The following is a 175,413-nucleotide window of genomic DNA, read 5'->3' on the forward strand; positions in this document are numbered from 1 at the left end:
CACGAAAAGCTGCGCGGCCTCGGCATGCAAGCGCTACGGTCGGAACACGGCGTCATGACCGGGCATACGTTTCATTACTCGAGCATGGCCACCGATTTGATCCCGGAGCGTCACGCATATCGGCCGCAAAGCGATGCCGATGGCGAGCCGGTATTTCGGGTGGGCTCGATCGTCGCCACGTATATGCATGGATATTGGCCGTCGAATCCGGCGCTCGCCGCGGCCTTATTGACCGGTAAGGCCTTCTAGTCGCCCCGCAAGTTTGGCTACGGCCGGCTAGACACGCTCGCTATTGCGCTTTGATAGCTTGTCGAGCATCGACAATTTCTCGTCGTCGCTCGACGATTTCCACGCTTTGATCTCTTCGCGCGTGCGCAGGCACCCTTCGCAATAGCCGCTTACCTGATCGATGCGGCAGATGTCGATGCAGGGCGAGCCGACAGGGCTTAACCCGCGGGCGGCCGCGATCGCATTCGCGAGATCTTCGCTTCGGTTGTCGAGTTCTTCGTTTTGCGTCAACCCTGCACCTCTATCTTCACTGAATTCAATGCTGCGTCCAGCCGCATCCATGCGGCCTCGTCCGCAGGCAAGCCGAACCTGATCCCTTGTATCACGTCGAATCGGCGCACCCAAATCCCCAAACGCGCGAGGCCATCTTGCCAACGCTCGGCCTGCCCGGTTCTCACCCAGGAAAAAAGCGGGGTACTCATTACCTTCGTGTGATGCCGCCCAAGCATATCGGCTAGGCGCTCTCCCGACGCAATGAGTTCGCTCCTCGTCTTCGTTTGCCATTCGGAATCGAGCAGCGCGGCGCGCACGGCAAGGCGAGCGGGTCCCGATACCGTCCAAGGCCCGCGCATCGCGCGCATCGCTGCATCGATACGCTCGCAAGCCAGTACGAAGCCGACTCTCGCGCCGGCCAGGCCATAGAATTTGCCGATCGAGCGCAGCACGATCAACGCTTCGCGATTCGCGAAGCGCGCGACGCTGAAATCGGGCATCGATTCGATGAACGCTTCGTCGACCACGAGCGTTCCGCCACGCGCGGCAAGCTGCACGCACCAACTCATGACCTGCTGGGCACAATATCGCTCTGTGCCGGGGTTGTTGGGATTGACCAGGATCAGATGCTTCAAGTCCACGGGCAACTCGCGCGACGGGTCCAACACGAACGAAGCCGCATGAGCGGAGTCACCCCAACCCAGCTCTGGCGTGACGAACCGCGCCACGGGAAATCCAGCCCGCTCGAAGGCCGGGGCGTACTCTCCGTACGTCAACAGCCCTACCCCCACGCGCCCCTTCGGCAGCACCGCCGGCAACATGCGGATAGCGGCCTGCGTTCCCGCTACCGCTAGCGCGCGCGTCGTGCCGTAATGCTCGGCGGCGATCGCTTCCAGATCATCGTGATCGTCGGGCAGCCTTATCCACGCTTGCGGATCGATCGGCGGCACGGGATAGCCGTGCGGATTGATGCCGGTCGATAGGTCGATCCATTGCTCGCGTGCAATACCGTATCGCGCGGCGGCATCGCCGAGGTTGCCGCCGTGAGGCACTGGCGCCGGATGGGGGAAAGGAAGCATGAGCGCCCTTCAATCTTCAATAAAGAATTGCAACGGCGGCAAGCATTGCCACCACGGCCAGCCAGAGCGCAATCGAGCGCTTCACGAGGGACAGCGCCCGGCCGACATCGGCGGCACCGGGCACATGCCCCCGGCCCAATACAGGCCGAGGCTCCAGTGCGCCGTGGTACCAGGCGGCACCGCCGCAAGCGACGTTCAAGCTACCCGCGCCGCTCGCCATCACCGGGCCCGCATTCGGGCTGTCCCAAGCCGATGCCTGGGTGCGCCAGCATTCCAACGCTTGCCTCACGTTGCCGCACAAAGCGTAGGTCAGCGCCGTTAGGCGAGCCGGAAGATAGTTCGCCACGTCGTCGAGGCGCGCAGCCGCCCAACCGAAGTAGCGCATGCGCGGCGTGCGATAACCCCACATCGCGTCGAGTGTATTGATGAGACGAAAGGCTAGCGCGCCCGCGCCACCCGCGACGACGAACCAAAAAAGCGCGCCGAAAATAGCATCGTTGCCGTTCTCGAGCGCCGATTCGATCGCGGCTTTGGCCACGGCGGACTCGTCCGCCTCGGAAAGATCGCGCGTCACGACTCGCGAAGTCAATTCCCGAGCAAGCGGAAGGTCGCCCGCGCGCAACGCATGCTCTACCGGCGCGATGTGATCGACGAGGCTGCGCGCGCCCAGCGCGAACCATAGCGCCACGACCTGAAGCAGCCACGATACGGCGGGCGGCAACGCGCCGGTGAGAACGGCGAACAGCCCCACCGGCGGAACGACGGCGAGGGCCCAAGCCGTGAGGCCCTTGAGGCGTACCCATCCAGGGCGCGATGCGGGCGACTCGGCCGACTCACCCGGCTCGCGCTGGCCGCGGCTAGCCCCATGCGCCGCGGTGCGATCGGGGTTCAGCGTCCGCTCGATGCGCGCGGCCCACTTGCCGAAGGCGACGAGCGGATGCGCGCGCGACGGCTCGCCCAACAGCGCGTCCATCGCGACGCCGGCGAAACACAGCGCAAAGGTAACCGGGGCGGAAAATCCAATCATTCGTTGTTCGTGAAAGCGATGTTGCGGAGGCGGCCGCAAGCGCCGATCGACACCGCTTGCGCCGGCTGCCGCTCGGCGGGTGACATAATACGTCCCCCTCGCACGGGCCGCCATGCGTACCCGTGTATTGCTTCGCTTCTTTGCCGAATAGAACGTAGAACGATAGGACGCGTGACATGGCTGGCATGTTGATGATCCAGGGCACGAGCTCGGATTCGGGTAAAAGCACCGTGGTCGGCGCGCTGTGCCGCATCGCCGCGCGCAGCGGCCTGCGAGTGGCGCCGTTCAAGCCGCAAAACATGTCGCTGAACAGCGCCGTCACCGTGGACGGGGGCGAGATCGGCCGCGCGCAAGCATGGCAAGCGCTCGCGGCGGGAATCCCGCCCGAAGTGGATATGAACCCGGTGTTGCTCAAACCGAACAGCGATATCGGCGCGCAAGTGATCGTGCACGGTCGCTCGACCGGCAATCTCGACGCGCGGGCTTATCACCACTACAAACCGATCGCGCGCCAGGCTGTGCTCGAATCGTTCGAGCGGCTTCGGGCGAAGTCGGACCTGGTGCTCGTCGAAGGCGCCGGAAGCCCGGCCGAAGTCAATCTGCGCGAGGGCGACATCGCCAACATGGGGTTCGCGACCGCCGTGGGATGCCCGGTGGTGCTCGTGGCCGATATCGACCGCGGGGGCGTGTTCGCCCAGATTCTGGGCACCCTCGCGTGCTTGGCCGAAGACGAGCGCGCGCTCGTGAAAGGCGTCGTCATCAACAAATTCCGGGGCGACGTATCGTTGTTGCAACCCGGCATCGAATGGATCGAGGCCCAAACGGGCAAGCCCGTGCTCGGTGTGGTGCCGTTCGTGCCCAACCTTTGGCTCGATGCCGAAGACGCCTTACCGAAGTCTCGCGGCTCGCAACCCGCGCCCGATGACGCATTGCGCGTCGTCGTCCCGGCGCTGCCCCGAATCAGCAACCATACCGACTTCGATCCGCTGCGCGCCCATCCGCAAGTGGATCTGCGTTTCGTGAGAATGGGGGACCCGATCCCGGCAGCCGATCTCGTCGTGTTGCCCGGGAGCAAGAGCGTTCAATGCGATCTGCATTCGCTACGCCAAGGCGGCTGGGAGCCCTACTTGCGCAAGCATTTGCGGTACGGCGGGAAACTGATCGGGATCTGCGGCGGGCTGCAGATGCTCGGCCGTGAATTGCGCGACCCGCTCGGGATTGAAAGCGATGCCGGTACGACGCCCGGTCTCGGCTTGCTCGATTTCGTCACGACGCTCGAGCCGCACAAGCAACTCGTGAACACGGCAGGCAGCCTTTTGCTCGGTGGCGAAGTGCCGGTGCGCGGCTATGAGATCCATATGGGCGTGACCGAGGGGCCGGCGCTTTCGCGCCCCGCCCTGCGCCTGCGATACGGCAACGACACGAGGGCCGACGGCGCCGTCTCGGGGGACGGGCAAATTTTAGCGACGTACTTGCACGGCGTGTTCGATTCACCGGATGCATGCGAGACCTTACTACGCTGGGCCGGTAAGAACGACGCGCTGCGCGTCGATCACGATGCGCGCCGCTTGGCCTCGATCGAGACGCTGGCGGATGTGGTGGCCCGGCACGTTCGCCTCGACGGTCTTTGGTGAAGCTCCGCTCCACCGTCATTTCCGGCGGCGTTTTTTTTGCGCACCTTGACAGCGACATGCTTCGATTCGTACGCTCTAACCCCGATGGTTGCCGCCACCGGGATCGAAAGGGAACGCGGTGAGCGCCCTTTGCAACGACAGCCCGACCTCAGGATCTTTTATGTCCACTGTTTTGCAGACGGGCGACGTTCGCGGCGGGCTGCGTCGGCGTGTCGTCGCGATCTACTGCCTACTTGCCCTATTCAACGCCGGTGCGTGGATATGGGCGTTCATCGCCTTTCATGGGCATCCTCTGCTGCTCTCGACGGGATTGCTCGCCTACGGCTTCGGCCTTCGGCATGCGGTCGATGCCGACCATATTGCCGCTATCGACAACGTCACACGTAAGTTGATGCAGGACGGGCAACGGCCCGTTTCCATCGGGCTGTTTTTCGCGCTCGGACACTCGGCGGTCGTGCTCCTCGTCGCGGCAGGCGTCGCGCTGGCGGCCGCTGCATTGGAGCACCGTGTGCAGGCATGGCGCGATGTCGGCGGGATGATTTCCACCGGCGTGTCGGCGCTGTTCTTGTTTCTGATCGCCGCAATGAATATCGTCATTTTGCGCGGCGTGTGGAATGCATTCGATCGGGTTCGCCGCGGCCAGCCTTATAGCGACGACGATCTCGACCTATTGCTCAATAGCCGTGGCTTGCTGGCCCGGCTATTGAATCCGATGTTCCGCCTCGTGTCCCGGCCGGTCTGGATGTTTCCGCTCGGCTTTCTGTTCGGTCTCGGCTTCGATACGGCCACCGAAGTCAGCCTGCTCGGTCTATCTGCTAGTCAAGCATCGCAAGGCATCTCGCTCGGTGTCGTGCTCGTGTTTCCCGTGTTGTTCACGGCCGGCATGACACTTGTGGACACCACCGACGGCGTATTGATGCTCGGCGCTTACGAATGGGCGTTCGTGCGGCCGATCCGTAAGCTCTACTACAACCTGACGATTACGCTCGTTTCCGTCGTCGTGGCGGTATTGATCGGCGGCATCGAGATGCTTGGATTGCTTTCAGGCCGCCTCAAACTCGAAGGCGGATTTTGGCAAGTCGTCGGCACGCTCAATGACAACTTCAACAACTTGGGGTTCGCCATCATCGGCGTATTCGTCTTCGCCTGGTTGGCATCGATCGTCGTGTATCGGGTCAAGGGGTACGACAGGCTGGCGGTTGGCGATGGGAAGTGACCGCGCAACGCAACCGATGCCCTCTGCGCTGCAAAGAACCCCGCTCGACTAGCGGGATTCCTACGCGTCACACTCTCAACCCGCCCGATCGAACAAGAACCCCTTGAAATCATTCTTCGCGAGTTCGGACCACGCCTGCCGATAGCCGCTTAGCCCACCGAAATAAAACAGCGTTTGCCGCTTGCCCCCCGGCACGTTGGCCCCGAAGATCCACGAATCGACCTTCGGCAACAACGTATAGGCCGCATACGTATCGCAGATCTGCGTCCATTCGCGCTCGGCCTCGGGGGTGACGCGAATCGCGCTCGCTTCGCCGGAACGGGCCTTTCGGATCAGTGCGGCGATCCAATCGAGCTGGGCTTCGACACCGGGGGGAATATTGCAGAAGACACTCTTCGGCCCCGGCACCATGAAGAAATTCGGGAAGTTCGACGTGGCGATGCCCATGAAGCTCGTCGCTTCGTCCTTCCAGTGCTGCTTCAATTCGACGCCGTGCAGCCCTTTGATTTCGACGTCCTTGAAGCTGCCGACGATCGTATCGAAGCCGGTGGCAAAAGCCAGGACGTCGAGTTCATATTCTTGCCCATCGGCGGTGCGTACACCATTCTCGGTGAACGCGACGATCTCGTTGTTCTTCACCGAAACGAGCGAGACGTTCGGCTGGTTGTAGACCTCGTAGTAGTGGTTGATCGAGATCGGCCGCTTGGCATACAACTGATCGGGAATGAGCTTTTGCGCCGTCTCCGGATCTTTAACGATCTGGCGGATCTTTTTCTCGATGAAGCGCGTTGCCTCGTGGTTCGCTTCTTCGCTGCTCGCGATATCGGAGAACGTCCCGAACATGAACCGGAAGCCGGTGCCGATCTTCCAGTTTTCTTCGAACACTTTGTCGCGTTCCTCGGGCGAAACGCTAAACGTCGGCACCATGCTCTCGGCAAATCCGCATGCCACACGTGTGCCGCGAATGCCTTCCCATACCTGCTCGAAGTTATTCCGATAGTCGGCGATCTCGGCTTCGCCCACCAGATCTTCACCCGCCGGCACGCAGTACTGCGCGTTGCGTTGGAATACCGTCACATGCCGTGCCGTCTTCGCCGCCGCGGTAATCAACTGCACGCCGGTCGATCCCGTTCCGATCACGCCGATGCGCTTGCCCTCGAGCGTCAGTTCGTCGGGCCAGTTGCCCGTATGCACGACCATTCCACGAAACTTCTCCCGGCCGGCAATCTTCGGGAAGTTCAACTTGGACAGCACGCCGATCGCGGTCAGCAAATACGTGCACGCGAAGGTGTCGCCTTCCGATGTCGTCACGATCCATTCGTTCGCAGCCTCGTCGTAGCGGGCCGATTCGACGAAAGTATCGAGCGTGATGTGCGGATCGAGCGCGTAGTGCGAGACGATCGAACGCAAATACGCGAGCACTTCCGGTTGATTGGCGAAGCGGCTGCGCCAATTCCAACCGTCGTAGATTTCCTTGTCGAACGAGTACCGATACACGCGCGTCTCCGTGTCGGTGCGCGCGCCCGGGTAGCGATTCCAATACCACGTGCCGCCCACGCTACCGCCCTTCTCGAAGCAGCGTACGTTCAGACCCAATTCGTGATGAAGCTTATATAAGGCGTAAATGCCCGCGAAGCCCGCGCCGATGACGATCGCATCGTAGCGCTGCTGAACCGTGCTCATGATCATTGTCCCTCGGTGGATGATTGATGCGCTTTTTGCGTTTCGACGTTTTGCTTGTAGCGGCTCACCATGCCTTCGACCACGATGGCCTTTTCTCCGTCGTTGGAACTGCTTACGGCTAGCGTGCGTTCGGTGCGGTCCCTCAGTCTGTTTTCCAGCACGATCTTGCTCGTGACGGGCCGCCGCGCATTTTCGTAATGCGTGAACGCCGCTTCCACGTCCTTGCGACTCGAAATCTCGAAGGCGAGCGCCGAGGCGTCGAGAATCGCCTGCGAGGCGCCGTTGGCCCCGACCGGATACATCAAATGCGCCGCGTCGCCAAGCAGCGTGACCCTGCCCTGCCCCCATCGATCGAGCGGGTCGCGATCGACCATCGGGTACTGCAAGATCGTGTTGCTCCCGCTGAGCAGCGCGTCGATATCGAGCCAATCGAAGCGCCAGTGCGAAAAGAACGGAAGGATGTCCTCGAGCTTGCCCGTCTCGCTCCAATCGGGGCGATCAAGCCGCACGCGCGTATCGGCCGATACCATGCAAACCCAATTGACCAGCGCCGTGCCGCGCTTTTCATGCTCGCTCGAAATCGGATACGCGATCAGGCGCGTGGAATAGACGTCGTTCGCGACGATCATCGTGCGTCCGTCGAGAAAGCGCTCGCACTGCGTCACACCGCGCCACATCGTGATGGGCGTGCGCTTGACGGCATTGCCGTCGCCTTTGAGCTGCGCGCGCACGGCCGAATGAATACCGTCCGCGCCGATCAATCCCTTCGCCCGGAACCGCACTTCGTTGCCCGTCGACTGATCGATCGCGACGACCACGATGCGATCGCCGTCTTCATGAAACGAAACCAGGCGAGTCCCGGTTCGCACGGCATGCTGCCCGAGCCGAGCCTTCACGGCGCGCAATAGGAACATTTCCAGCACGCCGCGGTGAATGGAGATCTGCGGATAGGGGCTGCCGCTCGGCAAACCGCGCGCCTCGCTCCACAGCAGTTTGCCTTTCTCGTCCAGGTGCGCGACGCGCTCGGTCTTGATCCCGGAACGTTCCATCGACCGGTTCAACCCGAGCGCATAGAGTTCGGCGACCGCTGCCGGTTGGATGTTGATGCCCACGCCGAGGGGGCGAATGCGTTTCGCTGCTTCGATGATCAGCAGATCATGAACGCCGTGGGCATGCAGCGACAACGCTGCCGTGAGCCCGCCGATGCCTGCTCCTGCGATCAAAAACTCGGTGTCTATGGTGACTGTCATGATCTGGCGCCGATAGTCGCGAATCGGATGGGGGCGGCCCCGCCCCGAGAGTGCGGAGCCGCCGCGTCGCTACACAATCGGTCAGGCGTGCACCGAGACGACCGAATACAGATTCGGCGCGGCCTTCGCGAGCGCCGCCGTGCGCTTGACGTACTCTTGCGCGGCCGGATCTTCGCGGACGGCCTTCACGTTGTCGGGGTTCTCCCATTGCGCGATGTTGATCACGCTCGTGCCGTCCTTGCTTGCGAGGATGCTCGCCGAGATGAAACCGTCCTTGTGGCGGATGACCTTTTCGACGCCTTCGTTGAGCACGTCGATCACCTTGGCTTGATTCTCGGGCGACACTTCGATGATGTTCACGAACGTGACGCCTTTTCCTGCGCTGATGACCGCTTCGTTCTTCGACATGAATGGCTCCTAGGGAAAATCGTGCCGCTTCCGGGGAACGATATCGCTTTGGCGCCCACTGCTCGGCGCCGCATACCCGCCCTCCGGAAAAGCACTGCTTGCTGAAAGAAGGGATAAGAGAATCGCGAGCTTCGGCGCTTTGCGGCGCATCACCGCCGATGCCTCGGCTCTACGACACTCTTGCCGTGACGATAGCGTCCGGCGCCGCCCGCCGCTTCCGTACTTTCTACCCATTGGAAATAGGCTTGCCGTGAAAAGCGCCAATACGATTGCGATATATGCATGCGACGATCGAACCCGTCGCGATCGAACTTGTCTATATTCTCATTCCATTGCCGCAAGTCTCAAGATAAGCGCCGTGAATAATCGATACGGATCGAGCATAATGTGCTGTTCACGCAATCGGTCACGTGCGACGTCTTGTTCGAACCATTCGGGAGAAACGCATCATGAGCGATTTGATCAGCCCGGCCTTTTCAAGCTTGATCGATCAGATACCCGGCGTTTGCGCCTGCAAGGACGCAGGATCGATCTTCCTTTACGGGAATACGGCATTTAAGAAGTCGATGGGTTTGGATGAGGGTGTCCCGATGCTCGGCCTTCGGCATCACGATTTGCCCGCGGCTTTCGGTTCGTACGACGATAGCTATGTCGCTCAGGATCGATTCGTCATGGAGCGCGGCGCCACCGTGCGCAGCATCAACATCTATCACGCCGGGGAGATCGGCGTGAAAGCCTACCTCGTCGTCAAGAGGCCGTTCGTCGATTGCGAAACGAACGCACGCGGCGTACTCATGCACGGCACCGATATCACGGATATCAATAGCAACATGCTGAAACTCGTGCGCGAGGCACCCCATGGGCGATCGAAAACGATGCCGCGCGGCAGCTTCGTCATCAACGGGGAAAAGCGCGACATCGATTTGACGCCGCGCGAAACCGAAATCTTGTTTTTTCTGCTACGTGGCGGCGTGGCCCGCCGCATCGCCGACCTGCTCTCGATTTCGGTCAGAACCGTCGAGCATCACATCGACGCTTTGAAAGACAAGTTCACGGTGGCATCGAAGTCGGAATTGATCGAAAAGGCCATCGAAAAGGGCTATTTCTATATCACGCCGGCGACGTTGTTCGGCGTCGATTGACGCGCCGCCAAGGCCGGGCGCTCGCCCTGCCGCCTTACCTACCAGCCGCCGCCCAGCGCTTTGAACAAATTCACGCGTGCGGCATTCAACGACACCGCCGAATCGGCCAACGCAGCTTGCGCCGCCACGCGATCGCGGCTCGCGTCGAGCAGTTCGAGCTGGGAGATATTGCCTGCCCGATAGCGGTCGTTCGCAAGCTCATAGGCTTGGCGCGAACGCGCGTCCGCCTCCTCGAGCGAGGCATAGCGCCGCTGCTCGGCGCCGAGGCTCGTCAAGGCTTGCTCGACCTCGCGCAGGGCCGTCAAGACGGCGCCGTCGAAGCTTGCAAGCGACGCCTGGGTTTGCGCCCTCGCCTGCTTCACGCGCGCGCGCGCCACGCCGATGTTCGGAAAGCTCCAACTGAGCGCGGGGCCCACGCCGAAGGTCCAAGCGGGCGTCTGCGCGCTACCGCTCGACGTGCCCCCGCGCAGGTAACTCACCGCTCCATTTAATGAAAAGCGCGGGTACAAATCGGCCACCGCTACGCCGATGCTCGCGGTATCGGCTGCAAGCTTACGCTCGGCTTGGCGCACATCCGGGCGGCGTCGCAGCAACGCCGCGCCGTCTTCCACGGGAATCGGTCCGGCAAGCTTCGGCGGGTGCGAGCAGGCGGCCGCTGCGGCAGGCACGTCCGCCGGTGTCCCACCGACGAGCGCCGCCAGCGCGAACAACGCGTTCCGGCGTTGCGCCTCGAGTGGCGGCAAGCTGGCTTCGGTACTGGCGAGCGAGGCCGCCGCACGCTGCGCGTCGAACGACGAAGCCGCGCCCGCGTCGACCTGCCGTTGCGTCAGCGTGAGCGTCTCGCGTGCGATACCGATCGAGGCATGCGCTGCGGCAACCGATTCGGCGAGCGAGCACGCCGTGACGTAATTGCGCGTCGTTTCCGCGGCCACCATGGCGCGCACGGCGTCGCGCGCCGCTTCGGCCGCTTGGACGTTGGCGCGCTCGGCTTCGACGCTTCGCCTCACGCGGCCCAGCAGATCGATCTCCCATGACACGGCGAACGCGCCCGACGAAGTCCACTGCTTTTGCGGCAACGGCAATGCCTGGCTCGAAGACGACGCATTGTTACCGTAAGACTTCGACGCCGATAACTGCGTGGACGGAAATTGAGCCGCATCGACTTCGGACAACACGCCCCGCTCGCGCTCGAGGTTCGCCACAGCGACGCGCAAATCGGTATTGGCCGAGAATGCGCGCTCGACCAACGCATCGAGATCTTTATCGTCGTAAAGCCGCCACCAGTCATGCGGCAGCGGCGCGGCGGTCGCGACATCGTTCGTGCTCAAGAATGCTCCGCCTGCGCTCGCGGGCACTTTCGGCGCCACGTAATCCGGCCCGACCGCGCAGCCGCCGGCCAACAGCGTTACGATCAACGCGGGTGTCAATGCGATACGCGGGTTACGCATGGCTCGACACCTCGCGCTCGAGTTCTTTTGCCCGCGTCGACAACGCATGCTCACGGTGATCCTTCGCGATCAAACTGTAGATCGTCGGCAGCACGAACAGCGTAAAGAGCGTGCCCACGAGCATGCCCGCCACGACGACGATCCCGATCGCAAAGCGGCTCGCGGCTCCCGCCCCTCCCGCGAATAGAAGCGGAACGAGACCCGTCACCATGGCGGCCGTCGTCATCAAGACGGGGCGCATCCGGATTACGGCCGCTTTCAGAATGGCCTGCGCCGGCCCCACCTTTTCGCGTAGTTGGATATCGTTCGCGAACGAAACCATCAGGATGCCGTGCTTCGAGATCAACCCGATCAACGTAACGAGCCCGATCTGCGTATAGATGTTCAGCGTCCCGAAGCCGAGCCATAGCGGCACGAGCGCGCCGCATACGGCGAGCGGGACCGTCACGAGAATCACGAGCGGATCGCGCAGGCTTTCGAACTGGGCGGCCAGGACGAGAAAAATAACGACGAGCGCGAAGCAGAACGAGAGCGTCAGCCGATTGCCCTCGGTGACGAACTGACGGCTATCGGAGAGCCAATCGATCTTCGCGCCCGGCGGCAGCGGCTGCCGCTCGAGAAAATCGACCGCTTGCCCCATCGTCACGCCGGGCAGCAACACGCCCGACAACGTAACCGCGTTCATTTGGTTGAACTGCGGCAACCGGTTGGCCGCCGGCGCCACCTGCACGTCCACGACGGTCGAGAGCGGCACGAGCTTGCCCGATTGCGCGCGCACGTAATAGCCGGTCAGGTCGCCCGGCGCGCGCCGGTCGCGCTGCGGTACCTGCGCGATCACGTCGTAGGAACGGTCGAACCAATTGAAGCGATTGATATAGTTTTCTCCGACCAACGTAGCCAACGTCGATGCGATGTCCGACATCGCAATGCCCATCTCTCCGGCCTTCGTCGCATTGATCGTCATGTGTGCTTGCGGGCTGTCGAACGCCACGTCGCTATCGACGAAAGCGAAGAGCCCACTACCCCACGCCGCGCCCTTGATGCCCTCCATAGCGCCATACAGCGTCGTGAAATCCGTTGGCGCGCGCACGACCATTTGCACCGGAAGCCCACCGCTTCCCGCGGGCAACGCGGGCGGTTGAAATGCCGTGACGAACGCGCCCGTGATACCGGCGCTGCTTTGGTTCAACGCGGCTTGCACCTGACCGGCCGATTGCGCGCGGGTTGACCACGGTTTCAGCACGATGCCGCCGAAACCGTTGTTCTGCCCGTCGCTACCGTTATAGAGAAAGCTGCTGTGGTAGTCCGAGAACCGTCGAAACACCGCTTCGACGTGCTGCGACACCTGCTCGGTGTAGCGCACGTTCGCGTACTGCGGCGACTTCGTCTGCACGAACACGTAGCCTTGGTCCTCGGTGGGCGCGAGCTCGCGCTGCACGCCGAGAAACATGAAGACGATCCCCGCCAGCACCGCGACGCAGACGAGCAAGACGGCCGCGCGTGCGTGGAGCGTGCGGGCGAGTAAGCCGCTATAGCGCCGCGTGAGCCCCTGGACGAGCTGCTCGACGCGTTTGGCCAAGTAGCCTTCGCTCAACTTCGCGCTGAGCAAAAAGCTGCTCATCATCGGCGAAAGGGTCAGCGCAATGACGCCGGAAACGATCACCGCGCAAGCGAGCGTGAACGCGAATTCCTTGAAAAGAGCCCCCGTCAACCCGCCCATGAGCCCGATCGGCGCGTAGACGGCCGCCAGCGTGATCGTCATGCCGATGACGGGCCAAATGATTTCGCGCGCGCCGAGCAACGCGGCCCGCGCCGGGGAGAGTCCGTCTTCGATGTGCCGATGGATGTTTTCGACGACGACGATCGCGTCGTCCACGACGAGCCCGATCGCGAGCACCATCGCCAGCAAGGTCAATAAGTTCAGCGAGAACCCGGAGACGAGCATCAGTGCCGCCGTTCCCACGAGCGAGAGCGGGATGGTGACGATCGGGATGACGACGGCGCGCAGCGTGCCGAGAAACAGGAAGATGACGAGCACGACGATGACGATGGCCTCGATCAACGTATGGATGACTTCCTCGATGGACGCGTTGACGAAGCTGGCCGTATCGAACGCGTTGACGATCTTCAGCCCCGGTGGGGCCGCGCGTTGCAGATCGGGCAGCAGCTTGTCCACACCGGCGACGATGGTGAGCGGATTGCCGTCGGGCGTGGGGGAAATCGCCAAGGCGACCGACGGCGCGCCGTTATAAAAGAAGCTGCTGTCGTAGTTTTCGCCGCCGATCTCGACGGTGGCGACATCGGAGAGGCGCACGACGCTATTGGCGCCATGCTTGATCACCATCTCCCTAAAGCCCGCGATGCTGCGCATGTCGGTGGCGGCCGTGATCGGGACCACCGTGCCGGCGCCCTTGAGCGCACCCGGTGCCGCCTGAACGTTGTTGGCGCGCAGCGCATCGGCTAAATCCCCAGCCGTCAAGCCATGCGCGGCGAGCTTGACGGGATCGACCCACAGCCGCATCGCGATCGTTTGTCCGCCGACGATATCGGCCGACGCGACACCGGGCACCGACGTGATCAACGGCTGCGCGACGCGCGTGATGAAATCGGTGATTTGCGGGATCTTGTCCTTGTCGCCGACGAACGCGAGGTACTGCACCGCCGAAACACCGTCCGTCACCTTGCCGATCACGGGGTCGTAGGCGTCGCGCGGCAGTTTGTATTTCACCTGTTGTATCTTCGCGAGCACCTCCGTCATGGCGCGATCGGCGTTGGCGTTCAAGACGAGCTTCGCCTTGATTTCGCTACGCCCCTGCGTGGAGGTGGACGTCAGATATTCGATCCCGTTCGCGGATGCGATCGCCTGCGCGATCGGCGTCGTCACGAAGCCTTGCATCACTTCCTGGCTCGCGCCCGGATACAGCGTCGTAACGGTAATCGTCGCGCTTTCCATCTTCGGATACTCGCGCGTCGGCAGCGATACGAGCGAAGCGATACCGGTCAGCAGGATCAGCAAGCTCAGCGTGACCGAGAGAATCGGGCGCTGGATGAACAAGTCGGTGAATTTCATCGATCAGCCCCCCGTGGCGTTCGCGCTGCTCGTCTTGCCGGTCGGGCCGTTCGCTGTTTCGTCGACGATATGCACCGCGGCGCCGGGCCGCACGCGCAGTTGTCCCTCGGTGATGACGACGTCGCCCGGCTTCAAGCCGTCCAAGACGACGACCTCGTCGCCGATACGGCGTCCCGTGGTGATAGGCACGATCTCGGCCTTGCCCGTGCGTCCGGCCGTGAGGGCGCGGATCACGGCCGCCGCATTGCCGGATGCGGACGTCATGACGGCCGTCGCCGGTACCATCAGCGCGTCGGGCTCGGGCGGCAGCGCAACGGCGACGCTCACGTACATCCCGGGTCGCAACACGCCGGTCTTATTGCTCAGCGAGGCTTGGACGGTTGCGTTGCGCGTGTCGTTGCTGACCTGCGGTTCGATCGCGTCGATGGCGGCTTGCTGGGGGGCGCCGTCGAGCGCATCGGCCTTGACCGTGACGCGCTGCCCGATGCGCAGGCGATCGAGTTGCCGTTGCGGCACGTCGAAGTTCACGTACAGCGTGCTCAGATCCGTCAGCGTGACGATGGGGTCGCCGGCGTTGACGTACTGCCCGAGATCGACTTTACGCAGCCCTAGTTCACCCGAGAACGGGGCGCGCACGCGCATCTTGCGGATGCGCGTTTCGATTTGCTGTACTTGCGCGGCGGCTTGATCGCGCTCGGCCCGCCGCTGTTGCAACAGCTCCTTGGATGTGGCGCCGACGGCGGACAACTCATTGGCCCGCTTCAATTGTTGATCGGCGAAGATCGCGCTCGCTTTCGCCGCGACGAGATTGGCCTGCTCCGTCGAATCGTCGAGCTGAATCAACGGCGTACCTGCATTCGCGCGCTGCCCCGACTCGAAACCGATTTCGCGGATACGGCCTGGGATTTCATTGGCCACGCTCACCTGCCGCACCGCGCGCAACTCGCCGACGGCGTCGATGCTGACGGGCGCCGGTCCCGCTTTCACTGTCACGGCGGCAACGTCGATCGGCCCGCCCGATGACCAACCGGACGAAGCCGCCCGGCTCGTGCGCCAAAACCAAAGTGCGGCCGCGATCGCCAGCACGATGAGCGCGGTTCCGACGAGCGCCTTCCACGACGTGCCCCGCACCGCGGGCGTCGCCGCCCCTTTCGGCGAATGTTCGTTCATCACGGACTCCCGGCATGAATTAAACCCGACTATCAGTCGGTATTGCGCCATTATTCGACTAACGGTCGGTTTCGTCAACGTGACGGTTTGCCCCGCTGCTTCGGGTGCATGGCAGCGCGATAAACTATGCGACGTGCGTAACCGGTACTTGCCGCCGTCGCGCGTAACATCAACCGATATCGATGCGAGAAACGCTTTTGACGTCCACCACGAAGGAAATAACCGGCGCCGAACCCGCCAGCCAGCGGCGATCGCAGCCGCGCGGGCTGCGCAGCGCCAAGAAGCTTCTGGATGCGGCTGCGTCGTTGTTCGTCGCGAAAGGCGTCGAGGAGACGACCGTCGATGAGATCGTTTTATTGGCCGGGACCGCGAAAGGCACCTTCTATCACCACTACGAATCGAAGGCGGCGCTGCTGGTCGCGTTGCGCGAGAGCGTGATCGACACGTTCCAGGCGCATATCGACGAGGCGATGGCCGCCTGCAACCCCGACGACTTGCCCCGTCGATTGGAGGCGTGGGTAAAGGCTGCGGCGGAGGGCTATGTCGCGATGGGGCCGCTGCACGATGTCGTGTTCGGTCCCGAGTCGCCGCGTTGGACGGCTTCCGACCGAGCTTTCATGCGCGACTTGACGGCGTTGATTCGACGCGGACATACGCAAGGCGTGTGGCGCTCGCCGAATGCTCATGTCAGCGCAACGTTTTTATTCCGAGGCGTGCTGGGCGTGATTGACGATCTCATCCTCGCCGGTAAGGAACCGCTTTCGGCGCAGCGCGCTTGCGTCGCGCTTGCGCATCATCTCGTCGGCTTCGAACGGGGAAGCGCGTAGGCGGCGCTCATTTCGGCGACACGACGACCGGCGGCGCGGGCCGTTGCGGCGTGGCCGATTTGCCCCAATTGGAGCCGAAGCGATTGCGTTCGGTCGATAGATTGAACGTACCTAGCCGATTCGAGGGCGACTTCGCCAGCGCCTCGGCCGCGCTTTGCGATGCCCCGGAAGACGCAACCGGCTTCGCCTTCAGTTGCTCGGCCAGGCAGTCGTAGGACAGCGCCCGCTGCCCTTGGACTTGCGCATCGACACACACGGACTTTTTCGCGGGTGCAGCCGTTGCCGCCGAGCCGCTCGTCTGCGCAAGCGCCGTGCTAAACGACGCCTGAAGAAAGAAGGCGGCCAGCACCGCGCCGAACGCGACGGCCCGCTTGCTGCGGGCGCCCGCATCCGCCCCATTCGATTCCAAGCCTGCCGATGTCATTGCCCGCTCCTCGTTGGTCCTCATATGTCCCGCGACTGCTTGAAAAAGCGCTCGAATACGTTGCGCTCGGCCGGCGTCACGTGCGCGCCATGTCCGTTTCCGAGGTTGCCCCACATGGACGCCATATCGTGCAACATCGTCCATCGAATCACGTGTCTGCCGGTTGGAAACGGCGTCGCTTCAGGCTCGCTGTATTCGATACGGAAAAAGCCGGGAGTGTCGGAGCGAGCCGCCCATAAATCGCCGATATCGCGCACGCTGGCATCGAACCAAAAACGCAGCCAGCGGATAGATTTGTGGGGAGGATCCCGCAGGTCGGCGGGAACGCTCAATCGCATGAAGCCGGCAAGCGCAAGCAAAAGCGGCGCGATCGCTTCCTCGCGAAGCTTCGCATACGACCATATCCCGAGCACTTCCGCATAGGACAGCGTGGTTGTCATGCGGGCCATGCTAAACGTGGGGCACAGGTGCTTGATCAGCGCGTAATGGCGCTCCCAGTCTTCGGCGAAGCGCCGCCGGTTCGCCGTGGCGAGCCGCACGTTGCGCTGTACCCGCCCGGCGAGGTCGAGCGGCTGATAGTGATCGGTCGTCAGCACGCATTGCGCGGCTTGGCGGGCGTGGGCATGCCGCGCATGCCCCGGCATATCCGGTACAAGTACCAGCGGCCCGAGACACAACGGGCAATGCCCGGGAAACCGTCCCTCATAGGAGATGCAACCGCTTTGCTCGACGCCTTGTATGACCTGCGCCCGCTGCCTCGTCATCGTGCCCTCGCGAATCGATCGCTCATTGCAGAGTGGCGGCCGAGGACGTATCGTTTTGCGGCGGCGGCGCCGAACTCTCCTGCTGATCGGCGGCCGCATCGGGCGATGCCGCCTGCGCAGCCATCGCGGGACGATTGCGAAGATGAAGCAAAAACTCTTGAATCAGCCGGTCCCATAGCTCGATCGTCGAGCGCAGGTGCCGCGCGCTCACGCCGCCCGCGACCACGACGTCCATCTCGAGCGCGAGAAACGCGCCGTGGCTTGCCAGTCTTGCGAAGCGCTTGGTGCGATTCCAGCTAGCCACCAGTTCTAGCTGCAACTCGCCCTGCACTTGCATGATGCAACTCAGGGTGTAATCGAGGTAGCGCACCGCATTAGGCTGTGCGCTGTCGGCGGGTTGCGGGTCGAGCATGGCCGACGCGACGTTACCGAACCGTACGGCAAAACCGATCCCTTGGCTTGCGCTCATCAATTGGACGATCCCGTTTTGCTCGGCCGCCGTCACGCGGTAGCCCGAAGCACGAAAGAGATCGGCAAGCTCCTCGATGCCGATCGCTTCGATCCAACCTTCGTGGCCGAGGGCGTTGCCGCCGGCATTCGTCGCTTGCTCGTTCATTGTGTGTTCCTCAAAGACGTTGTTTAAAAGGACGATGGGTTCGGCACCCGTTGCATGCGAAGACTCATGGGCGAGCGGCCGTCGCAGCAGCACTCGATGCGCTTTGCGGCGCATGAGCCGCCGGGTCGTACTTATCGGCATATAGCGCGTCACCGTAGCGCTCCCCGATCTCTTCGTATTTCACGCGCGCCTGTTGCGCGAAAGGCTCACGAGTGCGGAAAATCGCGCCGAAACCGACGTGCTCGTAGGCATCGAGAATGTCATGCCCGACACGATACAAATCGGCATTCTTCGCTTCGCAGGCCTTTAACTGGCCGTCTCGCTCGGAAACCGAGCTTGCCATCGCGGCACGCTGGGTTTCCGCTGCCCGTGCCGATGAAACCAGTGCTTCGTACGCCGTCTTGATCTTGGATAGTTGGAGCGCATCTTGCGCATGGCTGGCCTTCTCTTGCGCGAGCGCGCGGTCGGCAGCCGCAAGCGCGCCCGAACTCCCTTGCGTCGTGCCCAATTGCGCTTGCAGCGCCTTCACCTGCGCAAGCGCACTGTCTCGCTGCTGTTCCGCCGTCGATTTGTCGGTCTGAAGCTGCGTTTGGGTGTCCTGCAGTTGGCGCAACTGCATGATCGTCAGGCGCAGTTGAGCACGCAGCTTGTCTTCGATGCTCTGCGCGCGCGCGCCGCCGGCGTAAAGCAGCGCACCGGCGACGTGCGCCGCGATGGCGAAATGGCGAACCGTCTTCATGGTCAGAATCTCGCGTTGAGCTCGAGTTGCAACACGTCGATCGATTCGGGCGGCCCGTAGATTTCACGGGCACTGAGGTACCGCGCCGAAAGCCACGTATCGCGAGCCACGGCGTATGCCGCGCTGAGGATATAGCCGCGAGCGTTGGTCCCGCCCAGATGGAAGTCCGGATCGTTGAGCGCATCGAGCGTCGCATCGGGCTGCAAGTACTTGTAGCCGAGCGAGAAATTCCACTGCCCCTTCGAATTCGGCTCGGGCTCACCCAGCGTCACTTTTGCGAAGTAGCCGTTCGGGCCGCTACGATAGTCGTTGCGCGTGGCATTGATCGACGTCGAGTCGTAATTGTTCACGGGCAACGAGGCCGCGCTGAACGCCTTGTCTTCGTTATAGGCGAGATTTCGAACGTACTCGCCGTCCAAACGCAGCTTCAGCCGATTGGCCACGACGGTATCCCACTGCCCCTTCAAGTCGAGCAAGCGATAGTTGTAGGCGAGCCCGAACAATTGCGGCTCCGGCGTCGCGCCCGGCGCAAGATTCGGATTCTGAACGATGTTGCGCAATGCGAGCAGCGTATTGCCGCCCTGCATGAACGTCGGGGCTTCGTTATCGGTGCTGCAACTCGTCACGCCGGCATAGAGGGCGCAAGGCGAGGACAACGTGCCGCGCAGGTTTTGGAAGTCGTAATAGGCGATCGCACCCTTGACCGTGTTGTGCTCGTCGATCTTCCATTTCGCACCGAACTGCGCCCCGAGCATCCACTTCGTATCCCCGCCCACCTTCTGCACGCTGTTCGATGGGAAGTTGTCGACCGTGTATTGAATCGGGAACAAACCGAGCGTGCCGAACAAAGTCACGTCTCGATTGGACGGCAATGTGCGCTCGAAGCGCGCCGCCAGGCCGTCCATTTCAAGGTCGTTCGAAAACAGCAAATCCGACGAGAAGAACGGATTGTCGAAGCGACCCGCGAGGACATTTAGCCAAGGCGTGGGCTGGTACGAAAAGAATGCCTTGTTGAGCCAAATGTTCTTCTTCGAGAAACCCCCGCCCGCCGTTGCCGTGGTGGAGACCGGCCCGTTGTCGTTGCCCGAGGCAAGCCCGATGCCAGCCTTCAACTGCTCCGACAACTGCGCCGTGACGCCCAGGCGGGCTCGGAACCGTTCGAGGTTGTTGCGATTGCCCGTCGTGTTCAGCGTCGGCGCCTGCACGCTATTCGTATTCGAGTTGACGTCGAACCCGCCACCCTGGTTCATCGCCATGAAATTCGTCACGTTGTTCGCGTTCCGGGCCCCGAAGAGGCGGTACTCGTCGCGCACGCGCAGATCGCCGTCGAGCGTGAAGCGCGACACCCAGTCCGGAAACGTGTTCGGCAACGCCCAGTTTTCGGCCTTGGCTTGAGCGACGACCTCTTGCTTGACTTGGTCTCTGATCTGATCTCGCACGACTTGCGGCACGTAAGGCACCGCCACGTCCCCCGGTTGCGTCGGCGCGTTCACGACGGCCGCGCCCGCCGGCGCACGCGTGGCGCTCGCCGCTTTCACCTGCGCGGTTTCCTCTTGCGCCTCGCGGATCAAGTCGTTCGCGTTGGCCTGCGTAATGACGCCGCGCTTGACCAGAAGATTGATCAAGTTGATCACCGTGCTTTCCGTCGGCGCCGCCTTGCCCGCTGCCGCTTGCGTCTCGAGCGACTGTGCTTGCACGCTACCCGCGCAAACGAGCCCGAGTGTAAGCAGCGTCGCGCTCACCCGCGAAAGCGGCGGTGCGAACGTGCGAGCGCCGGCGTGCCGGGGACCCCGTCGATGTGTCTTCCGAATCATCAAATCTCTCCGCGTAACTGCTGTGCTTGTCGGCATCGCCCGTGGCTCGAGCCGTGCCTCGTCGTCCGCGCCCGCTGTCTTGGCGTCGCGTTATATCGGTTTGCGTCCTTGCAGCTTCACGAGCACCGGATAGGTCGTGGCCGGTGGCGGCGCCTCGTCCACTTTGCCCATCGCCTCGATGGCCGCGACGACCGCCGCGTCGAGCTTCTCGTCGCCCGTGGACTGCGCGATGCTGACCTTCGTAATGTGTCCCGAGGCGTCCATCCACAAGTTGAAGCTGCCCGTGAAGCGCGCGCCGCCCGCGTCTTGCACACCCTTGTCTTGCTCGATAGCCCGCTGCAGCACGTAGACCATGTACTGCGCGTAGCTCGCGTTGCCGAAGCGTCCGCCACCGCCGCTGCCGACGCTGCCCGAGCCGTCCCCCGCGGCAATCCCGAAGCTATCCGTGCCCGCTTGCGCCGGCGCATTCATCGTCATTTGCTTCGGCTGGTTATCGGTCGGCTTCGGCGCCTCCGCGGGCTTCGGCGCGATCGTCGGCTTATCGACCGGGGTCTTCGTCTCTTCCTTCACCTTCTCGGGCGGCGGCTTTTGTTTCGGCGGCGGCGGGGGCGGCGGCAACGGGATGACGGTCGTGACCTGCGGGGCCGTGACGCGCTTCACGCCCGCCGTATCGGATGCGTAGTGCCAAATAAGCGCGGCCACACCGACGAAAACGAGCCCGATCGCGATCGGCTTGACGTAGCGCAGCACACCTTTACGTTGCGGGCCGCCCTGATATGCCATCTCCATCGTCGGCCCCTATCCGCCTTGCTTCGCGCGGCCCGTGACGAGCCCGACCTGCGACAAGTCCAGCCGCCGTAGCAGATCGAGGACGTCCATCACCTTTTGGTATTGCACGGCCGAATCGCCCTTGAGCACGATCGGAAAATCCGGGTTGCTCGCCTTCTCCGTGCGCAGCCGGCTTTCGAGCTCGTCCATCGTGACCGGATAGGCATCGAGATAGACTTGGCCCGAATCGGCCACGGTGATCGCTTTCGTCTTCGGCTTCGCCAGGCTGGCCGAGGAGCTCGCCTTCGGCAAATCGACCTTGATGCCTTGCACCGAGGCCGTCGTCATGATGATGAAGATGATCAGCAGCACGTACGCCAGATCGAGCATCGGCGTGATGTTGATGTCGTCGTACGGCTTGTCGTCGTCCTGAACCTGCATGATGTCCTCCGCTTGGGTTCAGTCCGCTCAGTCCGCCAGCAACGCGTGATCGGGCGCCCGGTGCGCTTCCGCGAGGCGCGTGACGAATTCGTCGACGAACACTTGCATGTTCGCGGTCACGTTCTTGTTGCGAATGAGCAGGTAGTTGTAGCCGAACAGCGCGGGGATCGCGACGAACAACCCCGTGACCGTCGCGAGCAACGCGGCCGCGATACCCGGCGCGATGGCATTGACGTTGACGTCGCCGGCCGCCGCGATCGCGGCGAACGTGATCATCACGCCCACCACCGTGCCGAGCAGGCCGAGGAACGGGCCGCCCGAAATCGCGATGGTCAGCAGCACCATCGATTTCGACAGCCGCTGGTTCTCGCGCACGAGCGTGGCATCCATCGATGCGCGAATCGCTTCGATCGACTCCGAAGTGATGACCGTGCGGCCGTTATCGTCCACGCGGCTGTGAATTTCGGCCACGCCGGCTTTATAGAGCCGATACAAAGAGGACTTGCTCAGCTTGCGCCCTTCGTCGCTCGCCTCCGCCGTGTGGGCGAGGCCCACGAGATGCTTGCCCGCGACTTGGCGGAAACGTTGAACGAAAAAGTCGTTCGCTTTATCGACGGTGCCGACGTATTGCGCCTTCGTCCACATGACGACCCACGAGATGGCCGCCATCACGAGCAAGATGCCGATGACGACCCACGCGTCGATCGTCACCGAATGCACGATGACCCCGAAATAGCCGAAGCCGAAGCCCGATTGCTTTTCGTCGGCGCCGTAAGCGACGAGCTTCGATTCCGATCCTTCGGACAGCGCTTCGAGTGCGATCGCCTCGGCCGGGCGCGCGACCTTCGAGAGCCGCAGTTCGTCGAGCGCGCCGTTGTAGCCCGTGAAGGCGCCCGCTGTGCCGCCGACGTCTCCGCCCACCGCGGCGGCGCCCGTCAGCGCCGGCAACGCCGCCGCGATCCGCGAGATCTCCTTGCCGTTGACATAGACGGTCAGCGCTTTGCCGTCGGCCGTCACCGCGAGATGGCTCCATTGGTTGACCGCGATCGCCGTGCCCGCCGGCGTGCGGACCGGCGCGGCGCCGCCATCGACTTCCGCGAACGGCACGCCGTTGTCCAGCCCGATCAGCAATGCGCCGCTCTGATCGCGCTTGCTATAGAGCAATACGTTGGGACCCAGGGCCGCCGGCTTGACCCACGCGCTGAACGTGAAGCTCGAGCCGGCCGCCTCGTCGAGCGAGGGCGACGCGGGCAGCGCCAGCGTACTCGTGCCGTCGAAGCGCGCGCCTTTGCCGACGATGCCATCCTCGATCGTCTTGAACGTGGCATTGCGGCCGTTGTTCGCATAGGCGGTCGCGTCCTTCGGCGGCGTGCCCGCCGCGTCGTCGAAGTGATAGACGAGCGTGTAATCGGGATCGAAGACTTGCGCGGCTTTGCCCGCATCGGCCGTCTTCTTGTTGCCGTAGTACATCCAGATCGACTGTGCCGCGCCGGCCGGCATGGCCGGCACATCGACCCAAATCAGCGCGACGCCGAGCACGGGATCGTACTGTTCGATCGCGTAATTGAGCGGGGTCTTGTCGTCCGCCGCCACGAATCGAATGTCGCCGCCGTTGTCGGCCAGGCCGTCGAACTGGAAATTGCCCGAGTGCAGCCGGATCAAAAGCGGCATGCGCCCCGAGAAATTCGTCACGTTCGCGCCCTTGGGGCTCATATCGATCGTAATCGCCTTCCGGTACGACCAATCCGATTGCCACCACGCGTTCGCCACGCCGGGCAACAACCCCAGCAGTGCGGTCAACATCAACACCAGTGCTCGCTTCACCATATCCCCCGAGTGGACCGCGCCGGCGCGGGCCGGCACGCATTGATCTGAACCGCCGTCAAAAACCCAGCCGCACGTAAAAGTCGAATCGCGGGCTATAGCGCCGCGTGTAGCCCCCAGGCTTGAGCGGCCAGCCTGCTTCGAAATCCGCGCTCACGTACTTGAGCATCTGCATGCGCGTGCCCAACCCGACGCTCAACAAGTTGAAGCTCGACGTCTGCTCCGGCAGCGGGCTCAGCAACCAAAGGTGCGCGGCATCGACGAACGCATGGAAGCGCCACTCGCCGACGTGGCCGCCAACCGTCTTACCGAGCCATTTACTGACCGATGGGCTCACGAGTTCGAACGAGCCGATCACGCCGCTATCGGCCGTGTCCTCGGCCTGCATATAGCCGCGCACGCTATTCATGCCGCCTGCCGAAAACTGTTCGCTCGAGACGAGCGGCGAATCGGCCAACTGCGCGCTGACGTGCGCGCGGGCCCGCATGTCGTTCGAAAAATGTTGGGTGTGGTCGATATCGAACTTGCCGTACAGGAAATCGGGCTGCGCGTTGTAGCGCTTGCTATCCCACGTGCTCCAATCGCTGCCCACGCCGCGAATATTCGTCGTCAGCGCCGCGCTGAAACTCGTTTGCGATTGCTTCAGGCTCAGTTGGCTGTTGTAGGCCAGCGTGACGGGGACGTAGGTCAGCGGAACAGTCGAGTTTTCACCCGCCACGCTGACGGTTTCGTCGAAATGCTTGCGGTCGATTTCCACGCTGACCGATTGGGCGTAGGTATCCGTCGCCGGCAACGTGTAGATCGCCGTCAAGCCGAAGGTGGTGCCCTTTCCGAGCACGTTGGTTCCCGCCACGGACGCGACGTTGCTGTCCGAATGCACGACCGTGGCCAGCAAACTCCAGTGGGAGTCCTGCAGCGGCGCCAAGTACGAGAACGAAAACACGCGCGCATCGTTCGGATGCTGCGGCGCGATCAAATACGTGCCCGACAGTACGTGCCCGAGCTGCCACAGGTTCGAGTAGCTGAAGGTCGCGCTCGTGCGCAGCGCCGAGGTGCCCGGGCTATTGTCGTTGTTCAAGTCGATCGTGCCGTGAATGGGGCTGTGGTCATCGACCTTCAGATCGACATCGACCGTTTGCGGCATCGCCCCCGGTTCGAGCACGGGTATCACCTGCCGGTCGGCCGTACGATTCAAGTCCGCCAGTTGCTGCTGCGCGGCGCCGAAATCGGGCACCTTGCCCTCGGCGAGCGCAGGCACCGCGTCGCGAATGCGCAGCGGCGAATCGTATTTCGCGCCTTCCACATGCACGCGCCCCACCTTCGCCTCGACCACCTGCAACACGATCACGCCGTTCTTGACCTCTTGCGGCGGCAACTCGACGACGACCGACTGATAGCCTTTGTCTTGATACACCTTTTGCAACGCGTCGCGCGCGGCATTGACGTCCGCCAGCGATTTGCCCGGGCCTTCGAACGGGTACACGGCCTTCTCGACATCCAAGCCGGTCAACGTCGTGTTGCCGCGCACGATGAACTCGTTCACGTCGAAAACGCGCGGCGCACTCGCATGCGCGGCGGCATCGCTCCTCGCGCCGCCGTCATCCTGCGCTTGAGCGCCCCCCGCCCAACCGAGCCCCGTCATCACGGCAACCCCTGCCCACCGGCAGTGCCGCGACCACTTGCGCCCGCATGGTTCCCCGTCAACTCTCGGCGGCATGCGCCATTCCCCTTTTCATTCGATTCCTCGCCGCGCCGGTTCGTCAGCCTATGAAAAGACGTCTGCATCTGCTCGCGCCTCCTTCGTACCGTACCTGCATAACGATGTTGCAATCGCGTGACTATCGGTTAGTATTCCTAACGAAAAGCTAGTGACTGATTTTGCTTCGATGCCGACCGGCTAGACACTCAATAACCAAGACGGAACGCGTACGCGTAACCCGCACGATTCGTTGCATGACGATCACGCCTTGCCTTCGGCGTTGGCATCCTCGTCTTCTTCTCGAGGCCGCGTCTGCCAGAATCCGCTCGTCATCGTCGCGATCGACGGCGTCTCGCGCCACTCGTTCGGGCTCAGAATCTCGGCGCGCAGCACATTTGGCATCACCTGCACGTCGAACACCTCATGCACGCCGTTGTAGAACTGCAAAATGCCCAGCACTTCACCGGTGCGGGCATCGAGCGCGGCCACGCCCGCGACGAGTTTTTCCCGTTCCCGCTCGATCGGCAGGCCCTGCGGCCCGCGCTTCTCGCGCAGCTTGGACAAACCCACGAACAACACGCCGCCGTATTCGGCCAAGCCGTGCGGGAATCCGGGCAAACTGGCCAAGACGCGTTTCTCGCCCGTGCCGGGGTCGATCTGCAATACCTGCCCGCGTCCGCCTTCCAGTACGATCAGGCGGCCGCCGATGATGCGCGGCGAATGCGGCATCGAAAGGCCGCGCGCCACGATACGTCCGGAAGGGACTTCCATGAGGATGCCGCCGCCGGCCATATTCGCCCGCCATCCGAACGGCTCATTGGACTCGCCGAGCGCCGTCGCGAAACGGACTTTTCCGGCATGCAACGCCATGCCGTTCAAATGGCAGCGGTCGTCGGGCAGCGAATCGGTAATGAAAGGCGGCTGCCAAATCGACGTGAAATTGAAATAGCCGTCGATCACGCAGATGCACGAATAGCGCGTGTTGACGGCAAGCACGACCTGTTTGTCGAACGCCATGTCGTGCAAATCGAGATCGCCCGTGTAATACGTCATGCGCGGCACGAACATCGCATCGTAATAGCCCGGCCTCGCCGGGTAATGCGGCGCGAGGGTCGACACGTTCGCGAACATCATCAATTCATGAATCGTCGCGACCGCCAGCCGATTGCCCGATACGGTCATCCCCATCGAACGCGGCAACACGCACGCGGACAGGGTCGGTATTCCGTTTTCCACGCCGAGCAAGGCGACGCCCGACGGTCTTCGACTCAATGCCAACGAACATTTGAGCGAAGCGAGCACTTCTAGGAAGCGTCCGGTATCGCGCAGATTGATTAGCGCCGCGTCGTCCGCCAACTCCAAGGCGTCGGGTTGATGCTCGTCCATCGATCGGTCGGCTCCCCGCGTCGGCCTATGACGCGTATATAGATTCACGATTGGTTGTGCGCGCACCGACCGGCTCGAACGTATTCGATCGGCAAACGCGGCACTCTAGTCACTAGACGGAATGCGACGCCTAGTGCCGCACGGATTTTTTAAACTCTTTTGTCTACGCGCTTGTCATCGCGCCGACACACGACGTATCGCTCGGATCGATACGGGTTGAATCGCTTCAACCGCCTATCGTCGTATTAGATATCGCAACTTTTTATGACAGCGATCGTTTAAATGATGGACCCACGACGTGTCTCCGTATTCGCTGTGCGGGATAGGTCGTCGCGGTGCGTCCTAACGTTTACACGTGGATGCATGCGGAGAAACGTTTTCATGTCGATTACTAGCGGGTTGATCGCGCGTCTTAAAGCGAGAAGCGTAGCGGCACGCGCCACCGAGTATCGCCAGGACGATCACGCCCCGGCGGTCCCATTGCGTTGGCGCAAACCGTGGTACGCGTGGCAACTGGCGTCATGGCTACTGGTCACGGTGAGCGCGCCCCCCTTTTGCATCGTCGCGCTATTGCTGGCCGTCGATCCGCGCAGCGATCAACCGCTGTTCTGGCCCGGTGCCATGATCGTCGTCGCCCTCGCCAATGCGCTGGCGATCGTGCTCGCCAATCAACGGCATTACCGCAATGCATTCGTGACGCGCGCGGCGGCCGCCCGTTACGGCTTCGGCGTCGGTGCGGTTTCGGCGGCCGCCTTGTTTTTGCTGCTGGTCTGGACGACCGGCTCTATTACAACGTTGATCGATCCTTTGGCGTCGCCTCAACCGATCCTTCACCCGGCCTCGCTCGCGATCTGGGCCGCGGGTTTAGCCGCGGCCTTCGGCATATCGTCATCCGCGCATGCCAGCATCTTGCATGCTTGGCTCGCGTTCGAACCGTAAGGCATGCGGTAATCCTTTTCCCAAGCTGCCCCACGCTACGTTCAAGCCCGGACTCATCGATGCATGAACCCATTAGAACGCGCGGCAAAGCCGTGCGCCGCGAGCGCGGGATCGCGATCGTGACCGTGCTGCTCGTCGTCGCGCTCACGGCCACGCTTGCCGCCAGCGTGCTGTGGCGCGAGCAAGTCGCCACGCGAGACGTCGAGAATCAACGCCTATCCGTGCAAACGATGTGGGCCGAACGCGCGGCCGTGGAATGGGCGCGCGCGGTATTGCGCGCACAGACCGCCACATCGAATGTGACCTACAGCGGGCAATCCTGGGCCGTGCCGGTGAGCGAGCTGCGGCTAGCCGGGTTCTTCCCGCCCGGCGCCGCGGCGGTCAACGGCGAACTCGCCGGCGCTTCGATCTCGGGAAGCGTCGAGGACGCCCAAGCGCGACTGAACCTCGGCGATCTAGTTCAACGGGCCGCGCCCGGGCAGCCGTGGCATTCCAATGGGCCGGCCGTGCTCGCCTATCGACGGTTGCTGGAAGCGCTATCGCTCGATCCGGCTCTAGCAAAAAGCACCGCCGATTACATCGCTCGCTCGCTAACCCAAGCTCCCACCGAGGGGCGGTGGCCGTTACAACTGGTGAGCGCCCCCGATCTCGCCCGCGTGGACGGCTACGACGCGCACGCGATCGCGGCGCTGGCCCCGTATGTGGCCTTTTTGCCCGATATCACGACCGTCAACGCGAATACGGCGCCCGAGCCGGTACTGATGGCCGCCATCCCCACGCTATCGGCCAGTCAAGCGCACCGCATCGCCGAGCGCAGAGCTACCGCGCATTTCGTCAGTACCGGCGAACTCGCGGAATTTTTGGCGCCGGTTCAAACCGGCGCAACGTTGCCCGATGGGGCGCTCGTCGGCGTGGACAGCGGCTACTTCCTCGTCCACTGCCGCGTCCATGGCGCGCGTATCAACGTGCGTATCGATACGTTGATCGCGCGATACGGCATCGGCAACTTTAGCTGGACGCGAGTGGTTTGGGTGCATCGCCTCGCCGGCTAATTGAACGAGCGCTCGCCGAACATCGCCTGGGCGTCGAGGCATCCATGCCCCGCGCGGTCGAGCGAAAGACGCTCGATGCTCGTTTCGCGCACCTCGCCCATCAACCGATTCCAATCGTCGATCGAAACGAGCAACGCAATCGGCCGGTTGTATTTCGTGACCATGACCAGCGATTCGTTCGCATGCCGCAGGGCGCGCGAAGGATTGGCGCTGAAATCGCGCGTGGCCATCGCGATCGTATGCGGCTTGAACGGGCCGGCGGCATGCATCTCGCCATCGTCGCGCAGCAACCGCTCCAACGTCGCCGCGCGCAAGCTCGCTTGCGTTTTCGTATAAGCGCGCTGATCTCGGCGCTTGCGTCGTTCGCTGCGCGGGTCCAGATGGATCGCCAGGCGGCCCAAGATCTCGCGCATCTCCGCGTCGGGTAGCGTATCGAAGCGTCGCCAATCCTCGGGCGGCAGCGCGATCATCATGCCCGGGTAGGCCGCGCCGATTCCCGCGGTCATATGCTGGGAGAGCTTCGCGAGTTCGCGGCGATCGAGCTCGAGCGTCGAGGCGACGGCGCGCATCATCGTGCTCAGCATGTTGTAGGCCAGCGCGACGAACCCGCTCGCCAGCCATGTGGCCCTCGGCGCGACGGATGCAAGGACCGTGTCGTCCACGAGTGCTTCGAGCGGGAGCGGCGCACCGTCGCGCCACGGCGTTCGGAACAGACGAATCGCTTCTGTCGCGTCGAGTTGGTGTGCCGGGGCGTTGGTCAGGATCGCGAACGTTTCATCGCCGAGTTCGCCTTCGTACTCGTTCATGCTCGCCATCGTATCGGCCAGCCGCCAAACGATGCGCCGCAACGAGAGCGTGCCGCCTGCGTCGTCGTCGGTTTCGACCGACTGCTCATACGCCATGCCGCCGTCATAAGCACCTTCCTCGCGCGGGGCTTCGCTTTGCCGATAGGGCGCGCTCACGCCTGTGTCGCGGACGATGAACGCTGCGCCATGCCTCGGCCAGTTCATCAGCACGGCGCCGGCATCGACACCCTCGTCGACGATCCACAGCTCGCCTGGGCGAACCGATTGCAATTCGATTCGGCGACCGCGCGCGCGAGACCGGTCGTAGGGAAGCAGATCGACGATCATCGCGAGTTCCGGATCGTAGACCGGAAGGACCATCGGCGCCGATCCGATCGTACGCGCCGATTCGTCGATGGGCGCTACGCGGCCCGGGCCTTCGTCGCACACCGCGGCACTCGGCAATCCCAGCACGCGCAAGCGATACCCCGACGCGGTGGCAAGCGGCGCGCTTTTGCGCGGCATCGAAGCCGCGCGCAGCACGTCGACACTATCGGTAATCAGCGAGCGCGCCCAATGAGGATGCACGCGGCTCATCTTGTCGTGCAGCGAGGTCACGAGCGAGCCGAATTCCGGCGCAAGGTTGCATGAGGAACGCGCAGGGCTACCCGCATGCTTTTCGATCGGGGCCAATGCCTGTACGACGAGTGCGAATACTTGTTCCCGCGTCAGTTCGTCTCCGTCCTCCTTCTCGGTCGGATCTTGCGTCGTTTCCACCTGCAACGACCACTGCATCACCAGCCTCGCCATGACTGCGGCCGGACTTTGCTCCACAAAGCGTTCCACGACCGTGCGTATCACCTGATTCACTCCGTCAATGTTGAGTCCACCGCCATCTGGTTGATTGCCGCCAAGAGGCACTTGACGCGCACGCTTCGCCGTCCGACCATCTCGGGCAATCGGACGCCTCGTGGGTACCGCCTGCCGGTACCCCGGGCACGCCGAGGTACCCACGAGACTCCGCAATGTTCGTAGACCCCCGCGTCGCGCACGGGCGCGCCCGTTTCGACTTGAGCCTATCTCCTCGGATGGTGGCGCAGGAGCGTCGCGCCGAGATCTCCGAGCTCGTCGCGCAGTGCATCGAGCGCTTCGCGGGACCGCGCACGCGCCGCAATTTGATGCGTTTGCTCGAACGGCAAGTCGCGCCCAAACTCGCGCGCCTTGGATTGGATCCCTATGTGGGCGCGCTCGGGCGAGAGCACGGTTTGTTCGTCAATTTTTCGACGATGAGCGGCGAGCACGGCTTGCGCGAGTTTCAACTGCAATTGACCGTCCCCGATCTCGTGCTCAGGAGCTTTGCTTCGACCGTCGTGCGGCCGCACGCCGTCGCGCGCTGCATGCAACGCAACGGCACGACCTCGCTTGCCGAGATCGAATCGCAGACGAGCGTCGCGTTCGTAATGGCTCGCGTGATGCGCGCGCTGGCGCTCGTGGAAGGCTGGAAGCAGATCGGCGTGCCGACCCGCCAAGGCCTTTTCATCGGCGAAATGACGGCCGGTGACGATGTCTGCCTGAAGACCTATATCAAGCCGGAAGCGAACGGCCGCGGTTCGCGCTGGGACGGCTTCGCCGCGCTCTTCGATGCGATGCCGGCATGGAACGCCGATCAAATTCGGCATGGTGGCGAGCTGCTGCAGTGGATGGTCGATCATATCGTGGCTTTGCGTGAATCTGCGGCGTTATCCGATCGATTTCCGTTTTTGCTCGAGCCGTATCGCAGCGTCGACGATCCGCTCGACGCCGCGTGGAATGCCGCGCGTGCGTCCACGGTCGATCGAGCGCTCTCTCGGTGACGCGCACGGCATGCGCGGCTGCTCTCAATAACTAGGTCGTACCGAGTGCGCTCAACCCGCATATCGCGCAGAAGATGAAATTCGCGTGGGGCCTACGCGGCTTCGGTGCGGGCTAACCGTCGGGCGAGCGGTTGTCGCTAAGGCCCGCGGCGTTTTTCTCGGAGGGGTCTCGTCGCAGAAAACAGAAAATGAAGCACGCTAAGCGTGCACGGAGGCCGGCACCCAGCGGTACAGTGTCGGAACGGACACACCGAGGTTCTTGGCCACGTCCTTGGGAGGAACGCCGCTGGCCAGCAGCTTCTTTGCAGACTCGACCTTGCTGTCGGTCATCTTCGGTTTTCGACCGCCCTTGCGGCCGAGTTGCTTTGCCACTTCTAGCCCGGCGCGGGTGCGCTCGACAGTCAGCTCGCGCTCCATTTCGGCCAGGCTCGCCATGACGTGAAAGAAGAAGCGGCCGGACGGCGTGCCGGTGTCGATGGAGTCGGTAAGGCTCCTGAACTGGACGCCTTGCCTGTGCAAATCGCCGACCAGATCAACCAGTTGCTTGACGGACCGGCCCAGCCGGTCGAGCTTCCAGACAACCAGGGTATCGCCCTCGCGCAGTCTTCAAAGACGGTGCTGCATCCCGCCTTACTCAAGGCTTCGCGTTGTAACTCCAGATTTTGAACCTGCGTCGAAATACGGGCATAACCTATCAGCATTTCTTAATCTCGATCTTCCCGTGCTTCTCGCTCATACCGGCCGCGCCTCCGCGAGCACCTTGGCCCGGAACTTCGGCGGCAGGTCGTCGGGCGTCAGCAAATCGACGTGGATGCCGAGCAGCGATTCCAGCTCGACTTGCAGACCGCCCAGGTCGAACAGAGTAGCACCAGGCAACGCATCGACCAGCAGATCGATATCACTGCCATCGTGGTCGGTGCCATGCAGCACCGAGCCGAAGACGCGCGGGTTCGCTGCGCGGAATCGGCCTACCGCTTCACGCACAGCGCTTCGCTTCATGTCAAGCACGACGGACGGTCGCATGAGCATCCTTTCTTATCGAAACTCGTGGAGATGGTATGCACTCGAGAATAGAGTTTCAACAACCATTTTCGAGAATTGCAATGCTTTGGTTTCGTGTGACGCAACCGGCTTAGCGTGCTTTATCTTCCGTTTTCCGAGACGCCCCCTCGGAGACGATCGTATCCAGGACGCTGCGAGACCCCAGCATGCGCCAGATCCAGACGGCTTCCTCTAAAGCTTGCGCGTGCTCGGTGTTTTGCGCGTGCCAGCGCATAAAAGCGGCTTGCTGCCTGCGGCTGGCCCGGCCCGAGCGCAGACGCAAGAGCCAACGAATGGCCCCGTCGCATGCCTCGCCGGACAGCGTATGGGTGATTGGATGAGTACCCGGCGCCCACGTAGCTCGCTTGATCATCGCGACCTTCGATAGCAGTGGGCGCGAGCGCGCCCGAGCACAACCTACCCGGCGCCGCTTGGCGCGGCGGATCGGATGCGCGGCACGGCCGTCGCGTCTTGCCGCCGGCTTCGGCCCCCTCGGTGGCCGGTTCTCAGCCGGCCTTCATCGATAAGGTCGAATGGAGCTTGCATAACCCGCAAGGATCGGCACAAGGACATGCTTCGGCGGACTTAGGCGCTCAACTCAGCAACACGATATCGCCGGGCAACCGTGTGACGTGGGCGCCATAAAGCTTGGCGAGCATATCGAGGACATCGTCCACCTTGGCAATCGGAAATTGCGCTTGCATGCGATTGCGCGCGAGCGTCGCATTGCGCAAGATGACCTTGCCGGGCCGATAGCGATTGATTTCGGCGACGACCTGCGAAACCGGCACGCCGTCGAATACCAGCACGCCGCGCCGCCATGCGGTTACTTGAGCCGCATCCGCCGTCGAAATCGGGTGAACGCGGCGGTCGTCATAGATCACTTGTTCCTGCGCGCGAAGGGAGGCGCGCCGAATCGGGTGATCGAGCATGGCGGTGCCGGACAGACAGGTCACGCAAACCTGATCGCCCATCTTGCGGATATTGACGCGTGCGACGGCCGCTTCGATTCGCCCTCGGCCGGCAACCACCGTGACGGGGCGTAAGTACGCCGCTTGCGCGGGGGCCGGCGCGGCGGCATGGATCTCGGCCTCGCCTGCCACGAGTTCGATCCCTCTGCCGGCTGTGCGCGTCGATACGAGATTCACGCGCGTTTGCGTGTTCAATTCCACGGTGACGCGCTCGGACAGCGCGAATTGCCGCTGCTCGCCCGTGCCCGTTCGATAATCGGCGGCCAGATCGCCGACCGAAGGCCACAGCCCGAGCGGTGGGCGCAACGCCAACCACGACGCACCGGCCGCGACCGCAAAGCCGACGAACGCGCGCCGGCCCGTATTGACCTTGCGGCGCCTGAGGGCCGCGTCTGCCCACGACGACACGCCTATCCGCTTCTCCTCGGCCACTTCCTGCGCAATTTCCTCGGCCGCCGTGCGCAATGCGCTCCATGTACCGGAGAGCAGCGCAGCTTGAGCGGGCTCTTTGGCGCACCAATCGCGAAACGCATCCGCATCGGCATGGCTTGCCGCGCCCGAGCGCAGCCGCAGCAACCACTGGCTGGCCTGCTCGTGCGGATCTTCCGCAGTATCGGTTGAGAGATCGACTCGCGCTTTCGTCATCGTCATGCCGCTCAGAATTTACGCGGCCCGCCTTTCGAGCCAGGAAACGTATCGCCCATGTCCTGCATGCATTGCATGCAATGCTTCATCGCCGCGCTCAGTTCGCTCTCCACGAGACGTAGCGAGATACCGAAACGCTCGGCGATCTCGCGATTCAACAAACCGTCCACGCGCGCGGCGAGCAAGATGTCGCGGCGTCGCGGCGTCAAACCGCGCAACGCATCCTTCAGCGCTTCGACCTTGCGGCGTGCAGCTACGATCCGTTCCGGGTTGGCAAGTTCATCGGGCACCTCGAGCAAGGTCTCGACATCGTCGTCGTGCAGATGACGGCGCTCGCGGCGGTGCTGATCGATGGCCACGTTGTTGGCCATGCCGAGGATATAGGCGTCCGCGTTGGCCACCTGCGCCGATACGTTCGCATTCTCCAGGCGCAGCCAGGTTTCATGCAAGGCATCGGATGCGCGCTCCTTCGAACCCGTCACGCGCTCCAGGCGCCGAACCAAATAGGCGTAGCGCTCTGCCAAGATCTGTTTGAGTTGCGATCGGGGACTGTCGGACATGGCGACGGATTCCGGTGGCCGCGTGGGGGCGTGGGAGCGTTAGGGACAGCGAATGTGCACGCCGTTGCCGGCGGGCCGCAGCAGCACCGCGACCGGCTGAGGCAAGCCCGGCGGCGGAGCGCTATCGAGCGCGAGACCGCGCAGCGCGTGCGCCACGGCCGCATCGCGCGCGGCGAGACCGCTCGATTCGACGACGTCCACCTTCACCACCCTCCCGTTTTCGTCGATTCGCAACTGTGCGAGCAGACGGTAGCTACCCGGCACCGCGGCCGGCTCCGCGCAAAGAGCACGCGTCATATTCGCTTGCAACACCGCCGCGAAGGCGCGCCGGGCCTCGTTGCCGTCGATGCCGCCGGCCGGCGAATCGGATGCTGTTCCGGCAACCTGAGATTGCGCGGACTGAGGCGGCACGGCGTCGGCCACGATGATCGCCTCGTCCGGGCCGATGAATTCGGCGTGCAAACCGGTCCCATTCAACATTCGCTCCAACGCCTCACGTGCCTGAAACTCCCCCTCCACCGCTGAGCTCGTCTTGCCTTCCAGAAGCGGCGCCGGCGCCAAGATCGCGAGATCGCTCGATGCACGAAAGCTTTTCAAGGCATCGGCAAGCGGCTGGGGCGCTAGGTGAAAGGGCCGTGCGCGATCCGCGCTGCCGCTTGCACTACCGGCGTCGATCCCCTGGGCTTGCGGCTGCGTTTGCTTTTGCGCTTGCACTGCCGGGCAATACGCGACGAGGATTAGCGGCAGGCATGCGATCAGCGTCCGGAAACCGGCCGGCGCCCATGAAAATGTCATCGGTCAAAGGCCGGAAACGAACCGTGCGCGATCATGCAGCGGCGGCTCTCGTCGCGGTCAGGAAACGAGCGAACGAAGCATCGTAGGAAAAGACTGTGACAGTCCGGTGAAACGGCATCGGGTTGGCGCGATGGTCGCGATGCATGCGATCACGGCTTGCGCACGACGAAGTTGCCTATTCCTGTACTGATTACGTTCAAATGCGCGGCGCCCGATGAAAGCGTAATGGTGACCGGCGGCGCGATACTTTCTTCGCCGAAGACGATCCGCGAGAGGGTTTTACCGCTGCCGCTATAACGGATCGATACGTTGGTGACGTCGGTGCTCCAGTGCCTGTCGTGAAACGGATCATCTTGCATGGGGCGCCATTTGCCGCCGTCGTCGCGCAGATAAAAACGGTAGCCGCCCCCACCGGGCTCCCAGGCGATTTCCGATGAACGGACCTGCGCTTCATCACCGGCGGATTCGAGTAGCGTGGCCAGCCGCTGCGCTTCCTCGGCGAGATCGCTACGACGATTTCTCGATGGCGCGAGTGCGACGACGGCCGTGAGCAACCCAACGATCAGCAACACGACGAGCATTTCCAGCAGCGTGAAGCCCGCTGCCGATCGACGATGCGGGCGCCGCGACGGGTACCGCGGCATTACTGCACCATGTTGTTTAGATCGATGATCGGCATCATCACGGCCAACACGATCACGAGCACCACGCCGCCCATCGCCAGGATCAAGAGCGGCTCGAGCAAGCTCGTCAGCATCATCGTGCGCCGCTCGAGTTCGCGCGCCTCGCCTTCGGAAGCACGATCGAGCATCGTCGTGACATCGCCCGTCGCCTCACCCGAGCGGATCAAATGAACGAGCACGGGAGGGAATGTCTGGGTGTTGCCCAGTGCACGGGAAAGCGATGTACCGCTGCGCACCCGGACGATCGCATCGTCGACTTTCTCGCTCATCGCGGTATTGCTCAATGTCTCGCCCGCGGCTTGCAACGCGCGCAGGATCGGCACTCCGGCCGCCGTCAAAATGCCGAGCGTGCTGGCGAAACGCACGGTGTTGTACCCACGCACGAGCCTTCCCGCTAGCGGCGCCTTGAGCGCCCACCGATCGAACGACAGACGCGGGCCTGGCTGTGCAAGCACCGTGCGAATGGCGTAGACCGCCACGCCAATGGCCGCCAGTGCGGCCCACCACCAGTGGCGAACGAAAGCGGACAGCGCCAGCATCGCAATCGTCAGAAACGGCAATTCCTGCTTCGTGCTTCTAAATACGTTTGCAACCTGGGGGACGACATAGCTCAACAAAAACGCGACGATACCGAATGCAATGCATGTGACGACGCCCGGGTAGGTAAACGCCAAAACGATCTTTTGTTTGAGTGCGTTGCTTTGCTCGATATAGTCGGCTAGGCGAGACAAGACAAGGCCGAGCTTACCCGTGTGCTCGCCCGCGGTGACCAAAGCGCGATAAATATCGGGGAAATCGCGAGGATGTTGCGCGAGTGCATTGGCAAGCGAATGGCCGCCGACTACTTCCCCACGAACCGATGCCATCAATTCGCGCACATAGTCGCGCTCGGCTTGATCGGAGAGGACCGATAGCGATTCGTCCAGCGGGAGACCTGCTATCAGCAGACTCGCGAGTTGGCGCGTGATGACGGCCTGTTCGCGTTGAGAGAGTTTGCGCCCTAGCGTGGATCGGCCCGGACGGGACGCCTGTTTGATGCCTGCGGGCTCGACCATCAACGGCGTGAAGCCCTGCGCGCGCAAGACCCCGCGTCCTGCGCGTGCGCTATCGGCTTCCAACACGCCGCGCGCTGTCTTGCCGGCATGATCGATCGCCTCGTAACGGAATGCCGACATCTTGCGCTCCCCGATCGCTCGAATCCCTTCCCTTTCCTCTCGTTGCCGCCTCGCCCGGAGATCGGGCTATTGGCGAGAGTAAGCCGCGAACGCGGCGGAATCATGACGGATGGTGGGCAACATTTATGAATTTAAGTGAGTTGTATTTCAGCTTGAGCGCTGTAGGATTTCGCTATTGTGACGTTTCAATGTTTTTCATCCGCAATGGAATGATTTTATTTCCTTGTCTGTCCTACCAATGAAAAACGGTTTCACTCCTGCGGCAAGAATGTTACGTACCTTCCGTTATTAAAAATTCACACGATTAAATCGGATTTCATCCTACATTGCTTGCGCGGCGCTTCAGCCATTCCGGCCGCATCAAGCAAGTTCTCCGTTTATCTTCGTTTAGGGAATCTCATGAAATCCAGTCAACGCAAGATTTGTCAGATCCTTGCTCTCGTCGTTTCGGGCATGGGCGCTTCCGTAGCCATGGCCTCGCCGCTCGTGCAAGGCGGCGGTTCGTCGCTCGTCGCTCCGACGATCGGTAATCCGGGCCTGGCGGGCACGGAAATCGGTGCCTTCGGCACGACCGAAGGTACGTTCACGTACTACTCGGTGGGCTCGGGCGCCGGTCAAAACGCCTTCCTGAACAACCAACCCACGTACTTCGGCGCTTCTGTCACGGGCACGGTCGATTTCGCCAACAGCGACGCCGCGCTGACGACCACGCAAATCACGGCTTATAAGAGCGGCCTCGCCACGGTTGACGGTCCGCTGATCCAAATCCCGTACATCGTGACGCCGATCACGGTGCCCGTCGTCAACGGCCCCGCCGTGACGAGCACGACGACGCCGCAAACGACGCCGGGCCAAGCGCACAGCATCGCGCTGAACGACGACGATCTGTGCGGGATTTTCTCGGGCAAGATCACGGATTGGAACGCGGTAGTCAACCCCGAAACGCACTCCGTTTATACGACGACCAGTACCCCGATCAAGGTCGTCTACCGTACGGACGGTAGCGGCACGACCGAACTGCTGACGCGCCACCTGCACGCCGTTTGTACGACGTCGAATTCGAACGTCACGTTCGCCGACGGTCTCACGTTCGCGAGCAACTTCCCGAACAACACGCCTCCGTCGAACTTCGTCGGCGCCGCCGGCAGCGGTGGTATCCGTTCCGCGCTGCTTAGCTATCAAACGTCCGGTACCCAGGCTGCCGTCGCTTACCTGAGCCCGGACTACACGAACACGTTCCTCGCTCCGTCGAGTTCGTCGGCTTCGCCGGCGTTGGCTGTAGCTAGCTTGGTCAACGCAACCAATGGCACGTACTACGCGCCGACGGCCGCCAATGCGACGTTGGCGGTTAGCGGCTCTGCGGCTCCCAATACGCCCGCAAAGGCTAGCAACCAGGCCAATTGGGTACCGAATAGCGGAACGCCTGCTTCGGGCTATCCGGTTTCGGGCACGAGCGAGATCCTCGTGAGCCAGTGCTATGCTACCTCGGGCGTGACGACTGCGGTCCATGACTTCCTGTCGAACCACTACACGAGCGCTTCGTTCGCCTCGATCGTTCACGGCAACGGATTCGATACGGTACCGTCGAACTTCTTGACGGCCATCCAAGCCGACTTCCTGAGCAACACCAGCGGCTACAACCTCGATATCGGCAATGCCACGGTGTGCGCCGGTAAGGGTCGTTAATCGAACTTTTCTGACCGCTGAATAGCTGCGGCGCTGGGGTTACCCAAGCGCCGCAGTTTTTTTATTGTCGACGCGATAAACAGCCTCCGTACGCTGCAACCTGCGAGAGCAGCGGCGGCACCCAAGACAGCTGCCGCCGTGTACGACTGATCGGCGTCAGATCTCTCCTGAACGCTTGACCGGCTCGCCGTCTACACTACGCTGCTGCGGTGCGTTCGTTGCTCCGAATCCAACGACGGACACAGAGCTGGAAGGATCGTAGCTGACCTGCTCGCGCTTGCGTCGCTTCCGATCGTCGTTTGCTTGCCCGAAGCCCTCCACCTGCACGGATATGGACCATCGGTGCTGTCCGCCGCCGGAGGCGTTCTTCTTGGCCATATCCTGGGCCATCTGGTTCGCAGCAGATGACGCCGAACTCGCCGCCGTCAACGCACCGGTATTCGCTGCCTGCACAATCGGAATACCGGTTGATGTACCGGTCACCTGGATGTTGTCGGCATTCGCCACGCGGAATGCGGCGATATTCAAATTGCCCGCACGAATACCCGCATCGCCCGCATCCACGGTGCCGCGCGGTGCAATGAGGTTGATGGTCCCAATCGACGACCCAGGAATACTTTGCAGCGTGGCGATGCCCGCTCCGGTAACCTCAGCGCGTGCATCGACGAGACAGTAGTGATTCACGTCACAGACATACTGCGGCGCGGGTGTATCGGCCGACGACTTCGAACCCTTGCCCGCATTGATATCCCCGTTCGAGCTCCAGATCGTCATGTCGCCGCCCTGCTCGGTAAACACTCGGCTTTGCGCCAACAGCAAGCTCTGATCGATGAAGATGTCGACGTCGCCCTGTTCAAGCGTAAGCACGCCCATAGTGCTTGGGCCAGCGACGACATTGCCACTGCTATCGACGATCGCCGGAGGCGCCGAGCTACTGCCGATCAGGGCGCGGCCACCCGGCCCGAGAATGGACACACTGCCGCCTTGCTGCGTTTGAATCGTCGTGCCGCGGATGTCCAAGTTGCCGGTCTGGACCGACGTTTGGGCTCCGTTGAGTCCGCCGCTCAATCCGTTTTTCGTATATCCAAAGGCAGCGGGGAACAACGTATTGATCGCCTGGTACCCTCTCGAGTATTGCTGGTAATAGCGGCTGTTCGGATTGTTGTAGTCTTCTCCGACCTGCGTCAGCACATTGAACAAGACCTGCTCGGCGAACAGCTGCTGGACGTTTTGGGGTAAGGCTTGGAATTGAGACCATGCTTGTGCTGCCGTCAACTTGCCCACAGCTTTTTGCGCGGCATCCTTGTCTTGCAGCAAGCCCGTGTCTAAATACTTCCCTTCGTCGTATTGCTGCATAAAGCCGATGAGCGATGGCGTCGCACTGAAGATGCCCGCGACGCTTGCGGAAGGATCGATATACGTCGAGACGAATGTCGACACGTCGACGCCTGGGCCTACGCCAAACAGTACATTGACGTTTGCGCTTTCATGCGGCAAATATGGGTTCTTCGAATTGCCGACCGCTTCGATGCCGGTTGGGGGAAGAACAAGCTCGTTGGGGTTCAACGCGTGGAATTCTGCCTCCCCTGTCAGCGGGCCGATGTTGCGGCCCGCCTCCACGTCAAACGTGCCTGGTCCGCCAAGGATCAAATACGGCGAGATGGGGTTGTGTTTGATGAGCGGTGCGTCATAGATGTCTCTGCCCGCCAGGATTCGCGTAACGTCAGAGCCCCGTAGATTTTGGCCCTCGAACGTGAGATTCAGAACGTCGCGCCCCGCTTCGATGATCGCAGGTTTATCGATCGAAAGGACGACATCACCGGTATAGAAACCCGAATCGCTTCCGGACGTCTGCAACGTGCCGTCTACGATGTCGCCGTTCAAACTGTACACGCGCGCGGGTGTCGTGTCGTTGCGGTGTAGCGGGAAAGTTGCATGAGTTGGCGGATTCGCGTTCCAGTTGGTCGGTGACGGCATTAGAGACGGATCTGAGTCGGACATCCCGAATGTCGCCGGCGCAAGCCCGGCGCCGGTCAACAGCACGGCTGAATTCGACATCTCAACCGATTGATCCGCAATAAGATTCAACTGCCCGACTGAAGACGGATAAAGCGTCCCCCCAGATTGGATCGAAATGCCACCGTTGAGCGCGGTCACGCCGAGGCTTGCGGGTAGCATCCCCGTCGCGCCCGTCAGCAAACTCGCGAGCGAACCCAGTTGCACGTCTCCATCCGTCGACAGAAGAGTGACGGCGGATACGCCCGAATAGGGCTGAAGATCGGGCCTTGTGTGACTATACGCGTCTAACTGAGGAGAGGTCTCCCGCGACGTCGCGTCTCCGGGTAGAGAAAACACGCTAGAGTCAGAGGGGTTCAGTATCGCCCCGATCTCGATGCCCTGTCTCGCCACTACACTCATGGCCCCGTCTTGCGTCGCAAGCACCGTGCCCACACGGACCGCCGGTTGGCCAAGATTTTCGGAGGAAACGCTGATGTCCGAGCCGATCCGTCCTGCGGCCGTAATCTTGCCGGTGCCCTTCGCGACGAAATAATCGCCGCTGAGAATATCGCCGCCCGCGCGAACACTGAGATTGCCGCCACCCACCGTATGCAAAACGGGCTGATCGGTATTCGTAGCTGTCAAATACCACGTTGTCGGCAAAGAGACGGCGAGGTCGGAAATATTGCCGCCTGCGGAAATAGATACGTTGCCACCGACACTCATCACGCCCTGGTCGAACGCACCGAAATTGATCGATGTTTGCACTGTCTGCTGATGCGGGTTGGTGCTACCGACGGCCCCGATCGGATTTCCAATTTCCCTCCATTGCCACCAGAACTGGCTTGTCGTGTTGTTGGTATTTCCCGTCACGGCACCGGTGCTATCCGTGGTGTATTCGATGCCCTTGATATCGCCCTGTGCCAGTATCGAGACGTCGCCCGCCGAATTCGGATGCGTCGTCGGCAAGACCATGATGTCGGGATCGCCAGCTGAACCGGACGCGATTGCAATGTCAGAATTTCCGTTTGGGGCTTCATTCGTGGACGACCCTGCGGTATACACAACGCCGGGCGCGACGGGGTCCAACAGGCTAAAACCATTTGCCGAGGCTAGACTGAGTGAGCCTACTCCCGTGCGAATCGCCGTCGGTGCGAGCAAGGCAAGCCCATTCGCGTCGATATAGGCGGAATGACCATCCAGTGTCAGGTTGCCGCTGTCGGATGTACCGCGGAAAGTCAAAGCCGGTTTCAACGAGAGAGGATCGGCGCTCGTTAGATTCGCACCAGCCACCAAGCGGAACGTACTACTCGCCTCTTGCGCCAGCGATGCTGACTGAACCGGCAAGGGGTTCGCGGACTCGGCAAGCGGCGACACCGAATTATCCGTTGCAGCGGGGACTGGAATGGTCGTCGAAGCAATAGGGGTTACGGGCTCTACTAGTGGCGCCTGAACCATTTCAGGGTTTGTCCAGTGCCCTTTGGAGTTGAGCGCATCAACCTGTAGTAAGTACGCCTTATATTGACTGACGTAGATCAGGTAAGACCCGGGATCCGTTTGTTGCTGGCTTGCTGACGGAGGCACCGGTGCAGCCACCGAACCTCGCGGGTACGAGGAAGCCCCCATGATGGCGTTCAACATGTCAGCGCCCGCGTTGTGCCAGCTCGGGGCGGGCGACGCCAGAAATTCGGCATAGGCCGAATAGAGCGCATAGTACTCGGCGATCTCGTCCGCGGTTCCGCCGACCGGATTACCCGGTCCCTGCACATACCTTTGACTAGGATATGGGCTATTGACACCGTAGTATGAGAGGCCCTTTCCATAGGAAAGTCCGGCGTAACCGGCGGGTTGCGTATAAAGCGCCGTTGCATCAGTGACTGTCGACGGTGACGGCACGGGGATTGTGCCTCCACCACCAACGGGATTCAAAATTTGAAAGAACCCATCGGTGAGGCTCGCCTTTACCCTCACGTTGTCGTCCGCGCGGAACGTAACGATAGGCGCCTGACCATTAAACCGGAATGCAAGATTTGTAGGTGATGTCCCCGCACCCAAGTTCCAAGTCGTCAACACTTGGATGTCGCCGCCGTTGATAGCTGCACTCGGATTATCCAATTCAACGCCGGGCACGACGGCGGCGTTGGCGATGCCCTTGCCAACAAAAGGATTCGACACCCCGCTCAGCCCCGCCTGCACAAATCTCATCAACGCGCCGGGTGTCGTGCCGTCGCTTTGGTAGCCATAGAATGCTTGGTGGTCGCTATTGACGGAAGTCGGCGCGAAATACATGTTGTCGAGTCCACCGAAGCCGGTGAATGAATTCGCCGACACGCCCGTATAGAGTTGCGCGAGACTTTGCGGATCGCTGCCGATCGTGAATTGCGCACCGGTTGCCGTGTTGGTCAGCGTGCCGCCAGCAGTGCCGTCCGAATTCGGTGTGAACGTGAACGTCCCGCCACTGCCTTGACCTGTGAAGGTACCGGCAAGCAAGTGTCCCTTGTTGTCGAACCAACCGGCCGGGTCTACCACGCCGTCGAAATGCTGTGCTCCCGTCGTTGCATCCGTCGTGCTCCATACCGCATAGGCTTCGAGCGTCGTTGCCCGCGAACCGACGATACCTCGTCCTGCATTGAAGGCCCCCGGTATGTTCACGTTGACAGCCCCATCGTCGAGCACCGGCGCACGAAGACTGACCGTGCCGCCGGAAAGCCCGCCCGCCGTGCCACCGGAAACGTCGAGCAACGCGTTCGAGCCAATCGAGATGACACCCGCGTTCGCCGGGTCGATATTTTCATAGCCGTACGTCGTGTTGTAAGGTTGCGCGATGTTTGGATTGAACAGCGCAGTGGTACCTATCTTGACGGTCCCGCCGCGTTGGTTCGGATTCAAATTCTGAGGTTGGTCGTCGCACGCATTGCCGGTTGCGCAAGCGCGCGCGATGAGTGTACCGTCCACGTCCACGCCGTTGCGACCATATAGGTCAATCTCGCCGCCAGTGCTGCCCGACGCGTTGATCGTGCCGAGGACATTGACATTGCCATCGGTCGCCGTGCGCGCACTGCCTGCCCCGCCGTCGGCAGTCAGCGAGACGGTATAAGCCGTCAGCGTATTGCCCGCCGAGAGTTGCAGATTGCCCGTTCTCGTATGGATCGTGATGGAATCGTCCACACCGCTTGTCGCCAACGTCGCTGCCAAGCTGTCGAGATCGGCGGAACTGGCCGTATCAAGTGAGAAAGAGCCGCCCATATAGCCGCTTGCGGCTCCGCCCTTGATCGTTCCGTTAAGGTCCACCCCTTGCTTCGGCGCGGACAACGCAAGGCTACCGGCCGCACCGCCACCGTTGGCTCCCGAGAAATCGAGCGTTGCACCGGATTGAACATCGACGGTGCCGTTATCGGCCGTTAGCGAGATCGACCCGGCCGGCGCGAATGCCGTCACATCGAAGAATTGCTTCGCTACGCCGGCGGAACTGATGGTCGATCCGTTGCCTATCGTGAGGTCGCCTGAACTCGACTCGAGACTCACATTGCCCGCCGGGGCGATGATATGGGCGCCGTTGTCTGCGATGGTGCCACCGATGAAATTCACCGCGCCGCCGACGGCCTGCCGGCTCAGCGCCGTACCCGCGCCTTGATTCAGAGTCAGCGTCCCGCTCGTCTTGATCGTCGACGCCGAGCTCGTGTCGGCCAAGAATACCGGCGCGCTCAACACAACCGCCGCGGCGCCGAGGTCGAAGGTCCCGGAGCCCTGCCCCGCGATTCCGCTCGTAGCGTTCATCGTCACCGAGCCAAAGCCGCTCGCGTTCTTCGTACCCGCACCGAAATCGATCTCGGGTGCATTGACCGTCAGCGTTCCGTTACCGAGCGAAGCCGTCGCCTCGGGCGCCCCCATATCGTTGGTGAACGCAATCTGCTTCGCGTTGAGCGTCACGTTGCCGTCGCCTGTGAAGGTGCCCGCGCTCAGTACGACGTTGTTGCCGAAGGTCGCGTTGACGTCGCCATCAAAGTTGATGGCACCAAGGCTTCGGAGCAAGATCTGCTTCGAATTCGACAACTGTGCCAATCCCGTCGGCCCCAGCACGAAACCCGGCAAGCTCGATGCAGCAGCGCCTTGCTGACTCGTCAGCGTGATCGCCGACCCATCGACGGCGATCGCGTTACCCGACAGCACAGCTGTAGGATCGACCTTCAGATTGCCGGACGAATCAAGCGTAAGGGCTTGCCCGCCTTGGAGCGTCGCACCCGCGCCGATCGTCAAGACGCCCGTGCCGCTCGAGCCCGTGCGCGTGACGCCCGTCATCGCGCCGTTCGATACGCGCAGCAGCGCGCCGTCACCCGCTATGGTGATCGAGGCGTCCTTTGCCGCGGGGTAGCTGCCGCTTGCGGTCATCGCGCTGCCGGCATCCACGCGCAGCCCGTTCGCGGCGTTAGGATCGGTGCTTGTCTTGTCAGTCTTGGTGACAAGCATGACTTCCGAACCGGTCAACGCAGTGCCGCCCGCATTGGACAACACAACGCTATCCGCGATCGGGGTGATTGTGACGCCGGAAGTCGTCGCCGTCCGTGTGCCGCCGATGAGCAAGCTGCCGGCGTTCAGGCCGTCGAGCACGTCGGCGCCGATCTGCAAGTAGCCCGGAAGCGCTGGCGCGTTGTTACCACCTGTAATTTCAATGTCTTGCGACGCAATGTCGACCTCGGCCGCCGCACCATCGGTATCGGCGGCAGTGTTCAACGCTGCACCGAGCGTCAGCGCTTTGGTCGCGGCGAGCACCAATTGCCCGCCATCGGCCGGCAGCGGTGGGGTTACGTTACCCTTGGTGTTCGCGAGCGTCGTGAAAAAGCTGTCCGCTTTCGTGAGCGTGTATTGCGACGATTGTTGCCACACCGGGCCGGATTGGACGTTGAATAAGGTGGGCGTCGCGCTACGTGCACCCGTGAGCGCGTCGCCGAAATAGCCGGCCGTCACGACGGTGCCGTCAGGCAGCAATTGCGTTGCACCAGGGGCGACCGCGGCCGTGTTCGAGGAAACCGTCACGCGATAGGCGCCGGGCAGCGTGGCGTACTTGCCCGGTAGCAACGTGTAGTACCCCGGCGCAAGCCCCGGTACGCCGGAGAGATACACTGCCTGTCCAGCGACGCCGTTCAACTGGGCTTGGCCAATGCCAAGGGTAGCCGTCGTCGTTCCGGCTGTACCGTTCCCGTTGGTCGACGGCTGCACGGTCTGTGCGAACACCGGATCGTAAGCCGACACCGGCGACTGTGCGCCGGGAACAATGGCGTAGACGTTCGTGGCACCGACGTTCGTCGGCACCGCCACACCCGTCGGATTATTGGCGTAGCTGACCGTATATTGCGAAAGCACGTCGCGCGTACCGCCGGTACCGGGCACCCACTCGCTAGCCTGCAAATCGCCGCCGCCCGAAAGATCGATCGTGGCACCCTTGTTCAGTTCAACCGAGTTGCCGTTGACGCCGATGTATTTTGCCGGTGGCGCCGTTAGATTCTTTGCGCTAAGCCGCAAATCGGGATTGAATTGCCAATCCGTTCCATCAACCGTCACGCCGTAAGGAATGATCGAACCGTCGTTCGACACTGACGTCAAGCTGCCGTTCGCGAACGTGACAGAATCCGTCGCGACCAGTTTCAGCCCCGCGAACTGTGACTCGGTACCACTATCGTTTGGATCGCCGACGCCGAAGACGATCGAACCGGACGGCGCGCAAACTGTTCCGGCTTGGACGATATTGTTGGCATCGACGAGCAGGGACCCACCCGCCGAGAGCGGTGTGCTCGAGCCGCCGTTGCCTCCGAACGAGATCGTGGTCGGCGTCGGACCCATGGCCTGAAGAATGAACGCGTTTCCCGTCGCAGGATAAAGGTCGGCGGCGGTAAAGCTTAGGTTACCCGGCGTATAGAGCACGCCAGGCATTAAGGAGTCACCAACCTGCGTGGAGCTGAGCCGAATGTCGCCCGTACTGTTGAGATTCGCTTGTCCGAAGTTACTTAGCTGAAACTGGTTCTGAAGATCGATGAATGAAGCGTTGATATCGAGCGTGCCCCGCGACGAAGCTGCGATAGGGGCAATCGGATTCGCGATGGTCTGCCTCGGGCTGACGATCGAAACGTAAGGTGCATCGATCTTCACCGTGGAATCGATGTTGACCGGCGTAGTCGATGCGGCTTCGCTCTTTAGCAACGATGCAATGGTCGGAACGGCGTAGTGCCCCGGTGAGTCTTGTACCCCGCGTAGCAGCGAGTTCAATTGGTCGCCGCTAAGCGCGGCAAGCTCATTACTGTAGATCTGGACGGCCCTTGACAACGACAAATCCACATTTCCTGAGAATGCGACCGGAACGACGCCGAACTGGGCTTGGTTACCGACGACAAGCGTCGAAATGCCCGAATTCTTGAGGCGGTCCGCGGCGAACTGCAATACGCCGCTCGCGATAGTCGTAGTCGACTGGTCGTCGTTGGACATCGTCGCGCCGGTTGCCGCAAGGATATCTTGTCCCACCGTGAGGCCCTGCGGGATCAGATCGCCGCTTTGTTGCAACACGATTGCGGTGGGCCCGGGCAATTGCAGCTTCGATCCATCCGCACGGAACGCGAATCCTTGTCGGCCGTCGACTGTCAGCGACAGCGTGCCGCCCTCAGCTTGCGGCGCTCCTGCCTGTCCCTTCAACGTCCCGTCGAAGTAGAGCCCACTCGATCCCGCGAGCGTGATAGAGCCTGCATCGCTCCACGCAGACGTTGCCACGTATTGCCCGTCGGCACTGAGTTGATCGAATACCGCCGATGAGCCCGACACGTTGATGACCGATCCCGGCTGCGCGACGATGTACCCGGAGTCGTCGGCGATGACCACCGAGCCGCCCGGCAACACTTTTCCGGTCTTCGGCGTATAGAGCGTCGAGCCGCTCTTGATGGGGGCGACCAGGGGATTGGTCAATGCCACGCCGGAAACATCGAGTAGCGCGTTGGGGCCGAGCCAGACCGATTGACTATTGCTTGACAGCGAAGCGTCATCGGAGGAATTATGCTGGCCCGTGACCGAATGGCCGCTGCCGTTTTCCGCGGATAGCGTGATCGTCCCGCCGGGTGCAATGAGCAAGCCGAGCACCGTCACCTGCGCCGGTGAACCGAGTCCAATGCTCGCTCCCGCATCGCCGATGATGGACGCCCCTTCCCCGATACTGACCTGCCCGACCGATCCATCGATGGCGGGGATCGCAGGAGGCGAATCGCTCGTGCGATCCTGACCTTTCAGCATCCCCGCGATACCGAGGTATCCGGCGCCGGTCATGACAAGGCTAGTAGGCTGCCGATGATATGTATCCAGCGCACCTACCGTCACCAATCCGCTCGTCGCAAGATTGGCTCCAGTGCCGAGTTGCTGCAGCCCGTCTGCCGTCGGCAGGAGATTCTCCTGCGTCAGCGACACCGTCGCGCCCGGTGCGACGCTCGCGCTATATAGCGCGTTAAGCACGTAGTTGCCGAACCCTTGCTTTTCGAAGAAGTCGGTCGGCAGCACGATGTCCCAAGGAGACACGTTAGCCGGATCTCCACCGATACGAAATCCTCCGGCACCGAGCGTCAAGGTGCCGCCGCCCGAAAACCCGAAGCTACGGATCGTCCCGGCCATTGTCAGGTACGGATCCATCGGCAACGTAGCAAGATCGCCGTCATATGTGACGAGGGACACGCTACCGCCCTTGCCCGCCGGCACCCCGTTGCTCGTCAGTAACGTACCTTTGGCCGTTGTTTCGCCGCCGCCCGACACATCCAAGACGCTGCCCGGTTGCAAATCGAGGTGGCCGTCGGCAGACAAGCTGATCGACCCGCCGTTGATATATTCGCTATTACCTTGCGTCGTAGCCGGTGCGCTCTGCGTGTCGTTGTTGACCCACTGCCCGGCGACGTCGATCGAGCCCGTGGACGTGACGGTGAGGTCCCCGGACGTCGAGATCGTCACATGACCCGATGGCGCGGAGATCGTTCCCGCCACCGTCGTCGTGGCACCCGTTGAGCCCGTCGCCGCAAGCGTCACAGAACCGCCCGGTTGCAGATTCAATGCGGTACCTGGCGCGACGACGAACCCCTTGCCGTTGATCTTGTCGTCACCGACATATAGCGTCGAGAAGCCGCCCGCGTTCAGCCTGCCGACAGGCACGACGATCGTCTTGAACACATTGTTTGGGTCCGTCGCCGACATCGAACCGAAGGCGGTGGGGTCGAGCGCGGTATTGATCGAAAAACCGGGTGCTAGCGCTTGAAGATCCGGAGCGTCCGGCTGCAAGATAACGAGGCTCGTCTCGCCCGTCTTGTCGCTCTGCTGATTCTGCGTCAGCGAGTTGATCGGCGTCGTGGCTTTTGCGTCCGCGCCCAGGTTGAACGTTCCCCCGCTCGGTAGGTTGTTCGTCTGTGCTTGCTTCGATCCCCCAAACGCCAGCGCCGTGAAATCCCCATCGAGCACCGCGGCGGTTTGCGCGAAGATATCCAGCGTGCCGGCATTTCCTCCGACGATGTAGTCGCCTTGGTATCCGCCGCTCGTTTCGAGCGTGTTGTACCAAGTCTTCGTTACACCCCATCGCGGATGCTTCTCGGTGAACTCTCCGGCTATACCCACGAATGTGTCATAGGGGCTGGCTTGTCCGATGGGCACGATCGCGCCGCTGGCATCGACAAGGCGCGTCGTATTCACCATGCCGCCGTCGTAGTGAACGTAGCCGCCATTCAGATCCATCGACGATCCGGCAGCCGTCATGACCTCATTGCCTGAGAGCGTAATGTTGCCGCCGTTCGTAAGCAGTTGGTCGACGGTGCGAGGAATGAGGTTGACGTAGCCCGACAGGTTCAAAATCGGGCTGCCTACCCACTCGACCCCATCGCTGCGCGTACCGGATAGCGTGCCGTCGACAACGACATTCTTCATGCCAAACAAGAAGCCATCACGCAGCAACGGCGAATCGGCCAACTCGTTTTGTCCGAGCCGGTCGATCGTTACGAGCGTTTGCGCGATCGGCAACTCGACGTTGGATAGACCGGAGACGTCGATGGCCGCGCCGTTATCGAGATAGATTCGCCCCTCCACCGCCATCTGCCCTGGCGGGGTCGCAGCGAACGTCACCTTCGGCGTAAGCGCCGTTACCGATACCTTCGACCCCGGCGCCTCGATGAGCGAGCCTCCCTCGAACCAAACGGAACCGGCCGTCATATTGACGCTGCCCGGTGTAAAGATCGTGCCCGGCGTGGACGTTGCCGTTTGCCCGTTGTCGTCGGGCATGACCGCCGTCACCGAATCGGGCCCGAAACTGAGCAATCCGGCGCGGTGAGTGGTGATCCCGCCCGACTGTTGGTTCATCGAGACGGGCGTCCCGTTACTTGAATAAGACTGCGCGAGCGGGTTATTCGATGAATATTCATCAACCGTGGAGAGCGTGATGTTGCCCGGAGTGCTGACACTTGTCGTCACCCCGACGACACCGTTCTGCGCGATGCGGCTGCCCAGCATATTCACGGTGCCGCGCGACGCCTGGACGATCCCTGAGTTGATCAGCGTTCCCGGCGGTGTGAGATCGACCGGAAGGCCGTTTTGCATCCGCGCGATTTGACCGCTCAATTCGGGGAGGAGAGTTTGAGGAGCATAGCTCCCGGCATTTCCGCTTCCGGGGTTGGGTAGGAGGCTGACACCGACACCGGCGGCAAGTACGACCTGGCCCGCCGTGGCCGTTATGCTGCCGCTGTTCGTAACGTTCGGAGCGGCGACCATGACGAACCCGCCATCGGTAACCGTACCGTTCAGGTGCGTTGTAATCGATGCGCCTGGAGCAATCGAAATATCCCCGGGCATCGAAAGCGGGTTGTTGGCATCGACGATGTACTGTGACCCGAGGCCAAGCACGGCGTTTGGATTGGCGGTGCTCCCGCTCAACTTCGTCGAACTCCCCGCCTCCGGATTCGCCAGCCCGCCTGTGGTCCCCGCCGCCATCCCAAGGAAAAGCTGATTGCTCTGCGCCACCGCACTGTCGGATTGCACGAGCTTGTTCGACATATCGAGCAAATTCAGCGACGAGGCCACGAGCGAATGCACGTTCACTTGCGAGCCCGCACCGAACACGATGCCGTTCCGATTGATGACATACACCGACCCTTGCGCATTCACATGTCCAAGAATCTGGCTAGGCGCCCCACTCGGATCGTTGATCCGATTGAGCACGGCCCAGTTATTCGCGCCGTTCGTCTGCGTGCCGGCCGATTGATCGAAGTTCAGCGTGGTTTGCTTGCCGACGTTCATCGTCTGCCACGTCAGCACGGCGTTCTGCCCGGTCTGCTTGACGTCGACGGTGACGTTCCCGTTCGTATCGACGGTTTGCGTCGGTCCATTGGCATTGATCCAAAGAACCGGCTTGCTCGTATCCGTCGTTTGACTGACGTTAGTGTCCTGCGCGAACGTTACCCCCGGCGCGACCTGAAGTCCGCCCACGGTCAACCCATTGGGCACCGTAGAAGGCGCCGCCGCCGCCGCGGCGGCAGCCGCCTGCTGCGCCGCAATTTGCGCCGCGATCGCTTGCGCGGCGTGTCCGAGATTGCGGATCGACGGTTGGCTAGCCTGCAATGCCTGCTGCGGCGACACGCCCAAGTTCGGCATCGCCCCGCCCGCAACGCCCCCCACACCGGCCGTCGCCATCCCGTTGCCGATATGCCCCAGATTCATGATGCCGCCCGCATGCGCGTGCACCGATAAACCCGCCGCGACAACCATCGCGATCGCCCGGCACAACGGCCGCAGATCAGATCTCAGCATCGACCGCGAACGGTTCAGGTCTTGTTCTCGTACCGCGCATGCGCGAGCTGCCATTCTCCACCCCGATACCAATAAATTGATGGCCCGGCCGAGCGCCGCCGAAGGCAGCGCCGACACGCGCCTGCGCCGAGCGCCAAGCCGCGTGAGGCCAATGAAATCCATAGAAAATACGAACCGGTCGTGGCATCGATATGGCGAGTGTTAGGAACCATTCGTGCCGCGGGAAAAGGTACGCACCTTCTGCGCCGTGCTTAGGCGAAGCGCTCGGCCGCGAACTCGGCATGCAGCGCCGCGGCAACGCGCTCGATCACCGGCGCCCAATCGCCCGCCCGCCGCTGCCGGAACAACCGCGCACTGGGATACCAAGGGCTATCGTCGCGTTCGAGCAGCCATCGCCAATCGGGGGCGAACGGGAGCAACACCCACGTCGGGCGTCCGAGCGCACCGGCCAAATGCGCCACGGACGTATCGACCGAGATGACCAGATCCAATTGCTCCGTCAGCGCGGCGGTATCGGCAAAATCGGCCAACTGCCCGCCGAACGACACGATGCCGCTCTCCCGAACCGCTTGCTCGTCGCATTGGCGTACTTGAGGCTGAAGCAGCACGAACGTGGCATCGAGCGCCAACAGCGGCGCAAGCACCCCAAAACTCAATGAGCGGTTTTCGTCGTTGTTGTGGCGGGGATTGCCCGACCACGCAAGCCCGATCCGTGGCCGTCCCTCGGGCGACGCTTGTTCGATGCGTTGCGCCCAAGTTTCGCGCCGCCGCGCATCGGCCTGTAGGTAAGGCACATCCGAGGGAATCGTATCGAGCGTCGTCCGAAAGGCATATGGCAAGCTCATCAACGGACATTGCACGTCGAAGGCGGGCGTTGCCTCGCCCTCGGCCACGATTCGGTTCACGCCCTCCAAGCAAGCGAGCAGCGGAGCAAGCGGACGCGGGACCTCCATCACGACGGTCGCGCCTCGCGCGAGCATGAGCGGCACATAGCGGCAAAACTGGATCGTGTCGCCGAACCCCTGCTCGGCATGCAGCATGATCGTCTTGCCCGCGATGGGTTCTACGCCAAGCCACAACGGCCGGTTTGCATGACGTCGACGCATGTGCAGATCGGGCGCCATCCAACGATCTTCGTGCCGCTGCCATCCCTTCTCGAAGTCGCCCATCACCAAACGGCAGAACGCTTCGGAGCGACGCACCGAACCATCGTTCGGGTAGCGCTCGCGTGCGAGCGCATAGCGGTGCAACGCGGCTTCATGCTCGCCGCGCTGTTGCAGCGCCACCGCTTGCGTATGCAACGCTTGCGCCGATTCAGCGGGAGCAACCGACGCCGCCAGATAGGCATGGTCCGCATCGTCGAAACGACCGAGTTGCTGCAAGACGACGCCTCGATTGAACAGCAACTCGGGATCGTCGCTTCGCAGGGCGAGCGCTTGGTCGTAGCTCTCGAGTGCCTCGGCGAGGCGGCCGCACTGCCGCAACGCCGCCGCCCGATTGCGGATCGCATCGACGTTATTGGGCGAAAGCGAAAGCGCCTCGCTATACGCTTGCACCGCTTCGCCATGAAAACCGAGCCCCAATAACGCATTGCCTCGTCCGAGCCATGCACCTGCGTGCTTGCGATTCAGTTCGAGCAGCCGATCGCAACGCGTCAGCAGTTCGGCGTGCGCATGCAGCAGATCGAGCGCGGCGCAGCTTGCAAACAGCAACACGTCGTCGCGCGGTGCAGACACAAGCGCCTCGTCGAAGCAGGCCAGCGCTTCTTGCGGACGCCCGAGCTCGGTCAACAACGTCCCGCATGCGTGCAGCACGGCCGGCGTTTTCCCCGTCACTACCATAGCGAGCTGATAGCTTCGCAACGCCTCCTCCGAACGACCCAACGCATGCAATGCACGCCCGCGTTCGAAATGCGCGACGGCGGCGTTAGGATCGAGTCTCAAAGCGCGCTCGATGCTGATCAACGCATCGGCCGGTCGCCCCAAAGACACCAGCGTCGTCCCGCGTCGCGTCCATGTCTTCGCCACGCCGGGCGCTTGCGCCAACGCGCGGTCGTATGCCGCGAGCGCATCGTCGAATCGTTCCAACCCATGCAAGGCATCGGCGCGTGCTGCGAGCGCGGCGGCATCGGTGCTCTTTTCGCCCAACAGCGGATCGAGTACGGAGAGCGCTTCGCCATACCGGCCCGCCGCGACGAGCGCCGCCCCATGATTACTCACGTTCCAAGGCTGGCGCACGCCAAGCGCGATCGAGCGGGCGATCAGTTTCTCCGCGCGCGGGGCATGACCCACATGCAATTGCGCGAGGCCCAGTAATGCCAGCGCCTCGGGATGGTCGGGGGCCATCGACAGCACCCCCTCATACAGCCGCCCCGCGCCGGCAAAATCCGCCTTTTCCAATAACGCGCGCGCACGGCGCAACGAATCGCCGATGGCCGACCGCATCCACGAATCGCTCTCGCCGAGCCCCTGGGCCACGGGTGTCGCGGCTACCTTGCCACGCGCCGCGCTCATTGGCGTTCGCTCCCGGCAATCCGTCGCAGCGCCAGCCGCACTTGCTCGATCACATCGCCCCATTCGCCGCCAACGGCTTGCCTGCACAAACGCGCGCTCGGGTACCAAGGACTATCGTCTCTGTCGAGCATCCACCGGAAATCCGGCGTATGCGGCAGCATGACGAGCAGCGGCCGCCCAATCGCACCGGCGAGATGCGCGACCGACGTATCGACGCTGACGATGCAATCCATCGAAGCCGTGAGCGCCGCCGTATCGGCGAAGTCCCCAAGCTCGTCGCCAAACTGACGAATCGGGCTAGCGGCGAGGATCGGTTCGTCCTCCTCGCGCACGACCTTTTGAAGGCTGATCCATTCGTAGCCGTCATCGAGCAGCGGCAACAGGTCGGACAAACTCATCGATCGGTTACGGTCGTTCAAATGCTGCGGATTGCCCGACCAAACGAGCCCGATGCGCGGACGGCCGCGAACGCCCAACCTCTGCTGCCACTGCGCTATCCGCGCGGTATCGGCCCGGAGGTACGGAACGCTGGAGGGGATCGTCCCCATACCCGTGTGGAATTCCATCGGCAAGCTGAGCAGCGGGCAATGCAGATCGAACGGCGGCAGCGGAGCGCCGCGAGCGACGAGCGCGTCCACGCCGTCGAGCGTGCGAAGCAGCGGCACCAAGGCGTCGGATACTTCGAGCACGACGCGCGCGCCAAGCGCCTTAACGAGGGGCACGTAGCGGCAAAACTGCAACGTATCGCCCAGCCCCTGTTCCGCGTAGAGCAAGATCGTCTTGCCGTCGAGCGGCATGTTTGCGCTCCATCGAGGCTGCGCGAACTCGCGGCGGCTCGGGTCCATTTGCGCATCGCGCCACCGCCACTCGTACTCGGCCCAGCCGGCTTCGAAGTCGCCGAGCGAGAGGCACAAAAAGGCGCGCATACAGTGCGCGAGCACGTAGTCCGGATCGATTTCGATCGCCCGCGCGTAGGCTGCCTTCGCTTCGTCGTGGGCACGCAAGGCACGCAGCGCGTTGCCTCGATGGAAATGCGCGAGCTTATCGCTCGGCTCAGCCTCGGACACGCGCGTGAAGTCCTCCAGCGCGGCCTCGTAACGGTGCGTCTCTAGCAGCGCTCTGCCTCGCGTGAACAACGCGGGCGTATAGCGGGGCACCACCGCGAGCGCCCGTTCGCAAGCCTCGATCGCATCGACGTGCCGATCCGTGCGGATGAGCGCGCTCGCATAGTTGCAAAGCACGCCCGGATCGTTCGGTGCAACGTCCAGCGAACGCGCATAGTGTTCGACCGCCTCGCGGTTACGCCCCGCATGCCGCGAGGCATTGCCGCGGTTGGCCAACGCCATGGCATGGGTAGGATCGATCGCCAGCACGCGATCGCAGCGCGCGATCGCTTCCTCGTGGCGTTCGAGCTTCTCGAGTGCGATCGAGCTATTGAAGAGCGCATCGACGAACGCGGGATAGGCCGCGATCGCTTCGTTGAAATCGGCCAGGGCGGCCGCGGGTTCGCCTAGGTCGAGCCAGGCAACGCCTCTAAGAAACAACACTTCGGCGTTGCCCGGCATGGCGGCCAATGCTTGTCCGTAGCTGTCGAGCGCTTCGCGAAAGCGGCCCAATGCGCGCAGCGTCTGCCCGATCTCACGGCAAGCCTCGAAGGTGCGGCCGTCCAATGCGAGGGCCCGCTCGCAACAGGCCAATGCTTCGACCGGCCGTCCAAGGCTGCGCAGCGTTTCGCTATGCTTGACATAGCCGTTGGCAAAGCGCGGATTGATCTCGAGAAGACGATCGTAGGAAGCCAATGCCTGCTCGCTCAAACCCCGCGCGGCCTGAAGTCCTGCCCGCTGCAACCAGGAGCGTTGATGCCGCGGATCGATTGCCAATGCGGCGTCGAGCCTGGCCAGCGCCTCGTCGGAACGATTCAGCGCGGCCAGCACTGCGGCATGATTGGCCAATGCCAAGGGATCGGAGCGCAACTCGATCGAACTGCGCATCAGCACCTCGGCCTCATGCAGCCGCCCTTGCTGAAAGCGCACCGCGCCGAGCATGTGAAGCGCATCGGGATGCTCGGCATTGAGCGCCAATATCTCTTCGTAAGCCGACTCGGCCCGCGCAAGGGCGCCTTCGCGATGCGCCCTGCGCGCCGTTTGCAACAGGCGTTCGATTTGCGCGCTATCGAGCCGCTCAACCGCCCGAGCACGTGACGCCACCGCCTGTTCTTCAACAAGCGGCATCCCTGCCCCATTCGATGTCATTGTTCAGCCCCTGTTGCCGCGCGAGAGAGCGGCAGTGCCGCGGCCTAAGCGTTCAACCGGCCCAGCGCTTGTTTTACCGATTCGACGACACTCGTCCAATCGCCCGGCGAGCACTGGATGAACAACCGCGCACCCGGATACCAAGGCGTATCCTCGCGGCCGCGCATCCAGCGCCATTCGGGCGGATCGGACAGCAAAATCCAAAGGTCGCGGCCGAGCGCACCCGCCAAGTGAGCCACGGCCGTATCGACCGCGATCACGAGATCGAGCGACGCCATCAACGCCGCGGTATCGGCGAAATCGACGAGTTCGTCGTCGAATCGCCTGAGCGGCGCGCGCTCGAGCCACGCCTCGTCTTCGTCGCGCACGGCCTTCTGCAAGCTGATCCACTCGGCATCGACATCGAACAATGCGGAAAGGGTCTGCAGCGACAGCGACCGGTTGTGATCATTGCGGTGTTCGGGGTTGCCGGACCAGGCTATGCCGATTCGCAACCGCCGCGGCTCGCCAAGCACTTGCGCCCACTCAGCGACGCGGCGCGGATCGGCATGCAAGTAAGGAATGCGCGGCATTGCGCGCGTCGGATCGACCCGTAACGCAGACGGCAAACTCAATAGCGGACATTGGTAGTCGAACGGCGGCAACGGCTCGCCGCGCGCGAGCACCTGCGCCGGCCCATCTAGCGAAATCATGAGTTCGTGCAACGCCGGGGGCACTTCGAGCAGGACGCGAGCCCCCAGGGCCGCCACGTCATGCGCGAATCGGCAGAATTGCAGCGTATCGCCGAAACCCTGCTCGGCATGCAATAGGATCGTTTTGCCGGCCAGCGCTTCATCGCCGCGCCACAGCGGCTGTGCGAACGTGCGGTAGTGATGCGCAAGCGTTGCGTCGCGTAGCCGCCATTCGTACTCCGGCCATCCGCGCGCGAAATCGCCCTGCGCGAGATACAGCGATGCCCGCGCGAAATGCGCCTCGGCATAGTCGGGATCGAGGGCAATCGCACGATCGTAGGCAGATAGTGCTTCGCCACGATTGCCCATCTCGTAGTGGAGATTGCCGCGATTGAACCATGTGCTCGCATGGTCGGGCCGAAGCTGCATGGCGCGATCGAACGAAGCGCGCGCCTGTTCGTAACGATGGAGGTTCTGAAGCACGCTGCCGCGATTCATCCACGCTTGAGCGAACGATTCGTTCAATGCGAGCGCCGCGTCGTAGCTCGCGAGCGAATCCTCGAAGCGTTTGACGAACCGTAGAGCGGTCCCCTTGTTGCACAGCACTTCGGCAGATCGCGGTTCGATGCGTAGCGCCTGCTCGTAACTCGCGAGCGCCGCCTCGTAGCGCTTTAGGTGCAGCAACGCATTGCCGCGACACGCCAACGCGCGCGCATGCCGTGGATCGATCGATAGAACGCGCTCGCAGCGTGCCATCGCCTCTTCGTTTCGGACAAGGCGCTCCAGCACCACCGCGCTGTGGTAGACCGCCTCGACAAACATGGGATCGATCGCGATCGCTTCGTTGAACGCAGCCAACGCTTCGGCCTCGCGCCCGAGTTCGACCAGCGCTTGTCCTCTCGCCGAATGCATGGCCGCATTGCCCGGACGGATCGCGATCGCGCGATCGAACGAGTGCAACGCTTGCGCCGCTTCATCCAGCTCGCGCAAGGCGAGACCTCGGTTGAACCACGACTCGAACGAACGAGGATCGACGACGAGTGCGCGATCGTACGTATCGAGCGCCTCGCGATGCCGCCCGAGCGCACGCAACGCACTGCCGCGATTGCAAAGCGCATCCAAGACCAGCGGAGAGGCGGCGAGCACCCGGTCGAACGATTCGAGCGCACGCGCATAGTGTCTGAGCGCTAGGAACGTGTTGCCCTGGCGCACGAGCGTTTGCACATCGCCGGGCTCGAGCCGAAGCGCGGCTTCGAATTGTTCGATCGCTTCGCCGCCTTGGCCGTGATCCGACAGCATCGCGCCAAGGTCCGAGTGAATACGCGCCGATGGCGCCAATTGCACGGCACGGCGCAACAGCGATTGTGCATGCTCGAAAGCGCCCTTCTGGTAGCGCAAAACACCATACAGGTGGATCGCTTGAGCGTCGTCCGGACTCTGCACCAATACCGCTTCGTACTCGCGCTCGGCTTCATCGAGCCGTCCCGCAGCGTGCCAGTCGCGTGCGCGCAGCAGCTTGGCCCCGGGCGCGCGCTTGCCTTCCGGCTCGGAGACTTGCGTATCCGCTCGCTTGTCGGCTGAGAATTCGACGTCCATGTCCGCCTCTTCTTCATTGTGTTCGGCCGACTGCATCCGCCGCGTAGGAATCGAACGATCGCCCGTAGCATCGGCCCTCGGGGCGAGACTACGGGTGCGCGATAACAAATGTATGACGAAAGGTACGCATCATTTTGGGGATGACGACAAGGACTTCCGCGCGCACCGTCTCTATACCGACCGGTACGAACATCGAATCCAATCGCTATTGCCCGATCGGGATCGTGCGGACGAACTCGACGGGCGGGGTACCGACGCTCACCGAAAAACGAATGCCGCGGGGCAGCGGCATGCCGCGCGCCGTCACGGTGCCTATGCCGTGTTGCGCGAGAAACTGCGCGTAGGCCGCCTCGACGGCCGCTTGGCTCGATGTCCATCCACTCGGCGCGATCCAAATGGAAAGCTGCATGCTGGTGGCTCGATCGCTGGCCACCACCCCCGGGAATTCATTGACATGGTGAAGCGCTTGCTCCAGGTCGATCAGCGAGTCGATCGGCGGCGACGCACTTCTTTCGAGCGCATGCCCTTGGAGCGTATACCGAACGACTTGCACCTCCGACTGTCCGGCGTCGACGCCAAGATGCCGGATCAGCACCAATTCGTTCGGCCGCATGCGAAGCGGCGGCCCGAACACCTCGTCGGCCGAGACGATGTTCAACAGGTCGTATTGCAGTTGAGAGAAATATCGGCCGAGCAGCCGCGTTTCGCTGAGATTTCGCGTAATGTCGTCGCGGCCCCGGATCGTGGAATCGAGGCCGCGCCAGGAAAGCAGCGCGATCACGGCCAGCAACGCGATCGCCACGAGCATTTCGATCAGCGTGAACCCTGGCATGCCTGAACGGCCGAGCGCGTTAGTGTCTCGCTTCATCTTGAACGACCGTCACGAGTTCGGCGAGCACGCTGCGGCTCGAGGCCGAGGGATAAACCGACACCGATACTTGACGAACCAAGGGGCTTTCGAGTGCGGTGACGGCCTGCCTGCAGACGAAACGATAGGCGCCCTGCGGGCAATCGAACGTGCTGCGGCCAAGCGCGGGCCACGCCGACGCAATACGCAACGTGCTCAGCGCATTGTCCGCGCTCCATAAGGCAAGCAAGCGCGCTCGCGCGAGTTCGGTGTCGTTCGCCAGCGCCCCCACGGATCGAAGCACGGCGCCGAGTGCAATCGCGACGATGGCGAGCGCGACGAGTACTTCGATCAACGTGAACCCGCGTACGCGCGCGGTGCCGTTCGACGGAATACGGCCTCGCGCGCGGCATGGCCACGATGCCCGAGGCTTCGCGGTCATCGGCGTCAAACGGCTTTCGACTGTCATGGCACCTCCCCGCTTTCCGATGACGATCGGTCGATCGCCGTCACCCTAATGGCGGGCCATGGCAAACGCGTGACGAATGGTGCGCAGCATTAGGCGCAATCAGCCGATACCCAACGGATTCGATATCTTCAGCCGCCACGCGCCGCTCGCTTGCCGCTGCATCACTTGCGTGGCCGTGCCTGTTTCCGTTGCACGTCCGCCATCGGGCAGCGTCAGCGATAGCACCCAATCCATCACGACCAGAGCGATATCGCCGCTCACGACCGAACGTCGGACGGTGTTGCGGATATGCGGCTTCATCGACAGCAGCTTGCGGAAGCGATCGCGCAAGGCGTCGGCGTCTCCAGCCACGATCTCGCCGTCCGTCATGCGCATCGTCGCTCCGTCGGCGAACAACGAGAGCACGCCGTCGAGGTCGCCCGCATTGAACGCGGCATCGAATGCGGCCGGCACGGCAACGGGTGTCGTTTCGCCGGCCGCCAGTGCTTGCACGAAGCGATCGATCGACGACGCCAGGGCGGACGGCGCCTCGAGCGGCGAGAGGTGGCCCACTCCGGGCAACACTTGCATTTGGCCGTGTGCAAGGTAAGGCAGCAGCGCGCTGCGCAGCGTATCGGGGGTATCGACACGGTCGTGCTCCCCTGCGATCACGAGCACCGGCACATCGATGTTCTTGACGGACTCGGAAATGTCCTCGCGCATCGCGGACTGCGGCCATGCCGCCTTCGCCTGGGGCGCGCCGCGCAGACTGTCTTGGATAACCTGTTCGCGTAACGCCGAAGCGAGGGGCCCGGCGGTCAGCACGTTGTCGAGGACGGCTTCGATGGATTCCCGGGAATCGTAGGCGTGCGCCATGGCGGCGCGCTGGTCGTTGCCGATGGCCATCGGCAATGGCGGAGAAGGCGCGACCAGCACGACGCCCGCTAGGCCCTGTGGCCGGCGCGCGGCGACGCATTGCGCCACCTTGCCGCCCATCGAGTGGCCGACGAGGACATAGCGCGACAAGCCGAGCGCGGCGATGACGGCTTGCGCGTCGTCGGCCAGATCGCCGATCGCGTAGCCCTGCGCCGGGGCCTGCGATTCTCCCCACCCGCGGTGGTCATAGGCAACGGCTCGGTAGCGGCTCGATAGTTCGTCGATCACAAGCCGCCAAGTGCGCGAAGAACCGCCCCAATAGTGCAAAAAAACGAGTGCCGGTTCGCCGTCGCCCGTATCGCGCACGTGAATTCGCACGCCGTTCGATTCGATGTTCATGTCGCTACTCCGCAATGAGGTTGCCGGTCGGCAGCCTGTTGCCGCTACCGGATTGGCACCCATGTTAAGGATGCATGCGGGAGTCGATAATCCCCCGTTCATGAGCGTCAGTCGATCATGAAACGATCGAATCGTTCATCGACTGGCCCAGCGCTCGATTCCGGCCGCTTCTGTGTATCATTGCTGCCGGCGCGCTAGCCTCGACGCGCGCTTCTTTCCTTGGAACGCACATGACGACCCACGATGCGCCGATCGGCGTTTTCGACTCCGGGCTTGGCGGCCTTTCCGTCCTCGATGCGATGCGCGCGAGGTTGCCGAGTGAATCGATGGTCTATATCGCCGATTCCGGCCACGCGCCCTACGGCGAAAAGACCGACGCGTTCATCCGTCAGCGCAGCAAGGCCATCGCCGATTGGTTCGTCGCGCGCGGCGCGAAGATCATCGTCGTCGCGTGCAATACCGCGACGACCCACGCGATCCGCTATCTACGCGATACGCTGTCGATTCCGATCGTCGGGGTAGAGCCCGGGATCAAGCCGGCCGCGCTTGCAACCGCAAGCGGCGTGGTGGGCGTACTCGCCACGGCGGCGACGCTGCGCAGCGACCGCCTCAAGACGCTCATTGCCGAGCACGAAACGCGATGCCGTTTCGTTTGCCAGGCCGGACACGGGCTCGTCGAGCAAATCGAACAAGGCAATCTGAACGGTGCCGTCATCGACGATTTGCTCACGCGCTATCTCACGCCGATGGCGCAGGCCGGCGCCGATACGGTCATTCTCGGATCAACGCATTTCGCGCTACTGGCACCGGCGATCCGCCGCCTGTTCGGCGAGCGCTTCGCGCTGATCGAGACCGGCACGGCCGTCGCGCGCCGAGTGGATGCGTTGTTGGCCGAGCATGGGCTTGCCGCGCAGGTCCACCCTGGCTCCGGCGGGCGCACCGAATTCTTTTCCACGGCCGGCACGGCTCGCCAGCGCGAGGCGCTGCTTGCCGTGGTTGCCGGACTATCGACGACGACCGGCGCACCATGGCCGGTCTCGTACGTCGAGATCGCGCACGCGTTGACCGAACCGCAGCACTAGCGCATCCAACCGGTAAGAACGGCCCGCCGCTCAATGTGCTCCCGCCTCGACGGCGATGACGCCTGGCTCATCGCTCGCCAGCAGCAATTGAGGCACCTGCGAGAACGTCCATCCGGCACCGCCGTCCGTACGGTCGAAGACCCACACCACATCGAACCGATGTTCGGGCCAATGACGCGGATAGGGCCCATTCGGAAAAATCGCCGCCGCGATGTTGGGAATGTTCTGGTGCTCCCAGGCAACGAGCACGACGCCGCCCGCCGTCATGGCCGCGTTCGCCAGCTTCTCCTCGTCTCCTTTCAGATACCGCGTATCGGTTTCGATCCCAAGCTTGGCCGCAAGCGGAGCGATCGTGTGCTCGGGCCTCAAGCTCTCGCTGTGCTTGCCGACGCCGGCGGCGAATAGATGCTGCGGCGTAGCCAGCCCCGTGCGGCACCCCTTACCGGCGGGCGGATCGAACAGACCGATCAGTGCACCGGCGCGCTGCCAGCCTTGTACGATTAGGTCCTCGGCATTGGCCTTGCCGTCAGGCTCTACGCCTTGCGCATCATCGACGGGCTTCTCCGCATGGCGGATCAACATGATTTTCGTGGTGGACATGGCCCCTTCCTCTATCGTCAATGAATCGATCGGGAGCGCGCGATCCGCTGCACCGCTCATCGGCTGAAGAGCTTGCGCTCCTTTTCGCGGATGTCGCCCGCCGTGTAGTATCGCGCCCACCACTTTTCTTCGTCGATTTTTAAACGCAGCGGTTGCCCGCTGCTTCCCGCCTTCTTCAAGGCGGCCGCAAAAGCGTAATGATCGACGAGCCGGATACCCTCGATCGCGAACGCGGTGGCGATCGAACGGTCGTAGATCGCCACGAGGTTGTCGCCGTTCGCGCTTTCGCCGCCTTCGGCGAGATTCGACGACCCGCCGAAGACGACCGGGTTCGTGCCGTTGAAATCGACGACGACGAACTTGTGATGGACGATATGCGCCGCCGGGCCCTTCACTTCCCGCTCCGTCGAAAACGGCGGCGGAAACGTTTCGGGGTTCGCCTTGGAATAGACGAGCTCGCCGCCTTTCGACGTAGGCGTATAAACCGTGGTGCCATCGATAGTATCGTCCGCCGGCTCGACGGAATCGGAAATTCCGTACGAAAACACATTGCGGTCGGCATGAAGCCCAGACAGTGCCTTTAGCACCTGGCCCGAGCCATTCAAATCCATCACCGCGAAAATCACCGAACTATCGGCCCCCTGGATCGCCTTCAACACGCGCTGCAAGCCCACTTGCGGATCGCGGTGCGGCGCGAACGAAACGACGATGGGCGGCATGCCGGGCCGGTCGATCGGAAATTCATGCAACGAAACGGCTTCCTTCTCGAAATCCGGCGCCCGCAACTCGTCCTTCATCGCCGTCTCGAACACCGCCTCGTATTGACCGGCCACCACCGGGTCGTCGAAAACGATCACGTGGTTCGCATTCACGTAAAGCCCCGTGATCGAATAATTCGTCGATCCGGTCAGTACCTTTTGCGCCACGCCATCGACGCGTTTGATCAGCACCTTGTTATGCTGATAGCGCTTGAATTTGCCTCGCTTAAAAGCGCTACGCGTTGCCTCGGTGGCGGCCGATTGAATATCCGCGAACGCCTGAGCGGCGGCGGTACCCGATGCATGGAGCGTCGCGTCGTCAGCCAGCAATCGAAGCTTGCCCATGCTCGCAAGGTCGATCAATGCCGTAATGATCGCGGGTTCGTTCAGGTCATAGACGAATGCATCGACGGTAGCGCGTGGGTCCTCATAGCACTCCGTCAGGAAACGCTCGATCGCCGTGCGCGCATGCCCACCGAGCCAAGCCCATTGCGCTTCGTACGGTTTCCAATCGAAATGCCATTGGCCGGCCGGGACGCTGGGCTCGTAAGACTTATTGCCGAACTCGTCGGCGTAAGCCTGCGACGAGAGATAGCCGCGCGTGAACGCGATTTCGATCCCGCCCGCAACGAATGGACCCACGTCTACCGTGACCTGCACGGTTTGATCGTTTTCAAGCTCATGCGGCTTGCCTTGCACGAAGCGCTTGACCACCACTTCGTAGCAGAGCGCACCCTGCGCTTGGCTGCCGGGAAAATCGAGCCACCAAAATTTTTGGAACGGCGCGGTGTCGGACGGGAAGAACTTCCCGGTTCCGTGCGTGTAATCGCCCTCGAACGACAGGCGATTGCCGAGCCAGGTCCATGCTCCGCCATCGGCGCGCTTTCGCCGGATCGCGAAACCCGCGAGCCGATCGGTGAGGTGATCCGCCAAATCGAAAGCGAGCATCGCGCAGCAGTCGCCCGAATAGGCTTTGACGGTAAAGCCGCGCGACGAAGCCGTCGCGCTGAAAACGTTGCTCATTGCGCCCTCGCTCGTTTTATCGATCGACAAACCGAATGCAACGTCCGTGCACGGACTCGGTGAAGCGAGGATAGATCAACTCGATGGCGGCGAGCGTGAACCTTTGATAACAGATATAAAAAAGGCGATACCGGCCGAAACCGGTATCGCCGCATCGTTGCTGCTTTTTCAGTCGCTCATTGCGCGGTATCGGCCGCGACCCATGTGTACCCTAGCGCGCTGATGCCTTGCACCAAACTCTTGAAATCCTGGAGCCCCGGTGTTTTCAGATCGGGTTCGAGCCAGAACGGATGGAAGAAGAACGACGCGAAGCCATCGCGAACGACGAGCGCGTACTGCGCGTTCGTATACAGATCGTTCCACGTGTAAGTCAGGCAAGAGAATGGATCGATCGAGCAAATGTTGTACTCGATATTGCCTAGGTTCTCCGGAATGATGCGCTGCCCGTAGTAGTCGCTATTGATGATGTACGGGAAAAATTGCCCGACCGAGTAGTCGTGGTTGGGCGCGCCCGAATTCAAGTCGGGGGTGTCGGACGTGTAGTAGACCGCGCGCTGATAGGTGTTCTTGAACAGCGGCGGTACCGCCTTCATCGCGAGCGGCGACGATTGATAGTGCGGCGCCTCCCACGCGAACGGCGTATAACCGTTTGACGAAAATTCCTGCAGTCCCGCACTCAAACGATTGCTGGCCCACTGCTGCGAATCCTCGTCGACGGGCCGGTTTTGCGTGGCGAGCCAAAACTCGTAGTCGTTGCCGCTGACCGCATTGTCTATGTTCGGCGTGGAATCGTACTGATGCGTATAGCCGTGCATGACGATTTTTCCACCGCGAGCCAGCGCATAGTTCAACGATTGCTTCAATCCGGTAGCTTGGTTCAGATGGATCGTCAGCGCGACACCGCCGTTATATGCGCCAAGCGGGTCCTCGTAGAGCGGGATCGTTGCGATCGAGAACGGAATGTGCACGCTGTAGAGGTAGTCGGTGAGCGTATTCATCGAACTCGTCGTCGTCAGCGCATTAACGTCCTCGAGCCGCACGAGCGCGCGATGCAGCACCGGTTGATTCGTGCCGAGGATGTCGTGCAGCAAATCGCAGAGCACGAGGTAGCGGTCGCGCGGACCGATATACGACAACGGCAGATCGGCGAAATACCAGAAGTTGCCGGCGCGCACGACATACGGCGCCTGCTCGCCCGTCTTGCTGTCCTTGATCGTCACGAGCGCGCTCGCCTTGGTCGAATCGGCCACCGCCGTCACGCCGATATCGGGATCGGCGCTGACGACGCCGGTACTCGCGTTATAGGCGTAATACTTGACCATGCTCATGTTCTTGTACGTGACCGTATCGAAGAAATCCGGTGCGGGGTTCGAACTGGAGGGCGCGGCCGATAGCCCGCGCAAGCTCGAAAAGGTGAGTCCAGAGCGCGCGGTGAATCCGTAGCTGGCATCCCAAGCAAGCTGCCATAAGTTGTACTTGAACCAGACAACGGTCTTGCTCGTTTTAGCAACGTCGGCAAGGAAAGCCGAAGGAATCGGATTGTCGTAATAGCTGCCGAGATAAAACGCGGCCTGATAGTTTTCGACGCTGCCGGCCGTATAGCTCGATACGGGCGCAAGCGTCACATCCGAATTGAAATGACCCAGCAAGTTGCGCAGCATGATGGCATAGGCAAAGCCGAGCTTCGTATAAGGATCGTTCGGCGGCGCATCGTAGAGCACGAGTACTTTTGCCGTCGTCGACTGCGCGAACGCGGTACTGGACCACGGCGACGTCACCAAACCGATCGCCAACACCCATGCGAGTAGAAATCGTTTCATGACGGCCTCCCATCAGTTCCGGATATAGTCGCCGCTCGGCAAACGGTGGCGGCGCGTGTCGAAGCCTCGGGCTCGACCCTTGCCTTGCTCGGTCGTGTTCCGGGTCTCGTCGGGGATGCCGGGCTGAATCTCCGTCACCACGGTGGGCCTCGCCGGAGGCTTCACATGGCGACGCGCGGTGACGGTTGGGGGACTCGAACTCGTTGCCTCGGCCGCTTGAACGCCAACGGTCGAGGCCACGACGCACATGGCCGATATCGCATGGGTAGCGAGTTGACTGAGTTTCACGAAAGGCTCCGATGGGTGGGACGATCGTAGGCACGCGTCGAGTCCGCACGCCTCTCGCGCGCGCTCGTACATCGAACCAGGGGACGCACACGCAATGGGGGATTGCGCGACGTAAGCAGATCGTAATGCTTGCGCGCGAAACTTAATGTGCGCGCAAGCACAGAGCGCCGGAGACGCGCACCGATCGAAGAAAAAAAGCGTTACCGCTAAAGTTGACGTTAATAGGCGGCGCGATAGATGGCCAATGCGTCCGCCTCGGTCACGGGCCTCGGGTTGTTGATCAGCAGCCTCTGCTGAAGCATCGCGTCTTTGGCCATGCGCTCCAGGCCGTCGCGCTCGATCCCGACTTCGCGCAAGGTCGAGGCAATCCGTGTCTCGGCGATCAAATACTCGATATGCTCGATCAATGCGCCGGTCTTTTCTTCGGACGTGCCCGCCGCATCGGGCAAAATCGCCGCGGCCAATTGCGCATAAAGCGGCGCCGCCGCGGGCGCGTTGAATTTCAGCACATGCGGCAACACGAGCGCGTTCGAGAGCCCGTGCGGCACGTGGTAAATGCCGCCGATCGGATAGGCGAGCGCGTGCACGGCCGCCACCGGCGCATTCGCGAATGCTTGTCCTGCGAACGTCGCGCCCAACAGCATCGCTTCGCGCGCCGCGCGATCGTTGCCGTCGCGGCATGCGCGCAGCAGATGCTCCGATAGCAATTGCAATGCGCGCACGGCCAGCATGTCGGAAATCGGGTTCTTCAAGCGAGCCGACGTGTACGCTTCGATCGCGTGCACCATTGCATCGATTCCGGTGGCGGCCGTGACCGCCGGCGGAAGGCCGAGCGTCAGTTCCGCATCCAAAATCGCAAGGTCGGCGATCAGTTGCGGCGCCACGACGCCCATCTTCGTCGCCTCGCCGACGGTGACGATCGATACGGCCGTGACCTCGGAACCGGTACCCGCCGTCGTGGGAATCTGCACGAGGGGCACGCGCGTGCCTTCAACGCGATTCACGCCATACATGTCGCCGATCGTTTGCCCCGATTCGAGCAATACGGCGAGCAGCTTGGCCACGTCCATCGACGACCCGCCGCCGAGTCCGACCACGAGTTGCGCCCGTGCATCGCGTGCCGCGTCTACCGCCTCGAGCACGACATGCTCGGGCGGGTCCGCCACCACGTGATCCAGCACCGTCACCTGCCAACCGTTCGCCGACAAATCGGCGAGGGCCGGCGCGATGAGCCCGCTGCGATGCAGGAACCCATCGGTCACGAGACACAGCCGCGCGAGTGTCGGATAGCGCTCGCGCAATAAAACACCTAGTCGGCGCGCGGCGCCGAACTCCACGACGAGCGTCGGTACGGTTTGAAAGCGAAATGACTCGGCCATGGATCGTCTCCGTTCGAAAGATCGGTTTTCGTCTCGGGCTGGCGGGCGACATGCCGTCGCGCCTACGCGTCGATTCAGCGAGGCATTGTATGCCCGGCGGGTGCAACGGCGGGTGTAACGGATAGGAGTGCCAAACAAATCGCCGATGCAAATCGGAAATGCGTTCGACGTCCCGCATTCGAGGCGAATACGAGGGTTATTTCCGGTCGTAAGCAGCCCACCCCGTGTGCTATGCTGGCGGACACTTCACGGCCAGGACCGGCGCGAAGCCGACATCATCCCCACCCTATGGACTATCGACATCTCAAGAACCGCAAGAGCATGCACGCGCGGATCGTGCAGGAACTCGGCACCGAGATCGTCAGCGGCAAGTTCGCACCCGGCGACAGGCTGCCGCCCGAACCCACGCTTTGCGAATCTTACGGCGTAAGCCGGCCCGTATTGCGCGAGGCCACGCGCGTGCTCGTCGCTAAAGGGCTCGTCGTCTCGAAGCCCCGCGTGGGCAGCGTCGTGCGGCCGCGCGAAGAATGGCACATGCTGGACCCCGACGTGCTGTTCTGGACGATCAGCGTGACGCCCGAAGGCGAATTCTTCCGTTCGTTGCTAACGGTACGCCGCATTATCGAGCCGGCGGCCGCGGCCCTGGCCGCGACGAACGCCACCGAAGAGGACGTCACTCGTATTCGTCGGGCTTATGAATCGATGGAAGGCGCGCAAACATCGGATGCGCTGCTGGAGCCCGATCTCGAGTTTCACCGGGCGGTGATGGCCGCGACGCACAACGACATGCTCGCATTCATCGGCAACATGATGTCGATGGCGTTGAGCGAATCGATCAAGCTGACGAGCCGTCACCCCGATACGCATGCGCTCTCGCTGCCGCGGCACAAGGCCATCTTGACGGCAATCGAGCACCGCGATCCGCTCGGCGCGCGCCAAGCTAGCCTCGTCCAGTTGGAAAATGCGAAAGCCGATGCCGAGACGATTCTCGTCATCGGCGGGCGCACCGATCGTTGATCCGACGGTTGACCTCGCTCGCTAATCGTTAGCGGGCGAGGTGATTCGATGCGCACGGCGCGCAAGCGCCGCGCACCTCAAAGCATTTCCCTCAATGCGAATGCGGCGGCACTTCCGCCCCGCGGCATCCGACCAGGAAATCGAAATCGCATCCCTCGTCGGCCTGCAAGACGTGGTCGATGTACAAGTTGCGATAGCCGCTGATATCCGCCGGGTTGGGCCGCGCGTGCATCTCGCGCCAATCGGCAAGACGCCGCGCGAGTTCCTCTTCGTCCACCTCCAAATTCAGCCGCCCCGCTTCGCAATCGAGCTCGATCCAATCGCCGTTACGTACGACGGCTAGCGGGCCGCCCGCGCGCGCTTCGGGCGCGACGTGAAGCACCACGGTGCCGTATGCCGTTCCGCTCATGCGTGCATCGGAGATGCGAACCATGTCGGTCACGCCTTGCGCGAGCAGCTTCGGCGGCAAGCCCATGTTGCCGACCTCGGCCATGCCCGGATAGCCCTTCGGCCCGCAATTTTTCATGACGAGAATCGAATCGGCCGTGACGTCGAGTTCCGGATCGCCGATGCGTGCCTTGTAGTCGTCGAAGTTCTCGAACACCACCGCGCGGCCCCGATGCTTGAGCAGCGAAGCGGTTGCGGCCGACGGCTTGAGCACCGCGCCGCGCGGCGCGAGATTGCCGCGCAATACACACAAGCCGCCATCCGGAACGAGCGGTTTCTCGAGCGGACGAATCACCTCGTCGTTATAGATCGGCGCTTCCTTGCAGTTCTCCCAAAGCGAATGCCCATTGGCCGTCAATGCATCGGGATGCGGCAGGAGACCCGCCTCGCCCAAACGGCGCAACACGGCAGGCAACCCGCCCGCGTAATAGAACTCTTCCATCAGGAAGCGGCCCGACGGCTGAAGATCCACGAGCGTCGGCGTGCCGCGGCCCACGCGCGTCCAATCGTCGAGTTCGAGCGAGACGCCGATGCGCCCAGCGATCGCCTTCAAGTGAATCGCCGCGTTCGTGGAGCCGCCGATCGCCGCATTCGCACGAATCGCGTTCTCGAAGGCTTCACGCGTCAGCAGCTTCGACAAACGCAGGTCTTGCAACGCCATTTCGACGATGCGCATGCCCGACAAATGCGCGAGCACGTAGCGCCGCGAATCGACGGCCGGAATCGCCGCGTTGTGCGGAAGCGTCACACCCAGTGCTTCGGCCATGCACGCCATCGTCGAAGCCGTGCCCATCGTGTTGCATGTGCCGGCGGAGCGCGACATGCCCGCCTCGGCCGCCATGAATTGATGCAGCGTGATGTGTCCCGCCTTGACCTGCTCGCTCAGCTTCCAAACGACCGTACCCGAACCGATGTCGCGCCCCTCGTGCTTACCGTTGAGCATCGGGCCGCCGCTGACGACGATGGCGGGTACGTCGCAGCTCGCGGCCCCCATCAGCAATGCCGGCGTAGTCTTGTCGCATCCGGCGAGCAGCACCACCGCATCGATGGGGTTGCCGCGGATGGACTCTTCCACGTCCATGCTCGCCAAGTTGCGCGTGAACATCGCGGTCGGCCGCAGATTCGATTCGCCGTTCGAGAACACGGGAAACTCGACGGGGAACCCGCCCGCCTCGAACACGCCGCGTTTGACGTGCTCGGCCAACTTGCGGAAGTGAGCATTGCAGGGCGTCAGCTCCGACCACGTGTTGCAGATGCCGATGATCGGCTTGCCTTCGAACTCGTGATCGGGGATGCCTTGGTTCTTCATCCAACTGCGATACATGAAGCCGTTCTTGTCGGCTGTACCGAACCATTGGGCGGAGCGAAGCTTAACGGGTTTGTCTGTCATTGCTCGATGCCTGCTTTGGGCAGATATAGTAAAACGATTGAAGTCGCCGGCAACTAGGCCGTCGATCGGACGAGGATGACTTTAACCATCCTTTCGATCGCGGCGATTTCCCATATATTGGCACAATCTTACGCCTTTCCGGCCGCTTTGCGCCAGATTGCCGATAGAAATAGCATGACTATTTGAACGAAGTAGCTGGGGAAAACGCTAATCGTCGTCGTTGTCGCAGATGCCTATAGTTTGGCTATTTAGAAGTGAGCGCGCTCGACGTGGGCATCGAGACGACCCGGCGCGCAGCCGTAACAACGTAGTTCGTTCTAAGTAGCAAAACCAAGCACGCACCAAAGACAAATGGAGACAAGCATGGGACGTACGGTACGGTTGGCGCTGAATGCATTTTTCGGATTGACACTGGCCATGTCGGTCGTCGCGGAGAGCCACGCTCAAGGCAAGATTACGCTCGGCTTCGCGCAAGTCGGCGCGGAAAGTGCTTGGCGTACCGCGAATACGGTATCGGTGAAGGAGGCGGCGAAGGACGCCGGCATCAACCTGAAGTTCTCCGATGCGCAGCAAAAGCAAGAGAATCAGATCCGGGCGATCCGCTCCTATATCGCGCAAAAGGTGAACGTGATCGCGTTCTCGCCCGTCGTCGAGTCGGGCTGGGAGCCGGTGTTGACCGAAGCGAAGAAGGCCGGGATTCCCGTGATCCTGACTGACCGCAACATCGACGTGAAGGATAAGTCGCTCTACGTGACGATGATCGGCTCCGACTTCCTGGAAGAAGGCCGCCGCGCGGGCCGCTGGCTCGAAGAGGAGTACAAGAACAATGCGGGCCCGATCAACATCGCCGAACTGCAGGGCACGGTGGGCTCCGCTCCGGCGAACGACCGCCACGCGGGCCTGATGGAAATCATCAAGAACGATCCGAAGTTCAAGATCATCGCATCGCAAAGCGGCGACTTCACGCTCGCCGGCGGCAAGCAAGTGATGGAAGCGTTCGCGAAGACGTACGGCAAGCAAATCAACGTCGTCTACGCGCATAACGACGACATGGCGCTCGGCGCGATTCAGGCGATGGAAGAAGCGGGCATGAAGCCGGGCACCGACGTCAAGGTCGTCTCGTTCGATGCGACGAAGGGCGGCTTCCAAGCGATGATCGCCGGCAAGATCAACGTCGACGTGGAATGCAGCCCGCTGCTGGGGCCGCAGTTGATGAGCGCCGTCAAGGACGTCGTCGCCGGCAAGACGCTGCCCAAGCGTATCGTCACGAAAGAGACGGTGTTCCCCGAAAACGTGGCGGCGCAAGTGCTGCCGACGCGTAAGTACTGATCCCGAGCCGACCGAGCGACGCCCATGACCGGCCCTCTCGTACTCGAAACGCAAGGCTTGACGAAGTCGTTTCCCGGCGTGCATGCGCTCAAGGGTGTCGACTTCCGTCTGTTCGCCGGCGAAGTTCACACGCTGATGGGCCAGAACGGCGCCGGTAAGTCGACGCTCATCAACGTGTTGACGGGCGTGCATGCCCACGACGCGGGCGAGATCCGCGTCGATGGGCGGCCCGTGCGTTTTGCCGCGCCGCTCGAAGCCGAGGCGGCCGGTATTCGCACGCTCTATCAGGAAGTGAACCTCTGCCCCAACCTCTCGGTCGCGGAAAACATCTTCGCGGGCCGCCAACCGCGGCGCCGCGGCGCGATCGATTGGAAGGCCATTCACGCGGGCGCGCGCGATGCGCTCGCGCAGTTGAATCTATCGCTCGACGTCACGCAATCGCTCGACACCTATCCGATCGCCGTCCAGCAAATGGTGGCGATCGCGCGTGCGGTGAGCGTCGAAGCGCGCGTATTGATTCTGGACGAACCCACCTCCAGCCTCGACGATTCGGAAGTGGCGAAATTGTTCGAAGTCCTACGCAATCTGAAAGACTCGGGCATCGCCATCTTGTTCGTCACGCATTTTCTCGAGCAGACCTATGCGATCTCCGATCGCATCACCGTCATGCGCAACGGAGAACGCGAGGGCGAATATTTGGCGAAGGACCTGCCCGTCGATGAGCTCGTGCACAAGATGGTAGGCAACGTGCCCGTCGCCGGTGAACGTTCCACCACCTCGAAGGCTCAAAGCGACGCGGCGGCGGCAAGCCCCGGCGCTTCGCGCTTCGACATGCGCGGCGTGGGCCGCCGCGGCGCCGTGCAACCGCTCGATCTGACGCTCGAGCCGGGCCGGATCGTCGGCCTGGCCGGGCTGCTCGGCTCGGGGCGGACCGAAACGGCGCGGCTGCTGTTCGGCGCGGATCGCGCCGATACCGGCACGATCACGGTGAACGACAAACCCATCAAGCTCGGTTCGCCGCGGCACGCCGTGCGCCATGGGATCGCTTACTGCCCCGAAGACCGCAAGAAGGAAGGGATCGTGGGCGCCTTGTCCGTGCGCGAGAACATCGTGCTGGCGCTGCAGGCGCGGCGCGGGTGGTGGCGGCCGCTCGGACGCGCGAAGGAAAAGCGTATCGCCGAGCATTACGTCAAGGCGCTCGGCATCCGCACCCGCGACATCGAGCAACCGATCGAACTCCTATCGGGCGGCAATCAACAAAAGGCATTGCTAGCGCGTTGGCTCGCCATCGATCCGAAGATGTTGATTCTCGACGAACCGACGCGTGGCATCGACGTAGCCGCGAAATTCGAAATCATGGAGCGGGTCAGCAAGTTGTGCGAGAAAGGCCTCGGAATCTTGCTGATTTCTTCGGAAATCGCCGAGGTGCTGCGCGTCAGCGACCGCATCGCCGTGCTGCGCGACCGCCGCAAGGTGGCCGAACTGTCGGGGACCGACCTCGACGAGCACGCCGTCTATCGACTCATCGCAGGAGGCGGAGCATGACCGCACGCTCGCTGCAAGCGATCGCGCGCCATCAATTGTTGTGGCCCGCGCTCACCCTCGTCGCGCTGTTTGCGCTCGACGTGGCGCACCGGCACGATTTCCTCTCGATCACGGTGCTGGGCGGACACCTGTTCGGCGCGCCCATCGACATTCTGAATCGCGCGGCCCCGCTCATCGTCGTCTCGCTCGGCATGACGCTCGTCATCGCCACGCGCGGTATCGACATCTCGGTCGGCACCGTGGTGGCCATCGCGGGCGCGGCCGCCGCCGTGATTCTCGCGGACGATCCGGCCCACGTGGGCCTGGCGCTGAGCGCCGCGCTCGGTGTCGGTTTGCTCGCCGGTGCGTGGAACGGCTTGCTGGCCGCCCTAGTCGGCATGCAGCCCATCATCGCGACCTTGATCTTGATGGTGGCCGGCCGTGGCGTGGCGCAACTGCTCACGGGCGGACAGATCATTCCGATCAGTGCCCACGGATATCTGCGCCTGGGCGACGGTTTCCTCGCCATGGTGCCGTGCGCGGTCTGGATCGCGGCCGCCGTGCTCGTCGTCACCTCGCTGCTCGTCAATCGCACGGCGCTCGGGCTGCTCGTGCGCGCGATCGGCGTGAACCCCGTCGCGGCGCGGCTCGTGGGCGTGCGCTCCACGATGATCATGTTCGGCGTCTATGTGTTTTGCGGCTTGACGGCCGCGATCGCCGGGATCTTGACGAGCTCGAACGTACGCAGCGCCGACGGCAACAATGCCGGCCTGCTGCTCGAACTCGATGCGATTCTCGCCGTCACCCTCGGCGGCACGTCGCTCGCCGGCGGACGCTTCTCGCTGGCCGGGACGGTACTCGGCGCCCTGATCATCCAAACCCTGACGTACACCACCTATTCGATCGGCGTGCCGCCCGAGGCGACCCTCGTGGTCAAGGCGATCGTGGTGCTCGTCGTCTGCGTCATTCAATCGGAGCGCGCCCGCGCCATGATCGGTACGTTTGCCGCGAAACTGGCCAATTCTTCCACTCGCGTTCGGCCGGAGGTGCAATGAGCGCGTTCATCCGCCGTCTTCTCGATCCGCGCACGCTGCCGATCGTCGTCACGATAGCGCTGTTCGCCGCGCTGTTCGGCTTCGGCTCGTTCATGTACACGGGGTTCGGCTCGCTCCAGGTGTTGCTGGGCCTGCTCGTCGACAACTCGTTCTTGCTCATCGTCGCCATCGGCACGACGTTCGTGATCTTGTCCGGGGGCATCGACCTGTCGGTCGGCGCAGTCGTGGCTTTCACGACGATCGTCTGCGCGGTGTTCGCGGAGCACTGGCACTGGCCGATCTGGGCCGTCGCGCCGATCGTGCTCCTCATCGGCGCCGCTTACGGCGCGGCGATGGGCGCCTTGATCCATTACCTCAAGCTGCAGCCGTTCATCGTGACGCTGGCCGGCATGTTCCTGGCACGCGGCGCGTGTTTCCTGATCACGACGCAATCGATCACGATCACGCAGCCGTCGTTCCATGCGGTGGCGGAATACAACCTGCAGATAGGCAGCGGCCAATTGAACGCCGGCGCATTGATCGCCCTCGTCGCACTCGCGATCGCCATCTACATCGCGCATTTCACGCGGTTCGGGCGTAACGTCTACGCGCTGGGCGGCAACGAAAAGTCGGCATTGCTGATGGGCTTGCCCGTCGCGCGCACGAAGATCGGCGTCTATGCGTTGGGCGGCTTGTGCTCGGCCTTGGGCGGCCTCGTGTTTACGCTGTACGTGTTGTCGGGCTACGGCCTGCAAGGACAAGGCATGGAGCTCGACGCGATCGCGGCCAGCGTCATCGGCGGCACGCTGCTGACAGGCGGTGTCGGCTACATCATCGGATCGGTGTTCGGCGTGGGTGTGCTCGGTACGATTCAAACGCTGATCACGTTCGACGGCACGCTCAGTTCGTGGTGGACGCGCATCGTCATCGGCGCCCTGCTCTGCGTGTTTTGCCTGCTGCAACGCGTGATCGAGCGACAAGCCGCGCGCCGCAAGTCGAACGGCACGGGGCTCGGCAGCACGGCCGCGCAACGAGACACGGCGAAGCGCGGCGCCGGCGACGAACCGGCCAGCACCGCCTCGTTGGGCCTGCGCGCACGACTCGCGCGCGCGCCTCGCACGCTTGGATAGTTTTTATTAGGAGCACGAATAGTGACCGCATCGACCCGCCCTTTCTCGGGCGTATTCCCTGTCGCGCCGACCCCCTTCACGGAATCGGGCGACCTCGACCTCGACGGCCAGCGCCGCGTGCTCGATTGCATGATCGATCAGCGTGTGGACGGCATCTGTATTCTCGCGAACTACTCCGAGCAGTTCCTGCTGACCGATGCCGAGCGCGACGTGCTCGTGGATCTGTGCTTGACGCACGTGGCCGGACGCGTGCCCGTGATGGTCACGTGCAGCCACTTCAGCACGCAGATCGCCGCCGAACGCGCCAAGCGCGCGGCCGCGGCCGGCGCGAGCATCGTCATGGTCATGCCGCCGTACCACGGCGCCACGTTGCGCGTGGACGAGAACGCCATGTTCGATTTCTTCGCGCAAGTCGCCACGGCGGCGAACGTGCCCGTCATGATTCAAGACGCGCCGCTCTCCGGTGTGAACTTGAGCGTGCCGTTCCTCGTGCGCGTGGCCAATGAATTGCCGCTCGTGCGCTACTTCAAGATCGAGGTCCCGCAAGCGGCGGCCAAGCTGCGCGCGTTGATCGCAGCGGGCGGTACCGCGATCGAGGGCCCGTTCGACGGCGAGGAAGCCATCACGCTGCTGCCCGATCTCGATGCGGGTGCAACGGGCACGATGTCGAGCGCCCTGCTGCCCGATTTGATCCGCACCGTGTTCGACGATTTCCGCGCGGGACGCCGTGACGAAGCCCGTGCCGGTTACGCGCGCATCCTGCCGCTCATCAACTACGAAAACCGCCAATGCGGCTTGCGGGCGGCCAAGACGGTCATGATGGAAGGCGGCGTCATCAAGAGCGATGCCGTGCGCCGTCCGCTCGAAGCGTTGGCCCCGGCCACGCGCGCCGAGCTGCTCGAACTCGCACGTGAAGCCAATCCGCTTGCCCTGCGCTGGGGCCGGTGAGCGCGGGGTGCCTATGAAGAAGATTTCAATCGCGCTGATCGGCATCGGCAAAATCGCTCGCGATCAGCATCTGCCCGCGATCGCGGCCGACCCCCGCTTCGAACTGGTCGCGTGCGCGAGCCGCAACGCGACCGTCGAGGGCGTGCGTAACTATCCCACGCTCGATGCGCTCCTCGAAGCCGAGCCCGGCATCGAAGCGGTGTCGCTCAGCGCGCCCCCTTTGCCCCGCTTCGACCAAGCCCGGCTCGCGCTGTCGGCCGGCAAGCACGTGATGCTCGAGAAGCCTCCCGGCGCGTGTCTGAGCGAAGTCGGCGCGCTCGACGAGATGGCCCGCGCGGCCGGTCTCACGCTGTTCACGAGCTGGCACTCGCGCCACGCGCTCGGCGTCGAAGCGGCGCGCACCTGGCTGGCCACGCAGGACATTCGCCACGTGCACGTGCGCTGGAAAGAGGACGTGCGCCGCTGGCATCCGGGGCAAGCGTGGATCTGGGAGCCGGGCGGTCTCGGCGTGTTCGATCCCGGCATCAATGCATTGTCGATCGTCACGCGGATCTTGCCGCGCGAGGTCGCACTCGCCTCGTCCACGCTCAAGGTTCCGGCCAACAAGCACATGCCGATCGCGGCGGATTTGGAATTGCGTGACACGGCCGGTGTGCGGGTCCAAGTCGAATTCGACTGGCGGCATGGCCCGCAAGAGCTTTGGGAAATCGAAGTGCGCACCGCCGACGGCACCTTGCTGCTGTCGCAGGGCGGCAACCGGCTCACGATCGACGAGCGCGAGGTTGCGCTCGGCGCGGTGCACGAGTACCCCTCGCTCTATAGCCATTGGCACGACCTGATCCGGCGTAGCGAGCGCGACGTCGATGCGCGCCCGCTCACACTGGTGGCCGACGCATTTTTGCTCGGCAAACGGGAGACGGTCGAAGCTTTCGTCGAGTAACACGCAGTCGGGCGCTTCGAAGCGGTAGCGGGTAATGCATACCCGCCCGAGGCTTCGTTCGTCCAGTGGTAAATGTTTTAGACGTTTAGTAGTCCTATCTAACCCCGGGATTCGTTTTACAACACGGTCTACGTTAGACCGACAAGAAGGAGACTAGTATGACCAGCAAGCTTCGCCGCTTCACGTTGCGTGCCGCGATGGCCGCCCTCCTGGCCGCGCCGCTCGTGGCCCCGCTCGGCGTTCACGCAGACGAGCCCTTGAAGATCGGCTTCCTCGTGAAGATGCCCGAGCAGGCATGGTTCATCAACGAGCAAAAGGCGGCCACCGCCCTCGGCAAGGCGGAGGGATTCAGCGTCGTCAACATCGGCACGCCCGATGGCGAACGTGTGCTGAGCGCGATCGACAACCTGGGCGCCCAAGGTGCGAAGGGCTTCGTCATTTGCGCGCCGGACGTCCGCCTCGGACCGGCAATCCAAGCACGCGCGAAGAAGTACAACATGAAGTTCGTGACGGTGGACGATCAGCTCGTCGATTCGTCGGGCAAGCCGCTGGCCGGCGTGCCGCATCTCGGCATGTCCGCGTTCAAGATCGGCAATCAAGTGGGTCAAGCCATCTCCGACGAGATGAAGCGCCGCGGCTGGAACCCCGCCGAAGTCGGTGCGATCCGCATCTCCGACTATGAGTTGCCGACCGCCAAGCTGCGCACCGACGGTGCGACGCAAACGCTGCTCGCCAACGGCTTCAAGCAAGAAAACATCTTCGACGCTCCGCAAAAGACGACGGACGACGAAGGCGGCTTCGTGGCCTCCTCGCCCGTACTGGCGAAACACCCGAACATCAAGAAGTGGGTGGTCTTCGCGCTGAACGAAGAGTCCGTGCTCGGCGGCGTGCGCGCAACGGAACAGCTTCACATTCCGTCCGCCGACGTCATCGGTGTCGGTATCAACGGTGCCGGCGAAGCGTTCGCCGAGTTCCAGAAGAAGGAGCCGACGGGCTTTTACGGCACGATCGCCGTGAGCTCGACGAACCACGGCAAGGACAGCACGGAAAACCTCGTCCAGTGGATCCGCGCGGGCAAGCAGCCGCCTGCCGATACGCAGACGACGGGCAAGCTGATGACGCGCCAAAACTGGCTCGACGTGCGTAAGGAACTGGGGATTTAAACGTCATGCATGACGCGAACGACAACGCTATCGTAGCGGCGGGCTCGAGCACCATGAACCCGCCGGATGCAGGCAAGGTTCCGCCCTATCTGCAATTGGACGGCATCACCGTCAGTTTTCCCGGCGTGCTTGCGCTCGATCGTGTGTCGTTCGCGGTACGCGCCGGCGAGGTGCATGGCCTCATGGGCGAGAACGGCGCCGGCAAATCGACGCTCCTCAAAGTGCTCTCGGGCGTCAACGTGCCGCAGTCGGGCTCGTTGCTGCTCGGCGGCGTCGAGCAGCATTTTTCGGGGACGAAGGCGGCGATCGAAGCCGGCATCGCCATCATCTATCAGGAGTTGCATCTCGTTCCCGAACTCACCGTCGCCGAAAATTTGATGCTCGGCCAGTTGCCGAGCCGGATGGGCGTGCTCACGGAGCGCGCCCTGATCGAACGCGCCACGCAAACGCTCGACCGCCTCGGCGAGCGGATCGATCCGCGCGAGCAAGTCAAGAATCTCTCGATCGGTCAGCGCCAAATGATCGAAATCGGGAAAGCGTTGATGCGCGACGCGCGCGTCATCGCCTTCGACGAACCGACGAGCTCGCTTTCCGCCCGCGAAACGAAGCAACTGTTCAAAATCATCAACGGCCTGCGCCAAGAGGGCCGCGCCATCGTGTATGTGACGCATCGCATGGACGAAGTCTACGAACTCTGCGATCGCGTGACGGTGTTTCGCGACGGGCGCTCGATCGAGACGTTCGATTCTATGGATGGCCTCGATCGCGACCGCTTGATCAGCTCGATGGTGGGCCGCTCGATTCGCGACGTCTACGGCTACCGGTCCCGCCCCCTTGGCGACATTCGGATCGAAGCGAAAGGACTGGCCGGACGCGGCCTCGCCGAGCCCGTTTCGTTCAATGCCCGGCGCGGCGAAATCCTGGGCTTTTTCGGCCTGGTCGGTGCGGGCCGGTCGGAACTGATGAAGCTCGTGTGCGGCGCCGAGCGTCCGAGCGCGGGTGAAATCGAGCTGGACGGCCGCCCCATGCGCTTTTCCACACCACGCGATGCCGTGCGTGCCGGAGTCGCGCTGTGCCCCGAAGATCGCAAAAAGGAAGGCATCGTTGCGATCGCCTCGGTATCGGACAACCTGAATATCAGCGCGCGGCGCCACACGAGCGTCGCGCGCTGGCTGCTGAACGAAAGGCGCGAGCGCGAACTGACGACCGAATATATCGGCAAGCTCTCGATCAAAACGCGCAACGGCGATACGGCGATCGGCACGCTCTCCGGCGGCAACCAACAGAAGGTCATCTTGGCCCGTTGGCTGGCGGAGAAGATCGACGTCTTCGTGATGGACGAGCCGACGCGCGGCATCGACGTGGGCGCGCGCGCCCAGATTTACGAGTTGCTATACGGATTGGCCGAAGCCGGTCGAACCGTATTGCTCGTCTCCAGCGATTTGGCCGAAGTCATCGGCGTGGCGGACCGCATCATCGTGATGAAGGAAGGCCGCATCGTGGGCGAGTTGCCCAAGGCCGAAGCGAGCCCCGATCAGTTGATCAAGCTCGCGCTGCCGCAATGACCTTACCGATTTCCAAGCAGCACTGATTGTGTGTGCCGCGCACGCCCCTCGCGCGCGGCTATGAACGAGAACGGATCATGCAACAACCTCAAACCCTGTCTCAACCCGCACCGCGCGGCGCCGCGGCCTATGCAGCCAAGACGTGGCGCATGCTCAACAAATCCGGCATCGTCATGGTGTTCGCGATTTTGTTCGTCGTCCTATGCTTTACCGTGCCCGACTTCCTGACGAGCCGCAACATGCAGGGCTTGTTGCTATCGGTCACGTTGATCGGCTCGATCGCCGTGACGATGATGTTCGTGCTGGCGCTCGGCGAGGTCGATCTATCGGTGGCGTCGATCGTGGCGCTTTCAGGCGTCGTCGCATCGACGCTCATCACCGCCACGCATAGCGTTTTGCTGGGCGTAGCCGGCGGCGTGATCGCGGGCGGCGCGGTCGGGCTCGTCAACGGCGTCTTGGTGGCGCGCTACCGCATCAACTCGCTGATCGTGACGCTGGCGATGATGGAAGTCGTCCGCGGCCTCGCGTTCATCGTCTCGAACGGCGACGCGGTCATGATCTCCGAGGAGCGGTTCTTCGATCTCGGCGGCGGCTCGTTCCTCGGGATTTCGTATCCGATTTGGAGCAACATCGTCGGCTTCGTCGTGTTCGGCTTCATCCTACGCAAGACGGTGTTCGGCAAGAACGTGCTCGCCGTCGGCGGTAACGGCGAGGCGGCGCTGCTCGCGGGCTTGCCGGTCACGCGCATCAAGATCTTGGTGTTCGTGCTGCAAGGGCTCGTGACGGGTTTCGCGGGTGTGATGCTCGCCTCGCGCATGAGCCTCGGCGATCCGAAAACGTCGGTCGGCCTCGAACTCGGCGTCATCTCCGCGTGCGTGCTGGGCGGCGTGTCGCTCACGGGCGGCGTGGCGACGATCTCGGGCGTCCTCGTGGGTGTGCTGATCATGGGATCGGTGCAAGACGCCATGAGCCTGCTCAACGTGCCGACGTTCTACCAATATTTGATTCGCGGCGGCATTTTGTTGCTGGCTGTGTTCTTCGATCACATCCGCCGCTCGCGCAGCGTTCGATAATCGACGTCATCGTATACAACGGCGTACCGGGCGCGCGCTCGCCCGGCCGCCTTGCCTTTTTTAACTGAGTCTTCGTCGGTCCTGTCTGACCGGTGGCTTGGCCGAGCCGACCCGTTCGGCCTTTTTTTCGTCTACCAGCCCCAGTTGTCTTGCTGGCGGTAGGTACGCAGCTTCTCGAGCTGCTTGCTCGTGAGCACCGCCTCCATCCGCTTGCGGGCCGACACCGACGAGTCGACCATCTTTTGCCTCATCTCGCCGATCGACTTATACGTTTCGTCGATGGCCGCCGAGTCGCGCTTCGGCGCTTCATACAAATCGCGGAGCTTGGCTTGCTGGTCCATCATGGTACCCATCAAGGCCCAATGCTCGTGCCGTGTCTCGTCTTGGATGCGATTGATCTTGGTTTTCTGATCGTCGGATAGACCGAGGGCGTCTTCCCAACCGCCGCCGAATCCCATCATGCCGTAGCCGCCGCCCATCATGCCGTAGCCGCCGCCCATCATGCCGTAGCCACCGCCCATCATGCCGGGGCCACCGCCCATGATGCCTCGTCCGGGACCGCCGCCCATCATGCCGGGGCCGTAGCCGTACCCGCCCCCGGGAGCGCCCGAGCCCGGCGTCTGGGCGCACGCAGGCAGTCCTACGGCCAGCGCCGCGGCGAACGCCGCCGCCCACCTGCCCACTGTCTTCATCCGCGATTTTTGTTCGATTGCCATTGCAGCCTCCTTTTTCCCAGGTAGCGTGGAACGAGTCTCAGGCTCACTGTAGGAGCACCGCCCTGCAAATACGTTGACCGGCGTCAAGGCACTTTAACGGCACGAAATGAGACTTCTAACTCAACGAGCTCAATTAATGCGCTCGAATGCCGTTAACCCGTGCTTACGTATTCGCTTCGAACAAATGAAAGTCAGGAACTCCCGGCGGTGGGCACCGCGGGGTCGAAATCGGTGGATCATCGCGGCGGCGGCACTGGTTGCCGCTGCCATCGTTCGAACCGCGCTGCATCCGCTGCTCGGTCCCATCATGCCGGGGACCGCCTTCCTGATCGCCGCCGTCCTCGTCGAATACTTCTGCGGCCTCGCACCTGCCTTCTGCGTGATGGTTGTCGGCCTGTGCCTTGCCGACTACCTGTTCGTCCCGCCGTATGGACGCATCGAGGTCATCGACCAGTCGGACATCCGGCTACTCGTCTCGTATCCGCTCATCACGATCGTCGTCATCACCCTGGTCGAGCGGCTCAGGCGCGCGCAGTACCGCGCGCAATTGCTGTCCGCCGTGTCCCAGTCGCGCTACGAGATGCTTCTGCGTCACGATAACGAGCGCCTTCTCGCCGGGCGCGCAACGGATGAGATGCACCGCATGCTGCATCACATCGCGCAGTACAATCGCTCGCTCATCCTGATCAAAGCGCTGGATCCCGCGAACAGCGCGCCGCCCGGCAGCTTCGCCGCCACCGCGGCAACCGCGACCTACAGCGGCATCATCGAAGACGAGTCGTTTCGAGCGGGGCTCGCTTATGGCGCCAAACATTCCCAAGTGCATCGGGACGACCTCGTGCGCGTGAGCGAGCGTCTGGTGCCGGGTCATCACCGATTGCGTTTTCTTTCGTCCGGACAAGACTGGCACCCTGTCGAATGCGTGTGCGAACGCTTCACTACGTCGTCGGGCGAGTTTCTCGTCCTGCGAACGGAAGACTAAGTATGAACACGCCTCATTTTTCGACTGCTCAAAGCGGCGATCACGCCGTCCTGCTGTTGCACGGTCTGTCGAGTTCGCCGCTCGAGCTTCGATTCCTCGCCCGCTACCTCGCTGAAGAAGGCTTCACGACCCACACACCGGAATTGAGCGGCTATAGCGCGGGAACCGGTCATGCGCGCATGGAGCAGTGGATCAGCGCGGCGGTGGCGCAATTCGATGCGCTCGCGGCGCAGCATCGTCACGTCTCGGTGTGCGGCCTCTCCATGGGCGCGACGCTCGCCGCCGCGGTCGCGCAACAGCGGCCGAGCGCTCGTGCGCTGCTGCTCCTGTCGATCACGCTCAGCTACGACGGCTGGGCCATCCCCTGGTACAGATTCCTGCTCGACTACGTCTACTACACGCCGTTGCGCTCGCGATACCGTTATCGCGAACACGAACCCTATGGCCTGCGCAACGAGGCACTGCGCTCGAAGATCGCGCGCGCGATGCAAAAGAACGAAATCAGCGAAGTGGGACCTGCGTCCATTGCGATGCCCGCGCTGCACGAGGCGAGCCGGCTCGCCGGCGCGGTGCGCAAAGAGCTGAAGAATATAGGAACGGACTGTCTCATCATCCACGCGATCGACGACGAGACTTCGAGTCCTCATAACGCACGCTTCGTCGAGTCGAACGTCGGGGCGGCGTTTCTCCGGACAATCTGGCTCGACGACTCTTACCATATGATCACCTCCGATAACGAACGCGAAGCGGTCGCACGCGAATGCGTGCTCTTCCTTCGCGAAAGCGCGGCAACCTCGGCCGCCAACAACAACCCGACGCCGGTGGTATCGCGCGCACTCGCGCGCCGCTTGAGGCAACTCGCAACCGTGGCGGGCAAAGCATGAGGCTTGCACCGCCATCGATCGGATACCGCAGTCTCGCGCTCGCGGCGGGAATCGCGTGCGGCCTGCTGGGCTTCGCGGGGGTAGCGAATAGTGCCGAACCGCAAGCCGGCAGCGACTGGAAGATTTCAGCCGGGCCGGGCGTGTACGTTTTTCCCCAATACCCCGGGTCTTCGCGGCTTCAGGCGCTTCCGTTTCCGGTGCAGGACATCTCGTGGAAAGACCGCGTGTTCTCTCAAGGTCCCGACGTTCTGGGCGTCAACGCGCTGCGCGGCGACAATTATCACGTCGGCTTGTCGATGAGCTTTGACTTTCAGTCGCGGACGTCGTCCGACGATGCGCGGCTCAAAGGCCTGCCCGACGTTCATTACGGACCCAAGCTGCGACTATTCGCCGATTACACCTGGTGGGCTTTCACCGGGTCGGCGGCGATCTATCAGGACATTGCCGGAACAGGACAAGGCATGACGGCGATGGCCGATTTCCTCGTATCGGCGCCGTTCGGCAAACTCCTCGTCTCGGCAGGACCCGGGCTCACCTGGGCGAACGGGACGTACACCCGGACCTTCTTCGGCGTCACGCCGCAGGAAAGCGCGGCCTCGGGTTTGCCTCGGTACGACACGCGTTCCGGCCTGCGCGACGTCCACTTCAATGTGGACCTGAGTTATCAAATCACGCCGCACTGGTCGGCAAGCGCCGCGGCCGTGATCGGACGCCTACAAAGGTTCGCCGCCGGCAGTCCCATCACCGAGCGTCGCCTGGATCTGAACGGGATGGCTTCCGTCGCTTACCGATTCTAGGAAGACCGATTCCAGGAAGCGCCGCTATTGCGGCGTGCACGCCACACTGCGAATGCGAACCGTTCGCATTATTATTTGCATTTTTACTCTGCCTCGGTACAATTCGGACTCAATCACCGTATCGCAGACGTCATAACAAGAGGAGTTCCGATGAGGTTCGAACCAGCCGCGCGCAAGCATGCTCACCCGTTGGCGCGTTGCGCCGTGCTTGCCTTGAGCGCCTTCGCTTCGTGCTCGGCATGGGCGGCCGGATCGCCCGATGCATTGCCGCAAGCGCCGGAGGCCGACCTCAGCATCGCCGCGCAACCCACGAACCAATGGACCGGATTGGCCACGCGCCAAACCCTGCTGGGCGACATCGGCGGTTTGCGGCCGTTTATCGGCCGGTACGGCATGACCTTTCAGATGACGGAGACGAGCGAATATCTCGCCAACCTACGCGGCGGTCTTGCTCGAGGCGGTACGTACGATGGCTTGACGACCATGACGCTCGGCCTCGACACGCAAAAGGCGTTCGGCTTGCCGGGAGGAACGTTCAACGTCAGCGGGCTGCAAATTCACGGCCGCAATCTGAGTCAATACAAGCTCGGCACGCTGAACACCGCGAGCGGCATCGAGGCCGACGACACCACGCGTTTGTGGGAGCTCTGGTATCAGCAATCGATGTTGCACGGCCGCCTCGACTTCAAAGTCGGTCAGCAAAGCCTCGACCAAGAATTCATGGTCAGCACGTACGCGAACACGTTCGTCAACACGATGTTCGGATGGGCCGGCTTGCCCTCGTACGACATGCCTTCGGGCGGCCCCGCCTATCCGCTATCGGCGCTCGGCGTGCGCGTGCGCGGACAGATCACGCCGTCGCTGACAGCCTTGGCCGGCGTCTTCGACGGCAATCCGGCGCCCGGCGTGGGCGATCCGCAGCGGCTCAACGGCAGCGGCACCAACTTCAATCTCCATAACGGGGCCCTTTACATCGGCGAATTGCAATACGCGATCAATCAGCCGAGCGAAGGCCAGATGGACGACGGCAAAACGAGCGCCGGTCTGCCGGGCACCTACAAGATCGGCGTTTGGTACAACAACGAGCGCTTTGCCGATCAGCGTTTCGACAATACGGGCGTCTCGCTCGCCAATTCCGCAACGGGCATCGCCGCGCAGCACAAGGGCAACTACAGCTTCTATGCGGTGGCCGACCAAATGGTGTGGCGCCCCAATCCCGACGAGCCGCGCAGTATCGGCGTATTCGCGCGCGTCATGGGCGCGCCGGGCGATCGCAATCTCGTCAGCGTCAGCGCGAACGTCGGGGTCGTCATGAAAGCGCCGTTCAAGGGACGCGACAACGACTCCGTCGGCTTGGGACTCGCCTACATCAAGGTCGGCAATCATGCCTCGGGGCTGGACGCCGACAACGGCAACATCGTGCGCGGCAGCGAGACGGCGCTCGAAGCGACCTACCAATATCAGGTCACCCCGTGGTGGGTCCTGCAAGGCGACGCGCAGTACACGTTCAACGCCGGCGCGGGCCAAAACCCGAACGACGCAACGCAGACGCTGCGCAACACGTTCGTCGTCGGCGTTCGCACGACCATCACGTTCTAACTCGGGTTCTAAATTTCGACGGGGCACCTTCATGAATACCATCGCCACGGTCCGCGCGGCCGCTGCCGCCACCTTGCTCGCCGTCGCTTGCGGTGCAGTGCACGCGGAACCCAAAGGGTTCCTGGAAACGATTCACCGGCATACGACGCTCATCAATACGGTGCCGGAAAACGGCGATCAGAACCCGTACGCGATCGCCGTTGCGCCGGTTTCGTCGGGCACGGTGAAGGCCGGCGACGTGCTCGTCGGCAACTTCAACAACGCAGCCAATCTTCAAGGCACGGGCAGCACGATCGTCGACTACCGTCCCGATACGAAGCACATGTCGGTATTCGCGACGGTGCCGCGCGATCTCAAAGCGTGTCCGGGCGGCATCGGCTTATCCACGGCGATGACGATGCTCAAGTCGGGCTGGGTCATCGTCGGCAGCACGCCCAGCAACGACGGCACCACCACGACGAAAGGCGCCGGATGCCTGATCGTGCTCGACAACACAGGCAAGGTCGCATCGACGATAACGGGCGAGAACATCAACGATCCGTGGGGCAACATGGCCGTCGTCGATAACGGCGGCACGGCCACGCTCTTCGTGAGCAATGCCGGCTTCGGCGTGGGCGGCCCCACGCCCGGGCCCGATGGCGAAGTACCCGTATTCAAGCAATCCACCGTCGTGCGTCTAGATCTCGAGATCGCCGCGGGCCAGGCCCCTGTCGTCAAACGGCAGACGGTCGTCGCGAGCGGCTTCGGCGCGCAGGCCGACAAGGGCGTGTTCCTGATCGGCCCGACCGGACTCGCCTTGTCGAACGACCAAAAACACCTGTACGTGTCCGACGCGGTCGGCAACCGCATCACCGTAATCGACGATCCGATGACGCGCGAAACGAGCGCGGGCGTCGGGCGGCAGTTGACCGCGGACGGTCTGCTTCATCGGCCGCTGGCGATGACGACGTCACCCAACGGCCACCTGCTCGTCACGAACGCGTTGAACGGCCAAGTCGTCGAAATCGACCCGGCCAACGCGACGCAGGTCTACGCGCGCTGGATCGATACCGATAAGGCCCAGTCTCCGCCGGGCAGCGGCGACTTGTTCGGCATCGCGATGACGCCGCAAGGCGACGGCTTCTATTACGTCGAAGACGACGTCAACACGCTCGTATTGGCGAAGTGACATGACCCACGAGAACGACACCGGGCGCAAAAACGCCGCACGGCGCGCCTTTCTCAAGGCCGGCGCCGCCGCGGGCGCGCTCGGCGCTGCCGCGGCGGCGCGCGCGGCGCTGCCCGGCCACGCCCCGAAAGCCGGCTCCGCGGTAGACCCGATGAGCGCGACCGAACCGTTCTTCGGCGACCATCAAGGCGGCATCGTGACGCCGCAGCAAAGCCACACTTATGCGGCCGCGTTCGATCTGACGACGGCCAAGCGCGCCGACGTAATCCAACTCTTGCGCGAATGGACCGACGCCGCGGCGCGCATGACCCGCGGCGAATCGGCGAGGCCCGTGCAGGCGAGCGACGATACGCCGCCCGCCGACTCGGGCGAAGCGCTCGAACTCGGGCCGGCCGGCCTCACGATCACCTTCGGCTTCGGCCCGGGGTTATTCACGCATGAAGGTAAGGACCGGTACGGTCTGGCCGCGCGGCGGCCCGCCGCGCTGATCGACTTGCCCCGGTTCAACGGCGATCAGTTGCTGCCGGAAAAATCGGGTGGCGATCTGTTCGTGCAGGCGTGCGCCAACGATCAACAAGTGGCGTTTCATGCCGTGCGCCAACTCGCGCGCATGGGATACGGCGCCATCCAAATGCGCTGGGGCCAGGCCGGTTTCGTGTCGGGCCCTCGCGGGAAAACGCCGCGCAATTTGATGGGCTTCAAGGACGGCACCAACAATCCGGCCGCATCCGATCCCGCGTCGATGGCGCAATTCGTCTGGGCCGGCGCGGAAGGCCCCGCTTGGATGGAGCGCGGCACTTATACCGTGGTCCGCCGAATTCGGATCACGCTCGAACATTGGGACCGCATGCAGCTCGGATTCCAAGAGCAAGTCGTCGGACGGCACAAACTCAGCGGCGCACCGATCGGCAAGCAAGGCGAATTCGATCCGGTCGATCTGGAGGCGCTCGATAAGGACGGCAATCCGGCGATCCCCGAGAACTCGCATGTGCGCCTGTCCAACCCCGGCAGCAACGACGGTATGCGTCTGTTGCGCCGCGCCTACTCGTACAACGACGGCACGAATTTTTATATCGAGCGCTGGCCGCCATGGCGCCAAGAAACCGAGTTCGACGCCGGCCTGCTGTTCATCGCGCATCAGCGCGATCCGCGCACGGCGTTCGTTCCGATCAACGACAAGCTCGCCAAGTTCGACATGATGAATCAGTTCACCACCCACGTCGGCAGTGCGATCTTTGCCTGTCCGCCCGGTGCGAAGCCGGGATCGTTCATCGGCGCGGACTTGTTCGACGCGTAAGCGCCTCGTTCGAGTCTGACCTTGCCGCGGCGCCGCCTGCGCGCCGCCATCGAAATACGACGTTTAGGAAATAACCGACATGATGCAATCCCGATTGGGCAAACGCGCGAAGACGATCGCCGCCGCGCTCGCGATCGCGGCATTGGGGAGCGCCGCGAGCGCTGCCCGAGCCGAGTCCATTACGTTATACAACGCCCAGCACGAGCAATTGGCGGCGCAATTGGCCAAGGACTTCGAGAAGCAAACGGGCATCGCGGTGCGGATTCGCAACGGCGAAGGTCCCGCGCTTGCCGCGCAATTGGTTGCCGAGGGCTCGGCTACCCCGGCCGACGTCTACTTCACCGAGAACTCCCCCGAGTTGATGCTGCTCGAGGAAAAGGGTTTGCTGGGCGCAATCGACAACCCGACGCTGGCCACCGTGCCCGCTCGCTTCAACTCCCCGAGCGGCAAGTGGGTGGGCGTATTCGCGCGCGAAAACGTATTGGCCTATAACACCGCGCAAGTGAATGCCGCTCAACTGCCCGCTTCGCTGATGGACCTGGCCAAGCCGCAATGGAAAGGCAAGGTCGGCATCGCCCCCAGCGACTCCGACTTTCTGCCGCTCGTGAGCGGCGTGCTGGCCGCCAAGGGCCACGATCAAGCGCTCGCTTGGCTCAAGGGCTTGAAGGTCAACGCGCAAATTTTCGACGACGACGAGGGCGTCGTCGCCGCGGTGAATCGCGGCGCGGTCGCAACGGGCATCGTCAACAATTACTACTGGGATCGCCTCGATACCGAATTGGGCAAGGACAAGGTGCGTAGCGCCCTGTATCACTTCGGCCATGGCGACATCGGTGCGCTCGTCAACGTCTCGGGCGCGGCCATGCTCAAGAGTGCCCATAATCCGAGCGGCGCGCAGCGGTTCCTCGCCTATCTCGTCGGCGAACGCGCCCAGGCACTCATGGCGGCTGGCCACATCGGCTACGAATATCCGCTGCACGCGGGTGTCGCCCCCGATCCGATGCTCAAACCGTTCAACGAGTTGCAGCCGCCCACGCTGAGCGTCCAGCAACTCGGCGACGACAGCCAAGCCGCGAAGCTGCTGCGCGAAGCAGGTCTGCTCTAAGTGAGCACGACGGTACCGCGGGGACAGGCACAGGTACGGGCACAGGCGCAGCCACGCTCGCGAACCACGCCCGCGCGAGGAGGCGAACGATCGCGTCCGCCTCGCGGGCTGTCCGCGGCGGCAACGATCGGGGCACTGCTCGTGCTGCTGCCGATCGCCTTCACGGCGTGGCGCGCCGCGGCATACGGCGCGACCGGCACGGTCGAGTTGCTGCTTCGTCCGCTCGTCGGCGAGTTGCTCGCGAACACCGTGCTCATCACCGTCGCCGCGACCGTCTCGTGCGCCGTCATCGGGACCGGCGCGGCGTGGTTCGTGGAACGCACCGCGCTGCCGGGGCGGCGGCTTTGGGCGGCCATGATGGTCGCACCGCTGGCCATGCCCCCGTTCATCGCAAGCTATGCGTGGGTATCGATCAGTCTAGGCTTGCAGGACTTCTTCGGCGCGCTGCTCGTCGTCACCTCGACCTACTTCCCGCTCGTGTATCTGCCGGTGGCGGCTGCGCTGCGCGGTATGGACCCCGCACTCGAGGAAACCGCCCGCTCGCTTGGCTGCGGCCGTCGCGCCACGTTCTTGCGTGTAGTGCTGCCGCAGCTTCGCCCTGCCCTGTTCGGCGGCATGCTGCTCGTCGCGCTGGGCGTCATGTCGGAATTCGGTGCATTTGCGCTGTTGCGTTTCCGAACGTTTACCACCGAGATCTACGCCGAGTACCGCACGAGCTTCGACGGGGGAGGCGCCTCGGTATTCGCGTGCGTGCTCATCGTCGCCGGCCTCGCGTGCATCGCGTTCGAACACCGGGTCCGCGGGCGCGCGCGATACGCTCGCATCGACCGTGGGACACGCCGCTCGCCGGCGCGCTACCGGCTCGGCGTATGGCGCTGGCCCGTCGTTGCCGGTTTCGCGGCACTCGCCATCGTCACGCTCGGCGTACCGCTCGGCACCATCGCCTATTGGCTGACCCAACACAGCGCGACCGCCGTGACACCGGCCGAAGCATCGGCCGCTTCGCTGCTCGAGGCCGCGGTCAGTTCCGTGACCTTGGGCGTGAATGCCGCCCTCGTCACCACGGCGCTCGCCCTGCCGCTCGCGATCGCGCTCGTGCGTTACCCGAGCCGATTCGCCACGGCGCTCGAGCGCATCGTCTTTGTCGCGCAAGGCGTCCCGGGGCTCGTGATCGCGCTGGCTCTCGTATCGCTAGCCGTGCGCATGGCCACGCCGCTTTATCAGACGCCGGCGTTGCTGATCGCGGCCTACGCCGCGCTGTTCTTGCCGCTCGCGCTCGTGAGCGTGCGCGCATCGTTGCTGCAGGTTCAGCCGAAACTGGAGGAAGCCGCCCGGTCGCTGGGGCTCGGCACCTTGCCGATCCTCGCCCGCGTCTTGCTGCCGCTGCTGCGCTCGGGCCTCGGGGCCGCCGCGACGATGGTTTTCATCTCAGTGGTCACGGAACTGAACGCAACGCTGCTGCTCTCGCCGCTCGACACGCACACGCTCGCCACCGAGGTGTGGAGCGATACCGCAACGCTCGCGTTCGCGGCGGCCGCCCCCTACGCAGCGGTGCTCGTCGGCATCTCACTGGGCGCATCGGCCGTGCTGTTCGCTTGCCTCGGCCGATCGGCCTCGGCGCGCTCCGAGTGTTGATATGACACGCTTTGTTCGGCCTCGGGCCATGGCACATCAATGAGCGATTTGATCATTCGAGGCTTGCACAAAGCCTTCGGCGGCCACGCCGTCCTACGCGGCGTGGATCTGACCGTCAAGAACGGCAGCTTGGTCGCATTGCTGGGGCCTTCCGGCAGCGGTAAATCGACGTTGTTGAGAACGGTCTGCGGCTTCGAGCGTGCAAGCGCCGGGACAATCGAGATCGGTGGCCGGACAGTCGAAAGCGATGAAAGCCACGTGCCGGCCCAAGCGCGCCGCATCGGTTACGTCTCCCAGGAAGGTGCGCTCTTTCCGCATCTGTCCGTGGCGCAAAACATCGTCTTCGGCCTACCGCGTCACGAGCGCCGCGCGCGCTACCGTGTCGATGAATGGCTCGAACTCGTCGGCCTCCCGTTGTCTTGCGCCGATCGGCCGCCGCACGAATTGTCGGGTGGGCAGCAGCAGCGCGTGGCCCTTGCGCGAGCGCTCGCACCGTCGCCGTCGCTCGTCATGCTGGATGAACCGTTTTCGTCGCTCGACGCTTCGTTGCGCGCGGAAACGCGCCACGGCGTTGTCCAGGCGCTCGCGCGCGCGGGTGCGACAGCCGTGCTCGTCACCCACGATCAATCGGAGGCGCTTTCGATGGGACAGGAAGTGGCCGTGCTCTGGGATGGCCGATTGATTCAGGTGGCCGCCCCCGATGTCCTGTACCGCCGCCCGGTCTCGCGCGAGGTCGCCTCGTTCGTCGGCGAAGCGCTGATTTTGCCCGGCATGGCCGAGCACGGCAGCGCCCAATGCGACCTCGGACGATTGACGTTGCCGGATACGAGACTGCGCGGCCCCGTCGACATCATGATCCGCCCCGAACAAATTCAGGTCATGCCGCAAGACGGCTGCGCCGGATCGGAGAGCGACCCATGCATCGCCGTGGTCGAGGCGGTGACGTTCTATGGCCACGACGCCCGGCTGAGTCTGCGGCTCGTCGCCGGCTCGAGATCCGAAGGCCGAGCCGGCATCCATGCTCGCACCGTTGGATATCGCGCACCCGCGGTCGGCACTCGCGTCCGGCTAGCCGTAGACGGCGAGGTCGTCGCGTACGCGCATTGATCTCGCCGTTAGCGAGGCACCGTTCACCGGTGCGCCGCCTCGCTTGCTCGTCAAACGACCGAAAGCGACCTGGCCGCCGTCTCTTGCGGCGTGCTCGAGCGCAACTCTTGCCTCGCCACGGCGACGGCATCGGACGTCGACCGGTACAGTCGCCACCAAACCGATTTTCCCTTCTCGGGCAGATCTTCGACCAGCGCCGTGCGTTTGCGCAAGATGCGATATTGGTCGTCGACTGCCCCGAGATAGCCTGCCCGGTTCACGAGCGTGACGTAGTTGACCATCCCATAGTGCACGTGCGGCGCGAATTCGCCCGCCGGCGTGACACGCCCGTCTCGGCCGACAGCCAATTCTCTCGAATACGATAACCACCAGGTACAGCATTCGATTCGAGCGGGCCGTCTTTCTGCCATGATCGATCGATCGTCCAAATGACTCACCGCGAGCATGCGCGACTGGCCTTTATCGTCGACCATCTGCAATCGAACGCGATCGGCGAACGACACGGGGTCGCCCCATTTTCGCTTTCCGCCGACGACGGGTAACAGCCGCCATTGATAGTCGGTGCCCGGAAATTTGTCCGGCTCGGCCACTTCGGTCGTCAATTGCAGCGGATGACGCCGGCCATTCTTTCGGGAGACGATTCCCAGGAACAAATGCTCGTCGCACTCGCAGCTTTCCAGCACGATGGAATCTCCGTACCGCACGACATCGATCATGTTTACCCTCGGTTTTTACTTAGAAGGATGCACGCCCAGAATCAATTAATCACACAATTGCCGGGCCGGGGGCAACCGATCCGTCTATTTGTGCAATGCGACAATTCAAGAACTACGAAACGCACAGTACCCCCGACTTCGAAGGTCGAAATGCAAACCCAACACAGTGAGACAATTGCGGCTTAAGACGGGGAACGCGGTTTTACGTCGTACCTGATCGATTGGAAAGGAACCTCGGCCACGGCAAGCAAGCTTGCCCCCGCGCCGCCGCACTCGTATTTCCCCGGCGACGCCCGCCGCGGGAGACAAATGAGCATTGCTCATCTCATGCACGGCAGGTCCAATTGTTTTTTCGGCGCGGCGCCCTGCCCGGGACTGGTCTCACTTCAACTGCGCCGACCGCCTAGCAATCCAATTCGCAGGATCATTTTAAAAATTAGAACTTGAAATGAAATTTAGTAAGTGACAGTTTCCATGTCAAGAAGAAGCATGAATCTCCGGGCGCATTTAGGAGCCTAACTTTGTTCTATTTTCCACATTTTCAAAAATCGCCACCATCAAACCAACATTTGGGTGAAATCGCCCGCCAGTCTGGCTAACACAGGGTGCAAAGGTGCCACACGGCGGATCACATCGCACACCCGGCGATGCGCACGTTGACATTTGTTATGATTTATACCAAACCCAAACATCGCAACCTCAATCGAATGGGCGCGATTTATCGCAAAGGCGACTCGGTATTTTGGAGTCGTTGTGTTTCTATGATCTCAATAGCAATTGCAAAACTAATTTTCGACGATACCAATTCGGATGTCCGGCCAGCTTTCTACCGGCAAATTACCGAGTCGACGAATCGAGGCGGCGCTTGCGTACCCGAAGCGAGGATCGCATCCGGGCGGCCATGGGATCAGTGCCAGGTGGCGGCACGCACCTTTTTCGCCAATAATGCCCCCATCGCGATCGCTGGACGGGAGCGGCCATGGAATACCAACCAGAAGCCATTCGTACCATCGCCGTGGTCGGCCACGCGGGTTGCGGCAAGACCTCGCTCATTGAAGCCCTGCTGTGTTGCAGCGGTGCGATTCACGCCGCCGGCAGCGTCGAGAAGGGCACGACGGTTTGCGATTTCGACCCGCTCGAGCGCAAATACCACCACTCCCTGAACTCGGCGATCACGTACCTCGATCACCAAAACACACGCGCATACCTGGTGGACACGCCCGGCTACCCCGATTTTTCGGGACTTTCGCTGAGCGCCTTGTCCGCCGTGGAAACGGTCGCCGTCGTCATCAACGCGCGCACCGGCATTGAAATGACCACGCGGCGCATGATGGCGTGGGCCAGGGAGCGCAAGCTGTGCAAGATCCTCATCGTGAACGGCATCGACGCCGAGAAGGTGGACCTGCCCGCGCTCGTCGATCAAATTCAAGAGACGTTCGGAAAGACCTGCTTGCCCATCAATCTTCCCGCACGGGCGGCGCATGCCGTCGTCGATTGCTTTTTTACCCCGTCGGGCGATGCCGACTTTTCCTCGGTCGCCTCGGCGCACGATGCCCTCATCGATCAAGTCATCGAACTCGACGCCGGATTGATGGACCTTTATCTGGAGCAAGGTGAAGCGATCAAGCCCGAACAACTGCACGAGCCTTTCGAGCAGGCGCTGCGAGAGGGACACCTCGTCCCGATTTGCTTCACCTCGGCCGCCACCGGCGCGGGCATCGAGGCGCTCTTGGACATATTCGTCCGCTTATTGCCGAACCCGCTCGAAGGCAACCCGCCTTTGTTCTACCGAGATATCGACGCGCGCAGGGAAACGGTACGAGCGCAGCCCTCGCCCGACAAGCACGTGCTTGCGCACGTGTTCAAGATCGTCGTCGATCCCTACATCGGGAAAATGGCCGTGTTTCGTATTCATCAAGGCACCGTGCGGCGCGACGGCCTGCTCTACATCGGCAATGCGCGCCAGCCCTTTCGCGTCGCGCACCTGATGCGGCTGCAAGGTAAGGACCACGTCGATATCGCGCAAGCGGGCCCCGGCGACATCTGCGCGACGGCCAAGGTCGACGAGATCGGGTATGACGCGGTCCTGCACGACGCGCAAGAGGACGGCAACATCCATCTTGCCCCGCTCGCATTTCCGAACCCGATTTACGGCCTCGCGATCGAGCCCGAACGGCGCGGCAACGAGCAGCGATTGTGGGAAATCCTGCAGAAGCTCGCCGCCGAAGACCCCTGCTTGCGCATCGAACATCCGACGGGGACGAACGAGACCGTCGTGCGCGGGCTCGGCGAACTCCATCTGCGCCATATGCTCGAGCGGCTGACGGAGCAGTACAAGCTCGCCGTCATCACGCGGCCGCCGAAGATTGCCTACCGCGAGACGATCGGCGCCGCCGCCGAGGGGCACTACCGGCACAAGAAACAAACCGGCGGCGCCGGACAATTCGGCGAAGTCATGCTGCGCGTCGAGCCGTTGCCGCGGGGCAGCGGCTACCAGTTCGTGGATGCGGTCAAGGGCGGCGCGATCCCGGGGCAATTCATGCCCGCCGTGGAAAGAGGCATTCTTCAGGTGATCGAAAGCGGACCGCTCGCCAGTTTTCCGATGCAAGACGTGCGGGTCACCGTATTCGACGGCAAACACCACCCGGTCGACTCGAAAGAAGTCGCCTTCGTCGTCGCGGGGCGCAAAGCCTTCATCGATGCGGCGCTCAAGGCCCAACCGATTTTGCTCGAACCGATCGTCGACTTCGAGGTGACGGCGCCCGAAGCGGCCATGGGCGACATCATGGGCGACCTCTCCGCGCGGCGTGCGCAAGTGCAAGGCTCGCGTCCCTTGGGCGGGCACATGGTGGCGGTCGCCGCGAAAGTGCCGCTTTCGGAGTTGACCGAATATCAATCGCGGCTCAACGCCATGGCCGGCGGCGAAGGGCAATACAGCATTCAGTTGAGCCATTACGATCCGGTCCCGCCGAACCAGCAAGACAAGCTCGCGGCGCAGTACAAACGGCACGAGGAAGGCTCCGGTCAGTAAACGGACTGTTGACCGGCCGGAGATTGTTCGCGCCGCCGCTCACGGCGACGATAGGTCCATCTTCATCGAACAGGTATCGGACGATTCAAACGTCCGATTCAATGAACATGGACAGCACATTCGAGCACGTTCGCCGCGCCCCGCTTGCCGAGTCGTTGGCCGGCGCCTTGGTTCTCGCCGTCGGCATGGGTTTCGGCCGCTTTTCGTTCACCGGCATGTATCCGATCATGGTGAAGGAGGCGGTCATGACGGTTTCCGCCGGCTCGCTCGCCGCCTGCGCCAACTACGTGGGATATCTTCTCGGCGCGCTTGCGATGAGCCGCGTCGGCGATCGCCATGCGGCGCGTGCGACCCGATTCGCCATGGCGGGAACCGTGTTCTGCCTGGCCCTATTGGCTTTTCATCCGAGCGTGCCGATGCTCATCGCCACGCGCTTCGTCGCGGGCGCGATGAGCGCGGTGTCGCTCGTCGCCGCATCGGTATGGCTGCTTCATGTGGTGGGACATCGCCACGGCGCCCCGGTGCTGTACGCCGGCGTGGGCGCGGGCATCGCCATCTCGGCGGAGGCGATCGTGCTCGGTCAAGCAAGCCGCCTCGGCGCGCCGGCGCTGTGGCTGTTGCTCGGTGCCGTCGCGGCCGCCCTATCGGCGCTCGCTTGGCCGAAGATCGTACACGGCGCGGCGCGGCACGCCGACGACACGCGCCTCATCAATCAGGCGAGCTCGCCTCCGCGCTCGAGCATCGCGCCTTGGACCCTCGTCGCCGCCTATGGCTTCGCGGGCTTCGGGTATATCGTCACGGCCACTTACCTGCCGCTGCTGATCAAGACCATGCTGCCGCATGTCGATGCCGTTCAGGTCTGGGCCGCATTCGGCCTCGCGGCCGTACCGTCGTGTTTCGTCTGGCATGCATGGCATGAACGCGTCGGGACGCGCGCGGCGCTCGTCGCGAACCTGGCGATTCAAGCGATCGGCGTCGTGCTGCCCGCTTTCGCTCATCGTCCTTGGGCTTACCTCGCGAGCGCGGTGCTCGTCGGCGGCACGTTCGTCGGCACGGTCACGATCATCATGCCGGCGGCAAAGCACGTGGCGCACACCGTGAAATTCAACTTGATGGCCACGTTGACGGCCGCGTACGGACTGGGGCAAATCGCCGGACCGTTGTTGTCGGACCGGCTGGCCGCGCACACGCATTCCTTCGATCAGCCCCTCGTCGCGGCGGGCGCCGCGCTCGTCTTGGCTGCATCGATGTGCGTCTCGCGCCGTTCGTCGTAGTGGCCCGTGAGCCGCGCATCCTCGATCAATGCATCGGCAATGGACGCGCGGACGCATTCCACCCACGTTTTGATTTTCGCGTCCACGTATTGGCGCGAAGCGTAGATGGCGTAGATATCGAGCGCCTGCAGATAGTAATCGGGCAAGACCCTCACCAGTGCACCCGTACGCAAGGATGCGCGCGCGGCAAGCGTGGGCAACGCCCCGATTCCCATCCCCTCGTGAAGCGCCACCGCCATCGCATCGGGCACGTTCACCTTGAAGCGATGCACGGGTAACGGCACGTCGCACTGTCCGTCCGGCCCGATCAGCCGCCAGTGATCCGACGGAAATACGGACAAGGCCACCTGCAGGCGCGGGTGCCGCGCCAGATCGTCCACCGTCTTCGGCGTGCCGTGTTTGGCGAGGTAAGCGGGCGAGGCACACAGGATGCCGCGAACGGTCCCGAGCTCGTGGCAAATGTAATTGGAATCGGGCAGCTTGTCGGGCGACACGCGCAATACCACGTCGTAGCCGTCTTCGAGCAGATCGGGCACGTTCTGCGACAACGTCAGATCGACGGCGACATCGGGATAGAGCCGTTGGTAAGCCGCGACCGCCGGGACGACGTAGTTCTGTCCGATACTGGCCATCGCATGAACGCGCAATGTCCCGGACGGCGTGGCATGCGCCTGCGAGGCCTCGCTTTCAGCCGCCTCGATCGAGGCCAAGATGTCTCGGCAACGGCTCAAGTAGCGCTCCCCCGCCTGCGTGAGCGCGATCCTGCGCGTCGTTCGATTCAGCAGCCGCGTGCGCAGACGCGACTCGAGTTCGGCGACGGTGCGCGACACATAGCCGGTCGTGGCGTCGATCTCCAAAGCGGCCCCCGTAAAGCTGCCCGCTTCGGCCACCGCGATGAATATCTTCATGCTGCGCACCACGTCCATCGCCGCCGAGCCTCCCATTCAAATATCGGCGAACCGCCCACGGCGGCAATCGTACCCGAAAGTATGCGCCACTTGCCGGGGCACGGCGACGGTCAAACCGGCGCACGCCATCAACAGCGCGGCCGTGACGAAAAATACCCAGCGTAGACCGAAGTGAACGCCGACCGCGCCGCCGAGCAACGGCCCGATCACTTGCCCGGCGTACTGCGCCGACTGCAAATAGCCGAGTACCCTGCCCGACGCGTGCTCGTCCACGGCTTGACGCACGAGCTTCGTGATAGCCGGCAGCAATCCGGCCAGCGTCATCCCCATGAGTGCGCGCAGCGCGGCGAGTTGCCACCATTCGGTGACGAACGCTTGCGGGATCATGACGAGCGCCGTGGCCAAGAGGCATCCCGTCACCACCTTCCATGCGCCGATTCGATCGGCCAGCGCGCCGAGCCGGGCGGCCATCGACATACTGCCGAAAGCGGAGCACGCCATCACGATACCGGCTACGGTGGCGAGCCGGTGCGCGCTCACGTTCAGTTGCGCGATGTAGACCGTGATGATGGGCTCGATCGACATATTCGAGAGCAGGACCATCGCCGCGGTGATAAACAGCGCGGCGAGGATGACGAGCCCGCCCTTCCCGTTGGCCGCCACCGGCGCTCGCACGTGGCCCGGGGGCAACGAGCGCTTCGGCGCCGCGCTGAAGTCCTCGCGTACGAGCACGATCGTCAGCACGGCCGCGATCGCGATCATGGCGCCCGCGCCGAAGAATGCCCCCCGAATGCCGATCAAATTGGGCAGTATCCCGCCGACGAGCGGCCCTACGAGGTTGCCGGCCAACACACCCGTCGATAACACGCCAAGTGCCCAACCCGATCGCTCCGGCGGCGCTTGCGTGCCGATCATCACGATCGACGCCGATGCATATCCGCCGATCAGCCCCGCGGCGAAACGCAGTGCAACGAGTTCGTAGACGTTGTGCGCGAGCCCGATCGTCGACATGACGACCGCCATGCCGATGGCCGCGCGCACGAGCATCGGCTTGCGTCCGTAGCGATCGGCAAGCTGCCCCCACAGCGGCGCGGTCAACGCCGTACCCAGGAAGGTTACGCCGAATGCGACGCCCGACCACTGCACGACGGCCGACGTCGAGCTCACGCCGAGTTGCCGTACATACAACGGAAGAAACGGCAGCAGCATGCTGAGACTGACGAGTGTCGTGAACGAACCGAAGACGCAAATCGCTAGATTCCTGCGCCAGTATCGTTCGTTGCGCGCGGCGTACGAGCCGGTGAGCGCTGGCGTCGGGGCGACCGTTGTCGCGCCCGGATGCGAGGTGGAAATCGGATTCATATCGAGCCTCCGCTTGAATCGATGACGAGCTGGCGACGATTTTAAAAATCGACGTCGAACGTGTCGCGCGGCGGCAGGCAAAGGACTGTTGACCAATCCGGATACAAAGGACGATTTGTTCCTCGAACGCAAGACTCTTTGTCCGCGGTGGGTCTTCGAAGCGGGCGGCGGTGCGCCTAGAGTTTGCCCCATCGGATCGTCGATTCGATCGGCGAGCTAGCCGACTCCCATCGCATACATTGCATAGAGACACACACCATGAACTCATCGAAAGTCATCATCGTCACGGGCGCATCGCAAGGCATCGGCCTCGAAACCGTCAAGGCATTGCGCGCGCGAGGTCATCGCGTCGTGGCGAACGCCCGCTCGATCGCCCCGTCGGACGCCCCCGATCTCGTCACGATAGCCGGCGATATCGGCCAGCCCGAAACCGCGAAGCGTATCGCCGAAACGGCGATCGGGCGCTTCGGGCGCATCGATACGCTCGTCAACAACGCGGGCATTTTCATCGCCAAACCGTTCACCCAGTACACGGCCGACGACTACGCCGCGTTCAGCAACGTGAACCTGCACGGTTTTTTCCATATCACGCAGCAAGCGATCGCTCAGATGGAAAAGCAAGGCAGTGGCCATGTCGTGACGATTACGACGACGCTCGCCGAACAAGCGAACAGCCAGGTGCCGTCCGTGCTCGCCTCGCTGACGAAGGGCGGGCTGAACGCCGCGACGAAATCGCTCGCCGTCGAATATGCGAAGGCGGGCATTCGCGTCAACGCCGTTTCGCCCGGCATCATCAAATCACCGATGCACGCCCCCGAAACGCATGCGACCTTGGCGAGCTTTCATCCCGTGGGCCGCATGGGCGAGATGAGCGACATCGTCGATGCGATCCTTTATCTCGACGCGGCGCCGTTCGTGACGGGCGAGATTCTGCACGTGGACGGCGGTCAAAGCGCCGGGCGTTGACATACCCAAGGCACAACGGAGGAACGCCATGCCCATCGTCACCATTCAAGTCACGCGCGAAGGCACACAGCCTGGCGCCACGGCAATCACACCCGAGCAAAAGGCGCGCTTGATCGAAGGCGTGAGTCGAGTCCTGCTCGATGTCCTTGCCAAACCGCTCGATTCCACGTTCGTCGTCATCGAGGAAGTCGATCTGAAAAACTGGGGCTGGGGTGGGTTGCCCGTCGAAGCCTACCGAAAACAACGCGCGGCAAAAACGTCGTAGCGCGTTACCGGCGCACTTCGTCGATCAAAAAATCGACGAAGCTGCGCACGCGCGTGGATAAATGGCGGTTGTGCGGATAGAGCAGCATGAACGGGCGCGTGCAACCGCCGAAGGCCGGAAGGAGTTCCTCTAGGGTACCGTCCGCCAAATCCTGTTCGACGAGAAAGCGATAAGTTTGGAAGATCCCGGCACCGTGGCGCGCCAGCGTCACGCCCGCCAGCGCGTCGCCCGAGGTCGTGTACGCGCCGTTCGTCGTGATTTCCACCGCTTCTCGATCGAGCTTGAACGTCCATGGCACGTGTCGGCCATTGCTCGGCAACTCGAACTGGATGCAATCGTGACGAGCGAGATCGTCCAGGGTTTCAGGCCGGCCGGCTCGTCGCAAATACGCCGGCGCCGCCACGACCACGAGTTGCGCATCTTCGAGCTTTCGCGCGATCAGGTTCGAGTCGCGCGGCGCTCGCCCGCGAATCGCGAGATCGAAGCCCTCTTCGGCGAAATCGATGTTGCGATTGCTCAAATGCGCCTCGATCCTCACTTGCGGGTAGCGAGCACGAAACGTGGCCAGCATCGGCAACACGCGGTAATGGCCGTACGGCGTCGGCATGCTGATGCGAAGTACGCCGGCGGGTGCGATTTGATGGCCAGTCGCTTCGCGCTCCGCCTCGGCGAGCTGCGATAAGGCTTGTCTGCATTGGTCGAAATAGCGCCTGCCGGCGTCCGTCAGCCTGATTTGCCGTGTGGTTCTGACGAATAACCGTACGCCGAGCCGCGCCTCCAAACGCGCGACCGAGCGGCTGACGGCAGCCGGATTGACACTGGCGGCCGCGGCTGCGACCGTGAAGCTTTCCGATTCGGCAGCAAGGCAAAACAACTCGATGCTGCCTAAAAGAAGGTCTCCGAATTGACGCTGCATGGCTCTTATCGTTGGACGAGGCGGTAGGCATTTTACGACCAGAGGCCGCGATCGCGGTTATCCGTTCTTGTCGACCGGTTTGAGTACCCCCTTGAAGCGCAAATACGAGCGCGCTTCCGATTGCAGTTCGCCGTAAGGGCGCGTGGTCGAGAAGTTCACCTCGGTGAGGACGGATTGACAATCGGGCGTATCGCAAATGGCGGGCGTCGTTTGCATCCAAACCGGCTTGCCGTCATGGAAGTACTCCTTCCATTGAACCGTTTTGTCGCTATCGGCTCCGTCCGCCGGCGGGTAGAACACCTCACCGGAATACCCGACGAGCGCGTCGTCGAAAAACGTCCACGTTTCTATTCGAATATGCTTCGACGGCCGTGCGCTGTCCGGATAAGAGCGCACTTCCAATTGACGAAACGGACCGAATTCAACGAGATATAGGCCGACCCCATCCTTGCCTTCGTTTTGCCAGCGCGTCATGTCTTCCGTGGCCGTCACGCGGCCGGAGAGGATCGTCGCTCCGGCCACCCCGTCGAAGTCGATACTACTTTGCGAGGCGGCGACGCGGCTCAGCGGCACTTTCCCAGTCGTAAAGCCCGGCGCATCGCTCAGATCGCTGTCTATGAGCGGGCATGAACGGCTCGAGATCCGCATGAGCCCCATCCGGTTCGAATCGCTCGTGATGCGGGTGACGACGGGAATAGGGACCGTCGGAAAGCGCAGCGGCGTCATGACGTCGAGGCAGTCTTGGTCGTACCGAACGTCCTGAGGCAGGTCGTGATCGAGGTACGAGACGAGGTACTCGAAAGCGGGCGGGGTCTTTAAATCGTCCAACGACGACTTCGATCCCTTTTCCGTTTGGGCGACGAGGGCGCTATAGCTCGGCTGCCGATAAAACGTATCGGCCGAGACACTCAAGTAAAGCTTTTCCAGCGCGTAACCGCCCGGGAGCGTTTGAGGCAGATCGACACTGAACGAGCGAGTCTTGCCGTTTGCTTGGTACGGCTCGATCTTGGCCGGATAAAGGCGGATTTCCTCTTTCGTATCGCTATGCCAATGGGGATCGGGCAAGCAGGCCACGCCAATCATGCACGACAGGAGCGAATACGAGTAAGTCGTGTGCTGGTACGTGGCCGATACCTCCGCGCCCTCGGGAAGGTGACTCAATACGTCCGCGTTTTCCGAGGGAGAAAGAAACGGAGCATAGAGATCGCTCACGCCGAACGTGAAATGAACGTTGCGCGCCGGCGGCACGACATCGGCGGGCTTCGACCAATAATAAAGCCCGACGATCGCCGCCACGATAATAACCGGGCTACAGAGCAGCCAATGGCGGACGATCCGCTTTCCCAAAGGAATGAAAAATGAAGGCATGGAGTTGAAAAACGAGGCGCGGCCTCGACGAAATACGTTAAACGTTTTAGCTCGCTCGAACCTTAGCAGAGCCGGACATGACAGGCCTGAGCGGCGACACCGTTACGGTCAGCCCTTGCCCCTCGGCGTTATTGCGCAACGTTACGTGTGCCCGGTGGCGATTCGCCACGCGCTGCGCGATCGCGAGCCCCAGACCGCTGCCCTCGCCTTGCGTATCCGTGCCGCGATAAAACCGATCGCATACGCGCGAGAGTTCGGCTTCGGCAATGCCCGGTCCGGTATCCCTCACTTCGAACGATACGCCTTGCTCGCCTCGACAGAGCACGACATCGACACGTCCCGCCGGCGGCGTGTGCTTGATCGCATTGTCGAGCAGATTGTTCAGGAGTACCGATAGCGCGTTGGGTTCGCCGTAGACCTCGAACGCATCGTCCTCGCGCGCGGGCGGGGCAACCTCCAGCCCCAAGTCGATCGATTTGGCTTCGGCCAGGAGGGAAAAGTCGCTAACGGCTTGCTCCGCAATGCGGCGCAAGGCCACGGGAGCCAACGCCGTACCCGACGACTCCGCATCTTGGCGGGCCAGCGTGAGCAACTGCTGCACGAGCCGGATAATGCGATTGAGCCGCGCTTCGATGCTGCGCACCGTATCGCCCTCGCCTTGCAGCGAACCGTTGCGCTGCGCCGCTTGCAATTGCAGCTTCAATGCGGTCAACGGCGAACGCAGTTCGTGGGCCGCATCGGCGACGAACGTACGCTGTGCGCTCGAAGCCGCGTTCAGCCGCGACAGCAAGTCGTTCAACGCATCGACTAGCGGGAGCATCTCGACCGGCACGGGGCCCGCGAAGCGAACGGGTTCCAGTGCTTCGAGCGAGCGAGTGGACAGCATGCGCGAGAGCGCCCGAATGGGTGCGAGGCCGCGTGTCACGACGAACAGCACGAGCGCCACGGTCAACGGCAATAGCAGGCCGAGCGGCCACAACGTGCGCAGCGCAAGGCGCAGCGCCAGTGCTTCGCGAACCGAAACGGGCTGTGCGACTTGAATGAAACGCCCCGGCTGACGCAGGCCGAACACGCGCCAATGCTTGTCGTGACGCTCGATCGTACGAAATCCCTCGGCGAGCGGCGCGATGTCCAGCGAACCCTCCGATCGATAGACGAGTTGCCCTTGCGCGTCCCAGACGTCGATCGCGATGCGATCGTCGGAGAGATCGTGCATGGCGGGGCCCTGTGCCAACGCGTCGGTCGCCGCCATACCCGGCGGCAACGAGACCGCCACGGCGTGCAGTTCGTAGTCGAACAGCTCGCTCGCCTCCTCGTGCGCGGTCCGAAAAATCGCGTAACCCGCGACAACCGATGCCGCCGCGAAACCGAAGATGAGCCAACCGAGCAGCCAGCGTCGAATCGATGTCATTCGACACGCCTCAGCCGATAGCCGACGCCGCGCACGGTGACGATCTGCTCCGCGCCGATCTTGCGCCGCAAGCTATGCACGTGCACCTCGACGGCATTACTGCCGATCTCCTCGCCCCATCCGTATAACTTTTCCTCGAGCTCGGCTTTCGTATGCACGCGGGTAGGCGCCTCGATCAACGCGCGCAACAGCGCAAATTCGCGCGGCACGAGCGCAACCGGCGTGCCGTTTTTCGTGACTTCGTGCGCGGCGGGATCGAGCGTCAGTTCGCCATGCGTGTAGACAGGCTGCTTTTGCCCGGTGCGCCGGCGCAACAGCGCCCGCACCCGGGCGGCCAGCTCATCGAGGTCGAACGGCTTGACGAGGTAGTCGTCCGCGCCGGTGTCGAGCCCGCGCACGCGCTCGTCCACCGCATCGCGCGCGGTCAGGATAATGACCGGCGCCGCGCCGCCCGCATCGCGATACGCGCGCAATACGGACATGCCGTCTTTCTTGGGCAAGCCGAGATCGAGCAATACCAAGTCGTACACGCCGTTATCGAGCGACAGCTCCGCGGCACGCCCGTCTTCCGCCCAATCGATCGCGTAACCGGCCCGGCGCATCGTATCGAGCACGGGCTCCGCGATCATTCGATCGTCTTCGACCAACAGCAAGCGCATGATTCGTTCGTTCCGAGGTAGGGATGCGCGCCGAGCATCGCACAGGCCGGCTTAACCGAGCCTTAAGCCGGACCAACGCCTATCAGACGGCAATCACACAATTGCGTCCGTGCGTCTTCGCGCGCTTCAAACGCTCGTCCGCGGCGCGCATCACCGCGTCGGCCGTGGTACCGTCCGGCCCGAATTGCGCGATGCCGACGCTGGCCGTGACCGAAAAGCGCTCTTGACCGCCTTCGAATTGCAGCGACTGGATCGCGGTGCGAAGCCGCTCGCCGATCATCAGCGCCGCATCGAGCGCCGCATGGGGCACCAACGCCATGAACTCGCCGCCGCCCACGCGCGCGATTCCTTGATGCGGCCGCATGGCGTCGGTGCAGGCGGTCGCGACGGCGCGCAAGATGCTATCGCCCATCCGCTCGCCGAAGCGCTCGTTGATGCGCTGCAAATTATCGACGTCCACGGCCAACAGCGAAAACGGCGCACCGCCGCGCTTCGCCGCGGCCACCTCGGTCTCCAGCCGCTGCACGAAAGTGCGCCTGTTCGCGGTCCCCGTCAGCGAATCGACAGCCGCCAGCGATTCGAGCTTCTGATTGCTGCGCTGCAACTCTTGCAGCGCGCTATGCGTGCGCGCCATTTCGTCGCGCAAGCGGGCCAACAATTCTTCTTGGCTATAGATCGTCGAGAACGAACGCGTGGTATGAAACGCCTGTACGATTCCGTAGCTCAATAAGAAGAAACCGCCCGCGAATATGGCGTGCGCCAGCCACCACATGTGATTCCAGGGTTTGCCGAGAATGAAGGCAAGCGAGGACAGCGCGAACGCCATCACCGAAATCCCGAAGATCTGCATGAGCGGCGAACGAATTCGTCGAACGATCAGGCAGGCGACGTTCAGCAACGAGATCAACATGGCGCCGCCTTCGAGCGACAACCGCACGGCCAATGCGCCGGCAATCGCGGAGTTCGCGAGTACGGCGACGAGCAGGTCCACGACCACGAACACGCCGAACCATGAGCCCCACATCAATCGGTCCGCGCGCCGTTCGACCGGATCGGCGCTTGCCCCATAGGAGAGCAACCCGACGAACAGCAGCGCCGCCATGAGCAATCGCGAGGCGGGTCCGTACAACAAAAAAAGCCACATGTGGTGGTGCGCGAGCGGCGTGAAGGCCCCGTGCAACGCGTAGACCACGACGAAACCCGTAAAGCCGAGCGTCATCCAGCGCAAGATCGGCTCGCCCGAGAGGCGATAGCACTGCCAGGTGACGTAGCTGACGAATAGCCCCTCCAGCGTCGCGGCGGCGATCGCCACTTCGTGGAAGAGGTGATCCTCGAAGACGATCCGGGGATCTTGGAAATAGTACAGATACGCGATGAGATAGGCAGGAAGCAAAGCGAAAGCGAGCCGCAGAAAGCTCGCATACCAGCGCGTGACGCGACGCACTGCTCGAGGAGGATCGCCGGCCGGCGCGCTTGTTATCGTATTCATCGTTCGTCTCCTGGTCCCAGCTTCGCGAGGGCATTCTACGGAAGAATGCCACCGATGACGAGGTGTGCATACCGCAACGAACCGCAACGGGCAGCCGCCAGCGTTTTACCGATGCACATGACGGCCGGTACCCGCTCCCGCCGAAATCAGTGCGCGAGCGCGGCGATGCCCGTCACACGCGGCGCCGCGTCGGCCCCCGGCTTGCTCAGCGTGATCTTCCAATCGGTGGGGCCCGTGCGATCGCCGGTAGCCGTGCCCGTTTCGCCGAACGGCAGGCGAGCGAGCGCGCTTGCCACGAGCGCGTCGATCGCGTGGCCGGGGTCGGGGTCCCGGTCGCGTTTGGCGGCGCTGACCTTGTAGGCCTCGCGCCCGTCGGTCCGATCGAAGAACCGCAGGGTCAGCGAATGCACGTAGGGCTTGGCGCCCGGCCACTCGAATCCGGGCGGCAATGCAGGCGCCCCGCACGGGGCCTCGTCGGCACAGCCGCCGTACTCGATGCCGACGGACGCCGGACGCGTCTCGTGGGTCAGCGCGATACGGTAGCGCGCGACCGGCTGGGGCGCGGCGGTAAAGCCGAGCTCGGCCAATCGACGTTCGACGGCCGGTGCGAAGCCGTCAGGCTGACCGCCCCGCTCGCCTTGCCGATCCGAACCGTCCATGAACGCGTAGGTGCGCACGCCTGCGCCAAAGCCTGGCACGGCGTTCGCGCGCACGGCGCTCTGCGGCGCGGCGCAGCCCGAGAGTGCCGCAGCGCAAGCCGCAAGCAGCCATAACCTTTTCATATCATGCGCCCGTCGTGTCGTCGTTGTTCGTCCGCAGGCAAGCCTGCGAGGGGCGATCCCGGCTGGTGCGGCCGGTACTTACGCATCGCCGTCCCACCTCGGCAGCGAAACGGTCACGGTCGTCCCGCGCCCCGGCTCGCTCTCGACCGATACCTCCCCTTCGTGCCGCGTGACCACGGTCTTTACGAGCGCCATTCCCAGTCCGGCGCCCTGCGACTGCGGCTGGCCCGTCGTCCTAAAGCGGCGGAAGCGCTCGAACAGATGAGCCTGCGCATCCTCGGTCATCCCGTAGCCTTGATCGACGATCCTGCACTGCACGCGATCGTTCGCGACGTACGTCACCGAGACGAGCACCGAGGTCTCGGTCGGACTGTACTTCACCGCGTTGTTCAGCAAGTTCGTCACCGCTCGCGTCATCAGCGAGCGATCGGCATGAATCCAGTGTCCATCGCCCTCGAAATGCGTTTCGACGAAGATGCCCTTGGCCCGGGCCTGGGGCCAGATCTCGTCGCTCGCATCGAGCACCACGTCGGCGAGATTGACCGGTTCGAAGAGGTAAGCCTGCGACTCGGCGCGCGTCAACTGTACGAAGTCGTCGGCGAGGGTCAGCGCGCGGCGCGTATAGCGCTCGATATGCTCGAGCAGCGTGCGCACGCGCTCGGAACGCGTCACCGCCATCTCCTCCTCGATCAGCGCCAGCACCGATGCATGCGGCGACCGCATATCGTGCGACAGCAGCCGCAGCGCATCCTCTCGCGCTTGCTCGGCCGCATGCAGCGCCGTCACTTCGGCAAGCCCCACGACCCAATAGCCCGATATTTCGCCGCGCGCGTTCCGGCAACGCGCATAGCGTAATAGGAAGTCGCGCTCGGCTCGATCGCGCACCTCGATTCCGCGCTTGACGACCCGGACCCGCTCGACGTCGGTCGGATCGAGCACCTCGGGCCATCGCGCAAGCACTTCGGCGTCCGAAACCGTTTCCGGGCCGATCGTCTTGATGAACCGCATCTCGCCGAGCGCATCGGTCAGGCGCCGTCCTTCGAGCGCCGAGTTGCCGATCCGGGCGAAACACTCGCGCGCCGCCTTGTTGGCGACGCAAATCGAGCCTTGCCGGTCGGCAACCAAAATGGGCTCGGGCAGGCTGTTCAAGCAATCCCAAACGAATCGCTTCATGTCCTGCATGCGGTCGGCCGCCTGCTCGACGAGCGCGATATGCCGCTCGAGCGCATCGCCCCGGACCTCGCGCGGACGCACGGGAATGATCGGCAACGTATCGGCATCGTCCGCCAGCCGTTGGAGTTCGCGTTGCAGCCGAGACATCGTCATTTCGAGCCGCCGCCAACTCCATAGCGGATACACCACGAGCAACGCCATCAACGCCGGTACCGGCGAAAGCCAGACGCGGGCGTATTCGAGCAGCACCGCACTCACGATGAGGCAAACGAGAGCGAGGCCGAGCGTGAGCAGCAACGTGCGCCACGGCGAGAGAAAGAGCAACCCGGCAAGCAACGCCGCCAGCGGCACGAGCGACACCACGAACAGCCAGCGCGGCCTGACGGGGCGAATCTCGCTGTCCATCATCAGCGCGTTCAACGCATTCGCGTGCAACAACGTATCGGAGGTGGGTCCCCATGTTCCCGTGATCGGCGTGGCCAGATGCGTGAGCAGTCCGGACGCGGTCAAGCCGATGAATACGACCTTTCCGCGCAACGCGCCGGCGGGCACGTTACCGTCGAGCAGATCGTGGGCCGAGACTTGCGCGCCGTCCGGCACGCGGCCCGAGAACGGGATCAGCACGCGCGACGGCGCATTGCCGCTCGCACCTCCCTCGAACGTGCTCGAGGTCGGAATCGGGCCCGCATGGGCGGTACGATACCGTCCGTCCGCCAGCGCGATCTTCCCGCTTCGAATATCGTCGAGCAACGGCATCACGAGATAATCCCAACTCACACCGGCGGCACGCTCGCGCAGCGCGACGCCGCGCACGATGCCGTCCGAATCGGGCTGCACGTCGATATGACCGATCCCGGCGGCGGCCGCCGCGAGTTCGGGTACCGGCCCCACCACGCCGCCACGCGCGCGCGTATCGACGTATAGCGGCAAATAGGTCGGCGCCGAGCGCAGCACGCGCGCCAACTCATCGTCGCCGGCCGCGGGCTCGGTCAACAAGACGTTGTAGACGATGGCAGCCGCGCCGTCCTTGGCGACAGCATCGATCAAGCGGGCCTGCAAGGTACGCGGCCACGGCCAACGCCCCAACGCGGACACGCTGTCGTCGTCGATGCGCACGACCGCGATTTCGGGTGCGAGCGGCTGCGTGCGCAACGTCAGCATCCGATCGTAGACGAGGCGATTGAAGTTCGTCGCGACATCGCCCACGGCACACGCGAAAATCGCCACGACGCCGACACAGCCGATCGCCAGCCACTCGCGCATGAACCGGTGCCAGACGCTCAGCTCCGGACGCCACGTCAAGCGCAGTCGACGAGGCGGGGCGAGCGATTCGTTAGGGGTCATTCACGCGCCTCATTTCGCCAGCGTGAACATGCGCACGGGCCCCGTCGTTTCGTAGAACCGCCCTCCCTCGTATTGCTCGGACACGACGCGCCAGTAGTAGTCGCCCGCGGGCAAATCGGAGACGACGAGCGAAGTATCCGTCAAGTCGACCGCATCCACGATCGGGTCGCGCAGATCGTCATACGCCGAGAGTACGAGGCGAAACCGCGTCCGCGCGTCCGCGCGCGACGCCCGCCACGTGAACCGGTACGCGCGCGAACCCGCAGGCGCGCTTGCCGTCGCGCTGAGCTCGTTCGTGCGGCGCTCGAACGCATACACGCGGGGTAAGCCATCCAGGCCGCTGCGGTCGATCGATGAAATACGGACGAAATAGGTACCGTCGGGTACGTCGGAGAACGTGGCCCTCGGTTCGGTCACGCGCGCGTCGCGGATCAAGTCGAGCAAATCGGCATCGCGCGCGATCTGGATTCGATAACCGCCGGCATCGGCAGCCGGCACCAGGTCGAACGCGACGAGCTTGCCGTCTTGCACTTTCCCCGGGTCAGCGAGCACCGGCGCCGGCATGAGCGGCTGGGGCGCACCCACGACGCCCCCGTTCGGCGTCGCGCTGCCCTGCCCGGCGCCGACGAACTGCGACCGCGCGGACTCGGGCTCCGGCGCGGGCCCGCTCTTGCCCGTCGCCGCTCCCGCGGACGAGCCGACCGCGACGGTCCCGTCGAGCACCTCGACGGCCGTCATCGACGAGAGTTGATTCACGCGAAAACGTGTGCCCCGCACGCCCGCCACGATCGACGGCGTGCGAACCTCGAAGCGGTCGCCGCTTTGCTTCGCATGCGTCACTTCGTTTGCGACCTCGCCCCGCTGCAATTCGATGACGTGGTCTTCGATTCCCGTGAGCGCCATCTTGCGCAACACCGATAAAACGATATGGCTGTTCGGCGCGATGCTGACGTACGATCCGTCGTCGAGTTCGAGCGTCGCGAATCCGTCCGCGCCGGTGCTGACCGCGTCGTTCTCTCCGAGGATACGTCCGGGCAGCAGCGGCACCTCCGGCGCGGCACGTGTCCCCGGCGAGGTGCCGAGCGCGCGCGCCGTCACACGTCCGCTCAGCGCGACGATGCTCGCCGCGGTCGAATCGCGGCGCAGCAATGCGAGCGGAAGCCGCAACGTCATCCCCGCCGGCAACAGCCTAGGCGCGCTTACGTGATTGAGCCGTGCCAACGCGCGCCATCCGCCGGCGTCGGTCAAGTAGCGCTGCGCCACTTCGAACAGCGTATCGCCGGCAACCGTCACATAGGCGGCGGTTGCGAGCGCATCGATTTTGCTTTGGGCCCGTGCGGGTGTCGCACCGAAGGAGACGGCCACGGCAACGATCGCGGCGATCGCCGACGCGCGCCCCCCTTTGCGGCACCCGGCTTCGTCAAACCCCTGCGATCCCTCGCGCGAAACCGTAATGACGGCATTTGGGTTGCGCATCGTCTTATCTATAAATCGAGAATTGTTTTTTAATGCGGCGGTGGCGGCGAGCGTGACACGAGCCGCGTGGCGCGCAGGCATCCGGCCCACGTGTCCTGTCGCTATTTGTATACAGTAATCCCTTTGCGCGACGCCGAAGCCCGGAGCTTAGCGAATTTCGCGCGATCGTGCACTGTCTATTCGGCTGCCCTCATTTGATCGTCGCTCGCTTGGATTGCTCAGAGGCAGGCGAATGAGCCTAAAACCGCTACGATTGCAAACAAATGTCAATTGCTCACCTTTTGCGATACTGCGTTTAGTCCGCTAGACAAGCGGCGGCGGTACAATTGCAAGCCGATATTCGAGTCGGATGCGCCGAGCGCCGATGCGCGGCGGGATTTCCGATTCATATTCGATGCACGCGAGCGAGATGACCCGAAAGAAATGAAGATCGCCTATCTGGAAGACGATGACGTTCTCGCCGAACACATCGGCGAAGTATTGCGTTCGGCAGGGCACGAGTGCGAGCTGTTTCGCGACGGCAGCCAGTTGATTCGCCGCCTCAAACGCGACCGTTTCGACTTGGTTCTGCTCGATTGGTGCCTGCCCGGCGTGACCGGTCACCAAGTCACGATATGGGCGCGCGCCAACCTCAGCGAGCGCGTGCCGATTCTCTTCATGACGAGCCGCTCGCTCGAGGCCGACGTCGTCACCGCCCTCTCGGCCGGCGCCGACGATTACATGATCAAACCCATCCGTACGAGCGAGCTCCTCGCGCGCATCGAAGCGCTGGGCCGTCGCGCGTATCCGGATTCGGGAAACGGCGCGCAAACCGTGATCGAAGTGGGTTGCTATCGCATCGATCCCGTGAGCCGCACCTGCCTTTTGCGTGACACGCCGATCGAGCTGACGGGGCGCGAATTCGATCTCGTTCTTCTTTTGTTCCAACATGCGGGACGCGTGCTCTCGCGCGAACACATCGGCGGCACGCTGTGGGGCCAACCCCAGAGCGCGATCTCCCGTACGCTCGACACCCATATGTCGCGCGTGCGGACGAAGCTGCAATTGCGGCCGGACAACGGCGTTCGGCTCGCACCGGTCTATGGGCACGGCTACCGGCTCGAACTCGTCCCCGACGCGTCAGCGCCATCGATGCGCGAGGCCCGCGTCGGCTAAGCGCGATCGGGGCCGCTTAGCCGGCCCCCTCTTCCCTCTTCCACACGCGTAATAAAGCGGCTGGCTTTGTCCGAAAAAGGCGCCGGGTTGTGTAATATTCGGTATTTTTTGGGGCCGCATGGTACGCATGGTGTCGATTCGGACGGCGATACGCGTAAGCTGCGCCGTCATGCTGGCGTTCGCCGCCGTGGTGGCGGCCCCTGAGGCAGCCCATGCGCAAGACCCCGTATGCCGCGCGCGCGGAAGCAGCGGTTCACGGCCGGCGATCGGCCTGGTCCTATCGGGCGGCGGCGCGCGCGGATATGCGCATTTGGGCGTGCTGCGCGTGCTCGAGGAAAACCGCATTCCCGTCGACTGCATCGCCGGCACCAGCATGGGCGCCGTCGTGGGCGGGCTTTACGCGAGCGGCATGGGCGCCGACGCGATGCAAGCGCGGCTGGCGAACGTCAATTTGGCGGATATCGCGTTCGATGTCGAAAAGCGCTCCGATCTGCCCCAATCTCAACGCGAGGATTCCCGGCTGTACGTGGGCAGTATCGGTTTCAGCGCCGACGGCGCGAAACTGCCCGCGGGGCTCGTGCAAGGCAACCGTCTGCAGGCCTTGTTGCAGGAATGGACCTCGAACCTGCCGGCCAACGCCCCTTTCGATACCCTCCCGATTCCGTACCGCGCCGTGGCGACCCAGCTCAGCACGGGCGACGAAGTCGTGCTCGACCATGGCTCACTGCCGCTAGCGATCCGGGCGAGCATGGCCATGCCGGGTTTGTTCGCGCCGGCCGAATTCGACGGCACCGCGCTCGTCGACGGCGGCCTGGTCAATAACTTGCCGACCGACGTGGCCCGCGCGATGGGCGCCGATGTCCTGATCGCCGTCGATATCAGCTCGCCTTTGCGCCCCCTCGATGCGCTGTCTTCGCCGACGGACGTGATGCAACAGATGCTCGGCATCTTGATTCACCAGAACGTGGGGCGGCATCGCGCGCAATTGACGCCGAACGACGTGCTGATCAAACCGACGCTGGGCAATCTCGGTTTTTCCGATTTCGCGCATGCGAACGAGGCCATCGAGGCCGGGGCCGCCGCCGCGCGCGCCGCGTTGCCGAGCTTGGCGCGCTTCGAGCTCTCGCCCGAGCAATACGCGGCGTATCGCGCCGCCCATGCCGCCGAGGAACCCCGGCCGGTCAAACTCGCGCATGTCGAGGTCCACACCCGAGGCAAAGTACCGGCCGCGCGCGTGAACAAGTTCTTGAACCTGCATCCGGGCGATACCTACGATCCGCTCGCCGTCACTCGCGATCTACAAACGCTCGTCACCTCCGGCGACTTCGAAAGTGCGACGCAGCAGTTGATCGACGATCAGGACGGCCCTCGCCTCGTGATCGATGCACGGGAAAAATCCTGGGGTCCGAACTTCCTGCTGTTCGGCCTGGGCTTATCGAGCAGCTCGGAAGACGAAGGCGGGTTCCGGCTCAACCTCGGCTACCGGCGCCCATGGCTCACCGCATCAGGCCTCGAGTTCCGCGCCGACGCCACGCTCGGCAGCGATTTATTGCGATTCAATACGGAGCTGCGCCAGCCGCTGTCCACGGCGCTCGGTTACTACATCGCCCCCTACGCGGAGTTCGAGCGCCGCTTCGCGAACATCTACGACGACAGCACGGGTGTCCGCATGACGCAATACCACCTGCAAACCGAGCGGGCGGGCATCGACTTCGGCATGCCGATCGCGCGCCTGGGCGACTTCCGGATCGGCTTGGCGTATTCGCACGCGTTCGGCTCGCCTGTCTACAACTTGCCGCTCGACGACGGGACACTGCTGTTTCCCGATGTGTATGGGCACGAGATCTCGGCACGGGCCAAGCTCGTCATCGATCAACTCGACGATCCGCTCTTTCCGCGCACCGGCTACTTCGCCGAGTTGCGCGCGGAACGTTCCGTCTTCGGCCAAAGCGACCCTTACACGGAGCTTTACGGCAAACTCATCGGCGCGGTCAGCTTCGGGCGGCACAGCTTGAACGCCAGCGTCGAAGCGGGGGGCGACATCGGCGGCCAAAACGCGGCGAATCCGCTCGGCTTCACGCTGGGCGGCTTTCAACATCTGTCCGCCTACGCCGCCGACCAGTTGTCGGGCAATTCGATGCTCTACGCCCAGGTCACCTATCTGAACCAACTCATGCGGTTCCAAACGGCGCCGCTAGAGGGCTTGTACGCCGGCATCAGCTTCGAAGCGGGCAACGTCTGGCAGCAAGGCGACCGCTTCGGCAGCAGCGCCCTCAAACGCAGCGTGACCTTTTTTACGAGCGTGACGAGTTCGTTCGGTCCCTTGTACTTCGGTATCGCGCTCGCCCCGGGCGGTCGCCGCAATCTGTACTTCCAGCTCGGCCACACCTATTGAAGCTTTTTTGATCGATATCAATTTCGAAAGCGGCGCCCCCGTAACAATCCGTATGAAGTTTTTCCGGGCGCCGCCGTAGTCCCGATCAATAGGGCGCGAAAACGCCCGTTTCCGGCTGACTACCGCCTCCATCGGACATGGACGCTCCGCTCGACACCTCCGACCCATCGCGGGCAACCGCAATCGATTCGTCGCCGAATTCCTTGCGGCGGCGCTTCGCCCACACCAAGCTGCAGACGTTGCTGGTGATCGCGTCGCTATGGCTCGCATTCGCGGTTCTCACGATTTGGGACGCGAACGTCGAAATGCGCAGCGCGCGCTCCGGCGCCAACGCGCTCGCCGACGCGCTCTCCGCCCATACGGTGCGCGTCATACGCGAGGCCGAGCAAGTGGCCGCGCTCGTGTCGTGGCAAGTGCAAAACGACGGCGTTTCGATCCCGCTCGCCTATTACGTCAGCTCCGGTTTGCTCAAGCTCGACGTATTCGTGCAGGTCGCCGTCATCGACTCGCAAGGCTACTTGCGCGCATCGACCGTGACCGGGTTCACCCCGATCAACTTGTCCGATCGCGAGCATTTCCGCATCCACGTGCACAACCCGAGTAACGCACTGATGGTCGGCGCGCCCGTCGTCGGCCGTATCAGCGGCAAGGCGTCGTTGCAGCTTTCGCAGCGGATCAGTTCGCTCGACGGACGCTTTCTCGGCGTCGTAGTCGTGTCGGTCGATCCGAGTTACTTCACCGAACTGTACAACGGCCTAAGGATCGGCCGGGACGGCGTGGTGGCCGTCGTCGGGACGAACGACTATATCGTGCGCGCCCTGCGCTCTGGCCGCGACCAGGCGGTGGGCGCCACGCTACCGGCGAACGATCCGTTCCGGCGCGCGTTGGCCCACTCCCCCTCGGGCAACCTGCAAACCGCCTCGTTCATCGACCCGCGCGAGTCGATCATCAGCTATCGCAAGCTGAACGACTATCCGCTCGCAGTGGCGGTCGGCTACTCCACGAGCGAATACCTCTCCGCGTGGCGAGCGCGCAGCTTGATGCTGCTGGCGGCCGCCGTGCTGCTCACGATATTGATCCTCGCCACCGAAAAGCGGACGAACTCGCTGTTGCGAAACCTCGCCGCAGCGCACGATCGGGAGATCGCAAAAGGAGCGCAACTCGAACAAGCGCGCTCGGACGCCGAGGCCGGCTCACGCGCGAAAAGCGCGTTTCTCGCCACCATGAGCCACGAAATCCGTACGCCGATGAACGGCGTGATCGGCATGGCGGAGGTGTTGACGCGCTCGACGTTGCCGGCCGACCAAAAGGAGATGGTCTGCACGATACGAGACTGCGCGTCGGCACTGCTCAAGATCATCGACGACATTCTCGACTTCTCCAAGATCGAGGCGGGCAAGCTGCAGATCGATCGCGTCCCGACTTCGATCGAAGACGTCGTCGACAGCATGGCATCGTCGCTGGCCACCGTCGCCGATGCACGCGGCGTTTCGTTGCGCACGTACGTCTCGCCTGCGCTGCCGCCGAGCGCGATGTTCGACGACACGCGCTTGCGGGAGGTCCTTTACAACCTCGTCGGCAACGCCATCAAATTTTCGGCGGGCCGCGCCGGCGTGCAGGGCAACGTGGGCCTGCGCGCCACGCTCGTCGCCGGTGAGGCGCCCGCCGTTCGCTTCGACATCAGCGACAACGGGATCGGCATGACGGCCGAGACGATCGCCAACTTGTTCCAACCGTTCAGCCAGGCCGAGGCCTCGACGACGCGCCGCTTCGGCGGCACCGGGCTCGGTCTCGCGATCTGCCGCCGGCTCGTGTCCCTGATGGGCGGAGAGCTTACGGTTCGCAGCGAGCCGGGACGCGGGTCGACTTTCAGCGTCGTGTTGCCTCTGCATGCGATCGACGGCGCCGAGCCGCGCAAGCTCGCCGACCTGTCCGGGCTCGCCTGCATCGTCGTCGCGTCGCACGAGTGGCGTTGCGACGATACGGCCGATTATCTGCGCCACGCGGGCGCGAACGTCGACGTCGCGGCGGACGCCTACGACGCGCAACAAGCGCTGGTGCGCGCCGGCGGTCCATGCGTACTCGTGCACGACGCGCACTGTCCGACCGACGAGGTCGCGCCCAGGGCGTCGCGCGAGCGGACCGCGTTGATCGGCGACGTGCTGATTTCGGCGCCGCGCAGCGTCATGTTGATGACCACGGCCGGCAGTACCGTCACCATTGGCGCCCAGGCACTGCCGCGCCGTATGCTGATCGACGCCGTTGCCTTAGCCGCGGGCCGAGCCGACGCCGGTGCGCTCGCTCGCGAGCGAAATCGCGACGACGTGCTTTCGCCTTCGCCGGCGAGGGACGGCGTCACGCTGCTCGTCGCCGAAGACGACGAAGTCAACCGCCGCGTGATTTCGCGGCAACTGGCGTTGCTCGGTTACGCAGCCGATATGGCGGTCGACGGCGAACAGGCGCTCGACATGTGGCGCGCGAAGTCGTACACGCTGGTGTTGACCGATTTGCACATGCCCAAGCGCGACGGCTACGAGCTGGCCCAGGCGATCCGGGCGCAAGAAGCGCACGATGCGCGTGCTCGCGTGCCGATCGTCGCGCTGACGGCCAATGCCATCACAGGCGAGGCGAACCGGGCCAAGGCGCTCGGTATCGACGACTACCTGACCAAACCGCTGAAGCTGGACTTGCTCGGGCAAGCGTTGGCGCATTGGACGAGTCCGGTCCCTGTGACCGGACCGGCGCCGCACGACGCCTCGGCCAAGCCCGATGCGAGCCCATCCACGGTCTTGCTCTCGCTGCCCACGTTCGATCGGCCGGGCGCCGCTTCGCCTGCCGCCGCAGCCGAGCCGCGCGAGGACGATGCGCCCGCGTCCGGCGAAGCGATCAGCGAAGAGCGCAAGATCGTCAATATCGACGTGTTGAAGGAAATCGTGGGCGATGACATGGAGACCGTGCAGGCGCTTCTCGCCGAGTACGTCGATTGCTCTTCGGCACTCGCCGATCAATTGCGCGCACGGCTAGCCGAGGGCCGCGGGCCGGAAGCCGCCGCGATCGCCCATAAGCTCAAATCGTCGTCTCGTTCGATCGGCGCGCTGCCGCTCGGAGACCTCTGCGCGGAAATCGAAGCGGACGCGGCGGACGGCGAAACCGAAACGCTCGCACGGCTCGACGCGCGGTTCGATGCTTTGTACCGGCGCACCATCGAACTCGTACGGACGATGACGCTCGCCGCGGACCTCGAGCCGCCGGCGTGACGGGCTACGCCGCGGCTCGAGCGCGGCGCTTTACATCTGCGCGGCGGGCCAACTGAGCTCGAAGCGCGCGCCGGGCAGGATCTGAGGATCGGCGGCGGCGATCCGGCCGTTATGCGCATGCAGCACTTGGCGCGTGATCGCGAGCCCTAGACCGTACCCGCCCGTATGGCGATCTAGCCGGACGAACGCATCGAAAATGCGCTCGCGTTCCTGCGCCGACACGCCGTGACCGTCGTCCTCGACGGCGATCAAGACGTTGCCGTGCGCGATCGCCAGCCTGATGTCGATTCGAGCGCGCGCGTACTTGCCGGCGTTGCGCAACAAGTTGCGGATGGCGTACGACATGAGGCGCTTATCCATGGCCACGCGCACCTGGCGATCCACGTCGATCGTCAGCGCCACGGCCTTATCGGCATAGAGCACGGCCGAATCGCGCACTTGCGCTTCGATCCAAGCGGCGAGCGGCGTGGGTTCCAGATTCGACTGCAGCGAACTGTATTCGAGCCGCGCATACGTGAGGCTCATATCGATGAGTTCATCGAGCTCGGTCACATCCTGCTCGATACTCGCTATCGCGCTCTCGTACTCGCCGGCGGAACCCGGTTCGCGCAGCACTTCGAGCGCGAAACGCGTGCGCGCGAGCGGCGTGCGCAGTTCGTGCGAGATTCCGTTGGTGAGGTCACGCTGCGCGGCGATGAGCCGTTCCATGCGCTCGGCAAGCGCGTTCAGCGTACGCGCGAGCGGCCCGATGAACACGCTATGCGATTCGCGCGCCCGGGTGTTGAACCGGCCGCCCGTGAAATCGATCGCGCGCTCGCGCACCATCACGAGATCGAGCCAGATCGGGCGAATCCAGCGATAAGTCGCCCACGCCGTCGCCGCGCAGACGGTCACGCCGATCGGCAAGACGGCGCCCGGCAACGCGGCAATCGCCTGGCGCAGGAAGCCCGGGCCCAGCACCGAGCCAAGCATGGTGAGCACGGCCGCCACCACCACCAGCACCAGGCCGAGCACGTGCAAGTAAGCTCGCAGATAAAGCTTGGACCAGCTCGGGACGCGATCGGCGCGCGTATCGGTCCAAGCGCGGCGAAAACGCAGCCAGCGCCACCGGCAATAGCGATAGGCCGACAACGACGCGCCGCCCTGCCCGGATACGGGCGTCATTCCCAGACGACCTTGCTGAACTGATAGCCTTTGCCGCGTACGGTCTTGATCCGCTGCGGATTGGTCGCGTCGTCGCCGAGTTTGCGCCGCAGCCGCGAAATGCAACCGTCCACGGTTCGGTCCAAGCCGTCGAAACCGATGCCGCGCAATTCACGCAACAAATCGTCGCGGCTCGCCACCTCGCCGGCGCTGCGCACGAGCGCCCAAAGCAGATCGAATTCGGCCGATGTCAACTCGGGTGCGCTGCCGTCCGGCAACACGACCGTGCGCGTGGCCCGGCTGATCTCGAATTTGCCGAACCGATACAACTCGGGCTGCTCGCTCGCGTCGCCGGCACGGCCGGGCGACCGGCGCAACTGAGCCTTGACGCGGGCCAGCAGCACGCGCGGTTCCACCGGTTTGTGCACGTAATCGTCGGCCCCGAACTCGAGACCGAGCACCTCGTCGAATTGATCGTCGCGCGCCGTGACCATGATGATCACGCCGTCGAAACGCTCCCGTGCCTCACGCAAAATGGTGAAGCCGTCCTTACCGGGCAGATTGATATCGAGAACGACGAGATCGGGGCGGTACTCGACGATAGCCGGCACCGCTTCGTTGCCATGCAACACGGTTCGAACTTCGTAGCCGTGCTTGCGCAGATAGCCTGCGACGAGCGAGGACAGACGAGCGTCGTCCTCGACCAGCAAAATGGAATGAGACATGACGGCGCGGCTCGAGGTCTGATCTTGTTATCGACGGCCAAAGACGACTGGCCGGAAAAACTTACGAGAAACAAGATACGATTTTACCGTCCGCCGCGCGGTTAGTCAGCCCCGATCCGCTTAGTCCCTCACGCGGAATTGTTCCGGGTCTTTGCCTTTCAACCAGCGCGGACGCGGACCGCGTCCACCCCATGTTTCGCCCGTTTCCGGGTGACGAAACCGTGGCGCGCCATTCGACGCGCTCCGTGACTTGCGGCGCGTGCCGAACAAGTCGTCCGCGGTGAATCCGAATGCGGCGATAGTCTCGCGCACGTTTGCGAGAGCGACTTGTGCCTCGGCTTGGCGTGCCTGTTCGATCTCGGCGTCGAGTTCTTGTTTTCTTGCTAGCAATTCCTTGTACGTCGCCACGGACTAAATCCTCCTTACGGTTGTCGTGGACGCGGCAAGCTTCGTCGGTCGTAAGCGGGAAGCAAGCTTTCCGCGGTACGGACGACGGCGCATTGCGCGCCAAATCTGCCATGATCGTTAGACATAGCGGCCAGAGCATAAGCAATAGCCGTGCCCGCTCCCGCTACAATTAATTTAACGGGAGATGGAACCGCAATTCGAATGAACCGGTTGCGATGCAACCGACGCAAGACCGACGATAAAAGAAAAGGCGGCGACGCCCCTTGAGTGCCGCCGCCCCACTCCATCCACACATCCACACCACCCATACCGCGCCCTACTCGACGCTACCGCCACGATGGCCGCGCCGCCCGATACGTCATGCTCGATGGCGTTGCTGCAACGTCCGCACGCGCGCCATTGCCGGCGCGTCGGCGCCGACGGTGTCATACATCTTCGCGAGATCGGCCTTCAGCGCCGTGCGAGAACCGCCGTCGAGATAGACCATGTGGCCCGACGGATAAAAACGCGCGGAAAGATTGTTCCGCACGGTCTGTTCGATAAGCGGCATTTGCTGCAGGTCGAGGACCGTTTGATAGAACGGCGTCACGAAGTCGTAAAAGCCATTGGCGGAGAGCACTTTCAAATCGACATTGAGCGCCATGACCGCCGCCAAATCGCCGGCTGTGTACAAGATGATGTTTCCTTGCGCGTCCTTGCCTTTTTGCGCCCCCGTCGGATCGGTGTGACTGAAGTCCCAGTTCCGGAAGGCCTGATCGTTCAAGTCGGTAAACGACGACGTCGACGTGTACTTCAATTGCTCGTTCAAATACTCGTTCCACATGGTCGTATAGACGCCCGATACCGCCGTCATCGTCGGATCGTTGCCGCCCGAATTCGGGTCGATTTGACCGGCGATGCCCGTGTCGATCGCCGTGACGCGTCCGTCGTAAGAGCCGAGCGCCACGCCCTTCGATTTGAGCAGCGTTGTCAAGAACAACGAATTGCCGCGGCTGTCATAGCCTGCAATATCGAGACTCCATGCCAGCAATGTCGTTTTATCGATACCCGTGTATTGCGATAACTTCTCGACGACCGCGTCGTCTGTTTGCGGGAATTTACGCAGCGCCGCGAGATAATCCGTTCGGGCGAATTGCGCGACTTCCTCGACGAACGCGCCGAGATCCGTCGGCGTGGGCGCCACCCCGAGCCGTTTGTGGTACCACGCGTCGGCCGCCGCGGTCGGCAATGCACCGATGGGATTGCCCGCTTGCGTGTAATCGAGTATCGACGATTGCAACGTCACGCCGTTCAAGTCGATGCCGTCCTCGTGAAGCATGTAGGCGAGCACGCAACTGCGCGCGGTGCCGTAAGACTCGCCGAATAGATACTTCGGCGAATTCCAACGGTCGTTCTTCGTCAAGAAGCGCTTGATGAATTGCTTGATCGAGCGCGCGTCCTGATCGACGCCCCAAAAATCGCGATTCTTGTTCGGCGCGATTGCGGCCGAATACCCCGTCCCGACCGGATTGATAAAGACGAGGTCGCTCTTATCCAGCAGGCTATCGGGATTGTCCTCGATCGAATAAGGCGCGGGCGGCGTAAAACTCGGCATCGACGTCTTGATGCGCTTAGGCGCGAACGAACCGAGCAATACGAAGACGGACGACGAGCCGGGGCCGCCGTTATAGAAGAACGTGACGGGTCGTGACTCCTCCGTTTGGTTGTCTTCCGTGAATGCGACGTAGAACATCTTCGCATTCGGCTTCGAACTCGATTCATCGACCGTCACCAGGTGGCCGGCCGTCGCCGTGTAGGCGATCTTCCGGCCACCGATCGTGATCGTGTGGTGTGTAATGGCCGCGTTCTCGTTCGTGTCGCCCACGGAATCGTCGGGCCCGTTCCCGTAGGCGACGTCGTCCTGAAACGGCTGGTCGTCCTGCCGGCGTAGGAATACTTGCGGCATCGAGGCCCTGCCCGGCGACGGCGCGTGAGCATTGTGAGACGATTGCGGGCTGCCGGTATCGGAATTCATCGTACTCGCTCCATCAGTTATTGCCGGCGTGCGGTCCGAGCGCACGCATGGCTGCGTTGACGAACTGCTGCTGATATGCCTGCGCCCCCCGAAGCGCGCCGGCGATACTCGTGACCGTTTGAACTGCCGAAGTGCCCTACCGCGCCGATGCTTCGATACGTCGATACGCACCGACGCGTGACCGCTAATTGGCCGCCAACTGCCTGCTAATTGCCTGCTACTTGGCCGCGCGGGCCGAACCTTGCGCCCCCGAAGCGCCCGCACCGCCGAGCGCCGCCGCCACCGCCCGCCCCTTCGGGCTTCCCAGGCCGGTGCACGCATCCCACCCGCTCGCGGCGGCGTAGGTGCCGTTGTTGCCGGACGTGATGTCGTTGAACGCTTGCGACGCACCGTACAACTTCTGATTCACGAACCCGGCTGCTTTACCCGTCGTCGCGTTGATACGGGCGATGAGCCCCGCGTAAAGCGGCGCCACGGCACTCGTTCCGCCGACCGGCATCGCTTGCCCGTCGATCAACACTTCGTAGCCGGACGCCGGCGACGCATCGGCGGCGACGTCGGGCACGCCGCGCTTGGCAAGCGACACGGGCGCGCCGCCGACTCGCGCCGCCCGCAGCCCCTCCTGCCAAACCGGCAGCGCGAACCGGGCGCTGATGCCGCCTCCCGACGCGCCGCCGCCGGCGCCGTCGTTCCAGACCACTTCGCTTGCGATCGTCGAGCCGCCCGGGCCCGCGCTCAAGCGCGTTCCACCGCAGGCAAGCACGTACGGGCTCGACGCCGGAAAGTCGACGTCGTCCCCGCCGCTTTGGGAGCCGTCGCTCGAACCGCTATCGCCGGATGCCGCGCAAATCGTCACTCCGAGCGCCATGGCCGAGCGCAGCGTATCGTTGAAGCTCGCGACGGCTTGGTCCGTCCACGAACTTTCCGGCCCGCCCCAACTGATCGACAAGACCGACGGCCGGTTCGCCGAATCGTGCAAAGCGTGCGAGACCGCATCGACGAACCCGGCGTCGCTATTCGGCGTGAAGTAGACGGCGATCTTCGCTTTCGGCGCCACCGCGCCCGCGATTTCGATATCTAGCGTCACTTCGCCATCCGGGCCACCCGGATCGCCCGTCGGACTGTTATCGGCGCCATCGATGGCAACGGACACCACTTGCGGCGTGGGCACGCCGAGGCTGCTGAAATAGCTGGACAGGTCCGATTGCGCGTAGCCGCCGCCAAGCTCGATGAGGCCGATGCATTGTCCGGCTCCGTCGCCATCGGGAAAGTCGTACAGACCGGCGAGCTGCACCGGCGTGAACGCCTGCGCGGCGGCCCGTGCGACGATGGCGCTCGGCTCCGTGCGCAGGCGAAAATGCGGGCGAGCTTGCGGACGGTTGTCTAGGCCCAGCACGGCCGTGACGATATCGGCAATTTCAGCAGGGATCGTGATGCACCCGGTACGGCCGCGAAACCGGCCGAGCCTCGGATGCTCGTAATGGGACAACTCGACGCCGAACGCCGACTGGAATTGCTCGACCGTACCCGACAGCACCACCTTCGCGGCCGCGAGATCCTGCCGCTCGATACCGAGCCCGTATTCGCGCGCGAATGCCTCCAGCTTCGCGATGTCTTCGGGCGCGGCGCTAAAGCGCTCAGCGAAAGCTTCGCGTGAAAGCGGCTGCGCCTGCTGCCCGCTGGCGATGCGCTGCGTCAGCTCCTCCAACTCGCGCCCGCCGCGCCGGCGCATCGTCACCACGACGTTCAACGTCTCTCTCGGGTCGATCGGCCCGAGGCACTTCGAATCCTCGACTGCCCCACGTTCGCTACCGGCAAGCTGCTGTCTCGCTTTGGTCATCGATGATGCTCCTCATGCAGTGGACACGCGAAGCTCCGACACCGGCCAGTACCGTGCAGTTCCTTGCGGCGTGGCCACTTCGGCGACGTGGCCGCGAACGCAGCGAGCGAAGCAACGATCGCATTCGTCGGACAACTGCTCAAAGTGTAGTGCATGGCTCGCCGGACGCGCAGGGTTCATTGCAGCGCTGGCCAACCGGCCAAGTGCCTCACCGATCGGCCAACGCTCGCCGCTCGGATGGAGGTGGGGCCAGCAAAGCTTGCCGCATCGGCATATCATGGCGCGCGCAGCGCTATGCTGTGCGCCGTCCGTGCGCCGCCGGGTCCCACGCTTTAGGCCCGATCGTTCGAAAACGCCCTGTCCGGGAAGAAGGAAAAACTCGACATGTCTCTGTCTATTTACGAAGCTTCAGTGCCCGTTTTCACGCGCGGGCTGACGAACCTGCGCGCCGTACTGCAAAAGGCGCACGATCATGCGCTGACGAAGCACTTCGAGCCCTCGATCCTGCTTTCGAGCCGGCTCTACCCCGATATGCATCCGCTGACCCGGCAAGTGCAAATCGCATCGGATGCCGCGAAGTTCTGCATCTCGCGTCTGGCGGGCGTCGAGCCCCCGAAATACGACGACACCGAGCAGACCTTCGACGAGTTGTATGAGCGGATCGACAAGACGATCGCGTATTTGAAAGGCTTCGATGCGTCGAAGCTCGAAGGCAGCGAATCGCGCACGGTCACGTTGACCGTGCCGAGCGGCAAGCACGAATTTATCGGACAGGTCTATCTACTGCACTTCGCGCTACCGAACTTCTTTTTCCATCTGACGACCAGCTACGCGATCTTGCGTCACAACGGCGTCGAACTCGGCAAGTTCGACTACCTGGGGCGCATGGCCTAGCGCAGTTGGCGGGCCGGCGGCGGCGAGCACCGCCTCGCACATGGCCGCCGCCCGCTCAATCGAGCGACAGGCGCACCGCGAAGCCGATCAAAGCGGCGGAGAAAGTCCAGCGCTGCAGCGTTTGGGCCAGCGGATACTTGCGCAGCACGGTGGAGATGCGCGCTGCCCCGAGCGCGTAAAGCGTATCGAACAGCGCCCCGACGATCACGAGCACCACGCCGAGTTCAGTCACCTGCAGCGCGACGGGTCCCGTGGCCGGACGGATGAACTGAGGCAACAGCACCGAGCAGAAAAGCAGTGCCTTCGGATTGAGCAGGTTCGTCAACAGACCCTTCAAGAACGTCTGACGCAAGGCAGCGCCCTCGCCGGCCGACGCCGCGCGCTCGCCCGCCGGCGCCAGCGCGAACAGCGGCGAACGGAAAATTTGGACCGCGACGTAGGCCAAGTACAGCGCCCCGCCGTAACGCACGACTTCGTACAGCCAAGGCGCGGCTTTGAGCAGCGCCGCGACCCCGCACGCGGAGAGCGTGACGTACGTTGCCCGCGAGAGTGCGAGACCGCAGGCGGCGGTTAGTCCCTCGCGCGGCCCTCGCGCGATGCTGGTTTGGAGAATCAGCGCCATGTCGGGGCCGGGAATCGCATAGACGACGATCAATGCGGCGACGAAGGCAATCAACAAGTCGACGGAAACCACGGCAACCCCGATATCGTTAGTACTGGCTGGAAACGATATTTTGCCGCTGGAGGTCGAGCGATTTTCGGCGAAGTAACCGCCTTATTCGACAAAAACGAGGTCTTTCCTCCATCGAATCAGGGATATCAGTTGATTTTCCCGCCAATCAGCATCGAGCGCGGCGCCTTGGCGCCTCAGCGCTTCAAGCGTCGCGCTCGAGAAGCGGCCCGCGGCCGCTCGCTGTCGCTAACCGATCAGACCGCGGCGACCGTGACCGACTTCGTGACGAGGTACGGTTCCAGTGCCTCGGGGCCGCCTTCCGAGCCGTAGCCTGAATCCTTGACGCCGCCGAACGGCATTTCGGGCCAGGGCGTCGCCGGCTGGTTGATCCACAACATGCCGACTTCGAGGCGCTGCGTGAGCAGATGCACATTCGCGAACGACTTCGTGAACGCATAGCCGGCCAGGCCATACGGCAATCGATTCGCTTCGGAAATGGCTTCCTCCAGCGAATCGAACCCGCGGATCGCGGCAACGGGGCCGAACGGCTCGTTGTTGAAGACGTCGGCATCGAGCGGCACGTTCGAGAGCACCGTCGGCGCGAAGAAGTTGCCCGTCGAGCCGATCCGCTCGCCGCCCGTTTCGATGCGTGCGCCAACTGTGCGGGCGTTTTCGATCACCGAGGTCATCGCCGCCAACCGGCGCGGATTGGCAAGCGCGCCCAGCGTCGTGCCCTCTTCCAGGCCGTTGCCCACCTTCAGCCCCTGCGCATGCTTGACGAGTTCGCGCGTGAACGCCTCGCGAATGCTGTTGTGCACGAGAAAGCGCGTCGGCGAGATGCACACTTGTCCGGCGTTGCGGAATTTCGCGCCGCCGGCGGCCTTCACTGCCAGCGCCACGTCGGCGTCCTCGGCCACGATCACGGGTGCATGGCCGCCCAGCTCCATCGTCGCCCGCTTCATATGCCGACCGGCCAATGCCGCCAGTTGCTTGCCGACCGGCGTCGACCCCGTAAACGTCACTTTGCGGATGACCGGATGGGCAATCAGGTACGCCGAAATCTCGGCCGGATCGCCGAACACGAGACCGATCACGCCCGCCGGCACGCCCGCATCGACGAAGGCGCGCAACAGCGCGGCGGGCGATGCCGGCGTTTCTTCGGGTGCCTTCACGAGGAACGAGCAGCCCGTGGCCAAGGCCGCGCTCAGCTTGCGCACCACCTGATTGACGGGGAAATTCCACGGCGTGAAGGCAGCGACCGGCCCGACCGGCTCGCGCACCACCGTTTGCTGCACGGCGAGGTTGCGCGGCGGTACGATCCGGCCGTACACGCGCCGCCCTTCGTCGGCGAACCATTCGATGATGTCCGCGGCCGCGAGCACTTCCAGGCGCGCTTCGACGAGCGGTTTGCCCTGCTCCTGCGTCATCCACTGAGCGATCGACGCGGCGCGTTCGCGTACGAGGCCCGCGGCCTTGCGCATCGTCGCCGCGCGCTCGTTGGCCGGCACCTTGCGCCAAGTGTCGAAACCACGCTGAGCGGCGGCCAAGGCCCGATCCAAATCCGCGATGCCCGCGTGCGCCACCTTGCCGATGACTCCCCCCGTCGCCGGGTTCAAGACGTCGATCGTCTTACCGCTGGCCGCATCGCACCATTGGCCGTCGATCAAAAGCTGCGTATCCGTGTAAGTCATGTTTTCCATCCTATCGTCCCCTTAGGCAATGAGGTTTTTGCGTACATCGTCAAAAAGCGATATAAGATTCTACCAACGACGATCGATTTGCGCTGCCCCGTGCATTCCGTGCGGGGACGCGATCGTCCGATGTGTCCGACATGACGATAGATATCGATGCCATCCACAAGGCACTCGCGAATCCCGTGCGGCGCGAAATTCTCGCGTGGCTCAAGGAACCGAGCGCCTACTTCGCCGAGCAAGAGCTGCCGCTCGATTGCGGCGTTTGCGTCGGGCAGATCAACGCGCGCTGCGGATTATCGCAGTCGACGGTGTCTGCCCACCTCGCCACGCTACAAAGCGCGGGGCTCGTGACCGTGAAGCGGATCGGCCAGTGGAGCTTTTTCAAGCGAAACGACGCCGTCATCGAGGCCTTTCTCGCATCGCTGCACGACGAACTTTGAGGCGTATCCCGTCTGAACGTTCGCCGGCAGTCCAATCGATTGTGCTCGCGTTTGTACCGTACCGCGGCCCGCGTGTTCGCGCGCCGCGTTCATAAGGAAAACTTGCCATGCCTAACTTGTTCGATCCGCTCATCGTCGGCGACCTGACTTTGCCGAACCGCATCATCATGGCGCCGCTCACGCGGCAGCGCGCCGGCAACGAACGCCTGCCCAACGCTTTGATGGGGCAGTATTACGCCGAGCGCGCGTCGGCCGGCCTCATCCTCAGCGAGGCGACCTCCGTCACGCCGCAAGGGATCGGCTACGCCGATACCCCCGGTATCTGGTCCGACGAGCAAGTGGCCGGGTGGAAGATCGTGACCGATGCCGTGCACGCGGCGGGCGGCCGCATCTTCTTGCAGTTGTGGCACGTCGGGCGCGTATCCGATCCGATCTTCCTGAACGGCGAGTTGCCCGTTGCGCCGAGCGCGATCGCCCCGAGCGGCCATGTCAGCCTGGTCCGCCCGCAGCGGCCTTTCGTGACGCCGCGCGCGCTCGAACTCGATGAGATCCGCGATGTCGTCGCCGCCTTCCGCAAGGGCGCGGAAAACGCGAAGGCCGCGGGCTTCGACGGCGTCGAAGTGCACGGCGCCAACGGTTATTTGCTCGATCAGTTCCTGCAAGACAGCACCAATAAGCGGACCGACGCTTACGGCGGCCCGATCGAGAACCGCGCACGGCTCTTGCTCGAGATCGTCGACGAATGTATCGCCGTTTGGGGCGCCGCCCGTGTCGGCGTGCACTTGGCACCACGCGGGGACGCCCATACGATGGGCGATTCGAACCCGGCCGAGACGTTCGGCTACGTGGCGCGCGAACTCGGCAAGCGGCACATCGCGTTCATCTGCGCGCGCGAATCGCTCGGCGAGAACCGCCTCGGGCCGCTGCTGAAGCAAGCGTTCGGCGGCGTCTACATCGCCAACGAGAAGTTCACGAAGGAGAGCGCGCAGCAAACGCTCGACGCGGGCGAGGCCGACGCCGTCGCATGGGGCCAGCTTTTCATCGCGAACCCCGATTTGCCGACGCGCTTCAAGCTCGACGCTCCGCTGAACAAACCGAACCCCGAGACGTTTTACGCGAAGGGGCCCGAAGGCTACGTCGATTATCCGGCGCTCGAAACGGCTTGAACGCATATGGCAGGTAACGCCCATCTGGTCACCCGGGCCATTGTCACCGGGCACACGCGCGGCCTCGGAGCGGCGCTCGTCGAGGCCTTGCGCGAGCGCGGCATCGATGTGCTCGGCCTGGCGCGCTCGCGAAGTGCGCCACGCCCGGACGCGGCCGCATTGCCGGGCCGCTTCGAACAAGTCGAACTCGATTTGTCCGATAGCGGCGCGCTCGCGCAATGGTTGGCGGGCGATACGCTCGCCGCGTTCGTGGCGGGCGCCGAGCGCGCCCTGCTCGTGAACAACGCGGGAACGGTCGCGCCGATCGGACCTTGCGCCGTTCAGCAGCCGGCCGACGTCGCCCGCGCCGTGGCGCTCAACGTCGCCGCGCCGCTGATGCTCTCGAGCGCGTTCTCGCGCGCCACGGCCGGCTTGAACGACCGGCGCATCGCGCACATTTCGAGCGGTGCGGCGCGCAATCCGTACGCGGGCTGGAATATCTATTGCGCGACGAAAGCCGCACTGGATCACCATGCGCGAGCCGTTGCGCTGGACGGCGAGCCGGCGCTGCGCATGGCGAGCGTGGCGCCCGGCGTCGTCGACACTGACATGCAAGGCGAAATCCGCGCGACCGACGAGGCGCGCTTTCCGCAACGCGAGCGTTTCGCCGAAATGAAGCGAGCCGGGCAATTGACCTCGCCCAAGGAGGCGGCGGGAAAATTGGTCGACTACCTGTTGTCCGAGGCTTTCGGTCAAGCACCGACAGCCGATATCCGCTCGGTGTAACGCAGCGAGCGGCGAGGGCGGGCATCGCGCCCCGCCCTCGCATCGGCGATCATCGGCGATAATCGAGGCCCAGTACCGCACGCTTGGCGCCTCGTTCGCCGTCTATCGATTCCATGAGCAAGCCCGGCAGCCCACGCCATATCGACAACCTGCTTCGCGAAGCGCTCGAGCTTCAGCAAAACGGCGCCCTCGGCGAAGCGGAAACCGCCTATCGCGAGATCCTCGCCCTGCGCCCGCGCCACTTCGACGCGCTGCAACTTCTGGGCGCCTTGGCCCTGCAATCGAAGCAGTACGAGGAAGGCATCGCCCTTCTCACCCGAGCGCTTGCGATCGACGCGAGGCAAGCCCCCGTGCATTCGAACCTGGCGTTCGCGCTGAACGCGGTCGGACGCCACGACGCGGCACTCGCGGCGGCCAACCGTGCACTCGCGTTGAAAAGCGGCTTCGTCGATGCGCTGAACAATCGCGGGGTCGCTCTGGCCGGCTTGAATCGGCCCGGCGAAGCGCTCGAGAGTTTCGACAAAGCGCTCGCGGCCAAACCCGAGTTTCCCGAGGCGTGGAGCAACCGCAGTTGCGCGCTGCGCGATTTGGGACTGCCCGAACAAGCGCTCGACAGTTGCGACAAAGCGCTGGCACTGCGCCCAAACTATGCCGAGGCGTGGAGCAATCGCGCCAATGCGCTGTCCGATCTGAACCGGCCGCTGGAGGCCCAACAAAGTTACGAGCGTGCGCTGGCATCGGCGTCCAATTTCGTCGACGCTTGGAACAATCTGGGCCTCACGTTCGTCGATATGAACCGGCATGCCGATGCGCTCGCGTCGTACGAACGCGCACTGTCGCTCGCTCCCGATTCAGCCGAAACGCACTGGAATCGCGCGCTTTGCTTGCTGCAGATGGGCGAGCTCGCCCCCGGCTTTGCCGAATACGAATGGCGCTGGCAACGCAAACGCATCGCACCGAGCCAGCGCGTGTTCGATGCGCCGCTGTGGCTCGGCGATGCACCGCTCGGCGGCAAGACGATCTTGCTTCACGCCGAACAGGGCCTCGGCGACACATTGCAGTTTTGCCGCTATGCCACGCTGGTCGCGAAGCAAGGCGCGCGGGTCGTGCTGGAGGTGCAGCCCGAACTCGAACGTCTGCTTGCCGGGCTCGCGGGTGTGGACGAACTCGTGAGAGCGGGCGAACCGCTCCCGGCCTTCGATTACCATTGCCCTCTTCTGAGCCTGCCGCTCGCACTCGGCACGAGCGTGTCGACGATTCCGGCCGACACGCCATACCTATTCGCCGACCCTCGAGCGTCGGCGCAATGGCGCGCACGAATCGAGGCGGCAACGCATCGGCCGATGAAGAAGGTGGGCCTCGTATGGGCCGGAGGGCATCGTCCCCACGTCCCCGAATTGCGAAAGAACGACGCACGCCGCTCACTGAGCGTCGATCGGTTCGCGCCGATCCTCGAGGTGCCGGGGGTGCAGTTCTTTAGCCTGCAAAAGGGCGAGAAAGCCGAGCGGCAGCTGAGCGAGTTGCGCGAGCGCAATGAAGCGAGCCGCAGCATCATCGATTGGACCGGCGAGTTCAGCGATTTCGCCGATACGGCCGCGCTCGTCGCGAACCTCGACCTGGTCATCTCCGTCGATACATCGACCGCGCACCTGGCCGGCGCCATGAACAAACCCGTGTGGATCTTGAACCGCCTCGATACCTGCTGGCGCTGGATGCTAGAGCGCGAGGACAGCCCGTGGTATCCGAGCGCGCGGTTGTTCCGCCAACAGAGCCTCGGCGAGTGGGATAGCGTCATCGAAGACGTCAAGCGGAGTTTGGCCGCGCTCGCATCGGAGCAGGCGGAGATCGCCCAGCGCTGACGCGGGCGTGGGGCGCTCCCGCTTCGCTCAGCGTGCCGCGCGCGGTTGCGCGAATTGTTGACGGTAGGCCGCGGGGCTCGTCAGCGCAATGCGCCGGAAATGCCGGCGCAGGGATTCCTCCGAGCCGAAACCGGCCCGCTGCGCGATGACCGAGATCGATAAACGCGGCCGCGTCTCGAGCATGTCCTTCGCCAACGCGACGCGTTCACGGATCAACCAATCGTAGGGGCCGAGCCCCGTTGCCTCGCGAAAGCGCCTTTGCAATGTTCTCGCGCTCATCGACGCGCGCCGCGCCAGCGACTCGACGGTATGCTCGGCTGCCGCATGCGCGCGCATCCAATCGATCAAGCGAGCGAGCCGCCCGCCGTCGTCTTCGGGCGGCATCGGCCGCGGGACGAACTGCGCTTGCCCGCCGTCGCGATGCGGCGGCACCACGAGCCGTTGAGCCACCCGATTCGCCACCGCCGCGCCGTGGTCGCGCCGCACGAGATGCAGCAGCATATCGAGGCCCGCCGCCGACCCCGCCGACGTCATCACGGCACCCTCATCGACATAGAGCGCATCGGGCTCGACGCGTAGCGCCGGATAACGGGCTTTGAGTTTTTCGGCGTAGCGCCAGTGCGTGGTGACCGTTTTGCCGTCCAATACACCGGCCGCCGCGAGCACGAAAACGCCCGAACAAATCGAGCATAACCTCGCGCCTCGACGCGCCGCCGCGCGCAGTTTGCGCAGCAGCGGCTCCGGCGGCGCCTCGTCCGCGTCACGCCAACCGGGTATGACGATCGTGTCCGCACGATCGAGCAGTTTGAGCGTGTACGGCGCAAAGAGGGTAATTCCGCCCGCCGCGTGAATCGGCCCGTCTTCAGCGGCGCAAACGGCGAATCGATACCACGGCACCTCGAGTTCGGGGCGCGGTAACGCAAACAGTTCGACGACGCAGCCGAACTCGAAGGTGCAGAGCCGATCGTATGCGACGGCCACGACGAGATGAGATTGCATGGCGCGATGTTACCGGATATTGACGATTGCGCCACTGCCCGCATACGAGCGGGAACGCGATAATGCCTGTGCGTTCCCACTCATCGCCCCATCGGCAAACGAGGACAAGAGGCAATCATGCAGAACTCATCGGCCGTCACCGCCATCGCCCCCGCGCCCAGCGAAGCCGCGCTTGCCCATTTCGAAGCGTCGATGCGTTTCGAAACCGATTGTTCCGACGTGCACGACGCGCTCGTCGTCAAAGGCCAGCGCGATTTCGTGTTGCTCGATGTTCGAAGCCCCGCCCTGTTCGCCGCGGGGCACGTACCCGGCGCGATCAACTTGCCCCACGGCAAAATCATCGCATCGAAGCTCGCGCAATACGCGCCCGAGACGATCTTCGTCACGTATTGCGCCGGGCCTCACTGCAACGGCGCAACCCGTGGCGCGATACGGCTGGCGAAGCTCGGACGCCCCGTCAAAATCATGATCGGAGGCGTAACGGGCTGGCTCGACGAAGGCTTCGCGCTCGCGACCGCGGCCGAAGCGCGGCCTCAAGCGCCTGGCGCGATCAGGCCGCTAGCAACGTCGCCAGCTCACGAGTGAGCGCATCGCTCGCAGGCATCATCGGCGCGCGCAACTCGTTGGCGATCCGACCTTGGACAGCCAGCGCGGCCTTCACGGGCGCCGGGTTCGGCTCGGACACGAGTGCGCGCAAGAGCGGCGCCAGTTCGTGGTAAATCGCGCGGCCTTGCGCGAGATCGCCACGCGCAAGCGCCGCGTGCATCGCGACGAAGCGCTCGGTACGCACATGGGCGGTCGCGGCGATCGCACCCGCGCCGCCCATGCACATCGACGTGAACATCGCGTCGTCGTTGCCGGCCAACACTTGCAGACGTCCGTCGAGGATCAGCGCCAACGTCGTCTCGGGCGAGCACGCGCAATCCTTGATCGCCTGAATTCGCGGGTGGGCAGCGAGCGTGAGCAGCGTATCGAGTTCGATCCGGACGCCGGTTCGGTACGGAATGTCGTATAGAACGATCGGCTTGGCGCTCGCATCGGCCAACGTCGAGAAGTGATCGAGAATCCCGGCCTGCGATGGACGAATGTAATACGGCGCGGTGATCAGCAAGCCGTCGATCGGCTGGTCATTGAGCCGCAGCACACGCTCGCGCAACGCGACGGCTCGATTACCCGCCACACCCGCGATCACGGGCAGGCCTTCGGCCGCCTCTAGGATCGTTGCCAGCACCGCATCTTGCTCGTCCTCCGACATCGCGGCAGGCTCGCCCGTCGTACCGAGCGCGGCGAAGCCCGCGACGCCCGCTTCGCGGCAGCGAGCGACGAGTGCCGCGAGCGCGCGATGGTCTACCGCCCCAGCCTTGAACGGCGTGACGAGCGGGATCCAAATACCGGAAAAAATCGACATTCCTTCACCTCGAAACGTGACCGAATCGAATCCGAGGGAGGCGCCGGGAAGGGCAAGGAGAAGACCATTGATGCTGTCCCGTCGCGCGTCCGACGGCACAGCGCACCGGTCAGACGTGCGACTGTTTTTTGGCTTTGGAAACGGCAAGCGCGAGCGCCGCGCCGCACTGAGCGTGCAGGCGCCGGAGCGCGACAACCGGTGGGAGATGTACGAGACCCGTTTCCATTCGACGCAGTGTACAGCGTCGGCGTCGCCATGGGCAATACTTTTGCCGGTCCTAGAAGCACTCGCCTATCCCTTCAGGACGAGCGATCCTTCCGGGTACTGGTTGCAGATGAATTCAACGAAGGCGCGGACCTTCGGCGATGGGAGCCGGCGCGACGTATGCAGAACCCAGAGCGCGACGTCGGCATCCGAGACCGTGCCCCACTGCACCAACTCTCCTCGCGTCAGTTGCCCCCACGCGATCGACTGCGGCATTAGCGCGGCGCCCGCCCCGGCGACCGCCGCATCGCGGATCATCAAGAACGACGAAAGCCTGAGCCTCGGCACAGGCTGCACGATCAACCGGCCTTCGTCGAGACTCCAATGGCTCGGCTGAAAGTTCGAGAACACGATGCCGGGTACCGCTGTGACCACGCCCGGACTCGGCACCGGTACCGACGGTGCCGCCACGACCACCAGCCTGTCCTTCGCGAAACACCGGCCCACCAAGCTGCTATCGGGGCTCGGATTGATGCGGATGGCGATGTCGAACTGCTCTTCGACGAGATCGACGAGCCGGTCCTCGGCCACCAAGTCCACCGTCACCTCCGGGTAGGCAGCGCAGAACTCGGCGCAAATGCGGCCCATGGCGAGTTGCGAGAACAACACGGGCGACGCGATGCGCAAGCGGCCGCGTGGCGCCGCCAGCCCTTCCCGGGTAGCGGTCATCGCATCGGCCACCTCGTGCATCGGCCCTTCTGTCCGGGCCATCAGCATCTCTCCGGCTTCCGTCAATTTGAGGCCACGGGCGCCGCGCTCGATGAGCCGCACGCCGAGTTGCTCTTCCAGATCGGCAATACGACGAGACAGCGTCGCCTTCGACTTGCCGCTGGCGCGGCTCGCCTTTCCCAGTCCTCCGTTCGATGCGACCAGCGCGAAGTCGGCAAGCGCGTTCAGATCCACGGTGTTCCATTTTTGAAACGATGTGTCTACATTTTCGGGTCTTCGTTTTGTTTCCGCAACACCTTATCTTGTTCACACCACAACTTGATAGACGAGGACTCGAAATGAACAAGACTCAACGTGCCGCACTGATCCGCGCATACGGCGACGCCAACGCCGTCGAATTGGCCGAGATTTCGAAGCCGGAACCGGCGGAAGGCCAGGTTCTGGTCCGCGTGCGCGCCGCCGGTGTAAACGGCATCGATTGGAAAGTGCGCGAGGGATACGTTCGGGACGCCTTCCCGCTCCAGCTTCCCGCGGTGCTCGGCGTCGAGCTGGCCGGCATGGTCGAGGCCGTCGGGCCTCGGGCAACACGCTTTCAGGTCGGCGATCGGGTCATGGGCCCGGTTGGCGGCCTCGGCGCCTACGCGGATTTCGTGACGGTCAGCGAGGCGAACCTGTCTCGTACGCCCGAACAACTCGACGACATCCAGGCGGCCGCAATTCCGGTGGCGACCGTGTCGGCTTGGCAAAGCTTGCATCACGCCGGTCCGATCCGCCCCGGTCAGCGAGTCTTGATCCACGGCGCGGCCGGTGGGCTCGGCGGGTATGCCGTGCAATTCGCGAAGCGCGCGGGCGCCGAGGTGTATGCCACCGCCGCGGGGGTTCACTTGGATTACGTGCGAAGCCTCGGCGCCGACCACGTCATCGACTATCGGACGCAACGCTTCGAAGACATCGCACGCGACATCGACCTCGTACTCGACTACGTCGGCGGCGACGTACTCGACCGCTCTTGGCAGGTGCTCACGCCGACGGGTGCGATCGTCGGCACGACCTCGCCCGACATTCTGGCGCGTACGCCGGCCGGGCGCCGCGGGCTGTGGTTCATCAATCAGCCCGATGCGGCTCTACTCGAGCGGCTCGCCGCGGACGTTGCGAACGGCACGCTGACGTCGAAGGTGAGCGAGGTCGTCGGCTTCGCAGAGATTCCCGCCGTCATCGAACGCAATCGCACCGAATCGCATTCGGGCAAGGCCGTCGTGGATTTTTCGCGCTAACTCACTCTCATTTCTTCTTGGAGCTTCACATGAGCATTCTCGTTACCGGCGCGACCGGCACAGTCGGTTCGCTTATCGTTCAACGACTCCGCGATGCGAACGCCGAGGTCAAAGCACTCGTTCGCCACCCGGGCAAAATCAGTTTCCCGGCAGGCGTCACGGAAGTGGCCGGCGACTTGGCGGATGTCGCGTCGATGCGCGCGGCGCTTTCATCGGTGCGGACCTTGTTCCTTCTGAACGCGGTTACGCCCGATGAGATCACCCAAGCCCTAATCGCGCTGAACCTCGCTCGCGAGGCCGGCGTCGAACGCATCGTCTACCTTTCGGTCATCCATGCCGATCGCTATACGAACGTGCCGCACTTCACCGGCAAGCACACGGTCGAGCGCATGATCGAAAGCCTCGATATGGCCGCGACCATCCTGCGTCCCGCCTACTTCATGCAGAACGAGCGGATGGTGCAGCAAGTCATCGAGAACTACGGGGTCTATCCGATGCCGATCGGCTCCGCCGGCGTGGCGATGATCGATGTGCGCGATATCGCCGATCTCGCTGTCGGGGAGCTTTTGCGGCGGGATCGCGCGCCTGACCGGTTGCCGCGTGTGACCCTGGACTTAGTCGGGCCCGATCGGCTGACCGGCCCTTCTGCGGCCGAGGTATGGAGCACCGCGCTCGGGCGCGAGGTGAAATACGGCGGCGACGATACGGCGGCCTTCGAGGCACAGATGGCCTCGTTCGGTCCGGGCTGGCTCGCCTACGATATGCGGCTCATGATGGAAGGGATCCAGCAACACGGCATGCGAGGCGCGGACGGCGCGGTGGATCGGCTCGAAGCGATGCTGGGGCGCCCTTTGCGCAGGTATGTCGATTTTGTCGGGGAAACGGCGGCGAACGCCAAACCCGATTAACGACTCGCGGGCTCGGAAGCGCCGTGCCCGTGAGCGCTCCCCGGGTCGGCGCAATCGTGCTCCTCGACCTGCACGGTGACGTGTTCGACGTTGAACCGTAACGATAGACGGCGCCGAACCGCGGCCACCACATCGTGCGCGGCCGCCCCGGGCGCCGGATGCACATGCAGCGTGACCAGATGGCGCTCGGCCGTGATCGACCACGCATGAATATGATGGGCATCGCGCACCTCGGCAACGTTGCGCTCGAGATCGGCCTTGATGTCCGCGAGGCTGATGCCCTGCGGCGTCCCCTCGAGCAAAATGTGGGCGGACGCTCTGACGATCCCCCAGGCGCTTTTCAGGATGATCACCGCAACGAAGATCGAGAGGAGCGGATCGATCGGCGTCCATCCTGTCAGCAAGATCACGACTGCCGCAACGATGGCCGCGAGCGATCCGAGCATGTCGCCCAAGACGTGAAGCCAAGCGCCGCGGACGTTGAGATTCTCGCGGTTGCCGCCGTGCAGAGCGAGAAACGCGCCGATGTTCGCGGCAAGTCCCGCAAAAGCAACGATCAACATCGTCTTGCCGACAACAGGTACCGGTTCCGCGAACCGGCGTACCGCCTCGACCAAGATCGCAGCTGCGATAACGAACAGCGCGCAGCCGTTCACGAAGGCGGCAAGAATCTCGAGGCGCTTGTAGCCGTATGAAAGCTGCGCGTTTGCCGGGCGGCGGCCATAGCGAATGGCCGCCCAACTGAATCCCAGCGCGGCCGTGTCGCTGACCATATGGCCCGCATCGGCCAGCAGTGCCAGCGATCCCGACAACAGACCGCCGACGATCTCGACGATCATGAAAACCGCGATGATGAGCAAGGCTACGCCGATACGGCGCTGATCCGTTATGCCGTGCAGGTGATCGTGGCCGTGGCCGGTGTGTTCGTCTCGATCATTCCGAGAATGTGCCATCGCTATGCTCACCCAGTCGAGTTGGCGGGGATACCGGCCGACTGGGCAACCCACCCAACTGCCGGCGCGCAACGACAGTCCAAGCAAGCCGCGCGCCTCCAGCCGGGGCTCGAAATATTATCGTTTCCGGATAATCCGAATGTGCCTTATTGCATGCATTGGTAGTAAGCTATCTGGCGTACCAGCAAAATCAACGCGTGAGCGAGCGCGGGGGCAAGCGTGAACGAGTTGACGACCGATACGCGGGTGTTCCTCTCCATCCTGGCACCGGATCGGCGCGAGCGGCAACTTGCGATCGTTGTCGCTCTGATTACCGCGGTTGCCTTCGTTTCGGTGGTGCCGTTCGCGAAAATCCAATTACCGACGGTTTGGGCCTTCATTCCGGTCTATGAATCCGCGGCGATCGTCTGTGATTTCCTAACGGCAGCGCTTTTGATTGGCCAGTACCGTATTTTGCGGTCGAAAGCATTGCTCGTTTTGGCGACCGGATATTGGCTGACCGCCTTTACCGCGACCGCGCACTTACTCACTTTTCCGGGCGTTTTTTCCGCTACCGGCTGGTTGGGGGCACGCGGTCAAAGCACCGCTTGGCTCTATGTTTTCTGGCACGGCAGCTTTCCGCTTTTCGTGATTGCCTATGCGTGGCTGAAGGGCGACGACGTGGCGCCGCGAACGTTGCGCGAGCGCGCTTGCGCACCGGCGATACTGGCCAGCTTCGCCTTCGCCGCCCTCCTCGCTATCGGATTCGCGCTACTCGCCACCCGCGGGTACGCGTGGCTGCCGCCGCAGTTGTCGGGACCGCCGCTGGCACCGAGCTATACGGCGGCGCACGGCATCGTGCTCACAGTCACCTGGTTGCTCAGCTTGCTTGCGCTCGTCGCGCTTTTCCGGCGGCGGCCGCACTCCGTGCTCGATCTGTGGCTCATGATCGTCACCTGCGCTTCGCTTTTCGATGTGGCGTTCGCGGGCGTGCTCAACCACGGCCGTTTCGATCTCGGTTTCTACGCCGGCCGGGCATTCAGCTTGTGCGCCGCTAGCTTCGTCCTCGTCGTGTTGACGCTCGAGAACATGAATCTATACGCGCGCGTCGTGCAGGCACTCGAAGGCGAGCGCAGCGAGCGTCAACGCACTCAGTTGCAGACGGCGCGATTGAACGAAGCGAACGCGCTGCTCGAGCAACGTGTGGCATCGCGTACGGCCGCACTCACGGCAGCGAACCACCACTTGGTCAACGAAGTGCTCGAGCGCAAACGCGCCGAAGCGGCGCTCGAGCATTCGCGCGAAGAGTTGCGTGAATTGGCATCGATCGGAACGTCCGCTCGCGAACAGGAAAATCGACGCATCGCGCGCGAATTGCACGATGAACTCTGCCAGACGTTGGCCGCATCGCGACTCGCGCTCGAACTCGTTTCCGAACGAAACGAACTGAAAGCGGAGCTAGCGCCCGTGCATTCGCTCCTCGACGAAGCGGTCGTCGCGACTCGGCGCATCGCGGCGGATCTTCGACCGCTGGTACTCGACGATCTAGGGCTCGTTGCCGCGGCGGACTGGTTGGCGCAAAACTTCCGGCAACGCCACGGCATCGAATGCGAGTTGTCCGTCGAGCCTCCCGATCTCGATCTGGATGAGCCGCAAGCCACGGCGGTGTTCCGCATCATGCAGGAGTCGCTGAACAACATCGGGCGGCATGCTCACGCTTCCCGGGCTAGGGTGAGCTTGATGCGCCATGACGATCACGTCTTGTTGATCGTGCAAGACAACGGTGCCGGCTTCGACCTTTCGACGCCGCGCAAGTTGAATTCGTTCGGGCTCTCGGGCCTTCGCGAGCGAGCCTATCTCGTCGCGGGCGAGGTCGCGATCGAGTCGTCACCGGGATACGGCACGTCGATCAAAGTACGCATTCCCTTGCCTGTCTCGCGTGTACCGGCGACGCGCGATGCCGCGGTGTTTCCCCCTGAAGCGCCTACCGCTGCAAGCCCGGGCTGATCCGGCATCCTCAGAGCTGCGCGCACAGGCCAACCGGCTCTCGCGACACCGCCCGAATGCGCTCGACGATCTCCGCCTGGAGCGGCGTGTACACGAGCATGCTCAGATCGGGCCGGCCATCGACAGCGAATAGCGAATACTCCATATCGATGGGCCCCAGTTGCGGATGCAGCAGACGCTTCACGTTCTCGCCCACGTCATGGCTCAGCACGTGATTCTCGCCCCACATGCGGTCGAACTCCGGGCTCCGGCGGCGCAAATCGTCCACGAGATCCGCCACCTCGGTGGCCAGTCCCGCTCGCGCGACGTCCGCGCGAAACGTGCCGACGACGAAGCGCGCGACGCTTTCCCAATCGTGCTGCTTCGAGCGAACGGACGGATTGAGAAAGAGAAAACGCAGGATGTTGCGCTCGTCGGGCGGCAGCACGCTGTAGTCGGTCAAGACGAACGAGGCCGCACGGTTCCATGCCACGACATTCCATGTCGCCGTCTTGACGATGGCCGGACTCGCATCGAATGAATCGAGCACCCGTTGCAAGCGCGGACTCACGCCGTCGACGGCCCGATAACGGACCTCCGGCGGACGTCCAAGCCCGAGCACGAACAAATGCTCGCGTTCGGTATCGGTCAACATCAGCGCCGTGCAAATGCGCTCCAACACCTCGGCGGAAGGCGCCCCGCCGCGCCCCTGCTCGAGCCAGGTGTACCACGCCGAACTGATATTCGCGCGCTGGGCAACCTCCTCCCGGCGCAGCCCAGACGTGCGCCTGCGGCCGGAAAACCCGAAGCTGGCCGGATCGAGCCGCGTTCGGCGGCTACGCAAAAATTCTCCGAGGGTTTGGGCGGCGTTCGATGACATGGCAAGCCTGTTAGTCCGTTTACCAGGATAAAGTCACTACTTCAACAGGATATCGAATGATCGCATAGTGCGTCGCTGGCTAACCAGGAGGTTTTCACCATGCGTATCTTTCTAACAGGCGCAACGGGTTTCATCGGTTCCGCTCTCGTTCCCGAACTCATTGAAGCGGGCCATGAAGTCATCGGCATGACGCGCTCCGACACCGGTGCTCAGGCCCTAATCGAGGTGGGCGCTGAAGTTCATCGCGGCACGCTGGAAGACCCCGACACCCTACGCACCGGTGCGCAAAAGGCGGACGCCGTTATCCACCTCGCGTTCGATCACAATTTCTCGAACTTCGTGGACAACTGCGAAAAGGACAAGCGCGCGATCGCGGCGCTCGGCTCGGCGTTGGCGGGCTCCGATCGTCCGCTTCTCATCACGTCGGGCACGGGCATCGGTAGCCCGGGCAATGGGCAACTCGCCACCGAAGACATCTTCAACACCGATCACCCGAATCCTCGCATCGCCTCGGAAATGGCGGGCAATGCCCTGCTGGAGACAGGCCTCAACGTATCCATCGTGCGCCTGCCGCAAGTGCACAATCCGTTCAGACAGGGCCTCATTACCCCGCTGATCGGTATCGCGCGCGAGAAAGGCACGTGCGCGTACGTCGAGGATGGGCAAAATCGCTGGCCGGCTGGACATCTATCGGATGTCGCACGGCTGTATCGGCTCGCGATCGAAAAAGCGGAACGCGGTGCCCGTTATCACGCCGTAGGCGAAGAAGGAATCAGCGCGCGCGAAATAACCGAAGCGCTGGGCCGAGGGCTGAACCTGCCGGTCATTTCGATCACCCGCGAAGAAGCGCCCGCGTATTTCGGATGGATGGCGATGTTCGCCGCGCTCGATCTGCCGGCATCGAGCGCGCAAACGCAAGCGCGCTTGGGCTGGAAGCCGGCCGGACCCACGCTGATCTCCGATTTGAACGAAGCGCGTTACGCGTAGTCTTCGTCGCAACACTTCAGCGGCGTCCCGCCCAAGCGGGATGCCGGTTTGGGGCCGGCCGCCCGAGAGTCCCGATTCTCGTGGAATATTCCTCCCCGCCGCTTCGTTTAATCAAGACGGTCGGCCCGACGCGGCCCCGCGCCGAGCGAGCCCGTTCGCGGTCGATGCCTGCCCTGAGCGGCACCGGTTGGCATGTGCGTCGTCGCGATCTCCTCGGAGAATGGTCATGGGCGATTGCGTTCTTTTTCATTCCGGATCGATAGCTGGATCGTCGCGATACGCACGCGCGACTCACCGGAAACTCGCCACCAAGATCCCACTGATGGCCACGTTGTGCGCAGCCATTGCCTTATCGACGAGCAGCCCGGTACGAGCCGACGACGATCGGCTGCTGCCGCCCGCCGCCGTCATCTCATCCACCGTTCCGGCGAATGGCGACGTCAATCCGTACGGCGTCGCCTTCGTCCCCCAGGGATTCCCCGCTCACGGAACGATTAGCGCGAACGATCTGCTTGTCGCCAACTTCAACAATGCGAACAATCTTCAGGGCACCGGCACCACGATCGTCAAGATCGTGCCGAACGGGAACCCCAGCGTGTTCTTTGCCGGGCCGTCGGGCCTCGGTCTGACAACGGCGCTGGGCGTCTTGCGCGCCGGTTTCGTTCTCGTCGGGAACGTCCCCACGACCGATGGGACATTTGCGACGATCCAACCCGGATCTCTATTGGTCCTTAACCGAACCGGCGGCATCGTCGCGCAATGGACTTCGTCGAACGCGGGGCTCGACGGTCCATGGGATCTGACGATTTTCGATCTCGGCGATCGCGCGAAGGTGTTCGTCTCGAACGTGCTCAATGGCACGGTGGTGCGTCTCGACGTTGCGATCGACGCTAACGGCATCCATCTTCAACGCAGCACTCGAATCGCTTCCGGATATCCGTTCCGCGGCGACCCCGCGGCGCTCGTCGTCGGCCCGACGGGACTCGCCTACGACCCGCAGCGCGACGTTCTTTACGTGGCGTCGACGGCGGACAATGCCATCTTCGCCGTATATGGCGCGGGTGCGACTCGGCATGACGGCGGCAAGGGCGCACTGATTTATGCGGACAATCGGCACCTGCACGGCCCTCTCGCATTGGCACTGGGTCCGAACGGCCATTTGTTCACCGCCAATGGAGATGCGGTCAACGCCGAGGCAACGCAACCGAGCGAGATCGTGGAGTTTACGCCGCAAGGACGCTTTGTCGCACAGCTACCGATGGATGCGGCTCCGGGGGGCGCATTTGGATTGGCTTTCTCCCAAGCGCAAGGCGGCATGGTGAAGTTTGCCGCTGTCGACGACAACGTGCCGAACATCACGGTCTGGAGTCTCTCCACCGAGCACACCCGCCCGTGAATGCCGCTGTCCGCCTCTGATCGCCCGCCCCTAAACGGCAACGCAGCGACGAGCGTTGCCGCCTAAGCGTATCGTTTCCATAGCGCCGCCCGTCGTCCACGAAACGCACGCGCGGCGCTCCGTCTGGCATCCCCTCCTTGACTTCGCCTTCGAACGAAGTACTATACGCATCGCGCACATTCCTCCACCGCCGCTACCCGCCCGAGGCCCGCCGATGACCGTCCCCCAACAAGCATTCCTGCGCGACGCGATGCGCCGCATGAACATGACGCGCGACGCGTTTGCGAACCGCATCGGCGTGAGCCGGCGGGCCCTCGACACTTGGCTTTTGCCCGAAGATTCGCAAGAGTCGCGGTCGATGCCCGAGATCGTCGCGCGCTTCGTCTCCGAAATCGTCGTCAATTCCAATCGCGAAGACGGATATACGCAACGCGTAGATTCGTCGTCGTTGGCGAGCCAGATTCTGTTCGAAGGCAAGGCGCAATTGCTTTCCGTCGATCAGTTCTCTCGCGATTCCGTCGAAGCGCTGTTTCGTGTCGCCGACCTCATGCAGCCGATCGCGCGGCGCCAAAAGATCTCGCGGGTGCTGGAAGGCGCCGTGCTCGGCAATCTGTTCTTCGAAGCGAGTACCCGAACCCGCGTTTCCTTCGGCGCGGCCTTCTGCCGCTTGGGCGGGTCGGTCTGCGATACGACCGGCTTTACGTTCTCCTCAATGGCAAAAGGCGAATCGATCTACGACACCAGCCGCGTGATGAGCGGCTACGTCGACGCGCTCGTCGTGCGGCATCCCGAGCAAGGCTCCGTGGCCGAATTTGCCCGTGCGACGAATCTGCCCGTCATCAACGGCGGCGACGGTCCGGGGGAGCATCCGAGCCAAGCGCTTCTCGATCTCTATACGATCCAGCGGGAATTCTCCCGGCTCGGCAAGATCGTCGATGGCGCGCATATCGCCTTGGTCGGCGACCTCAAATACGGCCGCACCGTGCACTCGCTCGTGAAGCTGCTCGCGCTATACCGCGGCATCAAGTTCACGTTGATCTCGCCGCCCACGCTGGAGATGCCCGCCTATATCGTCGATCAGATATCGCGCAACGGTCACGTGGTGGTGCAATCGAGCGATCTCTCGTCGGGCTTGCGCGGTGCGGATGTGGTCTACGCCACTCGCATTCAGAAGGAGCGCTTCACCGACGAATCGTTCGAAGGCTATACGCCCGATTTTCAAATCAATCAGGCACTCGTCGATTCCGCGTGCGAACGCGACACGTTGATCATGCACCCGCTGCCGCGAGACAGCCGGCCCGGCGCGAACGATCTGAGTACCGATTTGAACCATGATCCGCGGCTCGCGATCTTCCGTCAAACCGACAACGGTATCCCCGTGCGCATGGCGATTTTCGCGGTGCTGCTCGGCGTCGATCACCTCGTGCAGCATTCGATGCGCGACGCCGCGTGGCGTCCGCCTGCGTACCTCGGTCCCGACGATGCGGTCTTTCACGGAATCGACTGACCGAACCGGCCACCGAGACCTTCCACCTTCCTAGCGCCCGCGGCCCTATCCCGGCAGATTTTCTTCAAGCTGCTATAACAGTCTGACGCGCAAGGCATCGCGCGTCACGACTCGTCGCCTCGTACGCGTGGCCCATTGCGATCGCACCCACCGCGTGCTCGCACACCCATTTCCTTGGCACACGAAGTCCCTATCGATGCACTAGCGGATGCACCCGCTGATGCACCCGCGCGCAGGCACCCGGCTTGCTAAACGCAGGTGACGTTCGATCGCCGCCTCTCACGGAGCTCGTTCATCCCATGTCGAAGCCCGATTCCGCCAACGATGCCGCGCGCACGCCCGATCTCGGGCGTCGCCGCTTCCTGCAATCCGCCGCCGCGGCAGCCACCATCGGCGCGGCGCCCCATTCGCCCGCCGAAGGACAACCCATGGCAACGCCGCCATCCATGCCTGCTCCCGCGCGCCCCACTGTGGCTACCCTACCCGTGCATCTCACGATCAACGGACGCCCCTACGCGTTGCAACTCGAGCCTCGTGTCACCTTGCTCGACGCATTGCGAGAATACGCGGGACTGACCGGCACCAAGAAGGGCTGCGATCGAGGGCAATGCGGTGCATGCACGGTCATCGTCGATGGCCGCCGCATCAATTCATGCCTCACGCTGGCAGTCATGCACGAGGGGCAATCGGTCACGACCGTCGAAGGGCTCGCGGCGCAAGAAAACCTGAGCCCGTTGCAGCGCGCCTTCATCGAACACGACGCCTTTCAATGCGGCTATTGCACGCCGGGCCAACTGTGCTCGGCCACCGCGCTGCTCGACGAGTTCGGCCACGGCACGGCGAGTGCCGTCACGCAAGACGTTCGAACGGCGCCCCACGCGCTCACCGACGATGAAATCCGCGAACGCATGAGCGGCAACCTGTGCCGCTGCGGGGCCTATCCGAATATCGTCGCGGCGGTACGCGTCGTGTACGAGCGCGGTTGACACTCACTAAAAGGAGCCGCCCCATGGACGCAATCGCATACGAGCGCGCGGCCGATATCGCCGGCGCGGTGCGCGCGGCGCGCGAACCCGGCGTCGCATTCATCGGCGGCGGCACGAATCTGCTCGACCTCATGAAAGGCGGCGTCGAACGGCCGGTCAGACTCGTCGACATTACCCATCTACGCGACGAAGGCCTCGACACCATAAGCGCGCGACAGGACGGCGGTATTCGTATCGGCGCGTTGATGCGCAACAGCGACGCCGCGAATCACGCGCTCGTTCGCGAAAAGTATCCGTTGTTGACGCAAGCGCTATTGGCAGGCGCGTCGGCGCAATTGCGAAACATGGCCACGATCGGCGGTAACCTCATGCAACGCACGCGCTGCCCCTACTTTTACGATACGGCGTTCGCCGGATGCAACAAGCGCCGGCCCGGCAGCGGGTGTTCAGCGATCGACGGCCACCACCGCACACATGCGATCTTCGGCTTCAGCGAAGCGTGTATCGCCGTCAACCCCTCCGACATGTGCGTCGCTCTAGCCGCGCTCGATGCGACCGTTCAAGTGGTGGGCCCCAATGGCGCACGCGAAATTCCCATCGGGGGGTTTCATCGGCTGCCCGGCGATCGACCGGACCTCGATACCACATTGCAACCGGGCGAGCTCATCACCGCGGTCGATCTCCCGCCTTCCGCACTATCGGCGCGTACGAGCTACTTAAAGATTCGTGACCGGGCGAGCTACGCGTTCGCGCTCGTATCGGTCGCCGTGGCGCTGCGTCTGCAGGGCGAGAAGATCGAGGCCGTTCACATCGCGCTCGGCGGCGTGGCGCACAAGCCCTGGCGCGCGACGATCGCCGAGGGCATGCTCATCGGACAGCCGCTCGGCGATAACGTGCTGCGTGACGCGGCCGCCGCGCAAATGCGCGACGCGCGGCCGCTACGCGACAATCGCTTCAAAGTGACGCTAGCCGAACGTGCCATGGTGCGCGCCGTGAACGTCGCGGCGGGACGACAGACGCGCGGCGTGACAGGAGAGCCCGCATGAATACGATCGGCCAACCGCTCGACCGTACCGACGGCGTACTCAAAGTGACCGGAGGCGCCAAATACGCCGCCGAGTTTCCCGCCGCGCAACTCGCCCACGCCGTGCTCGTGACGAGCTCGATCGCATGCGGGCGTATCGCCTCGATCGACGCCACGCGCGCCGAGGCGATGCCTGGGGTGCTGCTCGTCATGACGTCGCGCAATGCGCCCCGTTTGCCGAACGGCGGTGAACCCGAAGTGTCCCCGCCCGCGCAGCGGCGGCTTTCGCTGCTGCAAACCGACGAGGTGCGCTACGACAACGAACCCGTCGCATTGGTCGTGGCCGATACGCTCGAGCGGGCGGTCGATGCGGCCGGCCATCTGCGAATCGAATACGCGCCGCCCTCGCCCACGCTCGACTTTGCCGCAACGAAGGCGCACGGCCATCCGCCGCAGTCCATGATCGGCGGAAAGCCCGACACGCTACGCGGCAACATCGAACGCGGGTTGAGCGCGGGCAGCGTGCGCATCGACGCGGTCTACACCACGCCGATGGAACATCACAATCCGATGGAGCCCCACGCGATCATGGCCTCGTGGGACGGTCCGCGCTTGACGCTCTACGACACGAGCCAGGGCGTGGGCAACGCCCGCAAAGCCGTGGCTGCGTTCCTCGGCATTTCGCCGGACGACGTCCACATCGTGTCGCCGTTCGTCGGCGGCGGCTTCGGCTGCAAGGGCTCCGTGTGGTCGCACGTAGTGCTGTGCGCGATGGCCGCCCGGCAAGTTGGCCGGACCGTTCGGCTCGCACTGACGCGGCCTCAGATGTTCGGCCCCGTCGGCGGACGGCCGCGCACCGAACAGCACCTCGTACTAGCGGCCCGCGAAGACGGTACCCTCACCGGCATGCGTCACGACACGTATTCGAACACGTCGACGTTCGAAGACTGGACCGAGACGTCCGGCGTTCTCACCCGCATGCTCTACGAAGTGCCGAACCTCGCGACGACGCACCGGCTCGTTCCGCTCAACGTCGGCACCCCTACGTTCATGCGTGCGCCTGGGGAAACGACCGGCTCGTTCGCGCTCGAATCGGCGATGGACGAACTGGCCGCCGCGTTGAAGATCGATCCGCTCACGCTGCGGCTCAAGAACTATGCGGAGATCGACCCGCAAGAGCGCAAGCCTTGGTCGAGCAAACAATTGCGCGAATGCTACCGGGTTGGCGCGGAGCGTTTCGGCTGGTCGAAACGCGTGCATGCGCCTCGATCGATGCGCCAAGGCCACACGCTGATCGGCATGGGCATGGCCACGGCCACCTACCCCGCGCACCGCAGCGAGGCGGCCGCGTTCGCACGCATCTTGCCGGACGGGAGCGCCGTCGTCGCGTCGGGCACGCAGGATCTCGGTACCGGAACGTACACGGTCATGACGCAGGTCGCCGCGGACGCGCTCGGCTTTCCGCCCGATCGAGTGAGCTTCGCGCTCGGCGACTCTTCTTTACCGAATGCGCCTGTTTCCGGCGGATCGCAATCGGTGGCGAGCGTCGGGCCCGCCGTCATGGAAGCCGCGGGGGCCGCGCGCAAGCAATTGATCGACATCGCCTGCGCCGACGCCGGCTCACCGCTGCATGGGATGTCGACGGCCGATGTCACCGTCGTGGACGGCTGGGTCGTGGCGCGCCACGACGCCGCTCGCCGAGACCCGGCCGCCGCCGTCATCGCCCGGGCCGGGGGACGGCCGATCGAAGGGCGTGCCACGGCCAAGCGCGGCGATGAGGCGCAACGCTACGCGTTCCACTCGTTCGGAGCCGTGTTCGTCGAGGTACATGTCGATGCCGAGCTTGGCACCATCCGCGTCCCGCGCGTGGTGGCCGTCTATGACGTGGGCACACTGCTCAACGAGAAAACCGGGAAGAGCCAACTGATGGGCGGGATCGTGTGGGGCATCGGCGCGGCACTGGAAGAAGCGAGCGAGCTCGATCCGCGCTATGGCCGCTTCGTCAACGCGAATCTGGCCGAATATCACGTGCCGGTCAATGCGGATGTGGGCACGATCGACGTCAGCGTATTGAACGTGCCCGATCCGCGGTTCAACGCGTTGGGGGCTAGAGGCATCGGCGAGATCGGCATCACGGGCGTGCCCGCGGCCATCGCGAATGCGGTCTATCATGCCACCGGCGTGCGCGTACGTGACCTGCCGATCACGTTGGATAAGGTGCTGCCGGCCGGCAGCGTTTGATACGGCGCGCCGCCGCTTGGCCCGCGAAGAAGTGCGGGCGAACCCACTCGCGCGTACAGATGGAACTTGCTTCCCGCCCTAGGCGGACCGCACAATCCGAACACGCATCGACTTCCGCTCGCGACAGCCACCGACATGACTTACGCTTCATCCGCCACGGCGCTGTTGCTTGCCGCGGGCAGCGGCACACGCTTCGATCCTAGCGGCCTGCAGAACAAGCTGCTGGCGCCCTTGCCCGACGGCACCCCGGTGGCGTGCGCGGCCGCTCGGTCGTTACTGAGCATCTTGCCGCACGTCACAGCGGTGGTGCGTCCCGGTGCGGAAGCGCTCGCCCATGCATTGAACGACGCCGGCTGCGACGTGGTCTTCGCAGCCGGCGCCGAGCAAGGTATGGGCGCGAGTCTCGCCGCCGGGGTACGGGCAACGGAAGAATCGGAAGGCTGGATCGTCGCGCTCGCCGACATGCCGTGGATCGCGCCGGTGACGATCGAATCCATCGCTCGCCATATCGATCGCGGCGCCTCGATCGTCGCTCCGATTTACCGAGGACGCCGCGGTCATCCCGTCGGATTCGGCTCGATCCACCGAGATGCATTGTTATCGCTCGGCGGCGACGTGGGCGCGCGCGCCATCCTCGAATCGGCCGATGTCACCGCGATCGAGGTCGACGACGCGGGTGTACTCGCCGATATCGACACGTTCGCCGACTTGCATCGACAGCGATAACCGATAACCGACAACCGAGGCCCGAGGATTCAAGCCGCAGCCGAGCCCACGTCCACGACGATCTTGCCGAACGCGCCGCGCTTCAAATGCTCGAACGCCTCGGGCAGTTGGTCGAAGCGATAGCACGCGTCCACCACGGGCTGAAGCGCCACGGTATCGACCGCGCGCACGAGTTCTTCGAGCGCGCGCCGATGTCCCACGCCGATGCCCTGTATCACCGATCGCGTTAAAAACGCAGGCACGCTGGGAAACGTCATCGCGTGTTCGCCCAATACGCCGATCAATGAAATCCGGCCGCCTTGCCGAACCGCGCGCAGCGAGGCAGCGAGGTTCTCTCCGCCCACGAGCTCGAAAATATGGTCGACGCCGCGGCCGCCCGTATACTCGCGCGCTTGCACCTCCCATGGTAGGCCGGAGGTGCGATCGATGACATGCGACGCGCCCAGCTCGAGCGCCCGGCGCCGCTTTTCGCCGCTACCCGATGTCACGATGACGTTGGCTCCGTGCGCTCGAGCCAATTGCAATCCGAACAGCGCCACGCCGCCCGTGCCCTGGACGAGGACGGTCTGCCCGGCGCGCAAACCGGTGTTTTCGACGAGCGCGAACCATGCGGTCAGCCCGGCGCACGGCAAGGTGCTGGCCCGGACCGCATCGAGCGTGCGCGGTGCGTGGACGAGCCAGTCCTCGTGCAGGACGACGTATTGCGCTAGCACACCGGGCAGCGAGCCGCCGAGCACACGGGCATGTTGCGGACAATCGCCATCGATCCACCCCGCCCAAAACGTGCCGAGCACCGCATCGGCCTCGCGAAAGCGCGTCACACGCGCCCCCGCCGACACGACGCGGCCTGCAAGATCGGATCCCGGCGTCAGCGGAAACGGCATGTCGGCGCTCAACTCCGTTCCCTCGATCACGCCGATATCGCGGTAATTGAGCGACACAGCGTCCACACGGACCAGCACTTCGTGCTCGCCAGGCGTCGGGACCGGCATCGTTTGGAGCGTCAAGTGCCGCGCACCGGGTTGGGCCGCTATCCATTGCTTCATGGTGGACTTCGTCGAATGACTCATGTTCGTTCTCCTCGTTGATCTGACGAAAAAATCGTAATGGAGATCGAACGTCGCCAGTGCGGGCAAATAGTCCGCTTGTTGTAGACTTTTTGGAATCAATTGACACGAGAGCAATCACCGATCATGACGGATCGACTGGCAGGCATTTCCGCATTCGTGCATGCGGCGGAGGCAGGCAGTTTCGCGCTGGCGGCCGAGCGATTGCACCTGACTCGCTCCGCGGTCGGCAAAAGCATCGCGCGGTTGGAGGAGCGTCTGGGCACGAGGTTGTTTTTGCGCACCACGCGTCGTCAAACCCTGACGGCCGACGGGCAGGCGTTCTATGAACATTGCGTGCGCGCGCTGGCCGAACTCGATGCCGGCGAAGCCGCGTTGAGTGCGTCACGCATCTCGCCGCAAGGGCGCCTGCACGTCAGCACCCCGGTGCTATTCGGGAGACGATGCGTCGCGCCGTTGCTGCTGGAGTTGGCCAGCCGTTATCCGCAGCTCGAAGTCCAGATCAGTTTCACCGATAGAGTCGTCGATTTGGTCGACGAGAATATCGACCTCGTCGTGCGCAGCGGGACACTGCGGCACCCACCTGCGGATCTCGTCGCGCGCAAAGTGGGCGAACAAACGATGATCGTCTGCGCGAGCCCCGGCTATCTGGAGCGTCACGGCACGCCGCGAACCGTGGCCGAGCTCGAAGGTCACCACGCCGTGCTCTATGCCGCCGGCCGGCGCGAAGTCGGATGGCCGCTGTCGGACGCTACGGCTTCGATGCGTGTCGTCACCATGAAACACCGGTTGCGCTTCGACGATCTCGAGACGATCGTCGCGGCCGTGAAAGCGGGCGCCGGCCTTGCACGCCTGCCATGCTGGCTCGTGGCCGAAGACCTGCGCGCCGGCGCGCTCGAGCGCGTATTGGCCGGAACGCCCGCGCCGACGATCGACGTGCACCTCGCCTGGCGGCGGACCCGTCATTTGCCTTCGCGCGTGCGCGTGGCCATCGATCTGCTCGCGGCGCGGCTGCCTGCGTTGTTGAACAGCCCCGGATAGCGTATAAATGAGACGACGCTTCACGCCGTTTCGGTTCTTGCCCACCCCTCATCCCGATACGCATAAGCCATGGACTATCGCATGCACACCGCACCGATTCCCGATCCTGTCGCCGACCCCACGCGCGATCCCGAAGGCGAGCCCGTCGTGCCCCCTGCGCCCGGACACCACAACGACGAACCGCAGCGTCCGGAAGGACCGCCTGACAAGAACCCCTCATGAGCCGCGTACGCTTCCGCTAACCTGCGACAAAAGCACTCTCCTGATCCAAATCAGGGTTTCTCCCCCTGCGCTGCTTTAGACGATGCGTCGATAGACCGGACAAGTGCGGTTTCATCTCGAGAACTCTTGCTTCCGAAGCCGCCGACCGACCGACCAATCGAGAGCAACGCAATGCAGAAAATGACTTTGAACAGGAAGCTTGGCTCAATGATCGCGGTGCTATGGGCCGGGCTCATCCTCATCGGGGTAGCCGGCGTTTGGCAAAACCGCGAGTCGATGATGGAGGACCGGAAGAGCGAACTCATGGCGCTCGTCCAACAGGCGAACAGCATCGCACAGCACTACTACGACGCATCCCAGCAGCACGCAATGAGCGAGGACGACGCGAAGAAGCAAGGGCTTCAGGCGATCTCGGTTCTGCGCTACGGCAAAGACGGCTACTTCTCGATCAACGATTCGCAGGGCGTCATGCTCATGCATCCGATCAAGCCCGAATTGACCGGCAAAAATCTGACCAATTTCACCGATCCGGCCGGCAATCACCTTTTCCAAGACATCGTCAAAGCCTCGGCCGAGCCCAATGGCGGCTTCATCCATTACCTCTGGTCCAAACCCGGCAGCCAAGTGCCGGTACCGAAGATGTCGTACGGGTTGCGCTTCGCACCGTGGGATTGGGACATCGTCACCGGTATGTACATGGATGACATCAACGACGCCTTCATGTCGAGCCTCGTGCGCTGGGTGAGCATCATCGGCGTGCTCGGCATCGCCGCCACGGCCGCGATGGTGCTGGTCCTGCGCAGCGTGCGCCGCGGGCTCGGGGGCGATCTCGAAGTCGCCGTCGCCACGGCGCGGCGCATCGCCGAAGGCGATCTCACCGCCCGTATTTCGGTGGAACACGGCGACGACTCGAGCTTGATGGCCGTACTCGCCGACATGCAGGTGGGCCTCGCCGACGCCGTCAAGCGCGTGCGCGCCGGAACCGAGAACATCAACGTTGGGGCGGGCGAAATCGCCGCCGGCAATACCGATCTGTCGCAGCGCACGGAGCAGCAGGCGGCGGCGCTCGTGCAAACGGCGTCGAGCATGGATCAGATGACGACGAACGTGAAGATGAATGCCGAAAGCGCCTCGCAAGCGGCCAAGCTGGCCGAGCAGGCCGCGGGCGTGGCCACGCGCGGCAGCAGCGTCGTGGACGACGTCGTGCGCACGATGAACGAAATCACGTCGAGCTCGCAGAAGATCGGCGACATCATCGGCGTCATCGACGGCATCGCCTTCCAAACCAACATCCTCGCGCTCAATGCGGCCGTGGAAGCGGCGCGGGCCGGCGAGCAGGGACGCGGCTTCGCCGTCGTCGCCTCGGAAGTGCGCAGCTTGGCTCAACGCTCGGCCACGGCCGCCAAGGAAATCAAAGCGCTGATCGAATCGTCGACGAATACCGTCGATCAGGGGGCGGCGCTCGTGGCGAATGCCGGTTCGACGATGGGCGAAATCGTGCAATCGGTTCGCCGCGTCAACGAAATCCTCGAGGAAATCAGCCATGCCTCCCGCGAGCAAAGCGCGGGCATCGAGCAAGTGAACCGGGCCGTGGGCGAGATGGACAAGGTGACGCAACAAAACGCCGCGCTGGTGGAAGAAGCGGCCGCCGCGGCGCAGTCGCTGAAGGACCAAGCAGGCGTGCTGCGCGAGGCCATCTCCGGCTTTTCGCTGCCGGCCTGAGCCTGCCGAGCCGGCGGCTTGGCCGCTTTCGCATCGATGCCGGATCGTCGAAGGTAACGACCGATTCGGCGTCGATGCGATCCCGCTCCGATTCCAGCTCCGGTGAGCGGCAGCGCCGATCTTCCTCGTGGCCTTACATTTTTATTACAATACGGGCCTCGCGCCGCCGGGCGCGCCACGAGGACGACGCCCGTTCAATGCCCGCATCGAAACCGAAACGCCCCACGCCCTACTCCGCTCGTTCGCTGACCGGCGACGATCTGCTGACACCGCACTGGCATCGCAAGCGCTCGACCTTCGTCATGGCGGCGGTCACGCTCGCGTTCGCGATATTGGCGGCGCGCGCGGGCTGGGTGCAGATCGTCGAGCACGATTTTCATGTCGCTCAGGGCGAAAAGCGGCATCGGCAAATGCTTGCGCTCGAAGCCAAACGCGGCCCGATCGTCGACCGGGAAGGCGCCCTGCTCGCCGTCAGCCTCACCACCTACGAGATATGGGCCGAGCCTAAGCGGCTCGATCGAAAAGCGCTTGAGCCGTTGGCGAAGACATTGGCGGTTTCCAAAGCGCACTTGCAAGAGCGCCTCGATTCGGGGCGCACGCATGTTCTGCTCAAACGCCATGTCGACGCACAGACCGCCAGCGCGATCACCGACCTCGCACTCGCCGGCGTCACGCAAATTCCCACGTCCAAGCGCTTTTATCCCGAAGGCGAATCGGCCGCCCACGTCGTCGGCTTGACCGATAGCGACGACGCCGGTCAGGAAGGCGTCGAACTGGCCGCCGAGCATGTGCTGGCGGGCGAACCGGGCGAGCGCGAAGTCATAAGGGACCGGCTCGGGCGTGTGGTATCGGATCTGCGCCCGCTCGTGCCCGCTCATCACGGGCAAACGGTTCGGCTCACCATCGATCGGCGTATCCAACAGCTTGCGTTCTCTCAACTGAAAGCGGCGCTCGAACGGCACGGAGCGCAAGCCGGAAGCGTCGTCGTCCTCGATGCCGACACCGGTGAGATCCTCGCGTTGGCCAATGCACCGTCGTTCGATCCGAATGCGCGCGCGGGACTCACGGCCCGTTCGATGCGCAATCGAGCCGCTGTCGACACGTTCGAGCCCGGCTCGACGATCAAGCCGCTCGCGATTGCAACGGCGCTCGACGCGGGTCGCGTGCGGCCCGACACGCTCGTCGATACGGCGCCCGGCTGGTACCGCATCGGCCGAAATACGATTCACGACACGTCCAATCACGGCACGATCAGCGTCGCGCAGGCCCTCGCGACGTCGAGCAATATCGCCCTGGCCAAGATCGGGTTGACGCTTGCTCCCGAATCGCTATGGACTGCTTATCGGCAATACGGTCTCGGCGTTGCGCCGCCGTTGCCGTTCCCGGGCGTGGCGGCGGGCAAGCTGCGGCCATGGGCGCGCTGGCGCCCCGTCGAACAAGCCACGATGGCCTACGGCTACGGCTTATCGACATCGCTGCTGCAAATGGCCCAAGCGTATACGGCGCTGGCCGGCGACGGCACGATGCGTCCCGTTTCGCTGCTCGCCGCGGACGAGTCCACCGGTGCCGCGCCCGCGCCGGGCGCCGGCGCCCAAGTGACGACGCCATCCACCGCCGCGACGGTACGCACGATGCTCGAAGCGGCAACGCTGAAGGGCGGCACCGGCGGTGCCGCTCGCGTCGAAGGCTATCGCGTGGGCGGTAAAACAGGTACGGCTTGGAAGCACGCGGGTACGGGATATGCCAAAGGCAAGTACCGCTCCCTCTTCGTCGGCATCGCGCCGATCGACGCGCCGCGTATCGTCGTCGCGGTCATGATCGACGAACCTTCGAAGCGGTCATATTACGGCGGCCCTGTCGCCGGTCCGGTGTTCGCTTCCGTCGCCGGCGGCGCGCTGCAGCTGCTCGGTGTGCCGCCGAGCCAGGCGGCCCCCGACGCTTAGCGCGCTGCGCGCACCGGCCCCTGAAAAACGGCCCGCCCGCGGCACGTTGGCCCGCACGCGCATCGCCGCGACTCGTGCTTGTTTTCGGAGACAAACGTACTAACGTTTGAAGAAGAACGAGACCAGCGTCCCGCCGCGGGCGCTCGTAAGGACATCGATCATGACGACGGTCGCCAGCTTTCATATCGAGTACACCCGGTTTCTCGATGCTGACGGCGTACCGGCGCAGCCCCTGCCCGAATTTGCTCGGAACCCCGCTACACTTCAGACGTTTTACCGCGCGATGGTGCTCACGCGGGCGTTCGACATGAAGGCCGTCGCGCTGCAACGGACCGGTAAACTCGGTACGTTCGCCTCATCGGTCGGACAAGAAGCGATCGGGGTCGGGCTTGCATCGGCCATGCGGCCCGAGGATGCGCTCTTCCCCTCCTATCGCGACCATGCCGCGCAATTGCTGCGCGGCGTCACCATGACCGAAAGCCTGCTCTATTGGGGCGGGGACGAACGCGGCAGTGCGTTCGCCGCGGCACCGCACGATTTTCCGAATTGCGTCCCCATCGCCACGCAAGTCGCTCACGCGGCAGGCGCCGCATACGCCTTTCGTCTGCGGCAAGAACCGCGCGTGGCGGTGGCGATCGTCGGCGACGGCGGCACCTCGAAAGGCGACTTTTACGAGGCGATGAATATGGCCGGGGTGTGGCAAGCGCCGCTCGTCATCGTCATCAACGACAACCAGTGGGCCATTTCGATGCCCCGCGCAGCGCAAACCGCCACGCAAACACTCGCGCAAAAAGCGATCGCAGCCGGCATCGAAGGACGGCAGGTGGACGGCAACGACGTGATCGCCGTGCATGACGCCGCCTGCGTCGCATTAGCCAAAGCACGGCGCGGCGAAGGCCCCACGCTGATCGAAGCCCTGAGCTACCGCCTAGGCGACCACACCACGGCCGACGATGCGACGCGCTATCGAGATCCGGAACTCGTCAACCAAGCGTGGCGGGCCGAGCCGATCGCGCGCCTGCGCAAATATCTCGTCTCGCTGAACGTCTGGGACAAGGCCCGCGAAGACGAACTCAATCGAGACTGCGGGCAGCAGGTCGATGCCGCCGTACAGGCGTACCTCGCCGTCGCGCCGCCCGGTCCCGCCGCGATGTTCGAACATCTGTATGCGTCGCTGCCGCAAGCGTTGAACGATCAATTGGCGAGCGCGCTGCAATGGGCATCGCGCACGGAGCGCGATCATGGCTGAGATGGCGCTCGTGGAAGCCGTCAATCTCGCGCTGGCGCATGCGCTCGAGCACGATCCGTCGGTCGTGCTGCTCGGCGAGGATATCGGCGCGAACGGAGGCGTCTTTCGCGCCACGCTCGGTTTGCAGGCGCGGTTCGGCGCGCAGCGTGTGATCGATGCGCCGCTTGCCGAGGCCGGCATCGCGGGCACCGCGATCGGCATGGCCGCGATGGGATTGCGTCCCGTCGCCGAGATCCAATTCACGGGCTTCATCTACCCGATCATCGATCAAATCCTCAACCATGCCGCGCGTTTGCGTCATCGAACCCGTGGCCGGCTGAGCTGCCCCCTCGTCGTGCGCTCGCCGTGCGGCGCCGGCATCCATGCGCCCGAGCATCATTCGGAAAGCCCCGAGGCGCTCTTCGCCCATATTCCCGGGCTGCGCGTCGTCGTGCCCTCCTCGCCCGCGCGCGCGTATGGTTTGCTGCTCGCCGCGATCGACGATCCGGACCCGGTGATTTTTCTAGAGCCCACGCGCTTGTACCGGCTGTTCAAACAACCGGTCGAGGACAACGGCGAGGCGCTGCCGCTCGATACATGCTTTACCTTGCGCGAAGGCACCGACGTCACGCTGGTTGCCTGGGGCGCGATGCTGCAAGAAGTGCTTAGGGCTGCCGATGAATTGGCCGCGGACGGCATCGCCGCGGAAATCATCGACGTGGCCACCCTCAAACCGCTCGACATCGACACGATCTTGGCGTCGGTCGCCAAGACCGGCCGCTGCGTGATCGTTCACGAGGCCCCGCGCACGTGCGGCCTTGGCGCCGAGATCGCGGCAGCCATCGCCGAGCGCGGACTGTATTCCCTACTCGCGCCGATCGAGCGCGTGACCGGGTATGACATCGTCGTCCCGCTGTTCAGGCTAGAGGCGCAGTACATGCCGAGCGTCGCGCGCATCGTCGGCGCCGTACGAAAAACGCTCGAGGTGTCCACATGAACATCTTCAAGCTGCCCGATCTCGGCGAAGGCCTGCAAGAGGCGGAGATCGTCGAATGGCATGTGAAGACCGGCGATGAAGTAAAAGCCGATCAACCGCTCGTTGCCGTCGAAACGGCCAAGGCGATCGTCGAAATCCCTTCGCCGCAAGCGGGGCGCGTGGCGAAACTCTACGGCGACAAAGGCGACATCGTGCATCTAGGCGCCGCGCTGGTCGGCTTCGAAGGCGAAGGAGGCGCGCCCGATGCGGGCACTGTCGTCGGGCGTATGCAGACCAGCGAGCACGTCGTGCAAGAGGCCGCGCCGAGCTTTGCCGCGCCGACAGGGGCACGCGTCGGCACGACGGCCGTGCGGGCGACGCCGGCCGTGCGAGCACTGGCCCGCACGCTCGACATCGACTTGACGATGATCATGCCGACAGGCCCCGATGGCGTCGTGACGTCGAGCGACGTCGAACGCACGGCAAAACTGTTGGCCGAACTCGGGCCGCCGGAAACGCTGCGCGGCGTACGCCGCGCGATGGCGCAAAACATGGCGCAAGCCCAAAGCGAAGTGGCGGCGGCAACGGTCATCGACGATGCCGATATCGACGCATGGGAGCCCGGCGCCGACGTGACGATCCGTTTGATACGCGCGCTCGTCGCGGGGTGCCGCGCGCAGCCGGGGCTCAACGCGTGGTTCGACGGACGCACCGCGCGCCGCCGCGTGCTCGCGAAGATCGACGTCGGCATCGCGGTGGACTTGCCCGACGGCTTGTTCGTGCCCGTGTTGCGCGACGTCGCGAATCGAGACGCACTCGACTTGCGCGCGGGACTGGACCGGATGCGCGCCGACATGAGGGCACGCAAAATTCCACCCGAGGAAATGCGCGGCAATACGATCACGCTCTCTAACTTCGGCATGATCGCCGGCAAGTACGCGGCGCCCATCGTCGTGCCGCCTACCGTGGCGATCCTCGGCGCGGGGCGCGTGCACGATGCCGTCGTGGCCCACGAAGGCAAGCCCGCCGTGCATGCGGTTTTGCCGCTGAGCTTGACGTTCGATCATCGTGTCGTCACGGGTGGCGAGGCGGCACGCTTTCTGGCCGCCGTCATCACCGACCTGGAACGGTCCGTTTAGCGCCCCTCGTCGTCCCTAGCGCTCCCGTCGCGCCGCTTTCGGCCGGCTTTCTCATGACGAGATAGGCCGGCATACCGTATTGCGTTTGTAATGTCGACGAACCGCCGGCTCCGGCGCCGGCGGGCCGAAACGTCCAACAGCCGCGGCGTACGGGGCGCTGCACGAAATTCGGACCGGGAGGCATATAAGTTGCGGGTCGGATCGCCAGCGGCTAGAGCCGCACCTTATCAACCATGTCAAGCGAGGGCGGTATGTTAGGCACGATCTTGCTCATCATTCTCATCCTGCTTTTGATCGGCGCATTTCCGGCATGGCCGCATAGCCGCAGTTGGGGGTATGCGCCGACAGGCACACTCGGGATCATCGTCATCATCGTCGTGATTCTCGTCGTAATGGGACGTATCTAGGCGAAAGCCCGCGGGGGCGAGGCCAAGCCCGCGTGCTGCGCCGATGCCCCCTTCTTTCGCTCACTCGCTCGCTCATTCGCTCACTCGTTCGGGCACGAGGCATGCATGGCGTTCGCGGTCAATCCAAGTCCCGTCGCCTCGCTTCAAGGAGCATGAGATGCGATTCGTTGCGCTCGCAACCGATTACGACAACACCATTGCCACCGACGGCAGAGTATCCGACGACACCTGGTCCGCCCTCGAGCGGCTGCGTCAGTCGGGCCGTCATCTGATCCTCGTCAGCGGCCGGGAACTCGAGGATCTGCGTTCGATCTGCCCTCGCCTCGATCTCTTCTCGCGCGTCGTCGCGGAGAACGGCGGCGTGCTCTACCGCCCCGACCGGGGCGAGAAACGTCTGCTGGCGCCGGCTCCGCCCCAAGCCTTCGTCGACGCATTGCGCAAGCACGGCATGCACCGCTTCAGCGTCAGCGAGACGCTGGTCGCAACGATGAAACCGAACGAGCAGATCGCGCTCGAAGCCATCCGCGATCTGGGGCTCGACCTGCATGTCGTCTTCAACGGCGACGCCGTCATGATCCTCGCACCGGGCGTCACCAAGGCCACGGGGCTGCGCGCCGCGCTCGATGAACTCGACCTCTCGCCGCTGAACGTGGCGGGCGTCGGCGATGCCGAGAACGATCACCCGCTGCTCGAGGCGTGCGGCTTTTCGGTCGCGGTGGCCAACGCCTTGCCGGCGCTGAAAGCGCACGCCGACTGGGTGACGCCGAGCGAAAGCGGCCGTGGCGTGAGCGAGCTCGCGAACGCGCTCGTCGAAGACGATCTATCGAGCCGCACGGCCGCGCTCGATCGCTGCAAGCTGCTGCTCGGCCACCGGCGGACGCGACGAGGCGATGAAGCCCCCTTCCTACTCGACGCCCACGGCACGATCGCCCTGCTTGCCGGACCGTCCGGCGGCGGAAAGTCCACCGTGACGGCCGCCCTGCTCGAGCGGCTGCGCCATGCCGGCTACCAGGCGTGCATCTTCGATCCGGAAGGCGACTATGGCCACGAAGGCGATCTCGTCGCACTGGGCGACGCGCATACGATGCCGACTTTGGACAGCGCGGTACAACTGCTCGGCAACGCCAAGCAAAGCGTGGCGGTCAATCTGCTGCGCGTACCGTTGATCGAACGGCCGCGCTTCTGCGCCAGCCTGTTGTTGCGGCTCCAGGCGCTCAGAGTGCAAACGGGCCGGCCGCATTGGCTCGTATTCGAAGAAGCGCATCAGCTATTTCCGGCCGATTGGAATCCCGCCGACGAATCGCTTCCGGCGATGCTGGAAACGGCGCTGGCCGTCACCGTCCATCCCGATCAAGTCGCACCCGCGTTGTTGCGTCAGGTCGATACTGCCCTCGTGACGGGCGCCCATCCGGATAAAACGATCGCCGCGTTCGGTGAAGCGCTGGGCTGCCGCCCGCCCGCGCTCGATGGCATCGATAGCCTCGAGCGCGGTCAGTTGCTCGTGTGGCGTCCCAAGGATGCCTCGCGCGCCGACGGCACGAACGCGATCGAAGTCGTGACCGTGGAACCGGGAACGACACAACGCCGCCGCCATCATCGCAAGTACGCGGAAGGTTTGCTGATACCGGAACGCAGTTTCTATTTTCGCGGCCCCGATGGCAGGCTGAATTTACGCGCGCACAACCTTGTGCTGTTTCTCGAAATCGCCGACGGCGTGGACCCCGAAACGTGGCAGTTCCACCTGCGGCGCGGCGACTATTCGCAATGGTTCGGAGAAGTGATCGGCGACGAGGAGTTGGCCAGCGAGGCGCACTCGATCGAGCGAGAGGACGCGCTCGACGCAGCCGGCAGCCGAGCTAAGATTCGCGAGGCCGTGGAGCGCCGCTATACGCAGCCCGACAATCCGTCGTTGCCGCCGCTGCGCCAATCTTGAGCCGCTCAGTCCGTCATCGACCACTGAACGGATCGCGCTCCGCTCGCCAATGCAATCTCTTGCAAGGAAGGCGCGATGCGATGTACGTCGAACTCCTCTTTCCAATGCACGAGATAGCGCGATTCGCAGGTGCCTTCGCGCTCTTGGAAATCGGCGCCGCGCGGGTCGAGCGAACACCCTAATCGTCTGAGTTCCTCGGTCAATCGTTGCGGGCAATCGGAATCGAGCGTGTGTCGCACGGTAAGCCAAGCGACCTTGCGACGCTCGAGCTTATGCTCGACCATTCTCAATCCCCACAACACGGCAAGCCCGACGACGCTGCCGCCGATCCCCAGACGATATTGCCCTCCGCCGAAGCACAGCCCGATCACGGTCACGAACCAGAGCATGGCAGCCGTCGTCACGCCGCTCACCAAACCATCCTTTCGGAACACGGCACCGGCGCCGATGAAGCCCATGCCCGTCAAGATCCCGAGCGGAAGACGCATGAGATCCAGCACGGCGAAACTGTTCGGCTGTTTGCCGGTTAGGGTCAGCAACGTGTTCACTTGCAACATCGCCACGCAGGCGGCGAGACACACGAGGATCGTCGTGCGCAGGCCCGCGGCTTTACCCGACTCGCTTCGATCGAATCCGAAGGCCGCGCCCGCCGCGAACGCACACGCAAGGCGTGTACAGGCGGACACCCAATCGAGCGTAAGCGGCATCGTCTCCATGTTTCGAACAGCATTCGTTGGCACCGATGCAAACCTTGCTAGCAAAGCGTACGCCCGGGCGGCGGAGCCCGCACGGCTCGGTAGGTACGGCGTTTGCAGCACGGCAATGACGGTCGCGCCCGCCCCCGGGCACCGGCGCGCATCGTTTCTTATAAACGCCGTGCTTTTAAGGAGCCTCAATGAAGCGAACCGCTCTAGCCTTGACCTGCTGCGTCTTGCTGCTCCCCTTCGGCATTGTCGAAGCGCAAGCCGCCGGCGCATCGCAATCCGAAGCCGCATCCACGACCGCCGCCAATCCGCTGCCGCAACCCGACCGCGACTTCGTGCAGGCTGCATCGATGTCCTCGTCCACCGAGATCGACGCCGCGAAGTTGGCTCAAAAGAACTCGAACGATAAGGACGTCAAGTCGTTCGCGCATCACATGATGCTCGACCATACGAAGCTGACGGTGGAATTGAAGGCGGCCACCCCGCATGGCGTCGAGGCGCCGAAGGACAACTCCGACACCAGCGTGCTCGATGAATTGAAGCCGTTGAAGGGCAAGGAATTCGACGACGCCTATATCGCGAAGATCGGGCTCAAGGGCCACGAAGATGCGGTCGCCGCCTTTAAGAAGGAGATATCCGACGGGCAAAACGCAGACCTGAAGAAACTGGCACAAAAGGGCCTGCCCACCATCGAGCACCACTATCAGCTTGCGCAGCAACTCGCCAAGAAAAAGGGCGTACAGCCGTAAGCGCCTAGCCAGCGGCCTGGGTCACCCTAGCGTCGCGAAGCCTGTGCGGTGGCGCAGGCTTCGCCGCTGCTTCGTTCAGTCGCCCGTCGTCCATTCGACGTTGGCGCCGACAGAACGCAAATTCTCGACGAAACGCGGATGCGCGCGCCGGATCGGCAAAGCGTTCGTGATCACCGAACGCCCTTCGATACTCGCGGCCACCATCAACAGGGCAATGGCGACGCGGATGATATAGGGGCTTTCGACCTTTGCAGGACTCAACGGAATCCCGCCGAACGTGATGAGCCGGTGCGGATCGGACAAAAAGACATGTGCGCCGAACTTCGAGAGTTCGACCGACCAGCCCATCGCGCCGTCGTACACCTTGTTCCAAAACATCGCGCTGCCTTCGGCGCGCACGCCTAGCGCGATGAAGATAGGCAACAAATCGACGGGCAGATAGGGCCACGGCGCCGCTTCCACCTTCGTGAGGATATTCGGCGTAAACGGACGGCGCACTCGCAGCGGACCGTCTCGTCGCGCGCGCGACCAACCGTCCCGGTGCTCGAGGTCGACGCCGAACTTCGCAAACGTACGATCGATCAGCGGAAATTGCTCGGGCGCGCCGTTCTTGACGACGATATCGCCGCCCGTGATCGCGCCGAGGGCGAGGAACGTCGCGATCTCATGAAAATCCTCGCTGAACCGAAACTCGCCGCCACCGAGCCGATGACCGCCTTCCACGATGAGACGCGACGTACCGATACCTTCGACGGGTACGCCAAGCATCGCGATGAACCGGCAAAACTCTTGAACGTGCGGTTCCGAAGCGGCATTGACGAGCGTCGACGTGCCGGACGCGCTGGCCGCGCAAAGCACGAAGTTTTCGGTGGTGGTGACCGATGCGTAGTCGAGCCAGTGGTCGTTCGCGGCCATTCGCGTGCGGGCGCGCACGATCAGCGAATCGGGCGTGCGCTCGACGGTCGCGCCGAAACGCTCGAACACTTCGACGTGCGGATCGATCTCGCGCACGCCGAGCGTGCAACCCTTCACGTCGTTCTCCAACCGCGCCACGCCGAACCGCGCGAGCAGCGGCGGCACGAGCATGATCGACGAGCGCATTTCCTCGGGGAGCCGGTGCTTGGCCGGATCGAACGTGGTGGCGTGATGATGCAGATCGAGCACGCCCGTTGCGAAATCCATCGAGACATCGCTGCCTAGCGCGCGAAAGATATCGAGGATTTTTTTGACGTCGGTGATGTCGGGCACGCCGATCAGCCGCAGCGGCTGGTCGGTCAGCAAGGTGGCGCAAAGAATCGGCAGAACGGCGTTCTTATTGGCGGACGGCGTGATCTCTCCGCGAAGCGGGAGGCCGCCATGGACGATCAGATCGGACATATTCGGGGGCAAGACGAATGAAAGGGGCGTGGCTTAAGAAACGCAGGCGCATATCATGCCATCGTCCGGCGGGTAGCGGAGGGAATATTGCAGCGCGTATCCGCAATTGCCAATTTCACTTCCGGCGTTCGATAATCGCGCAGCTCGCCAAGGTGCGATTGCCCTCGGCGCCGGCGGTCGGCGCGGTCGGCGCGCTCGCCGTGCCGCAAATGCGATCCCGGGTGCGCAAGGCTTTTGTGTCAAGCACTTACATAGTCTGTGACCAGGTTATTCACAGCTTTGCCAACATAAACTGGGGATAAGTTCGTTTTGCCCACCTTCACCCTTGCCGGCCCCGTCACGGCCGAGCTCGAGATCCGCAAGAGCCGCTTCATCGCCCATGCGATTCCCGTCGCCGATCGCGATGCCGCCATGCAAGCGTTGCGGCTATTGCGCGAGGCGCATCCCAGCGCGACCCATGTTTGCTGGGCGCTGCTCGCCGGCGGCCAATCGGGCATGTCCGACGACGGTGAACCCTCCGGCACGGCGGGTCGCCCTATCCTCGAAGTACTGCGCCATCATGATCTCGACGGGGTGTTGGCCGCTGTCGTCCGTTATTACGGCGGTGTAAAGCTGGGCGCCGGCGGCCTCGTGCGCGCCTATACCGACGCGATCGCTACCGCGCTTGCGCAGGCGCAGCGCGTGGAACGAATCGCTCAGGCGCAGCTTATGGTGGAAATCGACTACTCCGACGAAGCGCGCATACGCCGATGGATGGAGCAAGAAGGCGTTGAACTGATCGACAGCGTCTATGGGTTTGCGGTGCGGCTCGTGCTGCGTATGCCCGCTACGATGTGCGACGCCGCGCGCGCGGCCTTGCGCGATTTGACGCAAGGGCGCGTGCGCTTTCCCGAGCCCGAAGACGGCGCCGATCATTAGCGCGGGTTCCGCAGCCGCGGGTCAGCAACGGCTCTTGGGCCGGTTCCGGTCCACCCAATTCGCCTCGGCTCTTTCATTTCGATTACGCGTGTTCGCTTCTTGCCGCTGACCGAACGTTCAGCATGGCGCATGGCCCGGACTCCCGCGTGGGCTTTGGCTCGCGCCGATCCCATGAATTGAACGTGAAAACGCGCTCCTTTCATCCAATTGCTTTGTCCCCGGCGGGTCTACACTGCTTTCCATGGAACGAGACATCAGTTCCATCCACGGAGCCCTCGCGAAGCGACGTGGTGCTAGAAAGTGAAGTAGTAGCTGTATAGCAGTGGCAGGAATTCCTCTCAGCTCTCAGGGTGATCGCTGATAGGTTCCAAACCGGGGTTCGGGCAGTGCGTTGTCGCAGGTGGTAGTACCTAGCAGTTCGAAGTACCCAGCAGTTCGAAGTACCCAGCAGTTCGAAGTACCTGGCGGTTCGAAGCACCTGGCAGTTCGAAGTACCTGGCAGTTCGAAGTACCTGGCAGTTCGAAGCACCTGGCAGTTCGAAGCACCTAGCAGTTCGAAGCACCTAGCAGTTCGAAGCACCTAGCAGTTCGAAGCACCTGGCAGTTCGAAGCACCTGGCAGTTCGAAGCACCTGGCAGTTCGAAGCACCTGGCAGTTCGAAGCACCTGGCAGTTCGAAGCACCTGGCAGTTCGAAGCACCTAGCAGTTCGAAGCACCTAGCAGTTCGAAGCACCTCGCAGTTCGAAGCACCTCGCAGTTCGAAGTACCTAGCAGTTCGAAGCACCTAGCAGTTCGAAGTACCTAGCAGTTCGAAGTACCTAGCAGTTCGAAGCACCTAGCAGTCTCGAGTACCTGATGGAAAGTCCCGTAGTTGCAGCACGGCAGTATGCATTACCGTAGTACCGCAGCACCAGCAGCACTTCACCTCGGAATAGCAGCACCTAGCAGTTGCAGCACCCCTGGCAGTAGAAGCACCCCTAGCAGTAGATTCACCTCACCTCGAAGTTGCAGTAGACGGGCCCTGCCTCTTCCCTGGGTAGGGCCCTGCCGCTTTCAGCGCCCACGAACGAGCGGCCTAGGGTATCCCCTGCTTCCGAATGCGATCCGCCGGTGATTCGATGAGCGATCATCGGACTAGCGCTGCCGACGAGCGGTCGGCCACCGGCAATGACGACAATCCTTTGCGGCACCGCCGGATGGGCGGACAAATCCCTCATCGCTTGCAAACGGTTTTATCCTCGCGGCTGCTCGACCGCCCAGGCGCGGCTCGCGTATTACGCATCGATCTTTCCACTCGTGGAAGTCGATTCGAGCTATTACGCCCTACCTTCCCGGACGAATTCAGAACTTTGGGCCGAACGCACGCCCGAGAATTTCGTTTTTAACCTAAAAGCCTTTCGCTTACTGACCGGACATCAAACCGGACGAGAAGCCCTGCCTCCGGACATTGCGATACACATCCCGGAGACCTCGAAAAAGAACCTTTACTACCGTGATTTCCCGCCGGAAATAATCGACGAAGTTTGGCGCCGCTTTTTCGACGCATTCGGTCCCTTGGATCGAGCGGGAAAACTCGGCGCCGTGCTATTCCAGTTTCCGCCTTGGCTAACGAGTTCGCCGCAAGGCCGCGCACATGTTCAAGCCTGCGTCGAGCGCATGTCCGGTCATACGATGGCCATCGAGTTTCGCAATCCCTCTTGGCTCGACGACAAACATAAGTCTTGGACACTCGGCTTCGAACGCGAGAACGGCATCACGCACGTAGTCATGGACGCTCCGCCGGACGTGACAACGCGCGCTCAAACCGTTTGGGAAGCGACGAACGAGAACCTGGCCATCGTCCGCTTGCACGGCCGTAACGCGCAGACGTGGAATGCCACCGGCGCATCGGCATCCGGCCGCTTCAATTACGACTACACCGACGACGAATTGCTCGAACTCAGTATTCCGATCCGAACGCTGGCTCGGCAAGTAACGACGACTCACGTCATCTTCAATAATTGTTTCGAAGACCAAGGACAGCGCAATGGGCAGTCGATGATGAAGCTACTCCAGGCGCAGCCTTGACTCCAGCTTCCGGCACTACGGCATCCCTCACTTCGAGGCTCTGACGTCGAATGATTTTTCGTTGGCCGTCACCGGCCCGAACTGAAATAACGAGCGATTGCGTTTCGCTGCATACATCGCCGCATCGGCGACGTCGATCAAGTCTCCGATATGAGCGACTCGGTCGGGATAAGTCGCTATGCCGATACTCAGACCGATTTGAAACCGCCCCGTGTACTCCGCTTGCGCGACGGCGCCCACTTGATCGATCAGACGATGAGCAAGGACCTGAACAACCGCGCGTGCAAGGCTTTCTCCGGGAAGCGAAACGTATGATTTGACGAGTTCAATGATAGTTGAGCCCAGCGGCCAAACCGGGCCGATGGGCATGTTCGTCAGCCGGGTTGCGCGAGTTGCTCGTCCGATTCGCCGTGCGACGAGGCCATGACGACGCAATCTCGACCCAGCGCCTTTGCGGTGTACAGCGCCGCGTCGGCACGCGCCAACACGCGAGCAAGCTTCTCGCCCGGCCCGAATTCGTCGACGCCGGCACTGAAGGTGTAAGGCGTTTGCCCGCACGGGCGCGCCGCGATCGCCATACGCAGGCCGTTAGTGAGTTGCAAAGCCTCGGCCTCGCGCGTCGCGGGAAAGAGAATCGCGAATTCCTCGCCCCCCAGACGGCCGAAAAGATCGCCGGGGCGAAGCGTTTGCAAAACGGTGGAAGCGAAATGCTCGAGCGCGCAATCGCCGGCCGCATGACCATAGTGGTCGTTGACCGCCTTGAAGTTGTCGAGATCCAGTATGGCGAGCGCCACGGGGGCCCCGTGTGCTTGCGCCGTCGTGACGGCTGCCGCGGCGCGTTCCATGAATGCGCGCCGTATGAGGGCACCCGTCAATTCATCCACCGTCGCGAGCCGCTCCATGCGTTCGGCCAGCCGATCGTGCGCGAGCATGACCATCCCTATCGACATGAACGGAAAGCTCAGAATACCGAGCCCAAGAAAGGCAATGTTGAGCGGAGAGGGATCGAGAAATGCAGCCTGATGATCGAATCCGAGGCCGTATGCCGCCGAACGCGCGATATGAAGCGCCGTACCGACGAACGAAGCAATCGCGAGGAAGTAATAGCTGTATGCCGGACGTTGGCGGGGGCGATGCCGGAGTACCGTCCACCCCACCGCACCGCGCACGTACGCGAAATAGCCCGAACTCACGGCGACGCTCGCGTCGAGGTTGGGCTTGACGTAACTAAAGTAGAGCAGCACGGCGTAGACGCCGATCACCGCCGCGTATTCGGAGACCATCGCCTTCGGTCTACCGAAAAACTCGCGCGCGCCTTGCAGGATGGCGAAACTCGCCACTAAGAACAGTCCATGCGAGAAAGCCACGCCGAGCCAAGGCGACACACGGCTACTTGCGAGGATCAACACGATCCCGACGGAAAAAATCCCGTAGGCCGTGCACCAGCGCGCTACTCCGCGCACATCGGCGCGCAGCAGCGAACCGAGCACCGCGGCGCTCATCACGCAGGACATGAGCGCGATGCTAAGAAGCGCGACAGTGCTGGGCATGATTCAGATGAGTTCGTATTCTTTAGATTAACATCGGGGCGAGGTAGCCCCGTGGGCACTATGCGCCCCCCGTATGCACAATATCGTATCGCACTCCCTGGTCTGACTAAACGATGTGTTGCAAAGCAACACCTATATCGAACATTGGGCGCCGCATGCGTTTATCGAGCCTTCGCGCCGACAGCGGTCCCAATGGGCGCGCCGGCTTCGAATTTCGCTCTACGCATCGAGAAAAAAGTACGAACATTGCGGACGTTGGACGATTGCGTAAATAAGCGGCGAGCGAATTCATCGTACGAGCGCATGTCCGGTAATTCGACGATCACCACGAAGTCCGGCCCCGGCGAGACGCGATAGCACTGGGTGACTGCGGGTTCGGCGCAGATATACGATTCGAAGGCGTCGTAATCCTCGGCGGCCTGACGATCGAGACTGACTTCAATGAGAGCCGTCACCATCGATGCAATCCTCGAAAGATCGAGCACCGCGATCTCCCGCTCGATGAGTCCCGCCTCTTTCAACTTACGAACTCGGCGCAGGCAAGTGGGCGCGGATGCGAGCGCTTTTTGAGCTAGATCAATGTTCGAGAGCGAAGAATCTGCTTGGACAATCGCAAGGATTCGCAGATCGAGTTCGTCCAGTTCAAGGTCATTCACGGCGACTCCTATCGCGAGGCGAGATGGCGCGAAGTGAAATTTAATTTCACCGTGAATTGTAGCTCATGGATAGTTTCATCTCGGCGCTATTTTTGAAATTAAATTTCAATCGCACGCCGTTACGATCGCTCCACTGACCTGCGAGCCGGGTCGCCCAACGGAGAGAGCGAAATGTGTGGAATCGTCGGCGCGGTTGCCCAGCGCAACGTCTTGCCTACTTTGGTCGACGGATTGAAGCGGCTCGAGTATCGCGGCTATGACTCGTGCGGGGTAGTCGCCTATCAAGCGCGCAAGCTCGTGCGGGCACGCAGTGTCGCGCGTGTCGCCGCGCTGCAAGCCGACGTGGCATCGCTCGGTTTATCCGGCTTTACCGGAATCGCCCATACGCGTTGGGCGACGCACGGCGCCCCGGTCACGACGAATGCCCACCCTCATTTTTCGCCAAGCGATGACGACGCCCGCATCGCGCTTTCACATAACGGCATCATCGAGAATTGCGACGCCTTGCGGGCCGAACTCGAACAGCACGGTTATGTATTCGCGAGCCAAACCGATAGCGAAACGATTGTCCATTTGATCGACCATCTCTATGACGGCGATCTCTTCGAGGCGGTCAAGCGCGCGGCGTCTCGGCTGCGCGGCAGCTATGCGATCGCCGTCATGTGTCGCGACGAGCCGCATCGAATCGTCGGCGCGCGCGAGGGCATGCCACTCGTCGTGGGATTGGGCGAAGGAGAAAACTTTCTGGCCTCGGACGCCATTGCCTTGTCGAACGAGACCGATCAGATCGTCTATCTAGAAGACGGCGACGTCGTCGATATTCAATTGCATCGATATTGGGTGGTCGATCGAGAAGGACGGCGGGCCGAGCGCGCCGCGCAAACCGTTGCAGCGCACAGCGGCGCCGCGGACTTGGGCGGCTATCGCTATTACATGCAAAAGGAAATTTTCGAACAGCCGCGCGCGGTGGCCGATACGTTACTCGACGTCAACGCCGTCATGCCGGAGCTTTTCGGCGATAAGGCTTGGCGCGTATTCAATGGAATCGATTCGGTCTTGCTGCTCGCATGTGGCGGCAGCTATCACGCAGCACTGACCGCGAAGTATTGGATAGAGAGCTTGGCCGGTCTGCCCACGGCCGTCGAAATCGCGAGTGAGTTTCGCTATCGCGACGGCGTGGCCAATCCGAATACGCTCGTCGTCGCGGTGTCGCAAAGCGGAGAAACAGCGGATGTGCTGGGTGCGGTGCACGTGGCCAAACGAGCCGGCATGATCCATACGCTCGCGATTTGCAACGTGCCCACGAGCGCGCTCGTGCGCGAATGCGCATTGAATTTCATCACGCGGGCGGGCATCGAGATCGGCGTGGCATCGACCAAGGCTTTTACGACGCAATTGGTGGCGTTGTTCTTGTTGGCGTTGACGTTGGCACAACTTCGCGGGCGCTTGACGGACGAAGAGGAGCGACAGCATTTGCATGCGTTGCGGCATCTGCCCGATGCGATGGCTAAGGTGCTGGCGCTGGAGCCGCAAATCATGGCTTGGTCGGAAACGCTCACGCGAAAAGAGAACATTTTGTTCCTTGGCCGCGGCATGCACTATCCGATTGCGCTCGAAGGCGCGCTGAAGATGAAGGAGATTTCGTATATCCACGCCGAGGCCTACCCGGCCGGTGAACTCAAACATGGGCCGCTCGCGCTCGTCAGCGACGAAATGCCCGTCGTGGCGGTTGCGCCGAATGACCGGCTCCTCGAGAAGTTGCGGTCGAACATGCATGAAGTCAGCGCGCGCAACGGACGATTGTTCGTGTTCGCCGACGTGGACTGCGGCTTGTCGTCCGGGCCGGGGTTGAATGTCATTCGGCTCAACGAGTACTACGGTCCGCTATCGCCGATCTTGCATACGATCCCTATGCAGTTGCTTGCGTTTCACGCTGCGTTGGCTAGAGGAACGGATATCGATAAGCCGCGGAATCTGGCGAAATCGGTGACGGTGGAGTGAGGGGTGGGGGCAGACCAATTGCTCCCCGCGCATCACTTGACGGTAGTCGAGGCAAAAGGCCCGGGCCGCCAGATGCTCACGGTAAGACCTAAAGCCACAGTCGATAGAATGAAGGCTCCCAGAGCCACCGGCCACACCATCGGGGGTTGTTCCCAACGCGTTACGATTGCGGTTTCCGGCGATGATTTCACCAAGCGGACTTGCAGTACGAGCTTCAACAACGCGTCCCGATTGTAGCGGCCATCCTTATCTCGAATGAGTCGTTGGTACGTCTGCCCTTCGTACGAGTATCCGACGAGGGGGCTTAGATTCCCGTTTGAACCCGGCTCCAGCCGCAGGACATGCCCTTCGACAACGATCGAGTTATTTTCGAACGCTTTTGATGTCCGATATACGTTCACCGCTCCATAGGTCCACCCCGCCGCGATGAGGCATGTGACGACAGCCCTGAAGCAACGCGCCCCTATCGAATCCGGTCTTTCGTTCCACACAGTTCACCCCGAAGTTCGCGCCGCGCCCGTGCTCATTGTCGTCGCGGATGTCGGAACGTGTAAACGCGCATCTAAAGAAGAGCTTTAAAAGGGCCCGCGCGCGCTCACAAACCAACGCGGGTGAACAGCCGGTCCTACCTCAAGAAAGATTCGCCCTTCCTTCGAATTACTTTTCCTGCCAGGTTCCGCCAAGCATCGCATTCAACGCGTCTCTTACCGGCACCTCGAACGCACCTGCTTGACCAGCCTGATAGGCCGCCTTCCAGGTGACGTACCCCTCCCGGAAGTCCGGAACAGAAGCGGCAGTACGGAGCAGATGTGTGACGCTGCGTTGTACCGCAAGTTCTTTGAAAGGGAGATGGGGAATGCTGGTGATAGCTCCGCCTTTTAACGGGTTCACCATGTGAATGCCATCAACGCGGACGTGAACGACCGTCCCCAGATCTGGATACTTTTCGATTCGCAAAATCGTTAATACCGAATCAGACTCCCCGGGACGCGTCTCGTACGCCCAAACTTGGCCAGCGCGCAACTTCATCAACTGAGCCCCACTCGCGTCAGCGGCGTAAGCCCATGTACTGGCTACCGCCACCAGTAGTTCTATCCCTAAAACCAAACAGCAGACTACGTTCCTCGTTAAATCGTCCCGATGATTGTTGGCAAGAACCGGTCAGCGCGTGCCTTACGAAATGACGTTCCCGTCGGGGCCATAGAGTTCGCCGTCGTCTCCTTGCACGCGAGCGCCAAGTTTATCGGCTATTTCCCACATCTTGCCCAGTATCTCAGCGTCGGGGTTTTTGACGACAACGTCGCCACCTCGAAAATCAAACCATGCCATGTTACCGTTGGCAGCGTGACCTGAGTAGGCCGTCCATACAGCTAGTCCTTCGCTTTCGACTCGAAGAACGGCGCCGCTTCGTACCTTAGCCTCGGCATATCCCCCCGGCGTCAGACTAGTTGTCGTGTCGTTTGAATCTTAGACGAGGTCCGGGGGCGGTAGAATCGGCATGAATGAAAGCCTACTCAGCAGAACGAAAAGAAGCCCTGGTGCGTCGTATGATGCCGCCGGAAAATGTGCCGGTATCCGCGCTAGCGCGAGAGACGGGAATCACGGAACAAACGTTGTACGTGTGGCGCCGCGAGGCGAAAGGAAAGGGATTGGCCGTGCCGGGCGACGGGAAGAATGCCGAAGGATGGTCTTCGGAAGACAAGTTTGCCGTTGTATTGGAAACTGCCCCGCTGAACGCGGCGGAGCTGGCCGAGTATTGCCGGCGCAAGGGCCTGTATCCCGAGCAGATCGCCGCATGGCGGGCCTCGTGTGTGGCCGCCAACGCCAATGCTGCCGAGCAGGCGCGCGAGCAACGTCAGCAGTCCAAAGAAGACAAGCAGCGCATCAAGCAACTCGAGAAGGAGTTGCATCGCAAAGAGAAGGCACTGGCCGAAGCGGCGGCGCTGCTTGTACTGCGAAAAAAAGCCCAGGCGATCTGGGGGGAACAAGAGGACGACTGATCAACGTCCCTGATCGCCTGTTATGCATATCGTTGATCCGCGAGGCGGTGGGCTCGGGCTGCCGCCTGCACAGGGCGTGCGCAGAGCTTGGCTTGTGCGCACGAACGTTCCAGCGCTGGGTTCGTGACGGCGACGCCGCACGCGCCGATGGGCGCAGTACGGCCATTCGGCCGCAGCCACGTAACAAACTGAGCGAGGCCGAACGGCAGCAGATTCTCGAGGTGGCCAATAGCGCCGAATTCGCGAGCTTGCCGCCGAGTCAGATCGTGCCGAGCTTGGCAGACCGCGGCGTGTACCTCGCGTCGGAATCGAGCTTTTACCGCGTATTGCGCGACGCTTCACAACAGCACCGCCGAGGTCGCGCGCGCCAACCTTCTCGGCATGTGGTGACCAGTCATTGTGCGACGGCGCCAAATCAGCTCTGGTCGTGGGACATCACCTGGATGCCGGCGGCGATCAAGGGCAAGTATTACTACTGGTACATGGTGCTGGATGTGTTCAGCCGCAAGATCGTCGGGCACGAAGTGCAGGAGGCGGAATCGGCCGAGCTAGCCGCGTTGCTCATGCGGCGTACAAGCTTGGCTGAGGGCTTGGCGGGGCGACCGCTGGTGCTGCATTCAGACAACGGCAGCGCGATGAA

Annotated in this window: 136 protein-coding genes and 2 pseudogenes (1 of these 138 running past the window's edge); 66 read left to right on the plus strand and 72 right to left on the minus strand. The window is 63.2% G+C overall.

Going from position 1 to position 175,413, the window contains the following annotated elements; all coding sequences use genetic code 11:
* Positions 1-249, plus strand: partial view of a cobyrinate a,c-diamide synthase gene (locus tag C0Z18_RS07090; RefSeq protein ID WP_102644684.1) — the end only. It extends 1,050 nt beyond the left edge of the window; the window shows 249 of its 1,299 coding nt (coding positions 1,051-1,299); its start codon lies off the left edge, out of view; the stop codon is at positions 247-249.
* A 27-nt stretch (positions 250-276) separates the two neighbouring features.
* On the opposite strand, the gene C0Z18_RS07095 is transcribed toward C0Z18_RS07090, so the two are convergent.
* From C0Z18_RS07095 to C0Z18_RS07105, 3 genes are read right to left on the minus strand one after another with little or no spacing between them, the layout of a single operon-like run.
* Complete coding sequence (locus C0Z18_RS07095) at positions 277-519, minus strand: DUF1289 domain-containing protein (RefSeq protein WP_233217219.1); 243 nt, start codon at positions 517-519, stop codon at positions 277-279.
* Positions 516-1,580, minus strand: coding sequence for a threonine-phosphate decarboxylase CobD (cobD, locus tag C0Z18_RS07100; RefSeq protein ID WP_102644686.1), 1,065 nt, complete (start codon positions 1,578-1,580; stop codon positions 516-518). Before cobD ends, C0Z18_RS07095 begins: the two co-directional genes overlap by 4 nt.
* Positions 1,581-1,596: 16 nt before the next feature.
* Positions 1,597-2,607 carry a CobD/CbiB family cobalamin biosynthesis protein gene (locus tag C0Z18_RS07105; RefSeq protein ID WP_102644687.1) on the minus strand — a complete coding sequence of 337 codons (1,011 nt, stop codon included), beginning with the start codon at positions 2,605-2,607 and terminating at the stop codon, positions 1,597-1,599.
* 176 nt (positions 2,608-2,783) lie between these two features.
* Between C0Z18_RS07105 and C0Z18_RS07110 the strand changes: the two genes are divergently transcribed.
* On the plus strand, positions 2,784-4,241 hold the full coding sequence (locus C0Z18_RS07110; protein ID WP_102644688.1) for a cobyric acid synthase: 1,458 nt from the start codon (positions 2,784-2,786) through the stop codon (positions 4,239-4,241).
* A 160-nt stretch (positions 4,242-4,401) separates the two neighbouring features.
* Positions 4,402-5,457 (plus strand): HoxN/HupN/NixA family nickel/cobalt transporter, encoded by a 1,056-nt coding sequence (locus C0Z18_RS07115; RefSeq protein ID WP_102644689.1) that lies wholly within the window; start codon positions 4,402-4,404, stop codon positions 5,455-5,457.
* 75 nt (positions 5,458-5,532) lie between these two features.
* Here the strand turns inward: C0Z18_RS07115 and C0Z18_RS07120 are convergent, their stop codons facing one another.
* The 3 genes from C0Z18_RS07120 to C0Z18_RS07130 form a co-directional block, all read right to left on the minus strand.
* The gene (locus C0Z18_RS07120) at positions 5,533-7,140 is read right to left on the minus strand and encodes a flavin-containing monooxygenase (protein ID WP_102644819.1); all 1,608 of its coding nucleotides are present in this window, start codon (positions 7,138-7,140) and stop codon (positions 5,533-5,535) included.
* A gap of 2 nt (positions 7,141-7,142) precedes the next feature.
* Positions 7,143-8,390, minus strand: coding sequence for an FAD-dependent monooxygenase (locus tag C0Z18_RS07125; RefSeq protein ID WP_102644690.1), 1,248 nt, complete (start codon positions 8,388-8,390; stop codon positions 7,143-7,145).
* Between the two features lie 81 nt (positions 8,391-8,471).
* The gene (locus C0Z18_RS07130) at positions 8,472-8,798 is read right to left on the minus strand and encodes an antibiotic biosynthesis monooxygenase (protein WP_102644691.1); all 327 of its coding nucleotides are present in this window, start codon (positions 8,796-8,798) and stop codon (positions 8,472-8,474) included.
* A 449-nt stretch (positions 8,799-9,247) separates the two neighbouring features.
* Between C0Z18_RS07130 and C0Z18_RS07140 the strand changes: the two genes are divergently transcribed.
* Complete coding sequence (locus tag C0Z18_RS07140; protein WP_102644693.1) at positions 9,248-9,940, plus strand: LuxR C-terminal-related transcriptional regulator; 693 nt, start codon at positions 9,248-9,250, stop codon at positions 9,938-9,940.
* Positions 9,941-9,978: 38 nt separating this feature from the next.
* Here the strand turns inward: C0Z18_RS07140 and C0Z18_RS07145 are convergent, their stop codons facing one another.
* From C0Z18_RS07145 to C0Z18_RS07155, 3 genes are read right to left on the minus strand one after another with little or no spacing between them, the layout of a single operon-like run.
* Positions 9,979-11,388: an efflux transporter outer membrane subunit gene (locus C0Z18_RS07145; RefSeq protein ID WP_102644694.1), complete on the minus strand. Its 1,410-nt coding sequence runs from the start codon at positions 11,386-11,388 to the stop codon at positions 9,979-9,981.
* Positions 11,381-14,458: an efflux RND transporter permease subunit gene (locus C0Z18_RS07150; RefSeq protein WP_102644695.1), complete on the minus strand. Its 3,078-nt coding sequence runs from the start codon at positions 14,456-14,458 to the stop codon at positions 11,381-11,383. Before C0Z18_RS07150 ends, C0Z18_RS07145 begins: the two co-directional genes overlap by 8 nt.
* A gap of 3 nt (positions 14,459-14,461) precedes the next feature.
* Positions 14,462-15,628, minus strand: a complete 1,167-nt coding sequence (locus tag C0Z18_RS07155; protein WP_102644696.1) for an efflux RND transporter periplasmic adaptor subunit — start codon at positions 15,626-15,628, stop codon at positions 14,462-14,464.
* A 182-nt stretch (positions 15,629-15,810) separates the two neighbouring features.
* On the opposite strand from C0Z18_RS07155, the gene C0Z18_RS07160 reads away from it, so the two are divergent.
* Complete coding sequence (locus tag C0Z18_RS07160) at positions 15,811-16,455, plus strand: TetR/AcrR family transcriptional regulator (protein WP_102644697.1); 645 nt, start codon at positions 15,811-15,813, stop codon at positions 16,453-16,455.
* Positions 16,456-16,462: 7 nt separating this feature from the next.
* Here C0Z18_RS07160 and C0Z18_RS07165 read toward each other — a convergent pair whose 3' ends face one another.
* The 10 genes from C0Z18_RS07165 to C0Z18_RS07210 form a co-directional block, all read right to left on the minus strand.
* Positions 16,463-16,879, minus strand: a complete 417-nt coding sequence (locus C0Z18_RS07165; RefSeq protein ID WP_233217220.1) for a hypothetical protein — start codon at positions 16,877-16,879, stop codon at positions 16,463-16,465.
* A gap of 20 nt (positions 16,880-16,899) precedes the next feature.
* Entirely contained in the window at positions 16,900-17,643 is a 744-nt protein-coding gene (locus C0Z18_RS07170; protein ID WP_102644698.1) for a hypothetical protein, read from the minus strand.
* 22 nt (positions 17,644-17,665) lie between these two features.
* Positions 17,666-18,259 carry a YbjN domain-containing protein gene (locus tag C0Z18_RS07175; protein ID WP_102644699.1) on the minus strand — a complete coding sequence of 198 codons (594 nt, stop codon included), beginning with the start codon at positions 18,257-18,259 and terminating at the stop codon, positions 17,666-17,668.
* A gap of 64 nt (positions 18,260-18,323) precedes the next feature.
* Entirely contained in the window at positions 18,324-18,998 is a 675-nt protein-coding gene (locus tag C0Z18_RS07180; protein WP_102644700.1) for a hypothetical protein, read from the minus strand.
* Positions 18,999-19,000: 2 nt separating this feature from the next.
* On the minus strand, positions 19,001-20,812 hold the full coding sequence (locus tag C0Z18_RS07185) for a putative porin (protein ID WP_102644701.1): 1,812 nt from the start codon (positions 20,810-20,812) through the stop codon (positions 19,001-19,003).
* Between the two features lie 90 nt (positions 20,813-20,902).
* Complete coding sequence (locus tag C0Z18_RS07190) at positions 20,903-21,601, minus strand: energy transducer TonB family protein (protein WP_102644702.1); 699 nt, start codon at positions 21,599-21,601, stop codon at positions 20,903-20,905.
* 9 nt (positions 21,602-21,610) lie between these two features.
* Positions 21,611-22,021 (minus strand): ExbD/TolR family protein, encoded by a 411-nt coding sequence (locus C0Z18_RS07195; protein WP_102644703.1) that lies wholly within the window; start codon positions 22,019-22,021, stop codon positions 21,611-21,613.
* Between the two features lie 27 nt (positions 22,022-22,048).
* Entirely contained in the window at positions 22,049-23,824 is a 1,776-nt protein-coding gene (locus C0Z18_RS07200; RefSeq protein ID WP_233217230.1) for a DUF2341 domain-containing protein, read from the minus strand.
* A gap of 79 nt (positions 23,825-23,903) precedes the next feature.
* On the minus strand, positions 23,904-25,562 hold the full coding sequence (locus C0Z18_RS07205; protein ID WP_102644704.1) for a ShlB/FhaC/HecB family hemolysin secretion/activation protein: 1,659 nt from the start codon (positions 25,560-25,562) through the stop codon (positions 23,904-23,906).
* 243 nt (positions 25,563-25,805) lie between these two features.
* Positions 25,806-26,930: a TIGR03032 family protein gene (locus tag C0Z18_RS07210; RefSeq protein WP_102644705.1), complete on the minus strand. Its 1,125-nt coding sequence runs from the start codon at positions 26,928-26,930 to the stop codon at positions 25,806-25,808.
* A 381-nt stretch (positions 26,931-27,311) separates the two neighbouring features.
* Between C0Z18_RS07210 and C0Z18_RS07215 the strand changes: the two genes are divergently transcribed.
* Positions 27,312-27,869 carry a hypothetical protein gene (locus tag C0Z18_RS07215; RefSeq protein WP_102644706.1) on the plus strand — a complete coding sequence of 186 codons (558 nt, stop codon included), beginning with the start codon at positions 27,312-27,314 and terminating at the stop codon, positions 27,867-27,869.
* A gap of 59 nt (positions 27,870-27,928) precedes the next feature.
* Complete coding sequence (gene gspK, locus C0Z18_RS07220; protein WP_102644707.1) at positions 27,929-28,921, plus strand: type II secretion system minor pseudopilin GspK; 993 nt, start codon at positions 27,929-27,931, stop codon at positions 28,919-28,921.
* Here gspK and C0Z18_RS07225 read toward each other — a convergent pair.
* A complete protein-coding gene (locus tag C0Z18_RS07225) occupies positions 28,918-30,567 on the minus strand; it encodes a type II toxin-antitoxin system Phd/YefM family antitoxin (RefSeq protein WP_146013961.1) in 1,650 nt (549 codons plus the stop codon). The two genes, gspK and C0Z18_RS07225, sit on opposite strands and share 4 nt — an antisense overlap.
* Before the next feature lie 164 nt (positions 30,568-30,731).
* Between C0Z18_RS07225 and C0Z18_RS07230 the strand changes: the two genes are divergently transcribed.
* The gene (locus tag C0Z18_RS07230; RefSeq protein WP_102644709.1) at positions 30,732-31,559 is read left to right on the plus strand and encodes a hypothetical protein; all 828 of its coding nucleotides are present in this window, start codon (positions 30,732-30,734) and stop codon (positions 31,557-31,559) included.
* A gap of 198 nt (positions 31,560-31,757) precedes the next feature.
* Here the strand turns inward: C0Z18_RS07230 and C0Z18_RS07235 are convergent.
* The 8 genes and pseudogenes from C0Z18_RS07235 to gspF all read right to left on the minus strand — a co-directional run bounded on the left by C0Z18_RS07235 (position 31,758) and on the right by gspF (position 37,429).
* A pseudogene (locus C0Z18_RS07235) lies at positions 31,758-32,260 on the minus strand (recombinase family protein).
* 31 nt (positions 32,261-32,291) lie between these two features.
* Positions 32,292-32,582, minus strand: a complete 291-nt coding sequence (locus C0Z18_RS07240; RefSeq protein WP_102644822.1) for a nucleotidyltransferase family protein — start codon at positions 32,580-32,582, stop codon at positions 32,292-32,294.
* Positions 32,583-32,691: 109 nt separating this feature from the next.
* The gene (locus tag C0Z18_RS07245) at positions 32,692-32,973 is read right to left on the minus strand and encodes a FecR/PupR family sigma factor regulator (RefSeq protein ID WP_102644710.1); all 282 of its coding nucleotides are present in this window, start codon (positions 32,971-32,973) and stop codon (positions 32,692-32,694) included.
* 220 nt (positions 32,974-33,193) lie between these two features.
* A complete protein-coding gene (locus C0Z18_RS07250) occupies positions 33,194-34,222 on the minus strand; it encodes a FecR family protein (RefSeq protein ID WP_233217221.1) in 1,029 nt (342 codons plus the stop codon).
* 5 nt (positions 34,223-34,227) lie between these two features.
* On the minus strand, positions 34,228-34,776 hold the full coding sequence (locus C0Z18_RS07255) for an RNA polymerase sigma factor (RefSeq protein ID WP_102644711.1): 549 nt from the start codon (positions 34,774-34,776) through the stop codon (positions 34,228-34,230).
* Positions 34,777-34,815: 39 nt separating this feature from the next.
* Positions 34,816-35,571: an STN domain-containing protein gene (locus tag C0Z18_RS07260; protein ID WP_102644712.1), complete on the minus strand. Its 756-nt coding sequence runs from the start codon at positions 35,569-35,571 to the stop codon at positions 34,816-34,818.
* Positions 35,572-35,720: 149 nt separating this feature from the next.
* The gene (locus C0Z18_RS07265; RefSeq protein WP_102644713.1) at positions 35,721-36,215 is read right to left on the minus strand and encodes a GspH/FimT family pseudopilin; all 495 of its coding nucleotides are present in this window, start codon (positions 36,213-36,215) and stop codon (positions 35,721-35,723) included.
* Positions 36,215-37,429 carry a type II secretion system inner membrane protein GspF gene (gene gspF, locus C0Z18_RS07270; protein ID WP_102644714.1) on the minus strand — a complete coding sequence of 405 codons (1,215 nt, stop codon included), beginning with the start codon at positions 37,427-37,429 and terminating at the stop codon, positions 36,215-36,217. The genes C0Z18_RS07265 and gspF overlap by 1 nt, the downstream gene beginning before the upstream one ends.
* A gap of 399 nt (positions 37,430-37,828) precedes the next feature.
* On the opposite strand from gspF, the gene C0Z18_RS07275 reads away from it, so the two are divergent.
* Positions 37,829-39,115 (plus strand): substrate-binding domain-containing protein, encoded by a 1,287-nt coding sequence (locus C0Z18_RS07275; protein WP_102644715.1) that lies wholly within the window; start codon positions 37,829-37,831, stop codon positions 39,113-39,115.
* Between the two features lie 156 nt (positions 39,116-39,271).
* Here C0Z18_RS07275 and C0Z18_RS07280 read toward each other — a convergent pair whose 3' ends face one another.
* The 7 genes from C0Z18_RS07280 to C0Z18_RS07310 all read right to left on the minus strand — a co-directional run bounded on the left by C0Z18_RS07280 (position 39,272) and on the right by C0Z18_RS07310 (position 61,518).
* The gene (locus C0Z18_RS07280; RefSeq protein WP_233217222.1) at positions 39,272-51,916 is read right to left on the minus strand and encodes a filamentous haemagglutinin family protein; all 12,645 of its coding nucleotides are present in this window, start codon (positions 51,914-51,916) and stop codon (positions 39,272-39,274) included.
* Between the two features lie 251 nt (positions 51,917-52,167).
* Positions 52,168-54,429, minus strand: a complete 2,262-nt coding sequence (locus C0Z18_RS07285; protein WP_102644716.1) for a tetratricopeptide repeat protein — start codon at positions 54,427-54,429, stop codon at positions 52,168-52,170.
* The gene (locus C0Z18_RS07290) at positions 54,426-56,660 is read right to left on the minus strand and encodes a tetratricopeptide repeat protein (RefSeq protein ID WP_233217223.1); all 2,235 of its coding nucleotides are present in this window, start codon (positions 56,658-56,660) and stop codon (positions 54,426-54,428) included. The genes C0Z18_RS07285 and C0Z18_RS07290 overlap by 4 nt, the downstream gene beginning before the upstream one ends.
* A gap of 65 nt (positions 56,661-56,725) precedes the next feature.
* Positions 56,726-58,948 (minus strand): tetratricopeptide repeat protein, encoded by a 2,223-nt coding sequence (locus tag C0Z18_RS07295; RefSeq protein ID WP_102644825.1) that lies wholly within the window; start codon positions 58,946-58,948, stop codon positions 56,726-56,728.
* 205 nt (positions 58,949-59,153) lie between these two features.
* A complete protein-coding gene (locus C0Z18_RS07300) occupies positions 59,154-59,816 on the minus strand; it encodes a PulJ/GspJ family protein (RefSeq protein WP_102644718.1) in 663 nt (220 codons plus the stop codon).
* Positions 59,800-60,237 (minus strand): type II secretion system minor pseudopilin GspI, encoded by a 438-nt coding sequence (gene gspI / locus C0Z18_RS07305; protein ID WP_102644826.1) that lies wholly within the window; start codon positions 60,235-60,237, stop codon positions 59,800-59,802. Before gspI ends, C0Z18_RS07300 begins: the two co-directional genes overlap by 17 nt.
* A gap of 126 nt (positions 60,238-60,363) precedes the next feature.
* Positions 60,364-61,518, minus strand: a complete 1,155-nt coding sequence (locus C0Z18_RS07310) for an alpha/beta fold hydrolase (protein ID WP_102644719.1) — start codon at positions 61,516-61,518, stop codon at positions 60,364-60,366.
* Between the two features lie 230 nt (positions 61,519-61,748).
* Here C0Z18_RS07310 and murI point away from each other — a divergent pair, with 230 nt between their 5' ends.
* Positions 61,749-62,600 (plus strand): glutamate racemase, encoded by an 852-nt coding sequence (murI, locus tag C0Z18_RS07315; protein ID WP_102644720.1) that lies wholly within the window; start codon positions 61,749-61,751, stop codon positions 62,598-62,600.
* Between the two features lie 30 nt (positions 62,601-62,630).
* Here the strand turns inward: murI and C0Z18_RS07320 are convergent, their stop codons facing one another.
* From C0Z18_RS07320 to C0Z18_RS07340, 5 genes are all read right to left on the minus strand, one after another.
* Positions 62,631-63,200 carry a hypothetical protein gene (locus tag C0Z18_RS07320; RefSeq protein WP_102644721.1) on the minus strand — a complete coding sequence of 190 codons (570 nt, stop codon included), beginning with the start codon at positions 63,198-63,200 and terminating at the stop codon, positions 62,631-62,633.
* A 56-nt stretch (positions 63,201-63,256) separates the two neighbouring features.
* Positions 63,257-64,981, minus strand: coding sequence for a phospholipase D-like domain-containing protein (locus C0Z18_RS07325; protein WP_102644722.1), 1,725 nt, complete (start codon positions 64,979-64,981; stop codon positions 63,257-63,259).
* 176 nt (positions 64,982-65,157) lie between these two features.
* Entirely contained in the window at positions 65,158-66,801 is a 1,644-nt protein-coding gene (locus tag C0Z18_RS07330) for a DUF2334 domain-containing protein (RefSeq protein WP_102644723.1), read from the minus strand.
* A 12-nt stretch (positions 66,802-66,813) separates the two neighbouring features.
* Complete coding sequence (locus C0Z18_RS07335) at positions 66,814-67,089, minus strand: hypothetical protein (RefSeq protein ID WP_146013962.1); 276 nt, start codon at positions 67,087-67,089, stop codon at positions 66,814-66,816.
* A 218-nt stretch (positions 67,090-67,307) separates the two neighbouring features.
* Positions 67,308-68,468, minus strand: a complete 1,161-nt coding sequence (locus C0Z18_RS07340; RefSeq protein ID WP_102644725.1) for an iron-containing alcohol dehydrogenase — start codon at positions 68,466-68,468, stop codon at positions 67,308-67,310.
* A gap of 288 nt (positions 68,469-68,756) precedes the next feature.
* Between C0Z18_RS07340 and C0Z18_RS07345 the strand changes: the two genes are divergently transcribed.
* Positions 68,757-69,485, plus strand: coding sequence for a FadR/GntR family transcriptional regulator (locus C0Z18_RS07345; RefSeq protein WP_102644726.1), 729 nt, complete (start codon positions 68,757-68,759; stop codon positions 69,483-69,485).
* A gap of 91 nt (positions 69,486-69,576) precedes the next feature.
* Here C0Z18_RS07345 and C0Z18_RS07350 read toward each other — a convergent pair whose 3' ends face one another.
* Entirely contained in the window at positions 69,577-71,322 is a 1,746-nt protein-coding gene (locus tag C0Z18_RS07350) for an IlvD/Edd family dehydratase (protein ID WP_102644727.1), read from the minus strand.
* A gap of 417 nt (positions 71,323-71,739) precedes the next feature.
* On the opposite strand from C0Z18_RS07350, the gene C0Z18_RS07355 reads away from it, so the two are divergent.
* The 9 genes from C0Z18_RS07355 to araH all read left to right on the plus strand — a co-directional run bounded on the left by C0Z18_RS07355 (position 71,740) and on the right by araH (position 82,028).
* Positions 71,740-72,651: an ABC transporter substrate-binding protein gene (locus C0Z18_RS07355; RefSeq protein ID WP_233217232.1), complete on the plus strand. Its 912-nt coding sequence runs from the start codon at positions 71,740-71,742 to the stop codon at positions 72,649-72,651.
* Positions 72,652-72,675: 24 nt separating this feature from the next.
* The gene (locus tag C0Z18_RS07360) at positions 72,676-74,196 is read left to right on the plus strand and encodes a sugar ABC transporter ATP-binding protein (protein ID WP_102644728.1); all 1,521 of its coding nucleotides are present in this window, start codon (positions 72,676-72,678) and stop codon (positions 74,194-74,196) included.
* A complete protein-coding gene (locus C0Z18_RS07365) occupies positions 74,193-75,230 on the plus strand; it encodes an ABC transporter permease (protein ID WP_102644729.1) in 1,038 nt (345 codons plus the stop codon). The genes C0Z18_RS07360 and C0Z18_RS07365 overlap by 4 nt, the downstream gene beginning before the upstream one ends.
* On the plus strand, positions 75,227-76,339 hold the full coding sequence (gene yjfF, locus C0Z18_RS07370; protein WP_102644730.1) for a galactofuranose ABC transporter, permease protein YjfF: 1,113 nt from the start codon (positions 75,227-75,229) through the stop codon (positions 76,337-76,339). The genes C0Z18_RS07365 and yjfF overlap by 4 nt, the downstream gene beginning before the upstream one ends.
* 18 nt (positions 76,340-76,357) lie before the next feature.
* Entirely contained in the window at positions 76,358-77,287 is a 930-nt protein-coding gene (locus tag C0Z18_RS07375) for a dihydrodipicolinate synthase family protein (RefSeq protein WP_408646974.1), read from the plus strand.
* Between the two features lie 13 nt (positions 77,288-77,300).
* Positions 77,301-78,227 carry a Gfo/Idh/MocA family protein gene (locus C0Z18_RS07380; protein ID WP_102644732.1) on the plus strand — a complete coding sequence of 309 codons (927 nt, stop codon included), beginning with the start codon at positions 77,301-77,303 and terminating at the stop codon, positions 78,225-78,227.
* A gap of 158 nt (positions 78,228-78,385) precedes the next feature.
* The gene (locus C0Z18_RS07385) at positions 78,386-79,390 is read left to right on the plus strand and encodes an arabinose ABC transporter substrate-binding protein (protein ID WP_102644733.1); all 1,005 of its coding nucleotides are present in this window, start codon (positions 78,386-78,388) and stop codon (positions 79,388-79,390) included.
* 53 nt (positions 79,391-79,443) lie between these two features.
* Positions 79,444-80,955, plus strand: coding sequence for an L-arabinose ABC transporter ATP-binding protein AraG (araG, locus tag C0Z18_RS07390; protein ID WP_199189405.1), 1,512 nt, complete (start codon positions 79,444-79,446; stop codon positions 80,953-80,955).
* A 77-nt stretch (positions 80,956-81,032) separates the two neighbouring features.
* Positions 81,033-82,028, plus strand: a complete 996-nt coding sequence (araH, locus tag C0Z18_RS07395) for an L-arabinose ABC transporter permease AraH (protein WP_102644828.1) — start codon at positions 81,033-81,035, stop codon at positions 82,026-82,028.
* A gap of 131 nt (positions 82,029-82,159) precedes the next feature.
* Here the strand turns inward: araH and C0Z18_RS07400 are convergent, their stop codons facing one another.
* On the minus strand, positions 82,160-82,744 hold the full coding sequence (locus C0Z18_RS07400) for a Spy/CpxP family protein refolding chaperone (protein WP_102644735.1): 585 nt from the start codon (positions 82,742-82,744) through the stop codon (positions 82,160-82,162).
* Between the two features lie 184 nt (positions 82,745-82,928).
* Between C0Z18_RS07400 and C0Z18_RS07405 the strand changes: the two genes are divergently transcribed.
* The 9 genes from C0Z18_RS07405 (at position 82,929) to C0Z18_RS07445 (ending at position 93,318) form a co-directional block, all read left to right on the plus strand.
* Complete coding sequence (locus tag C0Z18_RS07405; protein WP_102644736.1) at positions 82,929-83,726, plus strand: DUF4118 domain-containing protein; 798 nt, start codon at positions 82,929-82,931, stop codon at positions 83,724-83,726.
* A gap of 2 nt (positions 83,727-83,728) precedes the next feature.
* The gene (locus C0Z18_RS07410) at positions 83,729-84,610 is read left to right on the plus strand and encodes an alpha/beta hydrolase (protein ID WP_102644737.1); all 882 of its coding nucleotides are present in this window, start codon (positions 83,729-83,731) and stop codon (positions 84,608-84,610) included.
* Positions 84,607-85,407: a MipA/OmpV family protein gene (locus C0Z18_RS07415; protein WP_102644738.1), complete on the plus strand. Its 801-nt coding sequence runs from the start codon at positions 84,607-84,609 to the stop codon at positions 85,405-85,407. Before C0Z18_RS07410 ends, C0Z18_RS07415 begins: the two co-directional genes overlap by 4 nt.
* A gap of 150 nt (positions 85,408-85,557) precedes the next feature.
* Positions 85,558-87,006, plus strand: coding sequence for a carbohydrate porin (locus C0Z18_RS07420; protein ID WP_102644739.1), 1,449 nt, complete (start codon positions 85,558-85,560; stop codon positions 87,004-87,006).
* 31 nt (positions 87,007-87,037) lie between these two features.
* Positions 87,038-88,174, plus strand: a complete 1,137-nt coding sequence (locus tag C0Z18_RS07425) for an NHL repeat-containing protein (RefSeq protein WP_102644740.1) — start codon at positions 87,038-87,040, stop codon at positions 88,172-88,174.
* Between the two features lies 1 nt (position 88,175).
* Positions 88,176-89,471, plus strand: coding sequence for an iron uptake transporter deferrochelatase/peroxidase subunit (gene efeB, locus C0Z18_RS07430; protein WP_102644741.1), 1,296 nt, complete (start codon positions 88,176-88,178; stop codon positions 89,469-89,471).
* A gap of 79 nt (positions 89,472-89,550) precedes the next feature.
* Entirely contained in the window at positions 89,551-90,576 is a 1,026-nt protein-coding gene (locus C0Z18_RS07435) for an iron ABC transporter substrate-binding protein (protein ID WP_102644742.1), read from the plus strand.
* Positions 90,577-92,211, plus strand: coding sequence for an ABC transporter permease (locus tag C0Z18_RS07440; RefSeq protein ID WP_102644743.1), 1,635 nt, complete (start codon positions 90,577-90,579; stop codon positions 92,209-92,211).
* 39 nt (positions 92,212-92,250) lie between these two features.
* The gene (locus C0Z18_RS07445) at positions 92,251-93,318 is read left to right on the plus strand and encodes an ABC transporter ATP-binding protein (protein ID WP_102644744.1); all 1,068 of its coding nucleotides are present in this window, start codon (positions 92,251-92,253) and stop codon (positions 93,316-93,318) included.
* A gap of 50 nt (positions 93,319-93,368) precedes the next feature.
* On the opposite strand, the gene C0Z18_RS07450 is transcribed toward C0Z18_RS07445, so the two are convergent.
* Complete coding sequence (locus C0Z18_RS07450; protein WP_102644745.1) at positions 93,369-94,034, minus strand: hypothetical protein; 666 nt, start codon at positions 94,032-94,034, stop codon at positions 93,369-93,371.
* 979 nt (positions 94,035-95,013) lie between these two features.
* On the opposite strand from C0Z18_RS07450, the gene fusA reads away from it, so the two are divergent.
* Together fusA and C0Z18_RS07460 are read left to right on the plus strand one after the other, a co-directional pair.
* Positions 95,014-97,065, plus strand: a complete 2,052-nt coding sequence (gene fusA, locus C0Z18_RS07455; RefSeq protein WP_102644746.1) for an elongation factor G — start codon at positions 95,014-95,016, stop codon at positions 97,063-97,065.
* Between the two features lie 107 nt (positions 97,066-97,172).
* The gene (locus C0Z18_RS07460; protein ID WP_102644829.1) at positions 97,173-98,339 is read left to right on the plus strand and encodes a YbfB/YjiJ family MFS transporter; all 1,167 of its coding nucleotides are present in this window, start codon (positions 97,173-97,175) and stop codon (positions 98,337-98,339) included.
* On the opposite strand, the gene C0Z18_RS07465 is transcribed toward C0Z18_RS07460, so the two are convergent.
* Together C0Z18_RS07465 and C0Z18_RS07470 are read right to left on the minus strand one after the other, a co-directional pair.
* Entirely contained in the window at positions 98,267-99,265 is a 999-nt protein-coding gene (locus C0Z18_RS07465) for a LysR family transcriptional regulator (RefSeq protein ID WP_102644830.1), read from the minus strand. The two genes, C0Z18_RS07460 and C0Z18_RS07465, sit on opposite strands and share 73 nt — an antisense overlap.
* Before the next feature lie 18 nt (positions 99,266-99,283).
* Entirely contained in the window at positions 99,284-100,609 is a 1,326-nt protein-coding gene (locus C0Z18_RS07470) for an MFS transporter (protein WP_102644747.1), read from the minus strand.
* Positions 100,610-100,867: 258 nt separating this feature from the next.
* On the opposite strand from C0Z18_RS07470, the gene C0Z18_RS07475 reads away from it, so the two are divergent.
* The gene (locus tag C0Z18_RS07475) at positions 100,868-101,575 is read left to right on the plus strand and encodes an SDR family NAD(P)-dependent oxidoreductase (protein ID WP_102644748.1); all 708 of its coding nucleotides are present in this window, start codon (positions 100,868-100,870) and stop codon (positions 101,573-101,575) included.
* Between the two features lie 28 nt (positions 101,576-101,603).
* Positions 101,604-101,840: a tautomerase family protein gene (locus C0Z18_RS07480; RefSeq protein ID WP_102644749.1), complete on the plus strand. Its 237-nt coding sequence runs from the start codon at positions 101,604-101,606 to the stop codon at positions 101,838-101,840.
* 4 nt (positions 101,841-101,844) lie between these two features.
* Here the strand turns inward: C0Z18_RS07480 and C0Z18_RS07485 are convergent, their stop codons facing one another.
* The 8 genes from C0Z18_RS07485 to C0Z18_RS07520 all read right to left on the minus strand — a co-directional run bounded on the left by C0Z18_RS07485 (position 101,845) and on the right by C0Z18_RS07520 (position 112,458).
* Positions 101,845-102,756, minus strand: a complete 912-nt coding sequence (locus tag C0Z18_RS07485) for a LysR family transcriptional regulator (protein WP_102644750.1) — start codon at positions 102,754-102,756, stop codon at positions 101,845-101,847.
* A gap of 57 nt (positions 102,757-102,813) precedes the next feature.
* The gene (locus tag C0Z18_RS07490; protein WP_146013963.1) at positions 102,814-104,052 is read right to left on the minus strand and encodes a hypothetical protein; all 1,239 of its coding nucleotides are present in this window, start codon (positions 104,050-104,052) and stop codon (positions 102,814-102,816) included.
* Positions 104,053-104,170: 118 nt separating this feature from the next.
* The gene (locus C0Z18_RS07495; RefSeq protein ID WP_102644752.1) at positions 104,171-105,535 is read right to left on the minus strand and encodes an ATP-binding protein; all 1,365 of its coding nucleotides are present in this window, start codon (positions 105,533-105,535) and stop codon (positions 104,171-104,173) included.
* Positions 105,532-106,194 (minus strand): response regulator, encoded by a 663-nt coding sequence (locus tag C0Z18_RS07500; protein WP_102644753.1) that lies wholly within the window; start codon positions 106,192-106,194, stop codon positions 105,532-105,534. The genes C0Z18_RS07495 and C0Z18_RS07500 overlap by 4 nt, the downstream gene beginning before the upstream one ends.
* A gap of 82 nt (positions 106,195-106,276) precedes the next feature.
* Positions 106,277-107,683, minus strand: a complete 1,407-nt coding sequence (locus tag C0Z18_RS07505) for a GGDEF domain-containing protein (protein ID WP_102644754.1) — start codon at positions 107,681-107,683, stop codon at positions 106,277-106,279.
* Between the two features lie 146 nt (positions 107,684-107,829).
* Positions 107,830-108,465 (minus strand): DUF4136 domain-containing protein, encoded by a 636-nt coding sequence (locus C0Z18_RS07510; protein ID WP_102644755.1) that lies wholly within the window; start codon positions 108,463-108,465, stop codon positions 107,830-107,832.
* A gap of 78 nt (positions 108,466-108,543) precedes the next feature.
* The gene (locus C0Z18_RS07515) at positions 108,544-110,982 is read right to left on the minus strand and encodes a CHASE2 domain-containing protein (protein WP_102644756.1); all 2,439 of its coding nucleotides are present in this window, start codon (positions 110,980-110,982) and stop codon (positions 108,544-108,546) included.
* 9 nt (positions 110,983-110,991) lie between these two features.
* Positions 110,992-112,458, minus strand: a complete 1,467-nt coding sequence (locus C0Z18_RS07520) for a FecR family protein (RefSeq protein WP_102644757.1) — start codon at positions 112,456-112,458, stop codon at positions 110,992-110,994.
* 423 nt (positions 112,459-112,881) lie between these two features.
* On the opposite strand from C0Z18_RS07520, the gene C0Z18_RS07525 reads away from it, so the two are divergent.
* The 3 genes from C0Z18_RS07525 (at position 112,882) to C0Z18_RS07535 (ending at position 119,265) form a co-directional block, all read left to right on the plus strand.
* Positions 112,882-113,613: a response regulator transcription factor gene (locus C0Z18_RS07525; RefSeq protein ID WP_102644831.1), complete on the plus strand. Its 732-nt coding sequence runs from the start codon at positions 112,882-112,884 to the stop codon at positions 113,611-113,613.
* Positions 113,614-113,740: 127 nt separating this feature from the next.
* Positions 113,741-116,008, plus strand: coding sequence for a patatin-like phospholipase family protein (locus C0Z18_RS07530; RefSeq protein WP_233217226.1), 2,268 nt, complete (start codon positions 113,741-113,743; stop codon positions 116,006-116,008).
* A 137-nt stretch (positions 116,009-116,145) separates the two neighbouring features.
* Positions 116,146-119,265 (plus strand): hybrid sensor histidine kinase/response regulator, encoded by a 3,120-nt coding sequence (locus C0Z18_RS07535; RefSeq protein WP_102644759.1) that lies wholly within the window; start codon positions 116,146-116,148, stop codon positions 119,263-119,265.
* Between the two features lie 30 nt (positions 119,266-119,295).
* Here the strand turns inward: C0Z18_RS07535 and C0Z18_RS07540 are convergent, their stop codons facing one another.
* From C0Z18_RS07540 to C0Z18_RS07560, 5 genes are all read right to left on the minus strand, one after another.
* Positions 119,296-120,429: an ATP-binding protein gene (locus C0Z18_RS07540; protein ID WP_102644760.1), complete on the minus strand. Its 1,134-nt coding sequence runs from the start codon at positions 120,427-120,429 to the stop codon at positions 119,296-119,298.
* Complete coding sequence (locus C0Z18_RS07545) at positions 120,426-121,133, minus strand: response regulator (RefSeq protein ID WP_102644761.1); 708 nt, start codon at positions 121,131-121,133, stop codon at positions 120,426-120,428. Before C0Z18_RS07545 ends, C0Z18_RS07540 begins: the two co-directional genes overlap by 4 nt.
* A gap of 120 nt (positions 121,134-121,253) precedes the next feature.
* Positions 121,254-121,541: an H-NS histone family protein gene (locus tag C0Z18_RS07550; RefSeq protein WP_102644762.1), complete on the minus strand. Its 288-nt coding sequence runs from the start codon at positions 121,539-121,541 to the stop codon at positions 121,254-121,256.
* Positions 121,542-121,899: 358 nt separating this feature from the next.
* Positions 121,900-123,555 (minus strand): S10 family peptidase, encoded by a 1,656-nt coding sequence (locus C0Z18_RS07555; protein WP_102644763.1) that lies wholly within the window; start codon positions 123,553-123,555, stop codon positions 121,900-121,902.
* A gap of 217 nt (positions 123,556-123,772) precedes the next feature.
* On the minus strand, positions 123,773-125,395 hold the full coding sequence (locus C0Z18_RS07560; RefSeq protein WP_102644764.1) for a S53 family peptidase: 1,623 nt from the start codon (positions 125,393-125,395) through the stop codon (positions 123,773-123,775).
* Between the two features lie 384 nt (positions 125,396-125,779).
* Between C0Z18_RS07560 and C0Z18_RS07565 the strand changes: the two genes are divergently transcribed.
* A complete protein-coding gene (locus C0Z18_RS07565) occupies positions 125,780-126,289 on the plus strand; it encodes a DUF1993 domain-containing protein (RefSeq protein WP_102644765.1) in 510 nt (169 codons plus the stop codon).
* A gap of 55 nt (positions 126,290-126,344) precedes the next feature.
* On the opposite strand, the gene C0Z18_RS07570 is transcribed toward C0Z18_RS07565, so the two are convergent.
* Positions 126,345-126,983: a LysE family translocator gene (locus tag C0Z18_RS07570; protein WP_102644766.1), complete on the minus strand. Its 639-nt coding sequence runs from the start codon at positions 126,981-126,983 to the stop codon at positions 126,345-126,347.
* A 233-nt stretch (positions 126,984-127,216) separates the two neighbouring features.
* Positions 127,217-128,662 (minus strand): NAD-dependent succinate-semialdehyde dehydrogenase, encoded by a 1,446-nt coding sequence (locus tag C0Z18_RS07575; protein ID WP_102644767.1) that lies wholly within the window; start codon positions 128,660-128,662, stop codon positions 127,217-127,219.
* Between the two features lie 131 nt (positions 128,663-128,793).
* On the opposite strand from C0Z18_RS07575, the gene C0Z18_RS07580 reads away from it, so the two are divergent.
* The 4 genes from C0Z18_RS07580 to C0Z18_RS07595 all read left to right on the plus strand — a co-directional run bounded on the left by C0Z18_RS07580 (position 128,794) and on the right by C0Z18_RS07595 (position 132,886).
* Positions 128,794-129,096, plus strand: a complete 303-nt coding sequence (locus C0Z18_RS07580; RefSeq protein ID WP_102644768.1) for an ArsR/SmtB family transcription factor — start codon at positions 128,794-128,796, stop codon at positions 129,094-129,096.
* 107 nt (positions 129,097-129,203) lie between these two features.
* On the plus strand, positions 129,204-130,262 hold the full coding sequence (locus C0Z18_RS07585; RefSeq protein ID WP_102644769.1) for an alkene reductase: 1,059 nt from the start codon (positions 129,204-129,206) through the stop codon (positions 130,260-130,262).
* Positions 130,263-130,268: 6 nt separating this feature from the next.
* Positions 130,269-131,027 (plus strand): SDR family oxidoreductase, encoded by a 759-nt coding sequence (locus C0Z18_RS07590; protein ID WP_102644770.1) that lies wholly within the window; start codon positions 130,269-130,271, stop codon positions 131,025-131,027.
* Between the two features lie 113 nt (positions 131,028-131,140).
* Positions 131,141-132,886 carry a tetratricopeptide repeat protein gene (locus C0Z18_RS07595; protein WP_102644771.1) on the plus strand — a complete coding sequence of 582 codons (1,746 nt, stop codon included), beginning with the start codon at positions 131,141-131,143 and terminating at the stop codon, positions 132,884-132,886.
* 27 nt (positions 132,887-132,913) lie between these two features.
* Here C0Z18_RS07595 and ftrA read toward each other — a convergent pair whose 3' ends face one another.
* Positions 132,914-133,885, minus strand: coding sequence for a transcriptional regulator FtrA (gene ftrA, locus C0Z18_RS07600; protein WP_102644772.1), 972 nt, complete (start codon positions 133,883-133,885; stop codon positions 132,914-132,916).
* A 117-nt stretch (positions 133,886-134,002) separates the two neighbouring features.
* On the opposite strand from ftrA, the gene C0Z18_RS07605 reads away from it, so the two are divergent.
* The gene (locus C0Z18_RS07605) at positions 134,003-134,470 is read left to right on the plus strand and encodes a rhodanese-like domain-containing protein (RefSeq protein ID WP_102644773.1); all 468 of its coding nucleotides are present in this window, start codon (positions 134,003-134,005) and stop codon (positions 134,468-134,470) included.
* Here the strand turns inward: C0Z18_RS07605 and dapA are convergent.
* Positions 134,436-135,293 carry a 4-hydroxy-tetrahydrodipicolinate synthase gene (gene dapA, locus C0Z18_RS07610; RefSeq protein ID WP_102644774.1) on the minus strand — a complete coding sequence of 286 codons (858 nt, stop codon included), beginning with the start codon at positions 135,291-135,293 and terminating at the stop codon, positions 134,436-134,438. The two genes, C0Z18_RS07605 and dapA, sit on opposite strands and share 35 nt — an antisense overlap.
* A gap of 291 nt (positions 135,294-135,584) precedes the next feature.
* On the minus strand, positions 135,585-136,460 hold the full coding sequence (locus C0Z18_RS07615) for a LysR family transcriptional regulator (protein ID WP_102644775.1): 876 nt from the start codon (positions 136,458-136,460) through the stop codon (positions 135,585-135,587).
* A gap of 104 nt (positions 136,461-136,564) precedes the next feature.
* Here C0Z18_RS07615 and C0Z18_RS07620 point away from each other — a divergent pair, with 104 nt between their 5' ends.
* Positions 136,565-137,500 carry an NADP-dependent oxidoreductase gene (locus C0Z18_RS07620; protein WP_102644776.1) on the plus strand — a complete coding sequence of 312 codons (936 nt, stop codon included), beginning with the start codon at positions 136,565-136,567 and terminating at the stop codon, positions 137,498-137,500.
* A 29-nt stretch (positions 137,501-137,529) separates the two neighbouring features.
* Positions 137,530-138,408, plus strand: a complete 879-nt coding sequence (locus C0Z18_RS07625) for an NmrA/HSCARG family protein (RefSeq protein WP_102644777.1) — start codon at positions 137,530-137,532, stop codon at positions 138,406-138,408.
* Here C0Z18_RS07625 and C0Z18_RS07630 read toward each other — a convergent pair.
* Positions 138,405-139,361: a cation diffusion facilitator family transporter gene (locus tag C0Z18_RS07630; protein WP_102644778.1), complete on the minus strand. Its 957-nt coding sequence runs from the start codon at positions 139,359-139,361 to the stop codon at positions 138,405-138,407. The genes C0Z18_RS07625 and C0Z18_RS07630 overlap by 4 nt on opposite strands.
* Positions 139,362-139,580: 219 nt before the next feature.
* Between C0Z18_RS07630 and C0Z18_RS07635 the strand changes: the two genes are divergently transcribed.
* Positions 139,581-141,347: a sensor histidine kinase gene (locus C0Z18_RS07635; RefSeq protein WP_102644779.1), complete on the plus strand. Its 1,767-nt coding sequence runs from the start codon at positions 139,581-139,583 to the stop codon at positions 141,345-141,347.
* A gap of 10 nt (positions 141,348-141,357) precedes the next feature.
* On the opposite strand, the gene C0Z18_RS07640 is transcribed toward C0Z18_RS07635, so the two are convergent.
* Positions 141,358-142,206: a helix-turn-helix transcriptional regulator gene (locus C0Z18_RS07640; protein ID WP_102644780.1), complete on the minus strand. Its 849-nt coding sequence runs from the start codon at positions 142,204-142,206 to the stop codon at positions 141,358-141,360.
* Positions 142,207-142,305: 99 nt separating this feature from the next.
* On the opposite strand from C0Z18_RS07640, the gene C0Z18_RS07645 reads away from it, so the two are divergent.
* From C0Z18_RS07645 to C0Z18_RS07675, 7 genes are all read left to right on the plus strand, one after another.
* On the plus strand, positions 142,306-143,193 hold the full coding sequence (locus C0Z18_RS07645; RefSeq protein ID WP_102644781.1) for an SDR family oxidoreductase: 888 nt from the start codon (positions 142,306-142,308) through the stop codon (positions 143,191-143,193).
* Positions 143,194-143,515: 322 nt separating this feature from the next.
* A complete protein-coding gene (locus tag C0Z18_RS07650; protein ID WP_233217227.1) occupies positions 143,516-144,589 on the plus strand; it encodes an NHL repeat-containing protein in 1,074 nt (357 codons plus the stop codon).
* Positions 144,590-144,803: 214 nt separating this feature from the next.
* The gene (locus C0Z18_RS07655) at positions 144,804-146,096 is read left to right on the plus strand and encodes an aspartate carbamoyltransferase (protein WP_102644782.1); all 1,293 of its coding nucleotides are present in this window, start codon (positions 144,804-144,806) and stop codon (positions 146,094-146,096) included.
* A gap of 299 nt (positions 146,097-146,395) precedes the next feature.
* On the plus strand, positions 146,396-147,082 hold the full coding sequence (locus C0Z18_RS07660) for a 2Fe-2S iron-sulfur cluster-binding protein (RefSeq protein WP_102644783.1): 687 nt from the start codon (positions 146,396-146,398) through the stop codon (positions 147,080-147,082).
* Positions 147,083-147,105: 23 nt separating this feature from the next.
* Positions 147,106-148,128 (plus strand): FAD binding domain-containing protein, encoded by a 1,023-nt coding sequence (locus C0Z18_RS07665; protein WP_102644784.1) that lies wholly within the window; start codon positions 147,106-147,108, stop codon positions 148,126-148,128.
* Positions 148,125-150,347 carry a xanthine dehydrogenase family protein molybdopterin-binding subunit gene (locus C0Z18_RS07670; protein ID WP_102644785.1) on the plus strand — a complete coding sequence of 741 codons (2,223 nt, stop codon included), beginning with the start codon at positions 148,125-148,127 and terminating at the stop codon, positions 150,345-150,347. The genes C0Z18_RS07665 and C0Z18_RS07670 overlap by 4 nt, the downstream gene beginning before the upstream one ends.
* A 135-nt stretch (positions 150,348-150,482) precedes the next feature.
* On the plus strand, positions 150,483-151,073 hold the full coding sequence (locus C0Z18_RS07675) for a nucleotidyltransferase family protein (protein WP_102644786.1): 591 nt from the start codon (positions 150,483-150,485) through the stop codon (positions 151,071-151,073).
* Positions 151,074-151,102: 29 nt separating this feature from the next.
* Here C0Z18_RS07675 and C0Z18_RS07680 read toward each other — a convergent pair whose 3' ends face one another.
* On the minus strand, positions 151,103-152,143 hold the full coding sequence (locus C0Z18_RS07680) for a zinc-dependent alcohol dehydrogenase family protein (protein WP_199189406.1): 1,041 nt from the start codon (positions 152,141-152,143) through the stop codon (positions 151,103-151,105).
* Between the two features lie 123 nt (positions 152,144-152,266).
* Here C0Z18_RS07680 and C0Z18_RS07685 point away from each other — a divergent pair, with 123 nt between their 5' ends.
* From C0Z18_RS07685 to C0Z18_RS07720, 9 genes are all read left to right on the plus strand, one after another.
* A complete protein-coding gene (locus C0Z18_RS07685; RefSeq protein ID WP_102644788.1) occupies positions 152,267-153,181 on the plus strand; it encodes a LysR family transcriptional regulator in 915 nt (304 codons plus the stop codon).
* An 81-nt stretch (positions 153,182-153,262) separates the two neighbouring features.
* Positions 153,263-153,403 (plus strand): hypothetical protein, encoded by a 141-nt coding sequence (locus tag C0Z18_RS33155; RefSeq protein WP_199189410.1) that lies wholly within the window; start codon positions 153,263-153,265, stop codon positions 153,401-153,403.
* 180 nt (positions 153,404-153,583) lie between these two features.
* On the plus strand, positions 153,584-155,125 hold the full coding sequence (locus tag C0Z18_RS07690; RefSeq protein WP_102644833.1) for a methyl-accepting chemotaxis protein: 1,542 nt from the start codon (positions 153,584-153,586) through the stop codon (positions 155,123-155,125).
* Between the two features lie 197 nt (positions 155,126-155,322).
* A complete protein-coding gene (locus tag C0Z18_RS07695) occupies positions 155,323-157,068 on the plus strand; it encodes a peptidoglycan D,D-transpeptidase FtsI family protein (RefSeq protein WP_102644789.1) in 1,746 nt (581 codons plus the stop codon).
* 160 nt (positions 157,069-157,228) lie between these two features.
* The gene (pdhA, locus tag C0Z18_RS07700; RefSeq protein ID WP_102644790.1) at positions 157,229-158,317 is read left to right on the plus strand and encodes a pyruvate dehydrogenase (acetyl-transferring) E1 component subunit alpha; all 1,089 of its coding nucleotides are present in this window, start codon (positions 157,229-157,231) and stop codon (positions 158,315-158,317) included.
* Positions 158,310-159,293, plus strand: coding sequence for an alpha-ketoacid dehydrogenase subunit beta (locus tag C0Z18_RS07705; protein WP_102644791.1), 984 nt, complete (start codon positions 158,310-158,312; stop codon positions 159,291-159,293). The genes pdhA and C0Z18_RS07705 overlap by 8 nt, the downstream gene beginning before the upstream one ends.
* Positions 159,290-160,411 carry a dihydrolipoamide acetyltransferase family protein gene (locus tag C0Z18_RS07710; protein WP_102644792.1) on the plus strand — a complete coding sequence of 374 codons (1,122 nt, stop codon included), beginning with the start codon at positions 159,290-159,292 and terminating at the stop codon, positions 160,409-160,411. The genes C0Z18_RS07705 and C0Z18_RS07710 overlap by 4 nt, the downstream gene beginning before the upstream one ends.
* A 251-nt stretch (positions 160,412-160,662) precedes the next feature.
* Positions 160,663-160,818 carry a DUF3309 family protein gene (locus tag C0Z18_RS07715; RefSeq protein WP_102644793.1) on the plus strand — a complete coding sequence of 52 codons (156 nt, stop codon included), beginning with the start codon at positions 160,663-160,665 and terminating at the stop codon, positions 160,816-160,818.
* A 157-nt stretch (positions 160,819-160,975) separates the two neighbouring features.
* Positions 160,976-162,751: an HAD family hydrolase gene (locus C0Z18_RS07720; RefSeq protein WP_102644794.1), complete on the plus strand. Its 1,776-nt coding sequence runs from the start codon at positions 160,976-160,978 to the stop codon at positions 162,749-162,751.
* 5 nt (positions 162,752-162,756) lie between these two features.
* On the opposite strand, the gene C0Z18_RS07725 is transcribed toward C0Z18_RS07720, so the two are convergent.
* Positions 162,757-163,467, minus strand: coding sequence for an MgtC/SapB family protein (locus C0Z18_RS07725; RefSeq protein WP_102644795.1), 711 nt, complete (start codon positions 163,465-163,467; stop codon positions 162,757-162,759).
* A gap of 179 nt (positions 163,468-163,646) precedes the next feature.
* Here C0Z18_RS07725 and C0Z18_RS07730 point away from each other — a divergent pair, with 179 nt between their 5' ends.
* On the plus strand, positions 163,647-164,204 hold the full coding sequence (locus tag C0Z18_RS07730) for a DUF4142 domain-containing protein (RefSeq protein WP_102644796.1): 558 nt from the start codon (positions 163,647-163,649) through the stop codon (positions 164,202-164,204).
* 75 nt (positions 164,205-164,279) lie between these two features.
* On the opposite strand, the gene C0Z18_RS07735 is transcribed toward C0Z18_RS07730, so the two are convergent.
* The gene (locus tag C0Z18_RS07735) at positions 164,280-165,581 is read right to left on the minus strand and encodes a UDP-N-acetylglucosamine 1-carboxyvinyltransferase (RefSeq protein WP_102644797.1); all 1,302 of its coding nucleotides are present in this window, start codon (positions 165,579-165,581) and stop codon (positions 164,280-164,282) included.
* Positions 165,582-165,890: 309 nt separating this feature from the next.
* On the opposite strand from C0Z18_RS07735, the gene C0Z18_RS07740 reads away from it, so the two are divergent.
* The gene (locus C0Z18_RS07740) at positions 165,891-166,499 is read left to right on the plus strand and encodes an IMPACT family protein (RefSeq protein ID WP_102644798.1); all 609 of its coding nucleotides are present in this window, start codon (positions 165,891-165,893) and stop codon (positions 166,497-166,499) included.
* A 1,167-nt stretch (positions 166,500-167,666) separates the two neighbouring features.
* Positions 167,667-168,566 carry a DUF72 domain-containing protein gene (locus tag C0Z18_RS07745; protein ID WP_102644799.1) on the plus strand — a complete coding sequence of 300 codons (900 nt, stop codon included), beginning with the start codon at positions 167,667-167,669 and terminating at the stop codon, positions 168,564-168,566.
* A 27-nt stretch (positions 168,567-168,593) separates the two neighbouring features.
* On the opposite strand, the gene C0Z18_RS07750 is transcribed toward C0Z18_RS07745, so the two are convergent.
* From C0Z18_RS07750 to C0Z18_RS07760, 3 genes are all read right to left on the minus strand, one after another.
* Positions 168,594-168,935 (minus strand): diguanylate cyclase domain-containing protein, encoded by a 342-nt coding sequence (locus C0Z18_RS07750; protein WP_102644800.1) that lies wholly within the window; start codon positions 168,933-168,935, stop codon positions 168,594-168,596.
* Between the two features lie 5 nt (positions 168,936-168,940).
* Positions 168,941-170,116, minus strand: coding sequence for a GGDEF domain-containing protein (locus C0Z18_RS07755; RefSeq protein ID WP_102644801.1), 1,176 nt, complete (start codon positions 170,114-170,116; stop codon positions 168,941-168,943).
* Positions 170,117-170,277: 161 nt separating this feature from the next.
* Positions 170,278-170,772, minus strand: a complete 495-nt coding sequence (locus tag C0Z18_RS07760) for an Lrp/AsnC family transcriptional regulator (protein WP_102644802.1) — start codon at positions 170,770-170,772, stop codon at positions 170,278-170,280.
* A 171-nt stretch (positions 170,773-170,943) separates the two neighbouring features.
* Between C0Z18_RS07760 and glmS the strand changes: the two genes are divergently transcribed.
* Positions 170,944-172,773 (plus strand): glutamine--fructose-6-phosphate transaminase (isomerizing), encoded by a 1,830-nt coding sequence (gene glmS, locus C0Z18_RS07765; RefSeq protein ID WP_102644803.1) that lies wholly within the window; start codon positions 170,944-170,946, stop codon positions 172,771-172,773.
* 657 nt (positions 172,774-173,430) lie between these two features.
* Here the strand turns inward: glmS and C0Z18_RS07770 are convergent.
* Positions 173,431-173,805, minus strand: a complete 375-nt coding sequence (locus tag C0Z18_RS07770; RefSeq protein WP_199189407.1) for a hypothetical protein — start codon at positions 173,803-173,805, stop codon at positions 173,431-173,433.
* Between the two features lie 470 nt (positions 173,806-174,275).
* Here C0Z18_RS07770 and C0Z18_RS33760 point away from each other — a divergent pair.
* Positions 174,276-175,413, plus strand: a pseudogene (locus tag C0Z18_RS33760) (transposase); the annotation flags it as partial.

It is taken from the genome of Trinickia dabaoshanensis, assembly GCF_002879885.1.
GTDB classification, from domain to species: Bacteria; Pseudomonadota; Gammaproteobacteria; order Burkholderiales; family Burkholderiaceae; genus Trinickia; species Trinickia dabaoshanensis.

Bases quoted from the DNA above. Each gene is read 5' to 3' on its own strand.
- cobD (WP_102644686.1), bottom strand. From the start codon at position 1,580: ATGCTTCCTTTCCCCCATCCGGCGCCAGTGCCTCACGGCGGCAACCTC.
- C0Z18_RS07105 (WP_102644687.1), bottom strand. From the start codon at position 2,607: ATGATTGGATTTTCCGCCCCGGTTACCTTTGCGCTGTGTTTCGCCGGC.
- C0Z18_RS07110 (WP_102644688.1), top strand. From the start codon at position 2,784: ATGGCTGGCATGTTGATGATCCAGGGCACGAGCTCGGATTCGGGTAAA.
- C0Z18_RS07115 (WP_102644689.1), top strand. From the start codon at position 4,402: ATGTCCACTGTTTTGCAGACGGGCGACGTTCGCGGCGGGCTGCGTCGG.
- C0Z18_RS07120 (WP_102644819.1), bottom strand. From the start codon at position 7,140: ATGAGCACGGTTCAGCAGCGCTACGATGCGATCGTCATCGGCGCGGGC.
- C0Z18_RS07125 (WP_102644690.1), bottom strand. From the start codon at position 8,390: ATGACAGTCACCATAGACACCGAGTTTTTGATCGCAGGAGCAGGCATC.
- C0Z18_RS07130 (WP_102644691.1), bottom strand. From the start codon at position 8,798: ATGTCGAAGAACGAAGCGGTCATCAGCGCAGGAAAAGGCGTCACGTTC.
- C0Z18_RS07140 (WP_102644693.1), top strand. From the start codon at position 9,248: ATGAGCGATTTGATCAGCCCGGCCTTTTCAAGCTTGATCGATCAGATA.
- C0Z18_RS07145 (WP_102644694.1), bottom strand. From the start codon at position 11,388: ATGCGTAACCCGCGTATCGCATTGACACCCGCGTTGATCGTAACGCTG.
- C0Z18_RS07150 (WP_102644695.1), bottom strand. From the start codon at position 14,458: ATGAAATTCACCGACTTGTTCATCCAGCGCCCGATTCTCTCGGTCACG.
- C0Z18_RS07155 (WP_102644696.1), bottom strand. From the start codon at position 15,628: ATGAACGAACATTCGCCGAAAGGGGCGGCGACGCCCGCGGTGCGGGGC.
- C0Z18_RS07160 (WP_102644697.1), top strand. From the start codon at position 15,811: ATGCGAGAAACGCTTTTGACGTCCACCACGAAGGAAATAACCGGCGCC.
- C0Z18_RS07165 (WP_233217220.1), bottom strand. From the start codon at position 16,879: ATGACATCGGCAGGCTTGGAATCGAATGGGGCGGATGCGGGCGCCCGC.
- C0Z18_RS07170 (WP_102644698.1), bottom strand. From the start codon at position 17,643: ATGACGAGGCAGCGGGCGCAGGTCATACAAGGCGTCGAGCAAAGCGGT.
- C0Z18_RS07175 (WP_102644699.1), bottom strand. From the start codon at position 18,259: ATGAACGAGCAAGCGACGAATGCCGGCGGCAACGCCCTCGGCCACGAA.
- C0Z18_RS07180 (WP_102644700.1), bottom strand. From the start codon at position 18,998: ATGAAGACGGTTCGCCATTTCGCCATCGCGGCGCACGTCGCCGGTGCG.
- C0Z18_RS07185 (WP_102644701.1), bottom strand. From the start codon at position 20,812: ATGATTCGGAAGACACATCGACGGGGTCCCCGGCACGCCGGCGCTCGC.
- C0Z18_RS07190 (WP_102644702.1), bottom strand. From the start codon at position 21,601: ATGGAGATGGCATATCAGGGCGGCCCGCAACGTAAAGGTGTGCTGCGC.
- C0Z18_RS07195 (WP_102644703.1), bottom strand. From the start codon at position 22,021: ATGCAGGTTCAGGACGACGACAAGCCGTACGACGACATCAACATCACG.
- C0Z18_RS07200 (WP_233217230.1), bottom strand. From the start codon at position 23,824: ATGTTGACCGCACTGCTGGGGTTGTTGCCCGGCGTGGCGAACGCGTGG.
- C0Z18_RS07205 (WP_102644704.1), bottom strand. From the start codon at position 25,562: ATGCCGCCGAGAGTTGACGGGGAACCATGCGGGCGCAAGTGGTCGCGG.
- C0Z18_RS07210 (WP_102644705.1), bottom strand. From the start codon at position 26,930: ATGGACGAGCATCAACCCGACGCCTTGGAGTTGGCGGACGACGCGGCG.
- C0Z18_RS07215 (WP_102644706.1), top strand. From the start codon at position 27,312: ATGTCGATTACTAGCGGGTTGATCGCGCGTCTTAAAGCGAGAAGCGTA.
- gspK (WP_102644707.1), top strand. From the start codon at position 27,929: ATGCATGAACCCATTAGAACGCGCGGCAAAGCCGTGCGCCGCGAGCGC.
- C0Z18_RS07230 (WP_102644709.1), top strand. From the start codon at position 30,732: ATGTTCGTAGACCCCCGCGTCGCGCACGGGCGCGCCCGTTTCGACTTG.
- C0Z18_RS07240 (WP_102644822.1), bottom strand. From the start codon at position 32,582: ATGCGACCGTCCGTCGTGCTTGACATGAAGCGAAGCGCTGTGCGTGAA.
- C0Z18_RS07245 (WP_102644710.1), bottom strand. From the start codon at position 32,973: ATGATCAAGCGAGCTACGTGGGCGCCGGGTACTCATCCAATCACCCAT.
- C0Z18_RS07250 (WP_233217221.1), bottom strand. From the start codon at position 34,222: ATGACGATGACGAAAGCGCGAGTCGATCTCTCAACCGATACTGCGGAA.
- C0Z18_RS07255 (WP_102644711.1), bottom strand. From the start codon at position 34,776: ATGTCCGACAGTCCCCGATCGCAACTCAAACAGATCTTGGCAGAGCGC.
- C0Z18_RS07260 (WP_102644712.1), bottom strand. From the start codon at position 35,571: ATGACATTTTCATGGGCGCCGGCCGGTTTCCGGACGCTGATCGCATGC.
- C0Z18_RS07265 (WP_102644713.1), bottom strand. From the start codon at position 36,215: ATGCCGCGGTACCCGTCGCGGCGCCCGCATCGTCGATCGGCAGCGGGC.
- gspF (WP_102644714.1), bottom strand. From the start codon at position 37,429: ATGTCGGCATTCCGTTACGAGGCGATCGATCATGCCGGCAAGACAGCG.
- C0Z18_RS07275 (WP_102644715.1), top strand. From the start codon at position 37,829: ATGAAATCCAGTCAACGCAAGATTTGTCAGATCCTTGCTCTCGTCGTT.
- C0Z18_RS07280 (WP_233217222.1), bottom strand. From the start codon at position 51,916: ATGCTGAGATCTGATCTGCGGCCGTTGTGCCGGGCGATCGCGATGGTT.
- C0Z18_RS07285 (WP_102644716.1), bottom strand. From the start codon at position 54,429: ATGAGCGCGGCGCGTGGCAAGGTAGCCGCGACACCCGTGGCCCAGGGG.
- C0Z18_RS07290 (WP_233217223.1), bottom strand. From the start codon at position 56,660: ATGCCGCTTGTTGAAGAACAGGCGGTGGCGTCACGTGCTCGGGCGGTT.
- C0Z18_RS07295 (WP_102644825.1), bottom strand. From the start codon at position 58,948: ATGGACGTCGAATTCTCAGCCGACAAGCGAGCGGATACGCAAGTCTCC.
- C0Z18_RS07300 (WP_102644718.1), bottom strand. From the start codon at position 59,816: ATGAAGCGAGACACTAACGCGCTCGGCCGTTCAGGCATGCCAGGGTTC.
- gspI (WP_102644826.1), bottom strand. From the start codon at position 60,237: ATGACCGCGAAGCCTCGGGCATCGTGGCCATGCCGCGCGCGAGGCCGT.
- C0Z18_RS07310 (WP_102644719.1), bottom strand. From the start codon at position 61,518: ATGAACATCGAATCGAACGGCGTGCGAATTCACGTGCGCGATACGGGC.
- murI (WP_102644720.1), top strand. From the start codon at position 61,749: ATGACGACCCACGATGCGCCGATCGGCGTTTTCGACTCCGGGCTTGGC.
- C0Z18_RS07320 (WP_102644721.1), bottom strand. From the start codon at position 63,200: ATGTCCACCACGAAAATCATGTTGATCCGCCATGCGGAGAAGCCCGTC.
- C0Z18_RS07325 (WP_102644722.1), bottom strand. From the start codon at position 64,981: ATGAGCAACGTTTTCAGCGCGACGGCTTCGTCGCGCGGCTTTACCGTC.
- C0Z18_RS07330 (WP_102644723.1), bottom strand. From the start codon at position 66,801: ATGAAACGATTTCTACTCGCATGGGTGTTGGCGATCGGTTTGGTGACG.
- C0Z18_RS07340 (WP_102644725.1), bottom strand. From the start codon at position 68,468: ATGGCCGAGTCATTTCGCTTTCAAACCGTACCGACGCTCGTCGTGGAG.
- C0Z18_RS07345 (WP_102644726.1), top strand. From the start codon at position 68,757: ATGGACTATCGACATCTCAAGAACCGCAAGAGCATGCACGCGCGGATC.
- C0Z18_RS07350 (WP_102644727.1), bottom strand. From the start codon at position 71,322: ATGACAGACAAACCCGTTAAGCTTCGCTCCGCCCAATGGTTCGGTACA.
- C0Z18_RS07355 (WP_233217232.1), top strand. From the start codon at position 71,740: ATGTCGGTCGTCGCGGAGAGCCACGCTCAAGGCAAGATTACGCTCGGC.
- C0Z18_RS07360 (WP_102644728.1), top strand. From the start codon at position 72,676: ATGACCGGCCCTCTCGTACTCGAAACGCAAGGCTTGACGAAGTCGTTT.
- C0Z18_RS07365 (WP_102644729.1), top strand. From the start codon at position 74,193: ATGACCGCACGCTCGCTGCAAGCGATCGCGCGCCATCAATTGTTGTGG.
- yjfF (WP_102644730.1), top strand. From the start codon at position 75,227: ATGAGCGCGTTCATCCGCCGTCTTCTCGATCCGCGCACGCTGCCGATC.
- C0Z18_RS07380 (WP_102644732.1), top strand. From the start codon at position 77,301: ATGAAGAAGATTTCAATCGCGCTGATCGGCATCGGCAAAATCGCTCGC.
- C0Z18_RS07385 (WP_102644733.1), top strand. From the start codon at position 78,386: ATGACCAGCAAGCTTCGCCGCTTCACGTTGCGTGCCGCGATGGCCGCC.
- araG (WP_199189405.1), top strand. From the start codon at position 79,444: ATGAACCCGCCGGATGCAGGCAAGGTTCCGCCCTATCTGCAATTGGAC.
- araH (WP_102644828.1), top strand. From the start codon at position 81,033: ATGCAACAACCTCAAACCCTGTCTCAACCCGCACCGCGCGGCGCCGCG.
- C0Z18_RS07400 (WP_102644735.1), bottom strand. From the start codon at position 82,744: ATGGCAATCGAACAAAAATCGCGGATGAAGACAGTGGGCAGGTGGGCG.
- C0Z18_RS07405 (WP_102644736.1), top strand. From the start codon at position 82,929: ATGAAAGTCAGGAACTCCCGGCGGTGGGCACCGCGGGGTCGAAATCGG.
- C0Z18_RS07410 (WP_102644737.1), top strand. From the start codon at position 83,729: ATGAACACGCCTCATTTTTCGACTGCTCAAAGCGGCGATCACGCCGTC.
- C0Z18_RS07415 (WP_102644738.1), top strand. From the start codon at position 84,607: ATGAGGCTTGCACCGCCATCGATCGGATACCGCAGTCTCGCGCTCGCG.
- C0Z18_RS07420 (WP_102644739.1), top strand. From the start codon at position 85,558: ATGAGGTTCGAACCAGCCGCGCGCAAGCATGCTCACCCGTTGGCGCGT.
- C0Z18_RS07425 (WP_102644740.1), top strand. From the start codon at position 87,038: ATGAATACCATCGCCACGGTCCGCGCGGCCGCTGCCGCCACCTTGCTC.
- efeB (WP_102644741.1), top strand. From the start codon at position 88,176: ATGACCCACGAGAACGACACCGGGCGCAAAAACGCCGCACGGCGCGCC.
- C0Z18_RS07435 (WP_102644742.1), top strand. From the start codon at position 89,551: ATGATGCAATCCCGATTGGGCAAACGCGCGAAGACGATCGCCGCCGCG.
- C0Z18_RS07445 (WP_102644744.1), top strand. From the start codon at position 92,251: ATGAGCGATTTGATCATTCGAGGCTTGCACAAAGCCTTCGGCGGCCAC.
- C0Z18_RS07450 (WP_102644745.1), bottom strand. From the start codon at position 94,034: ATGATCGATGTCGTGCGGTACGGAGATTCCATCGTGCTGGAAAGCTGC.
- fusA (WP_102644746.1), top strand. From the start codon at position 95,014: ATGGAATACCAACCAGAAGCCATTCGTACCATCGCCGTGGTCGGCCAC.
- C0Z18_RS07460 (WP_102644829.1), top strand. From the start codon at position 97,173: ATGGACAGCACATTCGAGCACGTTCGCCGCGCCCCGCTTGCCGAGTCG.
- C0Z18_RS07465 (WP_102644830.1), bottom strand. From the start codon at position 99,265: ATGGACGTGGTGCGCAGCATGAAGATATTCATCGCGGTGGCCGAAGCG.
- C0Z18_RS07470 (WP_102644747.1), bottom strand. From the start codon at position 100,609: ATGAATCCGATTTCCACCTCGCATCCGGGCGCGACAACGGTCGCCCCG.
- C0Z18_RS07475 (WP_102644748.1), top strand. From the start codon at position 100,868: ATGAACTCATCGAAAGTCATCATCGTCACGGGCGCATCGCAAGGCATC.
- C0Z18_RS07480 (WP_102644749.1), top strand. From the start codon at position 101,604: ATGCCCATCGTCACCATTCAAGTCACGCGCGAAGGCACACAGCCTGGC.
- C0Z18_RS07485 (WP_102644750.1), bottom strand. From the start codon at position 102,756: ATGCAGCGTCAATTCGGAGACCTTCTTTTAGGCAGCATCGAGTTGTTT.
- C0Z18_RS07495 (WP_102644752.1), bottom strand. From the start codon at position 105,535: ATGACATCGATTCGACGCTGGCTGCTCGGTTGGCTCATCTTCGGTTTC.
- C0Z18_RS07500 (WP_102644753.1), bottom strand. From the start codon at position 106,194: ATGCGCTTGCTGTTGGTCGAAGACGATCGAATGATCGCGGAGCCCGTG.
- C0Z18_RS07505 (WP_102644754.1), bottom strand. From the start codon at position 107,683: ATGAATACGATAACAAGCGCGCCGGCCGGCGATCCTCCTCGAGCAGTG.
- C0Z18_RS07510 (WP_102644755.1), bottom strand. From the start codon at position 108,465: ATGAAAAGGTTATGGCTGCTTGCGGCTTGCGCTGCGGCACTCTCGGGC.
- C0Z18_RS07515 (WP_102644756.1), bottom strand. From the start codon at position 110,982: ATGACCCCTAACGAATCGCTCGCCCCGCCTCGTCGACTGCGCTTGACG.
- C0Z18_RS07520 (WP_102644757.1), bottom strand. From the start codon at position 112,458: ATGCGCAACCCAAATGCCGTCATTACGGTTTCGCGCGAGGGATCGCAG.
- C0Z18_RS07525 (WP_102644831.1), top strand. From the start codon at position 112,882: ATGAAGATCGCCTATCTGGAAGACGATGACGTTCTCGCCGAACACATC.
- C0Z18_RS07530 (WP_233217226.1), top strand. From the start codon at position 113,741: ATGGTGTCGATTCGGACGGCGATACGCGTAAGCTGCGCCGTCATGCTG.
- C0Z18_RS07535 (WP_102644759.1), top strand. From the start codon at position 116,146: ATGGACGCTCCGCTCGACACCTCCGACCCATCGCGGGCAACCGCAATC.
- C0Z18_RS07540 (WP_102644760.1), bottom strand. From the start codon at position 120,429: ATGACGCCCGTATCCGGGCAGGGCGGCGCGTCGTTGTCGGCCTATCGC.
- C0Z18_RS07545 (WP_102644761.1), bottom strand. From the start codon at position 121,133: ATGTCTCATTCCATTTTGCTGGTCGAGGACGACGCTCGTCTGTCCTCG.
- C0Z18_RS07555 (WP_102644763.1), bottom strand. From the start codon at position 123,555: ATGAATTCCGATACCGGCAGCCCGCAATCGTCTCACAATGCTCACGCG.
- C0Z18_RS07560 (WP_102644764.1), bottom strand. From the start codon at position 125,395: ATGACCAAAGCGAGACAGCAGCTTGCCGGTAGCGAACGTGGGGCAGTC.
- C0Z18_RS07565 (WP_102644765.1), top strand. From the start codon at position 125,780: ATGTCTCTGTCTATTTACGAAGCTTCAGTGCCCGTTTTCACGCGCGGG.
- C0Z18_RS07575 (WP_102644767.1), bottom strand. From the start codon at position 128,662: ATGGAAAACATGACTTACACGGATACGCAGCTTTTGATCGACGGCCAA.
- C0Z18_RS07580 (WP_102644768.1), top strand. From the start codon at position 128,794: ATGACGATAGATATCGATGCCATCCACAAGGCACTCGCGAATCCCGTG.
- C0Z18_RS07585 (WP_102644769.1), top strand. From the start codon at position 129,204: ATGCCTAACTTGTTCGATCCGCTCATCGTCGGCGACCTGACTTTGCCG.
- C0Z18_RS07590 (WP_102644770.1), top strand. From the start codon at position 130,269: ATGGCAGGTAACGCCCATCTGGTCACCCGGGCCATTGTCACCGGGCAC.
- C0Z18_RS07595 (WP_102644771.1), top strand. From the start codon at position 131,141: ATGAGCAAGCCCGGCAGCCCACGCCATATCGACAACCTGCTTCGCGAA.
- ftrA (WP_102644772.1), bottom strand. From the start codon at position 133,885: ATGCAATCTCATCTCGTCGTGGCCGTCGCATACGATCGGCTCTGCACC.
- C0Z18_RS07605 (WP_102644773.1), top strand. From the start codon at position 134,003: ATGCAGAACTCATCGGCCGTCACCGCCATCGCCCCCGCGCCCAGCGAA.
- dapA (WP_102644774.1), bottom strand. From the start codon at position 135,293: ATGTCGATTTTTTCCGGTATTTGGATCCCGCTCGTCACGCCGTTCAAG.
- C0Z18_RS07620 (WP_102644776.1), top strand. From the start codon at position 136,565: ATGAACAAGACTCAACGTGCCGCACTGATCCGCGCATACGGCGACGCC.
- C0Z18_RS07625 (WP_102644777.1), top strand. From the start codon at position 137,530: ATGAGCATTCTCGTTACCGGCGCGACCGGCACAGTCGGTTCGCTTATC.
- C0Z18_RS07630 (WP_102644778.1), bottom strand. From the start codon at position 139,361: ATGGCACATTCTCGGAATGATCGAGACGAACACACCGGCCACGGCCAC.
- C0Z18_RS07640 (WP_102644780.1), bottom strand. From the start codon at position 142,206: ATGTCATCGAACGCCGCCCAAACCCTCGGAGAATTTTTGCGTAGCCGC.
- C0Z18_RS07645 (WP_102644781.1), top strand. From the start codon at position 142,306: ATGCGTATCTTTCTAACAGGCGCAACGGGTTTCATCGGTTCCGCTCTC.
- C0Z18_RS07650 (WP_233217227.1), top strand. From the start codon at position 143,516: ATGGCCACGTTGTGCGCAGCCATTGCCTTATCGACGAGCAGCCCGGTA.
- C0Z18_RS07655 (WP_102644782.1), top strand. From the start codon at position 144,804: ATGACCGTCCCCCAACAAGCATTCCTGCGCGACGCGATGCGCCGCATG.
- C0Z18_RS07660 (WP_102644783.1), top strand. From the start codon at position 146,396: ATGTCGAAGCCCGATTCCGCCAACGATGCCGCGCGCACGCCCGATCTC.
- C0Z18_RS07665 (WP_102644784.1), top strand. From the start codon at position 147,106: ATGGACGCAATCGCATACGAGCGCGCGGCCGATATCGCCGGCGCGGTG.
- C0Z18_RS07670 (WP_102644785.1), top strand. From the start codon at position 148,125: ATGAATACGATCGGCCAACCGCTCGACCGTACCGACGGCGTACTCAAA.
- C0Z18_RS07675 (WP_102644786.1), top strand. From the start codon at position 150,483: ATGACTTACGCTTCATCCGCCACGGCGCTGTTGCTTGCCGCGGGCAGC.
- C0Z18_RS07680 (WP_199189406.1), bottom strand. From the start codon at position 152,143: ATGAGTCATTCGACGAAGTCCACCATGAAGCAATGGATAGCGGCCCAA.
- C0Z18_RS07685 (WP_102644788.1), top strand. From the start codon at position 152,267: ATGACGGATCGACTGGCAGGCATTTCCGCATTCGTGCATGCGGCGGAG.
- C0Z18_RS33155 (WP_199189410.1), top strand. From the start codon at position 153,263: ATGCACACCGCACCGATTCCCGATCCTGTCGCCGACCCCACGCGCGAT.
- C0Z18_RS07690 (WP_102644833.1), top strand. From the start codon at position 153,584: ATGACTTTGAACAGGAAGCTTGGCTCAATGATCGCGGTGCTATGGGCC.
- C0Z18_RS07695 (WP_102644789.1), top strand. From the start codon at position 155,323: ATGCCCGCATCGAAACCGAAACGCCCCACGCCCTACTCCGCTCGTTCG.
- pdhA (WP_102644790.1), top strand. From the start codon at position 157,229: ATGACGACGGTCGCCAGCTTTCATATCGAGTACACCCGGTTTCTCGAT.
- C0Z18_RS07705 (WP_102644791.1), top strand. From the start codon at position 158,310: ATGGCTGAGATGGCGCTCGTGGAAGCCGTCAATCTCGCGCTGGCGCAT.
- C0Z18_RS07710 (WP_102644792.1), top strand. From the start codon at position 159,290: ATGAACATCTTCAAGCTGCCCGATCTCGGCGAAGGCCTGCAAGAGGCG.
- C0Z18_RS07715 (WP_102644793.1), top strand. From the start codon at position 160,663: ATGTTAGGCACGATCTTGCTCATCATTCTCATCCTGCTTTTGATCGGC.
- C0Z18_RS07720 (WP_102644794.1), top strand. From the start codon at position 160,976: ATGCGATTCGTTGCGCTCGCAACCGATTACGACAACACCATTGCCACC.
- C0Z18_RS07725 (WP_102644795.1), bottom strand. From the start codon at position 163,467: ATGGAGACGATGCCGCTTACGCTCGATTGGGTGTCCGCCTGTACACGC.
- C0Z18_RS07730 (WP_102644796.1), top strand. From the start codon at position 163,647: ATGAAGCGAACCGCTCTAGCCTTGACCTGCTGCGTCTTGCTGCTCCCC.
- C0Z18_RS07735 (WP_102644797.1), bottom strand. From the start codon at position 165,581: ATGTCCGATCTGATCGTCCATGGCGGCCTCCCGCTTCGCGGAGAGATC.
- C0Z18_RS07745 (WP_102644799.1), top strand. From the start codon at position 167,667: ATGACGACAATCCTTTGCGGCACCGCCGGATGGGCGGACAAATCCCTC.
- C0Z18_RS07750 (WP_102644800.1), bottom strand. From the start codon at position 168,935: ATGCCCATCGGCCCGGTTTGGCCGCTGGGCTCAACTATCATTGAACTC.
- C0Z18_RS07755 (WP_102644801.1), bottom strand. From the start codon at position 170,116: ATGCCCAGCACTGTCGCGCTTCTTAGCATCGCGCTCATGTCCTGCGTG.
- glmS (WP_102644803.1), top strand. From the start codon at position 170,944: ATGTGTGGAATCGTCGGCGCGGTTGCCCAGCGCAACGTCTTGCCTACT.